The organism is Ruegeria sp. CDSA021 (genome assembly GCF_059612325.1).
Window position 1 is genome coordinate 1 of record NZ_JBXWQJ010000002.1, and the last position, 229,017, is coordinate 229,017.

216 protein-coding genes, 2 pseudogenes and 1 riboswitch are annotated in these 229,017 nt (G+C 57.7%); of the genes and pseudogenes, 130 read left to right on the top strand and 88 right to left on the bottom strand.

Annotated elements, in window-relative coordinates; translation table 11 throughout:
• Positions 1-151 precede the first annotated feature (151 nt).
• Together AC2FLD_RS02245 and AC2FLD_RS02250 are read right to left on the bottom strand one after the other, a co-directional pair.
• The gene (locus AC2FLD_RS02245; RefSeq protein ID WP_496667669.1) at positions 152-751 is read right to left on the bottom strand and encodes a hypothetical protein; all 600 of its coding nucleotides are present in this window, start codon (positions 749-751) and stop codon (positions 152-154) included.
• Positions 752-1,134: 383 nt separating this feature from the next.
• Positions 1,135-2,406, bottom strand: a complete 1,272-nt coding sequence (locus AC2FLD_RS02250; RefSeq protein ID WP_496667668.1) for a tetratricopeptide repeat protein — start codon at positions 2,404-2,406, stop codon at positions 1,135-1,137.
• Between the two features lie 577 nt (positions 2,407-2,983).
• On the opposite strand from AC2FLD_RS02250, the gene AC2FLD_RS02255 reads away from it, so the two are divergent.
• Complete coding sequence (locus AC2FLD_RS02255; RefSeq protein ID WP_496667667.1) at positions 2,984-3,562, top strand: transferrin-binding protein-like solute binding protein; 579 nt, start codon at positions 2,984-2,986, stop codon at positions 3,560-3,562.
• Between the two features lie 88 nt (positions 3,563-3,650).
• Here AC2FLD_RS02255 and rpe read toward each other — a convergent pair whose 3' ends face one another.
• Positions 3,651-4,340, bottom strand: a complete 690-nt coding sequence (rpe, locus tag AC2FLD_RS02260; protein ID WP_496667666.1) for a ribulose-phosphate 3-epimerase — start codon at positions 4,338-4,340, stop codon at positions 3,651-3,653.
• 163 nt (positions 4,341-4,503) lie between these two features.
• Here rpe and phnC point away from each other — a divergent pair, with 163 nt between their 5' ends.
• From phnC to AC2FLD_RS02285, 5 genes are all read left to right on the top strand, one after another.
• Positions 4,504-5,325: a phosphonate ABC transporter ATP-binding protein gene (phnC, locus tag AC2FLD_RS02265; protein ID WP_496667665.1), complete on the top strand. Its 822-nt coding sequence runs from the start codon at positions 4,504-4,506 to the stop codon at positions 5,323-5,325.
• Between the two features lie 66 nt (positions 5,326-5,391).
• Complete coding sequence (gene phnD, locus AC2FLD_RS02270; protein WP_496667664.1) at positions 5,392-6,294, top strand: phosphonate ABC transporter substrate-binding protein; 903 nt, start codon at positions 5,392-5,394, stop codon at positions 6,292-6,294.
• 67 nt (positions 6,295-6,361) lie between these two features.
• Positions 6,362-7,243: a phosphonate ABC transporter, permease protein PhnE gene (gene phnE / locus AC2FLD_RS02275; protein ID WP_496667663.1), complete on the top strand. Its 882-nt coding sequence runs from the start codon at positions 6,362-6,364 to the stop codon at positions 7,241-7,243.
• The gene (gene phnE, locus AC2FLD_RS02280) at positions 7,240-8,607 is read left to right on the top strand and encodes a phosphonate ABC transporter, permease protein PhnE (protein ID WP_496667662.1); all 1,368 of its coding nucleotides are present in this window, start codon (positions 7,240-7,242) and stop codon (positions 8,605-8,607) included. The genes phnE (AC2FLD_RS02275) and phnE (AC2FLD_RS02280) overlap by 4 nt, the downstream gene beginning before the upstream one ends.
• Before the next feature lie 23 nt (positions 8,608-8,630).
• Positions 8,631-9,245: an LbetaH domain-containing protein gene (locus tag AC2FLD_RS02285; protein ID WP_496667661.1), complete on the top strand. Its 615-nt coding sequence runs from the start codon at positions 8,631-8,633 to the stop codon at positions 9,243-9,245.
• Between the two features lie 88 nt (positions 9,246-9,333).
• On the opposite strand, the gene phnF is transcribed toward AC2FLD_RS02285, so the two are convergent.
• Positions 9,334-10,044 (bottom strand): phosphonate metabolism transcriptional regulator PhnF, encoded by a 711-nt coding sequence (gene phnF, locus AC2FLD_RS02290; protein WP_496667660.1) that lies wholly within the window; start codon positions 10,042-10,044, stop codon positions 9,334-9,336.
• A 103-nt stretch (positions 10,045-10,147) separates the two neighbouring features.
• On the opposite strand from phnF, the gene phnG reads away from it, so the two are divergent.
• The 8 genes from phnG to phnN are packed head-to-tail and all read left to right on the top strand — an operon-like array spanning position 10,148 to position 15,744.
• On the top strand, positions 10,148-10,606 hold the full coding sequence (gene phnG / locus AC2FLD_RS02295; RefSeq protein ID WP_496667659.1) for a phosphonate C-P lyase system protein PhnG: 459 nt from the start codon (positions 10,148-10,150) through the stop codon (positions 10,604-10,606).
• A complete protein-coding gene (gene phnH, locus AC2FLD_RS02300; RefSeq protein WP_496667658.1) occupies positions 10,606-11,181 on the top strand; it encodes a phosphonate C-P lyase system protein PhnH in 576 nt (191 codons plus the stop codon). The genes phnG and phnH overlap by 1 nt, the downstream gene beginning before the upstream one ends.
• Positions 11,182-11,184: 3 nt before the next feature.
• A complete protein-coding gene (locus tag AC2FLD_RS02305; RefSeq protein WP_496667657.1) occupies positions 11,185-12,276 on the top strand; it encodes a carbon-phosphorus lyase complex subunit in 1,092 nt (363 codons plus the stop codon).
• Positions 12,273-12,869, top strand: coding sequence for an HAD family hydrolase (locus tag AC2FLD_RS02310; protein WP_496667656.1), 597 nt, complete (start codon positions 12,273-12,275; stop codon positions 12,867-12,869). Before AC2FLD_RS02305 ends, AC2FLD_RS02310 begins: the two co-directional genes overlap by 4 nt.
• Positions 12,866-13,726, top strand: a complete 861-nt coding sequence (locus AC2FLD_RS02315; RefSeq protein ID WP_496667655.1) for an alpha-D-ribose 1-methylphosphonate 5-phosphate C-P-lyase PhnJ — start codon at positions 12,866-12,868, stop codon at positions 13,724-13,726. The genes AC2FLD_RS02310 and AC2FLD_RS02315 overlap by 4 nt, the downstream gene beginning before the upstream one ends.
• On the top strand, positions 13,723-14,493 hold the full coding sequence (gene phnK, locus AC2FLD_RS02320) for a phosphonate C-P lyase system protein PhnK (protein ID WP_496667654.1): 771 nt from the start codon (positions 13,723-13,725) through the stop codon (positions 14,491-14,493). The genes AC2FLD_RS02315 and phnK overlap by 4 nt, the downstream gene beginning before the upstream one ends.
• A gap of 22 nt (positions 14,494-14,515) precedes the next feature.
• Positions 14,516-15,199, top strand: coding sequence for a phosphonate C-P lyase system protein PhnL (gene phnL / locus AC2FLD_RS02325; protein ID WP_496667653.1), 684 nt, complete (start codon positions 14,516-14,518; stop codon positions 15,197-15,199).
• On the top strand, positions 15,196-15,744 hold the full coding sequence (gene phnN / locus AC2FLD_RS02330; RefSeq protein WP_496667652.1) for a phosphonate metabolism protein/1,5-bisphosphokinase (PRPP-forming) PhnN: 549 nt from the start codon (positions 15,196-15,198) through the stop codon (positions 15,742-15,744). The genes phnL and phnN overlap by 4 nt, the downstream gene beginning before the upstream one ends.
• Here phnN and AC2FLD_RS02335 read toward each other — a convergent pair.
• Positions 15,726-16,409 (bottom strand): DUF1045 domain-containing protein, encoded by a 684-nt coding sequence (locus AC2FLD_RS02335; RefSeq protein ID WP_496667651.1) that lies wholly within the window; start codon positions 16,407-16,409, stop codon positions 15,726-15,728. The two genes, phnN and AC2FLD_RS02335, sit on opposite strands and share 19 nt — an antisense overlap.
• Positions 16,410-16,461: 52 nt before the next feature.
• On the opposite strand from AC2FLD_RS02335, the gene AC2FLD_RS02340 reads away from it, so the two are divergent.
• Complete coding sequence (locus tag AC2FLD_RS02340; RefSeq protein WP_496667650.1) at positions 16,462-17,604, top strand: alpha-D-ribose 1-methylphosphonate 5-triphosphate diphosphatase; 1,143 nt, start codon at positions 16,462-16,464, stop codon at positions 17,602-17,604.
• Here AC2FLD_RS02340 and AC2FLD_RS02345 read toward each other — a convergent pair whose 3' ends face one another.
• Genes AC2FLD_RS02345 through AC2FLD_RS02375 form a run of 7 tightly spaced genes read right to left on the bottom strand, consistent with a single transcriptional unit; the run spans position 17,605 to position 24,098 of the window.
• Entirely contained in the window at positions 17,605-18,081 is a 477-nt protein-coding gene (locus AC2FLD_RS02345) for a class I SAM-dependent methyltransferase (protein ID WP_496667649.1), read from the bottom strand. It abuts the gene before it with no gap.
• Positions 18,082-18,091: 10 nt separating this feature from the next.
• Positions 18,092-18,847, bottom strand: coding sequence for a polysaccharide deacetylase family protein (locus AC2FLD_RS02350; RefSeq protein WP_496667648.1), 756 nt, complete (start codon positions 18,845-18,847; stop codon positions 18,092-18,094).
• Positions 18,844-19,986, bottom strand: coding sequence for a glycosyltransferase family protein (locus tag AC2FLD_RS02355; RefSeq protein ID WP_496667647.1), 1,143 nt, complete (start codon positions 19,984-19,986; stop codon positions 18,844-18,846). The genes AC2FLD_RS02350 and AC2FLD_RS02355 overlap by 4 nt, the downstream gene beginning before the upstream one ends.
• Positions 19,983-20,567, bottom strand: coding sequence for a histidine phosphatase family protein (locus tag AC2FLD_RS02360; protein WP_496667646.1), 585 nt, complete (start codon positions 20,565-20,567; stop codon positions 19,983-19,985). The genes AC2FLD_RS02355 and AC2FLD_RS02360 overlap by 4 nt, the downstream gene beginning before the upstream one ends.
• Complete coding sequence (locus AC2FLD_RS02365) at positions 20,564-21,640, bottom strand: glycosyltransferase family 4 protein (RefSeq protein WP_496667645.1); 1,077 nt, start codon at positions 21,638-21,640, stop codon at positions 20,564-20,566. The genes AC2FLD_RS02360 and AC2FLD_RS02365 overlap by 4 nt, the downstream gene beginning before the upstream one ends.
• A complete protein-coding gene (locus tag AC2FLD_RS02370) occupies positions 21,640-22,887 on the bottom strand; it encodes a glycosyltransferase family 4 protein (RefSeq protein ID WP_496667644.1) in 1,248 nt (415 codons plus the stop codon). Before AC2FLD_RS02370 ends, AC2FLD_RS02365 begins: the two co-directional genes overlap by 1 nt.
• Positions 22,884-24,098: a glycosyltransferase family protein gene (locus tag AC2FLD_RS02375; protein WP_050603066.1), complete on the bottom strand. Its 1,215-nt coding sequence runs from the start codon at positions 24,096-24,098 to the stop codon at positions 22,884-22,886. The genes AC2FLD_RS02370 and AC2FLD_RS02375 overlap by 4 nt, the downstream gene beginning before the upstream one ends.
• Before the next feature lie 391 nt (positions 24,099-24,489).
• Between AC2FLD_RS02375 and AC2FLD_RS02380 the strand changes: the two genes are divergently transcribed.
• Positions 24,490-26,871: a mechanosensitive ion channel domain-containing protein gene (locus AC2FLD_RS02380; RefSeq protein WP_496667643.1), complete on the top strand. Its 2,382-nt coding sequence runs from the start codon at positions 24,490-24,492 to the stop codon at positions 26,869-26,871.
• An 88-nt stretch (positions 26,872-26,959) separates the two neighbouring features.
• Here the strand turns inward: AC2FLD_RS02380 and AC2FLD_RS02385 are convergent, their stop codons facing one another.
• From AC2FLD_RS02385 to AC2FLD_RS02405, 5 genes are read right to left on the bottom strand one after another with little or no spacing between them, the layout of a single operon-like run.
• Complete coding sequence (locus AC2FLD_RS02385; RefSeq protein ID WP_496667642.1) at positions 26,960-28,315, bottom strand: CoA transferase; 1,356 nt, start codon at positions 28,313-28,315, stop codon at positions 26,960-26,962.
• A complete protein-coding gene (locus AC2FLD_RS02390; RefSeq protein ID WP_496667641.1) occupies positions 28,312-29,466 on the bottom strand; it encodes an ABC transporter permease in 1,155 nt (384 codons plus the stop codon). Before AC2FLD_RS02390 ends, AC2FLD_RS02385 begins: the two co-directional genes overlap by 4 nt.
• Positions 29,463-30,491: an ABC transporter permease gene (locus AC2FLD_RS02395; protein ID WP_050603070.1), complete on the bottom strand. Its 1,029-nt coding sequence runs from the start codon at positions 30,489-30,491 to the stop codon at positions 29,463-29,465. Before AC2FLD_RS02395 ends, AC2FLD_RS02390 begins: the two co-directional genes overlap by 4 nt.
• 14 nt (positions 30,492-30,505) lie before the next feature.
• On the bottom strand, positions 30,506-32,419 hold the full coding sequence (locus AC2FLD_RS02400; protein WP_496667640.1) for an ABC transporter substrate-binding protein: 1,914 nt from the start codon (positions 32,417-32,419) through the stop codon (positions 30,506-30,508).
• Positions 32,412-34,184, bottom strand: coding sequence for an ABC transporter ATP-binding protein (locus AC2FLD_RS02405; RefSeq protein WP_496667639.1), 1,773 nt, complete (start codon positions 34,182-34,184; stop codon positions 32,412-32,414). Before AC2FLD_RS02405 ends, AC2FLD_RS02400 begins: the two co-directional genes overlap by 8 nt.
• Before the next feature lie 233 nt (positions 34,185-34,417).
• On the opposite strand from AC2FLD_RS02405, the gene AC2FLD_RS02410 reads away from it, so the two are divergent.
• The 7 genes from AC2FLD_RS02410 to AC2FLD_RS02440 all read left to right on the top strand — a co-directional run bounded on the left by AC2FLD_RS02410 (position 34,418) and on the right by AC2FLD_RS02440 (position 42,390).
• Entirely contained in the window at positions 34,418-34,915 is a 498-nt protein-coding gene (locus tag AC2FLD_RS02410; protein WP_496667638.1) for a class I SAM-dependent methyltransferase, read from the top strand.
• Between the two features lie 18 nt (positions 34,916-34,933).
• Positions 34,934-35,563: a glutathione S-transferase gene (locus AC2FLD_RS02415; protein WP_496667637.1), complete on the top strand. Its 630-nt coding sequence runs from the start codon at positions 34,934-34,936 to the stop codon at positions 35,561-35,563.
• Between the two features lie 113 nt (positions 35,564-35,676).
• Positions 35,677-38,079, top strand: coding sequence for a GcvT family protein (locus AC2FLD_RS02420; RefSeq protein ID WP_496667636.1), 2,403 nt, complete (start codon positions 35,677-35,679; stop codon positions 38,077-38,079).
• Between the two features lie 2 nt (positions 38,080-38,081).
• Positions 38,082-39,626 (top strand): trimethylamine methyltransferase family protein, encoded by a 1,545-nt coding sequence (locus AC2FLD_RS02425; RefSeq protein ID WP_496667635.1) that lies wholly within the window; start codon positions 38,082-38,084, stop codon positions 39,624-39,626.
• Complete coding sequence (locus AC2FLD_RS02430; protein WP_496667634.1) at positions 39,627-40,301, top strand: TetR/AcrR family transcriptional regulator; 675 nt, start codon at positions 39,627-39,629, stop codon at positions 40,299-40,301.
• Complete coding sequence (locus tag AC2FLD_RS02435) at positions 40,298-41,602, top strand: NAD(P)/FAD-dependent oxidoreductase (RefSeq protein WP_496667633.1); 1,305 nt, start codon at positions 40,298-40,300, stop codon at positions 41,600-41,602. The genes AC2FLD_RS02430 and AC2FLD_RS02435 overlap by 4 nt, the downstream gene beginning before the upstream one ends.
• 56 nt (positions 41,603-41,658) lie before the next feature.
• The gene (locus tag AC2FLD_RS02440; protein ID WP_496667632.1) at positions 41,659-42,390 is read left to right on the top strand and encodes a hypothetical protein; all 732 of its coding nucleotides are present in this window, start codon (positions 41,659-41,661) and stop codon (positions 42,388-42,390) included.
• A 6-nt stretch (positions 42,391-42,396) separates the two neighbouring features.
• Here the strand turns inward: AC2FLD_RS02440 and AC2FLD_RS02445 are convergent, their stop codons facing one another.
• On the bottom strand, positions 42,397-42,759 hold the full coding sequence (locus AC2FLD_RS02445) for a DUF3307 domain-containing protein (RefSeq protein WP_496667681.1): 363 nt from the start codon (positions 42,757-42,759) through the stop codon (positions 42,397-42,399).
• A gap of 245 nt (positions 42,760-43,004) precedes the next feature.
• On the opposite strand from AC2FLD_RS02445, the gene AC2FLD_RS02450 reads away from it, so the two are divergent.
• Positions 43,005-46,001 (top strand): cyclic nucleotide-binding domain-containing protein, encoded by a 2,997-nt coding sequence (locus AC2FLD_RS02450; protein WP_496667680.1) that lies wholly within the window; start codon positions 43,005-43,007, stop codon positions 45,999-46,001.
• A gap of 3 nt (positions 46,002-46,004) precedes the next feature.
• On the opposite strand, the gene AC2FLD_RS02455 is transcribed toward AC2FLD_RS02450, so the two are convergent.
• The 9 genes and pseudogenes from AC2FLD_RS02455 to AC2FLD_RS02495 form a co-directional block, all read right to left on the bottom strand.
• Positions 46,005-46,292: an ArsR/SmtB family transcription factor gene (locus AC2FLD_RS02455; RefSeq protein WP_496667679.1), complete on the bottom strand. Its 288-nt coding sequence runs from the start codon at positions 46,290-46,292 to the stop codon at positions 46,005-46,007.
• A gap of 112 nt (positions 46,293-46,404) precedes the next feature.
• Positions 46,405-47,637, bottom strand: a complete 1,233-nt coding sequence (locus AC2FLD_RS02460) for a mandelate racemase/muconate lactonizing enzyme family protein (protein WP_496667631.1) — start codon at positions 47,635-47,637, stop codon at positions 46,405-46,407.
• Positions 47,638-47,661: 24 nt separating this feature from the next.
• A complete protein-coding gene (locus AC2FLD_RS02465; protein ID WP_496667630.1) occupies positions 47,662-48,756 on the bottom strand; it encodes a Zn-dependent alcohol dehydrogenase in 1,095 nt (364 codons plus the stop codon).
• An 82-nt stretch (positions 48,757-48,838) separates the two neighbouring features.
• Positions 48,839-50,038 (bottom strand): TCR/Tet family MFS transporter, encoded by a 1,200-nt coding sequence (locus AC2FLD_RS02470; protein ID WP_496667629.1) that lies wholly within the window; start codon positions 50,036-50,038, stop codon positions 48,839-48,841.
• A gap of 189 nt (positions 50,039-50,227) precedes the next feature.
• Positions 50,228-50,851, bottom strand: a pseudogene (locus AC2FLD_RS02475) (alpha/beta fold hydrolase); the annotation flags it as partial.
• A 12-nt stretch (positions 50,852-50,863) separates the two neighbouring features.
• The gene (gene pcaD, locus AC2FLD_RS02480; RefSeq protein WP_496667628.1) at positions 50,864-51,652 is read right to left on the bottom strand and encodes a 3-oxoadipate enol-lactonase; all 789 of its coding nucleotides are present in this window, start codon (positions 51,650-51,652) and stop codon (positions 50,864-50,866) included.
• A 60-nt stretch (positions 51,653-51,712) separates the two neighbouring features.
• Complete coding sequence (locus tag AC2FLD_RS02485) at positions 51,713-52,687, bottom strand: threonine ammonia-lyase (protein ID WP_496667627.1); 975 nt, start codon at positions 52,685-52,687, stop codon at positions 51,713-51,715.
• A complete protein-coding gene (locus AC2FLD_RS02490) occupies positions 52,684-53,514 on the bottom strand; it encodes an alpha/beta fold hydrolase (protein ID WP_496667626.1) in 831 nt (276 codons plus the stop codon). The genes AC2FLD_RS02485 and AC2FLD_RS02490 overlap by 4 nt, the downstream gene beginning before the upstream one ends.
• Positions 53,514-54,200: a haloacid dehalogenase type II gene (locus tag AC2FLD_RS02495; RefSeq protein ID WP_496667625.1), complete on the bottom strand. Its 687-nt coding sequence runs from the start codon at positions 54,198-54,200 to the stop codon at positions 53,514-53,516. Before AC2FLD_RS02495 ends, AC2FLD_RS02490 begins: the two co-directional genes overlap by 1 nt.
• Positions 54,201-54,326: 126 nt before the next feature.
• Here AC2FLD_RS02495 and AC2FLD_RS02500 point away from each other — a divergent pair, with 126 nt between their 5' ends.
• Entirely contained in the window at positions 54,327-54,755 is a 429-nt protein-coding gene (locus AC2FLD_RS02500; RefSeq protein WP_496667624.1) for an FKBP-type peptidyl-prolyl cis-trans isomerase, read from the top strand.
• 271 nt (positions 54,756-55,026) lie between these two features.
• Here the strand turns inward: AC2FLD_RS02500 and AC2FLD_RS02505 are convergent, their stop codons facing one another.
• Genes AC2FLD_RS02505 through fabA form a run of 3 tightly spaced genes read right to left on the bottom strand, consistent with a single transcriptional unit; the run spans position 55,027 to position 57,611 of the window.
• Complete coding sequence (locus AC2FLD_RS02505) at positions 55,027-55,818, bottom strand: enoyl-ACP reductase FabI (protein WP_496667623.1); 792 nt, start codon at positions 55,816-55,818, stop codon at positions 55,027-55,029.
• A gap of 5 nt (positions 55,819-55,823) precedes the next feature.
• Positions 55,824-57,053 (bottom strand): beta-ketoacyl-ACP synthase I, encoded by a 1,230-nt coding sequence (fabB, locus tag AC2FLD_RS02510; protein ID WP_050603090.1) that lies wholly within the window; start codon positions 57,051-57,053, stop codon positions 55,824-55,826.
• 48 nt (positions 57,054-57,101) lie between these two features.
• Positions 57,102-57,611, bottom strand: a complete 510-nt coding sequence (gene fabA / locus AC2FLD_RS02515) for a bifunctional 3-hydroxydecanoyl-ACP dehydratase/trans-2-decenoyl-ACP isomerase (RefSeq protein ID WP_050603091.1) — start codon at positions 57,609-57,611, stop codon at positions 57,102-57,104.
• A gap of 186 nt (positions 57,612-57,797) precedes the next feature.
• On the opposite strand from fabA, the gene irrA reads away from it, so the two are divergent.
• Positions 57,798-58,214 carry an iron response transcriptional regulator IrrA gene (gene irrA, locus AC2FLD_RS02520; protein WP_050603347.1) on the top strand — a complete coding sequence of 139 codons (417 nt, stop codon included), beginning with the start codon at positions 57,798-57,800 and terminating at the stop codon, positions 58,212-58,214.
• 4 nt (positions 58,215-58,218) lie between these two features.
• Here irrA and AC2FLD_RS02525 read toward each other — a convergent pair whose 3' ends face one another.
• Positions 58,219-59,115: a LysR family transcriptional regulator gene (locus tag AC2FLD_RS02525; protein WP_496667622.1), complete on the bottom strand. Its 897-nt coding sequence runs from the start codon at positions 59,113-59,115 to the stop codon at positions 58,219-58,221.
• An 84-nt stretch (positions 59,116-59,199) separates the two neighbouring features.
• Here AC2FLD_RS02525 and AC2FLD_RS02530 point away from each other — a divergent pair, with 84 nt between their 5' ends.
• Complete coding sequence (locus tag AC2FLD_RS02530) at positions 59,200-59,997, top strand: phytanoyl-CoA dioxygenase family protein (protein ID WP_496667621.1); 798 nt, start codon at positions 59,200-59,202, stop codon at positions 59,995-59,997.
• 6 nt (positions 59,998-60,003) lie between these two features.
• Here the strand turns inward: AC2FLD_RS02530 and AC2FLD_RS02535 are convergent, their stop codons facing one another.
• Positions 60,004-60,867, bottom strand: a complete 864-nt coding sequence (locus AC2FLD_RS02535; RefSeq protein WP_496667620.1) for a glycosyltransferase family protein — start codon at positions 60,865-60,867, stop codon at positions 60,004-60,006.
• Between the two features lie 122 nt (positions 60,868-60,989).
• On the opposite strand from AC2FLD_RS02535, the gene miaB reads away from it, so the two are divergent.
• From miaB to cmk, 11 genes are all read left to right on the top strand, one after another.
• On the top strand, positions 60,990-62,309 hold the full coding sequence (gene miaB / locus AC2FLD_RS02540; RefSeq protein ID WP_496667619.1) for a tRNA (N6-isopentenyl adenosine(37)-C2)-methylthiotransferase MiaB: 1,320 nt from the start codon (positions 60,990-60,992) through the stop codon (positions 62,307-62,309).
• Between the two features lie 172 nt (positions 62,310-62,481).
• A complete protein-coding gene (locus tag AC2FLD_RS02545) occupies positions 62,482-63,246 on the top strand; it encodes an outer membrane protein (RefSeq protein ID WP_496667618.1) in 765 nt (254 codons plus the stop codon).
• A gap of 124 nt (positions 63,247-63,370) precedes the next feature.
• Complete coding sequence (locus AC2FLD_RS02550) at positions 63,371-64,393, top strand: PhoH family protein (protein WP_496667617.1); 1,023 nt, start codon at positions 63,371-63,373, stop codon at positions 64,391-64,393.
• A gap of 35 nt (positions 64,394-64,428) precedes the next feature.
• Positions 64,429-64,923, top strand: a complete 495-nt coding sequence (gene ybeY / locus AC2FLD_RS02555; RefSeq protein ID WP_496667616.1) for an rRNA maturation RNase YbeY — start codon at positions 64,429-64,431, stop codon at positions 64,921-64,923.
• A gap of 35 nt (positions 64,924-64,958) precedes the next feature.
• Complete coding sequence (locus AC2FLD_RS02560; RefSeq protein WP_050603098.1) at positions 64,959-65,846, top strand: hemolysin family protein; 888 nt, start codon at positions 64,959-64,961, stop codon at positions 65,844-65,846.
• A complete protein-coding gene (gene lnt / locus AC2FLD_RS02565) occupies positions 65,843-67,351 on the top strand; it encodes an apolipoprotein N-acyltransferase (RefSeq protein WP_496667615.1) in 1,509 nt (502 codons plus the stop codon). Before AC2FLD_RS02560 ends, lnt begins: the two co-directional genes overlap by 4 nt.
• A 37-nt stretch (positions 67,352-67,388) precedes the next feature.
• A riboswitch (SAM-SAH riboswitch) is annotated at positions 67,389-67,437 on the top strand.
• Positions 67,438-67,442: 5 nt separating this feature from the next.
• Positions 67,443-68,624: a methionine adenosyltransferase gene (gene metK, locus AC2FLD_RS02570; RefSeq protein WP_050603100.1), complete on the top strand. Its 1,182-nt coding sequence runs from the start codon at positions 67,443-67,445 to the stop codon at positions 68,622-68,624.
• Between the two features lie 86 nt (positions 68,625-68,710).
• Entirely contained in the window at positions 68,711-69,436 is a 726-nt protein-coding gene (gene trmB / locus AC2FLD_RS02575; protein ID WP_496667614.1) for a tRNA (guanosine(46)-N7)-methyltransferase TrmB, read from the top strand.
• Between the two features lie 88 nt (positions 69,437-69,524).
• A complete protein-coding gene (locus AC2FLD_RS02580) occupies positions 69,525-70,598 on the top strand; it encodes an amidohydrolase family protein (RefSeq protein WP_496667613.1) in 1,074 nt (357 codons plus the stop codon).
• Between the two features lie 85 nt (positions 70,599-70,683).
• Positions 70,684-72,030 (top strand): 3-phosphoshikimate 1-carboxyvinyltransferase, encoded by a 1,347-nt coding sequence (gene aroA, locus AC2FLD_RS02585; RefSeq protein WP_496667612.1) that lies wholly within the window; start codon positions 70,684-70,686, stop codon positions 72,028-72,030.
• Positions 72,027-72,644, top strand: coding sequence for a (d)CMP kinase (gene cmk, locus AC2FLD_RS02590; RefSeq protein WP_496667611.1), 618 nt, complete (start codon positions 72,027-72,029; stop codon positions 72,642-72,644). Before aroA ends, cmk begins: the two co-directional genes overlap by 4 nt.
• A gap of 23 nt (positions 72,645-72,667) precedes the next feature.
• Here the strand turns inward: cmk and AC2FLD_RS02595 are convergent, their stop codons facing one another.
• Positions 72,668-73,144, bottom strand: coding sequence for a YHS domain-containing (seleno)protein (locus AC2FLD_RS02595; protein ID WP_496667610.1), 477 nt, complete (start codon positions 73,142-73,144; stop codon positions 72,668-72,670).
• A gap of 220 nt (positions 73,145-73,364) precedes the next feature.
• Here AC2FLD_RS02595 and AC2FLD_RS02600 point away from each other — a divergent pair, with 220 nt between their 5' ends.
• The 10 genes from AC2FLD_RS02600 to AC2FLD_RS02645 all read left to right on the top strand — a co-directional run bounded on the left by AC2FLD_RS02600 (position 73,365) and on the right by AC2FLD_RS02645 (position 83,714).
• Entirely contained in the window at positions 73,365-73,901 is a 537-nt protein-coding gene (locus AC2FLD_RS02600; RefSeq protein WP_496667609.1) for a hypothetical protein, read from the top strand.
• Between the two features lie 300 nt (positions 73,902-74,201).
• Positions 74,202-75,887 carry a tryptophan halogenase family protein gene (locus AC2FLD_RS02605; RefSeq protein WP_496667608.1) on the top strand — a complete coding sequence of 562 codons (1,686 nt, stop codon included), beginning with the start codon at positions 74,202-74,204 and terminating at the stop codon, positions 75,885-75,887.
• A 152-nt stretch (positions 75,888-76,039) separates the two neighbouring features.
• Positions 76,040-76,366 (top strand): DUF6525 family protein, encoded by a 327-nt coding sequence (locus AC2FLD_RS02610; protein ID WP_496667607.1) that lies wholly within the window; start codon positions 76,040-76,042, stop codon positions 76,364-76,366.
• 230 nt (positions 76,367-76,596) lie between these two features.
• Complete coding sequence (gene rpsA / locus AC2FLD_RS02615) at positions 76,597-78,273, top strand: 30S ribosomal protein S1 (protein ID WP_050603109.1); 1,677 nt, start codon at positions 76,597-76,599, stop codon at positions 78,271-78,273.
• A gap of 270 nt (positions 78,274-78,543) precedes the next feature.
• Entirely contained in the window at positions 78,544-78,828 is a 285-nt protein-coding gene (gene ihfB, locus AC2FLD_RS02620) for an integration host factor subunit beta (RefSeq protein ID WP_050603110.1), read from the top strand.
• 7 nt (positions 78,829-78,835) lie between these two features.
• Positions 78,836-79,186: a LapA family protein gene (locus AC2FLD_RS02625; RefSeq protein WP_496667606.1), complete on the top strand. Its 351-nt coding sequence runs from the start codon at positions 78,836-78,838 to the stop codon at positions 79,184-79,186.
• An 11-nt stretch (positions 79,187-79,197) separates the two neighbouring features.
• Positions 79,198-79,839 carry a phosphoribosylanthranilate isomerase gene (locus AC2FLD_RS02630; protein ID WP_496667605.1) on the top strand — a complete coding sequence of 214 codons (642 nt, stop codon included), beginning with the start codon at positions 79,198-79,200 and terminating at the stop codon, positions 79,837-79,839.
• A 47-nt stretch (positions 79,840-79,886) separates the two neighbouring features.
• Positions 79,887-80,222 (top strand): hypothetical protein, encoded by a 336-nt coding sequence (locus tag AC2FLD_RS02635; protein ID WP_496667604.1) that lies wholly within the window; start codon positions 79,887-79,889, stop codon positions 80,220-80,222.
• Between the two features lie 68 nt (positions 80,223-80,290).
• Positions 80,291-81,538, top strand: a complete 1,248-nt coding sequence (gene trpB / locus AC2FLD_RS02640; RefSeq protein WP_496667603.1) for a tryptophan synthase subunit beta — start codon at positions 80,291-80,293, stop codon at positions 81,536-81,538.
• Between the two features lie 523 nt (positions 81,539-82,061).
• Complete coding sequence (locus AC2FLD_RS02645; RefSeq protein ID WP_496667602.1) at positions 82,062-83,714, top strand: Ig-like domain-containing protein; 1,653 nt, start codon at positions 82,062-82,064, stop codon at positions 83,712-83,714.
• 38 nt (positions 83,715-83,752) lie between these two features.
• On the opposite strand, the gene AC2FLD_RS02650 is transcribed toward AC2FLD_RS02645, so the two are convergent.
• The 7 genes from AC2FLD_RS02650 to AC2FLD_RS02680 all read right to left on the bottom strand — a co-directional run bounded on the left by AC2FLD_RS02650 (position 83,753) and on the right by AC2FLD_RS02680 (position 90,714).
• Positions 83,753-84,127, bottom strand: a complete 375-nt coding sequence (locus AC2FLD_RS02650; protein WP_496667601.1) for a DUF2237 family protein — start codon at positions 84,125-84,127, stop codon at positions 83,753-83,755.
• Between the two features lie 9 nt (positions 84,128-84,136).
• Positions 84,137-85,300 (bottom strand): serine hydrolase domain-containing protein, encoded by a 1,164-nt coding sequence (locus AC2FLD_RS02655; protein ID WP_496667600.1) that lies wholly within the window; start codon positions 85,298-85,300, stop codon positions 84,137-84,139.
• Between the two features lie 83 nt (positions 85,301-85,383).
• Complete coding sequence (pth, locus tag AC2FLD_RS02660) at positions 85,384-86,064, bottom strand: aminoacyl-tRNA hydrolase (RefSeq protein ID WP_496667599.1); 681 nt, start codon at positions 86,062-86,064, stop codon at positions 85,384-85,386.
• A gap of 142 nt (positions 86,065-86,206) precedes the next feature.
• Positions 86,207-86,860 (bottom strand): 50S ribosomal protein L25/general stress protein Ctc, encoded by a 654-nt coding sequence (locus AC2FLD_RS02665; RefSeq protein ID WP_050603118.1) that lies wholly within the window; start codon positions 86,858-86,860, stop codon positions 86,207-86,209.
• A 247-nt stretch (positions 86,861-87,107) separates the two neighbouring features.
• Entirely contained in the window at positions 87,108-88,274 is a 1,167-nt protein-coding gene (locus tag AC2FLD_RS02670; RefSeq protein WP_496667598.1) for an alpha-hydroxy acid oxidase, read from the bottom strand.
• 407 nt (positions 88,275-88,681) lie between these two features.
• Entirely contained in the window at positions 88,682-90,049 is a 1,368-nt protein-coding gene (locus AC2FLD_RS02675) for a sensor histidine kinase (protein WP_496667597.1), read from the bottom strand.
• Positions 90,046-90,714, bottom strand: coding sequence for a response regulator transcription factor (locus AC2FLD_RS02680; protein WP_039538423.1), 669 nt, complete (start codon positions 90,712-90,714; stop codon positions 90,046-90,048). Before AC2FLD_RS02680 ends, AC2FLD_RS02675 begins: the two co-directional genes overlap by 4 nt.
• Before the next feature lie 139 nt (positions 90,715-90,853).
• Here AC2FLD_RS02680 and AC2FLD_RS02685 point away from each other — a divergent pair, with 139 nt between their 5' ends.
• The 5 genes from AC2FLD_RS02685 (at position 90,854) to AC2FLD_RS02705 (ending at position 96,412) form a co-directional block, all read left to right on the top strand.
• On the top strand, positions 90,854-91,942 hold the full coding sequence (locus tag AC2FLD_RS02685; protein WP_496667596.1) for a tricarboxylate transporter: 1,089 nt from the start codon (positions 90,854-90,856) through the stop codon (positions 91,940-91,942).
• Positions 91,943-92,018: 76 nt separating this feature from the next.
• Complete coding sequence (locus AC2FLD_RS02690) at positions 92,019-94,049, top strand: tripartite tricarboxylate transporter permease (protein WP_496667595.1); 2,031 nt, start codon at positions 92,019-92,021, stop codon at positions 94,047-94,049.
• A 10-nt stretch (positions 94,050-94,059) separates the two neighbouring features.
• Positions 94,060-95,148, top strand: a complete 1,089-nt coding sequence (locus AC2FLD_RS02695) for a 4-oxalomesaconate tautomerase (protein ID WP_496667594.1) — start codon at positions 94,060-94,062, stop codon at positions 95,146-95,148.
• A 50-nt stretch (positions 95,149-95,198) separates the two neighbouring features.
• Positions 95,199-95,435, top strand: coding sequence for a hypothetical protein (locus AC2FLD_RS02700; protein ID WP_496667593.1), 237 nt, complete (start codon positions 95,199-95,201; stop codon positions 95,433-95,435).
• A complete protein-coding gene (locus AC2FLD_RS02705) occupies positions 95,432-96,412 on the top strand; it encodes a D-2-hydroxyacid dehydrogenase family protein (RefSeq protein ID WP_496667592.1) in 981 nt (326 codons plus the stop codon). Before AC2FLD_RS02700 ends, AC2FLD_RS02705 begins: the two co-directional genes overlap by 4 nt.
• On the opposite strand, the gene AC2FLD_RS02710 is transcribed toward AC2FLD_RS02705, so the two are convergent.
• Complete coding sequence (locus tag AC2FLD_RS02710) at positions 96,381-97,445, bottom strand: AbrB family transcriptional regulator (protein WP_496667591.1); 1,065 nt, start codon at positions 97,443-97,445, stop codon at positions 96,381-96,383. The genes AC2FLD_RS02705 and AC2FLD_RS02710 overlap by 32 nt on opposite strands.
• A gap of 77 nt (positions 97,446-97,522) precedes the next feature.
• Here AC2FLD_RS02710 and AC2FLD_RS02715 point away from each other — a divergent pair, with 77 nt between their 5' ends.
• The 3 genes from AC2FLD_RS02715 to tcuB are packed head-to-tail and all read left to right on the top strand — an operon-like array spanning position 97,523 to position 100,678.
• Complete coding sequence (locus AC2FLD_RS02715; protein ID WP_496667678.1) at positions 97,523-98,203, top strand: GntR family transcriptional regulator; 681 nt, start codon at positions 97,523-97,525, stop codon at positions 98,201-98,203.
• 11 nt (positions 98,204-98,214) lie between these two features.
• Positions 98,215-99,609 carry an FAD-dependent tricarballylate dehydrogenase TcuA gene (tcuA, locus tag AC2FLD_RS02720; protein ID WP_496667590.1) on the top strand — a complete coding sequence of 465 codons (1,395 nt, stop codon included), beginning with the start codon at positions 98,215-98,217 and terminating at the stop codon, positions 99,607-99,609.
• Positions 99,599-100,678 (top strand): tricarballylate utilization 4Fe-4S protein TcuB, encoded by a 1,080-nt coding sequence (gene tcuB, locus AC2FLD_RS02725; RefSeq protein ID WP_496667589.1) that lies wholly within the window; start codon positions 99,599-99,601, stop codon positions 100,676-100,678. Before tcuA ends, tcuB begins: the two co-directional genes overlap by 11 nt.
• A 303-nt stretch (positions 100,679-100,981) precedes the next feature.
• Here tcuB and AC2FLD_RS02730 read toward each other — a convergent pair whose 3' ends face one another.
• The 4 genes from AC2FLD_RS02730 to AC2FLD_RS02745 form a co-directional block, all read right to left on the bottom strand.
• Positions 100,982-101,815, bottom strand: coding sequence for a hypothetical protein (locus tag AC2FLD_RS02730; RefSeq protein WP_496667588.1), 834 nt, complete (start codon positions 101,813-101,815; stop codon positions 100,982-100,984).
• 6 nt (positions 101,816-101,821) lie between these two features.
• Positions 101,822-103,345, bottom strand: coding sequence for a hypothetical protein (locus AC2FLD_RS02735; RefSeq protein ID WP_496667587.1), 1,524 nt, complete (start codon positions 103,343-103,345; stop codon positions 101,822-101,824).
• 235 nt (positions 103,346-103,580) lie between these two features.
• Complete coding sequence (trpA, locus tag AC2FLD_RS02740) at positions 103,581-104,372, bottom strand: tryptophan synthase subunit alpha (protein WP_050603120.1); 792 nt, start codon at positions 104,370-104,372, stop codon at positions 103,581-103,583.
• Positions 104,373-104,450: 78 nt separating this feature from the next.
• On the bottom strand, positions 104,451-104,939 hold the full coding sequence (locus AC2FLD_RS02745) for an acyloxyacyl hydrolase (protein WP_496667586.1): 489 nt from the start codon (positions 104,937-104,939) through the stop codon (positions 104,451-104,453).
• A 200-nt stretch (positions 104,940-105,139) separates the two neighbouring features.
• Here AC2FLD_RS02745 and ychF point away from each other — a divergent pair, with 200 nt between their 5' ends.
• The 7 genes from ychF to AC2FLD_RS02780 all read left to right on the top strand — a co-directional run bounded on the left by ychF (position 105,140) and on the right by AC2FLD_RS02780 (position 114,639).
• Complete coding sequence (ychF, locus tag AC2FLD_RS02750) at positions 105,140-106,237, top strand: redox-regulated ATPase YchF (protein WP_496667585.1); 1,098 nt, start codon at positions 105,140-105,142, stop codon at positions 106,235-106,237.
• A 199-nt stretch (positions 106,238-106,436) separates the two neighbouring features.
• The gene (locus AC2FLD_RS02755) at positions 106,437-107,516 is read left to right on the top strand and encodes a DUF2652 domain-containing protein (protein ID WP_496667584.1); all 1,080 of its coding nucleotides are present in this window, start codon (positions 106,437-106,439) and stop codon (positions 107,514-107,516) included.
• 219 nt (positions 107,517-107,735) lie between these two features.
• Positions 107,736-108,617 (top strand): LysR family transcriptional regulator, encoded by an 882-nt coding sequence (locus AC2FLD_RS02760; protein WP_496667583.1) that lies wholly within the window; start codon positions 107,736-107,738, stop codon positions 108,615-108,617.
• Between the two features lie 85 nt (positions 108,618-108,702).
• Positions 108,703-110,406, top strand: a complete 1,704-nt coding sequence (locus AC2FLD_RS02765) for an NAD(P)H-dependent oxidoreductase subunit E (RefSeq protein ID WP_496667582.1) — start codon at positions 108,703-108,705, stop codon at positions 110,404-110,406.
• Positions 110,407-110,419: 13 nt separating this feature from the next.
• A complete protein-coding gene (gene fdhF / locus AC2FLD_RS02770; protein ID WP_496667581.1) occupies positions 110,420-113,203 on the top strand; it encodes a formate dehydrogenase subunit alpha in 2,784 nt (927 codons plus the stop codon).
• A gap of 115 nt (positions 113,204-113,318) precedes the next feature.
• A complete protein-coding gene (locus AC2FLD_RS02775) occupies positions 113,319-114,104 on the top strand; it encodes a cyclase family protein (protein ID WP_496667580.1) in 786 nt (261 codons plus the stop codon).
• 13 nt (positions 114,105-114,117) lie between these two features.
• The gene (locus tag AC2FLD_RS02780) at positions 114,118-114,639 is read left to right on the top strand and encodes a thioesterase family protein (protein WP_496667579.1); all 522 of its coding nucleotides are present in this window, start codon (positions 114,118-114,120) and stop codon (positions 114,637-114,639) included.
• A gap of 4 nt (positions 114,640-114,643) precedes the next feature.
• On the opposite strand, the gene AC2FLD_RS02785 is transcribed toward AC2FLD_RS02780, so the two are convergent.
• The 3 genes from AC2FLD_RS02785 to AC2FLD_RS02795 all read right to left on the bottom strand — a co-directional run bounded on the left by AC2FLD_RS02785 (position 114,644) and on the right by AC2FLD_RS02795 (position 121,899).
• On the bottom strand, positions 114,644-118,732 hold the full coding sequence (locus tag AC2FLD_RS02785; protein ID WP_496667578.1) for a translocation/assembly module TamB domain-containing protein: 4,089 nt from the start codon (positions 118,730-118,732) through the stop codon (positions 114,644-114,646).
• Positions 118,729-120,534 carry an autotransporter assembly complex protein TamA gene (locus AC2FLD_RS02790; protein ID WP_496667577.1) on the bottom strand — a complete coding sequence of 602 codons (1,806 nt, stop codon included), beginning with the start codon at positions 120,532-120,534 and terminating at the stop codon, positions 118,729-118,731. The genes AC2FLD_RS02785 and AC2FLD_RS02790 overlap by 4 nt, the downstream gene beginning before the upstream one ends.
• A gap of 141 nt (positions 120,535-120,675) precedes the next feature.
• Positions 120,676-121,899: a urate hydroxylase PuuD gene (locus AC2FLD_RS02795; protein ID WP_496667576.1), complete on the bottom strand. Its 1,224-nt coding sequence runs from the start codon at positions 121,897-121,899 to the stop codon at positions 120,676-120,678.
• Positions 121,900-121,995: 96 nt separating this feature from the next.
• On the opposite strand from AC2FLD_RS02795, the gene AC2FLD_RS02800 reads away from it, so the two are divergent.
• On the top strand, positions 121,996-122,916 hold the full coding sequence (locus tag AC2FLD_RS02800) for a LysR family transcriptional regulator (RefSeq protein ID WP_050603130.1): 921 nt from the start codon (positions 121,996-121,998) through the stop codon (positions 122,914-122,916).
• Between the two features lie 56 nt (positions 122,917-122,972).
• Here AC2FLD_RS02800 and uraH read toward each other — a convergent pair whose 3' ends face one another.
• Entirely contained in the window at positions 122,973-123,329 is a 357-nt protein-coding gene (uraH, locus tag AC2FLD_RS02805) for a hydroxyisourate hydrolase (protein ID WP_496667575.1), read from the bottom strand.
• A 164-nt stretch (positions 123,330-123,493) separates the two neighbouring features.
• On the opposite strand from uraH, the gene puuE reads away from it, so the two are divergent.
• The 3 genes from puuE (at position 123,494) to AC2FLD_RS02820 (ending at position 126,888) form a co-directional block, all read left to right on the top strand.
• The gene (gene puuE / locus AC2FLD_RS02810) at positions 123,494-124,912 is read left to right on the top strand and encodes an allantoinase PuuE (RefSeq protein ID WP_496667677.1); all 1,419 of its coding nucleotides are present in this window, start codon (positions 123,494-123,496) and stop codon (positions 124,910-124,912) included.
• Positions 124,909-125,394: an ureidoglycolate lyase gene (locus AC2FLD_RS02815; protein WP_496667574.1), complete on the top strand. Its 486-nt coding sequence runs from the start codon at positions 124,909-124,911 to the stop codon at positions 125,392-125,394. The genes puuE and AC2FLD_RS02815 overlap by 4 nt, the downstream gene beginning before the upstream one ends.
• A gap of 63 nt (positions 125,395-125,457) precedes the next feature.
• On the top strand, positions 125,458-126,888 hold the full coding sequence (locus AC2FLD_RS02820) for a nucleobase:cation symporter-2 family protein (protein WP_496667573.1): 1,431 nt from the start codon (positions 125,458-125,460) through the stop codon (positions 126,886-126,888).
• Positions 126,889-126,934: 46 nt separating this feature from the next.
• Here AC2FLD_RS02820 and AC2FLD_RS02825 read toward each other — a convergent pair whose 3' ends face one another.
• The 3 genes from AC2FLD_RS02825 to AC2FLD_RS02835 all read right to left on the bottom strand — a co-directional run bounded on the left by AC2FLD_RS02825 (position 126,935) and on the right by AC2FLD_RS02835 (position 129,245).
• Positions 126,935-127,921: a type I glyceraldehyde-3-phosphate dehydrogenase gene (locus AC2FLD_RS02825; protein ID WP_496667572.1), complete on the bottom strand. Its 987-nt coding sequence runs from the start codon at positions 127,919-127,921 to the stop codon at positions 126,935-126,937.
• A gap of 54 nt (positions 127,922-127,975) precedes the next feature.
• Entirely contained in the window at positions 127,976-128,299 is a 324-nt protein-coding gene (locus tag AC2FLD_RS02830; RefSeq protein WP_496667571.1) for a hypothetical protein, read from the bottom strand.
• Positions 128,300-128,411: 112 nt separating this feature from the next.
• Positions 128,412-129,245 (bottom strand): bifunctional allantoicase/(S)-ureidoglycine aminohydrolase, encoded by an 834-nt coding sequence (locus tag AC2FLD_RS02835; protein WP_496667570.1) that lies wholly within the window; start codon positions 129,243-129,245, stop codon positions 128,412-128,414.
• 174 nt (positions 129,246-129,419) lie between these two features.
• Here AC2FLD_RS02835 and AC2FLD_RS02840 point away from each other — a divergent pair, with 174 nt between their 5' ends.
• The gene (locus AC2FLD_RS02840) at positions 129,420-129,776 is read left to right on the top strand and encodes a hypothetical protein (RefSeq protein ID WP_496667569.1); all 357 of its coding nucleotides are present in this window, start codon (positions 129,420-129,422) and stop codon (positions 129,774-129,776) included.
• Positions 129,777-129,791: 15 nt separating this feature from the next.
• Here AC2FLD_RS02840 and AC2FLD_RS02845 read toward each other — a convergent pair whose 3' ends face one another.
• On the bottom strand, positions 129,792-130,727 hold the full coding sequence (locus tag AC2FLD_RS02845; protein WP_496667568.1) for a 2-hydroxyacid dehydrogenase: 936 nt from the start codon (positions 130,725-130,727) through the stop codon (positions 129,792-129,794).
• A gap of 131 nt (positions 130,728-130,858) precedes the next feature.
• Here AC2FLD_RS02845 and AC2FLD_RS02850 point away from each other — a divergent pair, with 131 nt between their 5' ends.
• From AC2FLD_RS02850 to AC2FLD_RS02865, 4 genes are read left to right on the top strand one after another with little or no spacing between them, the layout of a single operon-like run.
• Entirely contained in the window at positions 130,859-132,088 is a 1,230-nt protein-coding gene (locus AC2FLD_RS02850; RefSeq protein ID WP_496667676.1) for an acyl-CoA dehydrogenase family protein, read from the top strand.
• A 7-nt stretch (positions 132,089-132,095) separates the two neighbouring features.
• Positions 132,096-132,902, top strand: a complete 807-nt coding sequence (locus tag AC2FLD_RS02855; RefSeq protein WP_496667567.1) for a thioesterase family protein — start codon at positions 132,096-132,098, stop codon at positions 132,900-132,902.
• 21 nt (positions 132,903-132,923) lie between these two features.
• The gene (locus AC2FLD_RS02860) at positions 132,924-133,622 is read left to right on the top strand and encodes a DUF1007 family protein (RefSeq protein WP_496667566.1); all 699 of its coding nucleotides are present in this window, start codon (positions 132,924-132,926) and stop codon (positions 133,620-133,622) included.
• Positions 133,607-134,554, top strand: a complete 948-nt coding sequence (locus AC2FLD_RS02865; protein WP_496667565.1) for a nickel/cobalt transporter — start codon at positions 133,607-133,609, stop codon at positions 134,552-134,554. The genes AC2FLD_RS02860 and AC2FLD_RS02865 overlap by 16 nt, the downstream gene beginning before the upstream one ends.
• Here the strand turns inward: AC2FLD_RS02865 and truA are convergent.
• Positions 134,551-135,318: a tRNA pseudouridine(38-40) synthase TruA gene (gene truA / locus AC2FLD_RS02870; protein ID WP_496667564.1), complete on the bottom strand. Its 768-nt coding sequence runs from the start codon at positions 135,316-135,318 to the stop codon at positions 134,551-134,553. The two genes, AC2FLD_RS02865 and truA, sit on opposite strands and share 4 nt — an antisense overlap.
• Positions 135,319-135,425: 107 nt before the next feature.
• On the opposite strand from truA, the gene AC2FLD_RS02875 reads away from it, so the two are divergent.
• From AC2FLD_RS02875 to AC2FLD_RS02920, 10 genes are all read left to right on the top strand, one after another.
• On the top strand, positions 135,426-136,841 hold the full coding sequence (locus AC2FLD_RS02875) for a YcjX family GTP-binding protein (RefSeq protein WP_496667563.1): 1,416 nt from the start codon (positions 135,426-135,428) through the stop codon (positions 136,839-136,841).
• On the top strand, positions 136,838-137,293 hold the full coding sequence (locus AC2FLD_RS02880) for a GNAT family N-acetyltransferase (RefSeq protein ID WP_496667562.1): 456 nt from the start codon (positions 136,838-136,840) through the stop codon (positions 137,291-137,293). The genes AC2FLD_RS02875 and AC2FLD_RS02880 overlap by 4 nt, the downstream gene beginning before the upstream one ends.
• Entirely contained in the window at positions 137,286-138,275 is a 990-nt protein-coding gene (locus AC2FLD_RS02885; protein WP_496667561.1) for a YcjF family protein, read from the top strand. Before AC2FLD_RS02880 ends, AC2FLD_RS02885 begins: the two co-directional genes overlap by 8 nt.
• A gap of 60 nt (positions 138,276-138,335) precedes the next feature.
• Positions 138,336-139,046, top strand: coding sequence for a VIT1/CCC1 transporter family protein (locus AC2FLD_RS02890; RefSeq protein ID WP_496667560.1), 711 nt, complete (start codon positions 138,336-138,338; stop codon positions 139,044-139,046).
• Positions 139,047-139,121: 75 nt separating this feature from the next.
• Positions 139,122-140,438, top strand: a complete 1,317-nt coding sequence (locus AC2FLD_RS02895) for an SDR family oxidoreductase (RefSeq protein ID WP_496667559.1) — start codon at positions 139,122-139,124, stop codon at positions 140,436-140,438.
• Positions 140,438-140,917, top strand: a complete 480-nt coding sequence (locus AC2FLD_RS02900; RefSeq protein ID WP_496667675.1) for a DUF2269 family protein — start codon at positions 140,438-140,440, stop codon at positions 140,915-140,917. The genes AC2FLD_RS02895 and AC2FLD_RS02900 overlap by 1 nt, the downstream gene beginning before the upstream one ends.
• A gap of 79 nt (positions 140,918-140,996) precedes the next feature.
• Complete coding sequence (locus AC2FLD_RS02905) at positions 140,997-143,702, top strand: DUF2339 domain-containing protein (RefSeq protein ID WP_496667558.1); 2,706 nt, start codon at positions 140,997-140,999, stop codon at positions 143,700-143,702.
• Between the two features lie 163 nt (positions 143,703-143,865).
• The gene (gene ileS, locus AC2FLD_RS02910; protein WP_496667557.1) at positions 143,866-146,778 is read left to right on the top strand and encodes an isoleucine--tRNA ligase; all 2,913 of its coding nucleotides are present in this window, start codon (positions 143,866-143,868) and stop codon (positions 146,776-146,778) included.
• Between the two features lie 78 nt (positions 146,779-146,856).
• Positions 146,857-147,312, top strand: a complete 456-nt coding sequence (locus tag AC2FLD_RS02915; protein ID WP_496667556.1) for a methylated-DNA--[protein]-cysteine S-methyltransferase — start codon at positions 146,857-146,859, stop codon at positions 147,310-147,312.
• A 76-nt stretch (positions 147,313-147,388) separates the two neighbouring features.
• A complete protein-coding gene (locus AC2FLD_RS02920; RefSeq protein ID WP_496667555.1) occupies positions 147,389-147,856 on the top strand; it encodes a hypothetical protein in 468 nt (155 codons plus the stop codon).
• Between the two features lie 22 nt (positions 147,857-147,878).
• On the opposite strand, the gene AC2FLD_RS02925 is transcribed toward AC2FLD_RS02920, so the two are convergent.
• The 4 genes from AC2FLD_RS02925 to fsa form a co-directional block, all read right to left on the bottom strand.
• On the bottom strand, positions 147,879-148,574 hold the full coding sequence (locus AC2FLD_RS02925) for a CDP-alcohol phosphatidyltransferase family protein (protein WP_496667554.1): 696 nt from the start codon (positions 148,572-148,574) through the stop codon (positions 147,879-147,881).
• A gap of 69 nt (positions 148,575-148,643) precedes the next feature.
• Entirely contained in the window at positions 148,644-149,564 is a 921-nt protein-coding gene (locus AC2FLD_RS02930; protein ID WP_496667553.1) for a tyrosine recombinase XerC, read from the bottom strand.
• Entirely contained in the window at positions 149,561-150,268 is a 708-nt protein-coding gene (locus AC2FLD_RS02935) for a DUF484 family protein (RefSeq protein ID WP_050603154.1), read from the bottom strand. Before AC2FLD_RS02935 ends, AC2FLD_RS02930 begins: the two co-directional genes overlap by 4 nt.
• A gap of 195 nt (positions 150,269-150,463) precedes the next feature.
• Positions 150,464-151,117, bottom strand: coding sequence for a fructose-6-phosphate aldolase (fsa, locus tag AC2FLD_RS02940; protein WP_496667552.1), 654 nt, complete (start codon positions 151,115-151,117; stop codon positions 150,464-150,466).
• Between the two features lie 88 nt (positions 151,118-151,205).
• Here fsa and AC2FLD_RS02945 point away from each other — a divergent pair, with 88 nt between their 5' ends.
• From AC2FLD_RS02945 to AC2FLD_RS02960, 4 genes are all read left to right on the top strand, one after another.
• A complete protein-coding gene (locus AC2FLD_RS02945) occupies positions 151,206-153,401 on the top strand; it encodes a primosomal protein N' (protein ID WP_496667551.1) in 2,196 nt (731 codons plus the stop codon).
• Between the two features lie 79 nt (positions 153,402-153,480).
• Positions 153,481-154,713 carry an MFS transporter gene (locus tag AC2FLD_RS02950; RefSeq protein ID WP_496667550.1) on the top strand — a complete coding sequence of 411 codons (1,233 nt, stop codon included), beginning with the start codon at positions 153,481-153,483 and terminating at the stop codon, positions 154,711-154,713.
• A 66-nt stretch (positions 154,714-154,779) separates the two neighbouring features.
• The gene (locus AC2FLD_RS02955) at positions 154,780-155,658 is read left to right on the top strand and encodes a 50S ribosomal protein L11 methyltransferase (RefSeq protein WP_496667549.1); all 879 of its coding nucleotides are present in this window, start codon (positions 154,780-154,782) and stop codon (positions 155,656-155,658) included.
• A gap of 101 nt (positions 155,659-155,759) precedes the next feature.
• Positions 155,760-156,104, top strand: a complete 345-nt coding sequence (locus tag AC2FLD_RS02960) for a hypothetical protein (protein ID WP_496667548.1) — start codon at positions 155,760-155,762, stop codon at positions 156,102-156,104.
• Between the two features lie 104 nt (positions 156,105-156,208).
• On the opposite strand, the gene AC2FLD_RS02965 is transcribed toward AC2FLD_RS02960, so the two are convergent.
• Complete coding sequence (locus AC2FLD_RS02965) at positions 156,209-156,424, bottom strand: DUF1127 domain-containing protein (RefSeq protein WP_496667547.1); 216 nt, start codon at positions 156,422-156,424, stop codon at positions 156,209-156,211.
• 334 nt (positions 156,425-156,758) lie between these two features.
• Here AC2FLD_RS02965 and ruvC point away from each other — a divergent pair, with 334 nt between their 5' ends.
• The 18 genes from ruvC (at position 156,759) to AC2FLD_RS03055 (ending at position 173,163) form a co-directional block, all read left to right on the top strand.
• Positions 156,759-157,256: a crossover junction endodeoxyribonuclease RuvC gene (ruvC, locus tag AC2FLD_RS02970; protein WP_496667546.1), complete on the top strand. Its 498-nt coding sequence runs from the start codon at positions 156,759-156,761 to the stop codon at positions 157,254-157,256.
• Positions 157,253-157,930 carry a Holliday junction branch migration protein RuvA gene (gene ruvA / locus AC2FLD_RS02975; protein ID WP_496667545.1) on the top strand — a complete coding sequence of 226 codons (678 nt, stop codon included), beginning with the start codon at positions 157,253-157,255 and terminating at the stop codon, positions 157,928-157,930. The genes ruvC and ruvA overlap by 4 nt, the downstream gene beginning before the upstream one ends.
• 4 nt (positions 157,931-157,934) lie before the next feature.
• Complete coding sequence (gene ruvB / locus AC2FLD_RS02980; protein WP_050603162.1) at positions 157,935-158,954, top strand: Holliday junction branch migration DNA helicase RuvB; 1,020 nt, start codon at positions 157,935-157,937, stop codon at positions 158,952-158,954.
• Between the two features lie 63 nt (positions 158,955-159,017).
• A complete protein-coding gene (locus AC2FLD_RS02985; RefSeq protein ID WP_496667544.1) occupies positions 159,018-159,641 on the top strand; it encodes a hypothetical protein in 624 nt (207 codons plus the stop codon).
• Entirely contained in the window at positions 159,638-160,021 is a 384-nt protein-coding gene (gene ybgC, locus AC2FLD_RS02990) for a tol-pal system-associated acyl-CoA thioesterase (RefSeq protein ID WP_496667543.1), read from the top strand. The genes AC2FLD_RS02985 and ybgC overlap by 4 nt, the downstream gene beginning before the upstream one ends.
• Before the next feature lie 110 nt (positions 160,022-160,131).
• Positions 160,132-160,827 (top strand): protein TolQ, encoded by a 696-nt coding sequence (tolQ, locus tag AC2FLD_RS02995; protein WP_050603165.1) that lies wholly within the window; start codon positions 160,132-160,134, stop codon positions 160,825-160,827.
• A 2-nt stretch (positions 160,828-160,829) separates the two neighbouring features.
• Positions 160,830-161,306: a protein TolR gene (tolR, locus tag AC2FLD_RS03000; protein WP_050603166.1), complete on the top strand. Its 477-nt coding sequence runs from the start codon at positions 160,830-160,832 to the stop codon at positions 161,304-161,306.
• Positions 161,307-161,315: 9 nt separating this feature from the next.
• Positions 161,316-162,419, top strand: coding sequence for a cell envelope integrity protein TolA (gene tolA, locus AC2FLD_RS03005; protein ID WP_496667542.1), 1,104 nt, complete (start codon positions 161,316-161,318; stop codon positions 162,417-162,419).
• The gene (tolB, locus tag AC2FLD_RS03010; RefSeq protein ID WP_496667541.1) at positions 162,416-163,735 is read left to right on the top strand and encodes a Tol-Pal system beta propeller repeat protein TolB; all 1,320 of its coding nucleotides are present in this window, start codon (positions 162,416-162,418) and stop codon (positions 163,733-163,735) included. Before tolA ends, tolB begins: the two co-directional genes overlap by 4 nt.
• Positions 163,736-163,807: 72 nt before the next feature.
• Positions 163,808-164,314, top strand: a complete 507-nt coding sequence (gene pal, locus AC2FLD_RS03015) for a peptidoglycan-associated lipoprotein Pal (protein WP_496667540.1) — start codon at positions 163,808-163,810, stop codon at positions 164,312-164,314.
• Positions 164,315-164,318: 4 nt separating this feature from the next.
• Positions 164,319-165,143 carry a tol-pal system protein YbgF gene (gene ybgF / locus AC2FLD_RS03020; protein ID WP_496667539.1) on the top strand — a complete coding sequence of 275 codons (825 nt, stop codon included), beginning with the start codon at positions 164,319-164,321 and terminating at the stop codon, positions 165,141-165,143.
• Entirely contained in the window at positions 165,134-166,393 is a 1,260-nt protein-coding gene (tilS, locus tag AC2FLD_RS03025) for a tRNA lysidine(34) synthetase TilS (RefSeq protein ID WP_496667538.1), read from the top strand. Before ybgF ends, tilS begins: the two co-directional genes overlap by 10 nt.
• A 75-nt stretch (positions 166,394-166,468) precedes the next feature.
• Entirely contained in the window at positions 166,469-168,385 is a 1,917-nt protein-coding gene (gene ftsH / locus AC2FLD_RS03030) for an ATP-dependent zinc metalloprotease FtsH (protein WP_496667537.1), read from the top strand.
• Between the two features lie 99 nt (positions 168,386-168,484).
• Positions 168,485-169,060: an MOSC domain-containing protein gene (locus AC2FLD_RS03035; protein WP_496667536.1), complete on the top strand. Its 576-nt coding sequence runs from the start codon at positions 168,485-168,487 to the stop codon at positions 169,058-169,060.
• 164 nt (positions 169,061-169,224) lie between these two features.
• Positions 169,225-170,901, top strand: coding sequence for a formate--tetrahydrofolate ligase (locus AC2FLD_RS03040; RefSeq protein ID WP_496667535.1), 1,677 nt, complete (start codon positions 169,225-169,227; stop codon positions 170,899-170,901).
• A gap of 60 nt (positions 170,902-170,961) precedes the next feature.
• Entirely contained in the window at positions 170,962-171,267 is a 306-nt protein-coding gene (locus tag AC2FLD_RS03045) for a chorismate mutase (protein WP_496667534.1), read from the top strand.
• Positions 171,268-171,320: 53 nt separating this feature from the next.
• A complete protein-coding gene (gene folD / locus AC2FLD_RS03050) occupies positions 171,321-172,211 on the top strand; it encodes a bifunctional methylenetetrahydrofolate dehydrogenase/methenyltetrahydrofolate cyclohydrolase FolD (RefSeq protein WP_496667533.1) in 891 nt (296 codons plus the stop codon).
• 265 nt (positions 172,212-172,476) lie between these two features.
• Positions 172,477-173,163: a LytTR family DNA-binding domain-containing protein gene (locus AC2FLD_RS03055; RefSeq protein WP_496667532.1), complete on the top strand. Its 687-nt coding sequence runs from the start codon at positions 172,477-172,479 to the stop codon at positions 173,161-173,163.
• Between the two features lie 2 nt (positions 173,164-173,165).
• Here the strand turns inward: AC2FLD_RS03055 and pdeM are convergent, their stop codons facing one another.
• The 15 genes from pdeM to AC2FLD_RS03130 form a co-directional block, all read right to left on the bottom strand.
• Positions 173,166-173,828 carry a ligase-associated DNA damage response endonuclease PdeM gene (gene pdeM / locus AC2FLD_RS03060; RefSeq protein ID WP_496667531.1) on the bottom strand — a complete coding sequence of 221 codons (663 nt, stop codon included), beginning with the start codon at positions 173,826-173,828 and terminating at the stop codon, positions 173,166-173,168.
• Positions 173,829-173,868: 40 nt separating this feature from the next.
• Positions 173,869-176,280 (bottom strand): ligase-associated DNA damage response DEXH box helicase, encoded by a 2,412-nt coding sequence (locus AC2FLD_RS03065; RefSeq protein ID WP_496667530.1) that lies wholly within the window; start codon positions 176,278-176,280, stop codon positions 173,869-173,871.
• A gap of 40 nt (positions 176,281-176,320) precedes the next feature.
• Positions 176,321-177,628, bottom strand: coding sequence for a DUF8689 domain-containing protein (locus AC2FLD_RS03070; RefSeq protein WP_050603180.1), 1,308 nt, complete (start codon positions 177,626-177,628; stop codon positions 176,321-176,323).
• 117 nt (positions 177,629-177,745) lie between these two features.
• The gene (locus AC2FLD_RS03075) at positions 177,746-178,291 is read right to left on the bottom strand and encodes a prepilin peptidase (protein ID WP_496667529.1); all 546 of its coding nucleotides are present in this window, start codon (positions 178,289-178,291) and stop codon (positions 177,746-177,748) included.
• 3 nt (positions 178,292-178,294) lie between these two features.
• On the bottom strand, positions 178,295-179,146 hold the full coding sequence (locus tag AC2FLD_RS03080; RefSeq protein ID WP_496667528.1) for a tetratricopeptide repeat protein: 852 nt from the start codon (positions 179,144-179,146) through the stop codon (positions 178,295-178,297).
• A gap of 26 nt (positions 179,147-179,172) precedes the next feature.
• The gene (locus tag AC2FLD_RS03085; RefSeq protein WP_496667527.1) at positions 179,173-179,757 is read right to left on the bottom strand and encodes a tetratricopeptide repeat protein; all 585 of its coding nucleotides are present in this window, start codon (positions 179,755-179,757) and stop codon (positions 179,173-179,175) included.
• A gap of 15 nt (positions 179,758-179,772) precedes the next feature.
• Positions 179,773-180,747: a type II secretion system F family protein gene (locus AC2FLD_RS03090; RefSeq protein ID WP_050603183.1), complete on the bottom strand. Its 975-nt coding sequence runs from the start codon at positions 180,745-180,747 to the stop codon at positions 179,773-179,775.
• A gap of 9 nt (positions 180,748-180,756) precedes the next feature.
• On the bottom strand, positions 180,757-181,725 hold the full coding sequence (locus tag AC2FLD_RS03095; protein WP_496667526.1) for a type II secretion system F family protein: 969 nt from the start codon (positions 181,723-181,725) through the stop codon (positions 180,757-180,759).
• A gap of 11 nt (positions 181,726-181,736) precedes the next feature.
• Positions 181,737-183,179, bottom strand: coding sequence for a TadA family conjugal transfer-associated ATPase (locus AC2FLD_RS03100; protein ID WP_496667525.1), 1,443 nt, complete (start codon positions 183,177-183,179; stop codon positions 181,737-181,739).
• Between the two features lie 24 nt (positions 183,180-183,203).
• Entirely contained in the window at positions 183,204-184,442 is a 1,239-nt protein-coding gene (locus tag AC2FLD_RS03105; RefSeq protein WP_050603357.1) for a CpaE/TadZ family protein, read from the bottom strand.
• Between the two features lie 199 nt (positions 184,443-184,641).
• Positions 184,642-185,274 (bottom strand): OmpA family protein, encoded by a 633-nt coding sequence (locus AC2FLD_RS03110; protein ID WP_050603186.1) that lies wholly within the window; start codon positions 185,272-185,274, stop codon positions 184,642-184,644.
• Between the two features lie 17 nt (positions 185,275-185,291).
• Complete coding sequence (locus tag AC2FLD_RS03115) at positions 185,292-186,698, bottom strand: type II and III secretion system protein family protein (protein WP_050603187.1); 1,407 nt, start codon at positions 186,696-186,698, stop codon at positions 185,292-185,294.
• A gap of 194 nt (positions 186,699-186,892) precedes the next feature.
• A complete protein-coding gene (gene cpaB, locus AC2FLD_RS03120; RefSeq protein ID WP_496667524.1) occupies positions 186,893-187,774 on the bottom strand; it encodes a Flp pilus assembly protein CpaB in 882 nt (293 codons plus the stop codon).
• 291 nt (positions 187,775-188,065) lie between these two features.
• On the bottom strand, positions 188,066-188,293 hold the full coding sequence (locus tag AC2FLD_RS03125; RefSeq protein WP_050603189.1) for a hypothetical protein: 228 nt from the start codon (positions 188,291-188,293) through the stop codon (positions 188,066-188,068).
• Between the two features lie 298 nt (positions 188,294-188,591).
• Positions 188,592-188,819, bottom strand: a complete 228-nt coding sequence (locus AC2FLD_RS03130) for a Flp family type IVb pilin (RefSeq protein ID WP_496667523.1) — start codon at positions 188,817-188,819, stop codon at positions 188,592-188,594.
• Positions 188,820-189,172: 353 nt separating this feature from the next.
• On the opposite strand from AC2FLD_RS03130, the gene AC2FLD_RS03135 reads away from it, so the two are divergent.
• Positions 189,173-190,039 carry a lytic transglycosylase domain-containing protein gene (locus AC2FLD_RS03135; protein WP_496667522.1) on the top strand — a complete coding sequence of 289 codons (867 nt, stop codon included), beginning with the start codon at positions 189,173-189,175 and terminating at the stop codon, positions 190,037-190,039.
• Positions 190,040-190,075: 36 nt separating this feature from the next.
• Here AC2FLD_RS03135 and AC2FLD_RS03140 read toward each other — a convergent pair whose 3' ends face one another.
• The 5 genes and pseudogenes from AC2FLD_RS03140 to tldD form a co-directional block, all read right to left on the bottom strand.
• Entirely contained in the window at positions 190,076-190,702 is a 627-nt protein-coding gene (locus AC2FLD_RS03140) for a 3-oxoacid CoA-transferase subunit B (protein WP_050603192.1), read from the bottom strand.
• Complete coding sequence (locus tag AC2FLD_RS03145) at positions 190,702-191,406, bottom strand: CoA transferase subunit A (protein WP_050603358.1); 705 nt, start codon at positions 191,404-191,406, stop codon at positions 190,702-190,704. The genes AC2FLD_RS03140 and AC2FLD_RS03145 overlap by 1 nt, the downstream gene beginning before the upstream one ends.
• Before the next feature lie 91 nt (positions 191,407-191,497).
• On the bottom strand, positions 191,498-194,125 hold the full coding sequence (topA, locus tag AC2FLD_RS03150) for a type I DNA topoisomerase (protein WP_496667521.1): 2,628 nt from the start codon (positions 194,123-194,125) through the stop codon (positions 191,498-191,500).
• Positions 194,126-194,305: 180 nt separating this feature from the next.
• Positions 194,306-195,431, bottom strand: a pseudogene (gene dprA / locus AC2FLD_RS03155) (DNA-processing protein DprA).
• A gap of 238 nt (positions 195,432-195,669) precedes the next feature.
• Entirely contained in the window at positions 195,670-197,091 is a 1,422-nt protein-coding gene (gene tldD, locus AC2FLD_RS03160) for a metalloprotease TldD (protein ID WP_496667520.1), read from the bottom strand.
• Between the two features lie 176 nt (positions 197,092-197,267).
• Here tldD and coxB point away from each other — a divergent pair, with 176 nt between their 5' ends.
• The 11 genes from coxB to AC2FLD_RS03215 all read left to right on the top strand — a co-directional run bounded on the left by coxB (position 197,268) and on the right by AC2FLD_RS03215 (position 207,228).
• A complete protein-coding gene (gene coxB, locus AC2FLD_RS03165; RefSeq protein WP_050603360.1) occupies positions 197,268-198,179 on the top strand; it encodes a cytochrome c oxidase subunit II in 912 nt (303 codons plus the stop codon).
• Positions 198,180-198,268: 89 nt separating this feature from the next.
• Positions 198,269-199,219 carry a heme o synthase gene (gene cyoE, locus AC2FLD_RS03170; protein WP_496667519.1) on the top strand — a complete coding sequence of 317 codons (951 nt, stop codon included), beginning with the start codon at positions 198,269-198,271 and terminating at the stop codon, positions 199,217-199,219.
• Positions 199,216-199,377 (top strand): cytochrome c oxidase system small membrane protein, encoded by a 162-nt coding sequence (locus AC2FLD_RS03175; RefSeq protein WP_172677862.1) that lies wholly within the window; start codon positions 199,216-199,218, stop codon positions 199,375-199,377. Before cyoE ends, AC2FLD_RS03175 begins: the two co-directional genes overlap by 4 nt.
• Positions 199,377-199,952 carry a cytochrome c oxidase assembly protein gene (locus AC2FLD_RS03180; RefSeq protein ID WP_496667518.1) on the top strand — a complete coding sequence of 192 codons (576 nt, stop codon included), beginning with the start codon at positions 199,377-199,379 and terminating at the stop codon, positions 199,950-199,952. Before AC2FLD_RS03175 ends, AC2FLD_RS03180 begins: the two co-directional genes overlap by 1 nt.
• A 22-nt stretch (positions 199,953-199,974) precedes the next feature.
• Positions 199,975-200,790 carry a cytochrome c oxidase subunit 3 gene (locus tag AC2FLD_RS03185; protein WP_496667517.1) on the top strand — a complete coding sequence of 272 codons (816 nt, stop codon included), beginning with the start codon at positions 199,975-199,977 and terminating at the stop codon, positions 200,788-200,790.
• Positions 200,791-200,946: 156 nt separating this feature from the next.
• Positions 200,947-201,624 (top strand): SURF1 family protein, encoded by a 678-nt coding sequence (locus tag AC2FLD_RS03190; protein ID WP_496667516.1) that lies wholly within the window; start codon positions 200,947-200,949, stop codon positions 201,622-201,624.
• On the top strand, positions 201,621-203,009 hold the full coding sequence (gene thrC / locus AC2FLD_RS03195) for a threonine synthase (RefSeq protein WP_496667515.1): 1,389 nt from the start codon (positions 201,621-201,623) through the stop codon (positions 203,007-203,009). Before AC2FLD_RS03190 ends, thrC begins: the two co-directional genes overlap by 4 nt.
• Positions 203,006-204,268, top strand: coding sequence for a M16 family metallopeptidase (locus AC2FLD_RS03200; RefSeq protein ID WP_496667514.1), 1,263 nt, complete (start codon positions 203,006-203,008; stop codon positions 204,266-204,268). Before thrC ends, AC2FLD_RS03200 begins: the two co-directional genes overlap by 4 nt.
• Entirely contained in the window at positions 204,268-204,852 is a 585-nt protein-coding gene (locus AC2FLD_RS03205; protein WP_496667513.1) for a GNAT family N-acetyltransferase, read from the top strand. The genes AC2FLD_RS03200 and AC2FLD_RS03205 overlap by 1 nt, the downstream gene beginning before the upstream one ends.
• A gap of 103 nt (positions 204,853-204,955) precedes the next feature.
• Complete coding sequence (locus AC2FLD_RS03210; protein ID WP_496667512.1) at positions 204,956-205,774, top strand: MBL fold metallo-hydrolase; 819 nt, start codon at positions 204,956-204,958, stop codon at positions 205,772-205,774.
• 38 nt (positions 205,775-205,812) lie between these two features.
• Entirely contained in the window at positions 205,813-207,228 is a 1,416-nt protein-coding gene (locus AC2FLD_RS03215; RefSeq protein ID WP_496667511.1) for an FAD-binding oxidoreductase, read from the top strand.
• A gap of 36 nt (positions 207,229-207,264) precedes the next feature.
• Here the strand turns inward: AC2FLD_RS03215 and AC2FLD_RS03220 are convergent, their stop codons facing one another.
• Positions 207,265-207,747, bottom strand: coding sequence for a fasciclin domain-containing protein (locus tag AC2FLD_RS03220; RefSeq protein ID WP_496667510.1), 483 nt, complete (start codon positions 207,745-207,747; stop codon positions 207,265-207,267).
• Positions 207,748-207,917: 170 nt separating this feature from the next.
• Positions 207,918-208,457 carry an adenine phosphoribosyltransferase gene (locus tag AC2FLD_RS03225; protein ID WP_496667509.1) on the bottom strand — a complete coding sequence of 180 codons (540 nt, stop codon included), beginning with the start codon at positions 208,455-208,457 and terminating at the stop codon, positions 207,918-207,920.
• 318 nt (positions 208,458-208,775) lie between these two features.
• Here AC2FLD_RS03225 and AC2FLD_RS03230 point away from each other — a divergent pair, with 318 nt between their 5' ends.
• Positions 208,776-208,955, top strand: a complete 180-nt coding sequence (locus AC2FLD_RS03230) for a hypothetical protein (RefSeq protein WP_298853306.1) — start codon at positions 208,776-208,778, stop codon at positions 208,953-208,955.
• Positions 208,956-208,962: 7 nt separating this feature from the next.
• Here AC2FLD_RS03230 and AC2FLD_RS03235 read toward each other — a convergent pair whose 3' ends face one another.
• Positions 208,963-209,592: a LysE family translocator gene (locus AC2FLD_RS03235; RefSeq protein WP_496667508.1), complete on the bottom strand. Its 630-nt coding sequence runs from the start codon at positions 209,590-209,592 to the stop codon at positions 208,963-208,965.
• Between the two features lie 309 nt (positions 209,593-209,901).
• Here AC2FLD_RS03235 and AC2FLD_RS03240 point away from each other — a divergent pair, with 309 nt between their 5' ends.
• Positions 209,902-210,699, top strand: a complete 798-nt coding sequence (locus tag AC2FLD_RS03240) for a hypothetical protein (RefSeq protein WP_496667507.1) — start codon at positions 209,902-209,904, stop codon at positions 210,697-210,699.
• A 7-nt stretch (positions 210,700-210,706) separates the two neighbouring features.
• Here the strand turns inward: AC2FLD_RS03240 and AC2FLD_RS03245 are convergent, their stop codons facing one another.
• Positions 210,707-211,579 carry an S-methyl-5'-thioadenosine phosphorylase gene (locus AC2FLD_RS03245; protein WP_496667506.1) on the bottom strand — a complete coding sequence of 291 codons (873 nt, stop codon included), beginning with the start codon at positions 211,577-211,579 and terminating at the stop codon, positions 210,707-210,709.
• 65 nt (positions 211,580-211,644) lie between these two features.
• Positions 211,645-212,280 (bottom strand): hypothetical protein, encoded by a 636-nt coding sequence (locus AC2FLD_RS03250; RefSeq protein WP_496667505.1) that lies wholly within the window; start codon positions 212,278-212,280, stop codon positions 211,645-211,647.
• 91 nt (positions 212,281-212,371) lie between these two features.
• On the opposite strand from AC2FLD_RS03250, the gene AC2FLD_RS03255 reads away from it, so the two are divergent.
• Positions 212,372-214,006: a SulP family inorganic anion transporter gene (locus AC2FLD_RS03255; protein WP_496667504.1), complete on the top strand. Its 1,635-nt coding sequence runs from the start codon at positions 212,372-212,374 to the stop codon at positions 214,004-214,006.
• A gap of 31 nt (positions 214,007-214,037) precedes the next feature.
• Here the strand turns inward: AC2FLD_RS03255 and AC2FLD_RS03260 are convergent, their stop codons facing one another.
• Together AC2FLD_RS03260 and AC2FLD_RS03265 are read right to left on the bottom strand one after the other, a co-directional pair.
• Positions 214,038-214,676 carry a CatB-related O-acetyltransferase gene (locus AC2FLD_RS03260; RefSeq protein ID WP_496667503.1) on the bottom strand — a complete coding sequence of 213 codons (639 nt, stop codon included), beginning with the start codon at positions 214,674-214,676 and terminating at the stop codon, positions 214,038-214,040.
• Positions 214,676-215,281: a flavin reductase family protein gene (locus AC2FLD_RS03265; protein ID WP_496667502.1), complete on the bottom strand. Its 606-nt coding sequence runs from the start codon at positions 215,279-215,281 to the stop codon at positions 214,676-214,678. Before AC2FLD_RS03265 ends, AC2FLD_RS03260 begins: the two co-directional genes overlap by 1 nt.
• A gap of 71 nt (positions 215,282-215,352) precedes the next feature.
• Here AC2FLD_RS03265 and AC2FLD_RS03270 point away from each other — a divergent pair, with 71 nt between their 5' ends.
• The 5 genes from AC2FLD_RS03270 (at position 215,353) to AC2FLD_RS03290 (ending at position 218,411) form a co-directional block, all read left to right on the top strand.
• Complete coding sequence (locus AC2FLD_RS03270) at positions 215,353-215,847, top strand: GNAT family N-acetyltransferase (protein WP_496667501.1); 495 nt, start codon at positions 215,353-215,355, stop codon at positions 215,845-215,847.
• 52 nt (positions 215,848-215,899) lie between these two features.
• Positions 215,900-216,643, top strand: a complete 744-nt coding sequence (locus tag AC2FLD_RS03275) for an EcsC family protein (protein ID WP_496667500.1) — start codon at positions 215,900-215,902, stop codon at positions 216,641-216,643.
• A 136-nt stretch (positions 216,644-216,779) separates the two neighbouring features.
• Positions 216,780-217,241, top strand: a complete 462-nt coding sequence (locus tag AC2FLD_RS03280; protein ID WP_496667499.1) for an NUDIX hydrolase — start codon at positions 216,780-216,782, stop codon at positions 217,239-217,241.
• Between the two features lie 72 nt (positions 217,242-217,313).
• Complete coding sequence (locus tag AC2FLD_RS03285) at positions 217,314-217,769, top strand: DUF1178 family protein (RefSeq protein ID WP_496667498.1); 456 nt, start codon at positions 217,314-217,316, stop codon at positions 217,767-217,769.
• A 3-nt stretch (positions 217,770-217,772) separates the two neighbouring features.
• Positions 217,773-218,411 carry an SDR family oxidoreductase gene (locus tag AC2FLD_RS03290; protein WP_050603215.1) on the top strand — a complete coding sequence of 213 codons (639 nt, stop codon included), beginning with the start codon at positions 217,773-217,775 and terminating at the stop codon, positions 218,409-218,411.
• Here the strand turns inward: AC2FLD_RS03290 and AC2FLD_RS03295 are convergent.
• On the bottom strand, positions 218,405-218,761 hold the full coding sequence (locus AC2FLD_RS03295; protein WP_496667497.1) for a hypothetical protein: 357 nt from the start codon (positions 218,759-218,761) through the stop codon (positions 218,405-218,407). The genes AC2FLD_RS03290 and AC2FLD_RS03295 overlap by 7 nt on opposite strands.
• A 165-nt stretch (positions 218,762-218,926) precedes the next feature.
• Here AC2FLD_RS03295 and AC2FLD_RS03300 point away from each other — a divergent pair, with 165 nt between their 5' ends.
• From AC2FLD_RS03300 to AC2FLD_RS03325, 6 genes are all read left to right on the top strand, one after another.
• The gene (locus AC2FLD_RS03300) at positions 218,927-220,165 is read left to right on the top strand and encodes an aspartate kinase (RefSeq protein ID WP_050603216.1); all 1,239 of its coding nucleotides are present in this window, start codon (positions 218,927-218,929) and stop codon (positions 220,163-220,165) included.
• Positions 220,166-220,211: 46 nt separating this feature from the next.
• Positions 220,212-222,455 carry a phosphoenolpyruvate--protein phosphotransferase gene (ptsP, locus tag AC2FLD_RS03305; protein ID WP_496667496.1) on the top strand — a complete coding sequence of 748 codons (2,244 nt, stop codon included), beginning with the start codon at positions 220,212-220,214 and terminating at the stop codon, positions 222,453-222,455.
• 148 nt (positions 222,456-222,603) lie between these two features.
• Positions 222,604-224,049: a glucose-6-phosphate dehydrogenase gene (gene zwf / locus AC2FLD_RS03310; RefSeq protein ID WP_496667495.1), complete on the top strand. Its 1,446-nt coding sequence runs from the start codon at positions 222,604-222,606 to the stop codon at positions 224,047-224,049.
• 2 nt (positions 224,050-224,051) lie between these two features.
• Positions 224,052-225,857, top strand: coding sequence for a phosphogluconate dehydratase (gene edd / locus AC2FLD_RS03315; protein ID WP_496667494.1), 1,806 nt, complete (start codon positions 224,052-224,054; stop codon positions 225,855-225,857).
• A 3-nt stretch (positions 225,858-225,860) separates the two neighbouring features.
• A complete protein-coding gene (locus AC2FLD_RS03320; RefSeq protein ID WP_050603219.1) occupies positions 225,861-226,493 on the top strand; it encodes a bifunctional 4-hydroxy-2-oxoglutarate aldolase/2-dehydro-3-deoxy-phosphogluconate aldolase in 633 nt (210 codons plus the stop codon).
• 51 nt (positions 226,494-226,544) lie between these two features.
• On the top strand, positions 226,545-227,735 hold the full coding sequence (locus AC2FLD_RS03325) for a pyridoxal-phosphate-dependent aminotransferase family protein (RefSeq protein WP_496667493.1): 1,191 nt from the start codon (positions 226,545-226,547) through the stop codon (positions 227,733-227,735).
• 128 nt (positions 227,736-227,863) lie between these two features.
• Here the strand turns inward: AC2FLD_RS03325 and AC2FLD_RS03330 are convergent, their stop codons facing one another.
• Complete coding sequence (locus AC2FLD_RS03330) at positions 227,864-228,979, bottom strand: pyridoxal phosphate-dependent aminotransferase (RefSeq protein ID WP_496667492.1); 1,116 nt, start codon at positions 228,977-228,979, stop codon at positions 227,864-227,866.
• Positions 228,980-229,017 lie beyond the last annotated feature (38 nt).

A 229,017-nucleotide genomic window follows, 5' to 3' on the forward strand; every position in this document is an offset into this window, starting at 1 on the left:
ACCGTTGGCGCCGGCGTTGTGTCGAAGATCGTAGAATAATCGATAGGCCGGGCTTCAGCCCGGCACATCGGTGAGACAAAGAAGGCCGCCCCACAAGGGGCGGCCTTTTTTGTTGAATAATACGTGCCGCTTAAGTTGTTCAGGGTTAGTGTCATAGTAGTGTGTCGAGGGTGAAGTCAGACAATACTAGTCGGCTAGAAATTTCTTGTGCTTGTGTGCGTCCAGAATACGTTCGCCAACCTATGGACCCAGTTTCATCGTCGATGACAATCTCAGCATGAACATTTTTCTGATTTCGGATGCGCTCAGGTTGGAGTTTGGCCAAGGGTATTCTGAAAGCATTCAACCTATCTCGAACTGGCTTCAATGAGTTGCAGCGAAAACAGTTAGCTTGATTGCAATAAGTGGAGTTGTGCGTTCGTGAAGCACAGGGAACTTCACATGTCTCTCGAATGACTTCGTAAACTGAAAATAGCCACATTTTCGAAAGGCTAATTTGAAGAAAAAGAACCCCTCCATCGAACTTAGTTCCATATCGCTCTATTGCTAGCGCTTGCTCACGCTCCAGATCTCTTAATATCAGATCAAAATTCGCATCCAGATGTTCACATGCGTGTCCAAAGCTGTCATTTCTTGTATAGGCCAGCTTTGTGCCGACTTCGCACCATTTATCGTAAATATTCCTGTGATTGGCGCGCGCATTCTCAATTAATCTTTGCAAGCTAAAGGCGGTGGAAAATTCTTGAAGCATAGCTGTCTTGTTCGGTTGAGTGATTGATCGTTTGGGAACCTCATAACGTTCTAAATCTTAAGTCAGCAAAACCCCCTTACCAACACCGCCGATGCCCGCGAGTTCTCAACAAGAACGTCAAGGCGGGGTGATTCCCGCCTTTTGGGGTCGATGAGGGTTAGGGACGCGCATTCAGCCTCAGCAAGAATGTAAAAAACGAACCATAGGAAACGGCGCGGGAAGGCGTTTGTGCTGTTCGCGATGATGAAGGGGCGGATTTTCTCCTCAAACAGCGTGGCTGAGGCAAAGGTTCAAACTAGGGTTTTTGAATACCGTTCAGGCTGAGAATACCCGACGAAGGAGGTGAGAACGACTGTTGACGCTAAACACCTGAGCTTTCTCAGTCAGAAACGTCTTTCGAGCCCAAGCTCAAAGTTTGTCTCGGTAAACTTATAAGCCGGGATGTCGGAATCGGTTTGGATGTATTCAATCAGACCAAAGGGGGAAAACCCGTTTCCAATGAACAGGTCGTTCTTCTCAATACGCAAACGCGACCCCCAAGACGTTTCATTCGGGTTCCCGGTCAGCAGGGGGCTAGGTGTCTTGAAAGACTTGTTTTCCAGATAGACAGAGGGCTGGAAGGTAAACCCGCCGCGGGCGTCAAATTGGCCGAACACGGTCAGCCTTTTGCGCGTGTTGTTCTCTAGCGCGTCTTCAACGGATTTGTCTGGATAGAACGCGCTGACACCGACCAGGCCGCGGCCACCGACAGAGCGTCGCACACCAAACTCTCCTTCAAAGGAATGCCCGTCAAGCGTGCTGGAACGAGGGCTGTGCAGCCTTGACCCGGTCAAAGCTCCAAATATGGAACCCCCTAACAGGTTACGCCGTTCAAAGGCAGCCTCCAGCGAGATGCGGTTCTCATAGGTTCGTCCGCCAATCAGCCGGGTTCCTATTGCAGGTCCGAACGAGCTTGTGGTGTTTTCCGACAATGTGCGCAGGCCAAACCGCCCCACGAAGATGTAGTCATCGTAGCGTGAGGTTCGGGCCTCGGTCACGTCGAAGTTGAAGGACGCATAGGCGACAGTTTGCAGATCGGAAAACCCAAGGTTCACGGGTTGTCGAAAGTTTGCTGCGCCTGTGGCCCGAACCCCGATCTCGGACGATGTATCCCGATTCAAAGTGAAAGGCAGGTTGAGACCGGCGAAATTCAGCGTGATCTGATCCGTTTCGTATTTTCTGGGATTGCCGACGGTTGTGAACCTGAGGCTGAGGTCCCAGTCAAAGCCCCGGCGCGCATCAATTTCTCGGATGAAAGCCAAAACACGTATGCGCACCGAGTCGGGCAGATCGCCAGACAGGACAGTAAAGAATTCGTTTCGCGCGCGGTTCCACTGTCGGGCCATGAAGTATGCGCGTGCCAGTTCCAACCGCACCCGGGTCAAGTTTGGGTTTGCAGCCAGAATCGCCGAGAATTTTTCGATGGCGGCCTCGGGGCGGCCATTCTGCATGTCAGCCAGGCCACTTAGAAAGACAGCTTCGATTTCAAATTGATCTGCTGTCTGCAAAACGGTTTGGGCCGAATCAGCAGCTGCCTGATGCGTGGTCATCGTGCCTGTCAGGACGAGTATACAGGCTGAAACCATCAGAGCCCTGGTGACGCGGAAGGTTTTCATCGCATGGTCCCGCAGCGGTTGAAGTTCGAAACTTGGCATGATCCAAGAAACAGCGCGTTGCGGTTTGTTCGGCCCCCAAGACAGTGTCGGTCTTGCTATTCAAATTGAAACTGTCGCATTTGAGGCAACACTGAAAAATGCCTTTAGATTGAATTGATAACACGACTTGCGCCGTATGGATGAATTACTACTGTTTCGCCAAAACGTTGACTACGGAGCAGTTATGAATACCAAGATTAGTTGCAGGTTTGCAGCAATATTTCCGATTGTATTTTTGAGCGCCTGCGGCGGTATCGCCGGGTTGGATTTTGATCTGGATGATGATGACTCATCTTCGGGCGGGTCGGGTGTGTAGGGGCCAGTTTCGACGACACCTGCGCAAAAAATAAACCTGCCGCAGGACGGTACCGCGACATTGAACGGTCGTGCGGTTGTTCAGACTTTTACGACGAATCAAACTACGCGTGCCGTGGCTGTTCAAAGCCAATCGATTCCTTCAAGTTCCAGCGTAACCGTGTCTACAAGCGGGGGCGACATCATCGCATTTACCGGTTCTGCTACCGGGTCGAATGTGAATTTGGACAGCCGTACTGGTGACAACGTGCAACAGGGTGCAGTTACGGCGGTCTTCAATTCCCCTGATCTGGATAGAGGCGCTGTGTTGCTTGACCCGTCACGCACACGGTTCGAGTATCAAACCTTCGGGTCGTGGATCGAGGGGCGCAACCAAGCAAGGGGAACTGCGGCTGCGGGCTCTTACGGATCGGTTACGCCGACGGCTGACATGCCAACGGGGCGCAACGCGTCTTACCAGGGCGCCAGCACGGGTGTTGCCCGCCTGAGTGACGGCAATCAATATCAAACCAGTTCGAACATAAATGTGACCACCGATTTTTCCAGCGCCACGATTTCAAGCACGAATACAGATGCCACCAGCTTGGTGGTCGGCGTGCCAGACCGGGCTGCGCCTGAGCTGGACTTTAGCGGCTCGGGCAGCATCTCGAATTCCGGGTTCACGGCGACGGTTGCAGGGCCTGGCACTAACGGCGAAGCATTTGGTGTGTTTTATGGGCCAAACGCCGAAGAAGTAGGTGGAACCTTCCAGGCCACAGGAGCGAATGGGGTATCTCATATCGGTGCGTTTGGCGCCGATTGATCCGCATGACAGAGCCCTCGGACATCGAGGGCTCAGTTGTTTTTGCAGGGGCTGAACGGCGTGTTTGGCTCAGCCCCAAATCTCAGAATTACGACAGGGCCGACTCGACCGCCGCCCGCACGGCCTGAATGTTTTCGCCGTACACTTCTGGTTTCGTCACTGAGCCACCTTTGAACACGGCTGATCCGGCGACCAGAACATCTGCGCCTGCTGCCGCGACCAGCGGGGCGGTCGTTGGATCAACACCACCGTCGATTTCAATATGCACCGGGCGGTCGCCGATCATCTGACGCAGCTTGCGGACCTTGCTGGTCATGTCGATGAATTTCTGCCCCCCAAAGCCCGGGTTTACGGTCATCACGCAGACCAGATCAGTGAGGTCCAGCAAGTGCTCGACCGTTTCAGCCGGAGTTCCTGGGTTCAGCGCAACACCGGCTTTCATTCCAGCGGCGCGAATTGCCTGCAGCGTGCGATGTGTATGCGGTCCGGCCTCGATATGCGCGGTCAGAATGTCAGCCCCGGCATCCGCGTAGGCTTGGATGTAAGGGTCAACTGGTGTGATCATCAGATGCACGTCCATCACAGTTTTCACATGCGGGCGAAAGGCTTTGACGGCAGGCGGGCCAAAGGTCAGGTTCGGAACGAAATGGCCATCCATGACATCCACGTGGACCCAATCCGCGCCTTGTGCCTCGATGGCCTGAATTTCTTGCCCGAAATTGGCGAAATCAGCGGACAGGATCGACGGTGCGATCTTGATGGTGCGGTCAAAGCTCATGGTGGCCTCGTATCAGCTAAAGAGTCGCCGATGCGTATACCTGCGGGGCAACGGGTTGGATAGCCCCAGCACACCGGGGTGCGTTACAAAACTTTCACGACGATGACACATATTCTTTGAACGGTATCTGTAGCTGACCGCCAATACGAATTGGGGGTGGCCTGTGCTGCATATCAAGAAACTGACCAAACGCTTCGGTGACAACGTCGCGGTGGATGCCGCGACGCTGGATGTAGATAAGCCCTGCATGATAGGGATCATCGGACGATCTGGTGCAGGCAAGTCGACGCTGCTGCGGATGATCAACCGACTGACGGATGCCAGCGACGGTGAAATCCTGTTCGAAGGCCGCGATGTGACGCAAGTGAAGGGCCGCGACAAGCGCGCTTGGCAGGCTGATTGCGCCATGATCTTTCAGCAGTTCAACTTGGTGCCGCGCATGGATGTGGTGTCGAACGTTTTGCACGGAACGCTGAACCGCCAGTCGACACTGGCCACCATGTTCAACCTGTTTCCGATGGATGAAATCCATCGCGCTATCGACATCTTGGACCGTCTGGGTATTGCAGAGCACGCACCGAAGCGCGCCGAGGCCCTGTCGGGCGGCCAACAACAACGTGTCGCCATCGCACGTGCCCTGATGCAGGACCCAAAGATCATTCTGGCAGACGAGCCCATCGCTTCGCTGGACCCGATGAACGCTCAGGTTGTGATGCAGGCGCTGCGACGCATTTACGAAGAAGATGGCCGTACCGTCATCGCCAACCTGCACACGCTGGATACCGCGCGCCGCTATTGCGACCGCGTGGTGGGTATGCGCGACGGGCGCATCGTCTTTGACGGCTTGCCCGAGCAGCTGACAACCGGTGTTGCACGAGAGATTTACGGTGCCGACGCAAGCTTCTCGGAAGAGGCGACATCGACCGAGATCGAAACTCTGGACGCCACCCAGAAGGCCCTGATGGAAGCGGAAGCGACCATCTGAGCCACCAACCCCCTTTCATCGCCCGGCCCGATGAAAGGCCGGGGCAAACAAACTGGAGAGAGACAGATGAATAAACTGATTGCTGCCATTGCGGCTACCACTGCGCTTGCCGCCCCGGCCATGGCTCAGGACATCAGCGAATTCCGCATCGGAATACTGGGCGGTGAGAACGCTCAGGACCGTCTGAACAACAACGAATGCCTGCGTGAATACACCGAAGAGGCGCTGGGTGTTGAGACCAAACTGTTTGCGCCTGCCGACTATAACGGTGTGATCCAGGGTCTGCTGGGCGGCACCATCGACATGGCATGGTTGGGCGCGTCGGGTTACGCCAAAACCTATCTGAGCGATCCTGAAGCGGTTGAGCCGGTTCTGGTTAAGGTGAACGTGGATGGCGGCTACGGCTATTACTCGATCGGGTTTGCCCGCAAGGACAGCGGCGTCGCCTCGCTGGACGACATGAAAGGCAAGACCTTTGGATTTGGCGATCCGAATTCGACCTCGGGTTACCTGATCCCGTCCATCGAAATCCCACAGGCCACTGGTGCCACCATGGATTCGGGTGACTACTTTGGCGAAGTGAAGTTCACCGGCGGTCACGAGCAGACCATCGTCGCAGTCAACAATGGTGATGTTGACGGTGGAGTCACATGGGCTGACGGTCTGGGCAATTGGGAAGACGGATACAACTCGGGCGCGCTGCGTCGTGCCGTTGATGCCGGTCTGGTCGACATGAACGACATGGTTGAAATCTGGAAATCCAAGCCGATCCCGGAAGGTCCGGTTGTTCTGCGTACCGCGCTGCCTGCGGATGTCAAAGAAAAGATGACAGCCCTGATGGCTGGTCTGCACGAGAAAGACCGTGACTGCTTCTACGGCGTTGCCGCAGGTGAGGCGAAAGCGTTCGAGCCGATCACGCATGATGCCTACGAAATCATCATCGAAGCACGCAAGCTGAAGTCCAACTAAGCCTGCATATCCAATGTTCGGGGTTCGGTGAAAATCCGGGCCCCGTTTTTCCACTCTGGAGCATTCCATGACAGACCTGACTGCTGGGTCCCCGACCGTCGATCAGATCCGCGACGAATACACCGCGATGGCGCGACGCAAGAGGGTCTATGGTGGTATCCTTCTGATCTTGTTCGTGGCCATGATGGCCGCAGGATTCCGCACAGCCGACGGCCGCAATGCGGGCAGCTTCATCGACGGCTGGCGACGGATTTTTGACTATCCGACCGAGGTTCTGTCCGAGGCGTGGGAAAAGATCGCCGAGATGCCGGCGAACCTTGTTGAGTTCTTCCCGGCGCTTGTTGAAACCTTGAATATTGCCGCAGCGGCCACTTTGGTTGGTGCAATATTGGGAACGTTCCTGTCGCTGATGTCGACGCGCGGCATGGCCTACTGGCCATCGCTGATCCCACTGTTCCGCCGTATCTCGGATGTCTTCCGGGCAATCCCCGAGATCGTCATCGCGTTGGTTCTGATCTTTGTTCTGGGTGGTGGCCCGGTGCCTGCAATGATTGCGATTGCCATCCACACGGCGGGCGCGCTGGGTAAGCTGTTTTCCGAGGTCAACGAAAACGCCTCGCTGAAGCCGGTCGAGGGGCTGCAGTCCGTCGGCGCCAACTGGTCCCAGCGCATGTATCTGGGTGTGATCCCTCAAGTCGGACCGAACTATGTCAGCTATGCGCTGTTGCGGTTTGAAATCAATATCCGCGCCTCGGCCATCCTTGGGTTCGTGGGTGCCGGTGGTCTGGGCTATGAGCTGCGCAACGCCATGTCCTGGGGGCAGGGGCGTTATGATGAGGCTGCGGCCATTTTCCTTTTGCTTTTCGTAACAATCGTCGTCGTAGACCAGCTGTCTGGTGTCCTGCGCGACCGTCTGACTCATGGGTCGGAAAAAGGAGCCTCGGCATGAGCACCTTCGCAACCAATCTGTCTGTCGATGAGCTCAAGGCTGAAGCGGACCGCCTGTTCAGCCGCAAGAGGCTGATGAATTTCGGGTTGCCCGCTCTGGTGCTGGCTTATCTGGTCTACGTCTTCTTCGCCTTTGACGTGCCGGGAATTGCAGCGCGCGCGAATTGGGAAAACGGCAAGACGCTGGTGTCTGACAGCTACAGTTACAAAACCCATATCGAGCGTGACAACCGCACCGGCGAAGTCTCTGCCGCGATCGAGGGCGAGCGCAAAGGCGCATATCCCGAAGGTCAGGCCCCGGATTGGGTAGCATTGGGTGAGACAACGGTGATTGATCTCGAAGATGGTCACGTTGTGCGCTTTGGTCCTGAGACGGTGGAATATGACATTCCCGGCTATGGCACCATCCGCGCGACGCCTTCGCGGGCAGCCGGTGTGCAGGCGGAATTTCCCAGCAGAGAAGTCCCGGACTGGATCAACGTATCCAAGAACCGGCTAGCTGTGACCACTGACGCGGGTCGTTTGACAGTCACGCGCAACCGGTCGGAGGTGTTCCGCTATTTCACAGGGTGGGAGCTGTTCTGGTTCACGCTCGACAGTCCTTACTATGGAAAGTCGTTCCCGGAACTGGCCGGGCGCGCAGCGTCGGGCGAAGCGGGTGCGATCCTAAATGATTTCTGGACCAACAAGATGTGGCGGCATCAGGACGTGGCTTGGGCCATCTTTGAAACGATCCTGATGGCGTTTCTGGGTACGCTGGGCGCGGCCATGGTCGCCCTGCCGCTGGCCTTCCTTGCGACACGCAATTTCAACCCGATGAAATCCGTCCGCTTTGCAACGCGCCGTGTGTTTGACTTCGTTCGCGGCGTGGATGCGTTGATCTGGACCGTAGTCCTCGCCCGCGCCTTTGGTCCCGGACCGTTGACGGGCGCACTGGCCATTCTTGTTACGGATACGGGGACCTTCGGCAAAATCTTCTCGGAAGCGTTGGAGAATGTGGATCAGAAGCAGATCGAAGGCGTGCAGTCCACGGGCGCAAACGCCCCCCAACGGTATCGGTTTGGGGTTATCCCTCAGGTCACGCCTGTCCTGCTCAGCCAATTGTTGTACTTCCTTGAATCCAACACCCGCAGTGCGACGGTGATTGGTGCGATCACAGGCGGTGGTATTGGTCTTTTGCTGACACAGGCGATTATCACGCAGAAAGATTGGGAAGAGGTCGCCTATTACATCGTGCTGATCATCCTGATGGTGATGCTGATGGATTGGTTCTCGGGGTGGCTGCGCAAACGTCTCATTCAAGGTGAAACGGGCAAAAAGCGTAAACCGCGCGATCCCAATCGCAAGCGGTTCCTGCTGCCCTGAACTGAGTTAAGGAAGTCAAGAAAATGGCCAGGCTTAGTGCGGATCAACCGTTCATCCATCCCGACTGCCAAGTCACAAACAGCAGCTTTGGCGCATATGTGGAAATTGGCGCAGGCAGTCGGATCGCGAACTCGAACTGGGGGGATTACTCCTATTGTGACAGGACGTGTGATATCGCAAATGCAGAGATCGGCAAATTTGCGAATATTGCAAGCTTCACGCGGATAGGGGCCACGGATCACCCGCTGGAAAAAGCATCTCTGCATCATTTCCACTACCGTTCGGCGGATTACTGGGACGACGCAAAGGATGATGCGGACTGGTTCGCGCGTCGCGCCGGTCGGACGGCCCGGATCGGGCACGATACCTGGATCGGACATGCCGCGATCATCAAGCCGGAAGTCATGATTGGCAACGGAGCAGTCATTGCATCTGGGGCGATTGTCACCAAAGACGTGCCACCTTATACGATCGTTGCTGGCGTAACCGCCCAATCTATACGTCGCAGGTTCCCTGAGGATGTGGCGGACCGGATGGAGCAACTGTCCTGGTGGGACTGGGACAACGCGCGTCTGAGGACAGCTTTGCCCGATTTTCGAAACATGCGCGCTGAGGCGTTCCTGGAGAAATACGAATAGGTTTCGCAATCGTCTGGCCAGAGTTCCCGCGCCGAACGGGATGAGATCTCCGTAAGGAGGTCGAGGACGAGCGGGAGACCTTGCTGGTCTATTCTTCGTTCAGTGTCAGCGTGACACGCTCTCCCGCGAAAACGGTTCGGCCATATTCTACCGGTTGGCCATCGGGGTCCGCGTTTACGCCGACCGAGAACAAAACCGGAGCCCCTTCGGACAGTTGAAGCTGTAAGGCCTGTGTTGCGGTTGCACCGCGTGCGGTCAAGCGGGTCGAGATGCGCGTGTAATCTGCGATGCCGCAAGCCTGCAGAGCTTTTGTGACAGACTGCGTTTCGGTCAATGTCTGCACCAGATCGGGAAAACGCGCTGCTGGAAAAACGCTTTGAAACACGGCCACAGGCTGCCCGTCCGCCAATGAAAGGCCGTCATAGACATGCACAGGATCACCCTTGTCCAAACCCAGGGCGTCCGCTTCGGCTTCATCTGCCGCGCGTGTGGTGAGGGTCAGAATTTTCTTACCCGGTATTTTGCCGCTGGCCGAGATGTTCTTGTGATATCGCACCCTTTTGCCGATCGGGTAATCCGTTGGTCGCGCCGCCACAAACACGCCTGCGCCACGCCGGGCGTGGACCAGACCTTGTTCTGACATGTCGGCCAGTGCGCGCCGCACCGTGTGGCGATTGACGCCATACGTGGCAGCCAATTGTGCCTCGGTCGGCAAGCGATCTCCGGTTTGATAGCGCTCCTCGGCGATGTCCGAAGTCAGGCGCAGGGCTATGCTTTTCCAGATCGGTGTTTTGTTCATGTCATCAAATCTTCACACAGTTGCAGATTGCGCCTCGGAAGCCAAAAAGCTAATATTTGTCTAGTTGTATAGTTCATGTAGACAACCCGGCCAAGAGGCTTTGATGACAGAAAACACAAATATCACGACCGAGGCGCGGAAGGATTGGATGGGCCTGCTGGCCCGTGCGCCGGAAGACGCCCTGATGTCGCTATGGGACAGCATTCAGGACCGCCCGAGTTTTGAATTGCTGCGCAGTCCCGAAGTGGGCGGCGTCATGGTGCGTGGACGCACCGGTGGCACCGGTGCACCGTTCAACCTGGGCGAAATGACCGTCACGCGCTGCTCGGTCGTGCTGCAGGATGGCACGGTCGGTCACGGATATGTTCAGGGCAGGTCGAAGCCCAAGGCAGAAGCTGCGGCATTGGTTGATGCCATGATGCAGACGTCAGCTGCGGGTGAATTGCAGGCACAACTGCTCGACCCTTTGCACCAGCAGATGCAGGCGGTCAAAACCGCGCGTGCTGCCAAGGCGGCGGCCACGAAGGTCGAGTTTTTCACGCTGGTTCGAGGGGAAGACTGATGGCGGCACAAACACAGTTTTCCGGCGGCTTTGAAAACGCACCTGTCCAGGCCGCCCATGCGTTCCGCGCGGCCATGACTGTTATGGCGCGTCCGGGTGAAATCCGCGCCCTGGCGGGTATTGAGCCGCCTGCGCCCCTGTCCGTGTCGGCCGGCACGCTGTTGCTGACGCTGTGCGATCCCGAAACAAAGGTTCATCTGGCAGGTGATACTGACACTGAAGCGGTGCGCAAATGGCTGACCTTCCACACAGGTGCGCCGATTGTGTCTGCGGACCAGGCAGATTTCGCCGTTGGAACGTGGCGCGCGCTGGGTCCGCTCAACGCCTATCGCATCGGAACGCCGGAATGCCCGGATCGGTCTGCGACCCTGATTGTGGAATGCGACCAGCTTGAGCAGAGCGGCGCCGTTCTGAGCGGCCCGGGGATTAAGACCACCACACGACTGTCTCTGCCGGACATCTCAGCGCTTCAGGGCAATGCGACGCTCTTTCCTCTGGGGTGCGATTTCTTCTTTACCAGTTGTGACAAGATCGCGGCCCTGCCGCGCAGCACGCAGATCAGGACAGAGGGCTAAGCGATGTATGTTGCTGTCAAAGGGGGCGAAAAAGCCATCGAGAACGCCCATACGTGGCTGGCTGAAGAGCGCCGTGGTGCGACAGATGTGGCGGAGCTGACCCTTGCGCAGATCCGTGAACAGCTGAGCCTTGCGGTGAACCGCGTCATGGCTGAAGGGTCCTTGTTCGACCCCGATCTTGCTGCGCTGGCCATCAAACAGGCGCGAGGCGATCTGATCGAGGCGATTTTCCTCATCCGCGCCTATCGCACGACACTGCCGCGATTTGGCTATTCCAATCCAGTTGAAACTGGTGAGATGGCCTGCGACCGCCGAATCTCGGCTACGTTCAAGGATGCGCCCGGGGGGCAGGTTCTGGGGCCGACATTTGATTACACGCACCGTTTGCTGGACTTCAAACTAGCAGCTGATGGTGAAATCCCCGAGGCTCCTCAGGGCCCTGCACGTCAGGAACCGACGCCCCATATTACTGAATTTCTGAAGGGTGAGGACATCATTCAGGATGAACCGGCGAGTGATGAGACCCCGGGTGATCTGACGCGTGAACCGATGGAATTTCCGTCCAACCGTCCCCTGCGCCTGCAATCGCTGACACGCGGGGATGAGGGATTTGTACTGGGCATGGCCTATTCCACCCAGCGTGGCTACGCCCGCAACCACGCTTTTGTGGGTGAGTTGCGGATTGGCAAAGTCGTGGTCGTAATGGACATTCCCGAGCTGGGTTTTGCCATTGATATCGGTGAGGTCGAACTGACCGAGTGTGAGACGGTGAACCAGTTCACGGGCTCCAAGACCGAACCACCGCAGTTTACACGTGGCTATGGTCTTGTCTTTGGTCAGTCTGAACGAAAGTCCATCGCGATGGCGCTGGTCGATCGTGCCCTGCGTTGGGAAGAGCTGGGCGAAGACAATCGGGGTGCCCCTGCGCAGGATGAAGAATTCGTCCTTAGCCACGCAGATAACATTCAGGCCACCGGTTTCCTCGAACATATCAAACTGCCGCATTACGTCGACTTCCAGTCTGAACTTGAGCTGGTTCGTAAACTGCGTCGCGAGGCTGAAGAGCGTATTACGCAAAAGGAGGCCGCAGAATGAAGGCTGTCGTTTTTGACATCGGAAACGTTCTGATCCAGTGGGATCCACATCTGGCCTGGTTGGACGAGATGGGTAGCCGCGAGGCGGTAGCAGAGTTTCTGACCCGCATCGATTTCCAGGATCGGAACCTGAGGGCAGATGGCGGCGAGAACTTCACCGATCTGGCGTCTGAACTGGATGACGCCGAAGACCGGCGACGCCTGGGCGTTTACGTCGAACGCTATGCCATAACCGTTCCGCACAAGATCGAAGGGACCTGGCAGGTGCTCTATCGATTGAAAGAGCAAGGCACCCCGGTTCACGCGATCACCAATTGGTCAGCGGAAACTTGGCCTGTTGGCGTCGGCGCGCATCCGGAATTGGGCGACGTCTTTGGCGTGACCGTCGTGTCCGGGCAGGAAAGGCTGTTGAAACCGCAGCCCGAGATTTTTCATCGGTTATGTGAGCGGGCCGGGCTTGCTCCTGAGAACTGCATATTCATCGACGACGGGTTGCACAATGTCGAAGGCGCGCGCGCCGTTGGCATGGATGGCATCCACTTTACCACGCCTCAGGCGCTGGAAGGCGCGCTGATCGAAAGAGGTCTCCTATGAGCGAGTACAATTTCGCCTATCTGGACGAACAAACCAAACGAATGATCCGCCGGGCGATCCTGAAAGGTCTGGCCGTGCCGGGCTATCAGGTGCCCTTTGCCAGCCGCGAGATGCCTATGCCTTACGGCTGGGGAACGGGGGGCGTACAGGTCTCGGCCGCGACACTGACGCCCGAGGATACGTTCAAGGTGATCGATCAGGGCGCAGATGACACGACGAATGCGGTGTCGATCCGCAAGTTCTTTGAGAACACCGCAGGGGTTGCCACCACGGAAGAGACGGAAAAGGCCACTGTCATCCAGACCCGCCACCGCATCCCCGAGGCGAAGCTGCGTGAAGACCAGATCATTGTCTATCAGGTTCCGATCCCTGAGCCGTTGCGCTTCTTGGAACCGCGCGAAACCGAGACGCGCAAGATGCACAGCCTTGAGGAATACGGGCTGATGCATGTGAAACTGTATGAGGACATCAGCCAGCACGGAGCAATCTCGACCGCTTATGCCTATCCGGTGAAAGTGTCTGGCCGGTATGTGATGGACCCGTCTCCGATCCCGAAATTTGACAACCCAAAGCTCGAGATGGATGCGATCCAACTGTTCGGCGCCGGGCGTGAGCAGCGTATCTATGCGGTGCCGCCGCACACCAAGGTCGTGAGCCTCGATTTTGAGGATTACCCGTTCGAGGCGACCAAGGCCGATCATCCCTGTGACCTGTGCGGGGCCGAGGACAGCTATCTGGACGAGGTCATCATGGATGACGCAGGCAACCGGATGTTTGTCTGTTCCGATACCGATTACTGCCGGTCGCGCCGCGAGGCAGGCCATGTGGGCCGACTGGCCGAGGAGAACGCGGCATGACCCCCCTGTTGCAAGTCAAAGGCATCGAAAAGCGCTATGGTGCGCGGGTCGGATGCACGGAAGTGAATTTTGATCTCTACCCCGGGGAAGTGATGGGGATCGTCGGTGAAAGTGGCTCGGGCAAGTCGACCTTGCTGAATTGCATGGCCGGTCACCTAGAGCGGGACGCCGGGCAGGTGATCTTTGATACTCGCGTGGACGGACCTGTGGACACGGTTACCATGTCCGAACCCGAACGCCGGATGCTTAGCCGCACCGACTGGGCGTTTGTGCACCAGCACGCGCGCGACGGGCTGCGGATGTCTGTCAGCGCGGGCGGCAATATTGGTGAGCGGCTGATGGCAGTCGGCGACCGGCACTATGGCGACATTCGGGACAAGGCCGTCGACTGGCTGGGCCGGGTCGAGATTGATGCTTCTCGCGTCGATGACCGCCCCAGCGCGTTTTCCGGAGGGATGCAGCAGCGTTTGCAAATTGCGCGCAACCTGGTGACAGGTCCTCGGCTGGTGTTCATGGACGAACCGACCGGAGGGCTGGACGTTTCCGTTCAGGCGCGCCTGCTGGATCTGCTGCGCGGGCTGGTGCGCGAGATGGGGCTGAGCGCCATCATCGTGACGCACGATCTGGCTGTGGTGCGTCTGCTGGCGGACCGGTTGATGGTGATGAAAAGCGGTCATGTGGTCGAGGCCGGACTGACCGATCAGGTGCTGGACGACCCGCAACATGCTTATACGCAGTTGCTGGTGTCCAGCGTTCTGCAGGTTTGAGTATTTGGGAAAAGATGAAGCGATGATTGAACTGATCGATGTAAGCAAAAGCTTCACCCTGCATAATCAGGGCAGCGCCGTGATCCCAGTGATGGAAGGCGCGTCGCTCAAGGTTGAGCCGGGGGAATGTGTTGCTTTGACCGGCTCGTCCGGTGCAGGCAAATCCACGCTGATGCGTGTAATCTATGGCAACTATCTGGCGGCCTCTGGTCAGGTATTGGTCGGGGGGGTGGACGTTGCCAAAGCCGCGCCGCGCCAGATCCTGTCGCTGCGTCGCGACACCCTGGGTTATGTCAGCCAGTTTCTGCGGGTTGTCCCACGAGTTCCGACGCTAGAAGTTGTGGCAGAGCCACTGCTGTCTGTAGGCTGTGACAAGCAAGTGGCGCTGGACAAGGCGGCCGGGTTGTTGAAACGGCTGAATATCCCCGAGCGTTTGTGGACCCTCAGCCCCACGACATTCTCTGGCGGTGAACAGCAGCGGGTGAACATCGCGCGCGGCTTTGCTCATGAGTATCCGGCGATGTTGCTGGATGAGCCAACGGCGAGCCTGGATGCGCAGAACCGGGAAACTGTTCTGTCCCTGATCGAAGAAGCAAAGCACCGCGGTGCTGCGATTGTTGGGATTTTCCACGACCTCGAAGCACGTGAGCGGGTTTGCGACCGCGAGGTCAATGTTTCGGACTTTACAACAGGGCTGGCCGCATGACGCTTGCCCCTGTCATAGCCGTTGTCGGCCCCTCGGGCGTCGGCAAAGACAGCGTCATGCAAGCGTTGGAGGCCCGTTCGCCAGGCGTCCAGCGCTTGCGGCGTGTGATTACCCGCCCCGAAGGGGAAGAGGGCGAGGATTTCGACCGGGTGTCGGTCGAGAGATTTCAGCAGATGGACCGCGACGGTGCCTTTGCGTTGAGTTGGCCTGCGCATGGGCTGTTTTACGGCGTGCCGAACGCGATTGCGCAGCAACGGCAGGAGGCCGACGCTGTTCTGGTCAACCTGTCTCGTGCGGTTTTGGTGCAGGCGCAGGAGGTCTTTGGCGATCTGATCGTGATCTCCCTAACTGCCAAAGCCGAGGTTCTGGCACAACGACTGTCCTTAAGAGGGCGGGAAAGCGCGGGTGAGCAAGCGCAGCGGCTGGGTCGTGCCAAAGCGCCTTTACCCGACGGTTTGAAGCGGGTCATCGAAGTCGACAACTCTGGTGCGTTGGAAGACACCGTCGCCGAGATTCTGTTGCGACTTCAACCGGAGAGCGCATAGCGATGGATCAGGTGAAACCGCCCATCTTCAGCCTCGCCCATCAGGGCCAAATCGGTGATCTGAAAGGGTCGCGGCAGCAACGGGGCGAGATGGGTCTGCAGAGCGTCTTGGGTGGCCCTAAGGGTCGGTTTGTCCAGCTTGCCGCTGAGCGTGATGTGAAAGCGAAACGCGTCCAGCACGTAAGGATATCCCCACTGAACCAGATTGGCGTCCTGTTCCGGGGTCAGCCCGGCGGCGCGGCGGCGGGCCAGTTCAGCCTCAGATGCGGTTTCGCGAAAACCGTCCAACTCATGAACGCAGGCGTTGGCCAAGGTATTCAGCGCTTGCATTTCGCCCACCGGACGCAGAGCGAGAAAGCGGCCAAGCCGCGCGATCTCGAGACCATCCAACGTGACAGGCGGCTGGTTGGAGGCGAGCGAACCGCAAGCCATGTGCAAGGCCTCGTACGTATGCCCGTTGCGCAATCGGAAGGGCGGTTTGAGCGTTGCGTGCAGCCCGTATTTTCGCGGTACCGCCGTAACGGCGGCAACGTCGATGCCCCCAATGACCGGATGAGCGACCGGAGTACCGGCTTCCATGTCCCAACCCAGCCAGCTGGTTGCAAATTTCGTCCACTCGGCCCGTGCGGGTGGCGCAAAATAGATCGCGTATCGCGTGAATGTCACATTGGCCTCCTATTGCGTGGCCTTCCACTACCTCAAACTGTGTGAAGCTCAGATGACAGAAGACTTGATCCTTGCCAATGCCACGCTTGTGTTGCCGAATGAAACCGTAACCGGCAGCGTCCGGATTGTGGGTGAAACAATCGCCCAGATTGATACCGGAAACGCGGTTCCGGCTGGCGCGATTGATTGCGAGGGTGACTATGTCAGCCCCGGCCTCGTCGAGCTGCATACGGATAACCTTGAGCGTCACATTCAACCCCGCCCCAAGGTGGACTGGCCACATGCCGCTGCGATCCTTGCGCATGACGCGGAACTGGCCAGCACCGGGATCACGACCGTGTTTGACGCCATGCGCGTGGGGTCGATCCCATCAGGCGCGGCGCGCTACGGCAAATATGCCCGTGGTCTGTCGCAGGAATTGTGGGACCTGCGGGAACAGGATGCCCTTAAGATCAGTCACTTCCTGCACCTGCGGGCTGAGGTGTGTTCAGAAACTCTGCTCGAAGAACTGGATGAATTTGGGCCAGAGGACAGGGTTGGTCTTGTGTCCATTATGGATCACACCCCCGGCCAACGACAGTTTCGTGATCTGAGTAAGCTTGAAGCGTACTTGAAAGGCAAACATGCCATGGACGATGATATGTTCATGCAGCATGTCGCCCAGTTGACGGGACTTCGGGATCGCAATGGCGATGTACATGAAATCGAAACCGTCAAGGCCGCCCGTCGTTTCGGGGCCGTTCTGGCCAGTCATGACGACACAACCGAAGATCAGGTGAAAGTCTCTGCCGGTCACGGCATTCGCCTGGCCGAGTTCCCGACCACGGTCGAGGCAGCGCGGGCCTGTCACGATCACGACATCAAGGTCATGATGGGCGCGCCGAACATCATTCGCGGTGGCTCGCATTCGGGCAATGTCGCGGCGCGAGAGTTGGCCGAGCTTGGGCACCTGGACATCATGTCTTCAGATTATGTGCCGTCGGCCCTGTTGCTGTCGGCGGCCATGCTGGGTGAGATGTGGGATAATATGGCGCGCGGGATGAAAACGGTGACGCTGGCCCCGGCGCAAGCGGCCGGGTTGGAAGACCGGGGCGAATTACGCTCCGACGCCCGAGCCGATGTCATCCGTTTCCGGATGCGAGCGGGTGTTCCGGCCCTGAACTCGGTCTGGGCGCGCGGTCGGCGTGTGGCGTAGTCAAGCAGTGTAGAAAAGATATCGGTCCGGGGCGATCGTCTCGGGCCCTTTGATCTGGTTGAAACCGACAAGGGGTTGGCCGGAAATCAGCAACCCGCCGGGCTGCATGACCTGCGCGATCAAAGGGCTGAGACGCGCCGCCTCGGCGACATCTTCCCTTTTGATCCCGCGACCAAAATCGTAATGCGCCAACGCAATCCTATGCCCATCTGCCGCCAGTTTCTGCAGCATTGGCTTGGCCTCGCCTTGTAGGAAATCTTCGGCCGGAGGGGTGCTGTCCGGATGGCATTGCAGCACCCGATCCATCACCCAGATCCGGCGTTCCGGAAGGATTTCGCGCAGGTGATCATAGGTGCGGCCGTTGCCAAGCCCCATATCCAGAACATCGCCCGACTGACCGTTGATCCGCTGGGCTGCCCAGTTCAAACCGTCGCGTTGAGCCGTCAGTCGGCGCAGCATGGAATCCAGTCGACTCATGGTGATGTCCTTATTTGTTCATCGGTGCGACCCAGGCCGTGGCAGGGCCATTCAATAATTTGCGCAGTAGGGCCTCGGTAAAGGTCCAGATGCCCTGATCATGAACCAGATGATGGGTCAATACGCCAAATGGTTCTGCGTTGTCTGTGCGTCCTTCGCGCCGGTCCCGTAACAGATCAACTGTTTGCGCGATCAGGATATTGGGATTGATCAGCCCGCGTGTGCCGCGCCAGTCAATCGGGTCAAGATGCGTGTTGACCTGTTCGAGCCCCGGTGCGGCAAAGTGTGTTTTGCGGGGCGTTGATGTGGACAGGATACGAAAGCCCACAGAGGGAAGCCGCGCAGCCATCTCCGGCGCAATGCGGTTCCATGGGGGAACGAACATGGGCCGCACATTGTCATCGAACAGCATACCCAGACGTGCCAGCCCTGCCTTTGCATCTTCAACCATAAGGTCCAATGGTCGATTAAGCCGGAACTCGGCCTTTTTCTCTCCCTTTGGTGCGTGGTTCGCGTGTGCCCAGCCGTGAATCACAGGAACCAAAGAGGGTCGGTCCGCGACATACTCGGCCAACGCCGGGGTAGCGTCCTTGGGAATGACAGCTAAATGCACGGGCAGACCTAATTTCTCCGAGATTTCAGCCAACTGGTCCAGCTGCGGCGTCGGAGCGATGGCGTCATCATCACGCCACCAGAGCGGCAATGACATACCCGACGCGCGCCAGTGATCCAGTTCCGTGTCCAAAGGCTGCCAATCAGGGGTCATGCGGTCTGCCCCAGCAGGCGTTTGGCGATGCGCACGCTTTGGGCGGCTCCGTCAAAGCCAAAATCCTGCTTTGTGCGGGGACCATCGGCAAGGATGCGTTCAACTGCTTGGGCCAGTGTGGTTCCGCTCAGGTGCCGACTTTCAAGCACTTCGATTGCGGACAGACCCGACAGGCTTTGCCCACGCAAGCCTTGTTCAACCTCTTTGCCGTCATCGAATGGTACAAAAACCGCAGGCGTGCCGCATTGCAGAATATCCATGGCGGTGTTGTAGCCACACATGCTGACCGAGGCCGCGGCGTGCGGCAGCATCTGACGAAAGTCCGGGCGCACCGGTTCAAGGATGACCGAGGTTCCTTTGGCCTGTTCCGAAAGGTCCGCAATCCGCGCCTTCGCATCTGTCCCGCCCACCAACAGGCGCCAGCGCCTGTTGGGAATCTGGCGGGCGGCCTCGATGGCCGCGCGAAAGATCGGTTGCCCCACGGACCCGCCGCCAGCGCTGACCAGAATTTCACCATCACCCACCGCATCCGGGTGAGGTTGAGGTAATTCAGGCGCGACAAAGCCAGTATAGTGTAACCGGTCTGCTAGTTGATCTGACACCGGCCAGCTGACCGACAGAGGCGTCACGCTTTCGGTCGAGTGAACCAGGACGCCGTCATAATAACGAGTTACGATGTCGTCCGCGCGCTCCACTTTGGCGGGTTTCGAAGGCGGGGCCAGAATGTCCCGGATCGATCCCAGAATAATCGGGCGTACCGGCAGCTCTGTTGCTGTGCTCAATGCTGCGTCGAACTCGGCAGTCAGAGATCGGCGGCCAAAGGGATATAGCTCGGTGATCAGCACCTGCGGATGGAACGTCTTTACGGCCTGCACCAGAGCCGTCATCCGCGCCGCATGATAGTTGGCATCGGCCTCTTCGCCGGTTTGGGTCAGCAAGCGGGTGAAGTTGGTGCCATCCGACCTTAAGGGGGGCAGGCCAAACAGGGTCATTCCACTGCTGTCCAACTGAGACGCAGGCATACCACCTGAGACCACCATGACCTCGTGACCATCATCCCGAAAGGCGCGCCCAAGGGTCAACGCACGGCTGAGATGTCCTGTTCCCAACAGGTGCGTGACGATGATCATCACCCTCATTGCAGGGGCTCGCGTTTTTCAAGACGAACAGGGTCGGGGTCGGCGGTCATGGTGTTCATATCGACGATATACAGCCTATTGCGTTTGATCTTGAAGGGGGCAGAACCCTCAAAGTTCCAACCCCACGCTTGGGCCAGAATGACCCGCATGATGCCGATGTGGCAGACTGCCACCGTGTCGTGTTGCAGCGTGGACAACCAGGGGCGCAACCGGTCGCGCACATTCGCCGGGCTTTCCCCGTTTGGCGGGCGGAAGTCCCAACTCCAATCCTCAATATGCTTATAGCCGCTTGTGGTATCAGCGATCAGATCGACGCCGCGCTGACCTTCCCAATCGCCCCAGTTCATCTCGGTCAGCGCGTCTGATGTCTGCGGGCTGCGGCCCGAGACGATTTGGGCCGTCTCATAGGCACGCTGCAACGGGCTGGACCAGATGTCGGCCTTTGTCCAGTCGTCCGGCAGGCGATAGCCCGACAGTTCGGATCGTGCGCCATCGTCCAGGGGTATGTCGCTGCGGCCCTGTATCTGACCGGCGCGGTTCCAATGTGTGTGCCCATGGCGAAGCAGCGCAAGCTTAGTCATGACGTCTCCTTCAGCAAAGGGCGGAGGGTTGCCCAAAGACGGGCAGTGGCTAGTGGCAAAAGGTGGCGGTCAGCCACATATCTGCGTGCAACCGCGCCGAGGGAGCGGCGCAGCGGTGCGTCCTCCATCAGAGTTTGCAGGTGCTTTGCAAAGCCCTGCGCCCCTGCGTCAACCGAAGGGTAGGTTGCAGGGGCCAGCACATCCCGCACGCCCGGTCGATCTTGCGCAAGCACGGGCAGGCCCGCAGCCTGCGCCTCGAGGTAGATCATACCGTAAGCCTCGTTCACACCGGGCCAAACCAGCAGAGAGGCGTGTTCATAGGCCGTTTGCAGTGCATTCCGATCGAGCTGACCCAGAAAGCTGACTTTTTCTCCGAATGGGGCCATCAGGGCCTCGACTTCAGGTCGTGCGGGCCCATCCCCGGCAATGTTCAGGTGCCAATCATCTTCCAGATGCGAAAGCGCTTCGGCTAAGATCTGGTAAGAGGCCAGCTTGTCCCCGTGGCGCATCATGCCAACGGTCAGCATTGGGCCTTCCCCGCCTGCTGCTGGGGGCAGCCCGGATACCGGCAGAAAGGGTGGCAACTCGGTCAAAACCTGATCGCCAAAGCGATCCCGTTCCAATGTGATCAGGTCGTTGGCGGTGTGATAAAAAATGACGTCGGCGGCGTCGCAGGCCCGATGTGCGGCGGCGGCAAAATCCGCCCAAGGCCCGGTCAACCTGCTGGATGCGCGGGTGCTTTCCAACTGCACATAGGGAATGCCGCGAGCCTTGCTGACCTGCGGACCCAACAAATCGGGGGCTTTGTAATAGTTGTGATACGTCACCCAAAGGGCTGTATCGGATGGCAGGTCGGAAGTTAACTTCCTGGCTTCCTTTTCTGCCGCATGCTGCAAGGCGCGTTGCAGCTTCGGATCACCGCTCTTGTCGTAGATCCTAAGGTCTGAGACCAGATCAATCGTGTCGCCTTCGGCAGCGAGGGCCTTGATGAGGTTCCGCGCCATTTCGCGGTCGCCCGAGGGGGTCGGGCTGTTGGGGGATTTCATCGGTGCATAAAATGCGACCCGTGCCATCATGGGTTTTCCATGCACATGGCGTTCAGACGTTTCGAGAGATGGGCGATTCCCGGGTCCATCTGAAACTCGGCAATCAGTCGATCATAAGCCGCACCCGCCATTTGGGCTGCCTGTTGCGGATCGTTGGCCAGTGCTTCAATGGCTGCCGTCAGCGCAGCCGGATCGTCGTCAGACAGGATGCCATGCGTTCCGGTTTCGATGAATTCCGGGATTGCCGAGACCGGGGTAGAAAGGATCGGCAATAGCTGAGATGCCGCCTCCATCAACACGTTCGGCAACCCGTCACGATCTCCATCTGCCGCAATACGGCTGGGCAGTACAAACAGATCGGCCCTTCGCATCGCCTCGATCACCTCGGGCTGATCACAGGCCCCTTTCCAGGTGATGCGATCTGCGATGCCAACTGCGCGCGCCTGTGCGCGCAGGGTATCGCCCAAATCGCCGCCGCCGATATGGGTCCAATGCCAGTCCAAAGTGTCAGGCAGCAAGGCAAAAGCTGCGATCAACCGATCGAACCCTTTTTTCTCAACCAGCCGCCCGACCGAGATCATGTGGAAAGGACCGTTTGCGGCGCGCAACGTGCGCGTCGGCGGGGCAGGAAACCGTGACAGGTCGAGACCGTGATAGATCAGGTCCATACGATTGGAGTCATCCGCCAGACCCCGCAGATGCTCGGCCCCGATGGCCGTGCAGGTGGCGCCGAACGTGGCCCCGTATGTTGCAGCCTGCAGCTTTTCACGCTTTTCCCATTCGGGTGACGTCCAGATGTCCTTGGCGTGGGCAGAGAAACTCCACGGCAATCCGCGCATGATCGCGGCGTATCGGGCAACCGATGACGGCGTATGCATGAAGTGCGCATAAAGTCCCAGAACTTCGCGGGGAAGTTCAGCGGCCAGAACACAGGCTTGCCCGAAGCGTCGGATGCGATTTGGTGTCAAGTCGCGGCGCAAGTCCTGCCGCCAAATCCGGTAAGCCTCGGCATAGCCGGGCATGGCTTGCGCAATCGCACGCGCCGCCCACACACGCTGTGGCTCCTGATAGAGGTATTCCGGCAGGTAACGAACCTGCCCGGTGAAGCGGTCGTGCAGGGGATGGCGCTTGGTATCGGTTGGGTGACGCAGTGACCAGATGTCGAACCGATGGCCCGCGTCCTGCAGGGCGACAAGTTCTTGGGCAATAAATGTTTCAGACAGTCGCGGCCAACCTTTGACCACAACCGCCAACGTAGGGACGTCTGAATTCATCCGGTGGCTCGTTCCTGTTCCCAGGTCAGCAGGTCGTCGATGCGGTCGGTGACGTAATCCAGCCCGTCCAGCAAACCGGTCTGGATGGCCTGTGATGGCAGGGATTGCTCTGACAGGCTGCGGATCGCGCGGATCATCGCCTCGGGGGTCAGGCCGTCACGATGTTCGTCCAGCATTTTGACCAAGCCCAACTCTTCTGCGCGCGAGGCGCGAATCCACTGCTCCAACCGAGGCGTGGTGCGGGGGACGATGACGGCGCGTTTGTCGAAGGACAGAACCTCACAAAAGGTGTTGTAGCCGCCCATGCACACAACGCCTTCGGCCCCTGCAAACAGCGTTTCGATCTGGGATTCAAACCCGACCGCGGTCACACGCCCGTTTAGCGCGGCGACCCGGGTTTCGAAGTCTTCGCGTAATTCGCCCGACAGGAAGGGGCCATAAACCAGCATTGCGCGCGGAGACAGGTTTGGATCCTTCTCGTAAGCAGACAGAACGAGGTTCACCATCGCCTTACCGTCGCCACCACCACCGGGGGTGATCAGGATATAGGGCTGTTCGGGTGGTTCACCCACGGGGCCAAGATCCCGGCGCAGGTATCCCGTCCAATGAATGCGGGATTGCGCGTTTGAACTGAGCGGCAAGCCTTGGGTCGGGTCATAGATCGACTTCAACCCATAGACCCAGATTTCGTGATAGAACCGCTCGGTCGCCTCAACAGATTCTTTGCGGGCCCACTCGGTGGCCAAAACTTCGGGTTCGTCCAGAACGTCACGCAACCCAAGCACCATTTTCGTGCCGCCGTTCCGTTCCAGATAATTCAGCGTTGGCAACAGCTCACCCCGGAACCCGGTCGGTTCTTTATCGACGATCAGAACATCGGGTTCGAACTGCTGAACGGCCGTCTGAATCAGGCCCGAGCGCAGTTCGGTCACTTCTTCGATGCCCATTCCGATTGTGCGCGCTGCGTAAGAGCCATCGGCGCGCTTGGTCACGCCGGGCAGTCGCACGTGATCGACGCGGCGGGGAAATGTGAAACGGCCTGCAACCGGAGATCCGGTCAGGATAAGCGCCGACGCACTTGGGTCGGCCTGCGTGATCGCAGCAGCCAAAGCCCGCGACCGGCGCAAGTGGCCGAGCCCAAACGTGTCATGGCTGTAAAACAGGATACGCGGCGCGCGGTCCGTTTTGGAGGTGGTGGTGCCTAGGCTCATAGAGTTGCCCGTCTTCTTAATCTCGGTGCGAAACCCGCGCGTTTGCAAGCGTTATCGTATATTCTTTGGCTCTGCTTGCCAAAGGCGGAAATGCGTCCCTGCAAATGTTCTAAGCATTGCGATTTGGCAACAGCATATTGACGAATTAGCGACATATTGCACCAAAGCTTCGGAAAGATCACAAGAGGATCACTATAATCACCGACATACAGACACGCGCGAACTATGCTATGTCATATTCAATTTTCGCCAGATTGAAAATAGCTGCCAAAAGACTGTGCGCCAAGAACACGCCTAAACACGATCTTGAGACAGTAATGTGCGAGTGTTTGAACTGCCTTCAACGCTTCACTATTCTGACCCGCATCGGAAAAACTGGATGTAAGACCCTATGAAAAATACCTTTCTGGCCGCAATACTATTGGCTCTATGGGCTTTCGTCCTGGCGTTTCCAGCTGGTGTTTCAGCACAAACGTCCCTGATCCCCGGATATGGCTCGGGCTCGAGCAGCACGTCCGATACCGCACCGGAAAGCGACCTCGCTACCGCAATCCGCGCGGCCAGCGAGGCAGGCGCAAGCGTCATTGTCATAGACAGTACTGGTCAGGTCGTGACAACGGCAGGCGGAGCTGAAGCCAGCTCGGCCGAGGGCGGCGACGCGTCGAACAACCCCATGGGTGACGGATCGCAGCTGATGAAGGCGCAGGAGCGGTTCTCGAAATTCCGTGAGTCGATGCAATCTCGGCTTGAGGCGCTTCCTTATTCGGTGTTCGAAGTGAAGTATGTCCTGCGTCAGACCAGCCCGGACGGTCGCATTCAGACCTATGTAGAAGTTCTGGGCTGGAACGTTCTGTTTCTGTTGTTGGGGCGCTGGCTGTCTATTGAGATCTACGGAAAACGCTTCGCGCGCCGCTGGGTCGTGGCGCGGATCAAGGACGAACCACAGGGCTACCGTGAAAAGATGCCCTTCCTTTTGTTCCGGTTCCTGATGGGGATCGGAGCCACGGTTTTTGCCATGCTCATGGCCCTGATCGTCGGGTATCTGTTTTTTGGCGAAGCAGGCGATATCTCGACCCAATTCACGGTCACGGCGATCTTCACGGCGTTTTTCCTGTCGCGCACCGTTTCCGATTTGTGGCGGATGGTTCTGTCGCCTTATCTGAGCCAATACCGCCTGCCGCCCTTCTCGGATAAAAACGCGCGCAGGCTGTACATCTGGGCGTCCGCGCTGGCGACCTATGACATCTCGGTTGTTCTCTTTTCGACCTGGGTCGCGGATTTCGGCCTGAACTACAACGTCTATGCCATGGTTTACGGTGGGCTGACGATGTTCGGTGCGTTGGGCAACGTTCTGATGATCCTGTTCAATGCCCGCGCCATCTCGAATGCTATTCGGGGCGGGCGAACTGCCGATCAGGTGTCTTGGCTGTTGCGCTTCGTATCCTTTGGCTGGGCGCCTGCTCTTATCGTTTATGTCGTTTTCAGCTGGTTCCGCCTGGCCGTTGACCTGGCGTTGGAAAACCCGACACCGCTGCCCCTGATTGCAAGCAGCTATATGATTTTCATGTCTGTTGTAATCGCTTATGGCGCGATGAACTATCTGCTGGAGCGGTACTTCGACCGCTCGCGCATGATCGACGAGATAAATGTAGAAACCACCGCTGAGGATGAAGATGCCGAGCCGGCGGAAACGCCGGAATCCGAGCAGCGCAAACAGTACCTTCTGACGTATGAAGATTTGGCCCGTCGCGTGGCTGGAATCTTGGCCTTTGTCATCGGCGCCTACGCGCTTGTGGTGATTTGGTATCCCGATGCGGACTGGAGCCAGGACCTGCTGGTCGAACGTGCGTTGGATGTGATGGTCATCATCTTCATCGGGTACATTCTCTTCCACTTCTTCCGCATCTGGATCGACAGCAAGATTGCCGAAGAAGTCGATGACGGAACCGAGGCTGAACTGGGCGATGAAGGCGGCGAAGGCGGTCAAAGCCGTCTTGCAACCCTGTTGCCCTTGTTCCGGGGTGCGATTTTGGCCGTTGTCGTTGTGACGATTGTGTTGATCGTTCTGCTGGAGCTGGGCATCAATGTCAGCCCATTGTTTGCGGGTGCCGGTGTGGTGGGTCTGGCCGTAGGCTTTGGGTCGCAAACACTTGTGCGCGACATCTTTTCGGGTGCGTTCTTCCTGTTGGATGATGCGTTCCGCAAAGGCGAATATATCGACATCGGGGATGTAAAAGGCACGGTCGAGAAGATCTCGGTCCGGTCCATGCAACTGCGGCATCATCTGGGTGCGCTGAACACCATTCCCTTTGGTGAGATCAAGGTGCTGACCAACTATTCCCGCGATTGGGTGATCATGAAGCTGCCCTTGCGCGTGACCTATGACACGGATGTCGAGAAGGTGCGCAAGTTGATCAAGAAACTGGGTCAGGAATTGCTGAGCGATCCAGTGATTGGAGACAACTTCATCCAGCCCCTGAAATCCCAGGGCGTGATTGAAATGCAGGATTCCGCGATGATTATCCGGGTCAAATTCATGACCAAGCCGGGCGATCAGTGGTTGGTGCGCAAGAAGGTCTATCAGGAAATCCGCGAGCTGTTTGCCCGGGAAGGCATCAAGTTTGCCCATCGCGAAGTCACCGTCAGGCTGGCGGACGGAAAAGAGGCCGAGGATCTGACGCCGAAACAGCGTGAAGCCGTGACCGGTGCGGTACAGGCGGCAATTGACGAGGATTATCTGGACGATATCGGCCCGGGAGGTGACGACCGCTAGGCCGTTCTCCCGCCATTTTGAGGAACGTCTCTGACGAGACGCCTCATGAAATGTTGGACCCAGTCGCGCGTTCCGCGCCGCGGTTGGGTCAACTGACGGTAAAGGGCCAGACGGGCTTTGATGTGCCCAGTTTCGACGCAGGCAGATCCCAGCGCATTGATGCCTCACCGACTTGCAGGGCAGGGTTGAGGCGATGACCGGGACCCCAGCCGGAGGCTTCTGGTTCCGCGTTGTAATCTTTAGACGTCGGATTGATTGGTGCTGCTTCGGCATCGTCCTTACCGAGCACGGCCAAAAGTTCAGCAGTTCGGGCAAGGGACAGGTGGGCGTGCATGATGGAGTTGCCCGATGCGGCCTCTGACAAGGCTGACAGAACGGCGGCAGCCATCAAGTAACCTGTTGCGTGATCCAGGGCCTGAACCGGCAGGGGGGTCGGTTTGTCTGCCTGCGCCCAGCCCATGCCGGTATGGGCAATGCCCGCGCTCATCTGCACAAGGCTGTCAAAACCGCGCCGGGTGGACCACGGGCCCTGCCAGCCATAAGCATCCAGTGTGACTTCGATCCGGTTCGGAGCCAACTCGTCGCGTTTGGCCCGGGTCAGGCCCAAAGCGTCCAGCGCGCCGGGCCGATACCCATGTACAAATACATCCGCTTGAGACATCAGCTCTTGCAGCCGCTTCAGACCATCTTCTGCCTTCAGGTTCAGATAGGTACAGTGTTTCCCCAGCGAGATATCGGGGATCACCCCCGGTTCGTCCCAGTCTGGCGGGTCGATACGCAGGACCTCGGCCCCAAAACCGGCAAGTGTACGGGTCGAGACCGGACCGGCCAGAACCCGGGTCAGGTCAAGCACGCGTAGTCCCGCAAGCGGACGTTCGGCGGTTGCCTGCGGCCTATCGCGTAGTTTGACATAGCGCGGCCCCTGCCAGCCAATCAGCGGATCGCGTGACACGGCACGGCCTTGCGGGTGTTCAAGCCACTCGGTGCGACTGCGCATGGCCGCTGCCACACCGCCTTCTGCGACGACAGTGGTTTCAAGATCCGCAATCGCCCAGGACTTAACGGCGTTTGTGACGGCTGCCCGCTCGGGCGGAGTGCCAAGGACTTTCAGTGCGGCCTCTCGGTGACGCGGCAAGTTGGTGTGCAGTCGGATCCACCCGTCTGAAGCCTTATAGTCGCCCGCGACCGCATCCCACAGGCTTGGCATGTCCCAACCGTCTGGTTTGAAGGAATAGCCGAACCAAAGAGAGGCCAGCCGGTGATCGACGATGACCTCTGGTTCCTTTGTGGACAGGTTGAGCGCTTGCATCAGTCGGGTCATTTGCTGACCTACAGTCGCAAAGCTGGCGGTGGCCAGCTCGGACACGGCGAAAGCGCTTGGAAGAGCGCCCGCGCCGACCTTGCGGTAGCTGTCCGTCGAAGGAAGAGTAGCTAGAAGGCTCATTGCTGATAGGGGTCCAGACTGTCGCGCAGCCCGTCACCCAGGAAGTTGAACGCCAGTACGATCACGATGATCGGCAGCATTGGAATGGCCGTCCACGGGTAGATCTCGATCGAGGCAAGGTTCTGTGCGTCATTCAGCATCACACCCCAGCTGACGGCAGGCGCACGCAATCCCAGCCCAAGGAAACTAAGCGCCGTTTCCCCCAGGATCATGGCCGGGATCGACAATGTGGCCGACGCGATCAGGTGTGACATGAAATTCGGTAGAAGGTGCTTTCGGATCACCCGGCCCGAACTTGCGCCCATCATCTCGGCCGCGCGCACATACTCCTCCTCGCGCAAAGACAGGAACTTGGCCCGGACTGAACGTGCGAGGCCTGGCCAGTCAAGGATGCCAAGGATGATTGAGATGATGAAGAAGACCGCGACGGGGCTCCAGTTCGACGGCACGGCGGCCGACAGAGCAAGCCACAGAGGCAGTTCCGGCAATGAGCGCAGGATCTCGATAACCCGGTTGATGATCCAATCTATACGCCCGCCGAAATAACCGGCTATCGACCCGAACAGGATGCCCAGAAAGAACGACACAGAAATACCAATCAAACCAACTGTCAGCGACAGTTGCGCGCCATAGAGGATACGGCTGAAGATATCGCGCCCCAGCCTGTCAGACCCCCACAGGAACAGAGTGGCACCTTCGGGAGGGCAGAACAGATGGGTGTCGGAGGCGATAAGACCGGCCAGCCAGTATTCGGATCCTTCGCAGAAGAACTTGATCGGGCGTGGGTCATCCGGGTCGGGGACAAACTTCCACTGGAATGTTTCCATGTCGGCCTCGGCGACGATGGGATAGGCATGGGGGCCGATGAATTCGCCTTCGTGGAACCAGTGAACCGATTGTGGCGGGGCATAGAGGTGTTCGCCATTGCGATCATTGGGCCCGTACGGCGCTATAAACCCGGCAAAGGGCAGCATCAGATAACACAACAGCAGGAAAACGCCTGAGATCAGGCCAAGCTTGTGGGTTCGAAACTTGCGCCACACCAGCACCCAGTTAGGTGCATCCAGATCGGCGCGCTCCAACTGCTGAATGGAGGCTTGCGGATCGAACGGAGCGTCATCGACATAGCGATTGTCAGGGCGGTCGGTCATGCTTCGCGCCCCTCATATCGAATGCGAGGATCCAGCATCACCAGCAGGATATCGGAGATCATCGTACCGATCAGCGTCAGCAAGGCGACGAACATCAGGATGAAAGCTGAAAGGAACTGATCCTGCGTTTTCAAAGCCGTCAGCAGCGTTGGGCCGATGGTTTGCAAACCCAGAACCACTGAAACCAGAACTGATCCCGACACCATCGACGGCAGCAGGTTGCCGATATCAGCCACGAAAGGGTTGAACGCCACACGAAGGGGGTATTTGGTCAGCATCCGCGATGGGGCCATGCCTTTGGCAATCGCTGTTTCCACGTAGGGCTTGCCAAGCTCGTCCAGCATATTCGCCCGCAGACGCTGCATCATCGCCGAGGCTCCTGAGGTGCCGATGACAAAGGTCGGCACGATCAAATGAATGAGGATGGACTTCAGTTTATCCCAACTCATAGGCTCGCCTTCGAACCGAGGATCCATCAGACCCCCGATGGGAAGATTGAAATATTGGTGTCCGTAGTAGAACAGGATCAGTGCCAGCAGGAAGTTCGGCGTCGCCAGACCCAGATACCCCACAAAGGCCGATGTGTAGTCGATCCATGTCCGCGACCGAGCAGCGGCGATCACGCCAAGGGGCAGAGCCACGGCATAGACAAACAGGATCGCGGCCAAATTGACCACCACTGTAAGCCAGAGGGTGTCCCCGACGATTTCGGAAACCGGGCGGTCAAATTCGAAAGACCAGCCATAGTTGCCCTGAATCAACCCAGAGAACCCGTGCGGCCCGGGCCAGAACCCGATCCAGATCAGGTATTGCTCCCAAATGGGGCGATCCAGGGCGTATTCCGCGCGCAGAAACTCTGCCTTGGCTACGCCCGCAGACTGGCCGGATGCCTGAAGCTCGGCAATCTGGTTGCTCAGGTAGTCACCGGGCGGCAGGTTGATAATTGTGAAAACCATAACCGAAACCACCAACAGTGTCAGCAGCATCGTGAAAAAGCGATACACCGCATAGCGCAGCATGACCATGTTGCTGCTCCTGCTCAGTCGGCGAAAAAGAACTCGTCCGGGCGATGGACACCAAAATGCGCGCCGGGTTCCCATGCCCACATGGCCTGTTCCGGCACGTTGCGCAGACGGTTCGAGACAACGATTGGCTGTGGTGCACCGTTCAGGATGCCAATCGCATACAGTTGATCCGCATGTATTTTCAGCATTTCCGTCCAGGCAGCTGTGCGTTCTTCAGCGCTTGAAGCGACTTCCCAGTCATGAGCCAGTTCCATCAGGCGTGCGGCTTCGGGCAAATCGGGGGCTTCGCCAACTTCACCGCCTGTCTGGTAATACTGACCCCATTTCGGCCAGGCCAGGAACACCTGATCTGTGGGTGCCAGATAGGAGGGTGACGTGTGTGCTTGCGGAATGCCGTCATCCCATCCAAACCAGACCGACGCCATCGAATTGCCGGCAAACACCCGGTTGCGCAGAATGTCACGGTCCAGAGGGCGCATCACCAGTTTGACCCCAATGTCGCGCCAGTTGTCGGTGACAATCTGCAAGGCATTCTCGACTTCTTGCCTTTCACCGGCGGTTTCGATGATTAACTCCATCGGACGGCCATCGGGCAACAGACGGATGCCATGCTTGTTGCGCTGATCCAAGCCAGCCTCGTCCAGCAGGGCATTGGCCTGATCGATGTCGAACTGCGCCCAAGCCTTGGCATTGTCATCGTTGTAGAAAGGTGAGGCAGGCAGGACCGACATCGCGGCGGGATGTGCCAGTTTGAAATACAAAGCCTGATTGATCGTATTCCGGTCGATCGCCAACGACAAGGCACGCCGCACACGAACATCACGAAGCACTTCACGCCAGACGTCATCGGAAAAGTTAAGATTGGGATAGATCGCGATTTGCGATGCCACCCCGGTTTTCCAAAGCAGCGTCTTGTAGCCGCCTTGTGCCTCGCCTTTTTTCAGGATCGATGCATCGCGAAAAGCCAGACCACGGCCTTGCAAATCGCTCTCACCGGCATTGGTTTTCGCGGCCACCAGACCGGGGGCCACAATCTCCATCTCGACTACGTCGATATAGGGCAGCTGCACCCCATTACTGTCGATACGGTGGTAATAGGGGTTACGCACAAAGTTATGACGAATCTTTTTGCCCGAACTTGCGTTTAGCCATGGCTGCAGTGTCGGCAATTCGTGGTTGTCGAATTTGTAGAGGTTGTCCAGCTTGTTGTGCAGCGCGGCCCAGCTTTTGACCCTTGCATCTTCAACTAGAAAGGCAAGTTCCTCGGGATCGGCGTATTTCTCGTGGTACTGTTTGAGGAAGGCGGACGGCCGGTAGATAAAGGGTGGCCGTGCTTGGGCCAGCGTTTGCAGGAAATCCGGATTGGGATCCTCCCATTCGAAGATCACTGTGCTCTCGTCCGGGAAAGCAACCGTGGGTGACTTGCCGTCGACGATCAGAAATTCAAGCGGGCCCGAAGGGCTGAGCAATTCGTTATTGGCTACGTCTTCCCACCAATAGCGGAAATCTTCCGAGGTGAAGGGCGATCCGTCTGACCATTTGTGACCTTCCCGCAGTTTCAAAGTGAACTTGCGATTGTCTTCATTTTCAAACGAGGCCAGCAGGTCAGGAACAATTTCATAGTCCTGATTGTAACCGACGAGGCGAGCATACCCGTAGACAACCATGTGGCGGATATCTTTCGACCGCGTCACCATCGTACGCAGGGTGCCGCCTTGGGTTCCGAATTCGCGGCCTTTAGCGGCCAGATCAACAACCAGCGGTTCTTTGGGAATGCGCTCTTCAATGGGCGGAAGATTGCCGGCGTCCACCTCGGTGCTCCAGAAGGCGCTTTCCTGAGGCGTAGGAAGGGTTTCTGCCGTAGCGGGCAGCATCCCCGACAGGGCCAGTGCTGCGGCCAGGATCAGGGGGCGAGTGGTCTTAAACATGGCAACGTACCTTATGGCCCGGTTCCAATTCCACCAGTGAGGGTATCACGGTGTCCGAGAAACGAAAGGCTTCATCCCAACTGTCCGGCGCGCCGGCCCCCAGAGAAACCAGTTTCAGGTCGATCGGGCGATTGATGTCGGGTTCGGGTTGAGCGGCAATCAGCGCCTTGGTGTAAGGATGGCGTGGATTGTAGAAAAGCGTTTCGGGCGGGGCCTGTTCGACAATCAGACCGCGCCGCATAACGGCAACTTCGTCAGCGATCCGGGCGACAACGGCCAGATCGTGGGAAATGAACAGGTAAGACAGGTTCAGACTGTCCTGTAGGTGTTCCAGCAAGGACAGGATCTGTTCCTGAACCGAGACATCCAGAGCCGATGTGGGTTCGTCACACACAATCAGCTGCGGGTCCAGCATCATGGCGCGGGCCACGGACAGGCGCTGCCGTTGTCCGCCGGAAAAGGCATGAGGATAGCGTTTAAGCATGTCTTCGGTCAGGCCAACGCGCTGCAACATTTCGGCGGCCTTGTCACGCTGTTCGGCTGTTGTGCCGATCCTGTGGATCTCAAGCGGCTCGGTCATCGCGTCCTGAATGCGCATTCGGGGGCTGAGCGAGCTGTAGGGGTCTTGAAACACCATCTGCGCCTTGCGCTGAAACGCCGTGCGCTGGGCGCGGGTCATGCTGTGCACGGTGATAGGATCGACGTCGGGCGCGGTTCGAAACAGAACTTCGCCGCCGGGATCGGGCAATTCGGCACCAAGGGCAATCCGGGCCGCAGTCGTTTTTCCCGATCCGCTCTCACCGACAATGGCCAGCGTCTTGCCGCGTGCCAGGTTCAAGTCAACGCCGCGACAGGCATAGATCGCCTTTTCGGACTGCCATCCCTTGCTGGATCGCATGGTATAAGTCTTGGACACGCCCGTCATCTGAAGAATCAGATCTTCGTTCGGCATCGGAATACCCACGGCATCCTGATCCGGAATTTCAGGTGCGGCATCGAACAATTGCTTTGTATAGGGGTGCGCCGGGGCGGTGAGGATCGGTGCGGCTGGGCCTGCCTCCATGATGCGGCCCTTATGCATGACGACAACCTGTTCGGCCATGTTGGCAACGACGCCAAGATCGTGCGTCACAAGGATCAGCGCCATGCCGGTCTCGCGCTGCAATTCCTTGATAAGGCCCAGAACCTGCGCCTGTGTAGTTACGTCCAGCGCCGTGGTTGGTTCGTCCGCAATCAGCAGTTCAGGCTTGGATACCATCGCCATGGCGATCATGGCGCGCTGTCGCATACCGCCCGACAGCTCGAACGGGTAGGAGTCATATGCGCGCTGTGGGTCCGGGAAACCCACGCGGTCAAACTGGGTCAGAACTTCTTTGCGGGCCTCGGCTTCGGACAAGCCGCGATGCAGCCACAGGACCTCGCTGACCTGATTGCCGATCTTGTGAAGGGGAGACAGCGAACGCATGGGTTCCTGAAAAATCATCGAAACCCGATTGCCGCGAACGTTGCGCATCTCGCGTTCAGAGACCGACGTCAATTCACACATCCCTTTGGAATCGTTCAGGGTAATAGTGCCGCTGCGGATCTGTGCCGACCGGGGTAGAATACGCAATGCAGCCCGGCATGTGATTGTTTTGCCCGATCCGGATTCACCCACCAGTGCAAGTGTCTGACCGGCCTCAACGTCGAAGTTCACATCCGTGACCACGGAATTGCCCGTACCAAAGCCAATGCTGAGGTTTCTGACGGACAACAACGCGTTCATGCGGGTTTTCTACCCGTTTGGCCAATAGGTGACATCGGTTAATTCAACTCCCCGTGATTTTTTCGTCAGTGTCGCGCGGTTCCGCCCATCTAGTCAAACCCGTTCTTATGCTGAAATGTCGCGGAATTGTGAAACTTTGGGCTTCATCGCTACACAAAGTCTTGAGAATTTGTCATCTAGGGCCGCATCGGGCGCATCTATGCTTCCGAATAGTATCAAGGAGATATTTGCCGGTGTCCGAGAATCAAAGCCGCCTGGATCTGTTCATCGACCGCATGGTGTCGCAACGTGCCTGTCTGGACTACGCGATCGCGCACACTGCGGATATGACCGGCCCTGTGTTCGAACTTGGCCTGGGCAATGGCCGCACGTATCACCATCTTGTGCAGCACATCGATGAGCGTCCGGTTTATGTGTTCGAACGCGCGGTCGCCTCGCATCCCGACTCGACCCCGCCCGAGGATCGGGTGATTCTGGGCGATGTGCGCGAAACGCTGCCGGCATCCGTTGACCGGTTTGGCGCAACGGCCAGTCTGATCCACGCAGATCTGGGCGGCCATAACCGCGAAAAGAACGACAAGTTTGCGCGGTTCGTGTCGCCGTTGATCGAACCATTGCTGGCACCGGGTGGCCTGATGGTTTCAAGTGATCGGATGTATTTCGACGGGTTGACAGAAATGCCGTTGCCTTCAGGCGCAGTTGACGGGCGATGCTTCATCTACCGCCGTTGATCGGAAAGGGCCGCAGGAATGATTTTCTACGATTGCTCAACGGCCCCCAACCCTCGTCGCGCACGCATGTTCATTGCGGAAAAAGGGCTTGAAGTAGAGACCCGAGAGATCTCGATCGCTGAAGGCGCACAACTGAGCGGGGCGTTCCGTACTGTCAATCCACACGCAACAGTTCCGGTTCTGGTCACGGATGACGGCACGGTTCTGACTGAGAACCTGGGTATCGCCACATATCTTGAGGCGCGTTGTCCAGAACCACCTTTGATGGGCCGAACTCCGGATGAAAAAGGTCTGGTCCTGATGTGGAATGCGATTGTCGAACAGCAGGGCGGTGTGCCCGTTGCCGAAACCTTGCGCAACAGCCACCCGGCCTTCAAGGATCGCGCCATTCCTGGCCCGTACAACTATGTACAAATCCCGGAATTGGCGCAGCGTGGAAAAGACCGTGTGGCGCGGTTTTTCGATCTGTTGGAGGCCCGGTTGACGGAAAGCCAATTTATCGCAGCGGATGGGTTCACTCTGGCCGATATCTCGACCTTTGTTTTTGTCGATTTTGCGCGGGTGATCAAAATGCGAATCCCTGAGGACAACGCAGCCACAATCGCGTGGTTTGAAAACATCCAGTCCCGCCCCAGCGCCAAGCTTTAGCTACCAGGATTCCAGGACCTTATTTCCCGCCGACTTAGACTGTACAGAAATGTCTAGACAGAGGTGAACAGTGCTACTAGCGTCTACCCAGATTCTGTTTTGGGGAGGTTCGGATGAAATCGCAGTATCGCGTTGTGGTTATTGGGGGCGGGGTCGTCGGAGCCTCGGTTCTGTATCACCTGGCCAAGTTTGGCTGGTCCGATGTTGTGATGCTCGAGCGGCGGCGACTTGCATCGGGTTCCTCGTGGCACGCGGCTGGCGGCATCCATGCGCTGAATGCGGACCCGAACATGGCGACATTGCAGGCCTACACAATCGACCTGCTCAGCGAGATCGAAAAGGAATCGGGCCAGAATATCGGTTTGCATATGACCGGTGGACTGACCCTTGCCGGAACGCCCGAACGGTGGGAATGGTTGCAGGCCAATTACCGCATTTTCCAGTCTATCGGCATTGACGATTGTGAGTTGCTGACACCGCAAGAGGCGCAGAAACGTTGCCCGATCATGTCCACCGATGGCGTTCTGGGGGCCATGTGGGCGGACCGCGAGGGATATATCGACACAACCGGAACAGTGCAGGCTTATGCGACAGCGGCCCGGAAGCGCGGTGCTGAGTATTATGAGGAAACCAAAGTCGAGGAACTGATCCAGACAGATGACGGCTGGCAGGTTGTAACCGACAAGGGCACCATCACTTGCGAACATGTGGTCAATGCCGCGGGCTTGTGGGCCAAGCAAGTGGGTCGCATGGCTGGGGTCGAGCTGCCGGTCTCGCCTTTGAAACACCACTATCTGATTACCGATACAGTTCCAGAGATTGCACAGGCAGATTTCGAGATGCCGATGACCGTGGACCTCGAAGGGTTCACCTATATGCGGCAGGACCAAAAGGGTGTTCTGATTGGCATCTACGAGGTCGATCACGAACACTGGGCCATGGACGGCGCGCCCTGGAACTATGGGGAAGAGTTGTTTCAGGAACAACTGGACCGGATCGAGAACGAATTGACGCTGGGCTTTGAACGCTATCCGTCAATTCAGAACGTTGGCATCAAGACATGGGTGAACGGGGCTTTTACGTTCTCACCGGATGGTAATCCGCTTGTCGGGCCAGTCCCGGGCAAGCGCGGCTATTGGTCGGCCTGTGCGGTGATGGCGGGCTTCCTGCAGGGCGGCGGTGTTGGCAAGACACTGGCCGAATGGATGATTCACGGTGAACCCGAGGCAGACGCCTGGTCAATGGATGTGGCGCGCTATGGCGACTTTGCGCAGAACAAACGATACATCAGGGAAACCACTGGGCAGTTCTATTCCCGCCGTTTCGTGATGACCTATCCGAACGAACAACTGCCCGCAGGCCGCCCGCTCAAGATGGCCCCGGCGCATGACGCGATGACTGAGGCGGGCTGCAAATGGGGCGTCAGCTGGGATCTGGAGGTGCCACTGTATTTTGCGTCAAAAGGGTTCGAGGAAACGCCGACGCTCAAGCGATCCAATGCGCATGACATCGTGGCCGAGGAATGTAAGGCCATCCGCGAAGGGGTGGGCCTTATGGATATCTCAGGCTTTTCTCGGTTTGAAGTGACCGGCCCGAATGCCCAAGCGTGGCTAGACAAGGTGATGGCCTCGAAACTGCCTGCGCCGGGGCGTGCAAAACTGGCCCCCATGCTGGGTGAAGACGGGCGGCTCAAGGGTGATTTGACCGTGTTGAACTGGGGCGACGGCACCTGGTGGATCATGGGCAGCTATTATCTGCGCACCTGGCACATGCGCTGGTTCGATGATCACATGATCGACGGCGTTGATCTGCGCGATCTGGGCGAGGAATACTGCGGCTTCGCCGTGGTTGGACCGAATTCGCAGGCGGTTGTCGAGAAATTGGCGGAACAGGATATCTCTGGCCTGAAATTCATGGGTTGTGGTGATTTCGACATCGGCCTTGTCCGGGCACGCGTGGCGCGCATGTCGGTGACGGGTGAAAAAGGGTATGAACTCAACTGCCGCTATGGCGACCATATCAAACTGCGCCGTATCTTGTTGGATGCGGGAGCCGAAGAGGGCATTCGCGAGGTTGGTTTCAACGCCATGGGGTCGACCCGGCTGGAAAAAAGCTTTGGCATTTGGTCTGCGGAGTTCACGCAAGCCTATACACCCGGCATGACCGGCATGGATCGTTGGATTGATTGGGGAAAAGAGTTTGTCGGCAAAGAGGCCGCGCTTGCTGAACGTGACGGCAATGGTCCGGCACAGGTGCAGGCGACGTTGGAAATCGATGCGGTTGACGCGGATGCCAGCGGGTACGAGCCGATCTGGGCCAATGGTGAACGTGTAGGCTTTGTGACTTCGGGCGGCTACGGGCACTATACTGGCAAATCGATGGCGATGGCCTTGATCGATCGCGACAAGGCTGAGCCAGGCACGGAATTGTCCGTCCACGTGGTTGGCGTGGAACGGTCCGCGCGCGTGATTGCGCCGTCGCCGTACGACCCGCAGGGCAAAGCGATGCGAGGCTGACCATGACCGCACCGAACCGAGGACGCAGGCGGCGAGGGCGGGGGGGTGAGCCTGCCCCGCAGCCCAGCCGCGACGTGAACTATCGCCAGCTCAGGAACCCTTTCCCGCAAATGGAAGTCTTCCCGGCGGATCAGATCGCCGACATGCATGAGACTGCTTTGCGCACGTTGGAAGAGCTGGGTGTAAAAACCTTGCTGCCCGAAGCACGCAAGCTTTTCAAACAAGGTGGCGCGCGCGTGGATGAAGACAGCGAAATGGTCTTCATCGGGCGCGAGATGGTCGAGGCCGCCGTGGCCTCAGCCCCAAAGTCCATCGCCTGTAGGGCGGGCGCGCGGCGGCGGGATTTCACGCTTGAACTAGGTTCTCTGGTCTTCCAGCCCGGTGCCGGGGCTCCGAACGCAACCGATCTGGAACGGGGGCGACGCCCCGCGACAGGTCAGGATTATCTGGAGTTTCTGAAGCTTACGCATCATTTCGACGTATTCCAGATGATCTCGCCTCAGGTCGAGCCGCAGGATGTACCAACCCATCTGCGCCACTATTTTACCTCGCAAGCGCAGATGGAGTTGACGGACAAGTTCCCGTTCTTTTTCTCGCGCGGCACACCCCAGGTGATGGATTGCTTTGAGATGCTGTCCACAGCCCGCGGCCTTTCGGATGATGAGTTTCAAGGCGACGCGCATTGTTACACGATCATCAACACCAACAGTCCCCGCACGTTGGATATTCCAATGGCGCAAGGTCTGATCGACTTTGCGCGGCATGGTCAGATGTCGATCATCACGCCATTCACCCTGATGGGTGCCATGGCGCCGATTACGGTGGCCGGGGCGATCACGTTGTCCCATGCCGAGGCGCTTGCCGCTTTGACCCTGACGCAACTAGCCAAACCCGGTGCTCCGGTCTGTTATGGAACGTTCACAAGCAATGTGGACATGAAATCTGGTGCCCCAGCATTCGGGACGCCTTCGCATTTCCAGGCCTCTTTGGCGGCGGGCCAATTGGCGCGGCACCTTGGCTTGCCATGGCGGTCTGCTGCCGGATCCGCGTCAAACATCAACGATGTACAGGCGGCGAATGAGAACCAGTTCGGCCTTTGGGGCTGCCTTATGTCTGGTGCAACCGTGATCATTCACTCCGCTGGCTGGCTCGAGGGCGGATTGACCGTGTCCTTCGAAAAGTTGGTCTGCGATGCAGAAGTGCTCAACATGGTGGCCGAGCTCTGCGCGGGCGCACAGGCGGGCAACGCCGAGATCGGTTTTGACACAGCCTTGCGTGAGGTCGAGCCCAGTGGTCACTTCTTTGCCTCAAGTCAGACAATGGAGCGCTACAATACTGAGTTCTATCAACCACATCTCCATGACTACGCTAACTTTGGTACGTGGACTGAACGTGGCGCAGTGGATGCCAACAATCGAGCGACGGCTGTTTGGAAGGGCATCCTAAACGACTTCAAGGCACCCGCCGATGACAATGATCGGTTGGGTGCTTTGCGCGACTTTATTGATCGCCGTACCGCCGAAGGCGGCGCACCGCCGGAGAGTTGAATGAAAACTAAACCTGTCCTTCATCGCGATGATCCCGAGGCCGAACCCTTGACCGGCAACGTCAAGGTTACGCGTGACGATTGGCTGAATGTGGCGATGGATGTGCTGATTTCGGACGGCGTGGACCAGATCAAGGTTCTGAACCTAGCCGAACGGATGGCCGTATCGCGCTCATCTTTCTATTGGTACTTCAAGTCGCGGCAGGAGCTGATGGATGCCCTTCTGGCCCGCTGGCAGGCGACCAACACTGCAGCGTTGGTCGCACAGGCCGAAGCCCCGGCCGAGACAATCACGGCGGCGGTCTGCAATGTGCATCGGTGCGTTGTGAACACCGATCTGTTTGATACCGCACTGGACTTTGCCGTGCGCGATTGGGCGCGCAAGTCTGGCAAAGTGCGGCGGGCGCTGGACCAATCGGACGCGCGACGGCTTGAGGCACTGCACGCCATGTTTGCCCGTTATGGCTATTCCGAGATCGAAGCTGAAACCCGCGCGCGTGTATTGTATTACATGCAGATTGGTTACGATCTGGCGCAATTGAACGAACCCATAGAGACGCGGATTTCTATGGTTCCGCATTACCTCTACGCTTTCACCGGCGTTGAGGCTAAACCCGAAGAAATTGAAGAATTCAGCGCATATTCAATGCGTTTTTGGAAAGGAGACCCGACATGAGCCAACCAGACGCAATCATCATCGGCACGGGCGTGATCGGCGCGGCCATTGCGTTCGAGATGTCCAAGGCGGGGTGGAAAACTCTGTCTCTGGATCGGAACACTCAGGTTGGGCACGGCTCAACCGCCGGGTCCTGTGCAATAATCCGAATGCATTATTCGACCTTCGACGGAACAGCTTTTGCGTGGGAAGGCTATCATTACTGGCGCGACTGGGCCGACTATCTGGGTCTGCCAGAGGACGCCAACCTGGCCCAGTTCCGCGAAACCGGCTGCCTGGTCATGAAGACAGAAGCGAACGGGCTGCTGGAAAAACACATGCGCAATTCTTCCGATTTGGATTGTCCGTTCGAGGAATGGTCGGGTGAGAAAGTGGTGGAACGTCTACCAGTTTACTCACTGGACAGTTTTGCCCCGGCGCGCCGTATGGATGATCCCGAGTTCGGACAGCCCAATGGGCGTAAGATGACGGGTGGTGTTTATTGGCCTCAGGCGGGATATGTCACCGACCCGGCGTTGTCGGCGCAAAACCTGATGGACGCTGCGAAACAGCATGGGGCCGAGGTGCGAACAGGTGCTGAAGTCACGGAAATCCTGACCCAGGGCGGGCGCGTTTCCGGCGTTAAGCTGGCGTCGGGTGAGGAAATCCACGCCAAGGTTGTTGTCAATGTTGCGGGGCCGGGCTCGGCGATCATCAACGAGATGGCCGGTGTTCTGGACGACATGACCATCAAAACCCGGCCTTTGCGGCAAGAGGTTGTCCACGTTCCCGCGCCTGAAGGGTTCGATTTCGAAAATGACGGAACCATCGTGTCGGACAGCGACATCGCGTGTTATTGCCGCCCGGAACATGGCAACCATATCCTTGTCGGATCGGAAGACCCAGAATGTGATCCGCATCAGTGGTGCGAGGACGATGTGAACTATAACCGAGAGTTTACTGACCAATGGACCACACAGGCTATGCGCTATGCGCAACGAGTCCCCAGCCTTGGTATTCCGTCGAAAACGCGGGGCGTTGTTGACCTCTATGATGCGTCTACCGACTGGATTCCGATCTATGACAAATCCTGCCTGCCGGGATTCTACATGGCCTGCGGTTCCAGCGGGAACCAGTATAAGAATGCGCCGATTGCGGGTAAGATGATGACGGCCCTGATCGCCTATTGCGAGGGTGGCGCTGATCACGACGCAGAGCCGCTGCAATTCGAGTTGCCTTATATCAAGCGGAACATCGATGTGGGCTTCTATTCGCGCAAACGTCCGATCAACGAAGAAAGCAGTTTCTCGGTGCTGGGCTAGCCCATAGCCGTAAACGATCTATGTCATGCGGGGCTGGCAAAGAAGGTGGCCCTGCTATGACCGACAAACAGACCAAAGTTCTGATCCTGGGCAGTGCCCCGTCAGCCATGGAAGCGCGGACATGGTCGCGTAAACCCTTCACACATATCGTCGCTATTAACAACGCGTGGCGAATCCGCAAGGATTGGGATTATCTGATCCACCCCGAAGATTTCCCACATGAAAGGCGCCCGTCGGACACAACAGACGCTCAGTGCATCGTTACGGCGAAAGACTATGTTCCTAGGCAGAACGCCTATGGCGGGTTTGTCTACGCTGGTGGCACGATGGCGTTCACGGCAGGGTATTGGGCGCTGTCGGCTTTGAAACCGGATGTATTGGCGTTTTTGGGATGCGATATGATGTATTCGGGTTCGGCGCGGACCCATTTTTATGGGACCGGAGCTGCAGATCCGTTGCGGGACGATGTAACCCTGCGATCGCTTGAAGCCAAGTCTGCGCGTCTTGGGCTTTTTGCTGCCGCACAAGGATGTAGAGCCGTGCGGTTGTCCAATGGGCCCAGTCGATTGGTGTTTCCATCGGTCAGCCTGTCTAATCTATCTGCGCGACCTGTTGTTGACACAACCGGAATGCGTGCAGCGCGGCAGGTTGAGCATGACCTGGGATATTATGTCGTTTCAGGCAGGTACTGGGAAGTTGAACATAGGTTCGATCCAACAGAAATCGACGCGTTGGATCGGATGTGGCTTAGGGCCTTCAGGGCAGGAGCTGTGGATGACGCGGCTTAACCTGCATCAGCTTGCGGCAAAAATGACCCAGGCCCAGACCATCGCCACATAGGTCAGGTTGTGCATCAACTGATCCAACCCGGCGGCGCGCCAAAAGGCGGCTTGTGTCGGCTTAAGCTGGTTTTTGTCAGAATAGCTGGCTTTGACGAAATCGATATTGAAATGGATGATCCACTCCAGCGCTGCAACGATCAGGATGAAGGACAGCGGAGCGCCGAATATGGCAAACACAAGGATTGAGCCCAAAACATGCACCGCTGCGTGTTGAGCCCGTCCCAAATGAAAATACTCACCTCGTCCAGCAAGCATTTTCGGAGTCTGGAGGTAATAGTCAGCGAACATATGCTTAACAAGCAACAGGCAAAGCATAAGGAACACTGCGCCAAAACTGGCAGTCAAAAGAACCCTCCCGATATCGTCCTGATGCCCACTCTAGGCAAATAAAAGGGCATACGTAAATGAACTAGTTCACATAAGTTTAAGAATTCGCATTTTGGGGAAAAAAATTGCTTATTATGTCTGGATGGCAGTAGAGTCATGCTGTTGAATTTGCGTGGATAACATCTGAACCGCGTCGTCGGTCAACAGCAGGGGCAGGTTCCATAGAACGCACGATTTTCCGCTTTATCTGGAAGTATTCCAAGCGCGACCAGTTGATCTTGCTGGCCGTGACAGCGACGTTGTTCCCGCTGCTTTATCTGACACTGGAACTGCCAAAACGCATCATCAACGACGCAATTGGCGCGCCGAACCCGGACGTGATCGTCTTGGGTTATACGATGACACAGACGAACTTTTTGCTGATCCTGTGCTTTGCCTTTTTGGCGGCCGTGCTGGGGCATGGCCTGATGAAAATGCGCATCAACACAATGAAAGGTGTGTTGAGCGAACGGATGCTGCGGCGCTTTCGCTATCAATTGATCAGCCGTGCCCTGCGCTTTCCCCAACCTTATTTTGAGCGGGTTAGTCAGGGTGAGATGGTGTCGATGATCACCGCTGAAAGCGAACCGATGGGCGGGTTGATGGGCGACGCGATCAGCCAGCCGGTATTGCAGGCCGGTCAGATGATCACGATCCTGACTTTTCTGTTTTTGCAAAGTATCTGGTTCGGCTTGGCTGCGGTGGCGCTGATCCCGTTGCAGGCTTGGCTGATTCCCAAACTGCAACGCCAAATCAATCTATTGAACAAAAAGCGTATTCAGGAAGTACGGATTCTTGCCGCCCAAATCGGTGAGAACGCTGCGGGTGCGGCAACCCTGCGTACAAATGGTGGCTGGCGTTATCGCCGCGCGATGATCTCGGATCAGTTGGGGCGGTTGTTCGGCATCCGGTTTGAAATCTACCAGAAGAAGTTCTTTATGAAATTCATAAACAACTTCATCTCTCAGCTGACCCCGTTCATGTTCTATCTGGTGGGTGGACTGCTGGTGCTGCAAGGTTCGGTGTCGCTGGGGGCGTTGGTCGCGGCGCTTGCCGCCTACAAGGATCTAAGCTCGCCCTGGAAAGAGCTTCTGACCTATTACAACCAGACGCAGGACATGTCCTTGCGCTGGGACGTGGTGATCGACCGTTTTGGGCCCTCAGGGATGCAGGACGAAGCATTGTTTGAGGGCGAGCCTGAAGCGCGTCCACATCTGCACGGTGATCTTGTTCTGGATCATGTGTCGGTCCGGGACATGGACGGCAACCAAGTGCTGGACGATCTGAACCTCAGCTTTCCGGGAGGCAAGACGATTGGCATTTCCGCCCCCAGCGAAGAAGATCGCCGTGCAATCGCCGAACTTCTGACGCGCGAAATCTTGCCCAGTGGCGGCAAGGTTCGGATCGGGGATGTGAACCTGGCCGAGCTGCATCAGGGTGTCGTGGCAGCACGCATCGGCTATGCCACGTCCCGACCCGTAATGTTTCAAGGCACGTTGGGCGACAATGTGATGATGCCGATGCGGTTCCGGCCACTGGAAGACAGTACGGATGACCCCGGATTTCCTGAAACCTTGCGGGCAGGAAACAGTTCCGATCCGTTTAATGTGGAATGGCTTGATCCATCTCTGGCCGGATTTCAGGATGCAGTGGCGCTGCGGGATTGGTGGTTGCAACTGGTTGACGGGATGGGCTCGGGTGCGGCCCTGTTCCAGCGCGGAGCCGAACAAAGCTTTAACGCGGCCGAGCATTGTGAGCTGGCACAAAAACTGGTCGAACTGCGACCGCTTGCACGCAAGGCCGTTCAGGACGCGGGTCTTGAACAACAGGCGTTGATTTTCGACCGCAATCTGTACAACCCGGCCCTGCCTGTGGCTGAGAACCTGCTGTTTGCCACGCCCCGTGTGCCAGTGACACACGCTTTGCTGGTAGAACAGAAAGTCTTTCTGGGCCAATTGCGAGAATTGGGGCTGGATGAAACGCTGATCGCTCTGACCCGCGACGTGATCGAAATGTTGCGTCAGATCTTTGGTCTCGATGGGACGGATCATCCGTTGTTCCGTAAGCTCGGGTTGGATGCGAAGACCTATGAAGCTGCCGTTGATTTGGTGGAACAGACCCGCAAAGAAGGTTCGGCGGGGCTTGATGATGAACAGTTGGCCAACATGCTGGCGGTGCCCTTTGTGATCTCGGCTGAACAGATCGGGCCAGCGTTCACCGAAGAGCTGAAGAACCGCATTCTCGAACTGCGGCACAGCCATTCCGAGAAGCTGATGCAGCGTCTGAAGGATGTTTTTGTTCCGCTGGACCCAGAAGTTTACGCCCCCGGTCTGACCGTCATGGAAAACGCGCTGTTCGGCAAAGTCAGCCAGATTGGCGGCGCCCGTTCCGATGAAGCTCGTAAGCTGATTGTCGATTTGCTGGCCGAAAACGGAGCGCGGCCATTGGTTATTGAATTGATCTATGACGTACCGTTGGCCTTGGGCGGTCAGAATCTGCCAGCAGTGTTTGCAGAGCCGTTGGCCTTTACACGTGCAGCGATCAAGAAGCCGGACATCCTGGTCCTGGAAAACGCCTTGGCCAGTTACGACATGAAAACGCAGGTGGCCGTCTATAAGAAGCTGCGTGAGTTGCTGCCGGATACAACTGTTATCTACCTGAACGATCAGTTTGAAAACCCCGATGTGTTCGACATGTTCGTTGAAATCCGGCAAGGTCGTGTGGTCTCGGACGGAGGACCGGTAGACGTGGAGGAAGACAGCGCAGCATCTGCAGACCTGGCGCGGAAATTGCGTGCTCTGGAACAGACCCCCCTGTTTTCCGGTCTGGACCGACGGCAGCTGCGCCTGTTGGCGTTCGGTGCGCGTTGGTTCGAGGCCGAGCCTGGGCAGGTGGTGTTCCTGAAAGACGACCAACCAACCGATGGTGCCTATGTTGTGCTTGAGGGTGAGGCCGGTCTGTACCTGCCACAGGATCAAGGGCCGGATCAATTGATCACCACAGTTGGGCCGGGCGCTTTGGTCGGAGAACTGGGCCTGATCCGCAAGGAACCGCGCGCGTTGAGCATGGTGGCAGAAACTCAGCTGTCCTGCCTGCGGATTGGTGAAGAGGAATTCCTGGCCGTCGTCGAAAACGACGCTGCAACCGCATTCAAGCTGCTTCAGGTGATCGCGGGTTATGTTTCCAGTTAGGGGTCAACTGTCCTCTGCGCAAAACAGATCATACAACAGGCTGATCAGTTGTTCAGTGTTCCCATCACGCAGGGAATAGTAGATCGTCTTGCCGTCTCTGCGGGTCGAGACCAGCCCCTCTTCGCGCAGTCGGGCCAGCATCTGGCTGACGGCGGCTTGCCGCAACGCAAGCAGGTCCTCAAGCTGTCCCACGGATTTCTCACCGTCCCCAAGGTGGCACAAGATCATCAGCCGCCCTTCATGGGCCAACGTCTTGAGGAACGCAGCCGCGCGGGCGGCATTGTCTTTCATGTCCGGCAGAGTGTTTGTGCTGCGCGTCTGAGGATCGGTTTCTTTAAGTGCCACGTTTCGATCATTGTTCCGAATATTATTGGATCAATATGCCTCAAACACGCAGGTGTTGTCACCCCTCGGTTGCCGGGGCACCACCTTGAAAAGCGTTGCCGTTGACGTAATCGCAGGGGTTTTCCTGCATTTGCAAGTGTAAGTCGCGACCATCATAGGGATGCGCGCGGGCCAGGGCTTCGTCGACATCAATACCAAGGCCCGGCGCTGTTGGTGCGGTCACGAACCCGTCCTCAACCCGAATGGTCCCTTTGATCAATTGATCGTGGAACGGTGTTTCGATGGATTCCAGCAACAGCAGATTAGGGATCGATGCGGCCAGATGGATATTGGCGGCCCATTCCACCGGCCCTGCATACAGATGCGGAGCCATCTGAGCGTTGAAGACTTCGGCCATGGCTGCGACTTTCTTCATCTCCCAGATCCCGCCCGCGCGCCCTAACGCCGGCTGCAGGATTTCCGCAGCTCCGGCTCGTAGAACAGCACCGAATTCGGCCTTGGTCGTCATCCGCTCTCCGGTGGCGACGGGGATGCGGACATTGCGGGCAACGCGGGCCATATCTTCGATCATGTCTGGCGGCGTGGGTTCTTCGAACCAGAGCGGCTGAAACGGTTCCAAAGCTTGCCCCAGCCTGATGGCCCCGGCGGTGTTGAATTGACCATGCGTGCCGAACAGCAGATCGGCCTTGTCGCCAACGGCTTCGCGGATCGCCTTGCAGAAGGCAACGGACATGGAAATGTCGCTCATCGCGGGCATGTGGCCGCCCCGGAGCGTGTACGGGCCTGCCGGGTCGAATTTCACGGCGGTATAGCCGCGGCGGACCATTTCAGCAGCCGTTTCGCCCGCCTGTTCGGGAGAAGTCCAGAAATCGGTCAGGTTATGCTGGGGCAGGGGGTAAAGATAAGTATAGGCCCGGATCCGATCGTTCATCTTTCCACCCAGCAAAGCATAGACCGGGCGGTCGCGATCCTTGCCCAGAATATCCCAGCAGGCGATCTCCAACCCTGAAAACGCGCCCATCACTGTCAGGTCCGGTCGCTGGGTGAACCCGCTGGAATAGGCGCGACGGAACATGAGCTCGATGTTTTCTGGGTTTTCGCCCTGCATATGCCGTTCGAACACGTCCTGAATGACATGGCGCATCGCCTCTGGCCCAACGGACGAAGCATAGCATTCGCCCCAACCGGTGATGCCAGAATCTGTCGTCAGTTTGACCAGTATCCAGTATCGCCCACCCCAGCCCGGTGCAGGCGGGGCGGTGACGATAATGTCGAGATCTTTCAGTTTCATACTAACTTCTCCCGTTTGGTCAGCTTAGGTCCTGTCGAACAGGATTACATTTCGCTTGGCCGATCCGGTTTTTGTGTCGGCGATGGCCTCGTTGATCTGATCAAGGGACCAGCGCCCCGAGATCAGCTCATCCAGCTTCAGGCGCCCCTGTTCATACAGGTCCACCATCCAAGGAATATCGCGCTGGATCACCACGTCGCCCATCTTCGACCCAACAACGCCCTGACCAAGGGCCGCCAGAACAACGGGTTCATAACTGGCCATGTCACCGGAATGCGGCATCCCGATCATGATCGCCTTGCCGCCACGTCCGAGATAGCGCGGCGCCTGATTATAGGCAGGAATCGCGCCGACAGTGATCAGAACCGCATCTGCGCCGCGTCCACCCAACGCCTTGTAAGCGGCCTTCCACGGTTGGTCCAAACTGGCCAATACGCCGTGGGTCGCGCCGAACTCTTTGGCGATCTCAAGCTTTTCCTCGGTCATATCCACGGCTACGATCCGCCGCGCGCCAGCGATACGCGCGCCCTGAATGGCGTTCAGGCCAACGCCGCCGGCACCAATGACGACGACATCCTGGCCGGGGCGCAAGCCTGCCGTGTTCACAGCAGCCCCAATCCCGGTGATCACACCGCAGGACAACAAGCTGGCAAGGTCCTTGGGTAGGGTTTCCGGGATTTTGACAATCTGGCGGTGGCTCACCACAACTTTTTCAGCAAATGCGCCGCATGCCATGGCCTGTTCGAGCGGGTCGCCATCACCGGTTTTCAACGGGCCTTCGACGGTATCGTATGGTGTTTCGCAGATTGTTGGTTTTCCGCCCGCGCAACTGGGGCATGTTCCACAAGCACGGATCAAAGTGACAACCACGGGGTCGCCGACTTTGAAATCTCCTGCGGCCTCTCCGACCGCGCTGATCACACCTGCGGCTTCGTGGCCGTAGACGGCGGGTAGGAACCCACCCCAGGCCCCTTCGGCAAATGATATGTCCGAATGGCAGATGGCCACGGCGTCCAGCGTAACCTCGATCTCGCCCGCGCCGGGGGCAGCGAGCTGAATTTCTTCGATCACCAAAGGTTCGCCAAAGGCCCGACAGACTGCGGCTTTGATTGTTTGCATGTTGTCCCTCATTCCCGTTGGGTTCACGGTGGCGCGGGAAACAGCAGCTCGCAAGGCAGAAATCGCCATTTTTATGTCGTTGTTACGCCACGACAGGCCGGGACCTGCGAAACAACAAGAACCCTGCCAGCATCAGTACAAGTGCCAGCAGGAAGGGTGCGCCGGGTAGATAGAGCGGGGTGTCGGGCCGGATAAACTGCGCGAAAACCGAGGTCATCAGCAAAGGTGAGATCACCATCGACAGCGCGTGCAATGCGGTTAGCACGCCCTGCAATTCACCTTGCTGCGAATCTGGTGTGGCCTTGGACATCATGGCCTGAAGGGCGGGTGTGATGACCGCTCCGATGGCCGTTATTGGAATGAGAAGCAGCGCGATGAGGCCGTTGGTGAGAAAGGCCAGAAAGGCGAAGCTTATGATCTCAAAACCCATCCCGAAGATGATCGTGCCCCGTTCGCCCAGAAACCGGATGGCGGGCCGGATCAATCCGCCTTGCACAATGGCCATGCCGATACCGTAGACACCCAGGGAAAGGCCAATCATCTGCGGGGACCATCCGAACCGCTCGGTCGTGAAATAGGACCAGATCGCAGGGTAGACGTAGATGGACACCGAATACAGGAAATAGACCCAGAGCAGCGGTCGGATACCGGGCAAAGCGGCAATGGCGCGCAGCGAATTGAGAGGGTTTGCGCGTTGCAGGCTGAAGGCGCGTCGGGTCTTGTCGGTTACGGTCTCGGGCATCACGAAGCAGCCGATGCAGAAGGTCAGCGCCGCCAAACCGGCAGCGGCCCAAAACGGTCCACGTGTGCCATATTCACTGAGCAATCCACCGATGACAGGCCCAAGGACGAAGCCTATACCAAAGGCAGCACCCAGGAGGCCAAAGTTCGCGGCCTTGTCCTTGGGGTCGGACACGTCTGCCATAAACGCCGCAGCGGTGGCATGGGTGGCAGCGGTTATACCACCTACGATCCGACCAACCAGCAACAGCCAAATGCTGCCTGCAACAGCCATGACGACATAATCCAGTGCCATGACAAACAGGGACACCAGCAGAACGGTTCTTCGTCCGTACGCGTCTGACAGGTTTCCAAGAATGGGTCCGAAGATAAACTGCATCGCGGCGAAGGCTGTGCTCAGCACGCCCCCCCAGATCGCTGCATTGGCAAGCGTGCTGCCCTGAACCTCGACAATCAGTTCCGGCATGATCGGCATCACCAGACCGATGCCCATGGCGTCGATCATGACGATGCTGAGGATGAAGAAAAACGGCAGACGCATGGGACCCGGCAAGTGAACTGTTCAGCGCACCCTAGGCAGGCTTGCCGAATGAGGAAAGAGAGAGTTCAGCGCCGATCAAAATGCCGTCGCGATAGGTTAGGGCAGTCTGTCCGCCAGTTCGGACAGCATTTTCGCAAGCTCGCGTGGGTGCGAGAAGAACGGGGAATGCGAACTGTTGATCGTGCGGCGCAGATCTTCGGGGATGGGGTCGCTCATCTCGGCCTGGTATTCCGTTGGGATTGTGCGGTCGTCGATGGTACGAAGGTACGCTTTGGGCACACTGTGGAAATTTGCACCCGTTGGAAGGGGCGTTTCCTGTGGGCGAATGGCCTGAGGGCACAGGCGGGCATAGGCATAAGGCAGGATGCCGTCAGGGCAATCATGGTAGAATAGCTGGGGGATAGCCTCGGCGGAAACGGTGTATGACATCCCATCCGGGGATTTTTCAACGGCGTGGGCGATGGTCTGTCTCGGGCCAAGCCTGCGCATCTCGGCCATGGCCAGGCCGTTTTTGGGCACATAGGCGCACAGATAGATCAGCGCGCGCATCGCGTTGGGTTGCGCCTCGGCGGCGGCGCTGATCGGATAGCCGCCCCAGGAATGGCCAACAATGATTGTATCCGCCGTGCTGGCGTGCAGCACAGCGTCGCGGCAGCTGTCCAGCGTGACCTCGGCCACTGGTGTTGGGTCTGCCCCATGGCTGGGCATGTCGATGGCTTTGACGGAATGACCAAAAGCCTCAAGCGCGGGGATCAGGTCGCGCCAGCACCATGCACCGTGGCAAGAGCCGTGGACCAACAGGAAAGACGCCATTGCCGTTCTCCTTCAGATATGTCCGATTTCGGTCAGAAAACCAGTCAGGATTTCTGCGTATTCCTCTGGTTTTTCAACGCAGGGTAAATGTCCGGCCCGGCGGATCAACTTGTACCTGGACCCAGGGATCAGATCGACGGTTTCCCGCACCAGATCGGGGGGTGTCGATCCGTCTTCGCTGCCTGCAATGCCCAAGGTCGGCAGGCGCAACCCGCTTGTTGGGGTATAGAAATCTGTGCCTGCAATGGCCGAGCAGCAGCCCAGATATCCCTCAGCCGGCTGGCCCACCATCATGTCGCGCCAAGGCAGGTGGTATTGCGCGGTGCGAAAATCACGCGAAAACCAACGTTCCATCGTTGCATCGGCCAGTGCTTCGATCCCGCCTTTGCGCACGGCCTCGATCCGATCCTGCCAGACCGAAGGAGTGGCGATTTTGGCGGCTGTGTTCGAAAGGACCAATCCGCGGATCTGGTCCATGCGCTTGATGGCAAGCCCTTGTGCAATCATCCCACCAATGGACAGACCCACAAAAACACAGTCGCGGACCTGTAGGTGATCCAGCAATGCCTCAGTATCGCGTATCAATGCGCCCATCGAGTAAGGCGCGGGCGGCACCGAGGATTTCCCGTGGCCGCGTTTGTCGTATCGGATCACACGCAGCCCTGCTGGCAGATGTGGCAGTAGCGCGTCCCACAAATGCAGGTTGGTTCCCAGGGAATTGGCGAACACCAAAGGTGCCCCGTCTGTCGGGCCGTCGATGCGGTAGTTTAATTGCACGTCGCCAAGATCAGCGATTTTCATGACTGGCTTCCTTGTCGCCATGGCCTTAGGGGTGCAACATGCACATGTTATGCATCCCTGTCAGGTCAGGAATTCCAACGCCCTTGCAAATACTGCGGGATCGACGTTGCCGCCAGACGCAACCACAATCACGTCGTCACCTTCGATCTGATCGCCTCGGAACAGGGCCGAGGCCAGAGCCACCGCGCCGCCGGGTTCCAGTACGATCTTGATGCGCAGAAAGGCCAAAGCCATAGCGCGCAAAGCCTCTTCTTCCGTGACAGACAAGCCCGGACCGCACAGACGGTTGAGAATCGGAAACGTTATATCACCTGGTTGCGGCGTTAGAATAGCATCGCAAATGTTACCCGAAGCCGCTTTGTTGTTTTGAATCTGGCCTGACGCCAGTGATCGTTTGACGTCATCGAAACCTTCCGGTTCACAAGGGCGCGCGCGCAGGTTTGGCGCGTGTTTCTCCAGGGCCAGAGCGATTCCCGAGGTCAGGCCGCCCCCGCCACAACAGACCAGCACATCCGCCTGAGTTACCCCCAGATCCGCCGCTTGCTGGGCGATTTCAAGCCCGGTGGTGCCTTGACCTGCAATAACCTGAGGTTCGTCATAAGGTCGGATCAGGGTCAGGCCGCGCTCGGCTGCAATGCCCTCGCCAATTTCTTCCCGTTTTTCGATTGCGCGGTCATACAAGACAACCTCGGCCCCGAGCGCACGGGTATTTTCGATCTTCAGACGTGGCGCATCCGACGGCATGACGATGACCGATGCAATGCTGTGTTTCGAGGCCGCCATGGCGACGCCTTGCGCGTGGTTGCCCGAGGAATACGCGATCACACCGTTCTTGCGTTCTGCCTCATCCAGCGCAGAAATTGCAGACCATGCCCCCCGAAACTTGAAACTACCGGTATGTTGCAGGCATTCCGGTTTGATCAAAATCCGACGTCCGGCGAGCTTGTCGAGAAAAGGGGAAGACAGGATCGGTGTTTTGCGGATGTGTCCGTTCAGCCGTTCTGCTGCGGCTTCGATCATCTCAATTGTGCTCATACGTCGTTCTTCAATACCTTTTGTATTAAGGCCAAAGATTGAGGTTCGTTTAGAAACGGAACATGCCCGCGATCGGGAACTTCGGTTGAGATCAAGCCCGGATGGCGGTCGTGCATTTTGGCAATGGTATCAGCGCTCAGTACGTCTGAATTTGCCCCTCGGATTACACCTGTTGAAATGTTGCTCAGGGCGTCAAAGAACATCCACAGATCAGGCGTGGCCCCGCTTGCGGCTTGCTCGATCAGCGCCTTGCGCAGTGCAGGGTCGTAGCGCAGAGCCAAACCATTTTCCTGTTTTTCGTACTGAATTTCGGCCTGCATGCGCCAGGTTTCCAGCGGAACACCAGGGAATTGAGGCTCCATTACCTGTTTCAGCGCCACTGCGGCCTCATCATAGGTTTTTGCAGTTGGCTGCGCGCCCACATAAGCCATGATTTTGGCAATGCCGGATAGCTCAATGACAGGTCCAACATCATTCAGGATCACCCCGGCCAACCGTTCAGGATGACTCGCGGCCAAAGCCATCGCAATCAGACCACCCCGCGACGTGCCCAGAACAAAGGTTTTCTCGATTCCCAGAAAATTCAGCAACTCAATCGCGTCATGCGATTCGCGAAAGATGTTGTAGTTCATGAAATCGGCGTCATAGCCCGACCGACCGCGCCCCCTGTAGTCCATTGCAATCATGCGCAGATCGGCGGCATGAGGGGCAAAAAACGAAAAGTCGCGGCTGTTTCGGGTCAGTCCAGCCAGACACAAAAGCGGCGTACCGGTGCCGGTGTCCTCGAAATAGATGCGTTGGCCATCTGTGGTTGTGAAGTCTGACATCAAAGCCCTGCTAAATTCGGGATCGAGGTTAAATCGGACAGCACGTGCGCAGGTGTCCACGGCAGGCGGTCCATCGGCTCGGCAGCCCTGTTGACCCAGGCGGTGACAAAGCCGTACCCGCTGGCGCCGGCGGCGTCCCAACCGTTTGAACTGACGAACAAAACCTCATCGCGCGCGCAGCCAAACCTGTCTTGCACCAGATCGTAGACCTTGGCATGGGGCTTGAAGATACCGACACTTTCTACCGACAGCACGTCATCCAGTACCTCGCCAATACCGGCAGACCGAACCGCACCATCCAACATGGGCGGCGATCCGTTGGACAGGATTGCCGTTTGCATCCCGCCATCTTTAAGCGCTTTCAACATGTCGGGAACTTCGGGGTAAGCCTGCAGTTCCCAATATAAATCAAGCAGGCGCTGGCGCAGTTTTGGGTCGCCTTGGAGGCCAGTGGCTTCCAGCGCCCAATCCAGCCCGTCCTGAGTGACATCCCAGAAATCGGCATGTGCGTCGGCAACGGCACGCAGCCATGTGTACTGCAATTGCTTCAGACGCCAATGCCCCGCGACCGTGGGCCATTTGTCTTTGAGGGCTTCAAATCCCGGTTCGTCCGCAGCCTGGCGGGCTGCTGCTGCAACGTCGAAAAGTGTTCCGTAAGCGTCGAAGACACAGGTGGTGATCGGCATGTGATCCTCCTCTGATCGCGCGCAGGTTGGCACAACAACGAGGGGGGTGAAAGAGCCAGGGGTTTACAAGATTGTGTCAGGCCCTAGGTTTGGCCGCTCAATTCTACAAAACGGCCGGAGGCCACGATGACCGAGATCAAACAAGGCGACACGGTTCGCATCCACTACACCGGTACGCTGCTGGACGGCAAAGTCTTTGACAGTTCGGACGGGCGCGATCCGTTGGAGTTTGTGGTTGGATCTGGCCAGATCATTCCCGGGCTGGACAGCGCGATGCCTGGCCTGTCTGCAGGGGACAAAAAACGGGTCGAAATTGCCTGTGTGGAAGCATACGGTCCCATCAATCCGGCGATGCGTCAGGAAATTCCCCGCGAAGGCATTCCCGACGACATCCCGCTTGAGCCCGGAACGCAGTTGCAAATGCAGACACCAGATGGCCAGGCCGTGCCGGTGACAGTGGTTGGCGCGGACGAAGTGACCGTAACGCTGGACGCCAACCACCCTTTGGCGGGTCAGGATTTGGTTTTTGAGATTGAGGTCGTCTCGATCAACTGATCTTCGGCTCGGGTCGGTTCCCCGGCCCGGGATTCACCCGATCAGTGTTTCGATCGCCGAACGGACTTGCGGTTGAGTGAAAAAGACAAACGCCAACAACATACATGTCAGCGTCAGCAAAAGAACTCTGGCCCGTTGACTGAGTAAACCGGACTTTCTCCGGCTTTGCGTTGCACGTGCGTTGTTTGCAATGATTTGATCTAGCTTGCTCATATCAATTTCCTGCCGCCCAAAGATGGTGAAAACTTGGCGGCGGCAGGGAAAGATATGGTCACATAAAGTCAGGCTGCGGCATACCCAGAACGTGGAAGCCACCATCAACGCGGATAATCTCACCAGATGTACAGGACCCTGCTTCCGAAGTCAGGTAGACAGCAGTTCCGCCGACAGCCTCAAGCGTTGCATTTGCCCGCATCGGAGCGTTCTGGTCACAGAACTTGTAGGTCTTGCGCGCGCCGCCGATGGCCGCACCGGCGAGGGTTTTCATCGGTCCGGGTGAAATAGCGTTCACGCGAATGCCGTCAGGACCAAGGTCATTGGCCAGATAGCGTGTCGCCGATTCCAGAGCCGCCTTGGCCACACCCATGACGTTGTAATTCGGTACAACGCGGTTCGATCCCTGATAAGTCAGGGTCAGAAGTGAGCCGCCATTGTCCTTCATCATCGGATAGGCGCGACGCGCCACTTCGATGAAGGAATAGGCCGAGACATCCATCGAGTGTTTGAAGTTCGCCCGCGTGGTGTTCAGGAAACGGCCCGTCAATTCGGACTTGTCCGAATAGGCGATGGCATGGACGACAAAATCGATGGTCGGCCAGCGTTGGGCCAGTTCATCAAATGCACGGTCCAGCGATTCGTCATCAGTGACATCCGCATCCACCATGAAATCGCTGCCAAGGCTTTGGGCCAAGGGTTCCAGCCGTTTGCCGAATGCCTCGCCCTGATAGGTGAATGCCAGTTCGGCACCGGCCTCGTGCATGGCCTTGGCAATGCCCCACGCGATTGAGCGGTCATTGGCCACGCCCATGATCAGGCCGCGTTTACCTTTAAGAAGATCCGACATCACTTTCACCCGTTATACTTTGACAGAATCATGGACCCGTTGGTGCCACCAAAGCCGAAGCTATTGGTCATGACACTGTCCAGTCCTGCGTTTTCAACCACTTCGGTTGCAATTTCACCGGGCAGGATGCCTTCGGCAAGCGTGTCGACGTTGATCGACGGTGTAATGAAATCATGGTCCAGCATCAGCAGGCAGAAGATCGCCTCAAGCGCTCCTGCGGCCCCCTGCGCGTGGCCGGTCATCGATTTGGTCGACGAAATCGGCGGTACGCTGCCTTGGCCAAAGATACGGCGCACGGCCTCAACCTCACCCACATCGCCAACCGGAGTCGAGGTGCCATGGGCGTTGATGTAATCCACTTTGCGGCCTTCGGGCAGAGTGTCCAGAGCCAGACGCATCGCACGCTCACCGCCTTCGCCGGACGGGGCCACCATGTCATGGCCGTCCGAAGTTGCCGCGTATCCGGTGACTTCGGCATAGATCTTTGCGCCACGAGCCAGAGCGTGTTCCAGTTCTTCCAGCACAACGATCCCGCCGCCACCGGAAATCACGAAACCGTCGCGGTTTTCGTCGAACGCACGCGATGCTTTCTCGGGCGTGTCATTGTATTTCGAGGACATCGCGCCCATGGCGTCGAACAGACAGGACAATGTCCAGTCCAGTTCCTCACCGCCGCCGGCAAACATCACGTCCTGCTTGCCGAGCATAATTTGTTCCGCCGCGTTGCCGATGCAGTGCAGTGATGTCGAGCAGGCCGAGGTGATCGAATAGTTGATGCCCTTGATCTTGAACGCTGTCGCCAGGTTTGCCGAAATCGTCGAACACATGCATTTTGGCACTGCAAACGGCCCGATCCGCTTGGTTGCGCCAGTTTTCAAAACAGTTTGATGTGCCGACAGCATGGCGCTGGTCGACGGACCACCCGAGCCAGCGACCAAACCAGTGCGCGGGTTAACAACCTGATCCTCGGTCAGACCGGCGTCGGAAATCGCCTGGCTCATGGCGACATGAGCATAAGCAGCACCGGGGCCCATAAAGCGTAGGGTGCGCTTGTCCACATGCTCAGAGACGTCGATCTTGAGCGAACCGGCGATCTGGCTGCGAAAACCGTGTTCGACCATCTGCTCGTTGGCCTCGATCCCGGATTTGCCTGCTTTGAGCGAGGCCAAGACCTCTTCGGCATTGTTCCCGATGGAGGAAACAACCCCCAGACCGGTGACGACGACGCGACGCATAAGCGTACTCCTGTAGTTCGTTTTCAGTGACGTGTCAGAAAGCCGGGGTTAGCTTTCAGACAGTGCAACCTTCATATCCTTGACCTGATAAATCACTTCGCCATCGGCTTCGACCCGGCCATCCGCCACACCCATGGTCAGGCGACGGGTTTGAAGGGCTTTCGTGAAGTCGATATAGTATGTTAGCATTTTGCGGTCCGGGCGGACCATTCCGGTCAGTTTGACCTCGCCCACACCCAGCGCATAGCCGCGTCCCTGCCAGCCGCGCCAGCCCAGATTGAAGCCGGTCAACTGCCACAGGCCATCCAGACCCAGACAGCCCGGCATGATCGGGTTGCCGGGGAAATGGCAGTCAAAGAACCAAAGGTCAGGTGTAATATCAAACTCGGCTACCACATGGCCTTTGCCATGCGCACCACCATCGCCCGAGATGTCGGTGATCCGGTCCATCATCAGCATCGGCGGCGCGGGCAATTGGGCGTTGCCGGGGCCGAATAATTCGCCGCGGGCGCATTTCAGCAGATCATCTTTGTCAAAACTGCTAGGGAACTGGGCCATTCTGCCGCCTTTCCTGCCGGGGGTCTGTCTATATATCTGGCCTCGTCTATCACCCGTTTGCAAGGTCCTGCAAGAGCGGTGCGCCACATCATCTTGTGTACGTACCCATCTTGCGAATGAAATTCATTTGAAATTGTCGACTATGCGCCCCTATATATAAAAGAAGCAACTATGAGTATCGGATTGATGACACCTCAGAGCCGCGAAATAGCAACGGGTTGGCTGGTGAATGCTGGCTTGCGACCCACGCGCCAGCGTGTGGCGCTGGCCGAGCTTTTGGTGGGCGATGGCCGTCATCGCCATGTTACCGCAGAAAGCCTGTTCGATTCTGCCAAGGCAAACGGGGATGCGGTTTCTCTGGCCACGGTTTATAATACTCTTCGCGCGTTTTGCGAGGCAGGTGTTCTACAAGAAATCACCGTGGATGGCTCGAAAAGCTATTTCGATACCAATACCCACGATCACCCCCATTTTTATTGGGAAGACGAAGCCCGTCTGAGTGATGCGCCCTCGGATCAACTGGTCATTCAGCGCCTTCCCGAAGCGCCCGAAGGGGTTGAGATCGCGTCGGTCGATGTTGTCATCCGGTTGCGCAAGAAATAGGTTTTCAATTCTGCTGCAAACCATCCTGTAGAACGCGTTCAGCCAGATCAATTGTTGGGTCGGCCGGGCCTGTACCGTGACGTGCCAGAACCACAGACTCAGCAGCGTCCGGGTCGGTGATCGGAATACCGACCAAAAGTCGACCGTCATAGCTGATCGAACTGGGCGGGCTGGCATAGCTGATTCCGATTCCCTCGCCATGGGCTGCAAGACTGCGCTGAATCTCCAGCGATGCTGCCCGGTGCGCGACTGTTGGGCGCAGACCCATGCGCCGAAACAGGCCAAGAATGTGCTGCGCAGAAAGCCCTTCAGTTGACAGGATCAAAGGGTGGATTGCGATATCGGTCAGGGTAACGCCATCCGTTGATGCCAGCGGATGATCCGGCGACATCAACGCTTTTGGTTTGCTGTCGAACAGCTTTGCTCGGGTGAACCCGGCATCCATGGTCAGATCATAAGTGATCGCTATGTCGATCTGGCCGTCGATCATGCTGTTCAGAAGCCCTTCGAAAGACGCGGCGACATAGGAAATTGCAAGATTTGGGAAGGCAACGCGCAAATGATGCAGGGCAGGGGCCAGCAAGAAGGGGGCGAGGTCCGTAAAACACCCCAACCTCAATTGTGTCATACCCGGTGCCGGAGTCTCAGAGGCTTCGATTCGGGCGGCATCGTTCAGCAAAGCCTCAGCCTGTTCGATAAACCTGCGCCCCTGAGGAGTCAGGGCCATGGCTGCACCCCGGCGACGGGTGAACAACGGATGGCCAAGATGCTCTTCAACACGTGTCAGCGCAGTGGACAAGGCTGGCTGCGACACATTCAGGTGCTGTGCCGCGACCGACAGGCTGCCGTGGCACCCGATCGCGCAGACATATTCATATTGGCGAAGTGAAATATATAACATCAAGTTATTTATTACTTAGAAAGATATGATTTGAACAGAATGCACGTTCAGAGCAAAACCGGGATAAAGCCAAAGGAGATCCGGATGCCTCACCCACTAGTTTCTCAAGCGATGATCGACACCTATCAGCAAGATGGCGTTGTCCTGATCAAAGGGCTGTTCACGGGGTATGTGGATCAACTGCGCGATGGGGTGGCCGCAAATATGGCTGAACCTGGCCCTTATGCGTCTGAAAACAAAAAGTCTGGCGAAACAGGGCTTTTCTTTGATGACTACTGCAACTGGACCCGCATCCCTCAGTTTCGCGAAGTCATCGAAAAATCGCCCGCGGCCGAGGTTGCGGCCGATCTGATGCAATCGCAAAGCGTTCAGATGTTCCACGATCACGTGCTGGTCAAAGAGCCCGGCACGTCGATGGCCACGCCCTGGCATCAGGACGGACCGTATTACTTCGTCGAAGGCCAGCAGAACATCAGCTTCTGGTCTCCGCTGGATCCGGTGCAGCAGGCGACGCTGCGCTGTGTCGCCGGATCGCATCGGTGGGAGAAAGAGGTTCTGCCGACCCGTTGGGTGTCAGAGGAAGGGTTCTTTCCGGACGAAGGTCAGTACATCCCCGTCCCGGACCCCGATGCCGAGGGCATGAGAGTTGTTGAGTTCGATATGGAGCCCGGCGACGCTGTGGCGTTCAACTATCGTACGTTGCATGGCGCGCGGGGCAACCAGTCGGACAGCCGCCGCCGCGCATTCTCGCTGCGCCTGGTGGGGGATGACGCGCGTTACGTTGAGCGCCCGGGTCGGACCTCGCCCCCGTTCCCCGGTCACGACATGACACCGGGCCAACGCTTGCGCGAGGACTGGTTCCCGATGCTGTTGCAACGCTGAGGCGTCTCAGAACCACTGACCTGATTCGATCAAACCCAGATCCAGAAGTTGGCGAGACTGCCATTCAAACGGAACTGAGTTCCGCCAGCGAAAGCTGGGGATGTCAAACGTGGACCCTGCATTTGTCTTTAGGGCTTTTGCTGCCCGAAAAGAGCAAATGGCGGCAGTCATGTTGTGATGCCAGGGGCAGGAATAGGTGTTGTATTCCGGTTCATTGAACGTGTGGTCGGGCCTCAGCGCCAGCCCTTTTTGCGATTTGAACAGGGCAATCCGGTCGATACGGCGGCGTTCGTAAGGAACGTGCTCTTCGTATCGCCAGCGCAACCCGCCCGAGATATTCACCTGCCGGTCCAAAGGCTGGCCGCTTGGGTCGTGGCGGGTATGGGCATAGTAGTCCGTGCTGTCGAAGAGCGCCTGATCAGGCGCGACTCCGTTGGGATAGGTGCTTAGATCATCGGCATAGAGGTCAATGACATAGCTGAGCATCGCATTGCGCCGCTCTTCGCTGTGAAAGGCCAGCATTTCGCAAACGCTACGCGTTTCGCAAAATGGGTAAAAAAGGTACTCGGCGTTATAACAGTAATACATCCAAAGGCCGGCTGCGGCCTGAATAATCCGGTTTATGGTTTCAAACACCACAGTTCGGGGCGAGCATTTCAGTGTGATCCGATGCACGTGATCGGCCAGCTCAGGGTCGAGAGCCAAGTCTTGCGGCATGAACACAAGCACGGATTTGAACCCCAGATTCAGGTGGTGCCGCACAGTGCTGTCCAGCTCGATTCCGTCTTCGGCAAAAATCAATGCGATGGGACCTTTGGCCAATGCGGTCTGACCCGATTTCAGAAAATGGTTCGGGGATTCGTACTTCATCGTGTGTTTTCGGTTTTGCCTTGCTGGAAAGTCCTGCCAAATTCGGGTAATTGCGCTCGCATTGCAAGCGGCGTTCGAAGCATATAGATGACGCCGGTCCCGCGAATGCAAAGGCCCGATCCATGTCCGAACCGAAGAAGCTGTTTATCAAGACCTATGGCTGTCAGATGAATGTCTATGACAGTGAGCGCATGTCTGAGGCACTGGGCGGGCAGGGCTACGTCGAAACCAAGACGCCCGATGATGCGGATATGATCCTGCTGAACACCTGCCACATTCGTGAAAAGGCTGCGGAAAAGGTCTATTCCGAACTGGGCCGGTTCAAGGGTCTGAAGGCCGAGAATCCTGATCTGAAAATCGGCGTCGCGGGATGTGTCGCGCAGGCTGAAGGTGAAGAGATCATGCGCCGCCAACCGCTGGTCGATCTGGTCGTTGGTCCGCAAAGCTATCATCGTTTGCCCGAGATGGAGGCCAAGACCCGCGCAGGCGAAAAGGCACTGGATACGGATTTTCCCGAAGAGGACAAGTTTGAGAAATTGAAGAACCGCCCCAAGGCCAAGCGTGGCCCGACGGCGTTTCTGACTGTTCAGGAAGGCTGCGACAAGTTCTGTGCCTTCTGTGTCGTGCCTTACACGCGTGGTGCCGAAGTCAGCCGCCCAGCCGATCGCATTATTCGCGAGGCGCAGGATCTGGTCGAGCGCGGGGTGCGCGAGATCACTCTGCTGGGGCAGAATGTGAATGCCTATCACGGTGCAGGCCCGAACGGGGACATGACTTTGGCAGGTCTGATCTGGGAACTGAACAAGGTCGACGGGCTGGAGCGGATTCGCTTTACTACGTCGCACCCCAATGACATGGCTGATGATCTAATCGAGGCTCATGGCACTTGCGACAAGCTGATGCCTTACCTGCACTTGCCGGTGCAGTCGGGCTCGGACCGCATTCTCAAGCGAATGAACCGCAGCCACACGGCCGAAAGTTATTTACGCCTGATCGAGCGTATTAGAGCGGCCCGCCCGGATATTGTGATGTCAGGGGATTTCATCGTCGGTTTCCCTGAAGAGACCGATGAGGATTTTCAGGCGACGATGGATCTGGTCGAAGAGGTCAAATACGGCTACGCCTATTCCTTCAAATATTCTACGCGCCCCGGAACGCCGGCGGCCGAACGGGCTCAGGTCGATCCGGCGGCAGCGGATGAACGTTTGCAGCGGCTTCAGGCCCTGATCACCCGTCACCAAAGGGAAATCCAGGACGGCATGGTGGGCCGCACCGTCCGCGTTCTGTTCGAAAAACCGGGCCGCCAACCCGGGCAGATGGTCGGAAAGTCTGAGTATTTGCATTCGGTTCACGTGAGGGGGGCCGAGATCGCCATTGGAGACCTGAAGAAGATTCGGATTACCGAGTCGGGTGCCAATTCGCTGGCGGGAGAGTTGCTGTAGATCGGCGAATATCCACTGATTTTCCACCATAATTGGTGGATGTTTCTAAAATTTACCCTTGATTTATTGCTTGTAACTATGCTCGGAGAAGAGCCAAGTTTTTCCGGGCGTGATGTTTTGCGTGCAAAAACGGTTTTGGGCCGGTGTTGTGGCCGGAGTTATGGAGGCACGAGTGACGACCCTTACGAACTTCAGACATCCAAGTGTTGTCAAAACGCTGCCTGCTGCGTCGCTTGTTATCCTTCTGGCCAGCGCATCGAACGCGGGCGATCTGGAAGGCCCGGTGACCGAGCCTGAGGTGATCAGCCCATCCAGGATCGGTAGTGATGTCCATGCCTTCTATTTGGGATTGGCCGGTGGCTATGGCGCGGGCGGGGATGATCGGTTCGGCCTGACAACGCCTACCGGTTTGTTCGACATTGGGGATCAGGATCTGTCTGGCTCTTATGGCGAGTTGCGCGGTGGCTGGCGTGGCGTCTTGCCCGCCAGAGGCGGGCGCGACTTCGTCTATGGCTTTGAAGTCGGATATCAATTTGGGTCACTTGACGACAGCGTTAGCGCTCGGATTTCGGGGGTCGACGTGCAAGGTGGCACAGAAGTGTCTGACGTACTGGCGATCCGATTGCGAAACGGCGTGACAAACCGTAGCGGCAGCATTCTGTATTTTGTCAGTGTCGGATATATTTGGGGCGATATCGAGACGACCAACAGCATCGCGGTGGGCAGTTCGGTGCAGAATTTCTCGGTTACAGACCGGCGCGGCGGGTATTCTGCAAGCATCGGGGCTGAGCATAAACTGACGGATGATTGGTCAATCACTGGTGAGTATGAGTACGTTCAGTTCAAATCGCAAACGGTTGAGTTCAGTTCGGGTTTTTCGACGAAGTCGACGCCCAAATACGGTGGCTTGAGATTCGGGCTGAACTACACGTTCTGACGCCGTTACGATCTGCACTTGTGGGCCGTTTTGTCATCCAAGCACTAAATTTTGAAACTGTGGCTTGCGCCCACCGAGTTTTGTTGTCTACGCTCGGGGTGAACAGCCAAGACAGGAGAACGGATTGGCCATCGGTGCCCTGAACCCACCGCAAAATGAAATGCCCCAGCGTGAGGCATTTGTAGAGTTTCCTGACAACCGATTGTTGATTGACCTGTGTGGTGAATACGACCGCAACTTGACTGATATCGAAAGCAAGCTTTCGGTCCAGATCGTGCGTCGCGGCAACCAGTTGGTTGTCATGGGGGACGAAGATGCCCAGAAGCAGGCCGTAGAGGTGCTGCAGTCGCTCTATACCCGCCTGGAAGGCGGGCGCGAGGTTGAGGCTGCGGATGTAGATCGCGAGCTTCGCATGGGTGTCTCGGAACAAGGAACGGGCAGCCGCGACGGCGATCAGCTTGAGATGTTCAAAGGCGGAACGGTCGAGATTAAAACCCGCAAGAAACTGGTCGAACCGCGCACAGATGCCCAAAAAGCCTATGTGCAGTCGCTCTTCCAGAACGAGCTGGCCTTTGGCATTGGTCCTGCGGGAACGGGGAAAACTTACCTGGCGGTTGCTGTGGGTGTTTCGATGTTCATCGGCGGACATGTGGATCGAATCATCCTGAGCCGCCCTGCCGTCGAAGCGGGTGAAAAGCTGGGCTACTTGCCCGGCGACATGAAGGATAAGGTCGATCCGTATATGCAGCCGCTTTATGACGCGCTGAACGATTTCCTGCCGGGCAAGCAATTGGCCAAGCTGATTGAGGAGAAACGAATCGAAATCGCTCCGCTTGCGTTCATGCGCGGTCGGACGCTGGCCAATGCCTTTGTGGTTCTGGACGAAGCCCAGAATGCGACGACCATGCAGATGAAGATGTTCCTGACCCGTCTGGGGGAGGGTAGTCGTATGGTCATCACCGGCGACAGATCGCAGGTGGACCTGCCGCGCGGGGTGCAGTCCGGGCTGACGGATGCTGAAAGGTTGCTGAAAACGATACCCAATATCAGCTTCAACTATTTCACTTCGAAAGATGTGGTGCGTCACCCGCTTGTCGCGGCCATCATCGAGGCGTATGAAGCCGACTCAGGCCGTGAAACCAGTTGAGAGCATGGCCCATACAGGGGCTGGTCTGCAGTACGATGAATCTGGAACTCACTGTCGAAGATGACCGTTGGCAGGGTCTTGAGACCCTGTCGCGCAAGGCGATTTCTGCCGTTCTGGCTTTTGCCGAGATCGACCCGGAGTTTTGCGAAGTCAGTGTTTTGGGCTGTGATGATGCGCGGATTGCCGAATTAAACTCAGAATTTCGCGGCAAACCAAGCGCCACCAACGTACTGAGCTGGCCCGCCGAGGATCTGGCCCCCGATGTGCCAGGGCAGGTGCCGAATGCGCCGCAACCGGATTTCACTGGTGAAATCCCCTTGGGCGATATCGCGATTTCCTTTGAGACCAGCGCACGTGAGGCCGCCGAGGCAGGTAAAGCCATGGACGATCATGTGATCCATTTGCTTGTTCATGGAACGTTGCATTTGCTGGGGTATGATCACATTCGTGATCCCGATGCCACCTTGATGGAAGGGATTGAGGTCAAGATACTTGGCAAATTGGGTATTGATGACCCATATAGAGTGTGAAGGGGTCTAAGGACCCGATTAATTGGAACAAGGTAATGGGCGACACAGACGGCAGTTCTAGGGCGGCGCAAAGCGCGCAGCCACAGGACAGCAGCAATGAGACAGAAGAGAAAAGCGGGTTCTTTTCTCGAATACTCGATGCGTTTTCGGGTGACGAGACCCAACCGCTACCAACGGCGAACGGGCAGAATGCGGCAATGCCTCAGTCCCGTGGGATGATCAACCTGCGCCGGATGCGCGTTGAAGACGTTGCCATTCCAACTGCTGAAATCATATCGGTCGCTTCGACGATCACCAAAGATGAGCTCGCGGATGTGTTCCGTGAGAGTGGCCTGTCCAGAATTCCGGTTTACGAAGGAACGCTGGATACGCCATTGGGATTCGTCCACCTCAAGGATTTCGCTCTGACCCACGGGTTCAACGGAGGGGGCAGTAGCTTTGATCTGGTCTCGATGCTGCGTACGCTGTTGTTTGTTCCACCGTCGATGCCAATTGGGGTGCTGCTGACCAAAATGCAGACGGAACGGCGCCATATGGCACTGGTGATCGATGAATATGGTGGCGTTGATGGTCTGCTGACTATCGAGGACCTCATCGAACAGGTGGTGGGTGAAATCGCAGACGAACATGATGCAGACGAAGATCAGCTGTGGGTGCAAGAGAAGCCCGGTTGTTACGTCGTGCAAGCCCGGGTCCCGCTTGAGGATTTCGAAGCCGAGATTGGCCGCTCGCTGACCAGCCACAAAGACGTGGATGAAGAGGAAATCGATACTCTGGGCGGGCTGGTGTTCATGTTGTCGGGCCGGGTGCCCGCAAGGGGAGAGGTTGTGATCCACCCCGAAGGGCCTGAGTTCGAAGTGATCGATGCCGATCCGCGACGCATAAAAAGACTGCGCGTTATGTTGCCGGATATCGCTGCATGATCCCAGTCCGGGACTGGCCTTTTGCGCTAAGACTACTGGCGGCTGCCGCACTGGGCGGTGCGGGTGCCTTTGGTTTGGCACCTTATGGGTATTGGGCGTTAACGGTCCTGTCTCTGATTCTGATCGTGCCAATTTTTCTGGCCAGCGAAACCCGGGCGCGGGCGGGTTGGATCGGATGGTTCTTTGCCACCGGTTACTTTGTCCATGCGCTCAGCTGGCTTATCGAACCGTTTCAGGTGGATGCAGAGCGCCACGCCTGGATGGCGCCGTTTGCGCTGGTGTTTATGGCAGGGGGGCTGGCGCTGTTCTGGGCTGCGGGATTTCGGTTGTCGCGGCATCCTGGTGCTTCGCAAACCCTCCAGGGTATGTGGCTGGTTGTCACTTTGTCGCTGCTCGAGATGGCACGGGGATACATACTGACCGGGTTCCCCTGGGCCGGGGTTTCGCAAGTCTGGGTGAATACGCCAGTGGCACAGTTGTTGTCTTTGGTCGGGCCGTACGGGTTGAACGCACTGACTTTCTCGGCGGCGTTTTCGATCGGAACAGCAATATGTCATGACAGGCCCTTGCGGGGGCTGGTGGTGCCCATGAGCGTTACCGTTGCCCTGGTCTGCCTAGCATTGGTCTATGCAGCGATGCGTCCGCCTGTGCAGGACGGCCCACATACGATTCGCGTGGTTCAGCCAAACGCGCCCCAGCATCAAAAATGGGATCCTGCTTATGCGCCTTTGTTTTTCGCGCGTCAGACCGAATACACTGCGGTATCGCCTCGACCTGACTTGATCGTCTGGCCCGAAACTGCTGTTCCAGCGTGGTTGGGAAGTGCGCAGCCGTTCCTAGCTGCCATTGCAGAAGCGGCTCAGGGGACGCCGGTCATCTTTGGAATTCAACGCGGCGATGGTCCGCAGATATACAATTCAATGGTCTATCTGGACGAAACGGGACAACAGGCGGGGCTGTATGACAAGCACCACCTTGCCCCGTTTGGCGAATATATTCCTTTTGGCGACCTGTTGGGGCGCTTCGGCATCCGCGGGCTGGCCGCGACAACCGGGAACGGTTTCAGTGCCGGGCCCGGGCCCGAACTGCTGGATGTAGGAACGCTGGGCCGTGCCTTGCCGCTGATCTGTTACGAAGCGGTGTTTCCGCAGGACCTAAGGGTGGGATCGGGACGCGCTGATTTCCTGTTGCAGATTACAAATGACGCTTGGTTTGGAACCTGGTCCGGACCATACCAACACCTCGTGCAAGCCCGGATGCGGGCGATCGAGCAAGGCTTGCCAATGATCCGGTCCGCCAATACCGGGGTGTCCGCCATGATCGATCCGCTGGGTCGTGTTACCGCGTCGCTGCCTTTGGATGAGGCTGGTTATGTGGATGCGATCCTGCCGCAACCTCAAAAATCAACCTATTATTCTCGATTTGGCGACAGTCTTGTGTTGATGGCGCTGTCTGTTCTCGCGCTTCTATTGGTTTTATATACCCGTCGTACCCAACGAGATTAGCGATTGACCACATCTGTTCGCGGGCGTATGCGTCTCTGACCTGTCACAACGGCTTCCTGGCGTGACAGAGAAACCCCAATGGAGCACATTTATGTCCCGACAGAACTACACATTTACTTCGGAGTCCGTTTCCGAAGGACACCCCGACAAGGTCTGTGACCGCATTTCGGACGCCGTCCTTGACGCATTTCTGAATGAAGAACCCGAAGCACGCGTGGCCTGCGAAACCTTTGCCACAACCGACCGCGTCGTTATTGGCGGTGAAGTCGGCCTGTCGGATAAAGACAAGCTGCACGACTATATGGGCCGTATCGAAAAGATTGCCCGTGATTGTATCAAAGACATCGGCTACGAGCAGGACAAGTTTCATCACGAAACGGTCGAGGTGACAAACCTGCTGCACGAACAATCCGCTCACATCGCGCAGGGCGTCGATGCTGCGGACAACAAGGATGAAGGGGCAGGCGACCAGGGCATCATGTTCGGCTACGCCACAACCGAAACCCCTGCGCTTATGCCTGCACCGATCCAGTATTCGCATGCCATCCTGCGGCGTCTGGCCGAAGTGCGCAAAAGCGGTGCCGAACCCGCGCTGGGTCCGGATGCCAAGTCGCAATTGTCCGTCGTGTATCGTGATGGCAAGCCGGTTGGCGTCAGCTCGGTCGTTTTGTCGACGCAGCACCTGGATGAAGCGCTGACATCTGATGACATCCGCGAAATCGTCGAGCCGTATATCCGCGAAACTCTGCCCGAAGGCTGGTTGTCTGCTGATACCGAATGGCACGTGAACCCAACGGGTAAATTTGTGATTGGCGGCCCGGACGGCGACGCAGGTCTGACCGGTCGCAAGATCATCGTGGACACCTATGGTGGCGCGGCCCCGCACGGCGGCGGCGCGTTCTCGGGCAAAGACCCGACCAAGGTTGACCGTTCGGCAGCTTATGCAGCGCGTTATCTGGCCAAGAACGTTGTGGCTGCTGGTATGGCAGAACGCTGCACGATCCAGCTAAGCTATGCGATTGGGGTTTCCAAACCGCTGTCCATCTATGCAGACACGCATGGAACAGGTCAGATTGCAGATGCAATTATCGAAAAAGCCGTTGGACAGGTCATGGATCTGACCCCGCGCGGCATTCGTGAGCAGCTGCAAATGAACAAGCCCATTTATCAGCGCACCGCAGCTTACGGCCATTTCGGGCGTGAACCCGATGCAGATGGCGGCTTTAGCTGGGAACGTACTGATCTGGTTGATGCGCTGAAAGCCGCAGTCTGATCTGAACAGCAAAAAAGCGCGCCCTCTGTGGCGCGCTTTTTCTTTGCGCGTGCGGCTCGCACTTGCAACGCTAAGGCGCGCGCAGTATGGCCACCGCCATGAGCACCGAGACCCCACAACGCCCGCGCAGGAATTTTTATGGCCGCTTCAAGGGCAAGACCCTGAAGCCCAGCCAAAAGACCTATCTGAACGAAGATCTGGAAGCGCTGTCGCCTGGCGCAGTGGATTGGGAATCCAACCCCGAACGCAAGTCATTGGACTTGGATGGTCTGTTTGGTGGCAAGCCTGTCTGGCTTGAAGTGGGCTTTGGCGGCGGCGAGCATCTGGTGCATCAGGCGCAAAGCAACCCGGATATCGGCGTCATTGGGGCAGAGCCTTACATCAATGGCGTTGCCATGTTGTTGGGCAAAATCCGGCAGGCGGGCGTCGAAAACCTCGCCGTGCATCCCGGCGATGCGCGCGATTTGTTCGATGTCCTGCCCGATGCCAGTATCTCACGTGCCTTTCTGCTGTATCCGGACCCATGGCCCAAGACCCGACACCATCGTCGCCGTTTTGTGACACCAGAACACCTGGAGCCATTGGCGAAGGTGTTGAAACCCGGGTCGATCTTTCGCGTTGCCACAGATATTTCCGACTATGTGCGCCAGACGCTGGAAGAAGTTCCGCGCGCGGGCTTTGAATGGTTGGCGGAACGCCCAGCTGACTGGCGTGAACCTTGGGACGATTGGATTTCTACCCGCTATGAACAAAAGGCCCTGCGTGAGGGGCGGGTGCCGCATTATCTGACCTTCCGTAGGACTGAGTCCTGATCTGTTTCAAATTTCTGTAATCCTGGACGCTATGCTAGGCTGTGCTTGATGTAGATAATTTTAGCATAGCTTTTTGCCTAGGATTGCCATGTCTGATATTCGGATCACGAACTGCCACACGCACCTGTTTCATGCGCGCCACGTGCCAGAGGATTACCCCTATCCCGCGCTCAAGCCATTCAAGAAGATGCCCTGGTTGATCAAGGGCCTTGCATTTGGTGCCCGCCTGATTGGTCAGCATACAGTTGCCGAGAAACTGGACAGGCTCTATCGCTTTCAGCGGGAAACGGACGCGGGCAGCCAGCGTGATATTCTGGACAACCTGAGGCGACACTATCCGAGCGACACCCGCTTTGTCGTCCTGCCAATGGAGATGTCAGCTTTTGGGTTTGAGGCACCTGAGGTTCCGCTGAGCGCGCAACATGACGAATTGGCGAAGCTGTCCGGCGACCCCGAGGTCGGCCGCTCTGTGATACCCTTTGCAACGATTGACCCGCGGGCTGACCCTCAGGCGAAAGAACTCTGGCGTGCCATTGATGGCCTGAAGTTTCGCGGCATGAAGCTCTATCCGCGGTTGGGGTTTGCGCCGGACGATCCGGTTCTGATGCAGCATGTTTATCCGCGGCTAGAGGAACTGAACTTGCCGGTGATGTCCCACTGTTCACGCGGTGGCGTTCAAGGGCGCTATCTTTCGGACTATTGGGCTGACCGCTATACCGAGCCAGAGGCGTTTGTTCCCGTAATGCGCGCGCATCCCAAGCTTCGCATTTGCCTGGCGCATTTCGGCGGTCAGCGGGACTGGGATGCCTATGTAAATCCGGATCGCAAGAACCCGCTGGACGACGCGTTCAACCGGAATTGGCAGGTGGCAATCCGGCACATGATTGGCAGCGGAAACTATCCGGGTCTTTGGACTGACATCTCTTACACACTGTTCCAGTTCGAGGACTACGCCCCCTTCCTGCGCATTTTTCTGACCGGTGAGGATGAAGAAAGTGAGCGTCTCAGGTCCCGCGTCCTATTTGGATCGGATTACTACATGACCCGGCAGGAAACGCTGTCAGAGAGAGCGGTCTGTTTCCGGTTGCGGAACATCTTGGGCGAGGAAATTTTCCGGCAGATCGCCGAAGAAAATCCGGCGAAATGGCTGGGAGAGGTCTGAGAGACAGCTTCGCACTCATTGCCGCTGGACCAACCCGCTCCAATTCGCTAATTCGCCTTGAGCTGATAGCGCAAAAGGAGCCCCCATGTCTGGACACGGCACGCCCATCCCCATGACCTCGCATCCCTGCGGCCCGCTGACCGGCACGGCCGAAGTGCCCGGTGACAAGTCAATCTCGCACCGGTCGCTGATACTTGGCGCCATGGCTGTGGGTGAGACCAAGATTTCGGGCCTGCTGGAGGGCGAAGACGTTTTGGATACCGCCAAGGCGATGCGGGCCTTTGGGGCAGAGGTCACGGACCACGGTGGCGGGGAATGGACCGTGCATGGCGTGGGCGTCGGTGGATTTGCTGAACCGGATCAGGTGATCGACTGTGGTAACTCAGGTACTGGCGTGCGCCTGATCATGGGCGCGATGGCAACCTCTCCGATCTCGGCGACCTTCACCGGCGACGCCAGCCTGAACAAACGTCCGATGGCGCGGGTGACTGACCCTCTGGCCCTGTTTGGCACGCAATCGGTCGGTCGGTCCGGTGGACGTCTGCCGATGACCGTCGTGGGCGCAGCGGACCCCGTACCGGTGCGATACGCAGTGCCGGTACCTTCGGCGCAGGTAAAGTCCGCCGTGTTGCTGGCGGGATTGAATGCCCCCGGCAAAACAGTTGTGATCGAGAAAGAAGCAACCCGCGACCACTCCGAGCGGATGCTGGCCGGGTTCGGGGCTGAGATCACGGTGGAAGATACCGATGAAGGCCGTGTCATCACTCTGACGGGTCGCCCTGAGTTGAAGCCGCAGGTCATCGCCGTACCGCGCGACCCGTCAAGCGCTGCTTTCCCGGTTTGTGCTGCGCTGATCACACCCGGATCAGATGTGCTGGTGCCCGGCATCGGCCTGAACCCGACCCGCGCTGGCCTTTTCACCACATTGCGCGAGATGGGTGCAGACCTGACCTATGAGAATGAGCGCGAAGAAGGCGGCGAACCTGTTGCCGATCTGCGCGCAAAGTACTCGCCGAACATGAAGGGGATTACCGTACCGCCAGAGCGTGCGGCCTCGATGATCGATGAATACCCTGTTCTGTCCGTGGTTGCGGCAAACGCCACCGGCACCATGATGATGGGCGGTGTAAAAGAGCTGCGGGTGAAGGAAAGCGACCGGATCGACGCCATGGCCCGCGGTCTGCGCGCAAACGGCGTTACGGTAAACGAGGGTGAGGATTGGTGGTCGGTCGAAGGGCTGGGCATTGGAAACATTCCAGGTGGCGGCACCTGCGAGAGCTTTCTGGACCACCGCATTGCCATGTCGTTCATGGTGATGGGCATGGGCGCGCAGAAGCCGGTAAGCGTGGATGATGGCGGCCCGATTGCCACGTCTTTCCCGATTTTTGAACCGTTAATGGCGTCGCTGGGTGCAAAGGTTGAGCGCACGTGAGCTTCACGGTCGCGATTGACGGGCCTGCGGCTGCGGGTAAAGGCACGATTTCGAAAGCCGTTGCGGCGCATTTTGGGTTTGCACATCTGGACACTGGGCTGCTCTACCGTGCGGTAGGTCGGCGTGTCTTGACGGGGGTCGATCCGGTGGAAGCGGCAAAGGCTTTGACCGCCGAGGAATTGGAGCAAGGCGATCTGCGCACCGCCGATATCGCTCAGGCGGCGTCTAAAGTGGCAGTCATTCCCGAGGTCCGCGCCGCGTTGGTGGATTTTCAACGCGCCTTTGCACGCAGGGCAGGCGGGGCGGTACTGGACGGGCGCGACATCGGGACGGTGATCTGTCCAAATGCCGAGATAAAGCTTTTTGTAACGGCCAGTGCCGAAGTGCGTGCTGAACGGCGGTATCTTGAGCTTAGCGCCAAAGGTGCTGATGTGACGCGCGATCAGGTTCTGGCAGATGTCAAAGAACGCGACGCGCGCGATGCTGAGCGTAGCGCCGCTCCGATGAAAGCTGCCGATGATGCGGTTCAGTTGGACACGACCGATCTGAGCATTGAGGCAGCATTGGCAAAAGCGCTGGACGCCATCAATGCAAAATTGCCCGCGACGCGCTAACGCCGCGGGCAAAGGGTTGGCTCTTACAGTTCTCCCACAGCGACGCTTTTGATGTTTGCCCACTGGTCGTCGGCCGTTTTTGCGGTGCTGACGACGTCCTTCAGAAAGGCCGCGCGGGTTTCAGCGTTCAGGAACAGATACAGCTTGCCGTCTGCAACCAGATACTGATCTGGATCACCGTCAAACTTTTTGCCGACTGACACGCCGAACGAGCAGAACCCGCCATGCTGCGGCAAGTAAGCCACTGGGTTTGCTTCGAACGCTTCCACGTTGGCGGCCGTGGTGAAATAGTAGGATGCACCGTTATAGGTCGCAGAGTGAGTGGCAAAACCCTCGACCGGGTTCCCATCGTTGACCAGTGCAACCAGATCGACACCGTGTGCGGCCAGCGGCGCGCCTGCGGCCGAGATACCGTTGGATACGTTTATTTCGTCAGCGGCAAAGGCCGGGGTGGACAAGGCGATTGCGGTTGCCAAGGCGGTGAAGAGGATATGTTTCATTACACGTTTCCTTTTTTGATTCTGTGTTCAAATCGGCTGGGTCAGTGGCCGATGAAACATAGTTAGTCGGTCAATTGCGGACGTGTAATCGCAGAAAGGCCACCAGATATTGCAGATCGTACAAGTCTTTGAATGGAGGGAAGAGTGCGTTCACTAAGCTTTGTTTGGTTTGTGTGAATTCCAGTGCGTATGGTGAAGATGTGCCTGCAGGAGTGACCTCATGATCCGACTAGCTTTTATCCTGATCTTCGCCGCCGGGCGTCTTGTCGCGCAGGAGGGCGAAGCTGAAACCCCGAACATCGAGCCACCGATGACCTATGAGCGGTTGGGCAACATCCTGTTTGCTCTGGACCCCGAAGCGCAACCATTCGGCCCCGGATTCCAGATGACTGTGGCGGATGTGCAGGTTTTGGTGATTACCGACATCAATGCAGACCGCATGCGCGCGATGGTCTCGATCCGTAGTGCCGAGACACTGTCGCAAGAAGAACTGGTCCGGATGATGCAGGCCAATTTCGACAGCACACTGGACGCGCGTTACGCGATCGCAAATGGCACATTGTGGGCTGCCTTCATTCACCCCTTGTCGTTGTTGGAAAAGGAACAGTTGATATCGGGGCTGGCCCAGACCGTGAACATCGCAAAGACGTATGGAACGCTGTACTCGGGTGGCGCCGCGGAATTCGGAGGGGGCGACAGCACGGATCTGCAACGCGCTCTGATCGAAGAGCTTCTGAAGAAGGGCGAAGAAATCTGACCCGCGCTTTGAACCTGTACAGTTCCTGAGACCCGCGTTTCTCTCATAAGCCGCCGCGGTGAAGGTGAAACATCGACATCGAGCATTTCGCCGGTTTTTGTGTCTCGGGAGAAAAGCGTGCTTTTTTGACCTGCGAAAGTGGACGGGCTGAAATGCGTGCGCAAGTGGCATCATAAGCCCTAGATGGACGCAGGAAAGCTGTTATAGTTTCCTTCAAGCAAAAAGGGAATGCTGCAAAGAAACCCCCAATAAAGGGGGAGGCAGCTATGAAATCCCCCAAGCCAACAGGGACATAACCACATGAATAATCGTTTGAATGAGATCACCATCGTGGGCGGCGGTACGGCAGGTTGGATGACCGCGCTGATCCTGGACATGGTGTTTGCCCGCACGTCCTCGCAGAAGGATCGCCCGCGCATCTGCCTTATCGAAAGCCCCAATATCTCGACCGTCGGGGTGGGCGAGGCTACGGTGCCACGCATGCCGGTCACGCTGCGCCAGGCAGGCATTACAGAGCGGGATTTTTTCCGCGAGACCAACGCATCGTTCAAACTGGGCGTTAAGTTCTGCAATTGGAACAAGGACCAAAAGGGCAATCGTATCGACTATGTGAATCCCTTTGCCCACGGTCAGATGTTGGAGGGTTTGGATGCCGCCGAGTATTTCCTGCGTTTCGGCAACGGGGATCGGGACTTTACCCAATCAATCTCGCCGCATGATGATCTGGGGCGGCTGTGCAAAGGCGCGCGTCAGTTAGGTCAGCCCGAATTTGAACAGCGGTTTGGCTACGCTTACCATCTGGATGCAGTGAAATTTGCCGGGATGCTGACCAAGGTCTGCACAGAGCGGGGTGTTGAACATATCCGGGATGAAGTGCAATCGGTTGAGTTGGACGAGCAGGGCAACGTCAGTCACCTAATGCTGGAGCGCAGGGGCCGCCACGACATCGAGATGGTTGTCGACTGCACCGGGTTCCGCGGGTTGATCATCAACAAGGCGCTTGGCGAGCCGTTTCTGGATTATTCGGATTACCTGCCCAACGATCGCGCCATGGCGTTGCAGATCGAGCATCCCAACCCGAAGAAGATTGAGAGCCTGACACGATCCACCGCACTTGGCGCAGGCTGGACATGGCGGGTGCCGCTCTACAACCGTGTGGGGACGGGGTATGTGTTTTCATCGGCGCATCGAACCGATGATCAGGCCGCGGATGAGTACCTCGAATGGTTGGGGGACAGCGGTAAGGGTTTGACGCCGCGCATCATTCCGATGCGCGTTGGACGTGTGCGCAATGCCTGGGTCAAGAACTGTGTCGCCATCGGTCTGTCCGGCGGATTCATTGAGCCGCTTGAGAGTACCGCGATCCATATGATTGATCATGCGGTGCGCTGGTTCGCCGAGCATTTGCCAACCCGCGACATCGAACCTTCGCTGCGGACAAGATACAACCGGCAGATGGACAAGCTTTATAACGAAGTGCTGGAATTCATCTGCCTGCATTATCGCTTGGGCAATCGTACGGATGATCAATATTGGATCGACGCGCGGACACAGATGAAGGTGCCGGACCGGTTGGCCGAGAATCTGGAGCTATGGCAGCACCGCCTGCCGATGGATCACGATGTCGAGTTTGCCACACTGTTTGACCATCGCGTGTATCAGACGGTTCTTTTGGGCAAGCAAGTCTATGATACTGGCTATGGGCCAGGCATCCGGGATCGGGTGCGACCGTTGAAGAAGGTGATCTGGTATCAGGGTATGCAGCGCGCGAAAGAGGATCTTGCACAAATCGTCAGATCAATGCCGGATCACAAAACACTGTTGCGCGATATCCGCGGAGAGCTGGAGCGTCCGTCCTTTGGTAAAGGGAAGGTTGCGCAGCCAACTGTTGCGATGCCGGGCACCGCACCAGCGCCTGTTAGGATCCAGAACATGCCAAACTTTGCCGAAATCCAAAGCGGTGCGAAGGATTTGCAGTTGTTTTAGAGAGTCTTTGCGCTCGGCGCGTGGAGTATTTTCAAAAAAGATGAAGGGCGGGGCGAAATCCCCGCCTTTTGTTTCCCGTGGGCTTTACGAGCATTGGAACAGGTTCTTGTGTGTCCTTAAATTGTAATGTAATCACATTATGAACTTAGGGAATGTGCGCGGTGCAAAGACAGGCAGACCAAGGCTGTAGGTACGGCAAAAACCTTCGAACGGGCCTTAAACGTCGGAGGCGGCAGTTGCCGCCAATGAAAATGTATGACTCTTTACCGCCACGGTTGCGGCAGTGGCTTGCCTCGGCGAGCTTACCGTGGAGCCCTGCTTCGGCTCGGAAAATCTGGAACAGGGCCGGCGGCGCGCGCAACCCAACCGCAGCCGTGATGCGTTTGAATGAAATCGAGCGGGCGATGCTACGACGCGATGCCGGGGTTTGGAGCGCCAAAAGCTGGACTGAGCACTCGCAAAGACCTGCCGAACCTTGAAAACATGGGCTTTGCCCTTGCACATACCGGGGAATCCGCCTATACGCGCGCTGTCGATACAAGGGCGGTCAACGTCCGGATGACGTTTCTGAGCAGGGCCGGGTTACCTCGGCCCTTTGTGTTTGTTTGCTCAGGGGCGCACCGGATCACGCTTGAAGACATCATGAAACAAGACCGGCGGAGACAACCGCTCGGCCAGTAAAAACGTATGTAAAGGAAAACACTGCCAGATGGCTGATACAACCATGGAGGAATTCGAAGCCCTCCTGAACGAAAGCTTCGAAATGGACACGCCCGAAGAGGGTTCTGTTGTCAAAGGTAAGGTACTGGCGATCGAAGCCGGCCAAGCCATCATCGACGTCGGCTACAAAATGGAAGGCCGCGTTGATCTGAAAGAATTCGCAAATCCTGGCGAAGCCCCTGAAATCGCTGTAGGTGATGAGGTAGAAGTCTACCTGCGCGCCGCAGAAAACGCCCGTGGCGAAGCCGTCATCTCACGCGAGATGGCCCGCCGTGAAGAGGCATGGGACCGTCTGGAAAAAGCATATGCCGACGACCAGCGCGTCGAAGGCGCTATCTTTGGCCGCGTCAAAGGTGGCTTCACTGTCGATCTGGGTGGCGCAGTTGCGTTCCTGCCCGGCTCGCAAGTTGACGTGCGCCCCGTGCGCGACGCTGGCCCGCTGATGGGTCTGAAGCAGCCGTTCCAGATTCTGAAAATGGACCGTCGCCGTGGCAACATCGTTGTGTCGCGTCGCGCAATCCTGGAAGAATCGCGTGCCGAACAGCGCGCCGAAGTTATCGGCAACCTGTCCGAAGGTCAGACCGTCGAGGGTGTCGTCAAGAACATCACCGAATACGGCGCATTTGTTGACCTGGGCGGCGTTGACGGCCTGCTGCACGTCACCGACATGGCATGGCGTCGGGTCAACCACCCGTCCGAGATCCTGACGATCGGCGAAACCATCAAGGTTCAGGTCATCAAGATCAACAAGGAAACCCACCGCATCAGCCTGGGCATGAAGCAGTTGCAGGAAGATCCGTGGGATCTGGTTGCTGCCAAGTACCCGCTGGGCTCGGTTCATCAGGGTCGCGTTACCAACATCACCGACTACGGCGCGTTCGTCGAGCTGGAAGCCGGTGTCGAAGGTCTGGTGCACGTATCCGAGATGTCCTGGACCAAGAAAAACGTCCACCCCGGCAAGATCGTTTCGACCAGCCAGGAAGTCGACGTCATGGTTCTGGAAATCGACGGCGCCAAGCGTCGCGTGTCTCTGGGCCTGAAGCAGACTCAGCGCAACCCGTGGGAAGTGTTTGCAGAAACACACCCCGAGGGCACCGAGGTCGAAGGCGAAGTCAAGAACATCACCGAATTCGGTCTGTTCATCGGCCTCGAAGGCGACATCGACGGCATGGTTCACCTGTCCGACCTGTCCTGGGACGAGCGTGGCGAAGATGCGATCCAGAACTACCGCAAAGGCGACGTCGTTCAGGCGGTTGTCTCGGAAGTGGATGTCGAGAAAGAGCGTATCTCGCTTTCGATCAAAGCCCTGGGCGGTGACAAGTTCGCCGAAGCCGTGGGCGGCGTGAAACGTGGCTCGGTTATCACCGTTGAAGTGACCGCAATCGAAGATGGCGGCATCGAGGTAGAGTACGAAGGCATGAAGTCGTTCATCCGTCGTTCCGACCTGTCGCGTGACCGTGCCGAACAGCGCCCCGAGCGTTTCTCGACCGGTGACAAGGTCGACGTCCGCGTCACCAACGTCGACAGCAAGACCCGCCGTCTGGGCCTGTCGATCAAGGCACGCGAGATCGCCGAAGAGAAAGAGGCCGTGGAACAGTACGGTTCTTCCGACTCGGGCGCGTCGCTGGGCGACATTCTGGGTGCAGCGCTGAAGTCTGGCGACTAAGCCCGAGGCGCATCTCAGACAAGCTTTTCGGCCTCGCGCATCAGCGCGGGGCCGTTTTTGTTGCGAATCAATATGTTCCAAACCGCTGGCTTATTTGTGATATTGTTCGCGCTTTAAGTGCGAAAATTCCTCTGTCCGACAAAAATTCTTGTGAGAATGTGGCAAAATAAGGCCTCAGCGCGCAGAGTATCCGTTCCCCCGTTCCGGATTTTTTCCTATACTGTCAAATCAGTAGACCTGACACACCGGCTGCCTGGGAGGGTATCACGCATGATCCGTTCAGAACTGATTCAGAAAATCGCTGACGAAAACCCGCATCTCTATCAGCGTGATGTCGAGCGGATTGTGAATACCGTCTTCGAGGAAGTCACCGATGCAATGGCCCGCGGCGACCGTGTTGAACTGCGTGGCTTCGGTGCATTTTCCGTGAAGAAACGGGATGCGCGCGTGGGGCGCAACCCGCGGACGGGTGAAACTGTTCAGGTCGAGGAAAAATGTGTACCGTTTTTCAAAACTGGTAAGTTGCTAAGGGACCGATTGAACGGTAAAGCCTGACCTTATGATGCGCTATATTCGATACGCTTTTCTCGGGGCTCTTGGGGTTATCCTGATTTCGATATCTCTGGCCAATGTTGAATCGGTTGAACTCAAGTTGATGCCGGATCCACTGGCTGAGCTGCTGGGCTTTAACCTAAGCACGTCCTTACCATTGTTTCTGGTGGTTTTGGGCGGTGTTGTGGCTGGTCTGGTCATCGGGTTCCTGTGGGAATGGATGCGTGAACATAAGCATCGCCGTGACGCAACCGCGAAGAAAAGCGAAGTGCGCAAGCTTGAGCGAGAGGTCAAGAAGCTCAAGAAAAAGCAAAACGAGGGCAAAGATGACGTTCTGGCCCTTCTGGATGAGGCAAGCTGAGCCCTAGTCCCATGTCTGATGTTAGGTTCAAAATTTGCGGCTTGACCGCCCCCGACCACGTGCGTGCTGCTGTTGAGGCTGGTGCGGGCTATGTTGGCTTTGTTTTCTTTCCGAAGTCGCCCCGCCATCTGGACGTCGCGCAGGCTGTGGAACTGGCCCAAATGGTTCCAGCGGGCGTCGCCAAGGTGGCATTGGTGGTGAACGCCACTGACGAAGAACTCGACAGCATCGTGTCTGTGGTTCCGCTTGATATGTTGCAGTTGCACGGCAAGGAGTCTCCTCAGCGGGTAACGGAGGTTCGTGACAGGTTTGGATTGCCCGTGATGAAGGCAATTGGCGTGGCCGAGGCCGAGGATCTGGACGCAATAGATTTGTATTCCGAAGTGGCCGATCAATTGCTTATCGACGCAAAACCGCCGCGCGGCTCGGAACTGCCCGGAGGTAATGGGCTGTCGTTTGACTGGCGCTTGCTGGCCGGTCGGAAATATTGGCGGCGTCCGTGGATGCTGGCCGGTGGTCTTACACCGCAGAACGTTGCTGAAGCTGCCAGGATGACCGGCGCGCGGCAGGTCGATGTCTCTTCGGGCGTTGAAAGCGCACCGGGTGTAAAGGACGCGGCTCTGATCCGCGAATTTGGGGCCGCTTTGCGGTGATCTGATTCTGAGATTGCTGCGTATCCCTCAATGCGGAGGGATAGAGTATGTTGGCGGCAATAGGTGGTGTTTCCCTGAAACATTGGTACAACGCGCCCGAGTTTTTCTGGCGCGCGGGGCAGGCGTATCGGCAGGCAAAAGGCGACCCCTTGTGTCTGCACGCAGCTGTGTTCCGGCAGGATGGCCTCTATTTTTCACTCAGCGTGTGGCACGATATCGAGGCGATGCTGACCTACGCCCAATGCGGCCCCCATCGTCGCGTCATGCTGGCAGCAGATCGGCTGGCGGATGTGAATAGGTTTCACCATTTTCCGTGTATCGGTGTGCCCACCTCAGAGCAGGCGATTCAGATTTGGCGTCAAAACGTGCTGGTTGCGGAATGATGCGTTTTGCCCATGGCAAATCCCGCCGCCACCTCCTATGAACAACGGATACGACGAGGGAGACACCCATGGCCAACGATCTTTTCAATTCCTTCATGTCCGGCCCTGACGAACAGGGACGCTTTGGCATCTTCGGCGGGCGTTTTGTCAGCGAAACACTGATGCCGCTGATCCTGTCGCTGGAAGAGGAATATGACAAAGCCAAGGATGATCCCACCTTCTGGGCCGAGATGGATGATCTTTGGGCGAACTACGTGGGCCGTCCTTCGCCGCTGTATTTTGCGCAACGCCTGACCGAGCATCTGGGCGGCGCGAAAATCTATCTTAAGCGCGATGAGCTGAACCATACCGGCGCGCACAAAATCAACAACGTGTTGGGTCAGATCATTCTGGCGCGGCGCATGGGCAAGACCCGGATCATCGCGGAAACCGGGGCAGGGCAGCACGGCGTGGCCACGGCCACTGTCTGCGCCAAGTTTGGTCTGAAATGCATCGTATACATGGGCGCGCATGACGTGCAGCGTCAGGCCCCGAACGTGTTCCGGATGCGTCTGCTAGGGGCCGAGGTGATCCCGGTAACCTCGGGTCGTGGCACGCTCAAGGACGCGATGAACGACGCGCTGCGCGATTGGGTGACCAATGTGCGCGACACGTTCTACTGCATCGGCACAGTGGCTGGTCCGCACCCGTATCCGGCGATGGTTCGCGATTTCCAGTCGATCATCGGTAAGGAAGCGAAAGAGCAGATGATGAAGGCCGAGGGCCGTCTGCCCGACACGATCATTGCTGCTATTGGCGGTGGGTCGAACGCGATGGGCTTGTTTTACCCGTTCCTTGACGACAAGGAGGTGAACATCATCGGTGTTGAGGCCGGTGGCAAAGGTGTGAACGAGAAGATGGAGCATTGCGCCTCTCTCACCGGCGGACGTCCGGGTGTACTGCATGGCAACCGCACCTACCTGTTGCAGGATGACGATGGTCAGATTCTTGAGGGCTATTCGATTTCGGCTGGTCTGGACTATCCAGGAATCGGTCCTGAGCATTCCTGGTTGAATGACATTGGTCGCGCAAACTATGTCTCGATCACCGACAAAGAGGCGCTTGAGGCGTTCCAGCTGTGTTGTGCGACCGAAGGCATCATTCCGGCATTGGAGCCCAGCCACGCGCTGGCTCATGTGATGAAGATTGCGCCTGATCTGCCCAAGGATCACCTGATCTGCATGAACATGTGTGGGCGAGGCGACAAGGATGTTCAGACCGTAGCGAAGTATCTGAACTTCGACATGTCTGACACCGAAGGTCGCGCAGTTGGCTAACATGAAACCGGGGTCCTGCACCTCGGTTTTTCTCTTCCGGTCCGTTGCCCCAAAAAACGCCTTTTAGTTGATTGAGTGAAATTTTTGAGTCGCACGCCCATAAGCTTTCGGATCGGATTCGTAATCTCATGTTTCCTGGTGCGGGATAGTGTGCACGGGCGGCGGGAACTGTCGCAATTTTGTTGACTTTTAGCGAAATCGAGTGCCTAGGCGCGATCGGACCATTATTAGATGTTGCCCGCCGTATCATCGTCTAAAATTTGCGAAAGCAACGGGTTCGACTATTTTTTGAACGCACGTCTCATTATCTGCCGACCAAATCCGCAGCCATTACTGACCGGTTGAGGCGCTTCACATTCTATACAACTTCCCACAATTGATTTAACGTTTTGTAAAGCGGTTCTTGAGGGCCGGTTCCGGGGAAGTCTCTATGGTGTTGGGATAAGAGACGACACGCTTGGGTTGCTGAATTGGCCCAGTGTGCCCGGGTGTTGGGCACTAGCGCGGTGCTTTAGGAGGTTACATGGTTCGGTTCGCGATTTCGAGGCTGGCAGGTCTCATACTTCTGGTTTCAGTGCTTGTGATCGGAGGTGCCAAACAAGGTGCAGCACTCGGTGGGGGGTTCATCATAACCTCGATTCCGACACCAAACGGCGGCAGTATCTTTATCAACAACTTCCCGCCGTCGGGCACCGCGTTTATTTCTCTGGGCGGATCAGGGCAGGTTCCCGGTGGCAGTTTCTATTTCAACAATGGTGTGCAGTCGCAGGCAGCCATTACTCCAGCGGGGTTAGCCAACTTAGGATATCTCAACGCAACCATCATTAGTCAGGATGGCGCGGATTCCACATATGCAGCGGATGGGTATCTTGGCGTGGTATTTACGGCTCAGGAAACCGTTGGCGGACCGCTGTACCGCTATGAAGTCGCGCTGTTCGGCGTAACGGCTACTCAGATCATCAACACACGAACGCTGGTGGACACAACCCAACCGACGGCCACAATCGGTGCACTGACGGCCACCGGAAACGGTACGTTTCAAGCGTCGATCACACTCAGTGAGACCAGCACGGATTTCACGGTGGGCGATCTGTCTGTCACGAACGCAACAGCCACCCTGACAGGGTCAGGGACCAACTATGTTGCAACGCTGACACCGCAAAACAACGGCACCATCGAACTGTTCATTCCGGCTGGCGTCTTCACCGATGCGGCAGGCAACCTGAACCTGGCCTCCAACACTGTGACGACGGCACAGGCGGTGACAAATACGCAACGTCTGATACAGGCGTTTCAGAATGCACGGGCCACCAGCCTTGCAACCAACCAGCCGGGATTGACCCGGTTCTTGCAGCGTTCGGGTTCGGGCGTGTTGGATTCGTCCGTAACGCAGGGCTCGGGGTATTTGAACTTTGCGACAGACCCATCCAACCCGGTCTGGTTCAATCTGACCGGCAACTGGAGTTCACAAGACGATTTCGACAGCTCTTATGCGTTGGCTGTTCTGGGCGCACACCGTCGGATCAGTTCGAACCTTCTGATCGGGGCCATGTTGCAGTTCGACTATGCCGAAACGGAAAACGGACCGGCCAGCGTGGACGGCACGGGGTGGCTGATTGGCCCTTACGTTGTGGCCAAGTTGCCCAGTCAGCCGGTGTTTTTCGAGGGGCGTGTTCTGTATGGACAGGCTGACAACGATATCTCTCCGTTAGGCACCTATACCGACAGTTTCGACAGTGAACGCTGGTTGGTGCAATCACGTGTGACCGGCGAAATCAAACGCGGTGCACTGACACTGATGCCATTGCTGGATGTCAGCTATGCCAGCGATGATCAGGAAACGTACATCGACAGTCTGGGGAACCTTATCCCGCAGCAGGACTTCAGCCTGACCACGGCCCGGCTGGGTCTGGATTTCAGTCACCCGATCCAGGTGTCGCGCGGAGCCATGGAACTGACCGGTGGTCTGTCTGGGATCTGGAGCACAACGTCGGGCACCGGCACGGTCCCCGGTGTGACGCCGATTGGCGACACGGCGCGCGCGCGCGCGGACCTAGGATTTGATTACCGCTTGGAAAACGACAGCTTGCTTGCGGCCAATGTGTTTTATGACGGCATCGGCGAAAGCGGGTTCGAGAACTACAGCCTCAGTCTGATCTGGCAAATGTCCTTCTGAACCGGCACGAGTGAATCAGACACACCGCCGGTAGTCCGTCACTTCTCGGTTTTATGCTGCAGCAAAATCTCGAGTGGCACGACCTCTAACGCGCGTTGATGCGTGGCCTCAAGATGGACCTGTGGCGCACATCCCTCGTCCTGGGCTTGCATAAAACGGCTGGCGCACAGGCACCAGCTGTCACCGGGCTTGAGGCCCGGGAAGTCGAATTCGGGCCGTGCCGTGCTCAGATCGTTGCCGACATATTTTGAGAACGCCAGAAACTCGGCTGTCATCACCGCACAGACGGTGTGGCTGCCTTGATCTTCGGGGCAGGTATTGCACGAGCCGTCGCGGAAAAAGCCGGTTAAGGGGTTTGTTGAACAGGGGGCGAGGACACCTCCCATAACATTGATACTGTCTTGCTTTTGCATGAAGTTACCTTACAGGCTTTCTGCGATCTTTCGGAACATTTCGATGTTCTGATCATTCACGCCGGGTTCAAGAAACAGACGGTCTGCGCCGGTTGAGACAATCAAAACACCTCGGGGCTGATTGAAATAGATATACTGACCGTAAATGCCACGGGCCAGAAACTCGCCTTCGTGCGCACCACGGGGTATCCACCATTGATAGCCATAGCCGATCTTGCCTTGCGCCGTGGGGGCGCTGGGTTGCGTGGCCTCGAATATCCATTCGGCAGGAACCAGTTGTTGCCCATCCACTTTGCCGTCCTGCAGGATCATTTGTCCGAACCGTGCAAAGTCACGCGTGGTGAAGTTCAGGCCAGCCAACACAAAGGCAACACCGGCACCGTCCGTGACATAGTATCCGTCATGCTCCAGTCCCAAGGGCTGTATGATCCTATCGGTCAACAGCTCAGCTACGCTGCGCCCGGTTGCGCCGCGTATGACCATGCCTAAGACATGCGTATCGATTGAGACGTATTGCCAGGTTTCGCCCGGCGTCGCAAAGCTGTCTTGCAAGGACGCTGCAAAATCGTCCAACTCGCCACCTAAGGCGATGACGCGACCCATGCGGTTGATGTCAGAGTTCGGGTCCAGATAATCTTCGTCAAACGTGACACCGCTGGCCATGTTCAACACATTGCGGATTGTCGCGGCCTCATAAGCGCTGCCCTTTAGCTTCGGGGCGTATTTGATTACCGGGTCGTCCAGTGACTCGATCGCGCCCTCATTCAGCAAAATCCCAAAAAGCGCTGAAAGATAGCTTTTGGCCACCGACCAAGAAATTCGACGGTCATTTGGGCTGGTACCCAGATAATACTCCTCGAACCGGATATCGCCGCCCTGCATGACCAACAACGAGGTGACAGAGCGTTCATCGATCCATTTGTCGGTGCCATCGGGCAGGTCGAACCCTTCGCCGTAAGGCAGCTCCCACGTCGGGCCGTTGCCACGGGGCAGATCAATGGTCAGAAAAGCTTCGTTCATGTGCGAAAAATTGTGAACGATCTTTTCTTCGGAAAACAGCGAGTTCACAGCCATCAGGCGCTGCAACTCTTCGCGTTTCCACAGCCCAACGACAACGGCAGCCAGAGCCAGCGCCACAACGATGCGCAGCACCCACTTCAAAATGGATCTCATCGCATAGCCTCCCTTGTTCCTCGGTATTGGATCGCGGACGCTTTCATTCTGCAATGACTACGTAACGGAATGTGCCGGATCTGCTATTTGAATTTGTCCAACAGCTTCTGCATGGCAGAGCGGTTATCCACTTCGGATTCTGTCGATTTTTTGGGTTTCGCCTCGGTCTTCGGGGCAGGTGTCTTTGAGGAGCGCGGTGGAGCGGTGCGCAGCGCGACCGCATTCATGAATTTCCCGCCTTCGTCTTGGGCCAAGTAAGCTGCCCCGTCCGAAATGCCACGCAGCACATCATCTAACCAGTCAGCTTCGGATTTGGCAAAGTCGTTCAAAACGTAGGCTGACACCATTTCCTTGCGACCGGGATGCCCAATTCCAAGGCGCACGCGGTCATAGGTGGCTCCGATATGGTCATGGATCGAACGCAAGCCATTGTGTCCGGCATGTCCACCGCCCGCCTTGACACGCACTTTGCAGGGGGCAAGGTCCAGCTCGTCGTGGAAGACAACGACATCAGTTGAATCAAGCTTGTAGAACCGCATCGCTTCACCGACGGATTGGCCGGACCGGTTCATGAAGGTCTGTGGTTTCAGCAGCATAACCTTTTCGCTGCCCAATCGACCTTCCGAAAGCTCGCCCTGAAACTTGGACTTCCACGGACCAAACCCGTGGTCCTCTGCAATCCGGTCCACGGCCATGAACCCGATATTGTGCCGGTTGCGGGCGTATTTCTGCCCTGGGTTCCCCAATCCGACAAAGAGTTTCATGATGTTGCTCCGCCCTTGTAGCCGTTAGGCGTTTTCATGCACGGAAATGCTTGGAAAATCCAGTCAGCCCGGATGAGTCTACACGCAAAAAAAACGGGACCCTGAAGAGCCCCGTTCCAAAATCCGGAAATCTGGTCCAGATTTATTCTTCTTCTTTGCCGACGACTTCAACTTCATCGACTGCAACTTCGCCCTCTTCACCTTCTTCGTCGTCGCTTGTGGACAGACCCGTTGGTGCTGAGACGTTTGCAATCACGAAATCACGGTCGATGGTCGGCTTGGTGCCTTCGGGCAGGTCAACCGACGAAATGGTGACAACGTCGTTGATGTTCATTCCGGTCACGTCAACAGTGATCTTCTCAGGAATGTCACCTGCGGTGCACAGCAATTCGACTTCCGGACGGACAACGGTCAGAACGCCGCCCTTTTTGATGCCGGGCGCTTCTTCCTCGTTGATGAATTCAACTGGGATGAACAGCGCGATCTTGGTGGTACGACGCAGGCGCATCAGGTCCAGGTGGGTCGGCAGGTCTTTGACGATATCACGCTGAACGTCGCGGCAGATGACGCGAACGTCTTCGTGACCTTCGACCTTCAGGTTCCACAGGGTCGACTTGAAGCGACCAGCTTTCAGGCGCTTGAACAGTTCGTTGAACGGGATCTGAATCGCCAGCGGATCTTTGTCGCCGCCAAATACAACACCCGGAACCATGCCTTCGCGGCGTGTTTTACGAGCGGCGCCCTTGCCTGTCCCCGTCCGTTCCAGAGCTACGAGATCAGGAATCTCTCCAGCCATGATAATTCTCCAATGTTAGGGCGGGCATCCTCCAAGGCTGTATGCCCGCGTGAAGCCGCGTCCTTATCTCGATTCACCGTGTTTGGAAAGGGGTAATTCGCGCCTTGTCATTCTCCGAGGCTCTGCCACACGCTCCGAGGTATTTTCGGCCGTGTGAATAAAGGATCCCGGCTTTATCTGGCCAAAAATATCTCGGGGGAGGCGCCCGGAACGGGCGGTGGGGGCAGAACCCCCTGTTCCAAGGCAACTAGTCTTGCCAGCGACCGCCGAAATCTTCTGGCACCAGAAGGTTCTGCCGTCCCAGCGCATCAACGGATTTTTCACCGCAAAGCGCCATTGTCGTATCCAATTCCCTCTGGATCACCTCCAATGCTGTCGTGACACCTTTCTGGCCCATCGCGCCCAAGCCATAGACAAATGCGCGGCCGACATAGGTGCCCTTGGCCCCAAGCGCCAAAGCCTTGAGAACGTCCTGACCTGACCGGATACCGCTGTCGAGATGAACCTCAATATCACCGCCGACGGCGTCCATGATTTCGGGCAGCACGCGGATCGAGCTGAGCGCGCCATCAAGCTGACGTCCGCCGTGGTTTGACACGACGATGGCATCTGCGCCCAGCTTCGCGGCCATTTTTGCATCTTCGGCGTCAAGAATGCCTTTCAGGATGACCTTGCCGCCCCATTGTTCCATCAGCTTTTCCACCTTGGTCCAATCCAGGCTGGGATCGAACTGTTCGGCGGTCCAAGCCCCCAGGGAAGACGCGTCTGAAATGCCTTCGACATGGCCGACGATATTGCCAAACTCGCGCCTTTGGGCACCCAGCATTTCCATTCCCCAAGCCCATTTGGTCATCAGGTTGGCGATGGTCTTGGCCGTCAGCTTCGGCGGGGCGGAAAGGCCATTTTTGAGATCTTTATGGCGTTGGCCCAGAATTTGCAGATCCAGTGTGATCACCAGTGCCGAACACTTGGCGTCTTTGGCCCGTTGGATCAGGCGGTTAACGTAGTCGGTGTCCTTCATCGTATAGAGCTGAAACCAAAACGGCGTGTCGGTATGTTCTGCCACGTCTTCGATCGAGTTGATCGACATGGTGGAAAGCGTAAAAGGTACGCCGAACTCCTCGGCAGCTTTCGCGGCCTTCATCTCTCCATCCGCGTGTTGCATCCCGGTCAGCCCAACCGGAGCCAGCGCCACCGGCATCGAGACATCCTCGCCAATCATCTGCGAGGCCGTCGAGCGACCGGACATATTAACCGCAACCCGCTGGCGAAGCCGGATTTTTTCAAAGTCGCTGCTGTTTTCGCGAAAGGTTTGTTCCGTCCAACTGCCACTTTCAGCATAATCGTAGAACATCCGAGGAACGCGGCGTTCGTATAAGCGCCTGAGGTCTTCGATATTGGTAATCACGGGCATGGCTGCTGACCTCCGGGCGTACTGGTTATTTTTTCTTACCAATCCAATGCACAGCCTGCAATGGACTGACATTGGGCCCGGCCGACAAAAAACCGCCGCAGGGCATTCCTGACGCATTCCGCGCTGTAGGAGGTATCTGGTAATAAGTTGCCGAGTATTTGTTGGCTCCGCCAAAAAGGTGGAGCCAATTTTGATGGAGGACGGAAACCGGACATCCGCTGCACTTTGCTCTGTGGTCTGCTATGCGGACCAAGCGCCATTTCGCTGCAAAAGGCTTCAAAGTCCGGTGAAGACGTATCAAGACCACCGTGCCCGGCACCTGGGGTGGAAACCGGTCATTCGCTGTAATCGAAAAAACTCTCTTTGATTGTGACAGGTTTCGGGTTCCGAGCAGAAATTGAAACAAACTACAGGGCTATGGGAAGTTGAAGCGTGACGCTTGCTCCTTTTTCGACTTGGTTGATCGCGGCCACTCCTCCGTGGCGCTTCGCTACAGCTGAGACAATCGACAACCCTAAACCGCTGCCTTCGGAATATTCCAGCTGCGAAAATCGACTGAAAACGGTTTCGCTTTGTTCGGGTGAAAGGCCGGTTCCGTCATCGGATACGGTAAGCTTTACGTTCTCGCCATCAGAGCGCAGCGCGACTGAAATTTGGCTCAACTTAGTCCCACCGTGCTTAACTGCGTTGTCCAGCAGGTTTTTGATGGCCTCAGTTAAAAAAACCTGATCTCCTAAAACCGTAATTGTCGAGTCCGGCATCGTAACATCAAACTCGATCCCTTTTGCGAGGATCTGTACACCCATGTCAGCGCAGGCTTCTTCCACAACCGCACGGAAATCAATCTTGTCCATCTGATCCTGATGCGTAGGTTGCCGCAACCGCTCCAACGACAATAGCTGCTCGGCCACCGTGGCGGAATTTTTCGCTGCCGACACAAGCTCGATTATCCGTTTGTCCTTGTCCTCATCCGTTTTTGCGTCCCGCAAAGCCTCGGCCATGGACTGAACCGCTGCCGCGGGATTCCGCAGCTGATGTGCGGCTTCTGAGATAAACACCTGATGGGCGTTAATACTACGCTCGACCTGCCCAAACAGTCGATTCAGGGTCTGAACAATTCCATGAACCTCGACCGGGACCGGGCGTTTGATTTTGCTCAGGTCGTCAGGTGAGCGTAGGTCGATCGCATCCTGCAAATCCAGCAAGGGCCGCAGCCCTCGCGCGACGCCGAACCAGACAACAAACGCAAGGGTGGCCAACAGGATACCCATCAGAATCGCCGCACGGATCGACAACTCATTGGCAAAGGCGTTGCGATCCGCGATGCGTTGCCACGCTGTGACTGTCGCATCGCCCACCAGGTTATCCAACGTGACCCGCTCAGTCATTTTCAGCACGCGCACCGGCTCATCCCGATAGATCGCCTCAAAAAACCGCGGCTGGTACGCGCCCTGTTCAGATGGTTTTGCAGCGGCCGGAGGATATGCATACCCTGTGACGTAGATGCCACCGGGTCCAGTCACGTGATAGAAAATCTCTCCTCCTGACGCATCTCGGATCAAGCTGCGCGTGGTGGGCGACAAGGCATCGCCTTCTGACACCGCAACATCGCGCGATATAGCCAGACCAGCGGACAACAGGCTGTCGTCAAAAAGTTCCTGCGCCGTTTGCTGGGCCGCGGTGTAGCGCCAGTATCCAAGCAGGATTGCGAGCAGCACCAATGGCGTCAGGATCAGAATAAGAAGCCTGAGCCTGAGTGAGCCGTGCCGGATCACTTCTGCACCTCAAGCAGGTATCCAAGGCCACGGGCAGTCTTGATCCGGATGCCAAGGTTCTGAAGGCGTTTGCGCAGTCGTGACACATGCGGCTCGACCGCTGAGTCGTCGACGTCGGCGCCCACGCCGTAGACGTAATCGGTCAACTGACTTTTGGGGACGATCCTGCCGCGTCGCTCCAGCAGGCATTCAAGCACAGCCATTTCCCGACGCGGCACGTCGAGCACTTGGCCTTTTGCACTGACCTGCCGGGCCGTACGGTCGAACTCAAGATCTCCGATGGTCTCGCGCGCGCCGTAATCCAGTTGCTTGCGGCGCGACAGGGCACGGATGCGGGCCTCAAGCTCGTCCATTTCGAAGGGCTTCACCAGGTAGTCGTCGGCGCCCATATCCAGACCCGAAACGCGGTCGCTGGTTTCGCTGCGTGCGGTTAGCAGGATGACAGGCGCACTGTCACCCCGGTTGCGCAGGGATCGCAAGATCTCAAGCCCTGACCGACCGGGCAAGTTGATATCCAGAACGATCAGGTCTGCGCCTTCCTGTTCCAGATATAGATCGGCGGCATCGCCATCTGTCAGCACATCAGCGGCATGGCCCCGATCCCTCAGGCGGTAAGCAATGGCGTTAGCGAGGGTCTCATTATCCTCGACGATGACGATCCGCATTCGGGCTCCTGCAAGTTTCGCGCAAGGTTGGCGCTCCATGATTGCCAGATGGGAGAGGGAATCAACCCCACAGTTCTATTTGCGATCATGGTGGCGCGAGGGGCGCTGGCGTGGTTGTCTGGTCAACAGGGAGGAACCAATGGCCATTTCCAACTTCACCCGTCGCGCCGTCGTGGGGCTGATCGCCGCCGCCGGACTCGCCGCACCTGCCGCTGCCGAGGTCGATTTCTCGGGCAAGACCATCGAATGGGTCATTCCGTTCTCGGAAACGGGCGGGTCGGCCAAATGGGCCAACTTCTTTGCCCCGCTTCTGTCCGAGGCTCTGCCGGGTCAGCCAACCGTTGTGGTTAAATTTATGCCCGGTGCAGGATCGACGAAGGGCGCGAACTGGTTTCAGGAGCAGAGCCATGACGACGGCACGCTGCTGTTCGGCACCTCTGGCTCGACACAGTTCCCATACCTGCTGAGCGACCCGCGCGTACGCTATGAATACAATGACTGGATCCCGGTCATGGCGTCGGGCACCGGCGGTGTCGCCTATCTGAACGCAGAGGACGGAGCCAAATTCGATGGCTCTGCCAATGCGCTGAAAGACACCAATTTCATCTACGGCTCGCAGGGCGCGACCCGTTTAGACCTTGTGCCGCTGCTGGCCTGGCAGATGCTGGGCATGAATGTTGAGCCTGTCTTTGGTATCAAGGGCCGCGGTGATGGCCGCCTGATGTTCGAACGCGGTGAGGCTAATATCGACTACCAGACATCCTCGGGCTATCTGGGCGGGTCGGCCCCACTGGTCGAGGCTGGTCAGGCCGTTCCGATGATGACATGGGGTGCACTGGACGCCGATGGCAACATCGTGCGCGATCCGACCTTCCCGGACATTCCGACTTTCAAGGAGGTCTGCGAGGCCACCGATGGCTGCGAAACCAGTGGTGAGGCATGGGACGCATGGAAAGCCTTCTTCGTGGCAGGTTTCCCGGTTCAGAAGCTGGCCTTCCTGCCCGGTGACACGCCGCAAGAGGTCGTCGACGCCTATACCGCAGCGTTCCAAGCTGTGACCGAGCGGGGTGATTTTGCTGATATCTCCTCGAAGCGCGTCGGCAAGTATCCGGTGTTCGTCGGCGACGGCTCAAAAGCCGCGCTGCAAACGGCGACTAATGTGGACGACAACGCCAAGCAATACGTCCTGAACTGGCTGAAAGAGGCCTACGGCGTCGAACTGAACTAAGTTGACACGTCGTCGCGCGCCCAACGAAGGGCGCGCGTTTCTCTACATCCAAGACATTTTATGAAAGGCGGCCGCTATGGAGGTTTTCGCCACCGCTCTTCCTGCGCTCGGTGACGCGTGGGGTCTGATCCTGCAACCTATCGTTCTGGGGCATCTCATTCTCGGCGTCGTTATGGGGCTGGCCGTGGGCGTCTTTCCGGGGCTGGGAGGCATCGCCGGTCTGTCCCTGTTGCTGCCCTTCATGTTCGGTATGGACCCGATCCTTGGACTGGCGCTGATGATCGGTATGGTCGCGGTGGTGCCGACGTCGGACACTTTTGCGTCCGTCCTGATGGGCATCCCCGGCAGCTCCGCCTCGCAGGCGACCGTGCTGGACGGCTTCCCCATGGCGAAAAAGGGCGAAGCGGCAAGGGCGCTGTCGGCGGCTTTTTCCTCGTCCCTCTTCGGCGGGCTGGTCGGCGCGACCTTCCTGACCATGTTCATTCTGATCGCGCGGCCCATCGTTCTGGCCTTCGGCCTGCCCGAGATGTTGATGATTACAATTCTCGGCCTGTCGATGGTCGCCATTTTGGCCGGGCGGATCCCGCTGAAAGGCGTCGCCGCCGCCGGTCTGGGCCTGATGGTCGGCACGATTGGTGAGGCGGATGCAGGCGGTTCGCTGCGCATGGCAACTTATGACATTCCTTATCTGACGGACGGCCTGAAGCTGGTCATCGTTGGCCTGGGTATCTTTGCGGTGCCCGAGATCGTATCGCTGCTGCGTCAAGATCGGTCGATTGCCAAAGGGGCCTCACTGGGCGCCGGTTGGCTGGACGGCGTCAAAGACTGGTTCGCAAATATATGGCTGTCGGTGCGTTGTTCGATCATTGGCGTGATTGTTGGCGTCATACCTGGTCTTGGTGGTTCGGTGGTCGACTGGATTGCCTACGGCCATTCGGTTCAATCCACCAAGGACAAGAGCAATTTCGGCAAAGGCGAAGTGCGCGGAGTCATCGGCCCGGAAAGCTCAAACAACGCCAAGGAGGGCGGCGGTTTGGTGCCAACTTTGCTGTTCGGCATTCCCGGTTCCGGCTCAATGGCGATCTTTATCGGCGCGGTGGCCCTGCTGGGGTCTGGCGATATCGAGGTCGGTCCAAGCATGCTGAAAGACAATCTCGACATCACCTATTCAATCGTTTGGCTGCTGGCGCTGGCCAACGTCGTGGGCACGATCTTGTGCATCGCGGCATCGGGCGGGATCGCCAAGCTGACCACGATCCGCTTCACCTATCTGGCGCCCTTCCTGTTCATGTTGATCAGCTTTGCGGCGTTCCAATCCGGCCAAAACTTCGAAGACTTGCTGGCCCTGTTCGTGATCGGCCTGATCGGCATCTTTTTACGCCGTTTCGACTGGTCGCGCCCGGCCTTCCTGATCGGTTTCGTTCTGTCGAACCCGGTTGAGAAGTTCACCAATCAGGCGTTCCAGATCGCCTCATTCCGGTTCCGCAAAAGCTTTGGCGAGGGGATGGAATATGTCTTCAGCCCTATCGTCATCGTGCTGATCGTGGTCACGGTTGTTTCGGTCATTCTGGGTATCCGGCAGGCCAAGATGATCATGGCCGAGGGTGATGTTCAGGCCGGTACCAAACGCGCGCCGCTTATCTTTCTGCTGGTGATCATGGCCTACCTGATCGTCGCTTTGGTCAACGCCAACATGATCCCCGACTACAATATGACCGACAAGATCATCCCGCTGGTTATCGGCAGCGTCTCGCTATTCTGTTGCGTGATCCTTCTGATCCAGATGATGCGATGTCCCGAAGGCGACGTGATCTTTGCCGACAAGGAAATCGCCGGTGAAGACGCCAGCGCACCCCACGGTCTGTGGTCCACTCTGGCGTGGTTCGCCAGTTTGATCGCGGCCACGTGGGTGGTGGGCTTCATCCTCGCCCTGATAGGGTTCCTGATCGCCTTTCTCCGTATCCGCGCCGGGTCCAGCTGGCAGATGACTCTGATCCTGACCGCCTGCGGCATCGGGTTCATGTGCCTGATGGCGGGCGCTCTGAACCGCGATTTCCCGCCCGGCCTGTTGCAGGACATGGTCAGCCTGCCCTGGCCGTTGAAGTGAGGGGTTCAAAATGACTCAAACCGCAATCCCTTATATCTTGATGCGTGGCGGCACGTCGAAAGGCCCGTATTTCCGCCGCTCGGATTTGCCTGAGGATTTGGACGCGCTGGCCGAGGTGCTGATCGCCGCTCTTGGGTCCGGGCAGTCGCTGAACATCGACGGCATCGGCGGCGGCGCGGCGGTGACCACAAAGGTCGCGATGCTGTCGGTCAGCGAGGATGACTGGGCCGATATCGACTATTTCTTTGCGCAGGTCTCGGTCGAGGACAAGCTGGTCGATTTCAAACCGACTTGCGGCAACATCCTGTCCGGGGTTGCCCCTGCTGCCATCGAGATGGGCTTGTTCAAACCGCAGGGTGATGAAACTGAAGTTCGCATTCGGGCCGTCAACACTGGGGCTCGGGTCGTGGCCAAGGTGAATACACCCGGGGGCGAATTGACCTATGAGGGTGATGCGGAGATCGCCGGCGTTCCCGGTCATTCAGCGCCGGTGCAGTTGAGTTTCATGGGCGTGGTGGGCTCGGCCACCGGAGCGTTCCTGCCTACGGGCAACCTGCGCGATGCAGTTCAGGGCGTCGAACTGACCTTCATGGATGTCGCTATGCCGATGGCTATCGCCCGCGCCACAGACTTCGGATTGACGGGCTATGAGAGCGCCAAGGAACTTGACGCAAACCGCGCGTTCTTTGACCGGATGGAGGCCGTTAGGATCGAAGCAGGGCAGCGGATGGGTATGGGGGATGTGTCCAAATCGGTCACCCCTAAGTTCGGCCTTGTTGCTCCGGCCAGAGAGGGCGGAACGCTCGCAGTGCGGTATTTCATGCCGTGGAAAACCCACCCGACCATGGCGGTCACCGGCGCGCAATGCATGGCGTCTTGCGCTTTGACTCCCGGAACCGTCGCCGACGGTTTGCTGGATCGCCCCACGAACAGCCCGGCTGAAGTCGTTCTGGAACACGCCTCGGGCAATATCGACGTGTTGGTGGATTTTTCCACCACCGACGGGTTCACAGTGAACGCGGCGGGTTTGGTGCGGACCGCGCGCAAGTTGGCGGACGGGCATGTTTATGTGCCTGAGTCTGTTTGGAACGGGAGTTGATCAAGTGCAACCCAAATAGTATACTATTGTATACATAGTGGGAGGACACGATGGACGACTATTCGGAATGCCTCGATATCGCGCGTCAGGAACTCATGTTGGCGCAGTCGGCCCTACGGCGGGACATTGCGGACTACCCGACACCGATTGCTGGCTGCGATGAGCAGTTCAACCATCTGCTGGATCAAAGCGAACGGGTCCGCAATGCACTTTCCGCTCTCGACACATGTCATTTTGTGCCGACGCCAAGAAAACTGAACACCGAGCAGGGTATAGAAAGCCGATGAAGGTCCAAATTCTTGATGACTGGTTTGACACGCTGCGTGGCCTGCCTTGTTTTGAGAAACTCACCGGTCATGAGGTGACGTTATGGACAGATCATGTCGAAGACACTGACACTCTGGCCGAACGACTGCATGACGCGGAGGTGCTTGTCCTGTTCCGCGAACGTACCAAAGTCACCCGCGCCTTGCTGGAGAAATTACCAAACCTGAAGCTTATCAGCCAGCGCAGCGTTTATCCGCATGTCGATGTCGAAGCCTGTACAGATCAAGACGTGCTGCTGTGCTCAAACATGCACGGCGGAACGCCGTCTTATGCTGCAGCTGAACTTACTTGGGCGTTAATCATGGTCGGGATGCGGGATTTGCCCGCACAAATGGCCTCGGTCAAAGCAGGGCACTGGCAGGCGGGCGTGGGCAAGACGCTGCGTGGGCGTCAGTTGGGGCTCTATGGCTATGGCCGCATTGCTCGCGCCGTTGCGGGTTATGCCGAGGCGTTCGGGATGAATGTTGTCTGGTGGTCGTCTGAGGAAGGTCGGGCACGCGCGCAGGCGGATGGCGCGCTGGTCGCGCCCAGCCGTGAAGCGTTCTTTGCCGACAGCGATGTCGTCTCAGTCCATGTGCGCCTGAAACCGGACACGCGCGGGATCATCACCGCATCGGATTTCGCACAGATGCAGCCGGAGGCGCTGTTTGTGAACACCTCGCGAGCCGGGCTGATCGCACCTGGTGATTTGCTTGAGGCGCTGAACGTCGGTCGCCCCGGCAGAGCGGCGATTGATGTGTTCGATTCCGAGCCACTGATTGATCCGACCGACCCGCTTTTGTCACATCCCAACCTGATCGCGACCCCACATATCGGCTTTGTCACTGAAGACGAGTTCGACCTGCAATTCGCGGATGTTTTCGATCAGGTGAACGCCTATGCCGAAGGCGCTCCGATCCACATGATCAACCCCGAGGTTTGGACCAACGCAGAATAAGATTCGCGGCGATGGGCGCACCGATGATCACCAGCACGATCCTTGTCAGATGGTGGGTGATCACAAAGCCCAAATCCGCGCCCGAGACGATGGCCAGCACCGTCATCTCTGCCTGCCCACCGGGCGCGAAGGCCAGAAACGCCTCGACAGGTTGGCCCAGTCCCAAGGTGGTGACAACGGCGGTGAAAGCGGCTGCCAGGACGGCAAGGACAATGACATAGGCGAAGCCCGCTGCCACTACCCGGCGTAGTTCGACCCATGTGACACCTACGAATTTCACACCAATTCCGCAGCCAATGAAAAACTGCGCTGCAAGGATGGCCTCGCGAGGCGGTCGGGTATGAATGAAGTCGCCCAGTGACAAGGCGGCCGTAAGGATCATTGGCCCCAGGATTGACGCCCCGAACAGGCCGATCCGCTCCCCGCCTTTCCAGCCGATAATGGCGGCCAGAACCATCAGCGTCAATTCATTTATTGGCAGGTTGTGCGCGGGCTCGCCAATCGGATTGGTGAGTTGGGCATCATAGAACACGGTGAGGAACAAGGGGGCCAACGTCACGATGATCAGCACGCGCGTACCGTGGATCAAGGACAAGGTACGCGGATTGGCCCCCGCCTCAGTGCCAAAGATGATCATGTCTTGCAAACCGCCCGGCATGGCTGCGTAGAAAGCCGTTGTGGAGTCAAAGCCCCAGAATTTGCGAAAGAATGGCACACCTACCAGCGCGATTAGCAGGATGAAGAACGGGATCAGCGCAATTGACGCGGCCATTTTCGGCAATTCAGCAAACAGAGCCGGCGTAATCGATGCTCCTACCGCCACGCCCAGTATAGTGCGGGCGGCAACCGAGACCTGTCCAAAGCCTTCCATCGGTGCGTGCGCAAGAGCTGCAATCAAACATGCGCTCATTGGCCCGAACAGAAAAGGTAGCGGCAGGTTTAGCGCCCAAAATACCCCAGTGCCCAACACCGCCAGGCCGAGCGTGACGGCCCGTTTCGTCAGAAGAGAGGGGGTATCGGTTTGGCTGTGCAAGGTAAGCGTTCCAGCTTCGTTGACTATAATGTATCCATGTGTATACAACTGGACGCAAGATGACAAGAGAGCCTGCGATGACCCTTCAGGACGACCCGTTACAACCTGGCCCACAAGGCAATTCTGCGTATCAGCGCCTGCTGTGCGAGATTCGCGAGGGCACTCTTTTGCCCGGCGACCGGCTGCGCGAGATTGAGCTCTCGGAACGGTTGGGCGTCAGCCGTACCCCGGTGCGCGAGGCGATAAGGCAGTTGGAAGCCGACGGGCTGGTCACACATGTGCCACGGCAAGGTGCCACCGTGCGCAGCCTGGATTACGCTGAGGTCATGGAACTCTATGAGATGCGCGCGGTGCTTGAAGGGACAGCGGCCCGTCTGGCAACCCGCGCGGCATCGGATGTTGAACTGGATGAGCTTGAGGTTCTGAATGACCGGCTGGCAGAAGCAGGCACCGGCCCGGACGCGGCGCGGATCAACAGGGTCTTTCACGCAACACTTCTGGATGCGACCAAGAACCGGTTTCTGGCAAAATCCATGCTCTCCTTGCAAAAGGCGCTGTTGATCCTGGGGCCTTCGCAATTGCTGGATAGCGACCGCGCCGAGGCCGCAGTGGCCGAGCATCGGCGCATCATGGCGGCTTTAAAGGCCCGCGATGGCGCAGCGGCCGAGACAGAGATGCGCGCGCATATTCAGGCTGCGCAGCGGATGCGCATCCGCGCGTTGCAGGACCGCGGCCGCTCAATCGACGAAAGCCAGTAGGTAGACAGGATATGGCCACCCCAAAGGAAGCTTACGATATCGCTGTGATCGGTGGCGGCAATGCGGCTCTCTGCGCTGCGATGACTGCAGCTGAGGCAGGCGCGCGCGTTTTGATCCTTGAAACGGCGCCAAAACCTTATCGCGGCGGAAACTCCCGCCATACGCGCAACTTTCGCTGTATGCATTCGGGCCCGTTGGGCCCGCTCGTCGAGGCGTATGGTGAAGACGAATACCTCTCGGATCTGCTGAAAGTCACCGGCGGCAAAACCGATGAACATCTGGCCCGCCTCGCGATCCGAACGTCGGAAGAATGCCTTCCGTGGATGCAAGAACACGGGGTCCGGTTTCAGCCCTCGCTTTCCGGCACATTGTCATTGGCACGGACCAATGCGTTTTTCATGGGGGGCGGCAAATCTCTGGTGAATGCCTATTACCGGACGGCGGCGGGGCTGGGTGTTGATGTGCTGTATGAGGCCGCTGTGACGCATTTGGAGCTGAATGGTGATTGGATCGAGTGGGTCGACTATAGCTATGAAGGTCAGTCTCGTCGCATCGCGCCCAAAGCGGTCATCGTTGCCTCCGGCGGCTTTCAGGCAGACACAGATTGGCTCACCCGAGCCTGGGGTGAGCCTGCGAAGAACTTCCTGATCCGGGGAACGCCGTACAACCGAGGCGTGGTCCTGTCTGATCTGCTGGACCAAGGAGTAGAAAGCGTCGGTGACCCGACCCAATGCCACGCCGTGGCCATCGACGGGCGCGCGCCAAAGTTTGACGGCGGTATCGTGACCCGTCTGGACTGCGTACCGTTTTCTATTGTCGTGAACAAAGAAGCCGAGCGGTTCTATGACGAAGGCGAAGATGTTTGGCCCAAGCGCTACGCGATTTGGGGGCGTCTGGTGGCGGCCCAGCCCGATCAGGTGGGTTATGTGATCATTGATGCCAAGTCGCTGAACCTGTTCATGCCGTCTGTGTTCCCTCCGATAAAGGCAGACACTTTGGAAGAACTGGCGGGGTTGATGGGCCTGCCCGCCGACAAGCTTGCCGTAACCGTCAGCGAGTTCAATGCCGCTTGCGGCGACACCAGTGGCTTTCACCCAACCGAACTGGACGGGGTTGCGACCTCGGGTCTGACGCCACCCAAGACCAACTGGGCCCGTCCGATTACCGAGCCGCCATTCTATGGCTACTCGCTGCGCACTGGTGTGACATTCACCTATCTGGGCCTGAAGGTTGACGACACAGCGCAATGCTCGACCCCTGACGGCAAGATCAAGAACCTATGGGCAGCCGGCGAAACCATGGCCGGGTCGATATTGGGGCAAGGGTATCTGGCCGGTTTTGGCATGACCATCGGAACCGTTTTTGGACGCATCGCAGGACGTGAGGCTGCCGCTTATGCAAACTAATCTTATTCAAGAAGCCCGCCGACAGGCCGAGATATGCAATGCCTGCAGGTATTGCGAGGGCTATTGCTCGGTCTTCCCATCGCTGCACGCAAAGCGCGCGTTCTCGGATGGGGACATCACGCAATTGGCCAACCTGTGCCACAACTGCCGGGGCTGTTACTACGCCTGTCAGTACACCGCCCCGCACGCGTTCGACCTGAACCTGCCCAAGGCGCTGGCCGAAGTGCGGCGCGACAGTTGGCAAAGCTTCGCTTGGCCGCAGCCGCTGGCGCGCCGGTTCCACACCCATGGCGGGGCCATCGCCCTGGCGTTGGTGATCGGATTTGCCTTGTTGTTCTGGGCGACCCGCGCCATCGGTTCCAGCGGAGGCGAAGGGTTTTATGCCGTCCTGTCCCACAACGCGATGGTTGCGATCTTTGCGCCTGCATTCCTGCTGCCTCTGTTCAGTATCGCCTTCAGCCTGAGGCGCTATTGGGCCGAAGTTGGTGGCAAACCGATCCAGATGTCTGATCTGACGGTTGCGCTCAAACGCGCGGGCAAGATGCAGGATCTGGCCGCAGGCCATGGCGAAGGCTGCAACTTCGAGGACGAAGACCGGTTCAGTCAGGGCCGACGCCACATCCACCACGCCATCATGTATGGTTTCCTGCTGTGCTTTGCATCGACCTCAGTGGCGACGATCATGCACTATGTCTTCGGAATGCACGCGCCTTACGGATTCTGGTCATTGCCGAAACTGTTCGGGATTTCCGGGGGGCTGCTGCTGACGGTGGGATGTGGTGCGATGGCGCTGCTCAAGCTAAAGTCAGACCGAGACCTCGGCGATCTGTCAGCCTGGGGTGGGGATATCGGCTTCATCCTGTTGCTCGGGTTTGTAGGGCTCAGCGGGCTGGTTCTTTACGCCCTCGGTTCAACACCTCTGATGCCCGCACTGCTGGCCATCCACCTCGGATCGGTCCTGACCTTCTTCCTGCTGACGCCCTACACAAAAATGGCACACGGCTTCTATCGGCTTGCGGCGCTGATCCGGGATGCACAACGGAAAAGAGATGTGTCTATGGTCCGTTAACAGCCCGTCGCGCCTGTGTGAGCGGAAAGAACATGCAATTGGATCAAATATGATTGTGAAGAACTCTGCGTTGCAGCACTTCGAGTGGCGGTCAACGTCCGGAATGGGCCGTCCATTGTAGGACCAACGGCAGCGACGCACGCTTCGCACGTATTTGGGCCGACCGCAGCAATTTGCACTCTGGGCTCGGAGACGCCATTCGCTACAGCCTGCCTCAAAGGCAGGTCTGGGCCGAAAGTTTCTTCTCAAAAAACTGTACCGACGAATAATTGCAAGCCGAAATAGTTGTTCTGCGATGGGCATTTACGACAGCCGCGTCCAAAGAGGCGTGCCGTATAGAAGCCATGGCTTGTAAAGAACCCGAGAAAGGTTCGGGAGCGTAGGCTGGTCATCTTCCGGCGACACTTTTTGCACTCCCAAGCGAATGGCTGGCGTGTTTTCAATAGGTGCCCGTCTCCGATGTTTCTCTACGGGAATTCGTACGTTCTCACCGGGAACGGCAATAGAACTCATGGTCATTTCTACTTCTTCGGTTTCGTCATGCTTGTTCCGAGATGTCACATATTGGCGAAACTCGAAGAAATTATAGTGAACCCTGAAGATGTTCAGGATCGCAATCAGAACCCTGGGATTGTAGCTGGCACCGTTCTCAAACGAGGGACCTTTTCGAGCCCCGCCACTGCTTGCGCGATCAGTCATACTGATGCGTTCACGAACAGCCTCCATGAAGCTCGAAGCCGGCTGCAATGTCGCCCGGACAACGCGTCTTGTAATGGCCTTACGAAGATCAGGATCCTTGATCTGAGAGTCTATGCCCAAAGCTTTGAATTGCTGCCTGTAGCGGCTTGATAGGATTGGGAATCCAACAACCTTGTCTGTCTCGCCGCCAAACTGGACAGGACTTCGAATCCAAAGATCAGGGAAGGCACGTGTCGCATAATTTGATATAGGAAACGGCCGAGCATCCCCGGATCGTCCAGGTTTGTAGGCAGGCTTCAGCCTTGCTTCAGTCCATGCATGCAGCGCTTCATAAGGTGCAAGGTTCGGATTGGCATTCCGAAACCTTCTGAGCGATGCGTCGTATCGGTTGAACTTTGAGGTGATCTGACCCTTGGTTGCCTTCTTGTTGAAGCTCACTACAAGCTATTCAAACAAATCCTCCTTAATGTCTTCCCGGAAGATGTGCGGAACTACCCGCGCCATTGCCGCTTCCTGTTCACTGACGAGCGTTATCTTTCCGGAGGGTAACATTTCTCTCAGGCATTCGAGATGCGCCGCTTTTGTGTAGGTATCGCGGGTCATGATGCCCGAAAATGAGTTTCGCGTATCACGCTCTGACGGAGGGAGATTGAAATAGAACCTGCGAAGGAAGCTGAGTGAGAGCCGCCTTTCCTCAGCTCTGTCGAGCTCAAACTGAAGGGTCGCGTCGGGTGTCCTCTTCGCTCGCTTGAGCTTTTCATGAACCTTCTCACCGAAGAGGCGGAATTCTGACTCGGCAGCTGCGAAGAGTGCTCCTTCTTCATACCGCCCAGAAGGTCGTTGGAATTCCAAGAGGGGCGCGGTGAACGTTGTTCCGTCTGCCTTGGTATAAGTCTTTCTGATCTTCATTGGCCCTTTGCGGCCACTGTAGTGGTCGAGCAGATAATTGGCGGGATCGATGGTGGGATCGAAATCGACATCTATTCGGTAAATGTAGCCAGAATCGATATCCGCACTGATCGAACAATTCAACTGAGTCAGGCGGCGGTCAGTGCGCGTCTCCCAGTTCACCGAAAGAACAATATCGTCATGGGCAATTTTGTGATGGCGAAATTTCCCGAGGCGTTCGTGGTCCTTACGCCACTTGTCCAACTGGGCCTTTTCATAAGCAAGGAGGACTTCCTCAAGCCAAAATATGCGATCGTAGAACCGCGACATGCCAACCTGTCGCCTGCCATCAGGGCTTCTGAAAATTCGGCGCATATCACTCATTCCTGACTCATTGACCAGGTGGTTCAGGATTTGGATGTTCTCAGTTCTTTCCTTCTGCCGGCGATGCGGCGCGGACACCGTAAACCGGGAGCCTCTTTGGCCTTTGCATGCTTTGCAAACGACACGCATTCCGAGGGGCTTTCCACCCTTTCGGCTACCTTTTCTGGGCGTGGTTTTGCCGTTGGCTCCATCGAGGGCAAACGCAGTCGGATCCTCAAGATACCGCTTTCCGCAGCTACCGCATCTTGGTCCATCCAGAACGCCGTTCATCGACCTTAGGCGATTTGTTTCCGCCACGAGGTGAGCATTGGAAAGAACCTTCTGACCCAAGCCACATTTTCGGTTCCCAGCCTTGTGCTGGCATACCATGGTTCTTGTATCCATCCATGCTCTTGGCTCGTTCTCGTATTCGAGGATGGAAGAAACCCGCGCATCTTCTTTCTTGCCCGAGGAAGACAGCTTGTATTGCCCAGCACCTGCGGAAATCGCTGCGCTCGAAGCAGCCGCCAGTTTGAATTTCGAAGACCCACCACGAGGGTCAGGAATGTCAGGATTGAATTCGAAGCCAAAATTTCCACAATCCGGATTTCCGCATGTGTTCAAATTTACTCGACCGACAACCTCTGGGTAGATCTGGTCGAGCGATAGGTTTTCGATGCTCTCGAACAAAGTACCCCCCACCTTCAGTTTTGCCATAGCGTTTCCCGCAGATTGTTATTTTGGCCAAATCTCGCAAATACGAAGCCCGGGACTGCGAAGTCCCGGGCATCAGGCCGATCTGTCATCGACTTTGAAATCGAAATTCAAATAAAAATCAATGTCCTGCCGGATAAACTCCGGCAGGAAAGGATGGGAAGCCTCCTATCGGACGGAATGCGTCAGGGCATTCCGCGGCGGGTTTTTTTTGACTCTTTGTGATCCGCTATTGAGGTCAGACGCTGTGCGCCCCATCCGACAGAGACTTCACAAAGTCCAACACTTCGGCCACCGGTTTGCCCGCCCCGATCTGGCTGACAATCGCGGATCCAACCACAGCACCGTCGGACACCGTTGCAATATTGCGGGACTTCTCGGGCGTGTTGATGCCAAAGCCCACGATTACCGGCAAATCTGTCGCGGCTTTGATACGAGCGACCTCGGGGCCGACATCCGTGGCCTGCGCTTCCGCCGCGCCGGTGATCCCGGTGATCGAGACATAATATACGAAACCGGATGTGTTCTGCAGAACGCGCGGCAGGCGTTTGTCATCCGTGGTGGGGGTCGCCAGGCGAATGAAGTTCAGGCCCGCTGCCTGTGCGGGCAGGCAGAGTTCCTCATCTTCCTCGGGGGGAAGGTCGACAACGATCAGCCCGTCAATGCCGACCTCTTTGGCATCGGCCAGAAAGGCGTCTACACCCCGGCTGTAAATAGGGTTGTAGTACCCCATCAGCACAATCGGTGTTGTATCGTCGGTTTCCCGAAACGCGCGCGCCAGATCCAATGTGCGTTGCAAGGTCATGCCACCATCCAGCGCGCGTTGTCCAGCGGCTTGAATGGTGGGGCCATCGGCCATCGGGTCGGTGAACGGCAGACCCAGTTCAATGACGTCTACACCAGCACCCGGCAGGCCTTTGACCACTTCAAGCGAGGTGTCATAGTCGGGGTCTCCTGCCATGACATAGGCGACAAAGGCTTTCTTACCATCGGCTTTCAGGGCGGCGAACTTGGCGTCGATACGGGTCATCGGATGTCCTTGCACTCGGGTTTCGACCCGTGTGCAGAAACTTTGACCGAAAATCAATCCCGCCAGGGCAGGATTAGATCAGAAGCCCAGATGATACCGCAGCAGCACTGCGTTCACTCCGGGGTTTTCGTCGTTTGTGCTGGCGTTAGACTTATGTGTGATCGCGACCGACACGCTGTTTCCGTTGTCCAGGGTATAACCAAGGCCCAGAAGGCTGCGGATCTGAAAGTCACCCCCCAAATCGTTCAGATCAATACTTGTATTGAAATATCCCGGCATGACGCTGCCTTCGACGAACCAGCGTTCGTTCAACGAATACAGTCCGACCAACCCTAAGCCGATGTGAAAGTCGCTATTGTCATGAACAGACAATGCTGTTCCCCAGCTCGCGCTGAACCGGGTCGCCTGATGAAACGGCTTATGGTGGTATTCCAGGGAAAAAAGCGCTTGATCCTCTGATGCGCTGTCGGAAAAGTCCGCATATCCAGCACCAAATATAACAGTCTGGGCCTGGGCTGTTGCGTATGTGGAGGCCGCCAACGCGGTCGCAAGTAAGAGCTTTTTCATAGTGTTCTACCGGTAAAATCTCGTCGTACGCTGCTAAGTGGTTATCGTAAGGCCATTTTTTCAATTCCACCAAGAACACGTTTTTGGAACGTTTTTGTGATGTGTCGAAATAGACTCAGCTGTAACCAGCCCAGCAATGGCTTGCGCATTGAGGCTGACCTGCATAGAAGCTGCGTTCGTATTCTATGCAGGAGGCCGTGATGGGCTTTAAAATGGGAATCGTGGGTCTGCCGAATGTGGGCAAATCGACCCTGTTCAACGCGCTGACCAAAACCGCAGCTGCACAAGCAGCGAACTTCCCGTTTTGCACCATCGAGCCCAACGTGGGCGATGTGGCTGTGCCGGATGATCGGCTGGACAAACTGGCCGCGATTGCGTCGTCCAAGCAGATCATTCCAACGCGCATGACATTTGTAGACATCGCTGGTCTGGTAAAGGGGGCCTCCAAGGGTGAAGGGCTGGGAAATCAATTCCTGGCCAATATTCGCGAGACCGACGCCATTGCCCATGTGCTGCGCTGTTTCGAAGATGGCGACGTGACCCATGTGGATGGCAGGGTCGATCCCGTAGCCGATGCCGACACCATCGAGACCGAGCTGATGCTGGCCGATCTGGAAAGCATAGAAAAGCGCCGCGCCAATCTGGTGCGCAAGCTAAAGGGCAATGACAAAGAGGCGCAGCAGCAAGACCGTCTGTTGACCGAGGCGCAAGCGATGCTGGAAAACGGCAAACCCGCGCGTCTGGTCGAAGTCAGCGACGAAGACGCTAAGGCTTGGAAGATGCTGCAACTGCTGACCACCAAGCCGGTGCTTTACGTCTGCAACGTGTCCGAGGAAGAAGCTTCCGAAGGTAATGAATACTCAGCCAAGGTCGCCGAGATGGCTGCGGCGCAGGGCAATTCCCACGTCATCATCAGCGCCAAGATCGAAGAAGAGATCAGCCTGCTGGAAGAGGACGAAGCGCAGATGTTTCTGGAAGAGATGGGATTGGAAGAGCCCGGCCTCGACCGTCTGATCCGTGCCGGTTACGACCTTCTCAAGCTGGAAACCTATTTCACCGTCGGGCCGAAAGAGGCCCGCGCCTGGACCATTCGCACCGGAACTGCCGCGCCGCAGGCCGCTGGTGTGATTCATGGCGATTTCGAGAAGGGTTTCATTCGCGCCGAGACCATCGCGTATGATGACTACATATCTGCCAATGGCGAACAGGGCGCCAAAGATGCGGGCAAGATGCGGGCTGAAGGTAAGGGCTACATCGTCAAGGACGGCGATGTGATGCATTTCTTGTTCAATACGTAACAGCAGAGTGCTTCGGCTCGGCTGAGTACCTTATGAGCTGTGCTTTGGTGAGGCCAAGAACCGATGTGAGCCCGAAGCGGTCGACTACAGCAATCTGAAATTGAGACCTTCTATGCCCGTCTGGCCATAACAGACGCTTGCGTGTACCTTTCCGGTACTGGAGCAAAAAACGTACCGACCGCTCTTTGGGGAGAGGGCAATGACAGCAACACAAACTGGGTATCTGCTGATCGCCGATATTTCGGGGTACACGCAATTTCTGACATCCTCGGAAATGGACCATGCCAATCCTATCCTGCAATCGCTGTTGGCCGCACTGATTGAGCAAGTCGGCGATCCGTTGCATTTTTGGAAAACCGAGGGCGATGCTGTCCTTGCATACTCGACACGTCAGGATTTCCCATCGGGTGAGACGTTTCTGACCATCTGCGAAAACCTGTACAACGCATTTACCCTCAGGCGGCAGGACATAATCGCAAACACGACATGCCCATGCCGAGCTTGCGCCAATGTCGACAATCTGGACCTCAAAATCATCGCCCACCACGGCCATTTTGACGAAATGCAGCTTGGCCCGACTAAGGACATTTCGGGAGCCGATGTCATTCTTGTTCACCGGATGACCAAAACAGACGTATCTGAGAACACCAGTATTCACAGCTATGCCCTGTTCAGCGAAGCCGCCGCCGCCGCCATGGACATCAGTGATATAATGCAGCCTTTTTCGCAAGATATCGAACATTTTGGTAAAGTCCGCATGAAGGTCTATGATTTGGCTAAATCATGGGAAAAAATGCGCGCTGATCGCCAACGCGATTTCCTCGAAGAGCAGGATGGCGTATGGACCATGCGATACCATTTCGACGCTCCCATTGGGGTCGTTTGGGAGGCTCTCGTTGCTCCCGAACATAAACTGAAGTGGATGAATCGCGTCGGCGATATCAAGATGGAGAACCCCCTTGGACGCCTTGGTCCAGGGTCGGGTTATCATTGCGCACACGAAATGGCCCAATTTTTTTATCGTGTTACAGATTGGGAACCCTTTGATTACTTTTCAACGCGCATTCTGGACCCTGCGCGCCCGGGCGTCAGCTTCCCTGAGACCTACCATCTGATAGAAACTAAAACGGGCACCGAGCTGCGGTACACAATGGGTATGGCAACCGACGCCGATGGCACGCGTTCGGAAATCTCCGAACAAGAATGTTCAGCGTTTTTGGCGGAATTCTGGGCCGTGTCTTTTGCGGACATGAATGAACAACTCAGCCAATCCAAATAGCACCGTTCTACCCAAAGATCTGACCGACGCCCGACACTGGATCATATAATGTCAGCTTTGCCCGCATAGCCGACTATCGGTATGGTCCCGGAACTGCGCGTATTGGAATTCGGTATCTGAGGTTACCGCTGTTTTCCGACATGTCAGTTAGCCATTCTTTCCTCTCCGGTTAAAACCCCGTTAATGTGGGTTTCGACCTGCCTATCGAGATTGTGCCAAATGATTGAAATCCGCGACCTGCAACTGCTAAGCGCCCTCGCGCGGCATCGGCATTTTGCGAAGGCGGCCGAGGAATGCGGGATTTCGCAACCCGCATTCTCCATGCGAATCCGCAATCTCGAGGATCGGCTGGGCGTCTCGATCGTGCGGCGTGCCAACCGGTTTCAGGGGCTGACGGAAGAGGGTGAGATGATCGTCCAGCGGGCGCGGCGTATCCTCGACGACACCAAGGCGCTGGAGCAGCAAGTGCTGGCCGCCAAAGGCGAGATCACGGGCACGCTGATCTTGGGCGTGATCCCCACCGCAATAGCTTTCACGGGGCGTCTGATCAAACGATTGCGTGATGCCCATCCACGCATCATCACGCGGATCGAAACCATGTCTGCATCCGCCATTCAGCACCGGCTGGACGAGGGCAGCTTGGATGCGGGCATCACCTATGGCGACAGCATCGGCACCGATCTGCGGCAGGTGCAGCCACTGTATGAAGAAACTTATGTTCTGCTGGTTCCGTCACATATGACCGATGAGACCGGCCCGATCCCCTGGGCGCGTGTGGCGGATTTTCCGCTCAGCCTGCTTGAGCCACAGATGCAAAACCGTCGTATTCTGGACCATGTGTTTGAAAAGCAGGGTTTGCACCCTGACGTTGTGGCCGAAACCAGCGGCTTCACAGCCTCGATGGTGATGGCCCGAGAGGGGCTGGCCGCGACAGTTGTGCCTCGGGTTCTGGTGCGGGCGCTGGGCGAGTTGAAGGGGACAATGGTGCTGCCACTGATTGATCCCGTTGTCAGCAAACCGATTTGTCTTGCCACCCTCAGCCGCGACCCGGAATTGCCAACGGTACAGGCGTTGCGCGCTGTGGTGACGTCTTTGCGGTGATAAGGTGTCGTTATCGTGCGATTGCCAAAAGCGATTTGACGATATGGTAGTCTGATGAGACACGGGGCCTCAATCGGAGGGCATCATGGCACCATTAGATACCAAGCCATCAGGCGCACCCAAGGGCGTCTGGAAGTCAGGTAAAGGCAAGGGGCGGCACACACCCAAAGGCCGTCAGTTCACGGATGACGCACAGGCCGAGATCACACGCCTGTTGGGCAATCGCCCGCGTCGCCGGGACCTGTTGATCGAATTTTTGCATTTGATTCAGGACGAACACGGCCATATCAGTGCCGACCACATCGCGGCCTTGGCCGTTGAGATGCGGATCGGTCAGGCGGAAATCTATGAGACCGCCACCTTCTATGCCCATTTCGACGTAGTGAAAGAAGGCGAGACGCCTCCGCCCGCACTGACCATCCGGGTTTGCGATTCCCTGTCCTGCGAGATGGCCGGTGCCCAGCAGCTGCAGAAGGCGCTGGAAGACGGGCTGGACGCCTCCGAGGTTCGCGTTGTGCGCGCGCCCTGCATGGGCCGTTGCGATACCGCTCCGGTGCTGGAAATCGGTCACAACCATATCGACCATGCGACACCGGAAAAGGTGCAGGCCGCCATCGCGGCTGGCGATACCCACGCCCATCTGCCCGACTACGAAACCTTCACCACCTATGAGGCAAACGGCGGCTACGCCAAGCTGAAAGAGCTGCGCGACAGCGGCGATTGGGAGAAGGTGCAGGAAGACGTCCTGTCCTCGGGCCTGCGCGGTCTGGGCGGCGCTGGCTTCCCATCCGGCAAGAAGTGGGGCTTCGTTCGCATGAATGAAGGCCCACGTTATCTGGCTGTGAATGGGGACGAAGGCGAGCCGGGCACGTTCAAGGACCGTTACTATCTGGAGCGTACGCCGCATGTCTTCCTCGAAGGTATGCTGATCGCTGCCTGGGCGGTCGAGGCCGAGACCTGCTTTATCTACATGCGCGACGAATATCCGGCGGTTCTGGAAATTCTCGCCCGCGAGATTGCCGCGCTGGAGAACGCCGGGATCGTCGAAAAAGGCTATATCGACCTGCGCCGGGGTGCCGGCGCCTATATCTGCGGTGAAGAATCCGCAATGATCGAGTCGATCGAAGGTAAAAAGGGACTGCCGCGTCATCGTCCTCCGTTTGTGGCGCAGGTCGGGGTCTTTAACCGTCCGACCTTGGTGCACAATGTCGAGACGCTTTATTGGGTCTCCAAGATTTGCCGCGAGGGGCCCCAGGTTCTGAACTCAGTTGAAAAGAATGGCCGCACCGGCCTGCGCAGTTATTCGGTCTCGGGCCGTGTTGCAAAGCCTGGTGTGTATCTGCTGCCCGCAGGTTCGACCATTCTTGACGTGATTGATGCCGCCGGCGGCATGGCCGAAGGCCATGTGTTCAAGGCGTTTCAACCGGGCGGGCCGTCGTCAGGTCTTCTCCCCTCGAACATCGACGACGTCCCGCTCGACTTTGACACTTTGCAACCGCTGGGCACCTTTATCGGGTCCGCTGCGGTTGTGGTTCTGTCCGATCAGGACACGGCCCGCGATGCGGCGCTGAACATGTTGCGGTTCTTCGAGGATGAAAGCTGCGGCCAGTGTACGCCCTGCCGGGCGGGCTGCGAAAAAGCGGTGAAGCTGATGCAGGCCGACAAATGGGATCAAGACCTGCTGGAAGACCTGTGTCAGGTCATGGGCGACGCCTCGATCTGCGGTCTGGGGCAGGCGGCCCCGAACCCGATCCGTTTGGTCATGAAACACTTTGCTGACGAAATCTGAGGGAGACAAAGCCATGCTTGATGCAAGCCCAACCAAGACCGTCACCTTCAACCTGAACGGCGATGACGTCACCGTGCCCGAGGGCACCACGATCTGGGACGCGGCCAATGGCCAGGGCCTGATCATACCGCACCTGTGCCACAAGCCGGCACCGGGCTATGCACCTGACGGCAATTGCCGCGCCTGTATGGTCGAGGTGGAAGGCGAGCGCACTCTGGTCGCCTCATGCATCCGTCCTGCCGCCGAGGGCATGGTCGTCAAGACTGACACCGACCGGGCCGAGAAATCGCGCGCGATGGTGATGGAGTTGCTGGTCGCCGACCAGCCCGAGCAGCCGCATGATGCCTCGAGCCACTTCTGGGACATGGCCAAGCTGAACGATATCAGCGACAGCCGCTTCCCGGCCAAAGAGGCCGAGAAAATCCCGTTGCTGGATGAAAGCCACGTTGCCATGCGAGTCAATCTGGACGCCTGCATCAACTGCAATCTCTGCGTTCGCGCTTGCCGTGACGTGCAGGTGAATGACGTAATCGGGATGGCCGGTCGCGGACATACGGCGCAGGTGGTGTTCGACCAGAACGACCCGATGGGCGCATCGACTTGTGTCGCCTGCGGCGAATGCGTTCAGGCCTGCCCGACCGGTGCCCTGATGCCCGCCACAGTGCTGAACGATCAGCAACTGGGCGACAGCAAGGACTACGATAGCGAAACCGAAAGCGTCTGCCCGTTCTGTGGCGTGGGCTGCAAGGTCTCGCTGAAGGTCAAGGATGGCAAGGTCAAGTATGTCGAAGGCATCAACGGCCCCGCAAACGAAGGTCGCTTGTGTGTCAAAGGCCGCTTTGGCTTTGACTATATCCATCACCCGCACCGCCTGACCAAGCCGCTGATCCGGCGCGAGGATGCGCCTGCCAAGGGGCTGAACGTCGATCCCGGTAACATCGGCACCCATTTCCGCGAAGCGACCTGGGAAGAGGCGATGGACCTGGCCGCCACCAAGCTGAAAGCGCTGCGCGACGAAGATCCGCGCAATGTTGCTGGCTTTGGTTCGGCCAAGTGCACCAACGAAGAGGCCTATCTGTTCCAGAAGTTCATCCGTCAGGGGTTCAAGCACAACAACGTCGACCATTGCACCCGCTTGTGTCACGCATCGTCCGTTGCGGCCCTGATTGAAAACGTGGGCTCGGGCGCTGTGACCGCGACCTTTAATGAGATCGAAAACGCAGACGTGGCGATCATCATCGGCTCGAACCCGATCGAAAACCACCCGGTGGCTGCGACCTACTTCAAGCAGTTCACCAAGCGCGGTGGCAAACTGATCGTGATGGACCCGCGCGGCGTCGGTATGCGCAAGTTTGCCGACGAAATGCTGCAGTTCCGTCCCGGTGCGGATGTCTCGATGCTCAACGCGATCATGAATGTGATCGTCGAGGAAGAGCTGTATGACAGCCAGTACATCCACCGCTGGACCGAGAACTGGGAAGCCGAGAAAGAGCACCTGCGACAGTTCACGCCCGAGGCAATGGCGCCTATCTGCGGCATCGAGCCGGATCAGCTGCGCCGCGTGGCCCGCACCTTTGCGCGGGCCAAGGCTGGTCTGATCTTCTGGGGCATGGGCGTCAGTCAGCATATCCACGGCACGGACAACTCCCGCTGCCTGATCAGCCTTGCTCTGATGACGGGTAACGTAGGCAAGCCTGGCGCGGGTCTGCACCCGTTGCGCGGCCAGAACAACGTGCAGGGCGCATCTGATGCGGGCCTCATCCCGATGTTCCTGCCGGATTACAAGACCGTCACCGATGACAACATTCGGGCGCAGTTCACCGAAGTCTGGGGCTCGGACGATTTCTCGAATGAAAAGGGCCTGACCGTCACCGAGATCATCGACCAGATCTATGCGCGCAACATCAAGGGGATGTATATTCTGGGTGAGAACCCGGCCATGTCCGACCCGGATGTGAACCACGCGCGTGATGCGCTGGCCAAGCTGGATCTGATGATCGTGCAGGACATTTTCCTGACCGAGACGGCGAACTACGCCGACATCATCCTGCCTGCCTCGGCACTGTATGAAAAGAACGGCACGGTGTCGAACACCAACCGTCAGGTACAGCGTGTGCGTCCTGCGGTGGCACCTCCGGGCGAGGCGCGTGAAGATTGGGCAATCACGGTCGATTTGGCGCAACGTATCGGTCTGAACTGGGACTACACCGATGTGTCTCAGGTCTTCAACGAGATGAAGCTGACCATGGAATCGCTGAACAACATCACGTGGGAACGGCTGGAAACCGAGACGATTACCTACCCGTCGCTCAGCGAAACCGACCCGGGCCAGTCCATCGTGTTTGGCGATGGCTTCCCGCGGGCTGATGGCAAGGCGAAATTCACACCGGCCAGCATCATCCCGCCGGATGAGGCCCCGGATGAAGAGTATCCGATGATCGCCACAACAGGTCGCCAGCTGGAGCATTGGCATACGGGTTCAATGACCCGCCGTGCCGCTGTTCTGGATGCGGTGGAGCCCGAGGCGAACTGCTCGATGAACCCGCGCACGCTCAAGCTGATGGGGATCGAACCGGGTGAAATGATCCGCCTGACGACCCGTCGTGGTTCCATTGAGATCATGGTGCGCGCCGACCGGGCGATTGCCGAGGATATGGTCTTTATCCCGTTTGCCTATGTTGAAGCAGCCGCGAACATGCTAACCAATTCGGCCATCGACCCTTATGGCAAGATCCCCGAGTTCAAGTTCTCTGCAATCAAGGTCGAAAAGATCGAAGATGCCATCGCAGCGGAATAACTCCGGAACTACACGATCCTTCGAAAAGGCGGTCTTTGCGGGCCGCCTTTTTCGCGTCTTGACAGTTGGTTGCGCGCGCCCAACGCTAAACCATAGATCAGTTATGGAGGAATAAATGGCGCGGCGTTTTGTGGACCTGTCCGTTCCGCTGGAAACCGGCATTGTATCGGACCCGCCGATCATGCTGCCCGAGATCGAGTACATGGCCCATGACCAGACCGCCGAGCAGGTCATGGGTTTTTTCCCCGGCCTTGCGAAAGAAGACCTGCCGGGGGGCGAGGGCTGGGCGGTCGAGCGATTGCATATTGCAACCCATAACGGCACCCATCTGGACGCGCCCTACCATCACCATTCCACGATGAACAAGGGCGAGCGGGCGATCACCATTGATGAGGTTCCCCTGGAGTGGTGCATGAACCCCGGTGTCAAACTGGATTTCCGTCATTTCGAGGATGGCTATGTGGTTACCGCAGCGGACGTTGAAGCCGAGCTGAAGCGGATCGGTCATACGCTGAACCCGTTGGACATCGTAGTGGTCAACACGTCGGCAGGGACGCAGTACGGCCAACCCGACTATCTGATGAAAGGGTGCGGTATGGGCCGTGAGGCGACCTTGTACTTGACCGAGCGCGGGGTTCGGGTGACCGGAACAGATGCCTGGAGTTGGGATGCGCCATTCCCTCTGACTGCGCAGGTATATGCAGAAACCAATGACCCCTCGATCATCTGGGAAGGGCACCGCGCCTCGATGGAGATTGGGTACTGCCACATGGAAAAGCTGACCAATCTGGAAACGCTTCCGCCGACAGGGTTTGAGATTTCCTGTTTCCCTTTCAAGATCAAAGGTGCTTCGGCAGGGTTCATCCGCGCCGTTGCGATCTTCGAAGATCCGGGCGAGTGAGGACTGTTCAGCCATGTCGCAGGATACACAGCCGTTAAGCGGCCATGAGGGCCCGTTCGATGCGCCCGTTGAAATTCACGAGTTTGCGCTGCAACCAGACTGGATCGACTATAACGGGCATATGAACGTCGGCTATTATGGCGTCGCGTTCGACATGGCCTTCGAACGGCTGCTTGTCGATCAACTGGGCCTTGGTGAACCTCAGGTCCCCGCGCTGGGGCAGGGGCCTTATATCCTGCAATCACACATGCAGTTCCTGAGCGAGGTAACCGAGGACATGACGATCTGCTTCCGGTTTCGATTGCTGGATGCGGATCACAAACGAGGGCACTATTTTGCCCAGATGATATCGGCCCCCGATCAGACTGTTTGCGCTACGCAAGAGGCGCTGTTCATGAATGTCAGTCATCGAACCGGAAGGTCCGAGCCCTATCCGGATTGGGCTGTCACGCGACTGGCCCGCATGGTGACGGATCACGCGTCTTTGCCACCTGAGCTCCAGATCGGTCAGCCGATTGGGATTCGCCGCAAGTGACGCTTTAGTAATCGCGTTCAAAAAACACCCCGATACCTGTATCGCCACGACCGTCGACCGTGCCCTTGACAGTGAAGTTGTCGGTCACGTCCAGGTTCAGGTTCACCTCGGTGTCGCCTTCGGTGTTGACGGTAAAGTCGGTGTACAAGTTCTCGCCCAGATAGGCGCCAGCCCCCAACCGCCCCGCGCCGCTTTCCGAAGCGCCGACGTCAATTGTATCCACGCCCGTGGATTCGCGCAGACCCTTGGTTGCGTCGCCACCCGCGCCGCTGAGCTGGGCCAGAGACGCCGCCATCTGCGCGATAAGGAACGGAGAAATTTCTGAGAAACGGTTTCCGAACAGCAGCATCGCCAGCGCTTCTTCGGCGGGACGTTCGGGGTCAGAGAACACATTGACTTCGGGCGAATCCAAGGGCCCTGCAATTTCAATCGTGGCAGTGCCGTCCGAGGTGCTGGCGGAAGACTCGAACTCGATATAAGGCGTCAGATCGCCCTGTAGCGTCACGATGCCTTTTGTCAGGGCCAACCTGCGGCCCAGAATGTCGAAATTCCCTCGGATCAGTTCAATCTGGCCCGACGGAACAACGGCAGCGGTGGTACCGCCGATGAAAATCCGGCCGCCCAGTTCTGCGTTCACGCCCCGCCCACGGACAAACACGGCTTTGGGGGCCAGTAGACTTATGTCTAGCGCAATTCTGGAATTGCTTTGTCCTTCGTCTTCTTTTGCGACCAACCCTGCGCGTTCTCGGGTGACAAAGGCGGGGCGGCTTTCGTTGACATGCTCAATCTCGGGGATCGGGGCTGCGCCGACCGCGCCAGAGGCGGCTGCAAGATTGATGTTGGTTTCGTCGAAAGTGATTTGCCCGGCCAGCGAACTGTTTCCGACCAGTGCTCCGGTCATTGCGATCTGGCCGTTCAGGGTGGTTTCGTAAAGCAGTTGATCCGTCAGCACGAGGCCGTTCAAGGCGGTGGTGATCTGGGCGTTGAAAGGCGGTGTAAGGTCAACGGGCCCGTTGACGGTAAAGCCGCCTCCGGCTCGCACTCCGCCGCTGAGGTTGATGGTTGCACGGCTTTGCGCCAGATCGATCTGGCCGCTGATACCGGTAATGGTTTGACCGGCCCCGGGAATAGCAAGAGACGTACCAGAGGTGGTGACAGATCCGCTCAGAGAGGCCAGACTAGGTGCCCCTTTAAGGGTCAGGTTGAAACGTGCCGACCCATCGATCTTGTTGGGCGTGATAAAGACGTTTGCAATCCCGAGGTTGACGCCTCCTTGCGCGGTCAGATCGGCCTCGGTGCTGGCTTCGTCGAAGGTTCCGGCAACGGTACTGGCGATGTCAGCAGGCCCTTCGGCTTTGGCGTCGATGGTCCAGACGCCATTGTCCCGCTTTGCATTGCCCGACGCTGCAATAGTGCCTGGGAATTCGGGTACAAACCGCTCAATCCGGTTGAACTTTGCATCGAAATCCAGATCAGCTGCGCCGTTCGTGTCCACCGAGCCCGCGACCTTGGCATAGGAGCTGTCCGGCCCCTGCAAATTGGCTGTGCCTTCAAATCCCTTGCTTGTGGGCGCGACGTTTCCATCCAGTTTCAATGGGCCTGTAACGGTTTCAGACAGTCGGCCCAGATCGTCTAGCGCAGCTGTAAAGTCTAGCCCTCCGGCATCCCGGTCCAGTTTTCCGGATGCCTCTGCTGACAGGGCGGTTCCCTTCAATTGGAAGCTGCGGATATCCAGCCCGTCATCGCCATTCTGGGCATCCACGGTCAAGGTCGTGCGCCCTTGGATCAGTTTGTCTACGACGTCGATTCCGGTTTGGATGTCATTCGCATCCAGATTGCCTTTCACGTCAAAGCTCTTGCTGCCCATCGCACCGTTGCCAGAAAGGTCAGTTTTTACCGACCCGGCCAAATCGCGTTTGGCAAGGCCCGAGAACAGAGACAGGTTCGGGATGTTCAGGCTGGCTTGTCCGTCCACAGCCAGAGCATTTGTTGGATCGTCGATTGTGGCCGCGGCTTGCGCCGTAAGGGCAGTCCCGTTCACCTGGGCGTCGCGGATCACGATTTGATCCTGGCTGAGCGCGCCGTCAAAGGTGATTTCGGTCCGGCCAGCAAGCAGGGGGTCAATCTCGGGCATACCGGTTTTGATATCCCGGCTTGTCACACTGGCTGTGCCGTCGAATTCCAGCGTCTTAACCGCGCCTGTACCGCTCAGCTGCGCCTGTAGTGCGCCGTCGAGCTCGCGATTTGCAAGGCCGGAGAAGATGGACAGGTCCTGGGCATTGACCGTGGCCTGCCCGTCGATGGTCAGGTTGCCGCCGGGGGTGGTCACTGCGCCGTCAGCTTGCGCGCGCAGTGTGTCGCCGATCAGGGTGAAGTCCCGTATCGTTACCCCATCTGCGCCCCGCTTGGCGTCCACGGTGATTGTGGTGTTTCCTCGAATAACGGGGTCGATGTCGCCGCGCCCGGTGGACAGGTCAATTCCCTCCACCTCAAGCTTGCCGTCGAAGCTACCCTCCAGCGGTGCGCCTTTCCCGACAAGCCGGGCAGAAGCCCGCCCGCCAAGCTCCATCTGCGCAAGGTCCGAAAACCGCGACAGGTCCCTGGCCTGCAATGTGGTGGTGCCATCCACGGCCAGACCGGTGGACAGGCCGCTGATCACAGCGTCCAGTCCCAGTTCATAATCTGAGCCAACCAGTTCCAAGCCCGACAGGTTCACCGTTTGATCACTGCCATAGGCGAACAGACCATCCAGCGTGACACGGTCGCCAATGGCTGCGTTCAGCGAATCGTCGGCCAGATCGATCCCGTCCAGTGCAGCCTGAAGATCGCCATCCAGTTGCAGGGCCGTCCCCTGTTCCAGCGTCCCCTGTGCCGATATCTGCGCGCGTTGCAAATCGATCTGCGGTGTTTTCACACCGTTGGCCGTCAGGCTCAGATCCCACAGGTTGCCGTTTTGCTCATCAAACAGCGCCGAAATCTGTGCTGCTTCGATGGATGTATCACCGCCCGAAATTGGCAGAACCACACTTTGCCCGTCCGGCGGTGTGATCCGTCCCTGCAGTGCGGCCAATTGCAACTGACCACCGGCGGCCAGTTGCAGTTCACCCTTCAGGTTCAGCGCTTGTGAGGTCAGCTCAAGGTCGCTGATGTTCAGCGCGCCATCGGGTTCGGTTCGACCGTCTACAAACAACAGTGTCTTGGTGCCGAAAAACGTATCCATGTTGTCAGCGACAAAGGGTGTCAGATCCCCACCGAGATCGGCGGTAAAGGCAATACCCTCTTCGGCGCTTACAGCGGCGGTTGGGGCCGCCCGCAATCGAACTTGCCCGGTCACACGCGGCTGGCCATCGCTGCTGAGGCCAATGTCTGCGGTAAAATCGCTTACCGGACCTGACCCTTTTGCCGTCAACCCAATGGGCGGGCTGTCAGGGATCTTGAGAGCCGTCGAAATCAGGCCACCCGCAGCTTCGGTCACCTGTAGGTCAAGATCGATTTGACTGTCGGCGTTCTGAAATCCAGCGCTCAGCTTGATTTCGTCCCCTGCGCGGTCCAGCCGGGTGATGTCGAGATTGGTATCCAATGTGCCATCGGCAAGTGACAGGTTTCCATTCACGGCCAGCTCTGCTGCAACGCCGATCAAGGGCTCGCCTAGGGCCAGCTCGCTGATGCGGATTTCGCCGATTTCGATGGCGACGGGAAGCTCGGGCAGTTGAAAGGCCTGCGTCTCGGCCGCAGGGGGCGGAGTATCCTTGGTGGTGGTGCCCGGGGTGCGGGCGATATCAATTTCCTGTGCGGTCAGGGCGTTGACTGAAAACCGGCCACGGATCAGCGCCAGGCGGTTCCAATCCAGCACGGCATCCGTGATGGTCAGCCAGACCCCTTCGTCGTCGGCAATCGTGATCTCGGCAATCGTGGCCCGCGAACTCAGCGCGCCGTGCAGGCCCGAGACGGTAACGTTCTGATCGTCACCTGACAGGGTATCCTGCAGGAACCGTTCGATCATGCTGCCGCCTTCTTCCTCCTGCGCCAGACCGGCGACAGGTGCAAGTAACAGCGTTCCGATCAGCAGAGTGTATGAAAGGTGGCGTCTCAAAATGCCTGTCCGATCCCGATGTAAAACTGCAGTCCGTCTCCAGTAGGGCCACTCACCGGATAGGCGAGATCAAATCGCAAAGGTCCAAATCCGCCCAGGTCGTATCTTACGCCAATACCAGCACCAGAATGATCTTCGGCACCGCTGCCAATGAACGAGGACGTGTCGACTACACCGTAATCGTAGAACCCGACCAATGACAGGCTGTCGGTGACCTTGCCGCGGACTTCACCGGACAAGCCAATAAACGACTTGCCGCCCGCGATGCCGGTCCCGACTGGAATACCGAGGCTTTCAAAAGGTTGCCCGCGAACGGTTCCCGCACCGCCAGAGAAGAACAGAAAATCAGGCGTTACGCCATCAGCTGGCGGACCGATGACTGACCCCAGTTGCGCGCGCCCGGCCAGAACGATCCGGCCACCTGTTCCCAGACTGGTATAGGCCCGACCGTCAAAGAACAGGCGGATACCGCTGTCAGTCCCGGAAATCCCGACAAAGGGCATGACTTGCGAGTCCAGATAGAATCCGCGTGTGGCGCTGACTTTGCTGTCACGTTGGTCCCATTCAGACCGGAATGGCACAATAAAATACCTGAACTTGCGACCGCTGCCATACGCGTCGTCGGCGTCTGACAGCTGAAAGCCTGCAGATGCTTCGGCATACAAGTTGTCGGAAAAGGTGCGGCGTGCACCATATGCCAAAGACGCGACCGACACGTTGTAGTTTTCCGTGTTGCGCCGTTCCAGCAGAGCGCTCCAGAATGTGTTGTCGTCCGGGCCCAGGCGATCCGGTTGATCCAGACGCAACCCGATCCTGCCATCGATATCCTCGGCCCCGCCGATATTGCGTATCGCCGCTTCAAAGCGCAGACGCTCGGCACGTTTGAACATGTTGCGATGGGTCCAGGTTGCGGTGACGTCAACACCATCGCGCGAGGCCACCTCGACCCCGAAGGTCAACCGTCGTTTGGGCAGGTCCTCGAACGTTGCATCAAAATCCAGCGTGCCATCAGGGTTTGGTGTCTCACGCTCTTGCAACGAGACCACGTTGAACGTGCCGGTTCGGCGCAGACGCGTTCCCACCCTTTGGATCTTTTCAGGAGAATAAACCTCTCCGCTTGGAAAGCCGGCGATCTTTTCGATCGACCTGTGACGCACATCCGAGTCGCCCTTGATGAACATCTTGCCGAATGTCAGCCTGCGCCCCGGATCCAGCTCGATCTGAGCATCCAGTTGCGCCTGCGCATGACGCGCGATGACCCTCTGACCCGCGACCCCGGCCTTTGCATGACCCGCATCCCGCCACCCTTGTACACCGGCCGAGGTGGCCTGCTGAATGGCACCGGTTGTCGCCAGTTTGCCGGTGGCAAATTCCTCGGGCAAAACAGTTTCGGGGGCCAGCGGCTGCACCGTGGCGGTTCCAAACTTGAAGCTGGGCCCGGTCTCAACGGTAATTGCTGCCCGGTCGATTTTTGCAGGCACGGTCAGCGAACTCATTTCGGCGGCTTCCTGACCATCGAGCTTTATGCTGACAACAGGGCTGAAATACCCCTCATCATAGAGGATCTGCACAAGCGTTCGGTAATCCGAAAGCGCGGCGGAAAGGATTTCCAGCGGGGTGTCCAGGCCGCGCTCTTCAGCCGTGGTGACGGATGACGTCTCTTTCAGGCGATCCACCAACTCCTTGGACGCACCCGGGGCGGTCAGGCTGGTTTCTAATGCCATCGCCAAGTTTGGGGCCAAAGCCACAACAGCGACACTCAGCCAGCGCCTCACACGGCCTTGCGGCTTGCTCCCTTGCATGAATTGCCCCAAATGTCCCAGTTCCAAACATCATGCACCGTGTTCGCCACGGTCCTTTGCATTCAGGTTAGAGCATCCGAATGCGATCTGGGAGAGAGATTATGAGCCAGGTGCGAAATTTTGGGGCAAATTGCGTTTGTGCTACAGTCCGGCGTTGCGCACCCAACGGATGATGGCCTGACGGTCTTCGGGTTCCATGTAGGTTACGTTTGCCGGAGGCATCGCGTGGGTGACGCCAGCCTGCAAATAGATTTGCTGCGCATTTCTGGCAATGTCGGCCTCGGTTTCCAAGAGCACACCTTTTGGGGCCCAAAGAATGCCTTCCCAAACCGGCTCGCGCGCGTGGCACATCGAGCAACGCCCAAGAACAATGTCATGAGCGTCTTCGAACCCGTCTGCATCAGCAAACTTCTGTTCGTATGACGTCAGGGGCTGTGCTTCGGCCTCTTCCAGCGGCTGGTGCATGGGGGCCGTCGACAGCCACATGATGGCAATGAACAACAGTGCGGTGGCCAACCACGTCCAGGTCGGATTGCCTGCACGGGCATGGCGGGTGTTGAAATAGTGCCGGATGGTCACGCCCATCAGGAACACTAGCGCAGCGATGATCCAGTTGTATTGCGTTGCAAACGCCAGCGGGTAGTGGTTCGACAGCATCAGGAACAATACGGGCAGTGTCAGATAGTTGTTGTGCGTCGAGCGCAACTTGGCGATCTTGCCGTATTTCGGATCCGGCATGCGCCCGTTTTTCAGATCGTCCACCACAATGCGCTGGTTGGGCATGATAATGAAGAACACGTTTGCCGTCATGATCGTGGCCGTGAACGCTCCCAGATGCAGCATCATCGCGCGTCCGGTGAAAATCTGGTTGTACCCCCAACCCATTGCCACCAGCAGTACGAACAGCAAAACCATCAGCAAGGTCGGGCGTTCCCCAAGCCCTGATTTGCAAAGGAAATCATAAACCAGCCATCCAACGGTAAGCGAGGCCGCCGAGATCAGAATACCTTGCCAAAGTGCCAGATCGGCCTTTCCCGCGTCGATCAGATACAGCTCTCCACCGACCCAATAGACGATCATCAGCAGCGCTGCACCGCTGAGCCAGGTTGAATAGCTCTCCCATTTGAACCAGGTCAGGTGATCGGGCATCCGTTCTGGTGCGACCAAGTACTTCTGGATGTGATAAAAGCCGCCGCCATGGACCTGCCATTCCTCGCCATCTGCCGGACCAGGAATATTGCGGTTCAGACCTAGGTCGAGTGCGATGAAATAAAAAGAGGATCCGATCCAGGCCATGGCGGTGATCACGTGCAACCAGCGCACGGCAAAAGCCATCCAGTCCCAGAACACGGCAAAGTCGTACATTTCAGAGGTCTCCGATTAGTTGCCGACACACTAGGCAAACAGGCTTTTCTTCGGTATTCCCGTATATTGTCAAACTGTATCAAAAAAAACGAAAAGATGTCTTATCTCGACAATATCCGAACCTTTGTCAGGGTCTATGATCTGGGCGGCATGTCTGCAGCAGGGCGGGACCTTAGAATTTCTCCGGCCGTCACTTCGGCGCGGATTTCTCAGCTTGAGGACCACCTGGGCGTGCGCCTGTTCCAGCGCACGACCCGCAATCTGTCTCCGACAGAGCAAGGCAAGGCGTTTTATCCCGGAGCGGTCGCGGTATTGGATGCGGTAGACGACGCCGAGGCCAAGGTTTCCCATCTGACCGAGGCCCCGCGCGGATCATTGTTTGTTGCGGCGCCTTTGGGGGTGGGGCGCCGTCTTCTGGCACCGCACGTGCCTGATTTTCTGGCTGCTTACCCAGAAGTTGACGTGCGTTTGCGCCTGACAGACCGATCTGTTGACCTGACGACCGAAGGGCTGGACCTTGCGTTTTTCATTGGCCAGCCCGAGGACAGCACCTTGCGCATTCGCAAGATCGCGGATTGCCAGCGCGTGCTATGTGCCGCCCCGGCCTACGTGTCACGTTGCGGTATGCCATCAACCGGGGTTGATCTGGTCGCCGACAAACATGAATGCCTTAACCTGCGCTTTCCAGGAGCGGCCGAGTATCAGTGGATGCTGGAAACCCCTGAGGGACCGAAACGCTTTGCGGTGTCGGGGCGGTTTGAATGTGATGATGGAGATGTTTTAACGGATTGGGCTTTGTCAGGGCAGGGGATTGCAATGAAGCCCGTTTTTGAGATCGCCGAGCACCTCAAATCGGGACGTCTGGTCCCGGTTGCAACGGAAACGCCGCCGGTTTCCGTGCAGATGGCCTGTCTATACACGCACCGGCGGCATCAAGACCCGAAAGCACGCTTGTTCATGGATTTCATGATCGAACGAATCGGAAAAATCGTCCGAAATACAGAGTTTCCAGCCTAAGACGGCTCCCACCTCTGCAAAACGGACAGCAACCGGCGGGAACACTCTTTTTTCGATCAGCTGCCGCGATAAGTTGAATAGCCGTATGGCGATAGCAGAAGCGGAACGTGGTAATGTGCCTCTGGGTCGGACATGCCGAACCGGATGGGGACCTGGTCCAGAAACAAGGGGTCGTCTCCGTCCTGACCTGTTGCGCGCAAGTAATCCCCTGCAAAGAAGATCAGTTCATAAGTACCGGGTTTGAACGCGTCCTGCGGCAAGATCGGGCTGTCCGTACGGCCATCCGTGTTGGTCTCCATCTCAACCAGCTTGCGATGAGAGTTTCCGGACACGCTGTAGAGCGCAATTTTCAGCCCCCCGGCAGGGCAGCCACGCGCGGTATCCAGAACATGGGTTGTCAAATAGCCTGCCACCGGTCTCTCCTTTTATGTATCTTTTGATTTGTTGCAGTCTGGCGCAAGGTTCAAAACAGTTGAAATGCCGAAAGAACCGGAAACAGCGTTCGGATTGATTTGATAATCAAAGTGCGCGTTCTGGGATAAGCCTGATGGAAACAGATATAGGAACGGACAATACCATGCAGCCGCCGCGTTACCCTCGTGACATGATCGGATACGGAGCAACCCCGCCCGAGGTGAAATGGCCAGGCGAGGCCAAGCTAGCCGTACAGATCGTGCTGAATTATGAGGAGGGCGGCGAAAACTGCGTACTTCATGGCGATGACGCGTCCGAGGCGTTTCTATCCGAGATCGTGGGGGCCGCGCAATGGCCAGGTCAGCGGCACTGGAACATGGAGTCGATCTATGAGTACGGCGCGCGTGCCGGGTTCTGGCGTCTGCATCGGCTGATGAAGGATCTGCCGATCACGGTATATGGCGTGGCAACATCTCTGGCGCGCTCGCCAGATCAGGTGGCGGCGATGAAATCCGCTGGATGGGAGATTGCCAGCCACGGTCTCAAATGGGTTGAGCACAAAGACATGGCCCCGGAAGAAGAACGCGCGCACATCGCCGAGGCTATACGTTTGCACACCGAAGTTGTCGGTGACCGTCCGCGCGGGTGGTACACAGGGCGCTGTTCTGAAAACACGGTGCGTTTGGTCGCGGAAGAGGGCGGCTTTGCCTATGTTGCGGACACTTATGCGGACGATCTTCCCTACTGGATGCAGACGGGAGGGCGGGATCAGTTGATCGTGCCTTACACGCTGGATTGCAACGACATGCGTTTTGCGACGCCTCAAGGATTCAACTCGGGCGATCAGTTTTTCTCGTACCTGAAAGACAGTTTCGACGCGCTGTATGCCGAGGGTGAGGCGGGGGTGCCCAAGATGCTCTCGATCGGTTTGCATTGCCGCCTGATTGGCCGCCCGGGTCGGGTGATGGCGCTGAAACGGTTCTTGGATTATGCGCAGGGTTTTTCTGATGTCTGGTTCGCAACGCGTCTGCAAATCGCGCAGCATTGGGCGACCACTCATCCACCGGTGCATCGCGCACGACCATCTCAGATGGACCGTGCCGCGTTTGTCGAGGCGTTCGGTGGAATTTTTGAACACTCAGCCTGGATTGCCGAACGCGCCTATGATCTGGAACTGGGCCCGGCACATGACACCGCAGGGGGGGTGCATAACGCGTTGACGCGGATGTTCCGTTCGGCGTCTGAAGATGAGCGTCTGGGCGTCCTGACCGCGCATCCGGATCTGGCGGGCAAGCTGGCGCAGGCCAAGCGGTTGACGCAGGAAAGCACGTCCGAGCAAGCGTCAGCGGGTTTGGACGCACTGACCGACGCCGAACGCGAGACGTTCACCGATCTGAACCAGCGCTACACTCAGACATTCGGTTTCCCTTTCATCATCGCGGTACGAGACCACAACAAGGCGTCGATCCTCGAAGCTTTTCAGCGGCGCATCGAACAGGATCGCAAAACGGAACTTGCCGAAGCCTGCCGTCAGGTTGAACGGATTGCAGAGTTCCGCTTGCGGGACGTTTTGCCATCATGACCCGGCGGATCGTGGCAGAGGTGATCTCGGAAGAAGCATTTGCCCCCTTCGGCGATCTGGTCGAGGCGTCCGGAGCGCCGGACAAGATCATAAACCAGGGGCAATGTGGCCGGTTTCACGATCGGGCGAAGCTGGACTTTGCCGACGGCCAGGCCGGGATAAGCCTGTTCAACGCCAATCCGCGTGCGCTGCCTTACACGCTTGAGATGGTCGAGCGCCACCCTGATGGAAGCCAGGCGTTCATTCCCATGACGCATCAACCCTTTCTGGTGATTGTCGCACCAGACGATGCCGGGTTGCCCGGTGTTCCGCGCGCTTTCATTACCAAGGCGGGTCTGATGGTGAACTATCACCGCGGTACGTGGCATGGTGTTTTGACACCTCTGCATAGCCCCGGTCTGTTCGCGGTGGTGGACAGGATCGGCGCCGGAGCCAATTTGGAAGAACACTGGTTCGACACGCCTTATGAGGTCGTGCCGTAACCCAATGAAGCCGCAGGATAAGCGGCAATACCCCCGTGAACTCTGACTGGGAGGACAGCACTCATGGCCGAAACTTCGATTGGAACACCCGAACAGCTTCGGGATCCGAACTATACGCCTGCTCTACACAAGGCGATTCCACTGGGTATTCAGCACGTTCTGGCGATGTTCGTCTCGAACGTGACGCCTGCTATCATTGTGGCGGGCGCTGCAGGGTTTGGGTTCGGGTCGAATTCGCCTGACTTCCCCGAGCTTTTGTATCTGATCCAGATTTCGATGCTGTTTGCTGGCGTGGCAACGCTGTTGCAGACGGTTACTCTGGGTCCGGTTGGGGCTGCATTACCGATTGTTCAAGGCACCAGCTTCGCCTTTCTGCCCATCATGATTCCGCTTGTGGCGGGCAAGGGTGTCGATGGGCTGGCGGCCTTGTTCGGGGGTGTGATCATCGGTGGCGTGTTCCATGCCTGTCTGGGGGCTGTCATCGGTAAGATCCGCTTCGCTTTACCCCCACTTGTAACTGGCCTTGTGGTTACGATGATCGGTCTTGCGTTGGTCAAGGTCGGGATCCAGTACGCCGCTGGCGGGGTCCCAGCTATCGGTACGCCGGAATACGGCTCGATGCTGAACTGGTCGGCGGCGATGGTTGTTATTGTCGTGACACTCGCATTGAAATTCTTCGCCCGGGGGATGCTTTCGGTTTCGGCAGTCCTGATCGGTCTGGCGGTAGGGTACGGTTATGCGTTGATGGTCGGGATGGTTACTTTCGAGGCGATTGGTACAAGCTGGGGCCGTGCCTCGGCCTTCGCACTGCCTGTTCCGTTCAAATACGGCTTTGAGTTTTCGTTCGCAGCAGTCATCGGCTTCTGCCTGATGGCCTTTGTCTCGGCCATCGAAACCGTTGGTGACGTTTCAGGTGTGACCAAAGGTGGTGCGGGTCGTGAAGCGACGGATGAAGAAATTGCCGGTGCGACTTATGCTGATGGCATTGGCTCGGCGCTTGCTGGTGTATTTGGCGGGTTGCCCAACACGTCGTTCAGCCAGAATGTCGGCCTGATTGCGATGACCGGGGTGATGAGTCGCCATGTTGTGACCATTGGCGCTTTGTTCCTGATCGTGTGCGGATTGGTTCCGAAGGTCGGTGCTATAATCCGGACAATTCCCATCGAGGTATTGGGCGGAGGCGTGATTGTCATGTTCGGGATGGTCGTAGCAGCGGGCATCTCCATGTTGTCTGATGTCGATTGGAACCGACGCAACATGGTGATCTTTGCGATCTCGCTTTCCATCGGATTCGGGTTGCAGCTTGAGCCCGACGCAGTTCAGCACCTGCCGGATACTCTGGGCATCCTCATGAAAAGCGGTTTGCTGCCTGCTGCGGTCATTGCCATCGTACTTAACCTCGTTCTGCCGGAAGAGCTGACAGAAGAAGCCACCGAAGAAGTATCGGGTGGAATGTCCGGGCATGGCGCCGGAAGTTTACCGGGTCACAAATAGCCAAACCAACGCCGGATCGCGCCCCCACTTGCGGGCCGCGGTCCGGTTACTCGGTGGCCATAAGGCGTGCGACATCCAGCATCCGGGCGGAAAAGCCCCATTCATTGTCATACCAGCCGAAGACCCGAGCCTGGTTTTTGCCTACCATACGGGTTTCCAGCCCGGCAATAACCAGCGATTCCGGGCGGGCGCGCAGGTCGGACGAGACCAGTGGCAAGTCCGTCCAGCCAAGGACAGGGGATGCAGCAACAGCCTGTTTCAGGCAATGATCGAAGGTTTCGGCACTCATGCCGCGCTGCAAAGTGACCACGAGGTCCACGGCTGACACGCTTGCTGTGGGTACACGGACAGCCGCGCCAGAAATGCGCCCGGCCAGATGCGGCAGGACGACATCGATCAGGTGCATGGCGCTCGATGTTGTGGGTACCATCGAAAGTGCGCCTGCCCGAGAGCGTGCGAGGTCACCGCGCGGGGCGTCGACCATGGGCTGACTATTGGTGTAGCAGTGGATGGTCGTCATGTGCCCCGCCGCAACGCCGCCGATATCGTCGATGACCTTGACCAAAGGCACCAGCCCATTGGTGGTGCAGGACGCGTTTGACACAATCCGGGCGCTACCCAACTGATCCTCATTTGCTCCAAGTACAATGGTCACATCCGCAGCGGGTGACGGGCCCGAAATCAGGACTTTGCCCGCACCTGCGGTCAGACCGCGGCGTGCGTCGTCGGAGCTGCGGGCAATTCCCGTGCAGTCCAGCATCACGTCCACGCCAGACAGATCCACACGGGTCAGGTCGGCGCTATGCGTCACCGGAACTGTCCGGCCATCCACGATCAGCGCGGCGTCTCCTTCGGACACGTCACCTGGGTAAGGACCGAATGTGCTGTCATATTTGAAAAGGTAAGCGCAGGTTTCCAGCGGTGCGATGTCGTTGATCAGCACCAGCTCGATATCTGACCCTTCCGGCAGGGCCAGAACCTGCCGCAGGATCGTGCGGCCGATGCGGCCGAATCCGTTAATCGCGAGTTTCATGCGCAAGCTATGGCAGGCCGGTCGGGCGACCTCAATGCCTTAACTGACGCATTGTCAGTTGCAGCTGACCTGCGAGAAGAACTGGCCCGAGATGTTCTGATACATGCTCGCCACAATCGGTTTACACCCGGTTGCCTGCTGAATCGCGGCGATGGCCTGAATCGTGCGCAAACGCGGCGGGGGCCCAAACGGGTTGAGGTTGTTGTTGTCGCGCGTGGCGCGGTAAATGACTGGCGCGTCAGAGATCTGTGTCACCGCCCAGGTGCGGCTCATGACGAAGACGGACTTAGTCTCTTCCTTGGCCGAAATGGGTGACGTGTACAAAGCCGCAGACGCGGCGAGTGCGGCAATGGCCAGCAGGGCAGGGCGCAGTTTCATGGAACAATCTCCAATGCTCAAAATCAGAATTTGCTTGGATTTCAGCAAATTCCGGCGCGTGTGTGAAGCCCTGAAACCATAAATTCACTGTGCGACCCCGCGAGCAACCTGTTTACCGGAGGGGTGGAGACAAGGGCATGTGCCGGTTGACATCCTTGTAAAGCAGATATCGGAACCGCCCCGGACCGCCTGCATAACAGGCCTGTGGGCAGAAGGCGCGCAGCCACATGTAATCGCCTGCTTCAACCTCGACCCAATCCTGATTGAGACGATAGACAGCTTTACCTTCCAGCACATAGAGCCCGTGTTCCATCACATGGGTCTCGGCAAACGGGATGACCCCACCGGGTTCGAAATTGACGATGTTCACATGCATGTCATGGCGCAGGTCCTGAGGGTCGGCAAACCGCGTGGTGGACCAGCGGCCCTCGGTTCCCGGCATTTCAACCGGTGTCACGTCGCGCTCGTTGGTAACAATCAGATCGGGCAAGGGCAGCCCAGGCACCGACTGATAAGCTTTACGTACCCAGTGGAACCGGGCGACTGCGTCACCCGTGTTGTGCAATGCCCAGTCGCTTCCCGGGGGAATATAGGCATAACCACCTGTTTCCAAAACATGTTTTTCTGCGTTCAGGGTCAGGGTAACGGTCCCCTCGACCACGAACAGAACGGCTTGTGCCTGCGCCTCGGTCTCGGGCCGGTCACTGCCGCCGCCAGGCTGCACCTCCATGATGTATTGCGAGAATGTCTCGGCAAATCCGCTGAGCGGGCGCGACAGAACCCAAAGGCGTGTGCCTTCCCAGAAGGGCAGGGAGCTGGTGACGATGTCACGCATCGTGCCTTTGGGGATGACCGCATAAGCATCCGTGAACATGGCGCGGTCGGTCAACAGTTGGTCCTGACCGGGGTGGCCCCCGATTGGGGCGAAATAGGATGGTTTGGTCATCATGAGCCTCGGGGTCGTTTGTCAGGCAATATGGGCACAAAGGCTTGGAGCAGAAAGGTCCACCTGCGCGATAGGTTTGTTCGGGATATTTTGAAGGTCGGCGTCTAGGGCTTGGCCCTGCCGCGCCGGAGGTATATCGTTGGACACAAATGATTTCAGTTCTATGAGGCCGCTATGAAAGCCCAGTTTTTGCCTGCAATCGCCGCTTGTGGTGTTCTTTTCATGGCCGGTTTGGCTGACGCCAAGCCGCTGTCGCGAATCATTGCTGAAATGGGCTTGTCGCCTGCGGATTTCGAAGTGGTCAACGCAACCGCGAACACATTGCTGACCAGTGAGACACCGTCTGTGGGTCAGGAACGGGCCTGGAATAACGACGATACCGGATCGAAAGGCACGATCCGGGTGCAGAATGTGCAGGGTAGCTGCGTCAGCCTTCAGCACGTCATTCAGCCGGAAGGTGGGGATCAGAGCCGCGAGATCAGAACCCGCCGATGCAATGACGGCAATGGCAACTGGATTCTCACGCCCTGAACTTAGGTACGGATCTCAATACCCTTGTTCCCGATCAACTTCATGCAGCAAGGGTGCGCCAGAGCTGAGGCGTCGAAAGTTCTCGGCAACATCAGAGAGCGCATCGCCCAGATGCCAACCCGAGACATGCGGTGTGATCGTTACAGCGGGATGGGCCCACAACGGGCTGTCCTGAGGCAGCGGTTCCTTTGATGTAACGTCCAGCACGGCATGACCCGGAGTGCCGTTATCAAGGGCGGCGATCAGGGCGTCTTCGTCAATCAGATCACCACGCCCGGCGTTCAAAAGTTGGCTGCCGGGTTTCATCATCGCCAGTGTTTTTGCATCGAACAAACCAACGGTCTGTGGTGTCGAAGGCAGAATGGCACACACATGATCGCACTGACCCAAAAGCTGCGGCAGGGTGTCCTGCCCATGCAGACAGGTCACACCTTCAATGGTTTTGGGCGTGCGGCTCCAACCCATGACCTGAAATCCGATGGCCCGCAGCATCAGGGCGGTGCGGGCACCGATATGACCCAGACCCAGAACGCCAACGACTGTGTCAGGTGTAAAGATCGGCTCACGCGGCGACCATTCCGCCCGGGTTTGGGCAGCCTCATGAAATGCCATGTGCCTTTGAGTGCGCAGGATGTAAGCCACAAACCATTCGGCAATACCTTGTGCCGGTGCATCCGGTTTCAAACGCGCAACCCGGATACGGGTCGGAAGATCAGGATGGCTGACAATGGTTTCCACGCCCGCCCCCAACTTCTGAACCAGTTCCAGGTTCGGCAGACGCGCAGGATGGTCGCTTTGCATGTTGACCAGGGCCAGCATCGTTATGTCTTCGGGGTTTCCAAGCGTTTCCGGGGTGCGGATATCGGCATCAGGCGCTGTGGCCCGCAATTTGGCGGCTATTTCACTGTCGCCTATCCAATCGGACAGCCCGGTATCGATCAACAACGCCATGCGCGGCTCCTGCTTAGCTTTTGAAGTGGTGACGTCCCGTCACTGTGGTGGACAGGCTTGGGGCAATTAAGCCATCCTTGCCGCGAAAGTACAGTCCGGTTTCGATGCCTCAGGAGGATGCGTCCGTGAATATGTCATTTACCCTGCGCGAGGAAAACCGCGTTCTTCTGCAACGTGTTGCCGATATGATCCGGGATGAGATCATGCCGCTGGAAGAAGAATACCACGCCGAAATCAACAAGGGTGACCGCTGGCAATATACCAAACGGCAGGCCGAAATTCTTGAGGGGCTTAAGGCTAAGGCCAAAGCGGCGGGGCTGTGGAATTTCTGGCTGACCGACAGTGACAAAGGATTTGGGCTGACCACGGTGGAATATGCCTATTTCGCTGAAGAAATGGGCAAGACCCCCCTTGGGGCCGAAGTGTTCAATTGTTCTGCCCCGGACACCGGCAATATGGAAGTTTTCGAACGCTACGGGTCCGAGATGATGAAAGAGCAATGGCTGAAGCGCCTGCTCGAAGGTGAAATCCGGTCTGCCTATCTAATGACCGAGCCTGATGTGGCCTCGTCTGATGCGACCAACGTGTCGATGTCCTGCGTCCGGGACGGGGATGACTATGTCCTGAACGGTGAGAAATGGTGGTCCTCTGGCGCAGGCGACCCGCGGTGCAAGGTCTATATCGTCATGGTCAAAACAGGCGGCGACGAACAGCCCAAGCACAAGCGGCAATCGATGATCGTGGTGCCTGCCGACGCAGAAGGCATCAAGGTTCTGCGGCCCATGCAGGTTTATGGCCACGATGATGCACCGCACGGTCACATGCATATCCGATTCACCAACGTGCGCGTGCCGGCCGAAAACATCCTGCTGGGCGAAGGGCGCGGATTTGAGATTGCGCAGGGTCGCCTTGGGCCGGGCCGAATCCACCATTGTATGCGCGCGATCGGGCAGGCCGAAATCGCGCTGGAGCAGATGTGCAAACGGTCGCTGCAACGCGAGGCGTTTGGCAAGAAGCTGGCGCAGCTTGGGGCCAATTACGACATTATTGCTGAATGCCGGATGGAGATCGAGATGGCCCGCCTGCTGTGCCTGAAAGCCGCTTGGTACATGGATCAGGGCGATGCGCGGGCCGCCGCGCCGTGGATCAGCCAGATCAAGGTCATCGCACCACGGGTTGCGCTAAAGGTGATTGACGAAGCGGTGCAGATGTTCGGGGCGCAAGGTATCAGTCAGGACACACCGCTTGCGACGGCCTGGACCCATGTGCGGACCCTGCGACTGGCCGATGGGCCGGATGCGGTGCATCGCCGTCAGGTGGCACGGGCCGAGTTGAAGAAATACACGCAAGAAAAGATCTGAGGGGCCAATGGCAGCAGCGCTCGATTTCGCCGGCAAAGCCTATTTTCATCAACAGGAAGACGGGGCATTTGTCGGCAATGATCCCGCGCGCGGTCCGTGGTCTGCCGAGCACTGCCATGCGGGGCCAGTGAGTGGACTGATCGTGCGGGCGGCGGAAACCGAGGTTGGTCCGGAAAAGATGCTGACACGTTTGACTGTCGACCTGTTGCGCCCTCTGCCGCTGGCCGGTCTGCGGGTTGCGGCAGAAACCACGCGCCACACCAAGACGCTGGCCACCACACGTGTTACGGTCCACGACCTAAACGACACGCTTTGTGCGACGGCCTCGACAATGCATCTGGTGCGTCGTGATCTAGGGCCGGTTGCAAATGCCGAAACCATCGCGCCCCGGATCGAGGATGCGGCCGACGGCCCGTTTCCAATTGGAGAGATTCGTCACGACTTGCCCGGTTTTGCCCATTACAGCGACATTCGGTATCCGAAAGGCGGTAAGCATGGGGCCGGGCCCAAAACGGTGTGGATGCGGACCCCGCAGCTTTTGCAGGGTGAGGTTCAATCGCCAATTCAAGCCCTGTGCCCGTTGGCCGATTGCGGCAATGGCATCTCGTGGAACGCGCCGACCTCGGAAATGGGTTTCATGAACACCGACCTGACCGTGAATATACACCGCGAGCCGGTTTCGGACTGGTTGGCCTCTGACTCGATCTCGCATTGGCAGCCGTCCGGCATCGGGATGTCACAATCGGTGCTCTACGATACGGAAGGCCCCGTAGGAACCGCGTTGCAGACGCTGGTGCTGTTTCCACCGGGCTGACACTCGGCCGGTTTTTGCGGTGTGACGGCAAAAGCCGTTGCCGCCGTGGACCGCGGGACCTATCTTGCGGTCATGCGCTGGTTATTCACAGTCATCTCCTGCTGCCTGCCGATCCCGGCCATGGCCCACCCGCATGTGTTTATCGACACTGGGCTGGAGTTCATCGTGGATGAAAATGGTCAACTGACCCATGTCCGCGTGACATGGGCCTATGATGAGCTGTTTTCGCTGCTGCAACTAGAGGATATGCGGTTGGATCAGGACGGTGACGGTGTGCTGACCCAAATCGAGGAAGAGTTTCTGACCGGGTTCGACGCGCAATGGATCGAAGGATATAATGGCGATCTGGTTGTGACTGCCGCAGGAGTGCCGGTTGCCCTGTCTGCCCCCCTTTCCCCAAGTGCCACAACCGAGGATGGCCGCATCGTCACCACGCATTTGCGCGCGGTCGAAGGTGGTTCAGTCCCCGCCAGCGCCTTGTCGGCAAAGGCGTTTGATGAGACCTATTACACGGCCTACGAAGTGACGCGCCCAGTTATCGTGACAGGCCCTGCTGCCTGCCAGATAGAGCGTTTTGACCCGGATATCGATGGCCAATTGGCTCAGATGCAGGCATTCCTGCTGACGTTGGACGCAGATTACGATCTTGAGGAAAACGACATTCCCATGGTCGGTGAAAACTTTGCCACCGAGATTCGCATTTCATGTCCCGTTACCTGATTGTTCCGGTCGCTCTTGCGTGTGGTCTGCTGCTCTGGTTCTGGGGAAGCGGCGGGTTTGACTCGCTTGCGGCTTGGGCAGCAGGCGAGCAACGGGAATTCCAGAACCAGATCGCTCGCGCGTTGCGTGCCGCACGCGCAGAGCAGCCCGAAGCAGTAGCCACACTGTTGACGGTGTGTTTCGCCTATGGCTTCTTTCACGCCATCGGCCCCGGCCACGGCAAGGTGTTGATCGGCGGGTATGGGCTGGGTCGACGCGTGGCATTTTGGAGGCTGTCGGCGATCAGCGTATTGTCCAGCTTGGGACAGGCTGTGACGGCCGTCGTTTTGGTCTATGCCGGGGTGCTGGTGTTTCAGATGTCCCGTCAAAGCCTTGTTGGCGCGACCGAGCAAGTCATGGCCCCCATAAGCTATGGCGCGATTGCGTTGATCGGGCTTTGGTTGGTCTTCCGGGCCTTGCGCAGTTTTGCGCGGCGTCAAAAAAGTCAGCCTGCGCATGATCATCACCATCCTCACAGTCACCATCATGATCACCATGATCACGCACATCACCATGATGACGGTGTCTGCTCGGATTGTGGCCATCGGCATGGACCAACAGCGGAAGAGGTCGCAAATGTGGGCACTCTGCGCGAAGCCGTGATCCTGATCGCAGGCATTGCAGCGCGGCCCTGTACAGGTGCTTTGTTTGTGTTGATCCTGACCTGGCAGATGGGCATTGCGATGGTGGGTATCGCCGGAGCATTTGCAATGGCGCTGGGCACGGCCACCGTAACAACGCTGGTCGGCTGGACATCCTTCGGTCTGCGCGGAGGGCTGTTGGCCTCTGCCTCGGCCACGCGCTTTGCCTCGGTTCTTGCCCCGACCATCGAACTGGTCGCTGGTCTTGTCATCGCGGTGATTGCCGGTGGTTTGCTGATGCGGGCGATTTAGTCGAACACCGGTTCCGGGTAGCCAACCCGCGCCAGATACAGCCCTTGTGGCGGGCACACCGGGCCACAGGCCGCACGGTCGGCAACTTTCAGCGCGCTACGGACGTCTTCAGGTGTCCAAGCTCCGGCACCGACACGCTCCAGAGTGCCGACGAAGCTGCGTACCTGATTGTGCAGGAAGGATCGGGCGCGCACGTGGAAATGAACCTCGGGGCCCGAAAAGCCTTGTACCTGCTCGACCCGCAGCTCATCTAAGGTTTTGACCGGGCTGGCCGCCTGACAGATCGAGGATCGGAACGTGGTGAAATCATGCCGCCCCAGCAGCATGTTTGCCCCGTCCTGCATGGCGTCGACATCCAATTGGTGATTGATCTGCCAGACCTGCCCCCGGTCATGGGTGGCCGGTGCACGGCGCATCAGAATGCGGAACAGGTATTGCCGTTCGACCGCTGAAAACCGGGCGTGCCAATCCTCATCAACCCGAGCGGCCTTCACAATCGCCACCGGCTGCGGTTTGAGGTGATAGTTCAGCGCCTCGGACAGGCGGAACGGATCCCAGTCCTTGGCCATGTCGCAATGGGCAACCTGACCCAATGCGTGAACCCCGGCGTCGGTGCGCCCTGCGGCGGCAATTGTATGCGCACCTGGTTGGATGCGAGACAGGGCCTGTTCAATGGCTCCCTGTACCGACGGCTGATCCCTTTGCCGCTGCCATCCGGCAAACGGCTCACCTTGGTATTCAACTTTCAACGCGTATCTGGGCATGTGCCGCTGGTACCGCGCGATGCGGAAACGGGCAAGGGGGCGAAAGCGCTGGTATGTGCTGCACCCTCTACCTATCTTGGGTGAAACGAAAATTGCGGGGCGGCAGATTGGTCATCTCATCACTGGCAGACAGTCTTGTGCGCGGTGTCGAAACCATCGGCGACAGCGTGTCCGAAACGTTTTTCGAGCCGGTCATCCGTCTGGGTGTCACCGGGCTGGCACGGTCGGGAAAGACGGTTTTCATCACCTCGCTGGTAGCAAACCTGCTGGACCGGGGGCGCATGACTGGGCTGGCCGCGCAGCAGGAAGGCCGGATCAATGCCGCCTATCTGCAACCGCAGCCGGACGATACTGTGCCGCGATTCGACTATGAAACGCATTTGTCCGCCCTGACGGGTCCTGCGCCCCATTGGCCGGACAGCACCCGGGCCGTGTCTGAATTGCGTTTGTCCTTCAAAGCGCGACCCGCCGGGCTGCTTGCCGGGTTGCAGGGGCCGCGTACGATACATCTGGATATCGTAGACTATCCAGGTGAGTGGCTGCTGGATTTGGCTTTACTGGACAAATCCTTCGAAGACTGGTCGCAAGAAACCCTGACACGCATGGAGACACGTGCTGAAGCAGCTGAGTATCTGGCGCAGGTAAATGCAACTGACCCGTCCGGTGCGCATGACGAGCCAACGGCGCAGGCGCTGGCGTCGTCGTTTACCACCTATCTCAATCAGGCACGTGACGTCGGTTTTTATGACTGCACGCCGGGGCGTTTCCTGTTGCCGGGTGACCTGGCGGGCTCGCCGGTTCTGACTTTTGCACCTTTGGCACTGTCCGGACCGTCGCGCCGCAAAACTCTTCACCGCGAGATGGAACGGCGGTTTGAGGCCTATAAATCCCAGGTGGTGAAACCCTTTTTTCGCGACCACTTTTCGCGCATCGACCGGCAAGTGGTTCTGGTTGATGCGCTGGGCGCAATCCACAAAGGTCCGCAGGCGGTCGAGGATATGCGCCGCGCGATGGCCGATATCCTGTCGGCCTTTCGTCCGGGCCGGAACGCGTGGCTCAGCCAGCTGTTATTAGGCAAACGGGTCGAACGCATCCTGTTTGCGGCGACGAAAACCGACCATCTGCACCACACGCAACACCCCCGCATGACTGCAATCATCGAAGCCCTGACGCGCGAGGCACGAGACCGGGCAAATTTTGCAGGAGCCCAGACGGCGGCCCTGTCCTTGGCCTCGCTGCGCGCGACGACGGAAGAACTGCGCAGTCACAATGGGGTAGAGTTGCCATGTGTAAGGGGCACTTTGTTAGAGAGCGGGAAGCAGGCCGCTTTTTATCCGGGCGAATTGCCCGAGGATCCAGCGCATCTTTTGGGCCCGGCGCGAAACGGGGCGGACAGCTGGTTGGATGAGGACTATGGATTCATGGCATTTGCCCCGGCGCATCTGACCCTGAAACCCGGCGATGGCCCCCCGCATATCCGTCTGGATCGCGCGGTCCAATTCCTGATCGGAGACAGGCTGTGACTGTGGCCCTGCGCTCTGCACGGACAACAGATGCCGGTACCATCGGGACAATCCTGCATGGTTTTACCTTGGAAAACGACTGGATGCCCGCGCTGCACAGCTGCGCCGAGACCATCGCCTTTTGTGGTCGGATGATTGACCAGAATTGGGTCACCGTGGCCGAAACCGAATATGGTGTGGTCGGGTTTCTTGCGCTCAACGGCACGGAAATCCATTCGCTCTATCTGGATGCGCAGGCGAGGGGGCAAGGGATCGGGCAGCAACTGCTGGATCACGCGAAATCGCGCCAATCCCAGCTTAGCTTGTATGCATTTCAAGCAAACACACGCGCCTGCAAGTTTTATGAACGCAATGGCTTTGCCGAAGTGGGGCGCAGGGATGGCGCGGAAAACGACGAAAACCTGCCGGACATAAGATTTGTCTGGCACAGCAAAGGTATGACTCATGGCTAAAGGTCCGGTTCTGATCGATCTTGAAACGGATGAACCCGCCGCCGATGTCGCGCAGGCCCCGCCGGTACCGGATATCGCGCAACCTCAGGGGCAAGCGATGCAGAGCGCGGTGCGGCTTGCGTCCCGCAAACCGTCGGCGCTTGCGCGTTGGTTCTGGGGCTTGGCCTTGGCTGTTATTGGCGCGGCCGTTTCTGTCGCCGCGTGGGATTTCGCGACCTCGCTGGTGACGCGGACGACCGTTCTGGGGTGGATCGTCACCGGCTTGCTGGCCGCACTGGTTCTGGTGACGCTGATCATAGCCCTGCGCGAACTGGCGGCTTTGGGGCGCTTGTCGAGGGTCGATGGAATGCGCCGCGCGGCGGATACGGCCTTGGCAGACGGCGATCTGGCCCAGGCACGCGTTGTCACCAATCGTCTGATCACCTTTTACAAAGGGCGGGAAGAGACCCGCTGGGGTCGCGACCGACTGGCAGAGCGTATGGGCGATCAATTTGATGCCTCGGCGTTGCTGAGCCTTGCCGAACATGAACTGTTGGCCCCGCTCGACGAAGCCGCCAGTCGCGAGGTTGAGGCTGCAGCCCGGCAGGTCGCCACCGTGACCGCATTAGTACCGTTGGCTTTGGCAGATGTTGTGACAGCGCTGGCCGCATCGCTTAGGATGATCCGCCGCGTTGCGGAAATCTATGGCGGTCGCGCCGGCACGCTGGGCAGTTGGCGTCTGACCCGTGCCGTTTTTGTACATCTGGTCGCCACAGGGGCGGTGGCCGTTGGCGACGATCTGCTTGAACCCGTTTTGGGCGGATCCGTCCTCAGCAAGTTGTCACGGCGTTTTGGAGAGGGTCTGGTCAACGGCGCCCTCAGCGCCCGCGTGGGCGTGGCCGCGATGGAGGTTTGCCGCCCGCTGCCGTTCTCGGACAGGCACAAACCGTCAACGCGGGGCATCATCAAACGTGCCCTGCAGGGTCTGTTTTCCAAGGGTTGATCCAAAGCAAAGCGTCATTACCCACCCTTCGGCACACTGAGTATGTCGGAGGAGCCAGCCATGACGGATCACGGTCACAGCCCACAGGAAATCGTCGAACGGATCAACGCACCGCCCGGCCGAGGTGTATTGCGCGATGTTGTATATGGCGGCATCGACGGGTCCGTCACCACTTTTGCCATCGTGGCTGGCGTTGCTGGGGCGGGTCTTTCCCCGTTTGTCATCGTGGCGTTGGGACTGGCGAATGTTCTGGCTGACGGATTTTCCATGGCCGCCGGAAATTATTCAGGTACCAAGGCCGAACTGGACAACATTCGACGTATTCGGGCGATTGAGGAAAGCCACATAGCGCTGTATCCGGATGGCGAGCGGGAAGAAGTGCGAGAGATTCTTGCGCAAAAAGGGCTTTCGGGAACCGTTTTGAACGAAGCTACGGCAGAGATTACATCGAGCCGTGAAAACTGGATCAACCTGATGATCGAGGGCGAATATGGATTGGGCAGCGTTGATCCACATCCGATGAAGGCTGCGCTGGCCACGTTTTTTGCATTTCTCGTGGCCGGGATGATCCCCCTGCTTCCGTTTTTGGCATCGGTCCCGAGTGCATTTGCGATGTCTGCATGGATGACCATGGGGGTATTTTTTGCGATAGGCGCGCTCAAAAGCCGATGGTCGCTGGCCCCGTGGTGGCGATCCGGGATCGAAACGTTGTTTATCGGCGGGCTGGCCGCGTTGATCGCTTATCTGGTTGGGTCACTGTTTCATCCTTAATTGTCGCAGTCTGCGGATCACAACTGGCCATTGCCACCCAGTCAGATAGATAGGTTTAAAACAGGTGAAAGGCCGATGGCAGGTCACGATATTTCTGAAAAAAACGTTTTAGTTTTGGGTTCTTATGGCTTTATTGGTGCTGAAGTCACGCGGGCTTTGCAGGCCGAAGGTGCCCGTGTTCAAGGCATGGTGCGCAATCTTGCGTTAGGGGCAAAGGTATTGCCGTGCGTGCCGCTGACAAAGGGCGATCTTCGCACGCTCGTTCACAAGAAAGATTGGCAGGACTTGCTTGTCGGCGTGGATGTCGTGGTGAATTGCGCGGGCGCGTTGCAGGATAACGCAAGCGACGATCTTGAATCAGTTCACCACACTGCAATTTCAGCCTTGGCAAAGGCCTGCGCAGAAAGCGGTATCGGCGTTGTCCAGGTTTCCGCCATCGGAGCAGAACCGGACGCAAGCACCCATTTCCTGCGCAGCAAGGCGGCCGGAGATGTCGCTTTGTGTGCGTCTGGCGTTCCGCTTTGGGTGCTGAAGCCGGGGCTAGTCATCGGGCAGACGGATTATGGCGGGACGGCGTTGTTGCGTATGTTGGCTGCTGTTCCATGGGTGCAGCCACTGGCTTATCCTGATGCACCGGTTCAGAGCATCGGGATGCCTGATCTGTGCAACGTTGTGATCTCTGCTGTTTGCGGGCGCTTGCCTCAAGGCCGTTATGATCTGGTCGAGGATACACCCCACAGATTGTCAGACGTGGTTCAAAATACGCGGCAGTGGCTTGGGTTTCCTGCTGCGCGGATCGATTTTACCGTGCCGCCCGTCATGACGTATGCCGTTGCGAGGCTGGCAGATGGGCTGGCCTGGCTAGGGTGGCGGTCCCCGCTGCGCAGCACTGCGATGACCGTCATGGCAGATGGCGTGACCGGGGACTCCGCCCCTTATCGGGCAGCAACAGGGCGCGGGTTTGCTTCTTTGCCCGATATTTACGCCGCGATTCCCTGCGCGCGTGAACACCGGTTGAGCGCGAGGATGGCCTTATTGATGCCACTGGTGGTGGCGACGCTCAGCCTGTTCTGGCTGTTTTCGGGATTGTTTGGATTGACGGGCTTGTCCACTGCCTCGGAAGTTCTGACCGGAGCAGGGTGGTCAGCATCTATGGCCATGACAAGCGTTGTGTTCTGGTCTTTGGTCGACATTGCGCTGGGCTTGGCCGTCCTGTGGCGTCCGTGGGCTGCCCGGGCCTGTTTGGCGCAGTTTGGTGTGGCGTTGTTCTATCTGATGGCCGCCTCAATCACTGCACCCGACTTGTGGTCTGACCCGCTGGGTCCCTTGGTAAAAATCCTGCCTGCGATGATCTTGTCGCTTGTTGCACTGCCCATGCTGGCCAGTCGATGATGGAACCCGACCTGATCCTGCGCTGGTTGCATGTCATTGGTGCCTGTGTCCTGCTGGGCACGGGGGCAGGGATCGCCTTTTTCATGCTGATGGCGCATCGCAGCAACGACCCGAAGATCGTCGCGCATACGGCAGGTATTGTTGCGCTGGCTGACCTTCTGTTCACGACAACGGCGGTGATCCTGCAACCCATAACCGGCGCTCTGTTGGCCTGGCGCATTGGGTGGTTGTTGAGCGAAGGGTGGATTATACTGTCTCTGGTGCTTTACGTGCTGACCGGCCTGTTCTGGTTGCCGGTGGTGTGGGTGCAACTCAGGATGCGGGATTATGCCCGAACCGCCATGGAACAGGGGACACCGTTACCGCCAGACTACCACCGTCTGTTTCGATTTTGGTTCGCCTGCGGGGTGCCTGCCTTTCTCGCAGTGCTGACCATCCTATGGTTGATGGTCGCGCGCCCGGCCATTTCAGTGATTTAAGCCGGGTGGAAGCTTTCCTGACTATTATTGGTGACCGCCTAAAGATAGCCTTGCCACAAGACAAAGATCGGAGACCGTGTTGGAATCGCTACTTGTTCTTGTTGGGCTGATTGTTCTGGCAATCCCGGTGACCCTGGTTGTTCTGTTGGTTGGGCAGACCCGGTTGCACCGTCGCGTGGCAGATCTGGAAGCGCAGGTTTCAGCCCTGTCATCAGGTGATGCGGTGGTCTCTGAGGGCCCGGTTGAAAAGGCATCCGATCTTCAGTCTGCGGCAGAGAAGGAAGCCCGCAGGCCCGCCCCTTGGGCTGCGCCCAAACGGCAGGAAGATGATACCTTGGCGGAAACGGCGGATGTGTCTTCACCTGCCTACGTATTCAATCATGACCGTTTTGCAGCACTAGGCGCTTGGTTGCGCGAAAACTGGTTTTATGTGGTCTCAGCCTTGTCGCTGGCCTTGGCCGGAATCTTTCTTGTGCAATACGGCGTTGAAAACGGATTACTGCCGCCGACGGCCAGAGTTTTCGCGGCGCTTGGGTTCGGGTCGCTTCTGATCGTGGCGGGTGAAATCTTGCGTCGAAAATTCGGCGATGACGAGGACGCGACAACTGCCTATTTGCCCTCTGTCTTTTCCGGGGCCGGGCTTGTCACCCTCTTCGGAGCCATTCTGGCCGCGCGCCAACTGTACGATCTGATCGGTGCTGAGGCGGCGTTGGTTGGGATGGTTGCCGTCGCTTTGGTTGGACTTGTTCTGGGGTGGTTCCATGGCCCGCTATTGGCGGCGGTTGGTCTGATCGGAGCATTAGCTGCCCCCTTCATGGTCGGCGGTTCGTCCGAGGACCCCTCGTGGCTTTATGCCTATTTCCTTCTGGTTGCCGTCTTGGGGCTGGGCATCGATACGGTGCGGCGCTGGGCGTGGGTGTCGGTTCTGACTGTTTTCGGGACCTATTCAGCGAATTTGTTGTTGGTAATGGGCGCTCCCGACACGGAACCGGGTTACCTGATCGCCGCCTTGATACTGGCGCTGTTGGTGACCGCCATTCCTACGCGGCGCATCTGGCCGGATCATTCGGGCCCTATGATCTCTCAGATGATCCGTCATCCAAAAGCGCGCCCATGGCCGGATTTTCCAACCAGACTGGCCGCCGGAGCCATCGCAGTAAGTTCGGCGATTTTGGCCTGGCATTGGGCGGATTCGGCAGCCGAGTTCTGGCTGGGCGTTACCTTGCTGACTGCACTTGTGCTGGCCCTGCTGCTTTGGGCCAGGGATGCACCCGCGCTTCAGGACTTGACCGTCCTGCCCGCGGTTGGGCTTGTGTTCTACGTCCTGGTGCATGGGCTTGATCACGGCGCAGTTTTTCGCAGTTTTGCCGCCACCTATGCGGAAACGGCTGAGGCTGATTATCCGATGATCATCACGGTGCTGGTCGCGTTAGGGGCATTGATCTCGATCCTGATGGCGTGGCGGTCTGCGAAAGCAAGCAAGTTTCGCGCGATCTGGGCCGGAGGGGCCGCTCTGTATGCCCCAATAATGGCCATCGGGTTGGAGGTCGGCTGGCACCCGGCCTCTGTGATCGGAGCATACCCCTGGGCTTTGCACGCAGTCGCGCTGGCTGTCTTGATGGTGGTTCTTGCGGAACGTTTTGCACGTGTCGACAGAGAGGACCGGATGCGTGCTGCGCTGGCCACTTTGTCTGCGTTGTCCTGTCTGGTCTTTGCCTGCGTTATCGTGCTCAGCGCGGCGGCGCTGACGGTGGCGTTGGTTGCCAGCGTTGTTGTGGCGGCAGCTTTGGACCGCAGGTTCACTTTACCCCCGATGAGCTGGTTCATCTGGGCCGGTGTCTTCACCGTTACCGTTCGACTGGTGCTTGATCCGGGACTGGATTGGGCAAATTCGGCCCAGGTGCCCGAGATGACACTTGTTTACGGCTCGGCCACACTGGGATTTGTGGCGGGCTGGTGGGTGTTGCGCCCCTTGCAACGCCCGGTGGCGTCATTGCTGTTGGAAAGCGCAGCTTGGGCGACGGGCGGCATTCTGCTGTCCCTGTTGCTGCTGCGCTGGCTTGAAGGGTTTGGAGAAGGCGGCGCCGACAACAGCCATTGGGGTCTGGGTCTGCTGGCGGTCATCTGGCTGCTGCTGGCCTTTGCTCAAATTCAGAGATTCGGGTTGGGTGGCAAGCTGAACTATGCGCGTTACGTGTTGGCGGCGTTTTTTGTGGCGCATGGCATGTTCCATCTGACGCTTGCAGTGTCAGAGCAAAACCCGCTGTTGAATCCAAACGCCGATCCGGTGCTCGGCCTGCCGGTTCTCAACACGCTGGCTATTGCGTATCTGCTGCCTGCGCTGATCATCGCTGGATCCGTCTGGCGGATCAAGGACATGCCCAAGCAGATCTCGACAACAAGCTATGTTGTGGCGGGGGGCCTTGCGGCCATGTGGTTAGGTCTGACAATCCGCCATGTCTGGCAGGGCGCTGGGGGCATGTTTGAAGGCAACGGAGTCACGCAGCCCGAGCTTTACACCTATACATTGGTTTTGCTGCTGATCGGAGCTGCGCTCTTCTATCAATCCCTGGCCCGTGGATCGGATCTGATGCGGAAGGCAGGGCTTGTCGTGATCGGGCTGGCCGTGGCCAAGGTCTTTCTGATCGACATTGCCGGTCTTGGCGGGTTGATCCGGGTGTTCTCGTTGCTGGCGCTGGGCCTTGCTCTGGCCGGTCTGGCGTGGTTGAACCGCTGGGCCAAACTGCGCCATTCGCCGCACGGGGCAGAACCTCTGGACCATTAGGCACGGGCGTCTTATAAGCCCCGCATGCATGACCGTCTGGCCATCATTATTCGAATTATATCCCCGGCGCTCTGATATCGCGAGACGCCGGGCAAAGGTGCTTGAGAATTCGCACTGACCGCTTCGATCCACACACGACAAGATCATCCTGAGGACGCCCCCAATGTGCGCCGACACGACCCAAACACCTGATTACAAAGACACGCTGAACCTGCCCAAAACGGAATTCCCCATGCGCGCCGGTCTGCCCAAGCGCGAACCCGCATGGCTGGAACGCTGGGAAGAGATCGGCGTCTATGACCGCCTGCGTGAGAAAGAGGGCCGCACGCCCTTTACCCTGCACGACGGCCCGCCCTATGCGAACGGCCACCTGCATATCGGCCACGCGCTGAACAAAACCATCAAGGACATGATTGTGCGGTCTCATCAGATGATGGGCTTTGACGCGCGCTATGTACCTGGCTGGGACTGCCACGGTCTGCCCATCGAGTGGAAGATCGAGGAACAGTACCGCAAGAAGGGCAAGAACAAGGACGAGGTGAACATCGTCGATTTCCGCCAGGAATGCCGCAAGTTCGCCGAGGGCTGGATCGACATCCAGCGCGAAGAGTTCAAGCGTCTGGGCATCACCGGCAACTGGCCTGATCCCTACATCACCATGGACTATCACGCCGAGGCTGTGATCGCTGACGAATTCATGAAGTTCCTGATGAACGGTACGCTTTATCAGGGCTCAAAACCCGTGATGTGGTCGCCTATTGAAAAGACCGCGCTGGCTGAGGCCGAGGTCGAGTATCATGACAAGGAAAGTTTCACCATCTGGGTGAAGTTCAGGGTCGTGAACGCGGGTGATCTGGATGACGCTTTTGTAGTTATTTGGACGACCACCCCTTGGACCATGCCGTCAAACAAGGCGGTCGTGTACGGTAAGGATATCTCTTACGGCCTCTACGAAGTCACCGGAGCACCAGAAGAATGCTGGGCTAGCGTAGGAGACAAGTTCCTGCTGGCCGACAATCTGGCCGCCGATGTGTTGGGCCGCGCGCGTCTGAACGACGACCAGTGGAACCGTGTTCGTGACGTGACTGCCGATGAGCTGGAAGGCGTCCAATTGACCCACCCGTTGGCCGGGGCCGAAGGCGGCAACGGCGAATGGGACGACATCCGCGATTTCCGCGTCGCCGACTTCGTGACCGACACAGAAGGCACCGGCTTCGTTCACTGCGCGCCGTCGCACGGTATGGAAGAATTCGAGCTGTACCGCGATCTCGGCATGCTCGAGCAAGTCATCACCTACAACGTGATGGACGATGGCTCGTTCCGCGCCGATCTGCCGTTCTTTGGCGGCAAGTACATCCTGTCCCGCAAGGGCGGCGAAGGTGATGCGAACAAAGCCGTCATCGACAAGCTGGTCGAAGTCGGCGGACTGCTGGCACGTGGCAAGATCAAACACAGCTATCCGCATTCGTGGCGCTCAAAGGCTCCGATCATTTATCGCAATACACCGCAGTGGTTTGCATCCGTTGACCGCAAGCTGGACGACGGCATGGGCGAAATGGGTGACACCATCCGCGAACGCGCGCTGCGGTCCATCGACGAGCTGGTGAAGTGGACTCCGCAGACCGGCCGCAACCGCCTGTATTCGATGATCGAGGCGCGACCGGATTGGGTTCTGTCCCGCCAGCGCGCCTGGGGCGTGCCGCTGACCTGCTTTACCAAGAAGGGCGCTTTGCCCACCGACGCGGATTACCTTCTGCGTAATGAAGAGCTCAACGCCCGCATCAAGACGGCGTTCGAGCAGGATGGCGCAGACATCTGGTACACCGACGGCTTCAAGGAGAAGATCCTTGACGGTATCGCAGATCCGGTTGACTACGATCAGGTGTTCGACGTGTTGGACGTTTGGTTTGACTCTGGGTCGACCCATGCCTTTGTTCTGCGCGACCGAGTGGACGGCACCGAGGACGGTAATGCCGATGTCTACATGGAAGGCACCGACCAGCACCGCGGTTGGTTCCATTCGTCCATGCTGCAGGCTTGCGGCACTAAAGGTCGTTCCCCTTACCGTAACGTTGTTACCCACGGCTTCACGCTGGATGCCAAAGGTAACAAGATGTCCAAATCGTTGGGCAATACCATCGTGCCGGAAGAGGTCATCAAGCAATATGGCGCTGACATTCTGCGCCTGTGGGTGGCGCAGACCGACTATACCGCTGACCAACGGATCGGACCTGAGATCCTGAAGGGCACCGCCGACAGCTATCGCCGTCTGCGCAATACCATGCGGTTCATGCTGGGATCATTGGCCGATTTCACCGAGGCGGACCGGGTTGCACCCGAGGATATGCCGCGTTTGGAACGCTGGGTGCTCAGCCGTCTGGCCGAACTGGATGAGCAAGTGCGCAAAGGCTATGCGTCCTTCGACTTCCAGGGCGTGTTCAGTGCCGTATTTACGTTTGCCACGGTCGACCTGTCGTCTTTCTATTTCGACGTTCGCAAAGATGCACTGTATTGCGATGGCGACAGTCTGCGCCGACGTGCGTCGCGCACCGTTCTGGACATCCTGTTCCACCGCCTGACTACCTGGCTGGCCCCGGTATTGGTGTTCACGATGGAAGAGGTCTGGCTGGAACGCTTCCCGGGAGATGACAGCTCGGTCCATCTGGTGGATTTCCCGGAAACACCCGCCGACTGGTGCGACGCTGAACTGGAAACCAACATGGCCAAGGTGCGCCGCGTGCGCCGTGCGGTAACTGCCGCGCTTGAGATCCAGCGTCAGGATAAGGTCATCGGCTCCAGCCTCGAAGCGGCACCGATTGTGCATGTCGAAGATGGTGATACCCGTGATCTGCTGGCCACGTTCGACGTGGACGACATGTGCATCACCTCAGGTCTGACCGTGACCGGCGATCCGGCCCCGGCCGAGGCGTTCCACGTACCGGAAATCGAAGGCGTTGCGGTGGTCTTTGAAAAAGCCGAAGGCGAGAAATGTCAGCGCTGCTGGAAAATCCTGCCCGACGTTGGCCGCCACACCCATCCGGGTGTGTGTAGCCGCTGCAACGAAGCACTCGGCTAACTTTTACCCCCAGCCCATCGGCTGGGGGTTTTTCTTTCCTGACTTGCAACAGCTTTGGCGATCTGAAACGCTGCGCCTATGTCAATGATTGCCGTAGAAACCCAATTTGGACGTCTGGGTGTCGAAGAAATGGACGGAGCCCTCACACGTCTGGTCTGGGATGGCCAGGACGTGGGAGAGCCGACAGATCTGTTGCGCGAAGCTGCCGCGCAGTTGAAGGCGTATGACGACGGACGGCTCGACAGGTTCGACTTGCCGTATCGCGTCCACGGGTCGATATTTCAGAAACAGGTTTGCGATCTGATGTATGCCATTCCGCTTGGCGAAACCCGGACATACGGCGATATCGCAAAAGAGTTGGAACAACCCGCGCAACCAGTCGGGCAGGCTTGCGGCGCAAACCCGATTCCGGTGATCATCCCGTGTCACAGAGTGTTGTCCGCGACGGGCTTGGGTGGCTTTTCCGGCGCTGGTGGGGTCGAGACCAAAGTGGCCCTGTTGCGTCATGAAGGGGCTGCCGGGCTTTTGATCTGATCCGTGAAATTCGGTTGCAATCCGTCAGCGGTGGGCACACCATATATGTGTTGTTGAATTTGAAGGACCGCATTGAATGACCACGGATCAAGATCGCGCCGCCCGAAAAAAGGCTGTCATTGACAGGCTGATGTCACTTGAAGCGCAAGAGCTTGCAACAGCGCAGGCGCATTACGATGCGTTTCTGAAGGATGCTCAACTGGACGACCGGGAAGGTCACGACAAGGATGACCTCGCCGCTTCGCGCGAGAACGCTGACCTTGCGGCTGCGTTTGACGCACCCGTGCACGCGCATCACGCCAAGATCGACGTGATTGAAAACACCGATTTCAGCCTGACTGACACGGTTCAGCCCGGCGCAGTGATCAAGTTCAACAATCGCAGATTTGTTGTGTGCGTTTCGACCACCCGGTTCGAGGCGGATGGAAAGACCTATATGGGCATTTCAACCCAAAGCCCGATTTATCTGGCCATGGTGGGCTTGCAAGAGGGCGATGTCTTTACCCATAACGGCACCGAGTTCGAGGTGCAGGACGTCATGTAACTGGATTGCTGGCGGCGCTGCGTCAGACGCGGCGCTGTGGTATGATCTGCTGCGCGATGCCTGCAAAGGTCAGATACAGACTGGTAATCACCAGACCCCAGTGCGCCCAGCTTTCCGGATGAAAATCCACCCAGGCCGCCCAACCGGCAAAGAACGTCCACGCCAGTGCCATGGGCAGGGTCAGGCTGCGCCAGCGTTCGGTGCGCACGGGATGGACAAACTTCAGCGGCAAGAACATTGCGAGTGAAAGCAGTGTGACCAGCAGCAGAATTATCCAGAAATTCGGTTCGAGCGCGAAGATCACGATAACAAACATGTTCCAGCATCCCGGAAAACCCGAAAAGGAGTTGTCTTTGGTTTTCATCCGGGTGTCCGCGAAATACATCGCGCTGGCAAAGGTTATGACGATGATCGCAAACCATCCGGTCCAGCCGTCCATCAGCCCCGACTTGAAGAGGGCAAAGGCGGGTATGAACACATAAGTCAGGTAGTCGATAATCAGATCCAGCAGCACACCGTCAAATTCGGGCGCGTTGTGCTTTACGTGATAATGACGCGCCAGAGGGCCGTCGATGCCGTCCACAACGAATGAGACAACCAGCCAAAGATACATAAGGCTCCATTTCTCTTCGACGGCGGCCAGCATTGCGAGCATGGCAAACACGGCGCCTGTTGCAGTGAAGAGATGGACGGAAAGAGCTTTGAATCTGAGTGTCATACAAGCGTCATGACGGATGCACACCAGAGATGCAAACCAAAAGCCCCGCGTTTCTGACCGATGTTTGCTTCAAGCTTTGGGATGCGCGCGATTGTAGACCTCCATCAACCGTGCAGTATCCACGGCGGTATAGGCTTGGGTGGTTGAAAGCGATGCGTGGCCCAGCAGTTCCTGAATGGCGCGCAGGTCTCCTCCGGCCGAAAGCAGATGCGTAGCAAAGCTGTGTCGCATGGCGTGGGGCGTTGCGGTTGCGGGCAGGCCCAATTGCATTCGGGCTTTGGCCATGACGCCCTGTATCGCACGTGGGTTCAACGCCCCGCCGCGGACACCGCGGAACAAAGGCGCGCTCTGTTCCTGCGGGTGAGGGCAAAGCTGCACGTACCGGTGGACGGCTTCACGGGCGGCAGGCAGCACCGGTACGATCCGCTCTTTGTCGCCTTTGCCGATGATACGCAAGCTGGCGGGCAAAGGAGCGTCCGCGCCAGTCAGCGACAGCGCCTCGGATATGCGCAATCCGCACCCGTAAAGCAACGTGACCACCGCCACATCCCGCGCGGCAACCCAATCCGAGAGGGATTGCAGCTCGACCGTGTCGATCATGGCGCGGGCGGCGTCTTCGGCCAAAGGGCGCGGCAGTTTCTTGGTGAATTTCGGCGCGCGCGTGGACAGGACCGCGGTGGGTTCAAAGCCTTCGCGTTCAGCCAGCCAGCGGTAGAAGCTTTTGACAGCTGAAAGCTTGCGTGCCAGTGATCGCGCACTGACATCCGCGCTGCGTTGATCTGCCATCCAAGCGCGCATGTCTGATACGGTGATCCGTTCCAGTGCTTTCAAACCCTGCTGTTCGGCATGGTGCAGTGTCATGAACGACAGGAACTCGGTCACATCGCCGCGATAGGCTGTTTGCGTGTTCTCGGACCGTCCCGCCAGCGCACCCAGGCTGTCCAGCCAATGCTGCAGCGCGTCGCGGCAGGTGGGTGAGATCAAACTCACGACAGCCAGTGGCGCATCGAGCGTTCGAACACGCCAGCGAAAAAGCTCAGAAGATCGGTGCCCAACTGCGGCGTGAAATGCCGCGGATTCCGAGCGCCCATGACGATCATTCCCGGTAAACGACCGGGGCCAAGGTCAAGCTTCAGACACGCTTCGGACCGCAACTGATCTGCAAGCGCGCCAAAAATACGCCGGTTCGGATGATGAACCTCGCGAAGCGTGACGTCGCGGGCCGGGCCGCCGCGATCAATGGTCAGGTATTGGTCGATGAAGCCGGGTTCCGCAATTGTAAGAACGCCGCCCAGCTTGTCGACCGCAGGGTCGTCCTGAACCACGGTAGTTTCAAGAACCAAAGTGATGTGATCAACGCGCAAAATATCAGCTACGTCCGAGCCAAGCGCGCGCAGGAAATCTTCGAACTCAACCGGCTCCAGCAGGCGCAGAATGGCGCGATGCACCTGGTTTGTGCCTGCCAGGTTTTCGTAAGCCGCCGCAATCACAGACCGGTGGGTATCTTCCAACCGGTCCAACCGCGCCTCAAGCCGTTGCATGGCGATGCCACGCAGATCGATCACATTGTCGCCGCGTGCGCGTTCATTGGCACTTACCAGCGCCTGCATCAGATCCTTGTCGTCCAGCACGACGTCAGGCTCAGCCAGAATCGCCGCGCGGAGGTTATCCTCGAGTTTGGGGTTGCTGCTCATGTCCCGTCCGGTCTTTTTTTGTTGAGCGGTTTATAACATGCCGGACCGGTTTTGCCTTGGAAAAAATGCACGCAAAGGTGGATTTCCTTGAGTGCTGTGGCGAAGAGGCTCCCGCCCGCGATGCCTGATCACAAATCAGGCACGGGGCCGGGGCCGGGCGCGGTGCCTGACGGCGCCGCGCGGTCTTGCGCGGGATCAGAGGATTTTCTGACCGGTCTTGGCCCAATCGGCCAGGAAGGTTTCCAGACCTTTGTCGGTCAGGGGGTGGTCGGCCAGCTTTTTGATGACGGCAGGCGGGGCGGTGATGACATCGGCACCGACGCGAGCGCTGTCGGTCACGTGGTTCACCGTGCGGATCGACGCGGCCAAGATTTCGGTCTCAAAACCATAGTTGTCGTAAACCTGACGGATGTCGGCGATCAGATCCATACCGTCGAGGTTGATGTCGTCCAGGCGGCCGATGAAGGGCGAGATGAATGTTGCGCCTGCCTTTGCGGCCAGCAATGCCTGATTGGTCGAAAAGCACAGGGTCACGTTTACCATCTGACCTTCGTCGCTGAGCGTTTTGCAGGTTTTCAGGCCGGCCCAGGTCAGTGGGACTTTTACGGCGATATTCGGCGCGATCTTGGCCAGCTTGCGGCCTTCGGCGATCATGTCGTCAGCTTCGGTTGCAACAACCTCTGCCGATACCGGACCATCGACCAGATCACAGATCTCTTTGGTCACTTCCAGAATGTCGCGGCCCGATTTCAGGATCAGCGAAGGGTTGGTGGTTACGCCGTCCACCATGCCCAGATCGTTCAGTTCGGCGATGGCGTCGATCTCGGCGGTGTCTACGAAGAATTTCATGAGGGCAGTCCTTTGATGGGTTGGCCTTGGTCGCGGATGGCTTTACCCCAAAGAGAGACATGCTGAAACCCCCTGCAAAGGACATGTGGTGAGCACTCAGGAGTATTTCGACCAAGGTGAGCTGGTGGCAGTGCTCACCACCCAGCCATTGGACCGGACGCTGGAATATAAGGCGCCCGAAGGCGGTTGCTTTCTAGGTGCGTTTGTCGAAGTGCCTTTGGGGCCGCGCAAGGTGCTGGGCGTCGTCTGGGGGCCGGGGCAGGGTGGCTTTGATCTGAATAAGGCGCGGTCTGTGATCCGGGTGCTTGAGGTCGCGCCGATGCGTGAAGAAATGCGCGTTTTTCTTGGAAAGGTGGCCGACTACACGCTGACGCCGATGCCAGCGATGTTGCGTTTGGCAACCCGTGCGCCGGGGTTGGGCGACCCGCCGTCGATGCGTAAGGTTTATCGCCTTGGCAGCGGTGAGCCGGACCGGATGACCGATGCGCGATCCCGTGTGCTGGAGGTTTTGCGCGATTATGGTGGGCTCGCCTTTACCTTGAAAGAGCTCGCCGAGCAGGCAGGCGTGACTTCGTCTGTTGTCAAAGGGTTGGTCAAACAAGGCGCAGTGCGGGAAGAGGACAGTCCGCGTGATCTGCCGTACCCGCATCTTGATCCGAACCTGCCGGGCAAAGATCTGACCGAAGATCAGGCGGAGGCTGTGGAACGGTTGCAGGTTGGACAGCAGACAGGTGGCTACGGCACAACACTTCTGAAAGGTGTGACGGGTTCGGGCAAGACCGAAGTGTATCTGGAAGCCGTCGCCGAGGCGCTGCGGATGGGACGTCAGGCATTGGTCTTGCTGCCTGAAATTGCGCTGACTGCTGAATTCCTGACCCGGGTCGAGGCGCGGTTCGGTGCGCGGCCAGCCGAGTGGCACTCGGGCGCGACCATGACGGAACGCCGCCGGGTTTGGCGGATGGTCGGGCGGGGGGATGCGCAACTGGTCGTGGGGGCGCGGTCCGCGCTGTTTCTGCCGTTCCGCGACTTGGGGCTGGTGGTGGTCGATGAAGAGCACGACACCTCTTACAAGCAGGAAGACGGCGTGCATTACAGTGCGCGCGATATGGCAGTTCTGCGCTCGGCCATTTGTGGCGCGCGGGTGATTCTGGCCAGTGCAACACCCTCGCTGGAGAGCTGGGCCAATGCCGAAGCGGGCAAGTATGAACGGGTAGACCTGAACTCGCGCTTCGGCGCGGCGGTGCTGCCCGAGATGAAACCCATCGATATGCGGGCCGAGCAGATGCAGCCCGGGACATGGATTTCCCCGTCCCTGCGACAGGCGGTGCTGCAGAGGGTCGAGAAGGGCGAACAGTCGCTGCTGTTCATAAATCGCCGCGGCTATGCGCCCGTCACCTTATGCCGGGCTTGTGGCGAACAGATCGCTTGCGATCATTGCGACGCGCGGATGGTTGAACATCGGTTTCTGAAACGCCTGATGTGCCACCAATGCGGCGAGACAAAGCCGATGCCCGACACCTGCCCATCCTGCGGGGTTGAGGGTAAATTGGCTCCAGTTGGGCCAGGAATTGAGCGGTTGGCCGAAGAGGCCGAGACAATTTTCCCGGACGCTAACATCGCTATGCTCAGCTCTGATCTTTTTGGTTCAGCGCGGGCTTTAAAAGCAAAGATTGAAGAAATCGCTTCCGGGGATGCCGACATTGTTATCGGCACTCAGTTGGTCGCTAAAGGGCATAACTTTCCCAAACTCACATTAGTCGGCGTGATTGATGCTGACTTGTCATTGCATGGCGCTGATCTGCGCGCAGCAGAGCGGACGTTTCAACTGATGCGCCAAGTGGCAGGGCGCGCTGGCAGGGCAGATAAGCCGGGGCAGGCGTTGTTACAGACGTTCCAACCGGAACACCCGGTGATCCGGGCCATCCTGTCCGGCGATGAGGAAGGGTTCTGGAAAGCCGAAGCCGCCGGGCGGCAAGCGGCCGGGGTCCCCCCCTATGGTCGCATGGCCGGGATCGTTCTGTCGGGTCCAGAGGTTGGCCCGGTCTTTGACATAGGCAACGCGATGGCGCGTAATGATGCACCCGTGCGAGATGTAGGGGGGCAAGTCTTCGGACCTGCACCAGCGCCGATTGCACGTATTCGCGGGCGGCACCGGGTGCGCCTTCTGGTCAAAGCCCCGAAAGGCGCGCCGATTCAGGACGCCATTGCCCGCTGGATCGCGCCTTTGCGTCTGAAAGGTGACATCCGACTGACTGTCGATATCGACCCGCAGAGCTTTTATTGATCTCTGCATCAGCGCAGGGTGGCTGTGCGCTAACGGCTTCCCTCTCGCCAAAGCGCTGAAATGGGCGTAGAGGACCAATATGCTGAAACCCATGCCCCTTAACGAGGCGCAGAGCCTTCCGTTCTGGCGCCGCCCCATCACACTCTTGTTCATGATGGCCATGATCATGCCGATCGCGTTCAACGCGTGGAGCGCTCTGTTGAACAATTTCGTCATCGAAGTGGCGAATTTTGACGGAGCAGATATCGGGCTTCTGCACACGGTACGCGAGATTCCGGGTTTTCTGGCGGTTGGCGTGATTGCCGTCATTATGTTCATGCGCGAACAGGTGCTGGCGATGATCTCGCTGGTGATGCTTGGGGTCGCCACGGCTGTGACCGCGTGGTTTCCCAGCCTTGGCGGGTTGCTGTTCGTAACCCTGTTCAGCTCAATCGGGTTTCACTACTACGAGACCGTAAACCAGTCGCTTCAATTGCAGTGGCTGCCCAAGGACCGTGCGCCGCAGGTTTTGGGGTGGCTGGTCGCAATGGGATCGGCGGCGACAATGGTGGTCTACGGGCTGATCGTTCTGACCTGGGATCGGTTCGATCTGTCCTACAACTTTGTCTTCATGGCTGCGGGTGGTGTAACCGCGTTGCTGGCATTGTTCTGCTTGTTTGCCTATCCGCAATTCAATGCGCCCACACCGCAGACCAAGAAACTGATCCTGCGTCGCCGGTATTGGCTGTATTACGCGTTGCAATTCATGGCTGGCGCGCGGCGGCAGATCTTTGTCGTCTTTGCCGGGTTCATGATGGTCGAAAAGTTCGGCTTTGAAGTGCATGAGTTGACCAGCCTCTATCTAATCAACCTGATGATCAACATTATGGCCGCCCCTTTGCTGGGAAAAGCTGTGGCAAAGTTTGGTGAACGACGGACGCTGATTTTTGAATACACGGGTCTGGCAATCGTGTTCGCGGCTTATGGTGGGATCTACTGGTTCGGCTGGGGCGTTCTGCTGGCAGCGATTCTCTATGTGATCGACCATGTTCTGTTTGCTCTGGCGTTGGCCTTGAAGACTTACTTTCAGAAAATCGCCGACCCCGCAGACATCGCACCGACAGCTGCGGTTGCATTCACGATCAACCACATTGCAGCTGTCTTCCTGCCTGCACTGCTGGGCCTGCTTTGGGTCGTTTCGCCGGGCGCAGTGTTTGGTTTGGCTGCGGCGATGGCAATTATTTCGCTGCTGTTGTCGTTGTTGATCCCACGCCATCCCGAGCCGGGCAATGAGACCGTCCTGACCAAGTACGCTCCGGCCCCTGCGGAATAGGCCGGGCGGCTTGACCTTCGCGGCGCCGCGTCCTAGGCGCTGTGCCAACTGAGACAGGAGGCCCCGATGCCCACATTCACCGCGCTGACTACGTTGACAGGTAAAAAGGCCGCCGTAGGTCTGGGCGAAGCGATGGAGCGTTTGGAGCCGGAGCCCACAGGCGTTGGCGTATTCGAGGTCGAAGACGGCTCGGGCCTTTGGGAAGTGGGCGGCTATTTTACCGAAGCCCCGGACGAGACCGCACTGGCTGTTCTCGCCGCGGCGTTCGAGGCGAAGCCATTTGTCGTCTCAGAATTGCCTGAAACCGACTGGGTTGCGCATGTTCGGCGCGAGCTTGCGCCCGTCGAAGCAGGCCGGTTCTTTGTCTACGGCAGTCATGATGCCGACAAGCTGCCAGACGGCCGCATTCCATTGCTGATCGAGGCCGCAATGGCCTTTGGTACCGGACATCACGGCACGACGCTCGGCTGTCTCAAAGCACTGGACCGAATGCTGGACGACGGCTTCACTGCGTCGAAAGTGGCCGATATTGGTTGCGGTACCGCTGTTCTGGCCATGGCGGCGGCGCGCGTCTGGGACGGCGATGTCATTGCTAGTGATATCGACGAAGTGGCCGTCGATGTGGCCGAGGCCAACCTGAAAGCCAACGGTATGTCCGGTGCGGTTCAGTGTGTTGAAGCCGCAGGTTTCGACCATCCCGACCTAAAGGCGCACGCCCCTTACGATCTGATCTTTGCCAATATCCTGAAAGGCCCCTTGGTGGCGTTGTCACCCGAAATCGCTGCGAATCTGCGTCCGGGAGGGTGTGCGATCCTGTCGGGAATCCTTAACGAACAAGCTGATGACGTGGTTTCAGTTTACTCTCGGAACGAGTTCAATCTTGCTCATAAGGGTGAGATTGGTGAATGGACGACCCTAATCTTAACCAAACAGGGCGTAAATTAGGCCATTTACAGGAGTTTTGTGGAATTTTGCCACGCTTTTGTCGCAATTTCTATTTACCGTTTTCTGATCAAAGTCGAGGGGGGCGGTTTTTGGAGGCTGCCATGACGGGAAAACAACTGGAGTTCGATCAGCGCGTAAATCGCCTGAACAAGAAGCATCAGAAGATGAGCCGGGGCTATCGCGCCACATTGCGTAAGGATGGTCTGGTGGTAATGCGGCCGCAGCGTGTCAGTTCGGCTGTGCCTGTAAAGGTGTTGCTGCTGACGCTTCTGGCCTTTTTTGCATTCAAAGCGTTTCTTTTGTCCCACCTGGGGCCAACAGGATACCAATATCGAATCGACAGTCTGAACGAGGGCACATCAGTTGAGAAAGCCGGTGCTTGGGTCATGCAGATCGACCCGGTATCGCAGGCGCTGTCCGTTCAGATGAACAAGCTTCTCTACTGATCAAGCTTTTGAAGTAAAAAAACACCGCGTGCCTTGGGGCGCGCGGTGTTTCTGTTTTGCCCCTCAAGGGAGGAGGAAGGGGCATATGTGAGTAGTGGTTGGTTTTAGAACCGACCCTGAACAATGACATCAATGTCGCCACGGCACAGTCCGATATCCTCAAGCTCGCGATCGGACAGATCAGTCAGCGCGTTGCGGGTTACGCGGGCGTCATTCCATTCGATTGCGGCGTTTACCGCCGATACGAAAAAAGCGCCGATACGGCCAACGTGGCCAAACGAGCCGGTGGTAGCGATGCGGGTAGTGTCCAGTGCAGCCATATCCTGTTTCCTTCTGGTTTGTGTTCACTTTGCAATCTTGCGATCTGACCGCCATCTAGTGCGGCCATTTCGCTTGTACAAGTTCATTTTTTGCAATTGTCCTATGCATTTTTTGCAATGCTTCACGAAGCTGAAATCCCCTTAAATAATTGGTAAAAAAGCCTTAATGTAGGTGCCGCTTTCAGACATTCCCGAGGTCGCAAATGTGCTCCGGAGTCGCGCTAAGGACAGGGGTGTCGTTTCCAGACTTCGGGTCAATTCGCTTGGAAAATGTTCACGCTTCGTGCTAGGCGTTGAAAAAAGATCACAGAACCCGAGCAGGCCGAGGCAAAACATGCGAATTCTGGGCATTGATCCGGGGCTTAGGACCCTGGGATGGGGCGTCATCGAATCTAATGGCAGCCGCCTGAGCCATGTGGCCAATGGATTGTGCAAGTCGGATGGGGACGATCTGGGTGAGCGCCTGCTGTCTCTGCACAACCAGATTGTCGAAGTGATCGCCGATCACAAACCGGATCAGGCCGCCATTGAACAGACATTTGTGAACAAGGACGGGGCGGGAACGCTCAAGCTGGGCCAGGCGCGGGGGGTCGCGTTGTTGACACTGGCGCAGGCTGGATTGCCGGTTGGGGAATACGCGCCCAACCGAGTGAAGAAGACCGTAGTCGGCGTCGGCCACGCCGAGAAAGAGCAGGTCATCCATATGGTCAAGCTGCAATTGCCGGGCTGTTCGCCAAAAGGGGCCGATGCCGCAGATGCGCTGGCGATTGCGATCTGCCATGCCTATTACGGAAAGGCGCAACAGGCGCGTGTGAAAGAGGTGCGGGCATGATCGGCAAATTGACAGGACGGCTCGATTACCGCGCGGCGGATCATGTTCTGATCGATGTCCGGGGCGTGGGTTATATCGTCTATTGTTCCAACAGGACGATGGCGGCGTTGCCGGGCGTGGGCGAGGCGGTCTCGATCTACACCGATATGGTTGTGCGGGAAGACCTGATGCAGCTTTTTGGCTTTCTCTCCCTGGTCGAGAAGGAATGGCATCGCCTTTTGTGCTCGGTCCAGGGCGTCGGTGCAAAGGTATCTTTGGCGATCCTCAGCGCCTTGGGGCCGGATGGCGTTAGCCGCGCTATCGCTTTGGGGGATTGGGGAGCGGTCAAGGCGGCCAAAGGTGTGGGGCCTAAAACGGCGCAGCGGATCGTGTTGGACCTCAAGGACAAGGCGCCGGGGGTCATGGCCATGGGCGGAACTGTGACTGAGGCCATGGATGGCCCCGAGCTTGAGGTTGTGGAACTGGCCGAACCCTCGCCTGCGCCAAAACGGTCTGCGAAACCGCCATCCGGCGCGGCTGCCGCATCTGCCGGGGCTTTGTCGGCTTTGGCCAATCTTGGATATGGGCCGTCTGACGCAGCAGCAGCTGTGGCCGAGGCGGCTGCCAGCCAACCAGAGGCAAGCGAGACTGATCTGATCCGAGCCGCGCTCAGACTTCTGGCTCCGAAAGGGTAAGTGAATGGTAGATGCTGATCCCACCCTGCGCCCGGACCCTTTGCCCGAGGACAACGACCGCGCCTTGCGTCCGCAGGGGCTGGACGAGTTCATCGGTCAGGCCGAGGCGCGGGCCAACCTGCGCATATTCATCCAATCCGCCAGGCAACGTGGTGAAGCGATGGACCACGCCTTGTTCCATGGTCCTCCGGGATTGGGCAAGACGACCCTGGCGCAGATCATGGCGCGTGAGTTGGGGGTGAATTTCCGCATGACCTCTGGTCCGGTTCTGGCCAAGGCGGGCGATCTGGCGGCAATCCTGACCAATCTGGAAGAGCGCGATGTGCTTTTCATCGATGAAATCCACCGTTTGAACCCGGCGGTGGAAGAGGTGCTTTATCCCGCGATGGAGGATTTCGAGCTGGATCTGGTGATCGGCGAAGGACCTGCGGCCAGAACCGTGCGGATTGAATTGCAGCCGTTCACGCTGGTGGGGGCCACCACGCGGATGGGATTGCTGACAACGCCTCTGCGCGACCGGTTCGGTATTCCCACTCGATTGCTGTTCTACACCGTGGATGAATTGCACGAGATCGTCACCCGCAACGCGCGGAAGCTGGGCGCGCCTGCGGATACTGACGGCGCGCGCGAGATCGCGCGCCGGTCACGCGGCACACCCCGGATTGCGGGGCGGTTGCTGCGGCGCGTGGTGGATTTCGCTATCGTTGAAGGCGACGGTCGGATTACCCGGGAACTGGCTGACGGAGCCTTGACGCGGCTGGGCGTGGACCATCTGGGGCTGGATGGGGCGGACCGCCGATATCTGAAGTTGATCGCCGAGAATTACGGTGGTGGTCCCGTCGGGATCGAAACGATGTCGGCAGCCTTGTCTGAAAGCCGCGACTCGCTGGAAGAAGTGATCGAACCCTATCTTTTGCAGCAGGGATTGATTCAGCGAACCCCGCGTGGACGGATGTTGGCACAAAAGGCTTGGACGCATTTGGGGATGGCAGCGCCTAAGCGTCAAAGTGATCTGTTTGGTTGAAGCCTGCGCTCAGAGATTCTAAGCCTTCGGCGAGAGTATTTTTGAAAAGATGAAGGGCTGGGCGTGACACCGGATGAAATCGAGGCGCTGTTCACGCGCGAGAGCGGCGAGTTTCTGATTGCCCGTTGGGCGCGGCCCATCGTGCCGATCGTGTTTGGCGTCGAAGACAAGACGATGGCCACGGTGAAAGGCGCATTTGAGGCCGTTGTCACTCTGGCCGGACATAAGATGGCCGAGACCGATCCCGAGCTTGGCGCCAATTGCATGGTCTTCTTTTTCCGGGACTGGCAGGAACTGCTGGAAGTGCCGGATCTGGATCGGTTGGTCCCGGATCTTGAGCCTTTGGTCGAACGTCTGGTGGCAGCAGATGCCAATCAGTACCGCATATTCCGGTTCGAAGAAGATGGCGCAATCCGTGCAGCCTTTGTGTTTCTGCGAATGGATCGGGAATTGTCCAAAGTTCCGGCGGAAACACTTGCGTTAAGCCAGGTGGTGCAGACTGTCCTGCTTTGGTCCGATACAGCCTTTCGGACGCAATCGCCGCTGGCTGTCGCGGGCGAGACGACGATCCTGCGCCCCGACATTGCCGCTCTGATCCGGGCTGCATATGATCCGGTCTTGCCGGGGGCGGCGCAGGATGCGTCTCATGCGCTCAGGTTGTTCGCCCGGCTGGAGCCTCCGCAATGAAACACACATACCCGGTTCGTGTTTATTACGAAGACACCGACATGGGCGGTGTTGTCTATCACGCGAATTACCTGCGGTATATCGAACGCGCGCGTTCGGACTGGGTGCGCAATCTGGGCAATGATCAGAACGCAATGCGGGAAGAGGGAGTTGTGTGGGTCGTCAGGAGGGTAGAGGCCGAATACCTTTCGCCCGCCAAGTTCGATGACGAGTTGATCGTCGAAACCGAAGTGACTGAAATCTCTGGTGTGCGCCTGACGATGGCGCAACTGGTGCGACGTGGTGAGACTGAAATTTTCCGCGCCTCGGTCACAGCTGTGTGCATCAACAAGGACGGCAAGCCGATCCGTCTTCCGGCAGAGATTCGCGCATTGATGTAACAATTTGCAGGCCAGAGGTGGTTCTGTTGGCATTTCAACCGCAACTGCGTTAGCGTTTGGCAAAACAAGGCCAAACGAACGGCCGTCAGGCAAAAACAAAGAGCAGGTTCATGGAAGCTGAAACGCTGGCGCTGGCGCAGGAGATCGATTTCTCCATGTGGGGGCTGTATGCCCGCGCGACCTTTGTGGTCAAATTGGTGATGCTGATGCTGATCGGCGCCTCCATCTGGTCCTGGGGGATCATCATCCAAAAGCTGATCAACTATCGGGCCGCACGGCGTGAGGCGCTGGTGTTTGATGAAAGTTTTTGGTCGGGCAACCCTTTGGATGAACTGTTCGATCAGACCGGAACACAACCGGACGGCAGCTCGGAAAAGATTTTTGCCGCAGGCATGATCGAGTGGCGCAGGTCACACCGAAATGATGGTGGACTGATCGCCGGAGCAACCGCGCGGATCGATCGCTCGATGGATGTAGCCATCGCGAAAGAGGCCGAAACCTTGCAGAAAGGGTTGCCCATTTTGGCCACGGTGGGCTCGACCGCACCATTCATTGGCCTGTTCGGCACCGTCTGGGGCATCATGAACGCCTTCATCGAGATTGCCGAGCAACAGAATACCAATCTGGCCGTTGTCGCCCCCGGTATTGCCGAAGCGCTTCTGGCTACGGGGTTGGGTTTGTTGGCAGCGATTCCGGCCGTCATTTTCTACAACAAGCTCAGCGCCGATAGTGACCGGATTGTAGGCGGGTACGAGGCGTTTGCCGATGAGTTCGCCACCATCCTGTCACGCCAGTTGGACAGCTGACGATGGGGGCCGCGGTTCAGCAGTCGTCAGGTGGAAACGGGCGCAGACGCGGGCGGCGGCGTGGTCGCGCGCAGCCGATGGCCGAGATCAACGTGACGCCGTTTGTGGACGTCATGCTGGTGTTGCTGATCATCTTCATGGTCGCGGCACCGTTGCTGACGGTTGGTGTCCCAGTCGATTTGCCCAAGACCGCAGCCAGCGCATTGCCTGGTGACAACGAAGAACCTTTGACTGTGACCCTGACCGCAGAGGGCCGGGTACAAATCCAGACGACTGATGTGCTGCGCGAAGAGTTGATTGGCAAGCTGCGGGCGATTGCGGCAGAGCGGAGCAGTGACCGGGTGTTCCTGCGCGCTGATGGCGCGATTCCCTACGCGCAGGTTATGCAGGTCATGGGCGCGCTGAACGCGGGCGGGTTTTCCAACGTTGGCCTTGTGACCGATACCGGCGGGCCAACGCTGGACGAAGGTGGAGAGTGAGGTCGCGCGGTGGATACCGGCACCAAGATTTCGGCGATTGCGCATGTCAGTATGATTGGCGTGGCACTTTTGGGTGGTACCTTTCGGTCCGAGCCGTTGCCGATGGCCGTACAGGATGTCTCCGTGATTACCGCTGAACAGTTTGCAGCCATGACTGCGCAGCGCGATGCGCCTGATGTTTCCGAGGTGCCGGCCGCTTTGCAACAACCGCCCGAGCCCGAGCAGGCCGAAACCAGACCGCCGGAACCGGTGGTTGAGGAACAGCCGCGCCCCGAACCCGTGGTGCCTGCAGAACCCGACCCTGAACCCGCGCCCGTTATCGTCGAAGCCCCGCCAGAGCCCGAGCTTCCGGAAGAACCTCCCTCGTTGACCGAGCCGGAGGTGGAACCTGTTGCACAGCCCGTGCAGCCAGAACCCGAGGCGCAGCCGCGTCCCGCTGACCGTGTCGCGCCCGAAGCGATTGCTCCTGCACCGCCCGAGGCAAAGCCGGATGAGTTTGAATCACCTCCTGTGTCCTTGGATGAGGGTGCTGAGGTGCAGCAGGAGCAGCAGGACCAGACTGCACCGGAAGAGGCCGCGCCTGAGATTGTAACCGAAGCGGAAGAGACTAAGGAGCCTCTGCTCAGTTCGCCTCGCCCGCGCACGCGCCCCAACCGGCCCAGTCCGCCACCAGAACCGGAAATTGCAGAAACGCCCGAGGCGGCTCCGGAACCTGAGGTGCAGACTGATGAGACCGCGATCAACGACGCCTTGGCTGAGGCTTTGGGCGCTGGCACCGAACCCTCGGGCCCACCGCTCACCAGCGGTGAGAAGGATGCAATGCGACTGGCCGTGTCCAGGTGCTGGAACGTGGGTTCACTGTCCACGGATGCGCTGAGTACAGTGGTTGTTGTCGCGTTTTCGCTGAACCGAGATGGTACAGTTGTAGATGGCAGTATTCGGATGCTGGACAGTTCCGGCGGGTCCTCTGGTGCTGCCAATCAGGCTTATCAGGCCGCCCGGCGCGCAATTTTACGCTGCGGGGCCAAAGGATATGACCTGCCTGCTGACAAATACGCTCAGTGGCAGGATGTTGAGATTACATTCAATCCCGAGAGGATGCGGATCAAATGATGAAACTTCTGACCAGCCTCTTTGTCGGCCTGACGCTGATGTCCGCGCCGGTTTATGCCCAGAACAGCCCTCTGCGACTGGAGCTGGATCAGGGTATTATCGAACCTTTGCCCTTTGCGGTTCCCAATTTCGTACCCGATGGCCCCTCTGCCGCGCAATATGCGCAGGATATTTCGCGCGTGGTGGCAGAGGACCTGACCGGGACGGGGTTGTTCCGTGAAATCTCATCGGATGCGTTCATCAGTCGGGTCAGCAGTTTTGAAGCGCCGGTTCAATTCGCCGATTGGAAAGCGATAAATGCCGATGCGCTGGTCACCGGAGCGGTCAATGTCTCGGGCAAGCGATTGACGGTTCGGTTCCGTGTTTGGGATGTGTTCTCGGGTCAAGAACTGGGTACTGGCCTGCAACTGGCAGGCACGACCGAAGGCTGGCGCCGCATGGCGCATAAGGTGGCCGATCAGGTCTATAGCCGGATCACGGGCGAAGGTGGCTATTTCGACAGCCGTGTGGCCTTTGTGTCGGAAAGCGGTCCCAAAAATCAGCGCCTCAAGCGGTTGGCAATCATGGACTATGATGGTGCGAATGTGCAGTACCTGACTGACAGTTCTGCCATCGTGCTGGCACCGCGCTTTTCGCCGACAGGCGACCGGCTGCTTTATACCAGCTACGAAAGCGGCAGCCCACGCATCTATGTTCTGGATGTAGGACGCGTCAAACGGCAGGAACTCAAGACCCAGGACGGCACTATGAGCTTTTCGCCCCGCTTCTCGCCGGATGGGCGATCGATCGTGTACTCGCTTATTCAGGGCGGTAACACGGATCTGTGGAAGATGGATCTGGCCTCGGGTCAAAGCACGCGCCTGACCAACACTCCCGCGATCGAGACAGCGCCCAGCTATTCCTCGGATGGCAGTCTGATTGTTTTTGAAAGCGACCGTTCCGGCACGCCGCAGCTTTATGTGATGCCTGCAAACGGGGGTGAGGCAACGCGGATCAGCTTTGGCGCGGGGCGCTATGGCACACCCGTCTGGTCACCGCGCGGCGATTTGATCGCCTTTACCAAGCAGAACAAAGGCCGGTTCCACATCGGCGTCATGCGAACAGACGGGTCGGAAGAGCGGTTATTGACGGCATCGTTCCTCGACGAAGGCCCCACTTGGTCGCCCAATGGTCGCGTCATCATGTTCACCCGCGAAACGCAGGGGGCGAGCGGCCGTGCCTCGCTGTATTCTGTGGATATATCGGGTCGAAACCTGCGCCCGGTGCGCACGCCGGATGGTGGCAGCGACCCGTCATGGGGGCCCTTGCAGAATTGATCGCAGCAAAGTTCACAACGAATCGCGCCTGTGGTAGACAGGCGGCAATAATCAAAACACGAGGCACTTGAAATGAACGTATTGAGCAAAGTCCTGGCGCTGGGCGCGCTGAGTGTGATCGCTGCCTGTGCAAACAATGACCCCTCCGCATTGGGGGGCGGTGGTGCAGGTGGAACCGGCGCAATCGTACCGGGTTCGCCGAGCGACCCGCGTTCGCCTGCGTATTTCCAGCAGACTGTTGGCGACCGTGTTCTGTTCGCTGTTGATCAGTCGACCCTCTCGACGCAAGGGCAAACCGTGCTGCAAGGGCAGGCAGAATGGCTGTTGGCCAATCCGGACTTTGTGGCCACCATCGAAGGGCACGCAGATGAGCAGGGCACGCGCGAATATAACCTTGCACTGGGCGCGCGCCGGGCGAACGCCGCGCGCGAATACCTGATTTCGCGTGGAGTTGCGGGTAACCGCCTCAACACTGTCAGCTATGGCAAGGAACGTCCGATCGAGATTTGCAGCGTTGAGGAATGTTATTCCAAGAACCGCCGCGCGGTGACTGTGCTGACCGGTTCAACTCTGGGGTAAGACGATGCGTATTACAGGATGGGTTTTGGCGGCGGTCATGACGACTGCTGGTGTTGCACAGGCACAGGATCAGCAGACCCTGGCGGATATTCGTCAGGAGCTGACTGTGTTGCATGTGGAGGTTCAGCGTCTGAAGCGCGAGTTTTCCACCACGGGATCGCCCGCACCGAACCTGTCCGGCAGTTCGATCCTGGAACGGGTCGATGCCATTGAGGCCGAATTGCAGCGCCTGACCCGTCAAACAGAACAGTTGAACCAGCGGGTGCAGAATATTGTTACCGACGGCACCAATCGCATTGGTGATCTGGAATTCCGGCTGGTCGAATTGGAAGGCGGAGATTTGTCGACGCTGGAAGAGACCTCAACGCTGGGTGGTGACGCAGCGACCACGGAAACAGGTCCGGTAAACGTTGTAACACCCCCGTCATCGGATCAGGGTGAGCTGGCCGTTGGTGAGCGTGAGGATTTTGACGCGGCCTCAAAAGCTTTGGCTGATGGCGAATTTCAGACTGCGGCTGACCTGCTTGCGCAATTCGAAACATCCTATCCCGGCAGTCCCCTTGCCCCTGAGGCCAATCTGAAACGTGGTCATGCGCTGGAAGGTCTTGGCGATACTCGCGAAGCGGCACGTGCGTTTTTGGCCAGCTTCACTGGCGATTCTGAGGGCGCATTTGCACCAGAGGCCTTGTATGAACTGGGCGCAGCGCTGGGGCGTCTGGGGCAGACCGATCAGGCCTGCATCACGCTCAACGAAGTTGGTGTGCGCTTTCCTTCTGCACCGGCGTTTGCCAATGCTACACAAGAGATGTCCGCGTTGGGGTGTTCTTGAGCCGTCACTCCGACAAGTTGCTTGAAGAACTTCGCGCCCGGTTGCCCGAAAACTTGCCGCGCAAATTGGGTGTAGCGGTCTCGGGCGGCGGGGATTCCGTGGCCCTGATGCATCTGTTGCATGAGGTCGCAAAGACCCAAACGACTACTCTTTTTATCGTTACCGTAGATCATGGGTTGCGGCCCGAGGCTGCACAGGAGGTTGAGAGTGTATCACGGCAGGCCTCTGCCTTGGGTCTGTCGCACGAGACGTTGCGTTGGGCAGGCTGGGACGGGGCCGGCAACATGCAGGATCAAGCGCGACAGGCGCGGTATAGCTTAATGAGCAACTGGGCAAGGGACCGTGGAATTGATGCCATCGCCTTGGGGCATACAGCAGATGATCAGGCGGAAACTCTGCTGATGCGCTTGGGGCGATCCTCTGGTGTCACTGGCCTGTCCGGCATGTCGGCAAGTCGTCAACTGGATGGCCTGACACTGTTGCGTCCGATGCTCGGGATGACCCGAGACGCCCTGCGTGCCTACTTGATTGAGAACAGCGCGTCATGGGTCGAAGATCCTTCGAATCAGGACACACGTTTCGACCGGATCAAGGCGCGTGACGCCCTGTGCGGCCTCGAACCCTTGGGAATTGATGCGCTTTCATTGTCTCGGGTGGCAGACAATCTGGCGCAGGCACATGTGGCGTTGGGGGTGTTTGCGCAGGAATCCGCGCGGAACGTGGCGCAGGTTGTTCAAAGTGACGTGAAGGTGGACAGGGTCGGTTTCTCCGCGCTGCCCAAAGAAATCCGCCGCCGTGTTATGGTTGGGATTCTCGCCTGGATCGCCGGACAGGGATATCCCCCACGTCAGGCCGCGGTCGGGCAAGCGATGGATGCTTTGGCGAAAGGACGGGCCGGTTCGGTTGCTGGGTGTCTTTTGGTTCCAAAAGGTGAGAGTGTTTGGATTTGCAGGGAATTTAGGGCCGTGCAGGACCAGATGATCGCACCCGGCGAGGTATGGGATGGAAAATGGCGCGTCAGCGGGCCCGCAACTGTCGGTGCTGAAATCCGCGCCTTGGGCGATGACGGGTTGCGACAGGTGCCGGAATGGCGCGAAACGGGACGCCCCCGACTTGCTCTGAGCGCAACACCTGCTGTCTGGAAGGGCGAATCGGTGCTGGCTGCTCCGCTTGCGGGCCTGGCAAACGGATGGCAGGCCGACATTGCTCCGGAATGGCCTGAGTTCTACGCATCTTTTTTATCGCATTGAACATACCACAATCCTCTCTATTTTAAGAGGTAACTTGGCAGCTTCTCACCTGCCGGAACTTTTGGGAGATTTTCCTTGGGCAACGCTCGCAATATCGCGTTTTGGGTCGTTCTGTTTCTGCTTATTCTAGCACTGTTCAATCTGTTCAGTGGATCAGGCGGAACGCTTCAGAGCAACGAAAGAACTTACTCCGACTTTGTCAGCGCCGTGCAAAGCGGTGAAGTCAAGAACGTGACATTGGATGGCGAGCAGATTCGCTACACCACTGAAAGCGGTGCAACTTATGTCACGATCAAACCGACCGACGCCGAGGTAACAAAGCTGCTGATCGACGAGAACATCCCTGTTCAAGCGGTCAAGCAACAGCAGTCAGGCTTCCAATCCTTCCTGATCACGCTTCTGCCTTTCCTGCTGCTGATTGGCGTCTGGGTTTATTTCATGAACCGGATGCAGGGCGGCGGCAAAGGCGGCGCGATGGGCTTTGGCAAATCCAAGGCCAAGATGCTGACCGAAAAGCATGGCCGTGTGACCTTTGATGACGTGGCCGGCATTGATGAGGCCAAGGAAGAACTGGAAGAGATCGTTGAATTCCTGCGCAACCCGCAGAAATTCAGCCGTCTTGGCGGCAAGATCCCAAAAGGCGCGTTGCTGGTTGGCCCTCCGGGTACCGGTAAGACGCTGCTGGCTCGCGCGATTGCGGGTGAAGCGGGTGTGCCGTTCTTCACCATTTCGGGTTCCGATTTTGTTGAAATGTTCGTGGGTGTCGGTGCGAGCCGAGTGCGCGACATGTTCGAGCAGGCCAAGAAGAATGCGCCCTGTATCGTCTTTATCGACGAGATCGACGCCGTGGGCCGCCATCGTGGTGCCGGTTATGGCGGGGGTAACGATGAACGCGAACAGACCCTCAACCAGTTGCTGGTAGAAATGGACGGGTTCGAAGCCAACGAAGGTGTGATCATTCTGGCCGCGACCAACCGTAAGGACGTTCTGGACCCCGCGCTGCTGCGTCCGGGCCGATTCGACCGCAACGTGACTGTTGGTAACCCGGACATCAAAGGTCGTGAGAAGATTCTGGGCGTGCATGCGCGCAAGACACCTCTTGGTCCCGATGTCGACCTGCGCATCATCGCGCGCGGGACGCCGGGCTTCTCGGGTGCTGATCTGGCCAACCTCGTGAACGAGGCCGCGCTGATGGCCGCCCGCGTTGGTCGCCGCTTTGTCACCATGGAAGATTTCGAGAACGCCAAAGACAAGGTGATGATGGGGGCCGAGCGGCGCTCGATGGTGCTGACACAGGACCAAAAAGAAAAGACTGCCTATCACGAAGCTGGCCATGCCGTTGTTGGTATGTCCCTGCCGCTATGCGACCCGGTCTACAAGGCGACGATCATTCCGCGCGGCGGTGCGTTGGGCATGGTTGTCAGCCTGCCCGAGATGGATCAGTTGAACTACCACCGCGATGAGTGCGAGCAAAAGCTGGCAATGACGATGGCCGGTAAGGCCGCCGAAGTTATCAGATACGGTGAAGATCACGTTTCGAACGGTCCGGCTGGTGACATCATGCAGGCCAGCCAGCTGTCGCGCGCCATGGTGATGCGCTGGGGTATGTCCGACAAAGTCGGTAATATCGACTATGCCGAGGCGCATGAGGGCTATTCAGGCAATACCGCCGGATTCTCGGTTTCCGCCAATACGAAGGAAATGATCGAGGAAGAGGTTAAGCGCCTGATCCAGCAAGGATATGAGCGCGCGCATCAGATTCTCACCGAAAAGAATGAGGAATGGGAGCGTTTGGCACAGGGCCTGCTGGAGTATGAAACTCTGACCGGTGAGGAGATCAAGCGCGTCATGAATGGCGAATCGCCGACCGAAGGCGACGACGAAGGCGACAAACCGGATGAGGGCAGCGCGCCCAGTGTCACGGCCATTCCCAAGACAAAGGCCAAGAAATCACCGCCCGACGGCGGGATGGAGCCTGAACCGACCACATAGGTACCAAAGACCCGAGCCAAGGCTCGGGTCTTTTCTCTTTTCATCAGGCGTTTGCTGGGCATTATGCCCATTGAACTCCAGCGGAAAAGGGATGCCGGAATGCCATTTTTGCGTGAAACGGAATACGTAGGCGAAGCGGTCTGGCTGGGTTATGTCCCTGCCAGGCAGTCGCTTCGGGCTGAATCGGTCCAAGCATTGGATTTAGATTTTGACGGAGCGTCAGGAGAACGGCACGCGGGGTTCAATCGAGCATCCTGCGTGCGGGTCAAGAACCTCTATCCCACAGGAACGGAAATCCGTAACGTACGTCAGTTGTCGGTTCTGTCGGTGGAAGAGCTTGACCAGATCGCGCAAGAAATTGGTCTGGACATGTTGGACCCTTCATATCTCGGCGCGTCAATCGTACTAAAGGGTATTCCTGATTTTTCACATATCCCCCCGTCGTCGCGTTTGCAGGTCAGCGGTGGTCTGACGATAACCGTGGACATGGAAAACGCGCCTTGCGTATTGCCAGGGCGCGAAATCGAGGCGGATCAGCCCGGGCACGGCGTTGCGTTCAAACCTGCGGCGGTTGGGCGTCGGGGCATCACCGGCTGGGTCGAACGTCCCGGACGTATTCAGGTGGGAGATCAGTTGATTTTATTTGTTCCAGATCAGCCCGACTGGGCTCCTTAGTCCGCTTTGGTTTCCGATTAGAAACCCCTGAAACGGCCTTACGACGCTTCACGACACCAGAATGTCGGAATCCATGGCTATTGAGATTGTACACAAGGGTATGGATGCGCAGCGCCGGCGTTCTGCGTCGGCTATGCACGGTATTCAATCAAGGACCCCGGCCAATGAGCTACAAATCCGACATCGAAATCGCTCGTGAAGCGAACAAAAAGCCGATTCAGGAAATCGGTGCCAAGATCGGCATCGACTCTGCGGATCTGCTGCCTTACGGCCACGACAAAGCCAAAGTCAGCCAGGACTTCATCAACTCGGTTCAGGACCGTGAAGACGGCAAACTGATCCTCGTGACCGCGATCAACCCAACCCCGGCAGGTGAAGGTAAAACCACCACGACCGTTGGTCTGGGTGACGGCCTGAACCGCATCGGCAAGAACGCGATGATCTGTATCCGCGAAGCCTCGCTTGGCCCGAACTTCGGCATGAAGGGTGGCGCTGCAGGTGGCGGTTACGCACAGGTTGTTCCGATGGAAGAAATGAACCTGCACTTCACCGGCGACTTCCACGCCATCACCTCGGCTCACTCGCTTCTGTCGGCGATGATCGACAACCACATCTATTGGGGCAACGAAGCCGAGATCGACGTACGCCGCGTTGCATGGCGTCGTGTGGTCGACATGAACGATCGCGCCCTGCGTCAGATCACGGCGTCTCTGGGTGGTGTTTCGAACGGCTTCCCGCGTGAGACCGGCTTTGACATCACCGTGGCGTCGGAAGTCATGGCGATCCTGTGCCTGGCCAATGACCTGAACGACCTGGAAAAGCGTCTGGGCGACATCATCGTTGCTTATCGCCGTGACAAAACCCCGGTCTATTGCCGCGACATCAAGGCCGAAGGCGCGATGACTGTTCTGCTGAAAGATGCCATGCAGCCGAATCTGGTGCAGACGCTGGAAAACAACCCGGCGTTTGTCCACGGTGGGCCCTTCGCGAACATCGCGCATGGCTGTAACTCGGTTATCGCAACCAAGACCGCGCTGAAAGTCGCTGACTATGTTGTGACTGAAGCTGGCTTTGGGGCCGACCTGGGTGCCGAGAAGTTCATGAACATCAAGTGCCGCAAGGCAGGCATTGCACCGTCGGCTGTTGTTCTGGTCGCCACCGTGCGCGCGATGAAGATGAACGGCGGCGTTGCCAAGGCCGATCTGGGTGCGGAAAACGTTGAAGCCGTCAAATCAGGCTGTGCCAACCTGGGCCGTCACATCGAGAACGTGAAGTCCTTCGGTGTACCGGTTGTCGTCGCCATCAACCACTTCGTCACCGACACCGATTCCGAGGTGCAGGCAGTCAGCGAGTATTGTGGTGAGCATGGCGTCGAGGCGGTTCTGTCGCGTCACTGGGAACTGGGCTCGGAAGGGTCCGCTCCGCTGGCCGAGAAAGTTGTTGAAATCGTCGAAGGTGGCAGCGCCAACTTCTCGCCGATCTACCCCGACGACATGCCGCTGTTCGAGAAGATCGAAACTGTCGCCAAGCGTATCTATCGCGCGGACGAGGTTCTGGCAGACAACAAGATCCGCAACCAGCTGCGCGAGTGGGAAGAAGCGGGTTATGGCAATCTGCCGGTCTGCATGGCGAAAACTCAGTATTCGTTCTCGACCGACCCGACCCTGCGCGGCGCACCGACCGGCCACTCGGTTCCGGTGCGTGAGGTTCGCCTGTCCGCAGGTGCCGGTTTCATCGTGGTTGTCTGCGGTGAGATCATGACCATGCCTGGTCTGCCTCGCAAACCGGCTGCTGAAACCATCTGCCTTAACGACGCAGGTGAGATCGAGGGCTTGTTCTAAGCCGCTTTTTGAACCATCTCGTGGTCCGGGGATTCATTCCCGGGCCATGAGGAGATGATAATGCCCACTCTGACACCGCCCCAGCACTGTAGCACGATGCAGGACCTGCGGGTTGAGATCGACAAGCTGGATCGCCAACTGATCGAGATGCTGGTGACACGCGCCAGCTATATCGACCGAGCGTCTCAGCTTAAGCCGGGTGAGGGCCTTCCGGCCCGAATACCGGCCCGCGTCGAAGAGGTGGTGCAACGTGTGCGCGCAAGCTCGGACGCGCTGGGGATGGACCCGGATCTGGCTGAAAAGCTGTGGCGTATTTTGATTGACTGGTCGATTGCGCGCGAAGAGCGCGTGATCGGCATCGACTGACTGATCGGGCGCTTTGTGCGCCCGATCTGTTTTTTGAAAGAAGGGATCGAAGAATGGTAGCTCAGGTTATCGACGGTAAAGCCTTTGCCGCGAAAGTACGCGGGCAAGTGGCCGATCAGGTCGCAAAGCTGAAAGAAGAAAACGGCATCACCCCCGGCCTGGCCGTGGTTTTGGTCGGCGAAGACCCGGCCAGCCAAGTCTATGTCCGCTCAAAGGGCAAGATGACTGTCGAAGTCGGTATGAACTCATACGAGCACAAGCTGGATGTGGAGACCTCGGAAGAGGATCTGCTGGCGTTGATCGACAAACTGAACAACGACCCTGCGGTTCATGGCATTCTGGTTCAGCTGCCGCTGCCCAAACACCTGAACGAAGATCTGGTGATCAACTCAATCGACCCGGCCAAGGATGTCGATGGCTTCCACATCTCGAACGTGGGCCTGCTGGGCACCGGCCAGAAATCGATGGTGCCCTGCACACCGCTGGGCTGTCTGATGATGCTGCGCGACCACCATGGCTCGCTGTCGGGCATGGACGCAGTTGTAATCGGCCGCTCGAACATCGTGGGCAAGCCGATGGCGCAGCTTTTGCTGGGTGACAGCTGCACGGTGACCATCGCGCACTCGCGCACCAAGGACTTGCCCGACGTCGTGCGCCGTGCTGACATCGTTGTAGCCGCCGTAGGCCGTCCTGAGATGGTGCCGGGTGACTGGATCAAGGAAGGTGCCACCGTGATCGACGTGGGTATCAACCGCATCGAGCGCGACGGCAAGAACAAGCTGGTCGGCGACGTGGATTACGCCAGCGCGGCTGAGCGCGCGGGTGCGATCACTCCGGTTCCAGGTGGCGTAGGTCCGATGACCATCGCATGCCTGCTGGCCAACACATTGACCGCCTGCTGCCGCTCGAACGGCCTGCCAGAGCCTGAAGGCTTGACGGCATAAACACCTCAGGTCGGGCCGTTCCAATCGGCCCGACACTGCACGCGGGGTCACTATGACTGGCCCGGCTGGCCAGAGACGTTGTGGCCACGAACCCGGATTGGGTTTTACAGCTTGAAAAATCGTGATATTCCTGTTTTCTCGTTTGTTTACAGGTCACAATGCCTTAGTGCCGTTCGCGCTTGGGTTAAGCACATTCAAAAGCAGTATGACGTTAAAACTAAGTACGATACGAAGTGCATGTACTCCGCAGCGAGTGACAGCGGGCGTGGTATTCCTTCCCTTGCTGGCATATGCGTTTCCGCCCTTTCTTGCGTTTGAACTGAGCTTTGGGTTGCGGCTTCTGTTTTGGACCGGGGTCATGGTTCTTGCACTTACGGTGACGGGGCTGGCCCGAAAACTCATGCAAAACAATCCTGCTTTGTTAAGAATTCCCCTTCGCGACCTGGCTTACGCTGGGTTGATCCTCGCGTTGTTTACGCCCTCGCTGTGGCTGCTGGCCTGGATTCTGTTTACGTTTGGGGGGCAGATGGCTCCGGGTGCGCAAACGGTTGCCGTCTATGGGGCGCTGCTGGCCGCAGGCTTGGTTTTTGTGCAACGCAATGACCCAACAACTGCGAAAGCAGCCGTGCCTAAGGCGGAACAGCCACGCCTTGTCAGACGCCTTCCACCCGGCTTTGACGGTCAGATCTATCGCCTTACCGTGCGGGATCATAACGTGGATGTAGTGACCTCGGATGGGATATTCACACTCCGGTCGCGGTTCACGGACGCCATTGCCGAGATGGAGCCGGTTCCGGGTCATTGTTCGCATCGCTCACATTGGGTGACAGACGCCGCGATCGTGGGTGTCGAGAAAACAGGCGGCAAGACCTTTCTTAAGCTGGTCAACGGTGATCTGGTTCCGGTCAGCCGCAAGTATAAACCGATGTTGGAACAGGACGGTTTGATCTGACGCTAGCGCGGCATTGGAATCATCTGCGGGTGCGGGCCGGTCAGAATAGCCATGGCGTTCTGGTCCATGAGATCCGCCAGAACTTGATCAGAACTGCGCAACCCACCTGTGAAAGCACCGTAGGCAGGCAGGATCAGCCGTTTTTTATCTAACAAAAAGGCGGGTCGTGAAATGTGCCGCCCTTTTACCCTGATCTGCGCTTTTGGATGATAATGGCCGGAAACCTCTCCTTGCGCTTGGTCCTCAGCGATATGGCGAAAGGCCATTGGACCGCAGCGCCATTCGAATAGATGGGTGCCGCCCAGCTCAATCGGTCCGGGGTCGTGGTTACCTTCGATCCATATCCATTTGCGTCCGGCCTGCAAGGCCGCGATCCGAAGCTTTTCGGTTGTAGGCAACGCTTGCGCGGCTTCAAGGTCGTCAAAGCTGTCACCCAGACACAGTACAGTTTCGGCGTTGGTGCGCTCCAAGTCACTCGCCAACCGATCCAGCGTCTCTCGGGTGTCGTAGGGGGGCAATGCAGGCCCACCGCGCCGCACCGTACGTTCGGATTTACCCAAGTGCAGGTCTGAGATACAAAGCAACTGGCGCTCGGGCCACCACAGAGCACCGGAAGGTAAAGCGCCGAGGCGCTGACCTGCAAAGGAAAACTCGCACACGTTCATGATCCGTTCTTGGCGTGTTTTTATGCCCGACGCAAGAGGATCAAAGCTGATCGAGCCCGGCTGTCTGCAACAGACGCGCGCTTTCTTCGGCCAGCAGGCGTTCCTCTGCCGCGCCTTTGACCGGCACTTTTCCGACCTCAAGGAACAGTGGGGCGGACAGGGGTGAGATTCGATCCAGCCGTAGCAGATCAATGCGGTCGCCGATCCGGTCCAGCATCGTTTCAATCCGACCAAAATCGACCAGTCCGCGCATGGCTTCTTCGCGGGTGATCTGCATAAGCAAGTGATCCGGGTCGTATTTCAGCAGGGTATCGTACAGTATATCCGATGAAAAAGTAGCCTGCCGCCCGCTTTTGCGTTGCCCCGCCGTGTTGCGTTCGATCAGACCCGCTATGGTGGCAGAGGCGCGAAATGTGCGTTTCATCACGGCGTTGCCTGCCAACCAAGTGTCCAGCCCGTCGCGCAGCGCGTCGCGTTGAAACAACGGGGTAGGATCGGTGACCGCATCCAGCCCCCAGATAAGCGTTGCGTAATCTGTCGCAACAAAGCCCATCGGGGCCAGGCCGGTGTCCTCCATCCGTTTGGTCAGTAGCAGACCCAGTGTTTGCTGCGCGTTGCGACCGGCAAAACCGTAGACGCATAGATGTTCCCGACCGTCGCTTGGAAAGCTCTCGATCAGCAGACGGTCGCGCTGAGGCAGGCGCGAGATCTGGCGCTGCAAGGCCAACCATTCCGCGGTATGCGGTGGCAATTGCGGCCAATCCTTTTGGGCAAACATGCGCAGAATACGGTCGCTGAGCTGGGTGGAGGTCGCAAATTTCGTACCCGAGAAGGTCGCGATCTTGGGCTTGCGATCGGCGCGACGGCTGACCTCAACCACCATTTCACGCAGGCCTTCATACCGCACGATTTGCCCGCCGATCAAAAAAGTGTCGCCGGGCGTCAGCGAGGCTGCAAAAGCTTCTTCGACCTCTCCCAACGGCTTGCCACCCCGGCTGCGCTTCAGGCGTACCTTAAGGGTGTCCGTGTCCTGAATCGTTCCTAAATTCATACGAATGCGCGACGCTGCACGTGGATCGCGCAACTGCCACTTGCCATCCGCACGTCTTTGGAGCCGTTGCCAGCGGTCATATGCCCTCAGGGCGTAACCGCCGGTGGCACAGAAATCGACGCATGCGTCAAACTCGGGCCGGGTCAGATGCGCATAAGGCCCCGCAGCAGTCATTTCGACGTACAGATCGTCGGCGTCAAACGGTCCGGCACAGGCGGCAATCAGTATGTGCTGACTCAAGACGTCTCGAGGGCCGGGGCCGCGGGGTTCTCCGTCAAGATCATGGGCCTTTGCGGCCTCAAGCGCGGCGACGCATTCAACCACTTCAAACCTGTTGGCAGGCACCAGCAGCGCCTTGGAAGGCGCGTTATAGCGGTGGTTGGCCCGCCCGATCCGTTGCACCAGACGTTTGACATTCTTGGGTGCTCCGACCTGGATTACCAGATCCACATCGCCCCAGTCGATGCCCAGATCCAAAGAACCGGTGCAGACGATGGCGCGCAAATCCCCCCGGACCATCGCTGCCTCGACCCGTTCGCGTTTCTGGCGGTCGAGGCTGCCGTGATGGATGCCAATGGGCAGGCCGTCTTCATTGGCCAGCCACAGGTTGTGAAAAAAAATCTCAGCTTGCGCGCGCGTATTGTGAAAAATCAGCGTGGTTTTGTGTTGCCGGATTTGCTCCAGCACCGCCGGGATTGCATAAGCCGCGCCACCGCCGGACCAGGGCGGCATCTCGACCGTTTCCAACATGCAGATATCCGGGTCCGGGCCGGGATCTGCCTGCACGATCTGGCAGGGATCCGGGTGGCGGGCCAGAAAGCGGGCAATTGCATCGGGGTCTTCTACAGTGGCTGACAAGCCAACGCGACGTAGATCGGGGTTGAGGCGTTGCAGTCGCGCCAAAGCCAGCATCAACTGATCGCCGCGTTTGCTTTCGGCCAGAGCATGGATTTCATCGACAATGATCCGCTGCACACCATCGAACATGCGTGAAGCATCTTCGTACGAGGTCAGCAGTGCGAGGCTTTCAGGTGTGGTCAGCAGGATATGGGGCGGGTCGACCCTTTGACGTTTCTTTTGCGTGGCCGAAGTGTCACCGGTGCGATCCTCGATCCGGATTGGCAGGCCGATCTCGTCCACCGGAGAGCGCAGGTTACGTTTGATATCGGCCGCCAGCGCCTTGAGCGGTGAAACATAGATCGTATGCAATCCGCTATGGGCACCGTCAGCCAGCTGCACCAGCGAGGGCAGAAACCCGGCCATAGTCTTGCCGCCGCCGGTCGGGGCGATCAGCAAGGTCGCTTGGTCATGCGCCCGGTCGAACATCTCTTGTTGATGCGGGTGAATGGACCAGCCTTTGGTGGAAAACCACGCGCCAATCGAAGCGGGAATCTGCGTCATGAACGCAGATTACTCGCCCAAAGGAGGGATTGGCAGGGCGTTATTTGACGATTTTCTCGTCTTTTACGAACATGTTGGCCCAGGCGCGCTCGATCAGGTCGGGGCTCATCTGATAGGGGATGCCTTCGAACTCGCAGATCGAGATCATCTGATCGATCAGGAAGATCGGTTGATAGTTGGCGTAGATGTTGTTGATGGTCGGGTATTTGACCTTCAGCAGGTGCACCAGTGCCGCCTCATCCAGCGGCATTCCGCGTTTGCGGGCCACCATGGCAAAGATCTTCAGGAAGTTTTCCTGGTTTGGGCCGTCGATCTTGATCTTGAAAAAGATCCGGCGCAGGGCGGCTTGGTCGAAGATCTCGTTCGGGTGGAAGTTGGTCGAGAAGATAACAAGCGTATCGAAGGGCACCTCGAACTTTTCACCCGATTGCAGGCCGAGGATATCCTTGTTCTCTTCCAGCGGAACGATCCAACGGTTGACCAGAGCCTGCGGCGGTTCGGCCTGACGGCCAAGGTCGTCCACGATGAAGATGCCGCCGGTCGACTTCAGCTGCAACGGGGCCTGATAGGTTCGGGCGGTCGGGTTGTAGACCAGATCCAGCATGCTCAGCGACAGTTCACCACCGGTCACAACCGTGGGTCGTTCACATTGCACATAACGCGAATCGAAACGTTTGCGGCGGCGCAGGCTATTGGGATCATCGGGCTCCTGTTCGATCGCGGTGTGTACGATCGGGTCATAGACCGTGATGACCTGACCCGCATATTCAATGGCGTAAGGCACATAGACATTGTCCCCCAGCGCGTCGCGGATACCGTTCGAGATCGAGGATTTACCGTTGCCCGGAGGGCCATACATCAGAATCGAACGACCAGCGCTGACCGCAGGGCCCAGGTGGTCCAGCAGGCTGTCGGGCAGAACCAGATGACCCATTGCACCAACCAGTTGTTCCCGCGTGACCTGAATGTTCCGGATCGACTGGCGTTTGACCTGCTCGCGGTAAACATCGAGCGGCACGGGCATCGCGCCGAAATATTCTGACTGGCTCAATGCGTCCAACGCGCGGGCTTTGCCTGCATCGGTCAACTGATAGCCCATTTCGTTACCGCTGTTGGCATTCAGTGTCCCGGTCGCCTCAAGCAGCTTCTGGTCGCGTGCGATGTCGACCAGCTCTTGCGTGACCGAACCGGGCAGACAGATTGCCTCTGCGATTTCGGAAACGGTGCTGGCGTTTTTGCGGAAGACGGTCTTCAGCAGAATGTCCCGCATCATTACCAGCGGAAGTCTCATTTCACCCAATCCCTTGGGGGTAGGGGGGGCCATAACAGAGGAAGTCTGCATATTCATGCGCGTTGCTCGTTCATCAAAATGTCACGCCAAATGCCCAAAAGTGGGCGGTTTGGAGGAAAAATGACCCAGCTTTGTGGCGGGACAAAGGCAATGGCAAGGCGTGCTGATGATAGTTTACGATCCGAGAACAGTACCCAAAATCAAATACATGGCCAGTGTCCCAGCCAGAGCCAGCCCCATTGGAAACTGCTTGCCGCGATCCCAGCTTTCCCAATGTGGTGCGATGGCCCGGAGAGGGGTGTGTTTGGCCAGTCGGTGTGTGATAACAGCGGCCAGAATACAGGCGGTCAAGATCATTACCATCACCTTGAGATCACCCAGCCAGACAAAGGCTGATGCTGCGGCCATGAACTTTGCGTCGCCGGCACCCATGGCACCTGACGCGTTCAGGATGATGCCCAAAAGCAAGACAACAACGATATGAAGCAGCTGCCAGACATAAATAGGCAACGACACGGAATACGGACCAAGATGACCGCCCAGCCAGCCCGTGGACCAGGGCGGGATCGCAATCAGGCCGACCACAACAAAGACCAATGCCAATGCATAGACGGCATGGTTCTTGATCCGCATTTCACGCATATCGGTGAAAGCAACGTAGAAGCAAATCGGCAGCACGAACGGCAGAAACCAAGCCGCAGCGGCTGCGGGGATGTGCATGTATCAGGCCCCTTCAAGCGCGCGAAGCGAACGCACCGCCTCGTCGAAGTGCTGCGGGTGGGTGGAAATGGCTTCGCGGAACAGGTTCTTGGCGGTTGTGACATCGCCCTGCTTGACCGCTGAAATCGCCATCGTATTCAGCAAGCGGGCACGCTCGACCTGTGTCATTGGAACGACGGGCAGGTTATAGTTGCCCTGCGCTGAACGGGCCAGAACCAGATTGTTCTTGGCGGTGAACAGAGAATTGTCCTGACGAATAGCGTCGGAGAACAGGCGCTCGGCCTCGGCATATTGGCCCCGGGTCAGTTTCGAATAACCCCAATTGTTCATCACGCTGCCCGGACGGGTGGTCAAACCGATGGCTGTTTCATAGAAATGATCGGCCCGCTTCCAATCTTTGCGGGAGTCCGCGACCACGGCTTCAAGGCGATAGCGTTTGAAGGTCTCGAATGTCGGAGGAACTGAATCCAGAACGGTCTTTGCCTGCGTCCAATCACCACTGCGCACCAGCGCATCCGCATACTCGACCTTGTCCGCGGCGTTCGTGCCCTTCATCGTTGTCACGCGCTTCCAGGCGGCTGCGGCCTCGGTCGTCCGTTTGGCTCGGCCCAGCGAAATGGCCAGCCCTCGCTGAAGATCGATCCGGTCCGGATTCTTGAGCGCGGCCCCATGAAAATAGGTCACGGCCTCATTCGGGTCGGCGGCGCTTAGCAGAACTTCGTTCAGATTGGTTTCGTCAATGACGTTCACCTCTTGAAAGGTGCGTTCAACCTTTTCCTCTTCGGTTTCCTTTGCACAGGCCGAAAGGATCAGACCGCTGACAATGACAGTCGGAATCAAGAATTGCTGGCGCATTTTTTGCGTCCTTTACTGCTCTTTCCTCAATTCTGGATCTTGCGGAGCGTAAATTGCCCGTCGCCCTGCTGTTCCAGTGTGTATTCTTGTTCTTGAGGAGCAGTATTAACAGGATTTTCCATTTTTGCGAGAGCTAAGCGCAGATTGTCCCGGATTGCGTCACTTTCGCCATTGTCCAGTGCAAATGCCCTTTGAAAAACCTGCGCGGCCTCGGGGTATTCCTGTTTTTCCATCAACAGGACGCCAAGATTGTTCCAGGCGACGGGCCAATCCGGCTCATCTTCGACCGCGCGTCGCAGGAGTTTTTCGGCCTGGCCTAAGCGCCGCAAGCCAAGATTGGCTGTTCCCAAAGAGGTCAGGACCTGCGTTGTCATACCCTGATCCAGTGCCGCGCGGGAAAAGGATTCCAATGCCAGTTCGTATTCCCCTGCGGCCATCAACCTGTTTCCGACCGTTATGCTGTCTTCAGCTTGCCCCTTATTATCGACGCCTGGCGCATCCAGTGCATCGGGGGACACCCCTTCCGTGCAGGAAGCCACCACGGCGCAAACCATGGTGGCTTTGAGGATACGGCGAAACCCCACAGGGAAGCACCTGAATTCAGCTTTCATAGGGTTCTATCCGCCCTAGCGACCAAAACTCGAAATGACGTTTGCCGACGGTCCGACCAGAATGATCAGCAGTGGCGGAACTGTCAGCATCATTGTGACAAGAGTCATCTTGGTCGGCAACTTGTTCGCAGCCTCTTCGGCGCGCATGACCCGTTTATCGCGCATCTCGCCGGCATAAACCCGCAGAGCCTCGGCAATGGATGTACCGAATGTGGCCGATTGGATCATCACGGTTACAAAAGAGGTCACATCCTGCACCCCGCACCGCGTGCCAAAGTCCCGCAGAACATTATCTTTGTCCTTACCAGCCTTCATTTCGTGGGCGACGATTTCGAACTCCTGGGCAATTTCCGGGTAAGAGGAACTCATTTCGCTGGCGACACGCACGATGGCCTGATCCAGAGATTGTCCGGCTTCGACGCAGACCAACATCAGGTCAAGCGTGTCCGGAAAGCCTGCGGTGATCGCTTCCTGCCGCTCGGCCACGCGGCGTGTGATCCAGTACTTGGGGGCAAAATAGCCAATTGCGGCGGGAACAAACACCCGGATCATCATCTGTTGACCGGTGAACTCCTGATCACCGGCCAGAACTGTGATCAAGAGAATGCCAACCATGATGCCAGCAATCCCCAGCGCAAACTGCGCAAAATGAAAGAAACGCACCGAGTCCTTTGATCGGTACCCGGCCTGACGCAGCTTCAGCTCGACCGCCGAATACTCCTCCTCGTTCTTGGGCTCAAGGAAGTTCGCGAATTTCTCAAGTTGTTCGTTGCGGCCGGAATTGCGCAGACGCTCTTTCTTGTCCTTGGGCTGCCTTTTAGGGGCGGCGTTCGACCTCTGCAGCTTCTTCAGCGGGTCTTCAGGCTGATTCACCATCAGCAACACGGCCACGATAATCAGAAGCAAGCCGAGGACGCCTACAGCTATGAGGGGTCCGAATTCACCCAGGTTCTGGGTCAAAAGGTCATTGATGCGCGTCAGAAATTCCATTGGCTTTCCTCAGACCTTGATGTTGGTGATGATCTTCATGACGATCAGGTTCAGCGTCAGAAGTATGCCGACGACGAAACACGCGGGGATAAACCAAGGGTGGTCCATAACGTCGTCGTAGTATCCAGGGTCTTTGACCAAGATGAAAATCAAACAGGCGACAGGAAAGCCGGACAGGAACTTGCCTGACCACTGCGCTTCGGCAGTGATGGCTTTCACGCGGCGGAACAGGCGGAAGCGCGCGCGGATCACCTGTGCCAAACCTGCCAAAATCTCAGCTAGGTTACCGCCTGATTGTTGTTGAATGCCCACAGCCACGGCCAAGAAACGCAAATCCTGATTGTCCAGGCGTTCAGCCATGTCTTTCAGCGCCTCGCCGACCTCGCGGCCATAGGCACATTCGTCGGCGATAACGCCGAACTCAGTGCCCAAAGGGTCTTGGACTTCGTTCGCAACCACTTGAATTGTCGAAACAAACGGGTTTCCGACGCGCAGAGAGCGTACCATCAGTTCAACCGCATCAGGCAGCTGTTCTTCAATCATGCCCATACGTTTCTTGGCTTTGTGGTTGACCCAGGCATAGACGCCACCGATGCCGATGGCGATGGAAATCGCGATGCGCAGAGTCGTATCCGTCGCGGTGCCGATGCTTAGGCCGACAAAGGCCATCCCAGACACCAGGGCCATAATCATGATCAGTTGGCGTGGAGAGAACGCAATTGCCGCCTTTTGCGCCTTGTCAGCAAGCAACGAATACAGAGGGATGCTCTGCGATTTCATATGCTGCTGCATTTCCTTGCGCAGCTGCTCCAGCACCTGTTCGCGCCCGGCACCCTTTTCCAGCATGTCCAGACGTCGGTTAACCCGGCTGTTCAGGCTGATGGATTTGCCGAAGGCGACAAGATAGATGCCTTCGACCAGGGCAAGGACCCCCACAAAGATGGCGACATAGATGATCACCTCCATAGGCAATTGCATACCCGGTTCTCCTACATTGCGGTTGGGTCGTAGATCGACGCTGGCAGGTCAAAGCCCCACAGACGGAAGCGTTCCGAATAGTGGCTGCGCACGCCGGTTGCTGTGAAATGTCCGATAATCTTGTTGTCCGGTGTCAGGCCAACACGTTGAAAACGAAAGATTTCCTGCATTGATATGACGTCGCCTTCCATGCCGGTGATCTCGGTGATTGAGGTCATGCGGCGCGAACCGTCCTGCAAGCGGCTGGCCTGCACGATCAGGTTCACAGCGGACGAGATTTGACTGCGCACTGCTTTAATCGGCATTTCGATCCCGGCCATCGCGATCATGTTCTCGAGACGCGAAATCCCGTCACGCGCCGAGTTGGCGTGGATCGTGGTCATCGAACCGTCGTGGCCCGTGTTCATGGCCTGCAACATGTCGATCACCTCGGCGCCACGAGTCTCGCCCACGATAATGCGGTCGGGGCGCATACGCAGGGCGTTTTTCAAACAGTCGCGAGGGCTGACTTCACCTTTGCCTTCGACGTTGGGCGGGCGGCTTTCCATCCGGCCCACGTGGGTCTGTTGCAGCTGAAGTTCCGCCGTGTCCTCGATGGTCAGGATACGTTCGGCATCGTCGATAAAGCTGGACAGGGCGTTAAGCGTGGTGGTTTTACCAGAACCGGTACCGCCAGATACGATCACGTTCAGACGGGTCGAGACCGCCGCTTGCAAATACGCGGCCATTTCTTCGGTGAACGCACCGAAATTGACCAGGTCGTCGATGCCCAGCTTGTCCTTTTTGAACTTACGAATCGAAACCAGAGAGCCGTCAACCGCAACCGGGGGCACCATGGCGTTGAAACGCGACCCATCAGCCAGACGGGCGTCAACATAAGGGTTTGATTCATCAACACGACGGCCCACGGCAGACACGATCTTGTCGATGATCCGCATCAGGTGCTTTTCATCCTTGAAGGTAATGTCGCTGAGTTCCAGCTTACCTTCACGTTCCACAAAGATCTGTTGCGGGCCGTTCACAAGAATATCGTTGACCGTATCGTCCTGGAGCAGAGCTTCGAGCGGGCCGAGGCCGGTCACTTCGTCATACAGCTCTTTGTTCAGCTGCGACCGGTCTTCTCGGTTAAGGACAATGTTTCTTGTTTCCAGAACCTCGCTTGCGATTGCGCCAATTTCTGCACGCAATTCAGCTTCGCCAGCGTTTTCCAAAGCGGCAAGGTTCAGGTTTTCCAACAATTCCCGGTGGAGTTCGATTTTGATCTCGCCCAGCCGCTCTTTACGCTTGCGATCACGGTCAGATCCGGCGAACTCGCCAACTTTCTTCTTATGGGGTTTGCGTGCAACTGCCGTTGTTGTGGGTGCAGCCTCTGCGACGGGCGCTGCCGGTTCAGTGGCTTTTGCCGGAGCTTTAACCGGCTGTGCAGCGGGCTGTTTTTTATATCTTGAAAACACGGCAGGTACCCCTTTGCGAAGATGTTAAGCTGCTTCTTCGGCGCTGCTGCTACCAAGGCTGTGAAGCGATTTCGCTAACTTGGCGATTTCCCGGCGCAGCGGGTTCTTGGCGGCAGAATTTGCCAATGGCAGACCGTGGTCGCCACTTTGCATGACTGGCTTGCCTCCGTCGGGCAACTGCAGGTCGATTGAGATCCCCAAGCTTTCGCCCATTCGCTTTACACGGCTTTTTCCATTCAAGTCGGTGAACTTTGGCGCCCGGTTCAGCGCGAAACGCAATTTGTTGAAGGGCAGTTCCTCGGCCTGCAGAGCGCGCTTAAGGCGCAGAGCGTTCTGTGCAGATCGCATATCCAACTCGATCATGGCGAAATACACGTGCGCCGCCTGCAAGACCGTCTCGGACCACAGGACCAGCGTTTTGGGCATGTCGACAATGACGTAATCGAAATGCGTGCGCGCCATGTCGATGACGCGCTGGATATCTTCAGGTGTGATAAGATCCAGCGGCACCATGTCGGAAGGCGATGTCAGGACTTGAAGCTTTTCTTCATATGTTTGAAGGGCTTGCGAGAACACCTCGCTGTCCATCGAATCGGTGTCCGACAACATTTCAAACACTGTTTCGCGACGTGGCAGATCCAGATAGGTGGAAACAGTACCGTACTGCAGATCGAGGTCGATCAAACAGACAGTGGGCGCATCCTTGTCGGACACACAGGAAAGTTCCCAGGCCAGATTGACGGCCATGGTGGTAGAACCGACGCCGCCGGCCAGTCCTTGAACGACAAACAACGCGCCTTCTTTCGAATCCCCTTTTGCAAGGGGGACCGCAGCGGCCTGGGCCATGGCAACCGGATCGGGTTGCTTCATACGCTCGATGGCTTCCTGCAACTCGCCTTCAGGCAAGGGGTAGGGGACAAACTCGTCAGCGCCTTTGCGCAGCAATTGATGCAGCGAGGCGGGAGTGACGTCTTCAGCGATTAGAACAACTTTGATTTTCTTCTCTTTGGCCTGAGTGATGATCTCACCCATCAAAGAGAGGTTGTCTTCATCTTCGCCATCGATCGCCAACGCGACAAACTCAAGTGTTTCGGCCTCGGGTTGGCTGAAAAAGGCCAACGCTTCTGCAAATCCCAGGTCACCCCATCGTTCGCCTAAAATGGCTTCCATATCTTCGATCAAAAGATCGAAATTCTGGACATCCCGGCTGATGGTGCAGGCCAAAATTGCAGTATTGTCATCTTGCGGCGTCGCGCTGGTCATAAACATTATCCTCGTCGTGAGGGCTCAGCATGTCATATGAACGAAATCCGCCAGTTTGATGTGCTGTCGCCCCGATACGGTCAAATTTGGCCGCAGGTCACCCTATTGTTCACAAAATCGCTTTGAAGTTGGGCGAGAATTGGGCGCAAAAGAACCAATTGTAGGGAAATGGGCGACGATGTCGCCCATTTCGTGCGTATTATTGACCCGCGTCAGCGCCCTCTGTCGCTGTAACCTGTTCAATCGTACTTTTCCAAGTCGCGCTTTCGACATATTCGCGGTAAATTACTTCCGCGTATTTACCGTCCAGCAATTGCGGGTTGCGGTCAACGAAACCGGAAACTTCAGTTACCGTTCTGCGATTGCGGCGGTCCCGGTTCGGTGTTGCGATCAACGGTTGTGTTTTGCCAAAGGACACGACTGCTTCAAGGCGTGAACGTGAGATACCCTGCCGTTCAAGGAAAGCCACAACTGCCTGCGCGCGGCGCATACCCAGGCTTTTGTTGTAGCTGGTCGATCCCACTGCATCCGTATGCCCGTAAACACGGAATCGCGCTTCGGGGAACTGTTTGATCCAGTCGGCTTGTTGCAACAGAACACGTTGGGCCGATGCGTCCAGTTGCGAACTATTGAACGCAAAGTTGACCTGGCTTGGCACATCCGCGGCAAAGCGGCGGCCGAGAATCTGAGCATATGTCAGTTCACCGTTCTGTACCTGGATGTTGTTCAATGTTGCGTTGCCGAATGTTCCAGCATCGATCTCGTATCCGGCCTCGCGCGTACATGCGGCGACAGCGACCGTAAGACCCAGTGTGATGATCCACTTTTGCATTGGTCCGATCCTCCTGATCAATCTAGGACATAGCCGTAGGAACTGCCGAAGTCTTGCCGTGCAACTTCTGATGCCCCTCCGGCGCCAGCACGCTGCGTCCGCGCTACCCTGCCATTGACGAACAGGTCAAATTCGCTGGGCGGTTTGACTCGGTCGGTCGGAAGGGCAAGTGCCTCTCCACGTGTCGGCGTAACCAGGTGCGCAGTGATGATAATCACAAGTTCGCTCTGCTGCCGCTGATAGTTGGAACTGCGGAACAAAGCACCCAGAACCGGTACGTCGCCTAGCCACGGCACCTGATTGCTCAGATCCGCAAAATCATCTTGAATGAGCCCTGCAATGGCAAAGCTTTCACCATCGCGCAACTCGATCGTGGTCGTGGTTCGACGGGTGATGAAGCTGGGAACGGAATCGCCGTTGATTGTAAAATCTGAGCTTTGATCAATACTTGAAACTGCTGTTCCCATTTCAAGGTTGATCAGGTCGCCATCTACAACGCGAGGGATGAAATCTATCTCGACACCGAACGCCTTGTACTCGATGGCTACGACACCGTCATCCTGCGGTACGGGAATCGGAACCTCGCCACCCGCCAAAAACGTTGCTTCCTGCCCAGATAGGGCCGACAGATTGGGTTCAGCCAAGCTGCGGGCCAGACCTTTGCTTTCAAGCGCTTCCAGCAACAAGCGAACTTGCGTCGAACCAGCGCCAAACCCGAACAGAATCGCTCCAGTGTTTGTTTGCACGGCCGGGATGTTGTTTGCGAGAGCGTTGTTAAGTGAAAACTGGTTGTTGAGCGAGTTGAAACCACCAGTTACGTCTCCACCGCTGAAACCAAGCGATGCTGTCAGGCTTTTGGCGACGGAGCGGTTCATTTCCGCAAAGCGTACTTTCAGCATGACCTGCTGAACGCCACCGACCGACATCAGATTCGAAACGCGCTCAGGAGCATAGCGTTCAGCCAATTCCAGCGCGCGTGCCAGCTTGGCCGCGCTTGAAATCGTTCCAGACAACACGATGCCATCATTGGCGGTTCGAACTTCGATTGGTTCATCGGGAAGAATCTGACGCAGACGTTCCTTGAATTCTGAAACATCGGGCGAGACTCGCACCCGGACGTTGGCCAACAGGTTGCCGGCCCCGTCAAACAGGGTCAGTGTCGTCAGGCCCGGGGCCTTACCCAGAACGTAAATGGTCCGGTCCGACAGGGATGAGATATCTGCAATGCCCGCGTTGGCAATGCTGAGCTCTGCAAAGGGTTGCTCGCTTTCAACGACGATCGCGCGATTCATCGGGACATCAAGTGTTTCCACCGTGCCCTTCTTCACCACACGCAAAGTTTCAGCCCAGGCGGAATCTCCGACAGGACTTGCTACAAGCGTCAACCCCAGCAGGGTTGCGCTGATCCAGGAACGTAATGTCATGTGACCTGCCTCTCCGATCACGCCTCGTTTTTTGGGTCTTATGCCCTATGGGGAAGGAGACTGCGCGAAATCCGAATTTATTGCAATAATCAATGGTTTCCGGAATTTTCCTTATGTGGAGAAATGGCAACATTCACAAAGAAAAGAGCCGCGCACACGGCGCGGCTCTGATCTTGTAAGGTTCTGAATTGGCGTTAGTTTGTGCAGGGAATGGGCACATTTACGATCTCGCCGCCACGTCTGATGCGGGTCGTGCAAACTTGCTCGACTTGTTTCTCTGGCTCCGGGGCTGCGTCTTGAATGCCAAGCAGCTTGCGCTGGTCGACTTCAATCGTGGATGCAACGGATTCATCTGCGACACCCACCAGTGCCAGGGACAGTCGTCCGGAATTCTGAGCTTGCGCCAGTGCCGCAACCTGTTCCGGTGTAACTGCAACCGTAACCGTCCGTGCAATGGTTGTGTTGGCAACGTCGGAACCGGCTGTCTGGTCGACGGCAATGAGCTGAACGCTGGTTTCGATCAAACGGGTGATGCCGCCGTTGCCGTTGCCTTCCACAGTGCCGCTGGTGCCGGTCCAATAGATGTCAACATTGTCACCCGGCCGCAAAAAGCCCGACACGCCCGAAGCGACGTCAACACTGATCGCAAAGGCGCGCATTCCTTTTTCAAGGCGCGACGTCAGGCCAGCCTTTTCACCGGGTTCGGTGATCTTGACGCCCATGATCGCTTCGTCTTTTTCCATTGTCCTGAGAACAAAACGCTCATTGGGGCCGCTTTCCGGGAACAGTGCTGCGATCTCGGAAAAGGTTCCCTCAGGAATCGCGTTTTCCGGCCAGTCCACGGCGCGGATGTCCTCTTCAGTGAGACGCTCACCGTATTTCAGCAGGCGATTCGAGACATAAACTGTTACCGTGGGGATGACTTCGACCTGGGCATTGGCCAGCGCCTCTTCTGCGGCGAGTCTCTGACGGGCCAGCTCGTTCTGGTAGGCCGAAATATAGTTGCGTGCCATATACACAGCACCCCCGGCCAGAGCAACGCCGACAATCAGGACAAGTCCGAATACCGCTCGCATGCGAGTACCTCTTCTATTGTTTGGTCGAATTCTTAGCGGCCAAGAGGTCGCTTTGAAACAGCCTAATGCCTAGCCATAAATTGTGTCGAAATGTGGGACAAATATGTCTGATTATCAGATTTCGCGTTATCTTCAGCACAATTTGGCTCAGAAATGTCGTCCATTTGTCTGCTTTCCACCGGAATGCAGACGTCAAAAAAACGCTGCTCCGTTGAGGGGTGCAGCGTTTTTTGTTCAGCCAGCTCGGCACCATGTCGGGAAAAACGGGCCAATACGTAAGCCTGCTGAGCTTTAGTTGGTTCCCTCTGTGACAAGGCCACCGGCTGCGCTGTTTGAGCCGGTGCTGACTACAGAACTACTCATGGCCTCATTGATGTTGCCGCCCATGCCGTCAACGCTTGAGCTGATGACGAGGAAGGTCGCACCCGACAATCCTATGACCACAGCGGTTAATACCACCCAGTCAACTGTCACCGCTCCCGCTTCGTCGGACTTAAACCGATTAAGGAACCTGAGCATGACTTTCTCTCCAATCTATTACGTATGTGTTTTCCGTAGCGTCACCCATAACTGGTTCGCTCGAATGGCGGAAATCGGGCCAAAAATTGATTTTGTTGGAATGGTTGAGGGCTTCGCGCTTTTTGACAGCAATTTTGTGCAGAGACACAGATGCGGGATCGCGGCTTTTTGGGATAAGCGCCCAGCTATTCGTGCTGGTTCTAGCTCAAGTCTTTTGACTTCAAGTGGGTGGTCATGCATCGCAAAAAAAAGACCGCGCCAAGAAGGCGCGGTCTCGAATTCTTATTAAAGCAGAAGCTTAGTTGGAGCCTGCAGCAGTGATACCACCTGTTGCGGTGTTGCTGCCGGTGCTCAGCGACGCTGCGTTCAGCGCGGTGTTCACATCGGTTGCCAGGCCAGTCGCGCCAGCCGAAATCTGCTGGTATGCAACGGCTGCCAAGCCGATGACTGCTGCGGTCAGAACAACCCAGTCAACTGTTACTGCGCCGTCTTCGTCTTTGCGGAAGTTCTTGATGAACTTGATCATGTTACGTCCCTCCTAAAGGATCTAAAAAAGTTTAATGAACCTCGGCGTCTTCCAGAGCTTTCTCTCTCAGTCCGCTCCCGATCGTCTCGGTATGGGACTATGTTTGCCTGTTAGGCGTGGCAGGAATTGGGCCAAACGCAGATTTTTTTTCGTGCAACTTAACTTTTTGGTTATGAAATTTGTAACATCTTGAAATAAAATGAAAAAATTTCTCTCTAAGCTGATTCACTCATCCTTTTGCGATGCAAAATTGCGTCAAATGAGGCGAAATTGCCCCATTTCGCTTTGTTTTTCTGGCTTTGCGCGAAGATTCGGAGTTCAAATCGCCTAAAAAGAAAACATGAGGCAGGCAAATGACTCTCCGGACCGCACTTCATTGCGCCGGTGTACTGGCGTTTCTTCTATCGGGTGCCCCATCGGTTGGCGCGACCGAGGCTGAACCCCGCGGCGTGTACAAAAGGATCAAGGCCCCCAAACCCGGCGATCGTCCCCGGGTGACGGTGCAAATCACTGCAGAAGAACATGCGACACGCCCTTCAGCACCCAGCACAGGGGCAGAGATATCTGTGCCGGATGTCGTCGCACGGACAGAAGTTGCCCAACCCGTTCAACCAGAGACACAAGCCAAGCGTGATCCCAAAGGGTCGTACAAGGCGTTCTGGGACAGGATCTCGCCCGAAATCGGTCAGGGCGGGGCCGGGCGTCTTGATGCGGCTATTTCTGCCCTTGCTGCTACCAGCGTGCGGTCTCCGCGCCTGCAAACGCTTCAGAACATTGCGCAGCAGCAAGGCAAAGAGATCCTGCGTTCAACTGTTGGAACGAATGTCTCGCCAGCCCTTGTCCTGGCGGTGATCTCGGTCGAGTCCGCAGGGCGGGTGGATGCGATCAGTTCTGCGGGCGCACAGGGGCTTATGCAGCTCATGCCCGCCACGGCAGCTCGTTTCGGTGTGAAAGACAGCCTTCAGCCAGCTCAGAACATAGCCGGGGGTGTGAAATATCTTAACTGGCTGATGGAAGAATTCGGGAATGATCCGATTCTGGTATTGGCCGGATACAACGCGGGTGAAGGTTCCGTGCGCAAGCACAGCGGCGTTCCACCCTACTCAGAAACACGGGATTATGTGCCCAAAGTTCTGGCCGCATTCCAGATCGCAAAGGCCTTGTGTGCCACGCCGCCCGATCTGATTTCTGACGGTTGCGTGTTCCAGACCTCAAACTGACTAAGGCCCGCCTTGATCCGGCGGGCCTTAGTTCTTTTAGGAAACGAGTGTCGCTTGTGTAGCCGCGCGCATCTCGTCTTCGCTGACCCCATCAGCCAGTTCGACGATCTTCAGGCCACCTTCGACCACATCCAGCACACCCAGATTGGTGATGATGCGATCGACCACGCCTTTGCCGGTCAGTGGCAGGGTGCATTCCTTGAGGACCTTGCTGTCGCCGTGCTTGTTGGTGTGATCCATCACAACGATCACCCGGCCAACACCAGCGACCAGATCCATTGCACCGCCCATACCTTTCACCAGCTTGCCGGGAATCATCCAGTTGGCCAGGTCGCCTTTCTCATCCACTTCCATTGCGCCCAGAATCGCTGCTGCGATTTTGCCGCCGCGGATCATGGCAAAAGATGTGGCGCTGTCGAAATATGCCGTGCGGGACAGTTCGGTGATCGTCTGCTTGCCCGCATTGATCAGGTCCGGGTCTTCTTCGCCTTCGAACGGGAAGGGGCCCATGCCCAGCATACCGTTCTCGGATTGCAGGGTGATGTCCTTGTCACCCACATAGTTGGCCACCAGCGTCGGAATACCGATGCCGAGGTTCACATACATGCCGTCTTCCAGTTCCTCTGCCGCGCGCGCGGCCATCTGATTGCGGTCCCAGGGCATTATGCTTCCTCCTTCTTGCGGGTGGTGCGCTGTTCTATGCGCTTTTCATGGCTGCCCTGAACGATGCGATTCACATAGATGCCGGGCAGATGAATCGAGTCAGGGTCGAGCGAGCCGCGCGGAACGATCTCTTCCACTTCTGCCACGCAGATCTTGCCGCAGGTCGCCGCAGGGACGTTGAAATTCCGGGCGGTCTTGCGGAATACGAGGTTTCCTGTGTCGTCGGCTTTCCACGCCTTGACGATGGCCAGATCGGCAAAGATGCCTTCTTCAAGGATGTAGGTCTCGCCGTTGAAGTCCTTATGTTCCTTGCCATCGGCGATCACGGTGCCAACACCGGTTTTGGTATAGAAGCCGGGAATGCCGGCACCACCCGCGCGCATCCTCTCGGCCAGTGTTCCTTGCGGGTTGAATTCCAGCTCCAACTCACCGCTCAGATACTGGCGCATGAATTCAGCGTTTTCGCCGACATACGAACTGATCATCTTTTTGACTTGCTTCGTCTGCAGCAAGATGCCGATACCGAAATCGTCCACACCGGCATTGTTCGATGCAAAGCTCAGGTCTTTGACGCCCGACTCTTTTATAGCTTCAAGCAACAGTTCCGGAATGCCACACAGGCCAAAGCCGCCCGCGGCGATCAACATACCATCCGTCAGCACCCCATCGAGCGCTTCGGTGGCATTGGCATAGATTTTTTTCATGGAAAACTCCCCCAATGACATGGTGATGGGCAGGTTGTGCCGCCACGTTATTGGGAAGTCAATGAAACCAAGGGGGTGTTGGTATTTCTACCTACTCCGCCGCCTTCTTGGCTGCTGCCTTCTTCTTAGGGGCGGCCTTTTTCTTGGTGCCCTTCTTGGAGGCACGTTCATTCACCAGTTCGATGGCCATTTCCTGGGTTACGTCTTCGGGCTTGATGTCCTTGGGGATGGTCGCGTTGACCTTTTCCCACTTCACATAAGGCCCATAGCGGCCGTCCAGAACCTGCATAGTTCCGCCATCGGGATGCTCGCCCAATTCTTTCAGCGGTTTCGCCGCCGCCCGCCGCCCGCGACCCGGATTGGCACGCTTTTCGGCCAGCATCTCGACTGCGCGGTTCATGCCGATCTCAAACACATCGTTGGGATCCTTGAGATTAGCGTAAACCGGCTTCGCGTCTTCTGGTAGCTGATGCATCAGGTATGGCCCGAACCGCCCGAAATTCGAGCTGATCATGCCACCCTCTGGGTGTTCGCCGATTTGGCGGGGCAGGGACAGCAGCGTCAGCGCCTTGTCCAGATCCATGTCATCCTTGCTCCACCCACGTGGCAAAGAGGCGCGTGGAGGTTTCTTGTTCTCGGGCGTGGGTTCGCCGCGCTGAACGTAAGGACCGAAACGACCGGATTTCAGCCAGATCTCATCACCTGCATCTTCACCCAGCAAGCGTTCTTCACCTTCGGCACCTTCACCTGCGATGGGGCGGGTATAGGTGCATTCGGGGTAATTGCCGCAACCGACGAAACCGCCGGTGCGCGAGGTCTTCAGGTGCAGCTGGCCGTTGCCGCATTTCGGGCAAATCCTCGGATCCGATCCATCCTCGCGTGGCGGATACAACTGCGGCGCCAGTGCTTCGTCCAGCTTGTCCAGCACTTCGGAAATACGCAGCTCGGACGTCTCACCAATTGCAGCCGAAAAATCGCGCCAGAATTTGCCCAACAGGTCCTTGTAGTCACGGTCCCCGGCGCTGACGTCATCCAGCTCTTCTTCCAGATTGGCGGTGAATTCGTAACCGACATATTGCCGGAAGAAATTCAGCAGGAAAATCGTAACGATCCGCCCCTTTTCCTCGGGGATCAGCCGGTTCTTGTCCTTGCGTACATATTCCCGGTCCTGAATCGTCGTTACGATCGAGGCATAGGTCGAAGGCCGTCCGATCCCAAGCTCTTCCATCCGCTTGACCAGCGTCGCTTCGGTATAGCGCGGGGGCGGTTGAGTGTGGTGTTGAAGGGCCAGAACGGATTCGTTCTCGGACAGGACTGCCTCTTTCGCGACCCTGTCACCGCTGTCGCTGGTCGCCTTGGCGAACTGATCCTTTAGGGAAGTCTTGGCAAAACGCGCCGGATCGCCCTGCATGATCTGCGGCAGGCGCTTTTCGTCGTCATCGGCCACATCGTCGCGACCTTCTTCATAAACGCGCATGAAGCCATCAAACAGAACCACCTGACCGGTGGCGCGCAGGCCGACCTGACCGTCGTCGCTGCCAATCTCGACGGTGGTCCGTTCCAAACGGGCGGCGGCCATCTGACAGGCGATGGTACGCTTCCAGATCAGATCATAAAGCTTGCGCTGATCGTCATCCGTGACTTTCAGCGCCTTGGCGTCGCGGGACATATCCGTCGGGCGGATACACTCGTGCGCTTCCTGAGCATTCTTGGCTTTGTTCTTGTAGATGCGCGGGCTGTCCGGAACATATTCTGCGCCAAAACGATCCGCGATGGCATCCCGCGTTGCCACCACGGCCTCAGGCGCCATGTCGATGCCGTCGGTCCGCATGTAGGTAATGTAGCCCGCCTCATAGAGCCGCTGCGCGACTTGCATCGCGTGGCGTGCACCCATTCCGAACTTGCGGCTTGCTTCCTGCTGCAAGGTTGACGTCATGAATGGCGCGCTGGGGTTTCGAGCAGCGGGCTTGGCCTCGACCGAAGTGACGCTGAGTGCGCGGCTGGTGATGGCCTGTACCGCCAGTTCCGCCTGGGTCGCATTGGCCAGATCATGTTTGTCCAGCTTTTTGCCTGCCAGCGTGACCAGTCTCGCCTCATAGGTTTGACCTCGTGGAGTCTCGAACAGTGCTTTGACCGACCAGTATTCGACTGGCTTGAACGCTTCGATCTCCATCTCGCGTTCGACGATCAGGCGCAGACAGACCGATTGGACGCGCCCAGCTGATTTCGCACCGGGCAGCTTGCGCCACAAAACGGGCGACAGGTTGAACCCCACCAGATAGTCCAATGCGCGGCGGGCCAGATAGGCCTCGACCAGCGGCATGTCGACCTGACGCGGATTCTGCATCGCCTGAGTGACAGCTTCTTTGGTGATGGCATTGAAGGTTACGCGGCTGACCGGCGTATCTTTCTTGATCGAGCGGCGTTTGGTCAGCGCCTCCTGCAGGTGCCAGCTGATCGCCTCGCCTTCGCGGTCAGGGTCGGTGGCGAGGATCAGTGCGTTGTCTTCTTTCAGCGCGTCAGCGATGGCTTTGACATGCTTGCGGCTGTCATTGCCGACTTCCCATTTCATGGAAAATTCATGCTCGGGATCGACTGATCCATCCTTCGGGGGAAGGTCCCGCACATGGCCGTAAGAGGCCAAAACTGTGTAGTCGGGGCCGAGATATTTATTGATTGTTTTAGCTTTGGCCGGAGATTCTACAACAACTACAGGCATTTAAGGGGAAACCTCGCTCGACGAATTTGACGCCTTCTATGGTGGTGCAAAATGTGTGGGGCAAGCGGGAATTGTCAATGCGTTCCTTTTGCAGGCTGAAAAACATCGTGATTTCAGGTCACTATTACGGGTACCGTGCCGACAGACGGGCCGACGCGGCGACCCCAGTGGGCGGTTCAATCAGCCTGCCAGGGACAATAGACCCCCAGGCTGCCGCTGGATTCGCCCTTCCAGTTCCAGGTCGACCAATGCAGGGCCAAGCTCACCAGCCGAGGCCGCGATGTCGCGCAACAACTGGTCTTCTGCGATGGGTGAGGGGCCAAGTCGTTCAAGGATTTGAATGTGTAAGTCTTGGGTGGGGTGCACGATGGCGGTAGGTGGCCGCTCAGGTTGACGTGAAAACAGGTTGTCCTTTGGCGGCAAGGCTTCAATCACGTCCTCAGCGGACCGAACCAGGGTGGCGCCATCCCGAATCAAAAGATTGCACCCGGCGGCCCGCGCGTCAAAGGGGTGACCGGGAACGGCCAGAACCTCGCGCCCCTGATCCAAGGCATCGCGTGCCGTGATCAGGCTGCCGGACTTGGCGGCAGCCTCGACCACGACAACAGCCTGCGCGAGGCCCGAGATGATCCGATTGCGACGGGGGAAGTGCCGGGCCTGAGGTGTCACGCCCATCGGCTGTTCCGACAGGCGCAGCCCGTCCGAGGCGATGTCATGGGCCAGTTCTGTATTCTCTGCCGGGTAGATCACATCCACGCCGCCCGCCATGACAGCGATGGTGCCGGAAGTCAGGGCTGCCATATGTGCTACCGTATCAATTCCACGGGCCAGGCCAGACACGATCACATGTCCCTTGCCACCTAAATCGGTCGCCAACCCTCGGGCCGTTCGTGCGCCAAGTGAAGAACAGTTTCGCGCACCGACCATCGCAATTGCTGGCTGTTGCAGCAGGGAAACGTTGCCGATCGCCCACAGTATCGGGGGCGCATCGTTCAGATCATTCAAGGCTGATGGGAAAGCAGCGGACCCAAGGCCGCAAAAGCCGCGCTTTTGCGGCTTTTGCGGCCTTGAGCTCCGCCTCGATCACGCCGGGGGGGCAGATTTCATACCCTTCTATTCCGGCGGCGCGTGCCATTTCGGGCAGCGCGGCCAGCGCGTTCTGCGCCGAGCCATGTTCCCGCAGAAGTCGGCGAAACGTCGCCGGACCAATCTTGCGAGAACGCAAAAGGCGAAGCCACGAAAACCGGTCCTCTTCCGTGGTGGGTGGGAGTGGGGGGTGATTGGAAGAAAGCTGCTCTTCGGTCATCCGGTGCTCCGCCTTGTTGCAAAACTGGTTTACAAGAAGGCGGGTTAACAGCCTGTAAATCGTGGAAAATTAGATCTGTATTTGCCCGAAATTGTTACCCAAACTTACATTAAGTTATTGAAAGAAATGGAGAAGCCAAAAACTATTTTTTTGAAGCAAAGCATCTTTCAACGGTTTGCGGGTTTGGCGCACGGGCGCAAGGTTAACCCTGTGCCCGTGTTTTTCAGTCTTTTGCGACTCAGGCCGCCGAGCCGCCAACAGTCAGCCCATCCATCAGGACGGTCGGCTGCCCGACGCCCACCGGTACCCATTGCCCATCCTTTCCGCAGGTGCCCATACCAGGATCCAACGCCATGTCGTTGCCGAGCCCGCGGATACGTTTCAAAGCGGATGGCCCGTCACCAATCAGCGTTGCGCCTTTGACGGGCGCGCCGATCTTGCCGTTTTCGACCCGGTAGGCTTCGGTGCACGAGAAAACGAACTTGCCATTGGTGATGTCCACCTGACCGCCGCCGAAACCCACCGCCCAGATGCCGTCCTTGATATCCGCGACCAAAGCTGCAGGGTCGGACTCGCCCCCCAGCATGATCGTGTTGGTCATGCGTGGCATGGGTTTGTGCGCATAGCTCTGCCGCCGCCCGTTGCCTGTGGGTGCGACACCCATCAGCCGCGCATTCTGGCGGTCCTGCATATAGCCAGTCAGGACACCGTCTTCGATCAGCACTGTGCGAGAGCTGGGCGTGCCCTCATCATCCACGGTGATCGAGCCGCGACGATCGGCAATGGTGCCGTCATCCACAACGGTTACACCTTTTGAGGCGATCTGCTGACCCATCAGCCCGGCAAAGGCCGAGCTGCCCTTGCGGTTGAAATCCCCCTCTAATCCGTGGCCGATGGCTTCGTGCAGAAGAATACCGGGCCAGCCGGGTCCAAGCGCCACTTCCATCACACCTGCGGGGGCCGGGACCGCATCCAGATTGACCAAGGCAACACGCAGGGCTTCACGGGCCTTGGCCTGCCAATCTGCCGGATCAATCAATCCGCTCAGGCCCACGCGCCCACCGCCACCTGCCGAACCGCTTTCTCGGCGTCCGTTCTGTTCCACGATCACAGAAACATTCACGCGTGTCATCGGACGCACATCGCGCACAATCACGCCATCGGGGCGCAGAATCTCGACCTCTTGAACAGCGGCCGAAATCATTGCGCTGACCTGCACAACGCGCGGATCCATATCGCGGGCAAAGGCATCGATCTCGCGCAGGGTTTCGATCTTGACCGGAAACTCAGCAGAGTCGATGGGGTCATCGTCTGTGTAGAGGCGCGTGTTGGTGGGCCGGGGTGCCTCGGCCAGCGTCCCGCCGCCATCCCCAACGGCCAGACGCGCGGTTTCAGCAGCCCGCTTCAGCGCAGGAATCGAAACGTCCGTTGAATGTGCGTAACCTGCGACTTCGCCTTGGACCGCTCGCAGGCCGAATCCCTCGGAGGCATCATAAGAAGCAGTGCGCAGACGCCCGTCATCAAACACCAATGACTCGGACTTTCGACGCTCGACAAACAGTTCTCCGTCCTCAGCCCCGGCGGTCGCCGATTGCAAAATAGATAGCGCTTCATCATGCGGTAGGGCGCTTTCAAAGGGGCGAAATGGGGCGTCGGGCATGGGTTGTGACCTTTCGGGTTTGATCCAGATCAAAAATAGCGTCTGTTTGACGCAAGCATTTTGCTTTATCTACCCGAAGGAATATGGTTTTTAACGCGGCCAAAGACAACGGGAGAGGTGCGACCGATTCACACCTTTTCGCCAGGGACGCAAAGATCAAACGATCAGGACAGAATATGAAGAATGCTTTGATGCTTTCAGGGTTTATGACAGCCCTCTCCAGCCTTCCCGCCATGGCTCAGGAGCTTGAGATTATTGGCAAGCCGGTCGACGGCGGCATGGGTTTTCAGCCAGCAGCCACCAGCCTTGCCACAGGAATTCAGCGTCTGGACGGCATGATTCTGGTGATCATCACCGCCGTCTGCCTGCTGGTTGCCGGATTGTTGATTTACTGCATCGTGCGTTACAACAAGCGCGCAAACCCGACCCCGGCGGGGTTCTCGCACTATACCCCGGTCGAAATTGCCTGGACCCTGGGTCCGATCCTGATTCTGGTGTTCATCGGCGCGTTCTCATTGCCGGTTCTGTTCAAGCAGCAGGAAATTCCTGAAGGCGACATTGTCATCAAGGTGGTCGGCAACCAGTGGTATTGGACTTACGAGTATGTCGATCACGATTTTGCGTTCGACAGCTATCTTTTGGGCCACCCTGCGACCCTGGATGAAGGTGCGCGCCCAGCCGATGCGGACGTGACCCCGTTTGTTCTGGATGACGCCATGCGTGCCAAGCTGGCCGACGCGGGTTACAGCGACGACGAATGGCTGCTGGCCACCGATACCGCCGTTGTTGTTCCGGTTGGTAAGGTCATCGTGATGCAAGTCACGGCGTCTGACGTGATCCATTCCTGGACCATCCCGTCCTTCGGTGTGAAGCAGGACGGTGTGCCAGGACGCCTGGCCGAGCTGTGGTTCGAAGCCGAGAAAGAAGGCATCTATTTCGGCCAGTGTTCGGAACTTTGTGGCAAAGATCACGCCTATATGCCGATCACCGTCAAAGTGGTCAGTCAAGAAGCCTATGACCAGTGGCTACAAGGCGCGATCGACGAATATGCGGGACTGCCACAAAGCTATCAGGTCGCTTCGAACTGAGTGAGCTAAAGGCGGGGATAGTCCCCACCTGATATGAAAAGCAGGCTGCGCGGGTGAACCGCGCAGCTTTCGCCCCAGAAGGACCGAAAATGACCGACGCAAGCATCAATGCCAGCACCGCGACAGCCCAGGCGGACGAGGCCAGTTTTGGCGATTACTTCGCCCTGCTGAAGCCGCGTGTGATGTCTCTGGTCGTTTTCACGGCGCTGGTCGGATTGCTGGCGGCGCCTGTTACCGTACATCCCGTTGTCGGCTTCTGTGCCATCCTGTTCATCGCTATCGGCGGTGGGGCCTCTGGCGCTTTGAACATGTGGTGGGATGCGGATATCGACCGGGTGATGAAACGCACCAAGGGCCGCCCGATCCCGTCCGGCAAAGTAGAAGAGGGCGAGGCGTTGGCCATCGGTCTGGCGCTGTCTGGTCTTTCGGTGATCATGCTGGGCCTTGCAACCAACTGGTTTGCAGGCGCGTTCCTGGGATTCACCATCTTCTTCTATGTCGTTGTGTATACGATGTGGCTGAAGCGCTCGACACCGCAGAACATCGTCATCGGCGGTGCTGCAGGTGCATTCCCGCCCGTCATTGGTTGGGTCGCCGCAACCGGGTCGATGTCAGTTGAGCCGTGGCTGATGTTTGCCCTGACCTTCATGTGGACCCCACCGCATTTCTGGGCGTTGGCTCTGTTCATGCGCTCGGACTATGACGATGCGGGCGTGCCGATGCTGACGGTCACGCATGGTCGCCGCGCCACACGGGTACACATACTTTTCTACACGGCTTTGCTGGCCATTCTGGCGGTGGGAACCGCGTTCTCTGGCATTGGTGGACCAATTTACCTGACCGTTGCTTTGGTATTGAACGCGCTGTTCCTGCGGGGCGCTTGGCAAATCTCGCGTCGGACGGAAGAGGATTCCGAGGCCGACAACTTCAAGGTCGAGCGCAGCTTTTTCAAATTGTCGCTGCTCTACCTCTTCTTGCATTTCGGCGCCATTCTGTCTGAGGCGCTGCTGAAACCCTATGGGCTGGGAGGCTGGTCATGAGTCTGAGCAAAAACCACGAACTGCATCAGCGCCGTTTCAGCCGCAATCTGGGCGTTGCTCTGACACTGGCTGCCTTTATCGTGATCATTTTCGGGCTGACGGTCGTAAAGGTGTCGGGCACGGATTTCGGTATGGCAACACAGGAGATTCAGAACTGATGGCGTTGACCGGCCCCCAGAAAACGGTTGTTCAGACTGTCGGTGTGGTTGTTCTGATGGGCAGCCTGGCCTGGGCTTCTGTGCCGTTTTACGATTGGTTCTGCCGGGTGACAGGGTTTGGTGGCACCACAGGTGTGGCCGAAGCAGCGCCCGATGACATTCTGGATCGCACCATTACCGTACGGTTTGACGCCTCCAAGGCCAAGGACATGGCCTGGGAATTCAAGCCGGTTGTACGCGAGATGGAAGTGCGCGTCGGTGAGACCGGTTTGGCCTTTTATGAGGCTTATAACCCGACGGACCGCCCGATTGCCGGTCAGGCCTCGTACAACGTGGCCCCCTATTCGGCGGGTGGGTATTTCCAGAAAATTGCCTGTTTCTGCTTTGAAGAGCAGGTGCTGCAACCCGGCGAACGCGTAGAGATGCCGGTAACTTTCTTCGTCGATCCTGAAATGGTCGATGATCTTGAAGCCAAGTATGTTCATACGATCACTCTGTCGTATACATTCTACGAAATTGACCTGCCGGAGGGCTACGCCGCCCTTGACGTGCAGGCTGAGACAACAAAGAACTAACGCCTGTAGGTGAGGGACGCTGATGGCACACGCTAAAAACCACGATTATCACATTCTGGCCCCGTCGATCTGGCCTCTGATCGGAGCCGTTGGTGGCTTTGTGATGCTGTTCGGAGCCGTCCTTTGGATGCATGGCATTACGCCGTGGATGTTCTGGGCCGGTCTGGTCGCGGTGCTATACACCATGTTCGCATGGTGGTCCGAAGTGGTGGTTGAAAGCCGCCAGGGCGATCACACACCCGTCGTCCGCATCGGCTTGCGCTATGGTTTCATCCTGTTTGTGATGTCCGAGGTGATGTTCTTCTTCGCCTGGTTCTGGTCGTTCTTCAAACATCGCATGTACCCGATGTACGACTATGCGGGCACTGAATACATCCAGCCAGATATCCACGCGGTTGACCCGTTCCACTTGCCGCTGATCAACACTCTGGTCCTGCTGCTGTCAGGCTGTGCCATCACCTGGGCACACCACGCGCTGGTGCATGGCAATGACCGCAAGGCGCTGGTGCAGGGTCTGGCAATTGGTATTGCTCTGGGTATCGCGTTTACCTTCCTGCAGGGTTTTGAATACTACGAGCTGCTGGCGCATGAAGGCTGGAAATTCGGCGGCGATCAGTTCTATTCGAACTTTTTCATGGCCACCGGTTTCCACGGCGCGCATGTGATCATCGGGACCATCTTCCTGTCGGTCTGTCTGATCCGGGCGCTCAAAGGCGATTTCACGCCCGAGAAACATGTCGGGTTCGAGGCGGCCGCCTGGTACTGGCACTTCGTCGACGTTGTCTGGCTGTTCCTGTTCTTCGCCGTCTACATCTGGGGCCAAGCCCCGCTGATGTAACGCCGTTCAGGTGATCCAATTGCAAAAGCCGCCCTTTGGGGCGGCTTTTTCTCTATTCCGGGCGCAAGATTGCGCCCCATACAATTGCGTGGTTGCAATTTGGTGCACGCCCCCCTTAACAAGACGCCGGTTCCTGCAACGAGGTTTGTTCCTGACATGCGCCGCATTCTGTTCCTGCCGATCTTCGGCCTTGCTGGTCTGGGGGTGCTGCTGTGGCTGGGTATCTGGCAGGTGCAGCGTTTGGCGTGGAAACAGAACGTGCTGACCGAAATCGAAAGCCGAATTTCGGCCGATCCCGTCGCCTTGCCGCCCCAGGTCTCAGAGGGCGCAGACAAATACCTTCCGGTGACCGTTTCGGGCGAGCTGGAGCCAGGCGAAATTCATGTTCTCGTCTCGGTCAAGCACGTCGGGGCAGGGTATCGGATCATTCAGTCTTTCAGCACCAGGGACCGGACTATTTTAGTGGATCGGGGCTTTGTTCCGACAACCGCCAAACAGGCGGATCGCCTGACTGGTCCGATGGAGATCACCGGCAATCTACACTGGCCGGATGAAATCGACAGCTATACGCCCGAAGCTGATATAGAAGCCAATATCTGGTTTGCCCGCGACGTGCCCAATTTGGCCGCCGCTTTGGACGCCGAACCGGTGCTGTTGATCGCCCGGTCCGAGACCGACCCGAACGTGACGCCCTTGCCGGTTGATACGGTGGGCATCCCCAACGATCATCTGCAATATGCAATCACCTGGTTTGGTCTGGCTCTGGTCTGGGCCGCGATGACCGGATACTTCCTGTGGCGCAGCCGCGCCAATTCTGAGAGTGACGCGACATGAAATACATCTCGACCCGTGGGCAGGCGCCCGAACTGACTTTTGAAGAGGCGATGCTGACTGGATTGGCCCGCGACGGCGGCTTGTATCTGCCTGCCGAGATTCCAGTGATGTCGCAGGACGAGATCGCAGCCTTGGCAGGTTTGCCGTACGAAGAGATCGCGTTCCGCGTGATGTGGCCTTATGTCAGCGAGTCCTTTGCCGAGGATGAGTTCAAGGCCATCATCGCCCGCGCCTATGAAGGCTTCGGCCATGACGCCCGCGCGCCGCTAAAGCAACTGAACGAAAACCATTTCCTGCTGGAGTTGTTCCACGGCCCCACGTTGGCCTTCAAGGATTTCGCCATGCAACTGATCGGTCAGCTGTTCCAGGTGGCCCTGAAACGCCGTGGCGACCGCGTGACCATCGTGGGTGCGACCAGTGGCGATACCGGATCGGCAGCCATCGAGGCCTTCCGGGGGCTGGATGCAGTGGATGTGTTCATCCTGTTTCCCCATGGCCGTGTCTCCGAGGTGCAGCGCCGTCAGATGACAACACCTGCGGACAGCAACGTGCACGCGTTGGCAGTGGACGGAGATTTCGACGATTGTCAGGCGGCGCTGAAGGACATGTTCAATGATTTCGAGTTTCGCGACAGCGTGAAACTGGCGGGGGTAAACTCGATAAACTTCGCGCGGGTTCTGGCGCAGATTGTCTATTACTTTACGGCCGCCGTCAGCCTCGGTGCACCGCATCGTAAGGTTAGCTTCACGGTGCCGACCGGCAATTTTGGTGACATCTTCGCAGGGTATTTAGCCAAGCGCATGGGCCTGCCGATCGATCGGCTGGTCGTGGCGACCAATCAGAACGACATCCTGCACCGCTGCCTGTCGGGCGAGGGGTATTTCAAGGGCGACACCATCCCGTCGATTAGCCCGTCGATGGATATTCAGGTCAGCTCGAACTTTGAACGGGCGCTGTATTATGCTTATGGCGAGGATGGCGGGGCCGTGGCGCAGTTGATGGATGAGCTCAAGAACGGCGGTTTCAATGTCAGCCAGGGCGCGATGGAAGCGCTGGGTGAGATTTTTGACTCGGGGCGTGTATCCGAAGACGAAACGCTTGCCACCATCAAATCTACGCTGGCTCTTAGCGCGGAACTGGTCTGCCCGCATACCGCGATTGGCATCAAAGTAGCAGAAGACCAGCGTGCCGCCGACATTCCGATGATCACGCTGGCAACTGCGCACCCCGCCAAGTTCCCGGCGGCGGTTGAGAAGGCGAGCGACGTACATCCGCCTCTTCCATCCCGCATGTCTGATCTGTATGAACGTCCGGAACGGGTGACCCGCATTGCCAATGATCTGGGTGCACTTGAGGATCATATCAGAAGGCATATCGCTGAGTGACTGTCAGACAAGACCAACTGAAGAACGGCTTTCGTATCGTCAGTGAACATATGCCGGGGCTGCAATCGGCAGCCATCGGCATCTGGGTGACCGCAGGTGGGCGGCATGAGCGCATCGAACAGAACGGTATTGCGCACTTCCTTGAACATATGGCGTTCAAGGGAACCGGGCGACGTTCGGCGCTGCAGATCGCCGAAGCGATCGAGGATGTGGGGGGCTATATCAACGCCTATACTTCGCGCGAGGTAACGGCCTATTACGCGCGCGTTCTCAAGGACGACGTGGCGTTGGCGATGGACGTGATCGGTGACATCGTTCTCAACCCGGTTTTTGATCCGCGCGAGATCGAGGTCGAGCGTGGCGTGATCCTGCAGGAAATCGGTCAGGCATATGACACGCCCGATGACGTGATCTTTGATTGGCTGCAAGAGCAGAGTTATCACGATCAACCTTTGGGCCGCACCATTCTGGGCCCGACCGAACGGGTCAGCGCGTTTTCACGCGAGGATCTGTCGGGCTTCGTGGCCCAGCACTATGGGCCGGAACAGATGATTCTGTCGGCGGCTGGCGCCGTTGATCATGATCAGCTGATGAAAGTGGCTGAAGAGATGTTTGGCCATTTGCAGCCGCGCAAAGGTCTGATCCCCGAAATGGCCCGTTTCACTGGCGGCGAGGCGCGGCAGGAGAAAGAGCTGGAACAGGCTCATTTCGCACTGGCGCTGGAAAGCCCGGGTTACCGCGACGATGCTATCTACACAGCACAGATTTATTCGACTGCTCTGGGTGGTGGCATGTCTTCGCGTCTATTTCAGGAAGTGCGCGAGACGCGTGGGCTGTGTTACACGATCTTTGCTCAGGCTGGTGCTTACGCTGATACCGGAACCACCACGATCTATGCCGGAACTTCGGCGGATCAGGTGGGTGAGTTGGCAGCGATCACCATCGATGAGATGAAACGCGCCGCTGAAGACATGAGCCCGGAAGAGGTGGCTCGTGCCCGCGCCCAGATGAAGGCCGGGATGCTGATGGGGCTCGAAAGCCCGTCGAACCGCGCGGAGCGTCTGGCACGGCTGGTGCAGATCTGGGGCAGGGTGCCTTCGCTTGAGGATACCGTTGCCAAGATCGATGCGGTTGGTACCGAGGATGTGCGCGCCTTCGCGGAGACCATGGCCCTGCAAGCCCCGGCGGCACTGGCGCTGTATGGTCCGGTTTCAGGCGCGCCGACACTGGCTGAACTGCAGGAGAGGCGGGCGGCGTGATGCTGTTGGGCAGACGCAAGCTGAAACTCGAAACCGCGCGGCTGAGTATGCGCCCGCCTGCCCATTCCGATTTCAATGGCTGGGCGGCGATGCGACGGGCGTCCCAGGGTTATTTGACACCGTGGGAGCCGATCTGGGCAAACGACCATCTAAGCCGCAAATCCTTTACCAACCGGGTCTATTGGGCGCAGCGCTCGGTCGCAAGCGGGACGGCCATACCGCTATTTCTGTTTCGCCGGGAAGACGATGTCTTGGTTGGGGCCATAACGCTGGACAATATACGGCGTGGGCCCGCGCAGGCCGGTACCCTAGGGTACTGGACCGGCCAGTCTTTTGCCCGTCAGGGATACATGCGCGAGGCGATCGGGGCCATGGTGCATCACGCCTTTACCCGTCTGGATCTGAGCCGGATTGAAGCCGCGTGCCTGCCCGAAAACCAGGCGTCGCGCGGGCTGCTGGAAAGCTCGGGCTTTAAATATGAAGGCGTTGCGCAGTCTTACCTCCAGATCAACGGGCGGTGGCGGACGCATGTTCTGTATGCCAGCCTGCGGTCCGACCGGCGCGGGAAAACCGACGCTGGGTAGGGGGCTCTGCCCCCGTTTGCGGCAAGCCGCGCCTTCCCCGAAGTATTTTAGGCCAGATGAACAAGGGGCATGACTTGGGCGCGTTCTGCGCTACACTTGACGTATGCGCTGGTTGGTTGCGGCATTGATGGTGATTTCGGGCGGGGCCGCGGCGCAGGATCGGCGGCCCAGCCATTGTATTGCGATCGCAGATGCCGCGCCGGGGATTGAGTACCTTCACAAAGCTGCCTGGCAAGACCCGGTGCCGGAATTTTCGGTGCGGATCAGTTATATCGCACACGCGTCTTTTCTGATTCAGACGCGGGGTGGGCTGAATGCCGTGACCGACTTCACCGGGTTCATCGGCAGCGCTGACCTTATCCCCGACGTTGTGACGATGAACCATGCCCACTCTACCCATTGGACGGCCCATCCCGACCCGGCGATCCCGCATGTTCTGCCGGGATGGGGCGAGTTCGGGCAGGGCATTGAGCATCACCTTGATCTAGGGGAGTTGCTGGTGCGCAATGTTTCGACCGATATTCGTTCAGCCTATGGCGGTGTCGAAGAGCGCGGGAATTCGATCTTTGTGTTCGAGGTCGAGGGGCTATGTATCGGTCATCTGGGTCATCTGCATCATGTGCCGTCAGACGAACAGTTTGCTGCGCTGGGGCGGTTGGATGTGGTTATGGCCGCGGTTGATGGCGGGACGACAATGCCCTTGCCGGACATGATCTCGGTCTTGAAGCGGTTGAAGAGTTCGATGATCATTCCGATGCACTGGTTTTCGGGGTTCTCGCTGGACAGGTTTCTGGTCGATATTCGGGATACATTTCCAGTTGAACGTAACGGGGTGTCAAAGATCACCGTCTCTCTGAGGGATCTCCCAGATCGACCGACGGTAATTGTGCTGGAGCCGCAGTATCTGATTGATCTGGAATAGGGCTTGCCGCAGCCGCGTTGCTTGGGCATTGAAAACGTATGAATTTGAACCCCGCTGATGACAGTTTTGCTGCACTGATCCGTTCGAAATTGGGCGACGAAATCCTGCGCCCCGTTGAAGAACGGTATCTGGAAGAACCGCGCGGGCGGTTTGCCGGGCAGATCGGTGTGTTGGCTTTGCCTCGCACCGCTGAAGAGGTTGCCGCGCTGGTGCGGTTGGCTTTGGTAGAGCGGGTGCCGGTTGTACCCTACGGCGGCGGTACAGGTCTGGTTGGTGGGCAGGTGATGTCAGAGGGTCCGGAGCCTTTGCTGATCGCGTTGGAACGAATGACTGCCATTCGGTCTGTTTTTCCGACCGAGAACATCCTGATCGCCGAAGCTGGGGCCATTCTGCAAGATGTTCAGGCCGCGGCTGAGGCGGCGGACCGTCTATTTCCGTTGTCGTTGGCGGCGCAGGGGTCCTGCCGGATCGGGGGCAACCTGTCGACCAATGCCGGGGGCGTCAATGTCTTGCGCTATGGCAACGCGCGCGACCTGTGTCTGGGGCTTGAGGCGGTGCTGCCCAATGGCGAGATCTGGCATGGTCTCAGCCGGTTGCGAAAGGACAACACGGGTTACGACCTGCGGGACCTTCTGATCGGGGCCGAGGGCACGTTGGGGATCATTACTGCCGCGTCGCTCAAGCTGTTTCCCCGACCTGCCGCCGTTGGCACTGCGATGTTTCAAGTTGCTTCGCCCGAAGCGGCCATCGACTTGCTGGCGCTGGCACGGGATCAGGTGGGTGAGGCCGTCAACACCTTTGAATTGATCCACCGGCAGGGGCTGGATTTCCTGACTGAGGTCCTGCCGGATGTTCGTCAACCCTTCGGCGCGCCGCCGGAATGGAGCGTATTGATCGAGTTGGGTCTGGCAAAAGGGCAGTCATCGTCAGATGCGCTGGAGAACCTTTACGACCATGCAGAAAGCCTTGGTCTGGTTCAGGACGGGGTCATTGCGCAAAGTGAGGCGCAGCGCGCCGATTTGTGGGCGGTGCGTGAACGCATCCCCGAAGCCAATCGTTTGGTCGGTTCAGTCTCGAGCCATGATATATCGATCCCGATTTCCAGAATTCCCGACTTCATTCGCGAAGGTGGAAAGATGATCGCTGACCGTGGGCAATTTCGGATCAATTGCTTTGGCCATCTTGGGGATGGAAACCTGCATTACAACGTGTTTCCGCCGAAAGGACAGAACCGATCAGAGTTTGAGGGTCAAAGAGGCGCGATCAAACAAGCGGTGCATGATCTTGTTGACGCATACGACGGCTCGGTCAGTGCTGAACATGGGGTCGGACGCTTGAAGACGGACGATCTTGAGCGCTATGGCGACCCGGTTAAGCTGGGCGCCATGAGGGCCATCAAGGCGGCGTTGGACCCGCAGGGCATCATGAACCCCGGCGCGGTCCTGAATGAATGAACACGGCCCAAGACCCGGGCCGTGTTCGGACATCTCTTACGACGCAGGCAGGATCACCTTGTCGATCACGTGAATCACGCCGTTCTTGGTTTCAATGTCAGCCTGAACAACGTTGGCGTCGTTCACCATCACACCCGAATCCAGATCGATGGTGATATCGCCGCCCTGAACAGTTGCGGCGGTCATGTCGTCGCTCAGATCCCCTGACATCACTTTGCCCGGCACAACGTGGTAGGTCAGAATGGCAACCAGCTGATCTTTGTTTTCCGGCTTCAACAGGTTTTCGATCGTTCCTTCGGGCAGAGCCGCAAATGCATCATCAGTGGGGGCAAATACGGTAAACGGACCTTCGCCTTTCAGTGTTTCCACCAGTTCGGCGGCCTGCACAGCGGCGACGAGTGTTTCAAAGCTGCCAGCGGCAACAGCGGTGTCAACAATGTCCTTGCCGTGACCATCGGCCAATGCAGTGGTGCTGAACAGGATCGAGGCTACACCGGCAGCGGCAAATTTGCGGAACATAACTTAAACTCCCAAGGTTAGAATGCTTCAATCAGCATCACCCGAAGTACGCGGCACGTTCACAGCAAGATCACTTGTTTTGCGCTGATTTGTGGATTGAAGAAATGAAATACCGCGCTAAGCCAGCGCGGTTTTTGCTTTCCAGTCACGCTTTTGTGAAGGTATCTGGGTTAGAGTCCTTCGAACTCGCACAGGATGTGCACGTCCATTCCCATCTCTTCCAGAACTTTGCGCCCTCCTAACTCGGGCAGGTCGATAATGAACGCGCACGAGACGATCTCGCCTCCAAGTCGCTCGATCAGCTTGATGCCTGCTGCTGCAGTGCCGCCCGTGGCCAGCAAATCGTCGACCACCAGAATCTTTTCGCCGGGTTGGATGGCATCGTCATGAATCTCAACAATCGCCTCACCATACTCCAACTTGTAGTCTTGACTGATTGTTGTGCCGGGCAGCTTACCTTTTTTGCGGATCGGCACAAAACCAACGCTCAGTTGATGCGCAATCGCGCCGCCCAGAATGAAACCGCGCGCCTCAAGTCCCACAACTTTGTCAATTCGTTCGCCGGCATAGGGGTGCAGCATCTGGTCAATTGCCATCCGAAACCCGCGCGGGTCCGCAAACAGAGTGGTCACGTCACGAAACATGATCCCCTCATGCGGGAAATCGACGATGGTACGGATGTAATCTTTTACAGTTTTGCTCCTGGACATGGGCCAACCCTTTTTGCCTCAAACACCAAAGTGTGTTTCGCCCATGAGGGTTAGCCATGCAAGGAACAATTCAAATACGCGATCAGGAGCGGCGCGAGATTATGGCTTTCGGCAGGCTGTAATAGCGGTACAGCGTGGACGGCAGCCACGAAAGGTGCGGTTTGCGCCAATTGCGTTGATCTCGCAAAAGAAATGCCTGAGCAGCATGAAGGTTCATTGCCATATTCCTTTTATTGTTGTTAAGTGCCCGATAACGACAATCACTATGCTATGTATATACAATGTATCGTCTAAAATTGCAAACTTTTGTTGGGGACAATGCGCGTGGCTAAGAAAGACGGCAAGGGATCAACCAAGAAAAACAGTCAATTGGTCCTGCGCTTGGACAAGGACGAACGCGACGCTTTTGTTGAGTTATGCAAGGAGCTTGACACCTCGGCCGCACGTGAAATCCGCAGGTTTATCCGCGGTTTCATGAAGGAACACGCCGAGGATTGAGGCCGCCTCAGGCCGGGCGGCGCAGAACCGCTGTGGCCACGCCCATCCCGATCAGGGTCAGCCCGCCAAAACGTGTCATTGCCGTGATGACGCTGGCGCGGCCAATCAGCCGCCGCAGCCGGTCGGCCAGCAATGCGTAAGCCAACGCGTTCAGCCAAGCCAGTCCCACAAAGGTCACGATCAGAATGGTGAATTGGGGACCCAGCGGATCAGCCGGGCGCAGGAATTGCGGCACAAAGGCGATAAAAAAGGCGATGGATTTCGGGTTCAACGCAGTTACGGTCGCCGCATGGCCAAACACACTGCGCGCCGTCACATCGCGCCCGGTATCGACCGCGTTCAGCCCGCTGGCCGGGGCGCTGCGCAGCAGCTTTATCCCAAGCCAGACCAGATAGGCGGCCCCAATCCACTTGAGCACTGAAAACAGGGTAGCCGAGGCCAATACCAATGCGCCCAACCCCAGCAGCGAGGCGGTCATGGCCACCAGATCACCCACAGCGACCCCGGTAGCCGATGCCACGGCAACACTGCGCCCCTTGGACAGGGCATAGCTGAGCACAAGCAGCACGGTCGGGCCGGGGATCAACAGTAGGGCGGTCGAAGCAGCGACAAAGGCCAGCCAGAGTTCTAAAGACATAAGGTTCTTCTCGAAACACATTCCTGAAGTTTTGCTTACCCAAACTGCGGCTGCCTGACAATTCCTGCGCCCGCCAGACTTCGGCTGAGATCAGACATTCTGGTTCAGGTTAGGGTTCAGCGAAATTCGATTTGTATAGTGTTTTGTGCTATACTGTTATTTTTTTAAGGAGATTTGATATGAGATTTTTCCTTTGCGTGCTTGTCTGCGCATTTTTGATCAGCGTTCCCTCGGTTTCCTTGGCTTTGTGTGGTCCGGGCAAATATGCCTGTGGAAACGGTTTCTGTTGCCCAAACCCATAGGTGCGACATGACCCGTAAATTAGTTTTAACACTGGTCTCGGTTGCTCTGGTGGCAGGGTTTTTCGTGGCGGGTTGGTTTGCTTATTTCGTGATGTCGGACGTGCACAAGGGGGATGTGGTGAAGTATAACGGGATGAACGTCCTGTTGAACGCCGCACCTTTCGAAGCTGGCGATCTGGTACGTGTCTCGGCCGACGGGCAGCGTATGACCAAGCTGTGTCCGCTTGAAATTGATGAGGAGGACAAAAACACCTATTACAAAAATTCCGAATATGTGAACGGCCTGACCGAAGCGCTTCCGAATTTTGTTCAGTTGGTCGAACTCGTACAGTCGTGGTTTTCCGACGGTGAAAACGCCACTGCGCCTGGTCACGACATGTCGTCCGCAAGTCGGCGCGTCGCCTTTGAGGGGACTGTTTCGAGGCTGGAGAACACCAACGTGATGCCGGATACAGAAGATGATTGCGCATGTGAGATGGTCGCGGCCTTGATGGCGCGAGACAAAGTCTGCGTTGTCACGAAATCGCTGGTTGAAACGCAACTGATCACATTGCAACCGGGTGCGTTCCCGGATCGCGACAGGGTGCAGAGAGTCACAATCGGTGTGAATTTTCGACCCGCTGGGATTACGGTGGGTGATTTTTCACAATTGATGCATTGCGACGGTGTCAACCCTGACGCGAGATTGGACTCGGATCCCGAATGCCCGGAAACCTACGGGCAATCGGTTGATGTCAGGGTTCGGGATTTGCTGAACGTGATCCGCGAAAAGGACCTGCTGACAGCCATGGCGCGCGTGCCCTAGCGCGACTCTAGAGAATGCGCCCGGCCACTGCATCCAGCTTGGCCAACAGCGCCGGGTCACGTTTTTCGGGGGCAGTCAGGATCGCATATTCCAATGCTCTGTCGCAGCCATGCGGGCAGGGCGCGCGCTCACCTCCCAACAGAGAGGGCAGGCCCTTGACCATTGCGCGGCCCTTGTCAGCATTGCCGGTCAGGGTGGCGATGATGGTCGTCACGTCCACCTCACCATGGTCGGGGTGCCAGCTGTCATAGTCGGTGACCATCGCGATCGAGGCGTAACAGAGTTCGGCTTCGCGGGCGAGTTTGGCTTCGGGCATGTTGGTCATGCCGATCACGTCGCAGCCCCATTGCTCGCGATACATTTTGGATTCAGCGAGGCTCGAGAATTGAGGTCCCTCCATCGCCAGATAGGTGCCGCCGCGATGGATGGTGATGCCTGCGGCCTTGCCTGCAGTTTCGCAGGCGTCCGACAAGCGCGGGCAGGTGGGGTGCGCGACGCTGACATGGGCGACGCATCCTGTGCCGAAAAAACTCTTTTCTCGTGCGAAAGTCCGGTCGATGAACTGATCGACAATCACGAAATCGCCCGGTGCCATATGCTCGCGAAATGATCCACAGGCCGAAATCGAGATCACGTCTGTTACGCCCAACCGTTTCAAAGCATCGATATTGGCGCGATAGGGTACATCTGTCGGTGAATGCACATGACCACGCCCGTGACGTGGCAGAAAAGCCATTTCAACACCATCCAGCGACCCGGTCAGGATCTGGTCCGAGGGTTCACCCCATGGGGTCTCCACCTCGACCCATTCCGAGTTCTCCAGCCCGTCGATGTCATAGATGCCTGATCCGCCGATGACGGCAATCTTGGTTTGGGTCACTGTCCTGCTCCACATCTTGAATACTGTAGGATTTGTGCGGGTTGCGGCCCGGTTTGACAAGAGGGTTAGTCTTGTTTCGGCAACAGGTTACGCTGCTGCGACTGCGCTGTGAAGTCAGCCCAGGCCGTGCCGAACGTGTCCAAAGGCCAAGTTAAATCCTGTGATTGCCCGTGCCTGTCGCGAAAGACAAAGCGATACGCATCCCCAGTCAGCATTGCTTGCAAAACGTCTTCGGCCCGCCGATCTTCGAAGATGCAGCCAAGCCCGGTCAGACACCCCGGCCGCCTTGTGCGCCAGATTGTTTCTTCACCCTTGTCGATGCGAAACCCAGACGGGCTGAAAAAGGTGCCGGGCTCCATCCCGAATTCCACTTTGAACCCGTTGGGTTCGGGCGTAATGAACACGAACTGCGCTGCAAACTTGGGCCTAAGTGAAAAAACCTCTGCCCGCCGGATGTAGCACCGCTGCTTCAGCGCGCCATTTTCTTCGCGCTCGTCGCAGATCGAATTCCAAATGCCGAAAATCTCGTGATGGGTCACGCGCCAGTTTCCGGCTGTGTCATTGCCTTGCAGGTCCTGCGCGAAGGCGGGAAGGGCAGAGAGGAAAAAGAGGATGATCCAGCGCATGATCTCAGAGTTGGTCGTTCGACCACGGTCCCGCAAATCACGTTGCCGCGAGGCCAAGACATGCGTGGGGCGCATGGCTGTATCCCACGTACTGCAGTAGCTCAATGCCCTCGCGTCCGCTACAACGGCGCCTTCGCGCGAACATAAAACCCAATAGGACTGACCAATGCCCCGAGCCTTGCTGGCAAGTTTTGCCAAACGCGTCGCCATGCCCGATCTGCGCTGGGTGCCAGATGAGGGGCTGACCTTCTCTCGCTTGCGGATTGAGTTGTTGTCAGGTCTGACCGTGGCCCTTGCCTTGGTGCCTGAGGCCGTGGCTTTTGCCTTTGTGGCAGGCGTGCACCCTCTGGTTGGTCTTTACGCGGCGTTTCTGGTGGGTTTGATCACCGCGCTGATTGGCGGACGGCCCGGTATGATCTCGGGCGCGACCGGCGCGCTGGCGGTTGTCATGGTCGCGCTGGTGGCCGAGCATGGGGTCGAATATCTGTTTGCGACCGTTGTTCTTATGGGGATTCTCCAAGTCATTGCCGGGGCGATGCACTGGGGGCGTTTTATCCGGCTGGTGCCACATCCGGTGATGTTGGGCTTTGTGAACGGTCTGGCTATCGTAATCTTTCTGGCCCAGATGGGGCAGTTCAAGGTGCCCGGAACCATGGAAAACACCGGTCATGGAATGAGCGGTGGTGAGTGGCTGTCGGGAATGCAGCTTTACACCATGCTGGGCCTTGTGGCGCTGACCATGGTTGTGATCTGGGTCATGCCGCGTATCACGCGCGTTATTCCCGCGCCTCTGGCTGGAATTTTCGTGGTTGCAGCTCTGGTGATCGGATTTGGTCTGGATGTCCCGCGCGTTGGCGATCTGGCGTCGATTGAAGGCGGCCTGCCTGCATTCCACATTCCGATGGTCCCGCTGAACTGGGAAACATTCGAAATCATCCTGCCCTATGCTGTCATTCTGGCCGCAATTGGCCTTATTGAATCCCTGCTGACCCTGAATCTTGTCGGCGAGATCACCGGCAAGCGCGGTGGGGCGTCTCAGGAGTGTATCGCTCAGGGCGCATCAAACATTGTAACGGGCTTCTTCAGCGGTATGGGCGGCTGCGCGATGATTGGTCAGTCGATGATCAACGTGAAATCCGGCGGACGTACCCGTATCGCAGGTATCGCGGCGGCACTTTTCCTGCTGGTCTTCATCCTGTTTGCCTCACCTCTGATTGAGCAAATTCCGCTGGCCGCGCTGGTCGGCGTGATGTTCATGGTGGTGATAGGCACCTTCGCGTGGAACTCGTTCAAGATCATGCGCAAAGTGCCGATGACGGATGCTTTCGTCATCGTTCTGGTGACCGTCGTGACGGTGATGGAAGACCTGGCTGTTGCGGTTGTGGTCGGTGTCATTGTCTCGGCGCTGGCCTATGCCTGGAACAACGCCAAACGCATTCACGCCGTCACGCGCGAATCCGAGACCGAGAAAGGTGCGAAAGTCTATGAAATTCAGGGGCCGCTGTTCTTTGGATCGTCGGAAGGCTTTATCGAATTGTTCAATGTCCCGAACGACCCTGAAACTGTCATCGTCGATTTCGCCGAAAGCCGAGTCGTGGATCAGTCAGCCCTTCAGGCCATCGAAAACGTCGCTGCAAAATACGAGGCGGCGGGCAAACGCGTTATGCTACGCCACCTGAGCCGCGATTGTCACAAGCTGCTGAACAAAGCAGGTCACCTGATGGTCGACAGTGACGACGACCCGGATTACGAACTGGCGGTCGATTACTCCGTCCGCACTGGCGTTCTGGGCGGGCACTGACTTCATAAGGCGGCTTTGAGGGCCGCCTTTTTCATGGAGCCATTTGTTCCAGCACCTCGATATTGCCCGACAACAATGCATCCTCGGCCTCTGATATCCTATCGGCAGGCCAGTCCCACCATTTCAAGGCGAGCAATCGATCAATGGTGTCCCGGTCAAACCTAAATCGGCGCACTTCGGCTGGGTTGCCTGTGACGACCGCATAAGGCGGGATCGTTCCGCGCACGACAGAGCCTGCTCCGATTATTGCTCCGTCGCCAATTTTTGCGCCCGGCATGATCAAAGCGCCATAGGCAATCCAAACGTCATTGCCGATCACGGTATCGCGCCTGTCCGGCTGATATTCCAGCAGCTTTGCGGGATCGAAAACCGGAAATGGGTAACAAGTCGCCCCGTCCATGGCGTGGTTGGCCGATGAAGTGATGAACCGGACGCCGTGGGCGATTTGACAGAATTTACCCAAAACTAGTTTTTCGCGGGAAAACGGGAACAGATAAGGGGCAAGCCGTTTCGCCCAGTCTTCGGGCACGTCGAAATCCGACGCATAGCTGTAATCACCGATTGTTATTCTGGGGTGGTCGATGGCCTGAGACAGGAAGACCGTCCCGGGGTAATCCGAGCCGTCCGGCAGTGTTACGGGGTATCGGCGCGATGCGTCAGGTAAAGGCATTAGTCATCCGGTCTTGAAAGGCTGAACAACTCGGACACGACCGAATAGTCCCTGTACCCAAGCCGTGCCAGTGGTTTGAAAGAAGTCACGTCAAATTTGCCATCCCGAAGGTGGTCGTCGTGCAGATGCACACCTGTCACTTCGCCGAACACAACCCGGTTCGCCACTCCGGGCAGGGTCACGATCTGCGTCAGCTTGCATTCCAAGGCTGCTGGAGCCCCTTCGACACGGGCGCAAGGGATGGTCTGGCATTCAACTGGCGTCAGCCCAGCATGTGCGAACTCGTCAACATGCTTTCCCAACCCTTCGGAACTGGCATTCATCGCATCACGATGGGCATGGGCCACCACGTTGACGCAGAAAACACCCGTTGCCTCGATATTGGCAACACTGTCTTTGCCACCATCCTGATCATACTTGGTACCAGTTGTGGCAAACATCACCTGTGGCGGTGTGTAAGCAACTCCGTTGAAGAAGGAATAAGGCGCCAGATTGTTGATCCCGTCCGCATCCCGGGTTGATATCCAGCCGATTGGGCGCGGTGTGATAATGGCGTTGAACGGGTTGTGCGGCAGGCCATGGCCGTCTTCGGGGCGATAGAACATCTGATCTCCAAGCGTTTGCCCAAGGCGTACCGAAGTGCTAGGGCGAATTCCAGCAAGGAAAAGAGGGCAGGGTGCAGCAATTCGGGATCAGGCCGGAAGAGCCGGATGATTGGTGGGAGGTCGAAGCCCTCTATGACCTGTGTTTTGCACCGGGTCGTGAGGCATTGTCGTCTTATCGGTTGCGCGATGATGTGCCTCCGGTTGCGGGCCTGTCTCTGGTTGCGCGCGACGGTCAGGGCATTCTGGCTGGTGCGATCCGGTTCTGGCCCGTCCATGTTGGCGATCACGATGCTCTGCTGCTGGGGCCGGTTGCTGTGCACCCGACGCATCAGGGCGAGGGGTTGGGCCGATATCTGATTCATGCCGGTGTCGAAGCCGGGCAAGCTCGTGGGTGGCAGCGCGTCATGTTGGTGGGGGATGAATCCTATTACAAACGGTTTGGTTTTACCCGATTGCAAGGGGTTGAGATGCCGCCGCCCACCAACCCGGACCGGGTTTTAGGGTTGGAATTGGTGCCTGGTGTCTGGTGCGGCGTTCAGGGGGCAGTGACCCGCTGGAGCCGCTGACCTATTGAATCCACACCGCGCAACGCCGATGTTGAAAGGCAGGAGGGCGTGAATGCAAAACGTGGTTCTTGTCGAAAACGTAGACACAGACGCCGAGCTGGATCGTTTGGCGGATCACTACCGATCTGCCGGAGGGGCTGGTGTCAAACTGCTGAACAAGCTGGGTGGCTCGGCCGAGCCACTGCTGGAAAAATTGCCGGAACCAGTGCGGCATGGCCTGACCGGAGCGACCGAGCAGGCTTTGTGGCTGGCGATGCACGCGGCACAGGGGTCACGGCGCGCTGTTCCCGATCAACGGCCTTGGGTGAACACCGCCGTGACCACGGCCATGGGCGCGGCCGGGGGGCTGGGCGGTGTTTCCACAGCTTTGATGGAACTGCCTGCAACGACCACCATGCTGCTGCGCGCTATTCAGGGGGCCGCCGCCCGCGAAGGGTTCGATCCATCTGCAGAAAACGTAAAGTTCGACTGTGTACGTGTGCTGTCCGCAGCTGGTCCGCTGTCACATGATGACGGTGCAGATCTTGGCTTTTTCTCGGTGCGTCTGACGCTGACAGGACCGGCCATGCAGCGTTTGATCGCTGCCGTTGCGCCGCGCTTTTCGATTGTGCTGGGGCAAAAACTGGCAGCCCAGTCAGTTCCTGTCCTTGGGGCTTTGGCCGGAGGCGGGACAAACTATGTCTACACGCGGTATTATCAGCAGATCGCGCGTGTGCATTTTGGTCTGCGGCGGCTGGCAATCGACGCCGATATTCCACATGATGATCTGGTGCGGCAACTCTCGTCCCGCATGTAGATCAACCCTCAGCACAAGCACCTGACTTGGCGGATTCTACATCATGTGGTATCCTTGCGTGAACCTTCCACAAAATGAGTATTCACTGACCTCAAGTGCGAAGGGATTAGGTACTGGCTGAAGGGACCATCAAACGATGAAGCCACGGCTGCTGCGTCTTGAAAATCTCATTGCTGCGGAACAGCCCGTTTTGCAGCAAGCTGCAGCGCTGTGTTACCGGATCAAAGGCAATCGACCCGAGGTCTTGCTGATAACGACACGCAGGGCGCAACGTTGGATTATTCCCAAAGGCTGGCTTATCCCCGGCTTATCACGCGCTGACACGGCATTGCAGGAAGCTTGGGAAGAAGCAGGTGTGGCCGGTCAAAGCAGTGGGGGGCGGTTGGGGCAGTTTTTGCACCACAAGCACCGGCTGAATCGCCCGCCTGTACCGATTCTGGTGGATGTCTTCCCCGTTCTTGTGCGGTCCGTTTCGCAGGATTTCCCTGAACAGGGGATGCGCAAACGCAAGTGGTACCCGCTCAAAAAAGCGGCTCTCAAGGTGCATTCTCCGGAGCTTGCCGAACTGTTACGAGACTTTAAGCCTTACGCACATTAAGATTGGGCCAGAGAGGCTTGATATTGTCATTCTGGTCGGTATCTATTCGCCAATCTATTTTTTGGACTGAACATGATTCAATACGCATTGAAATGCATTGAAGGCCACACGTTCGACAGCTGGTTCCAATCCGCTGAAGCCTATGACAAGTTGGTCACGACCGGGATGGTGACTTGCATAGTCTGCGGGTGCACGCAGGTTGAAAAAGCGATCATGACTCCGCGTGTCCGTCCGGCACGAAATGCGCAGCCGAAGCTGGAACAACTGCCCGCTGCGGACGACAAGATTGATGTGGCCACACCGACTCCGGAAATCGAGAAGGTTCTGGCCGAGATACGCCGCCATGTCGAAGAGAACTCGGATTATGTAGGTAAGGAATTCGCCAGCGAGGCGCGTAAGATCCATTTGGGCGAAGCCCCGGACCGCGCCATTTATGGCGAGGCCAAGCCAGATGAGGCGAAATCGCTGATCGAAGACGGCGTACCGGTGGCCCCACTACCGTTTGTCCCCAGCAGAAAGACCAATTGAACCATGCACATCGTGATCACTGGTGCTAATCGCGGCATCGGGCAAACTCTGGCGCAATGTTACGTCAACCGGGGTGAAAACGTCACTGGAACAGCACGTGACAACAGTTTGCAGGTTCGCCTTGATGTGTCTGATCCCTTGCAGCAATCGGCCATGGCAGAACAGTTGAAAGACCAGCCTGTTGATTTGCTGATCTGCAACGCCGGAGTGTATCTGGACAAGGGGCACACGATCGACGACTACCCGGCTGACATGTGGGCGCAGAGCTTTGCGACCAATGTCACTGGCGTGTTTCTGACTGTGCAAGCGCTGTTGCCCAACTTGCGCGCGTCAGGCGGCAAGGTGGCGATCCTTTCGTCACAAATGGCGTCGCATACCCGTGCTCCGGGCGGCAGCTATATCTATCGCGCGTCCAAGGCGGCGGTGTTGAATCTAGGACGTAATCTGGCGACTGACCTCAAAAAAGACGGTATTGCCGTTGGTATCTACCATCCGGGCTGGGTTCAGACAGACATGGGCGGAGCGACAGCGGATATCGACGTCGATCAGGCCGTGTCCGGCCTGATAAAGCGGTTCGATGATTTGTCACTGGCCACCACAGGGTGCTTTGAAACCTATGACGGACAGCAGCACGCTTATTGAGAGGTCAGCGCGGCCTTGGGGATTTCGTAGACTTCGCCAGGATCAATATAGATCACCAACAGATCGCCGCGCGTTTCATAGGACATCTTCGAGGTCGAACTGCTGGATTCAGGGACGCCGTCCTTGAAATAGATATTGCGCACCTGCCCACCGCCCAGGCCAACAGCAAGGGTTGTCGTGCCGTCATCGTGGCGGCGCAGCTCTGCATTGCAGCTTTGTAGCGGATCACCGGCGTTTGCGGCGCAAGGCACTGTGCCCAATGCGTTTTTGCCGTCGGTTCCAGCAACGCTTGCGACCTGAGCCAAGGCAGGCGACGAAATAAGGGCGACGGCAAGGGCTAGGCGAAACATGAAGAACCTCTTGATTTGGTTGTTGTCCATAGGCTGACATCGCGCCTGCATAATGTAAAGCGGCCCTGCGCCGTAGGCAGACGGCTTTTGCGCCCTTGCCCTTGCGGTGCCCCTCGCTTATGAGGCACGGAACTTCTAATCCAAGGCGCGGAGACTTTTGCCCCCATGCCCGTACTCGTAATGAAATTCGGCGGCACATCAGTCGCCAATCTGGACCGCATCCGCCGTGCCGCCAAGCGCATCGGTGTTGAAGTTGCCAAGGGTTATGACGTGATCGTAATCGTCTCGGCCATGTCGGGCAAAACCAACGAGTTGGTGGGCTGGGTGAATGAGACGTCGCCCATGTTTGACGCGCGTGAATACGATGCTGTCGTGTCTTCGGGTGAAAACGTCACCGCTGGCCTGATGGCCCTGACCTTACAGGAAATGGACATCCCGGCGCGCAGTTGGCAAGGCTGGCAGGTACCGCTGCTGACCACCAGCGCCCACAGCCAGGCCCGGATCGAGGAAATCCCGACTGAGAACCTGAATCAGAAATTCGGTGAAGGAATGCGTGTGGCTGTTGTCGCGGGCTTCCAGGGCCTCAGCCCCGAAGGCCGTATCACTACGCTGGGTCGTGGCGGCTCGGACACTACGGCTGTGGCATTTGCCGCAGCGTTCGGCGCTGAACGCTGTGACATCTACACAGATGTGGATGGCGTCTATACCACTGACCCGCGCATCTGTGAAAAGGCGCGCAAGCTTGACCGGATCTCGTTCGAAGAGATGCTCGAACTGGCTTCGCTGGGGGCAAAAGTGCTGCAGACCCGTTCGGTCGAACTGGCGATGCGCTATAAGGTGAAACTGCGCGTTCTTTCAAGTTTCGAAGAACAATCCGACGAGGCCGGTACTTTGGTCTGCGACGAGGAGGATATCATGGAATCCAATGTTGTGGCCGGTGTGGCCTATTCCCGTGACGAAGCCAAGATGACCGTCGTATCGGTGGCCGACCGCCCCGGTATCGCCTCGATCATCTTCACCGCGCTCAGTGATGAGGGCGTGAACGTTGACATGATCGTTCAGAACATCTCGGATGAGGGGCGCACCGACATGACCTTCTCATGCCCGACCGATCAGGTGGCCCACGCCGAAAAGGCGTTGCTGGCGATCAAAGAGGCAGGCGAACTGAATTATGCCGATCTAGTCGCGGATAACGACGTCTGCAAGGTTTCGGTTGTGGGAATCGGTATGCGCTCGCAGTCGGGCGTTGCGGCCAAAATGTTCAAGGTGCTCTCGGATGAGGGGATCAATATCAAGGTCATTACAACCTCTGAGATAAAAATTTCCGTTCTGGTCGACAGGAAATACATGGAACTTGCTGTTCAGGCGCTGCATGATGCCTTTGAACTGGATAAGGCGGCCTGAGCTTTTAAGCCACGGGTCTCGCCTGACACACTAGACAGGGTGGGCCATGGCGGACGGCACCGAAACAGAATCCCGCAAGCTGTTGCGGCGGCTGCGCGAAGAGATGGCGAGCGAAGCCGCCGGTCAGGAGCGTCTTGACCGGATCACCCACTTAATTGCCGACAGCATCCGGGCCGAAGTGTGCTCGGTCTACCTGTTTCGCGATGAAGAGACGCTGGAGCTGTGCGCGACCGAAGGTCTCTCTCCTGAAGCGGTCCACAAGACGCGAATGCGTATGGGTGAGGGTCTGGTGGGGCGCGTCGCGAAATTCGGCAAGGTGGTCAATACGGCGGATGCGCCATCCCAAAAAGGGTTCCGGTACATGCCGGAAACAGGCGAGGAAAGGTATTCGTCCTTTCTTGGGGTCCCGGTACAGCGCCTTGGGGAAAAGCTGGGTGTTTTGGTGGTTCAGTCGCGTGAAGCGCGCGAGTTTTCCGCTGACGAAGTCTATGCGCTGGAAGTGGTCGCTATGGTGCTGGCCGAAATGGCGGAACTTGGTGCTTTTGTGGGCGAGGGCGCAGCCCTGTCACCATTGCACCAGCAATCGGTTCTGTTGCGTGGTGGCCCGGCGCAGGAGGGATCAGCCGAAGGGCATGTCTGGCTTCATGAACCTCGCGTGGTCGTCACCAACCCGATCGCGGAAGACCCGCACACGGAACGCGAGCGTCTGATCGAGGCGGTTGATGAGTTGCGTGTCGGTGTCGACAAGATGCTCGAGATTTCTCAGAACGGCGACACCGAACAACTCAAAGTGCTGGAAGCCTATCGCATGTTCGCAAATTCCAAAGGCTGGATGCGCCGGATGGAAGAGGACATTGCCCTTGGCCTCAGCGCTGAGGCTGCAGTTGAAAAGGAACAATCGCAGGCGCGGGCACGCATGGGGCAGGTCACCGATCCCTATCTGCGCGAACGGCTGGCGGATCTGGACGATCTCAGCAACCGCCTGCTGCGCATCCTGACCGGGCAGGGCAAGACCGACAGTGCCGATCTGCCACCTGATCCGATCCTGATCGCTCGCAATATCGGCCCCGGAGACCTGTTGGAATATGGGCGGGCGCTGAAAGGGATTGTGCTTGAGGAAGGCTCGGTCGGCAGCCACGCAACCATAGTGGCGCGGGCACTGGCGATTCCGCTTGTGGTGCATGTCGGTCGGATCACGACCGAGGCGCTGAACGGCGACCATATTCTGGTCGATGGTGATCATGGCGTTGTGCATCTGCGCCCCGAAGACACCGTGGTCAGTGCATTTCGTGATAAAATCGCCATGCAGGCCAAGGCGCAGGAACGTTATGCCTCGATCCGAGAAACCCCTTGTGTTTCACGCGATGGCGCGCGCATCAACTTGGTGATGAACGCGGGCCTGATGGCTGACCTGCCGTCGCTGGGTACCTCGGGCGCCGAAGGCGTGGGCCTGTTCCGCACAGAACTGCAATTCCTGATCCGCAACAAAATGCCGAAACGGTTGGAGCTTGTCACCCAATATCAACGTGTTCTGGATGCGGCGGGCGACAAACGGGTGGTGTTCCGCACCCTCGATATCGGGTCGGACAAAGTGTTGCCCTACATGAAACATGTGGCCGAACCAAACCCCGCGCTGGGCTGGCGCGCCATTCGGGTAGGCCTGGACAAACGCGGTGTCATGCGGATGCAGTTGCAAGCGTTTCTGCGCGCTGCCAATGGTCGTCCGTTGACCATCATGTTCCCCTTTGTGGCGCAAGCTGATGAGTTCCGCGAAGCCCGGTGGGAGGTGAACAAAACCATCGAGCGCGAGAAACGGTTGGGCCACGTCCTGCCAGAAATGCTTGAAGTCGGCGCGATGCTGGAAACACCGTCGCTGGCCTTTGCCCCTCAGAAGTTTTTTGACGAGGTGGATTTCATCTCGATCGGTGGCAATGACCTTAAACAGTTTTTCTTCGCGGCTGACCGTGAGAACGAACTGGTCCGTCGGCGATACGACACACTGAACGTCAGTTTCCTGAGCTTGATGGAGCGGATTGTCGAGCGCTGCGATATCTCGGACACCCCGCTCAGCTTCTGTGGCGAGGACGCAGGCCGCCCGGTCGAGGCGCTGTGTCTGGCGGCGATTGGGATACGGACGCTCTCGATGCGTCCAGCCTCCATCGGTCCGGTTAAAAGTCTGCTGTTGCGCTGTGATCTGTCGGAGGTGCGTAAAATAATTGCCGATGCCCGCCATCGCGGCGAGCAAAGCGTGCGCCCGGCTGTGATGGAATGGCTGCGCAATCAGGGTTAGGGCGCAAAAAGATCCGTTTTGGGAAACTCTGCTTGATTTTTTCGCGCGGGCTTTTTATCTGACAAGCAATGTTAGCGATAACATACTTTGTATTGTGCGGTTTCGCGCCATGCTAGGTTGATATCGGCACACTCAGAAGGAGCCCGTGATGGTTTCACGCGTAATTCCGGTAGAACCATTCGATCTGGTGCTGTTTGGGGCCACAGGCGATCTGGCGCAACGCAAGATCCTGCCGGGCCTGTACCATCGATTTGCGATTGGGCAAATGCCCAAGGGCGCGCGGATCATCGGTACGGCGCGGTCGGAAGTCGAAAGCGATGGGTTCCGCGAGCAGGTCCGCGCCTCGATGCAGCAATTTGCTCCGGGTTTTTCTGCCGAGACACTGGACCGGTTCCTGGCACATGTTGAATACATGCCCGTGGATGCAATGGGCGATGCCGGGTGGCCTGATCTGAAAAAACTGGTGCGTGATGATGTTGTGCGGGCCTTTTATCTATCGGTGGGGCCAAGCCTGTTCGCTGGGATTGCGCAGCGTTTGCATGAAACCGGTTTGGCCACACCCGACAGCCGCATCGTGGTCGAAAAGCCGTTTGGTCATGATCTGGCGTCGGCCAAGGCGCTGAACGAAGGCTTGCGCGCCTGTTTTGAAGAACACCAGATTTACCGGATCGACCATTATCTGGGCAAGGAAACCGTGCAGAACCTGATGGCGCTTCGTTTCGCGAATTCGCTGTTCGAGCCGCTATGGAATTCCACCCATATCGATCACGTTCAGATCACCGTGGCCGAGACCGTGGGCGTAGAAGGGCGCGGGGCCTATTACGATCAATCCGGTGCAATGCGGGATATGATTCAGAACCATCTGGTGCAATTGCTGTGTCTGACAGCGATGGAGCCACCTTCGAAATACGCTCCCAACGCCGTGCGCGATGAAAAGGTCAAGGTGATCGAAGCGCTGGAGCCGGTCGAGCCCAAAGATATTGCACGCGGCCAATACCGGGCGGACAAGGGCGAGGGCGGCTATGTCGATCATGTCGGCAATCCCGCCAGCCGAACCGAAAGCTTCATTGCCCTCAAGGTCCATATTGGCAATTGGCGTTGGGCAGGTGTGCCGTTCTATCTGCGCACCGGAAAACGCCTGCGCGCGCGCGAATCCGAGATCGCGGTTTTCTTCCGCGATCCGCCACACACGATTTTTCCCAATGTCGGCCCGCTCCACGGAAACGTGCTGGTGATCCGCTTGCAGCCTGACGAAGGCATCACCCTGCGCACCACGATCAAGGATCCTGGGCCGGGTGGCTTCCGCTTGTCGGACGTGGCCCTCGACATGAGCTTTGCCGATGCCCTTGGGGCCGAAGCACAAGCCCCGGACGCTTATGAGCGGCTGATCATGGATGTTATCCGTGGCGATCAGACATTGTTCATGCGCGGCGACGAGGCCGAGGCCGCCTGGGCTTGGGTCGATCCCATCATTCACAGCTGGGAACAGCGCGGAGACCGCCCGTCCCGGTACGATCAGGGCAGTTCAGGTCCCGAAGAAGCACTGATGCTGATGCATCGCGATGGACGCCGGTGGCGTCAGATCGGAGGGTAATCATGGTACACACAGTAATTGCCGACGTCACAAAACGGATCGTCAACCGCAGCGCCGATCTGCGCGATCCTCACATGGAACGAATGGACCAGGCCAGGTCCAAAGGCCCGGCCCGCGCGCATCTGTCTTGCAGCGGTCAGGCTCATGCTTTTGCAGGTGCGGGTGAAGACCAGCAGTCCATGGCCACTGGCACAGCAGGCAATCTGGGCATCGTCACAGCCTATAACGACATGCTGTCCGCGCATCAGCCGTTCGAGCGCTATCCCGAACTGATACGCCATGCGATCCGCGCAGCTGGCGGCACCGCTCAGGTTGCAGGGGGCGTGCCAGCTATGTGTGATGGCGTTACGCAGGGCGAAGCAGGGATGGAACTGTCGCTGTTCTCGCGCGATGTGATCGCGCTGGCGACTGGCGTGGCGCTCAGCCATAACACTTTTGATGCGGCGGTATTCCTTGGCGTGTGTGACAAGATCGTCCCCGGACTGATCATTGGTGCGCAGGCCTTTGGCCACCTACCTGCGGTATTTCTACCCGCCGGGCCCATGACCAGCGGGTTGCCGAACGACGAAAAAGCCAAGGTCCGTCAGAAATTCGCTGCGGGTGAGGTTGGCCGCGAAGAGCTGATGGCCGCTGAAATGGCCGCATATCACGGCCCCGGCACCTGCACCTTCTATGGTACGGCCAACACCAACCAGATGTTGATGGAGTTCATGGGCCTGCACTTGCCGGGATCCAGCTTTGTCAATCCGAACACGCCCTTGCGTGATGCCTTGACCGAAGAAGGCGCGCGCCGCGCCCTGTCGCTTAGCGCGTTGGGTAACCACTACACGCCGGTCTGCCAGATCCTTGACGAACGTGCCTTTGTGAACGGCATCGTGGGGTTGATGGCGACGGGCGGATCGACCAACCTGCTGATCCACCTGATCGCTATGGCGCGGGCGGGTGGTATCGTGCTGGATTGGCAAGATTTTTCCGACATCTCCGCCGTGGTGCCTTTGGTTGCGCGCGTTTATCCCAACGGCCTAGCCGATGTGAACCACTATCACGCCGCTGGCGGTCTCGGCTATACGATCGGTACACTGCTGGACAATGGGCTTTTGCATCCAGACACGCTGACCGTCGCGGGGCAAGGACTGCAAAACTATACCAAGGAACCCAAACTGCTCGACGGAGACCTCGTCTGGCAGGACGGCACCGAACACAGCCTGAACGACAAGATTTTGCGCCCGGCCAATGACCCGTTCCAACCAACCGGCGGTCTGTCGCGCATGACGGGCAATCTGGGCACCGGGGTTATGAAGGTTTCAGCAGTCGCTCCTGAACATCAGGTGGTCGAAGCCCCCGTGCGCGTATTCCATGATCAGGACGATGTCAAAACCGCCTTCAAGGCCGGAGAGTTCACCGATGATGTCATCATTGTCGTACGCTTCCAGGGCCCCAAGGCGAACGGGATGCCCGAGTTGCATTCGCTGACCCCCATTCTGTCGATCCTGCAGGGTCGGGAACAAAAAGTAGCGCTTGTCACCGATGGCCGCATGTCCGGAGCGTCGGGCAAGGTTCCCGCAGCCATCCATGTCTGCCCCGAGGCGCTGGACGGCGGTGCCATAGCGCGTCTGCAGGATGGTGACATCCTGCGCGTTGATGCGGTGCAGGGTCAGTTGGAAATCCTGACCGAAGGCGTACTGGACCGACCCCCCGCCACTGCCGATCTTTCAGCCAATCAACACGGTGTCGGGCGCGACCTCTTCGGTGCGTTCCGGCAGAATGTCGGGTCCGCCGACACAGGTGCCAGCATATTCGGAGCATAAGTGATGACGAAAACCCAACGCACCCGCGAAATCTGCGCTCTGGCGCCCATCGTTCCAGTATTGGTCATTGATGATGCGGCGCAGGCGCGCCCGTTGGCCGAGGCGCTGGTGGCTGGTGGTCTGCCGGCGCTGGAAGTCACCTTGCGCACACCGGCTGCTCTGGAAGCCATCCGTGCCATGGCCGAGGTGCCCGGTGGCGTGGTCGGCGCAGGCACGCTGGTGACGCCCGAAGACGTCCGTGCCGCCAAAGAAGCGGGCGCCCAATTTGGTGTCTCTCCGGGCGCAACCGACGCATTGATTGCAGCGTGCGAGGCCGAGGGCCTTCCGCTGCTGCCCGGTGCCGCCACGGCAAGCGAAGCGATGGCCCTGTTGGAAAAAGGCTATGACATGCTGAAATTCTTCCCCGCCGAGGCCTCGGGCGGCGCTCCTGCGCTCAAAGCTATCGGTGCACCCCTGCCGCAAATCAGTTTCTGCCCCACAGGAGGAGTGTCGCCCACAAACGCTCGTGATTACCTGTCGTTATCCAATGTGATTTGTGCTGGCGGCAGCTGGGTCGCGCCGAAGCAAATGGTCGAAGCCAGCGATTGGGCCGGGATTGAAACACTCGCGCACGAGGCGTCGAAGCTGGCGGATTGACGCCGTGCGGCCTCTCGGTAATGTGGGCGTCAACTCATACAGGTTGACCCCATGACACAGACAGTTTCCCTTTCCCAGGGGCGGACATATTTGGCCATCCCCGGTCCTTCGGTCATGCCGGACGCGGTTCTGCAGGCCATGCATCGCCCGTCGCCCAATATCTATGATGGGGAACTGATCGATATGATGCCTGCCCTGACCAATGATCTGCGTCGGGTTGCTGGAACACAGCACAACGTAGCCATCTATATCGCCAATGGTCACGGCACATGGGAAGCGGCGCTGTCCAACGTCATCGCGCCCGGCGAAACCGTTCTGGCCCCTGCTTCGGGTCGGTTCACCCATGGCTGGGCAGAAATGGCCGAAGGGATCGGGGCAAAGGTGCAGCTGATCGACTTCGGAACATCCTCAGCTTGGGATTTCGACCGGATCGCAGACGCGTTGCGCGCTGATGAGAAGCGCCAGATCAAGGCCGTTCTGGCGGTGCATGTGGATACCTCCAGTTCAATCCTCAACGACATCCCGGCGCTTCGCAAGCTTCTGGACGATCTGGAACACCCCGCACTGTTGATGGCAGACTGTATCGCTTCGCTGGGCTGCGACCGGTTCGAGATGGATGAATGGGGTGTCGATGTTATGGTCACCGCCTGTCAGAAAGGTCTGATGGTCCCGGCGGGGGTCGGCTTTGTTTTCTACAACGAAAAAGCGCAAGCCAAACGAGCCACCATGCCGCGTGTTTCGCAATACTGGGACTGGCAGCCGCGCGCCAATCCTGACTTGTTCTACCAGTATTTCAACGGCACTGCGCCGACACATCATCTCTACGGCTTGCGCGCTTCACTGGACCTGATCCACTCGGAAGGGATAGAACAGGTCTGGACCCGCCACAAACAGCTGGCCAAGGCCATTTGGGCGGCGTGTGAGACATGGGCCGAAGAAGGCGCGCTGCAAATGAACGTCGCTGACCGCGCCCACCGCAGTCACGCGGTAACCGCTCTGCGTCTGACCGATGGACGCGGAACGGCCTTACGCTCATACACCGAAACCCAGCTGGGCCTGACACTGGGCATTGGGTTGGGGATGGAAGACTATGACGGCTGTTTCCGCCTCGGCCATATGGGCCACATCAACGGGCAGATGGTGATGGCCATTCTGGGCGGTATGGAAACGGGCATGGCCGCACTTGGTATTCCACGTGGCAAGGGGGCCCTCGAGGCCGCTGCCGCCGTGCTGGCCACCTGACACAACACTTGCGCGCTGGATCCGATCCGCCTCTTCATCTGGCTGGAAATATCCTCGGGGGGAATCGCGCTGTGGCGCGATGGGGGGCAGACAGCCCCCCTATACTTCCTAACCCAAAGGAAAAAAGATCAGTCTGTCCATGCCCGCGCTTCTGCAAGCGCCTTGGGCAAAGCTGTCGCAAAAGCCTCCAGATCGGACTCGCCACCGCAGCTTACCCGAATGCACCTGTTCTGCGGAGCCGCAAACGGCATCCGAACAAATACCCCTTGCGCGACCAATGCATCCAGCACGGCCTTCGCAAACACCCCGTCCTGCCCACAGTCAATCGCCACGAAATTGGTGGCCGAAGGCAGGGGTTCCAACCCGTTCTCGCGGACGATCGCGACGATCCGCTCACGCGCCTCTGCGATTTGTGCCTGAATGTGCTCCAGCCACGCGCCGTCCTGCAAAGCCGCCAAAGCCCCGGCTTGCGACGCACGGTTCATGCCGAAATGGTTGCGCACTTTGTTGAAGGCCGCGATCAGTTCGGGCGCACCCATTGCATAACCAACGCGCGCGCCGGCCATGCCGTAGGCCTTGGAAAACGTCCGCATTCGGATCACGCGGGGATCATCCACGCTGACGGGGGCCGCCGTCCCCTCGGGCGCACATTCCACGTAAGCCTCATCCAGAACCAGCAGGCAACCTTCCGGCAAGGCTTCCATCGCCTCTACGATATCGGCACCCGAATGCCAGCTGCCCATCGGGTTGTCCGGGTTTGCCAGATAAACCAGCTTGGCGCTGACCTCGGCCGCCTTTGCAAACAACGCTGCCGGGTCTTCGTGATCGCCGGAATAAAGCACCTTGTGCAGATCACCTCCGAACCCGGCCACATGATAGTTGAAGGTTGGATAGGCTCCGTCCGATGTCACCACGGCATCTCCAGGACCGATAAGCAGACGCACCAGATAACCCAGAAGCCCGTCAATCCCTTCGCCCACAACGATATTCTCTGGCGTCACCCCATGATGGTCTGCCACAGCGTTGCGCAAGTCATGGTTTTCGGGATCGCCATACATCCAGATTTCAGATGCAGCCTGCGTCATGGCCTCGATGGCCCGTGGTGAGGGGCCAAACACGCTTTCATTCGCACCCAGACGCGCAACAAACGGCGCACCGCGCTGCCGCTCTTGCGTTTCGGGGCCGACAAAGGGCACGGTGGCGGGCAGGGATTGGGCAAGCAGGGTGTATCGAGGTCCGGTCATGTGCGCAGATAACCCCAAGCCCGAACATTGAGCAAGCG

Excerpts from the sequence above, each read along its gene's own strand:
- AC2FLD_RS02245 (WP_496667669.1), bottom strand. The coding sequence starts at position 751 with ATGCTTCAAGAATTTTCCACCGCCTTTAGCTTGCAAAGATTAATTGAG.
- AC2FLD_RS02250 (WP_496667668.1), bottom strand. The coding sequence starts at position 2,406 with ATGAAAACCTTCCGCGTCACCAGGGCTCTGATGGTTTCAGCCTGTATA.
- rpe (WP_496667666.1), bottom strand. The coding sequence starts at position 4,340 with ATGAGCTTTGACCGCACCATCAAGATCGCACCGTCGATCCTGTCCGCT.
- phnD (WP_496667664.1), top strand. The coding sequence starts at position 5,392 with ATGAATAAACTGATTGCTGCCATTGCGGCTACCACTGCGCTTGCCGCC.
- phnE (WP_496667663.1), top strand. The coding sequence starts at position 6,362 with ATGACAGACCTGACTGCTGGGTCCCCGACCGTCGATCAGATCCGCGAC.
- phnE (WP_496667662.1), top strand. The coding sequence starts at position 7,240 with ATGAGCACCTTCGCAACCAATCTGTCTGTCGATGAGCTCAAGGCTGAA.
- AC2FLD_RS02285 (WP_496667661.1), top strand. The coding sequence starts at position 8,631 with ATGGCCAGGCTTAGTGCGGATCAACCGTTCATCCATCCCGACTGCCAA.
- phnF (WP_496667660.1), bottom strand. The coding sequence starts at position 10,044 with ATGAACAAAACACCGATCTGGAAAAGCATAGCCCTGCGCCTGACTTCG.
- phnG (WP_496667659.1), top strand. The coding sequence starts at position 10,148 with ATGACAGAAAACACAAATATCACGACCGAGGCGCGGAAGGATTGGATG.
- phnH (WP_496667658.1), top strand. The coding sequence starts at position 10,606 with ATGGCGGCACAAACACAGTTTTCCGGCGGCTTTGAAAACGCACCTGTC.
- AC2FLD_RS02305 (WP_496667657.1), top strand. The coding sequence starts at position 11,185 with ATGTATGTTGCTGTCAAAGGGGGCGAAAAAGCCATCGAGAACGCCCAT.
- AC2FLD_RS02310 (WP_496667656.1), top strand. The coding sequence starts at position 12,273 with ATGAAGGCTGTCGTTTTTGACATCGGAAACGTTCTGATCCAGTGGGAT.
- AC2FLD_RS02315 (WP_496667655.1), top strand. The coding sequence starts at position 12,866 with ATGAGCGAGTACAATTTCGCCTATCTGGACGAACAAACCAAACGAATG.
- phnK (WP_496667654.1), top strand. The coding sequence starts at position 13,723 with ATGACCCCCCTGTTGCAAGTCAAAGGCATCGAAAAGCGCTATGGTGCG.
- phnL (WP_496667653.1), top strand. The coding sequence starts at position 14,516 with ATGATTGAACTGATCGATGTAAGCAAAAGCTTCACCCTGCATAATCAG.
- phnN (WP_496667652.1), top strand. The coding sequence starts at position 15,196 with ATGACGCTTGCCCCTGTCATAGCCGTTGTCGGCCCCTCGGGCGTCGGC.
- AC2FLD_RS02340 (WP_496667650.1), top strand. The coding sequence starts at position 16,462 with ATGACAGAAGACTTGATCCTTGCCAATGCCACGCTTGTGTTGCCGAAT.
- AC2FLD_RS02345 (WP_496667649.1), bottom strand. The coding sequence starts at position 18,081 with ATGAGTCGACTGGATTCCATGCTGCGCCGACTGACGGCTCAACGCGAC.
- AC2FLD_RS02350 (WP_496667648.1), bottom strand. The coding sequence starts at position 18,847 with ATGACCCCTGATTGGCAGCCTTTGGACACGGAACTGGATCACTGGCGC.
- AC2FLD_RS02355 (WP_496667647.1), bottom strand. The coding sequence starts at position 19,986 with ATGAGGGTGATGATCATCGTCACGCACCTGTTGGGAACAGGACATCTC.
- AC2FLD_RS02360 (WP_496667646.1), bottom strand. The coding sequence starts at position 20,567 with ATGACTAAGCTTGCGCTGCTTCGCCATGGGCACACACATTGGAACCGC.
- AC2FLD_RS02365 (WP_496667645.1), bottom strand. The coding sequence starts at position 21,640 with ATGGCACGGGTCGCATTTTATGCACCGATGAAATCCCCCAACAGCCCG.
- AC2FLD_RS02370 (WP_496667644.1), bottom strand. The coding sequence starts at position 22,887 with ATGAATTCAGACGTCCCTACGTTGGCGGTTGTGGTCAAAGGTTGGCCG.
- AC2FLD_RS02375 (WP_050603066.1), bottom strand. The coding sequence starts at position 24,098 with ATGAGCCTAGGCACCACCACCTCCAAAACGGACCGCGCGCCGCGTATC.
- AC2FLD_RS02380 (WP_496667643.1), top strand. The coding sequence starts at position 24,490 with ATGAAAAATACCTTTCTGGCCGCAATACTATTGGCTCTATGGGCTTTC.
- AC2FLD_RS02385 (WP_496667642.1), bottom strand. The coding sequence starts at position 28,315 with ATGAGCCTTCTAGCTACTCTTCCTTCGACGGACAGCTACCGCAAGGTC.
- AC2FLD_RS02390 (WP_496667641.1), bottom strand. The coding sequence starts at position 29,466 with ATGACCGACCGCCCTGACAATCGCTATGTCGATGACGCTCCGTTCGAT.
- AC2FLD_RS02395 (WP_050603070.1), bottom strand. The coding sequence starts at position 30,491 with ATGGTCATGCTGCGCTATGCGGTGTATCGCTTTTTCACGATGCTGCTG.
- AC2FLD_RS02400 (WP_496667640.1), bottom strand. The coding sequence starts at position 32,419 with ATGTTTAAGACCACTCGCCCCCTGATCCTGGCCGCAGCACTGGCCCTG.
- AC2FLD_RS02405 (WP_496667639.1), bottom strand. The coding sequence starts at position 34,184 with ATGAACGCGTTGTTGTCCGTCAGAAACCTCAGCATTGGCTTTGGTACG.
- AC2FLD_RS02415 (WP_496667637.1), top strand. The coding sequence starts at position 34,934 with ATGATTTTCTACGATTGCTCAACGGCCCCCAACCCTCGTCGCGCACGC.
- AC2FLD_RS02420 (WP_496667636.1), top strand. The coding sequence starts at position 35,677 with ATGAAATCGCAGTATCGCGTTGTGGTTATTGGGGGCGGGGTCGTCGGA.
- AC2FLD_RS02425 (WP_496667635.1), top strand. The coding sequence starts at position 38,082 with ATGACCGCACCGAACCGAGGACGCAGGCGGCGAGGGCGGGGGGGTGAG.
- AC2FLD_RS02430 (WP_496667634.1), top strand. The coding sequence starts at position 39,627 with ATGAAAACTAAACCTGTCCTTCATCGCGATGATCCCGAGGCCGAACCC.
- AC2FLD_RS02435 (WP_496667633.1), top strand. The coding sequence starts at position 40,298 with ATGAGCCAACCAGACGCAATCATCATCGGCACGGGCGTGATCGGCGCG.
- AC2FLD_RS02440 (WP_496667632.1), top strand. The coding sequence starts at position 41,659 with ATGACCGACAAACAGACCAAAGTTCTGATCCTGGGCAGTGCCCCGTCA.
- AC2FLD_RS02445 (WP_496667681.1), bottom strand. The coding sequence starts at position 42,759 with ATGCTTTGCCTGTTGCTTGTTAAGCATATGTTCGCTGACTATTACCTC.
- AC2FLD_RS02455 (WP_496667679.1), bottom strand. The coding sequence starts at position 46,292 with ATGAAAGACAATGCCGCCCGCGCGGCTGCGTTCCTCAAGACGTTGGCC.
- AC2FLD_RS02460 (WP_496667631.1), bottom strand. The coding sequence starts at position 47,637 with ATGAAACTGAAAGATCTCGACATTATCGTCACCGCCCCGCCTGCACCG.
- AC2FLD_RS02465 (WP_496667630.1), bottom strand. The coding sequence starts at position 48,756 with ATGCAAACAATCAAAGCCGCAGTCTGTCGGGCCTTTGGCGAACCTTTG.
- AC2FLD_RS02470 (WP_496667629.1), bottom strand. The coding sequence starts at position 50,038 with ATGCGTCTGCCGTTTTTCTTCATCCTCAGCATCGTCATGATCGACGCC.
- pcaD (WP_496667628.1), bottom strand. The coding sequence starts at position 51,652 with ATGAAAATCGCTGATCTTGGCGACGTGCAATTAAACTACCGCATCGAC.
- AC2FLD_RS02485 (WP_496667627.1), bottom strand. The coding sequence starts at position 52,687 with ATGAGCACAATTGAGATGATCGAAGCCGCAGCAGAACGGCTGAACGGA.
- AC2FLD_RS02490 (WP_496667626.1), bottom strand. The coding sequence starts at position 53,514 with ATGTCAGACTTCACAACCACAGATGGCCAACGCATCTATTTCGAGGAC.
- AC2FLD_RS02495 (WP_496667625.1), bottom strand. The coding sequence starts at position 54,200 with ATGCCGATCACCACCTGTGTCTTCGACGCTTACGGAACACTTTTCGAC.
- AC2FLD_RS02500 (WP_496667624.1), top strand. The coding sequence starts at position 54,327 with ATGACCGAGATCAAACAAGGCGACACGGTTCGCATCCACTACACCGGT.
- AC2FLD_RS02505 (WP_496667623.1), bottom strand. The coding sequence starts at position 55,818 with ATGTCGGATCTTCTTAAAGGTAAACGCGGCCTGATCATGGGCGTGGCC.
- fabB (WP_050603090.1), bottom strand. The coding sequence starts at position 57,053 with ATGCGTCGCGTCGTCGTCACCGGTCTGGGGGTTGTTTCCTCCATCGGG.
- fabA (WP_050603091.1), bottom strand. The coding sequence starts at position 57,611 with ATGGCCCAGTTCCCTAGCAGTTTTGACAAAGATGATCTGCTGAAATGC.
- irrA (WP_050603347.1), top strand. The coding sequence starts at position 57,798 with ATGACACCTCAGAGCCGCGAAATAGCAACGGGTTGGCTGGTGAATGCT.
- AC2FLD_RS02525 (WP_496667622.1), bottom strand. The coding sequence starts at position 59,115 with ATGTTATATATTTCACTTCGCCAATATGAATATGTCTGCGCGATCGGG.
- AC2FLD_RS02530 (WP_496667621.1), top strand. The coding sequence starts at position 59,200 with ATGCCTCACCCACTAGTTTCTCAAGCGATGATCGACACCTATCAGCAA.
- AC2FLD_RS02535 (WP_496667620.1), bottom strand. The coding sequence starts at position 60,867 with ATGAAGTACGAATCCCCGAACCATTTTCTGAAATCGGGTCAGACCGCA.
- miaB (WP_496667619.1), top strand. The coding sequence starts at position 60,990 with ATGTCCGAACCGAAGAAGCTGTTTATCAAGACCTATGGCTGTCAGATG.
- ybeY (WP_496667616.1), top strand. The coding sequence starts at position 64,429 with ATGAATCTGGAACTCACTGTCGAAGATGACCGTTGGCAGGGTCTTGAG.
- AC2FLD_RS02560 (WP_050603098.1), top strand. The coding sequence starts at position 64,959 with ATGGGCGACACAGACGGCAGTTCTAGGGCGGCGCAAAGCGCGCAGCCA.
- lnt (WP_496667615.1), top strand. The coding sequence starts at position 65,843 with ATGATCCCAGTCCGGGACTGGCCTTTTGCGCTAAGACTACTGGCGGCT.
- metK (WP_050603100.1), top strand. The coding sequence starts at position 67,443 with ATGTCCCGACAGAACTACACATTTACTTCGGAGTCCGTTTCCGAAGGA.
- trmB (WP_496667614.1), top strand. The coding sequence starts at position 68,711 with ATGGCCACCGCCATGAGCACCGAGACCCCACAACGCCCGCGCAGGAAT.
- AC2FLD_RS02580 (WP_496667613.1), top strand. The coding sequence starts at position 69,525 with ATGTCTGATATTCGGATCACGAACTGCCACACGCACCTGTTTCATGCG.
- aroA (WP_496667612.1), top strand. The coding sequence starts at position 70,684 with ATGTCTGGACACGGCACGCCCATCCCCATGACCTCGCATCCCTGCGGC.
- AC2FLD_RS02595 (WP_496667610.1), bottom strand. The coding sequence starts at position 73,144 with ATGAAACATATCCTCTTCACCGCCTTGGCAACCGCAATCGCCTTGTCC.
- AC2FLD_RS02600 (WP_496667609.1), top strand. The coding sequence starts at position 73,365 with ATGATCCGACTAGCTTTTATCCTGATCTTCGCCGCCGGGCGTCTTGTC.
- AC2FLD_RS02605 (WP_496667608.1), top strand. The coding sequence starts at position 74,202 with ATGAATAATCGTTTGAATGAGATCACCATCGTGGGCGGCGGTACGGCA.
- AC2FLD_RS02610 (WP_496667607.1), top strand. The coding sequence starts at position 76,040 with ATGTGCGCGGTGCAAAGACAGGCAGACCAAGGCTGTAGGTACGGCAAA.
- rpsA (WP_050603109.1), top strand. The coding sequence starts at position 76,597 with ATGGCTGATACAACCATGGAGGAATTCGAAGCCCTCCTGAACGAAAGC.
- ihfB (WP_050603110.1), top strand. The coding sequence starts at position 78,544 with ATGATCCGTTCAGAACTGATTCAGAAAATCGCTGACGAAAACCCGCAT.
- AC2FLD_RS02625 (WP_496667606.1), top strand. The coding sequence starts at position 78,836 with ATGCGCTATATTCGATACGCTTTTCTCGGGGCTCTTGGGGTTATCCTG.
- AC2FLD_RS02630 (WP_496667605.1), top strand. The coding sequence starts at position 79,198 with ATGTCTGATGTTAGGTTCAAAATTTGCGGCTTGACCGCCCCCGACCAC.
- AC2FLD_RS02635 (WP_496667604.1), top strand. The coding sequence starts at position 79,887 with ATGTTGGCGGCAATAGGTGGTGTTTCCCTGAAACATTGGTACAACGCG.
- trpB (WP_496667603.1), top strand. The coding sequence starts at position 80,291 with ATGGCCAACGATCTTTTCAATTCCTTCATGTCCGGCCCTGACGAACAG.
- AC2FLD_RS02645 (WP_496667602.1), top strand. The coding sequence starts at position 82,062 with ATGGTTCGGTTCGCGATTTCGAGGCTGGCAGGTCTCATACTTCTGGTT.
- AC2FLD_RS02650 (WP_496667601.1), bottom strand. The coding sequence starts at position 84,127 with ATGCAAAAGCAAGACAGTATCAATGTTATGGGAGGTGTCCTCGCCCCC.
- AC2FLD_RS02655 (WP_496667600.1), bottom strand. The coding sequence starts at position 85,300 with ATGAGATCCATTTTGAAGTGGGTGCTGCGCATCGTTGTGGCGCTGGCT.
- pth (WP_496667599.1), bottom strand. The coding sequence starts at position 86,064 with ATGAAACTCTTTGTCGGATTGGGGAACCCAGGGCAGAAATACGCCCGC.
- AC2FLD_RS02665 (WP_050603118.1), bottom strand. The coding sequence starts at position 86,860 with ATGGCTGGAGAGATTCCTGATCTCGTAGCTCTGGAACGGACGGGGACA.
- AC2FLD_RS02670 (WP_496667598.1), bottom strand. The coding sequence starts at position 88,274 with ATGCCCGTGATTACCAATATCGAAGACCTCAGGCGCTTATACGAACGC.
- AC2FLD_RS02680 (WP_039538423.1), bottom strand. The coding sequence starts at position 90,714 with ATGCGGATCGTCATCGTCGAGGATAATGAGACCCTCGCTAACGCCATT.
- AC2FLD_RS02685 (WP_496667596.1), top strand. The coding sequence starts at position 90,854 with ATGGCCATTTCCAACTTCACCCGTCGCGCCGTCGTGGGGCTGATCGCC.
- AC2FLD_RS02690 (WP_496667595.1), top strand. The coding sequence starts at position 92,019 with ATGGAGGTTTTCGCCACCGCTCTTCCTGCGCTCGGTGACGCGTGGGGT.
- AC2FLD_RS02695 (WP_496667594.1), top strand. The coding sequence starts at position 94,060 with ATGACTCAAACCGCAATCCCTTATATCTTGATGCGTGGCGGCACGTCG.
- AC2FLD_RS02700 (WP_496667593.1), top strand. The coding sequence starts at position 95,199 with ATGGACGACTATTCGGAATGCCTCGATATCGCGCGTCAGGAACTCATG.
- AC2FLD_RS02705 (WP_496667592.1), top strand. The coding sequence starts at position 95,432 with ATGAAGGTCCAAATTCTTGATGACTGGTTTGACACGCTGCGTGGCCTG.
- AC2FLD_RS02715 (WP_496667678.1), top strand. The coding sequence starts at position 97,523 with ATGACCCTTCAGGACGACCCGTTACAACCTGGCCCACAAGGCAATTCT.
- tcuA (WP_496667590.1), top strand. The coding sequence starts at position 98,215 with ATGGCCACCCCAAAGGAAGCTTACGATATCGCTGTGATCGGTGGCGGC.
- tcuB (WP_496667589.1), top strand. The coding sequence starts at position 99,599 with ATGCAAACTAATCTTATTCAAGAAGCCCGCCGACAGGCCGAGATATGC.
- AC2FLD_RS02735 (WP_496667587.1), bottom strand. The coding sequence starts at position 103,345 with ATGGCAAAACTGAAGGTGGGGGGTACTTTGTTCGAGAGCATCGAAAAC.
- trpA (WP_050603120.1), bottom strand. The coding sequence starts at position 104,372 with ATGACCCGTATCGACGCCAAGTTCGCCGCCCTGAAAGCCGATGGTAAG.
- AC2FLD_RS02745 (WP_496667586.1), bottom strand. The coding sequence starts at position 104,939 with ATGAAAAAGCTCTTACTTGCGACCGCGTTGGCGGCCTCCACATACGCA.
- ychF (WP_496667585.1), top strand. The coding sequence starts at position 105,140 with ATGGGCTTTAAAATGGGAATCGTGGGTCTGCCGAATGTGGGCAAATCG.
- AC2FLD_RS02755 (WP_496667584.1), top strand. The coding sequence starts at position 106,437 with ATGACAGCAACACAAACTGGGTATCTGCTGATCGCCGATATTTCGGGG.
- AC2FLD_RS02760 (WP_496667583.1), top strand. The coding sequence starts at position 107,736 with ATGATTGAAATCCGCGACCTGCAACTGCTAAGCGCCCTCGCGCGGCAT.
- AC2FLD_RS02765 (WP_496667582.1), top strand. The coding sequence starts at position 108,703 with ATGGCACCATTAGATACCAAGCCATCAGGCGCACCCAAGGGCGTCTGG.
- fdhF (WP_496667581.1), top strand. The coding sequence starts at position 110,420 with ATGCTTGATGCAAGCCCAACCAAGACCGTCACCTTCAACCTGAACGGC.
- AC2FLD_RS02775 (WP_496667580.1), top strand. The coding sequence starts at position 113,319 with ATGGCGCGGCGTTTTGTGGACCTGTCCGTTCCGCTGGAAACCGGCATT.
- AC2FLD_RS02780 (WP_496667579.1), top strand. The coding sequence starts at position 114,118 with ATGTCGCAGGATACACAGCCGTTAAGCGGCCATGAGGGCCCGTTCGAT.
- AC2FLD_RS02790 (WP_496667577.1), bottom strand. The coding sequence starts at position 120,534 with ATGCAAGGGAGCAAGCCGCAAGGCCGTGTGAGGCGCTGGCTGAGTGTC.
- AC2FLD_RS02795 (WP_496667576.1), bottom strand. The coding sequence starts at position 121,899 with ATGTACGACTTTGCCGTGTTCTGGGACTGGATGGCTTTTGCCGTGCGC.
- AC2FLD_RS02800 (WP_050603130.1), top strand. The coding sequence starts at position 121,996 with ATGTCTTATCTCGACAATATCCGAACCTTTGTCAGGGTCTATGATCTG.
- puuE (WP_496667677.1), top strand. The coding sequence starts at position 123,494 with ATGCAGCCGCCGCGTTACCCTCGTGACATGATCGGATACGGAGCAACC.
- AC2FLD_RS02815 (WP_496667574.1), top strand. The coding sequence starts at position 124,909 with ATGACCCGGCGGATCGTGGCAGAGGTGATCTCGGAAGAAGCATTTGCC.
- AC2FLD_RS02820 (WP_496667573.1), top strand. The coding sequence starts at position 125,458 with ATGGCCGAAACTTCGATTGGAACACCCGAACAGCTTCGGGATCCGAAC.
- AC2FLD_RS02825 (WP_496667572.1), bottom strand. The coding sequence starts at position 127,921 with ATGAAACTCGCGATTAACGGATTCGGCCGCATCGGCCGCACGATCCTG.
- AC2FLD_RS02830 (WP_496667571.1), bottom strand. The coding sequence starts at position 128,299 with ATGAAACTGCGCCCTGCCCTGCTGGCCATTGCCGCACTCGCCGCGTCT.
- AC2FLD_RS02835 (WP_496667570.1), bottom strand. The coding sequence starts at position 129,245 with ATGACCAAACCATCCTATTTCGCCCCAATCGGGGGCCACCCCGGTCAG.
- AC2FLD_RS02840 (WP_496667569.1), top strand. The coding sequence starts at position 129,420 with ATGAAAGCCCAGTTTTTGCCTGCAATCGCCGCTTGTGGTGTTCTTTTC.
- AC2FLD_RS02845 (WP_496667568.1), bottom strand. The coding sequence starts at position 130,727 with ATGGCGTTGTTGATCGATACCGGGCTGTCCGATTGGATAGGCGACAGT.
- AC2FLD_RS02850 (WP_496667676.1), top strand. The coding sequence starts at position 130,859 with ATGTCATTTACCCTGCGCGAGGAAAACCGCGTTCTTCTGCAACGTGTT.
- AC2FLD_RS02855 (WP_496667567.1), top strand. The coding sequence starts at position 132,096 with ATGGCAGCAGCGCTCGATTTCGCCGGCAAAGCCTATTTTCATCAACAG.
- AC2FLD_RS02865 (WP_496667565.1), top strand. The coding sequence starts at position 133,607 with ATGTCCCGTTACCTGATTGTTCCGGTCGCTCTTGCGTGTGGTCTGCTG.
- truA (WP_496667564.1), bottom strand. The coding sequence starts at position 135,318 with ATGCCCAGATACGCGTTGAAAGTTGAATACCAAGGTGAGCCGTTTGCC.
- AC2FLD_RS02885 (WP_496667561.1), top strand. The coding sequence starts at position 137,286 with ATGGCTAAAGGTCCGGTTCTGATCGATCTTGAAACGGATGAACCCGCC.
- AC2FLD_RS02890 (WP_496667560.1), top strand. The coding sequence starts at position 138,336 with ATGACGGATCACGGTCACAGCCCACAGGAAATCGTCGAACGGATCAAC.
- AC2FLD_RS02895 (WP_496667559.1), top strand. The coding sequence starts at position 139,122 with ATGGCAGGTCACGATATTTCTGAAAAAAACGTTTTAGTTTTGGGTTCT.
- AC2FLD_RS02900 (WP_496667675.1), top strand. The coding sequence starts at position 140,438 with ATGGAACCCGACCTGATCCTGCGCTGGTTGCATGTCATTGGTGCCTGT.
- ileS (WP_496667557.1), top strand. The coding sequence starts at position 143,866 with ATGTGCGCCGACACGACCCAAACACCTGATTACAAAGACACGCTGAAC.
- AC2FLD_RS02915 (WP_496667556.1), top strand. The coding sequence starts at position 146,857 with ATGTCAATGATTGCCGTAGAAACCCAATTTGGACGTCTGGGTGTCGAA.
- AC2FLD_RS02920 (WP_496667555.1), top strand. The coding sequence starts at position 147,389 with ATGACCACGGATCAAGATCGCGCCGCCCGAAAAAAGGCTGTCATTGAC.
- AC2FLD_RS02925 (WP_496667554.1), bottom strand. The coding sequence starts at position 148,574 with ATGACACTCAGATTCAAAGCTCTTTCCGTCCATCTCTTCACTGCAACA.
- AC2FLD_RS02935 (WP_050603154.1), bottom strand. The coding sequence starts at position 150,268 with ATGAGCAGCAACCCCAAACTCGAGGATAACCTCCGCGCGGCGATTCTG.
- fsa (WP_496667552.1), bottom strand. The coding sequence starts at position 151,117 with ATGAAATTCTTCGTAGACACCGCCGAGATCGACGCCATCGCCGAACTG.
- AC2FLD_RS02950 (WP_496667550.1), top strand. The coding sequence starts at position 153,481 with ATGCTGAAACCCATGCCCCTTAACGAGGCGCAGAGCCTTCCGTTCTGG.
- AC2FLD_RS02955 (WP_496667549.1), top strand. The coding sequence starts at position 154,780 with ATGCCCACATTCACCGCGCTGACTACGTTGACAGGTAAAAAGGCCGCC.
- AC2FLD_RS02960 (WP_496667548.1), top strand. The coding sequence starts at position 155,760 with ATGACGGGAAAACAACTGGAGTTCGATCAGCGCGTAAATCGCCTGAAC.
- AC2FLD_RS02965 (WP_496667547.1), bottom strand. The coding sequence starts at position 156,424 with ATGGCTGCACTGGACACTACCCGCATCGCTACCACCGGCTCGTTTGGC.
- ruvC (WP_496667546.1), top strand. The coding sequence starts at position 156,759 with ATGCGAATTCTGGGCATTGATCCGGGGCTTAGGACCCTGGGATGGGGC.
- ruvA (WP_496667545.1), top strand. The coding sequence starts at position 157,253 with ATGATCGGCAAATTGACAGGACGGCTCGATTACCGCGCGGCGGATCAT.
- ruvB (WP_050603162.1), top strand. The coding sequence starts at position 157,935 with ATGGTAGATGCTGATCCCACCCTGCGCCCGGACCCTTTGCCCGAGGAC.
- ybgC (WP_496667543.1), top strand. The coding sequence starts at position 159,638 with ATGAAACACACATACCCGGTTCGTGTTTATTACGAAGACACCGACATG.
- tolQ (WP_050603165.1), top strand. The coding sequence starts at position 160,132 with ATGGAAGCTGAAACGCTGGCGCTGGCGCAGGAGATCGATTTCTCCATG.
- tolR (WP_050603166.1), top strand. The coding sequence starts at position 160,830 with ATGGGGGCCGCGGTTCAGCAGTCGTCAGGTGGAAACGGGCGCAGACGC.
- tolB (WP_496667541.1), top strand. The coding sequence starts at position 162,416 with ATGATGAAACTTCTGACCAGCCTCTTTGTCGGCCTGACGCTGATGTCC.
- pal (WP_496667540.1), top strand. The coding sequence starts at position 163,808 with ATGAACGTATTGAGCAAAGTCCTGGCGCTGGGCGCGCTGAGTGTGATC.
- ybgF (WP_496667539.1), top strand. The coding sequence starts at position 164,319 with ATGCGTATTACAGGATGGGTTTTGGCGGCGGTCATGACGACTGCTGGT.
- AC2FLD_RS03035 (WP_496667536.1), top strand. The coding sequence starts at position 168,485 with ATGCCATTTTTGCGTGAAACGGAATACGTAGGCGAAGCGGTCTGGCTG.
- AC2FLD_RS03040 (WP_496667535.1), top strand. The coding sequence starts at position 169,225 with ATGAGCTACAAATCCGACATCGAAATCGCTCGTGAAGCGAACAAAAAG.
- AC2FLD_RS03045 (WP_496667534.1), top strand. The coding sequence starts at position 170,962 with ATGCCCACTCTGACACCGCCCCAGCACTGTAGCACGATGCAGGACCTG.
- folD (WP_496667533.1), top strand. The coding sequence starts at position 171,321 with ATGGTAGCTCAGGTTATCGACGGTAAAGCCTTTGCCGCGAAAGTACGC.
- pdeM (WP_496667531.1), bottom strand. The coding sequence starts at position 173,828 with ATGAACGTGTGCGAGTTTTCCTTTGCAGGTCAGCGCCTCGGCGCTTTA.
- AC2FLD_RS03065 (WP_496667530.1), bottom strand. The coding sequence starts at position 176,280 with ATGACGCAGATTCCCGCTTCGATTGGCGCGTGGTTTTCCACCAAAGGC.
- AC2FLD_RS03070 (WP_050603180.1), bottom strand. The coding sequence starts at position 177,628 with ATGAATATGCAGACTTCCTCTGTTATGGCCCCCCCTACCCCCAAGGGA.
- AC2FLD_RS03075 (WP_496667529.1), bottom strand. The coding sequence starts at position 178,291 with ATGCACATCCCCGCAGCCGCTGCGGCTTGGTTTCTGCCGTTCGTGCTG.
- AC2FLD_RS03080 (WP_496667528.1), bottom strand. The coding sequence starts at position 179,146 with ATGCGCCAGCAATTCTTGATTCCGACTGTCATTGTCAGCGGTCTGATC.
- AC2FLD_RS03085 (WP_496667527.1), bottom strand. The coding sequence starts at position 179,757 with ATGAAAGCTGAATTCAGGTGCTTCCCTGTGGGGTTTCGCCGTATCCTC.
- AC2FLD_RS03090 (WP_050603183.1), bottom strand. The coding sequence starts at position 180,747 with ATGGAATTTCTGACGCGCATCAATGACCTTTTGACCCAGAACCTGGGT.
- AC2FLD_RS03095 (WP_496667526.1), bottom strand. The coding sequence starts at position 181,725 with ATGCAATTGCCTATGGAGGTGATCATCTATGTCGCCATCTTTGTGGGG.
- AC2FLD_RS03105 (WP_050603357.1), bottom strand. The coding sequence starts at position 184,442 with ATGACCAGCGCGACGCCGCAAGATGACAATACTGCAATTTTGGCCTGC.
- AC2FLD_RS03110 (WP_050603186.1), bottom strand. The coding sequence starts at position 185,274 with ATGCAAAAGTGGATCATCACACTGGGTCTTACGGTCGCTGTCGCCGCA.
- AC2FLD_RS03115 (WP_050603187.1), bottom strand. The coding sequence starts at position 186,698 with ATGACATTACGTTCCTGGATCAGCGCAACCCTGCTGGGGTTGACGCTT.
- cpaB (WP_496667524.1), bottom strand. The coding sequence starts at position 187,774 with ATGCGAGCGGTATTCGGACTTGTCCTGATTGTCGGCGTTGCTCTGGCC.
- AC2FLD_RS03125 (WP_050603189.1), bottom strand. The coding sequence starts at position 188,293 with ATGCTCAGGTTCCTTAATCGGTTTAAGTCCGACGAAGCGGGAGCGGTG.
- AC2FLD_RS03130 (WP_496667523.1), bottom strand. The coding sequence starts at position 188,819 with ATGATCAAGTTCATCAAGAACTTCCGCAAAGACGAAGACGGCGCAGTA.
- AC2FLD_RS03135 (WP_496667522.1), top strand. The coding sequence starts at position 189,173 with ATGACTCTCCGGACCGCACTTCATTGCGCCGGTGTACTGGCGTTTCTT.
- AC2FLD_RS03140 (WP_050603192.1), bottom strand. The coding sequence starts at position 190,702 with ATGCCCTGGGACCGCAATCAGATGGCCGCGCGCGCGGCAGAGGAACTG.
- AC2FLD_RS03145 (WP_050603358.1), bottom strand. The coding sequence starts at position 191,406 with ATGAAAAAAATCTATGCCAATGCCACCGAAGCGCTCGATGGGGTGCTG.
- topA (WP_496667521.1), bottom strand. The coding sequence starts at position 194,125 with ATGCCTGTAGTTGTTGTAGAATCTCCGGCCAAAGCTAAAACAATCAAT.
- tldD (WP_496667520.1), bottom strand. The coding sequence starts at position 197,091 with ATGCCCGACGCCCCATTTCGCCCCTTTGAAAGCGCCCTACCGCATGAT.
- coxB (WP_050603360.1), top strand. The coding sequence starts at position 197,268 with ATGAAGAATGCTTTGATGCTTTCAGGGTTTATGACAGCCCTCTCCAGC.
- cyoE (WP_496667519.1), top strand. The coding sequence starts at position 198,269 with ATGACCGACGCAAGCATCAATGCCAGCACCGCGACAGCCCAGGCGGAC.
- AC2FLD_RS03175 (WP_172677862.1), top strand. The coding sequence starts at position 199,216 with ATGAGTCTGAGCAAAAACCACGAACTGCATCAGCGCCGTTTCAGCCGC.
- AC2FLD_RS03180 (WP_496667518.1), top strand. The coding sequence starts at position 199,377 with ATGGCGTTGACCGGCCCCCAGAAAACGGTTGTTCAGACTGTCGGTGTG.
- AC2FLD_RS03185 (WP_496667517.1), top strand. The coding sequence starts at position 199,975 with ATGGCACACGCTAAAAACCACGATTATCACATTCTGGCCCCGTCGATC.
- AC2FLD_RS03190 (WP_496667516.1), top strand. The coding sequence starts at position 200,947 with ATGCGCCGCATTCTGTTCCTGCCGATCTTCGGCCTTGCTGGTCTGGGG.
- thrC (WP_496667515.1), top strand. The coding sequence starts at position 201,621 with ATGAAATACATCTCGACCCGTGGGCAGGCGCCCGAACTGACTTTTGAA.
- AC2FLD_RS03205 (WP_496667513.1), top strand. The coding sequence starts at position 204,268 with ATGCTGTTGGGCAGACGCAAGCTGAAACTCGAAACCGCGCGGCTGAGT.
- AC2FLD_RS03210 (WP_496667512.1), top strand. The coding sequence starts at position 204,956 with ATGCGCTGGTTGGTTGCGGCATTGATGGTGATTTCGGGCGGGGCCGCG.
- AC2FLD_RS03215 (WP_496667511.1), top strand. The coding sequence starts at position 205,813 with ATGAATTTGAACCCCGCTGATGACAGTTTTGCTGCACTGATCCGTTCG.
- AC2FLD_RS03220 (WP_496667510.1), bottom strand. The coding sequence starts at position 207,747 with ATGTTCCGCAAATTTGCCGCTGCCGGTGTAGCCTCGATCCTGTTCAGC.
- AC2FLD_RS03225 (WP_496667509.1), bottom strand. The coding sequence starts at position 208,457 with ATGTCCAGGAGCAAAACTGTAAAAGATTACATCCGTACCATCGTCGAT.
- AC2FLD_RS03230 (WP_298853306.1), top strand. The coding sequence starts at position 208,776 with ATGCGCGTGGCTAAGAAAGACGGCAAGGGATCAACCAAGAAAAACAGT.
- AC2FLD_RS03235 (WP_496667508.1), bottom strand. The coding sequence starts at position 209,592 with ATGTCTTTAGAACTCTGGCTGGCCTTTGTCGCTGCTTCGACCGCCCTA.
- AC2FLD_RS03240 (WP_496667507.1), top strand. The coding sequence starts at position 209,902 with ATGACCCGTAAATTAGTTTTAACACTGGTCTCGGTTGCTCTGGTGGCA.
- AC2FLD_RS03250 (WP_496667505.1), bottom strand. The coding sequence starts at position 212,280 with ATGCGCCCCACGCATGTCTTGGCCTCGCGGCAACGTGATTTGCGGGAC.
- AC2FLD_RS03255 (WP_496667504.1), top strand. The coding sequence starts at position 212,372 with ATGCCCCGAGCCTTGCTGGCAAGTTTTGCCAAACGCGTCGCCATGCCC.
- AC2FLD_RS03260 (WP_496667503.1), bottom strand. The coding sequence starts at position 214,676 with ATGCCTTTACCTGACGCATCGCGCCGATACCCCGTAACACTGCCGGAC.
- AC2FLD_RS03265 (WP_496667502.1), bottom strand. The coding sequence starts at position 215,281 with ATGTTCTATCGCCCCGAAGACGGCCATGGCCTGCCGCACAACCCGTTC.
- AC2FLD_RS03275 (WP_496667500.1), top strand. The coding sequence starts at position 215,900 with ATGCAAAACGTGGTTCTTGTCGAAAACGTAGACACAGACGCCGAGCTG.
- AC2FLD_RS03280 (WP_496667499.1), top strand. The coding sequence starts at position 216,780 with ATGAAGCCACGGCTGCTGCGTCTTGAAAATCTCATTGCTGCGGAACAG.
- AC2FLD_RS03285 (WP_496667498.1), top strand. The coding sequence starts at position 217,314 with ATGATTCAATACGCATTGAAATGCATTGAAGGCCACACGTTCGACAGC.
- AC2FLD_RS03290 (WP_050603215.1), top strand. The coding sequence starts at position 217,773 with ATGCACATCGTGATCACTGGTGCTAATCGCGGCATCGGGCAAACTCTG.
- AC2FLD_RS03295 (WP_496667497.1), bottom strand. The coding sequence starts at position 218,761 with ATGTTTCGCCTAGCCCTTGCCGTCGCCCTTATTTCGTCGCCTGCCTTG.
- AC2FLD_RS03300 (WP_050603216.1), top strand. The coding sequence starts at position 218,927 with ATGCCCGTACTCGTAATGAAATTCGGCGGCACATCAGTCGCCAATCTG.
- ptsP (WP_496667496.1), top strand. The coding sequence starts at position 220,212 with ATGGCGGACGGCACCGAAACAGAATCCCGCAAGCTGTTGCGGCGGCTG.
- zwf (WP_496667495.1), top strand. The coding sequence starts at position 222,604 with ATGGTTTCACGCGTAATTCCGGTAGAACCATTCGATCTGGTGCTGTTT.
- edd (WP_496667494.1), top strand. The coding sequence starts at position 224,052 with ATGGTACACACAGTAATTGCCGACGTCACAAAACGGATCGTCAACCGC.
- AC2FLD_RS03320 (WP_050603219.1), top strand. The coding sequence starts at position 225,861 with ATGACGAAAACCCAACGCACCCGCGAAATCTGCGCTCTGGCGCCCATC.
- AC2FLD_RS03325 (WP_496667493.1), top strand. The coding sequence starts at position 226,545 with ATGACACAGACAGTTTCCCTTTCCCAGGGGCGGACATATTTGGCCATC.
- AC2FLD_RS03330 (WP_496667492.1), bottom strand. The coding sequence starts at position 228,979 with ATGACCGGACCTCGATACACCCTGCTTGCCCAATCCCTGCCCGCCACC.